At 70.9% G+C, this 226,460-nt stretch carries 204 protein-coding genes and 7 pseudogenes (2 of these 211 only partly in view); 108 read left to right on the plus strand and 103 right to left on the minus strand.

What is annotated here, in order from left to right:
- The 4 genes and pseudogenes from ACFWPS_RS00515 to ACFWPS_RS00530 all read left to right on the plus strand — a co-directional run.
- Nucleotides 1-158, plus strand: partial view of an SDR family oxidoreductase gene (locus ACFWPS_RS00515; protein WP_383699266.1) — the final stretch only. 583 nt of this gene lie to the left of the window's left edge; only the last 158 of its 741 coding nucleotides appear in the window; its start codon lies beyond the left edge, outside the window; its stop codon occupies nt 156-158.
- Nucleotides 159-177: 19 nt separating this feature from the next.
- A complete protein-coding gene (locus ACFWPS_RS00520; protein ID WP_383699782.1) occupies nt 178-1,191 on the plus strand; it encodes an RNA polymerase subunit sigma-70 in 1,014 nt (337 codons plus the stop codon).
- Between the two features lie 312 nt (nt 1,192-1,503).
- Nucleotides 1,504-1,587, plus strand: a pseudogene (locus tag ACFWPS_RS00525) (flavodoxin family protein); the annotation flags it as partial.
- A gap of 344 nt (nt 1,588-1,931) precedes the next feature.
- A complete protein-coding gene (locus ACFWPS_RS00530) occupies nt 1,932-2,468 on the plus strand; it encodes a DinB family protein (RefSeq protein WP_383699268.1) in 537 nt (178 codons plus the stop codon).
- A gap of 222 nt (nt 2,469-2,690) precedes the next feature.
- Here the strand turns inward: ACFWPS_RS00530 and ACFWPS_RS00535 are convergent, their stop codons facing one another.
- Nucleotides 2,691-3,305, minus strand: a complete 615-nt coding sequence (locus tag ACFWPS_RS00535) for a TetR/AcrR family transcriptional regulator (protein ID WP_383699270.1) — start codon at nt 3,303-3,305, stop codon at nt 2,691-2,693.
- A gap of 71 nt (nt 3,306-3,376) precedes the next feature.
- Between ACFWPS_RS00535 and ACFWPS_RS00540 the strand changes: the two genes are divergently transcribed.
- Complete coding sequence (locus ACFWPS_RS00540; RefSeq protein WP_383699272.1) at nt 3,377-3,979, plus strand: peroxiredoxin-like family protein; 603 nt, start codon at nt 3,377-3,379, stop codon at nt 3,977-3,979.
- Between the two features lie 135 nt (nt 3,980-4,114).
- On the opposite strand, the gene ACFWPS_RS00545 is transcribed toward ACFWPS_RS00540, so the two are convergent.
- Both ACFWPS_RS00545 and ACFWPS_RS00550 read right to left on the minus strand, forming a co-directional pair.
- Nucleotides 4,115-4,555: a hypothetical protein gene (locus ACFWPS_RS00545; RefSeq protein ID WP_383699274.1), complete on the minus strand. Its 441-nt coding sequence runs from the start codon at nt 4,553-4,555 to the stop codon at nt 4,115-4,117.
- Nucleotides 4,556-4,694: 139 nt separating this feature from the next.
- Nucleotides 4,695-4,871: pseudogene (locus ACFWPS_RS00550) on the minus strand (CorA family divalent cation transporter); the annotation flags it as partial.
- Here ACFWPS_RS00550 and ACFWPS_RS00555 point away from each other — a divergent pair.
- From ACFWPS_RS00555 to ACFWPS_RS00565, 3 genes are all read left to right on the plus strand, one after another.
- Nucleotides 4,819-4,986, plus strand: a complete 168-nt coding sequence (locus ACFWPS_RS00555) for a hypothetical protein (protein ID WP_383699276.1) — start codon at nt 4,819-4,821, stop codon at nt 4,984-4,986. The pseudogene ACFWPS_RS00550 and the gene ACFWPS_RS00555 overlap by 53 nt on opposite strands.
- Nucleotides 4,987-5,570: 584 nt before the next feature.
- Nucleotides 5,571-6,647: a polyprenyl synthetase family protein gene (locus ACFWPS_RS00560; RefSeq protein ID WP_383699278.1), complete on the plus strand. Its 1,077-nt coding sequence runs from the start codon at nt 5,571-5,573 to the stop codon at nt 6,645-6,647.
- Between the two features lie 84 nt (nt 6,648-6,731).
- A complete protein-coding gene (locus ACFWPS_RS00565) occupies nt 6,732-7,802 on the plus strand; it encodes a polyprenyl synthetase family protein (protein ID WP_383699280.1) in 1,071 nt (356 codons plus the stop codon).
- Here the strand turns inward: ACFWPS_RS00565 and ACFWPS_RS00570 are convergent.
- From ACFWPS_RS00570 to ACFWPS_RS00590, 5 genes are all read right to left on the minus strand, one after another.
- Nucleotides 7,753-9,135, minus strand: a complete 1,383-nt coding sequence (locus tag ACFWPS_RS00570) for a wax ester/triacylglycerol synthase domain-containing protein (protein ID WP_383699282.1) — start codon at nt 9,133-9,135, stop codon at nt 7,753-7,755. The genes ACFWPS_RS00565 and ACFWPS_RS00570 overlap by 50 nt on opposite strands.
- A gap of 5 nt (nt 9,136-9,140) precedes the next feature.
- Nucleotides 9,141-9,725 carry a hypothetical protein gene (locus tag ACFWPS_RS00575; RefSeq protein ID WP_383699284.1) on the minus strand — a complete coding sequence of 195 codons (585 nt, stop codon included), beginning with the start codon at nt 9,723-9,725 and terminating at the stop codon, nt 9,141-9,143.
- A gap of 165 nt (nt 9,726-9,890) precedes the next feature.
- Nucleotides 9,891-10,703, minus strand: a complete 813-nt coding sequence (locus tag ACFWPS_RS00580; protein ID WP_383699286.1) for an ABC transporter permease — start codon at nt 10,701-10,703, stop codon at nt 9,891-9,893.
- Complete coding sequence (locus ACFWPS_RS00585) at nt 10,700-11,356, minus strand: ABC transporter ATP-binding protein (protein ID WP_383699288.1); 657 nt, start codon at nt 11,354-11,356, stop codon at nt 10,700-10,702. Before ACFWPS_RS00585 ends, ACFWPS_RS00580 begins: the two co-directional genes overlap by 4 nt.
- Nucleotides 11,357-11,982: 626 nt before the next feature.
- On the minus strand, nt 11,983-12,339 hold the full coding sequence (locus tag ACFWPS_RS00590) for a CAP domain-containing protein (protein WP_383699290.1): 357 nt from the start codon (nt 12,337-12,339) through the stop codon (nt 11,983-11,985).
- A gap of 1 nt (nt 12,340) precedes the next feature.
- On the opposite strand from ACFWPS_RS00590, the gene ACFWPS_RS00595 reads away from it, so the two are divergent.
- From ACFWPS_RS00595 to ACFWPS_RS00605, 3 genes are all read left to right on the plus strand, one after another.
- Nucleotides 12,341-12,544, plus strand: a complete 204-nt coding sequence (locus ACFWPS_RS00595; protein ID WP_383699292.1) for a hypothetical protein — start codon at nt 12,341-12,343, stop codon at nt 12,542-12,544.
- A gap of 9 nt (nt 12,545-12,553) precedes the next feature.
- On the plus strand, nt 12,554-12,805 hold the full coding sequence (locus tag ACFWPS_RS00600; RefSeq protein ID WP_383699294.1) for a hypothetical protein: 252 nt from the start codon (nt 12,554-12,556) through the stop codon (nt 12,803-12,805).
- Nucleotides 12,806-13,414: 609 nt separating this feature from the next.
- Nucleotides 13,415-14,455 (plus strand): abortive infection family protein, encoded by a 1,041-nt coding sequence (locus ACFWPS_RS00605; RefSeq protein ID WP_383699296.1) that lies wholly within the window; start codon nt 13,415-13,417, stop codon nt 14,453-14,455.
- A gap of 405 nt (nt 14,456-14,860) precedes the next feature.
- On the opposite strand, the gene ACFWPS_RS00610 is transcribed toward ACFWPS_RS00605, so the two are convergent.
- Nucleotides 14,861-16,045: a magnesium and cobalt transport protein CorA gene (locus ACFWPS_RS00610; protein ID WP_383699298.1), complete on the minus strand. Its 1,185-nt coding sequence runs from the start codon at nt 16,043-16,045 to the stop codon at nt 14,861-14,863.
- A gap of 200 nt (nt 16,046-16,245) precedes the next feature.
- On the opposite strand from ACFWPS_RS00610, the gene ACFWPS_RS00615 reads away from it, so the two are divergent.
- Complete coding sequence (locus tag ACFWPS_RS00615) at nt 16,246-17,376, plus strand: winged helix DNA-binding domain-containing protein (protein ID WP_383699300.1); 1,131 nt, start codon at nt 16,246-16,248, stop codon at nt 17,374-17,376.
- Between the two features lie 23 nt (nt 17,377-17,399).
- On the opposite strand, the gene ACFWPS_RS00620 is transcribed toward ACFWPS_RS00615, so the two are convergent.
- Nucleotides 17,400-18,047 (minus strand): LysE family translocator, encoded by a 648-nt coding sequence (locus ACFWPS_RS00620; RefSeq protein WP_383699784.1) that lies wholly within the window; start codon nt 18,045-18,047, stop codon nt 17,400-17,402.
- 86 nt (nt 18,048-18,133) lie between these two features.
- Between ACFWPS_RS00620 and ACFWPS_RS00625 the strand changes: the two genes are divergently transcribed.
- Nucleotides 18,134-18,883 (plus strand): LysR family transcriptional regulator, encoded by a 750-nt coding sequence (locus tag ACFWPS_RS00625; protein ID WP_383699302.1) that lies wholly within the window; start codon nt 18,134-18,136, stop codon nt 18,881-18,883.
- A gap of 23 nt (nt 18,884-18,906) precedes the next feature.
- Here ACFWPS_RS00625 and ACFWPS_RS00630 read toward each other — a convergent pair whose 3' ends face one another.
- The 3 genes from ACFWPS_RS00630 to ACFWPS_RS00640 form a co-directional block, all read right to left on the minus strand.
- Nucleotides 18,907-19,698 (minus strand): S1 family peptidase, encoded by a 792-nt coding sequence (locus ACFWPS_RS00630; RefSeq protein WP_383699304.1) that lies wholly within the window; start codon nt 19,696-19,698, stop codon nt 18,907-18,909.
- A gap of 204 nt (nt 19,699-19,902) precedes the next feature.
- Entirely contained in the window at nt 19,903-22,704 is a 2,802-nt protein-coding gene (locus tag ACFWPS_RS00635) for an AAA family ATPase (protein WP_383699306.1), read from the minus strand.
- A gap of 144 nt (nt 22,705-22,848) precedes the next feature.
- Complete coding sequence (locus ACFWPS_RS00640) at nt 22,849-23,682, minus strand: LuxR C-terminal-related transcriptional regulator (protein ID WP_383699308.1); 834 nt, start codon at nt 23,680-23,682, stop codon at nt 22,849-22,851.
- 128 nt (nt 23,683-23,810) lie between these two features.
- Between ACFWPS_RS00640 and ACFWPS_RS00645 the strand changes: the two genes are divergently transcribed.
- Nucleotides 23,811-25,493 (plus strand): AMP-binding protein, encoded by a 1,683-nt coding sequence (locus ACFWPS_RS00645; RefSeq protein ID WP_383699310.1) that lies wholly within the window; start codon nt 23,811-23,813, stop codon nt 25,491-25,493.
- Nucleotides 25,490-27,103, plus strand: a complete 1,614-nt coding sequence (locus tag ACFWPS_RS00650; protein ID WP_383699312.1) for an AMP-binding protein — start codon at nt 25,490-25,492, stop codon at nt 27,101-27,103. Before ACFWPS_RS00645 ends, ACFWPS_RS00650 begins: the two co-directional genes overlap by 4 nt.
- 80 nt (nt 27,104-27,183) lie before the next feature.
- On the opposite strand, the gene ACFWPS_RS00655 is transcribed toward ACFWPS_RS00650, so the two are convergent.
- Nucleotides 27,184-27,855, minus strand: a complete 672-nt coding sequence (locus ACFWPS_RS00655; protein WP_383699314.1) for a hypothetical protein — start codon at nt 27,853-27,855, stop codon at nt 27,184-27,186.
- A 199-nt stretch (nt 27,856-28,054) separates the two neighbouring features.
- Between ACFWPS_RS00655 and gcl the strand changes: the two genes are divergently transcribed.
- Nucleotides 28,055-29,839: a glyoxylate carboligase gene (gene gcl, locus ACFWPS_RS00660; RefSeq protein WP_383699316.1), complete on the plus strand. Its 1,785-nt coding sequence runs from the start codon at nt 28,055-28,057 to the stop codon at nt 29,837-29,839.
- Between the two features lie 26 nt (nt 29,840-29,865).
- Here the strand turns inward: gcl and ACFWPS_RS00665 are convergent, their stop codons facing one another.
- Nucleotides 29,866-30,921 (minus strand): hypothetical protein, encoded by a 1,056-nt coding sequence (locus ACFWPS_RS00665; protein WP_383699318.1) that lies wholly within the window; start codon nt 30,919-30,921, stop codon nt 29,866-29,868.
- Nucleotides 30,922-31,226: 305 nt separating this feature from the next.
- Nucleotides 31,227-31,469, minus strand: a complete 243-nt coding sequence (locus ACFWPS_RS00670) for a hypothetical protein (protein WP_351708138.1) — start codon at nt 31,467-31,469, stop codon at nt 31,227-31,229.
- Nucleotides 31,470-31,542: 73 nt separating this feature from the next.
- Here ACFWPS_RS00670 and ACFWPS_RS00675 point away from each other — a divergent pair, with 73 nt between their 5' ends.
- Nucleotides 31,543-32,760 (plus strand): Shedu anti-phage system protein SduA domain-containing protein, encoded by a 1,218-nt coding sequence (locus ACFWPS_RS00675; protein ID WP_383699320.1) that lies wholly within the window; start codon nt 31,543-31,545, stop codon nt 32,758-32,760.
- A 523-nt stretch (nt 32,761-33,283) separates the two neighbouring features.
- On the opposite strand, the gene ACFWPS_RS00680 is transcribed toward ACFWPS_RS00675, so the two are convergent.
- The gene (locus ACFWPS_RS00680; RefSeq protein ID WP_383699322.1) at nt 33,284-34,177 is read right to left on the minus strand and encodes a 2-hydroxy-3-oxopropionate reductase; all 894 of its coding nucleotides are present in this window, start codon (nt 34,175-34,177) and stop codon (nt 33,284-33,286) included.
- 39 nt (nt 34,178-34,216) lie between these two features.
- On the minus strand, nt 34,217-35,065 hold the full coding sequence (locus tag ACFWPS_RS00685; RefSeq protein ID WP_383699324.1) for a TIM barrel protein: 849 nt from the start codon (nt 35,063-35,065) through the stop codon (nt 34,217-34,219).
- Between the two features lie 133 nt (nt 35,066-35,198).
- Here ACFWPS_RS00685 and polX point away from each other — a divergent pair, with 133 nt between their 5' ends.
- The 9 genes from polX to ACFWPS_RS00730 all read left to right on the plus strand — a co-directional run bounded on the left by polX (nt 35,199) and on the right by ACFWPS_RS00730 (nt 43,413).
- Complete coding sequence (gene polX / locus ACFWPS_RS00690) at nt 35,199-36,938, plus strand: DNA polymerase/3'-5' exonuclease PolX (protein WP_383699326.1); 1,740 nt, start codon at nt 35,199-35,201, stop codon at nt 36,936-36,938.
- A gap of 47 nt (nt 36,939-36,985) precedes the next feature.
- A complete protein-coding gene (locus ACFWPS_RS00695) occupies nt 36,986-37,240 on the plus strand; it encodes a hypothetical protein (RefSeq protein WP_383699328.1) in 255 nt (84 codons plus the stop codon).
- The gene (locus ACFWPS_RS00700) at nt 37,237-37,602 is read left to right on the plus strand and encodes a helix-turn-helix domain-containing protein (protein ID WP_383699330.1); all 366 of its coding nucleotides are present in this window, start codon (nt 37,237-37,239) and stop codon (nt 37,600-37,602) included. The genes ACFWPS_RS00695 and ACFWPS_RS00700 overlap by 4 nt, the downstream gene beginning before the upstream one ends.
- Before the next feature lie 137 nt (nt 37,603-37,739).
- Nucleotides 37,740-38,252, plus strand: coding sequence for a 2-oxo-4-hydroxy-4-carboxy-5-ureidoimidazoline decarboxylase (uraD, locus tag ACFWPS_RS00705; RefSeq protein WP_383699332.1), 513 nt, complete (start codon nt 37,740-37,742; stop codon nt 38,250-38,252).
- 4 nt (nt 38,253-38,256) lie between these two features.
- Entirely contained in the window at nt 38,257-38,661 is a 405-nt protein-coding gene (gene uraH, locus ACFWPS_RS00710; protein WP_383699334.1) for a hydroxyisourate hydrolase, read from the plus strand.
- A gap of 4 nt (nt 38,662-38,665) precedes the next feature.
- Nucleotides 38,666-39,577 (plus strand): factor-independent urate hydroxylase, encoded by a 912-nt coding sequence (gene pucL, locus ACFWPS_RS00715; RefSeq protein WP_383699336.1) that lies wholly within the window; start codon nt 38,666-38,668, stop codon nt 39,575-39,577.
- Nucleotides 39,578-39,696: 119 nt separating this feature from the next.
- Nucleotides 39,697-41,073, plus strand: a complete 1,377-nt coding sequence (locus ACFWPS_RS00720) for an 8-oxoguanine deaminase (RefSeq protein ID WP_383699338.1) — start codon at nt 39,697-39,699, stop codon at nt 41,071-41,073.
- Nucleotides 41,074-41,381: 308 nt separating this feature from the next.
- Nucleotides 41,382-42,716 carry a nucleobase:cation symporter-2 family protein gene (locus tag ACFWPS_RS00725; RefSeq protein WP_383699787.1) on the plus strand — a complete coding sequence of 445 codons (1,335 nt, stop codon included), beginning with the start codon at nt 41,382-41,384 and terminating at the stop codon, nt 42,714-42,716.
- 73 nt (nt 42,717-42,789) lie between these two features.
- Complete coding sequence (locus ACFWPS_RS00730) at nt 42,790-43,413, plus strand: TMEM175 family protein (protein ID WP_383699340.1); 624 nt, start codon at nt 42,790-42,792, stop codon at nt 43,411-43,413.
- A gap of 5 nt (nt 43,414-43,418) precedes the next feature.
- On the opposite strand, the gene ACFWPS_RS00735 is transcribed toward ACFWPS_RS00730, so the two are convergent.
- On the minus strand, nt 43,419-44,501 hold the full coding sequence (locus ACFWPS_RS00735) for an Lrp/AsnC family transcriptional regulator (RefSeq protein WP_383699342.1): 1,083 nt from the start codon (nt 44,499-44,501) through the stop codon (nt 43,419-43,421).
- A gap of 154 nt (nt 44,502-44,655) precedes the next feature.
- Between ACFWPS_RS00735 and ACFWPS_RS00740 the strand changes: the two genes are divergently transcribed.
- Entirely contained in the window at nt 44,656-45,918 is a 1,263-nt protein-coding gene (locus tag ACFWPS_RS00740) for an amidohydrolase family protein (protein ID WP_383699344.1), read from the plus strand.
- On the plus strand, nt 45,918-47,489 hold the full coding sequence (locus ACFWPS_RS00745; protein ID WP_383699346.1) for an AbgT family transporter: 1,572 nt from the start codon (nt 45,918-45,920) through the stop codon (nt 47,487-47,489). The genes ACFWPS_RS00740 and ACFWPS_RS00745 overlap by 1 nt, the downstream gene beginning before the upstream one ends.
- A gap of 5 nt (nt 47,490-47,494) precedes the next feature.
- Here the strand turns inward: ACFWPS_RS00745 and ACFWPS_RS00750 are convergent, their stop codons facing one another.
- The 4 genes from ACFWPS_RS00750 to ACFWPS_RS00765 are packed head-to-tail and all read right to left on the minus strand — an operon-like array spanning nt 47,495 to nt 50,655.
- Nucleotides 47,495-48,277 carry an alpha/beta fold hydrolase gene (locus tag ACFWPS_RS00750; RefSeq protein WP_383699348.1) on the minus strand — a complete coding sequence of 261 codons (783 nt, stop codon included), beginning with the start codon at nt 48,275-48,277 and terminating at the stop codon, nt 47,495-47,497.
- 11 nt (nt 48,278-48,288) lie between these two features.
- Nucleotides 48,289-49,293, minus strand: coding sequence for an LLM class flavin-dependent oxidoreductase (locus ACFWPS_RS00755; protein ID WP_383699350.1), 1,005 nt, complete (start codon nt 49,291-49,293; stop codon nt 48,289-48,291).
- Entirely contained in the window at nt 49,290-49,610 is a 321-nt protein-coding gene (fdxA, locus tag ACFWPS_RS00760) for a ferredoxin (protein WP_383699352.1), read from the minus strand. Before fdxA ends, ACFWPS_RS00755 begins: the two co-directional genes overlap by 4 nt.
- Before the next feature lies 1 nt (nt 49,611).
- Nucleotides 49,612-50,655 (minus strand): NAD(P)/FAD-dependent oxidoreductase, encoded by a 1,044-nt coding sequence (locus tag ACFWPS_RS00765; RefSeq protein ID WP_383699354.1) that lies wholly within the window; start codon nt 50,653-50,655, stop codon nt 49,612-49,614.
- Nucleotides 50,656-50,864: 209 nt separating this feature from the next.
- Between ACFWPS_RS00765 and ACFWPS_RS00770 the strand changes: the two genes are divergently transcribed.
- Complete coding sequence (locus tag ACFWPS_RS00770) at nt 50,865-51,854, plus strand: ABC transporter substrate-binding protein (protein ID WP_383699356.1); 990 nt, start codon at nt 50,865-50,867, stop codon at nt 51,852-51,854.
- Here the strand turns inward: ACFWPS_RS00770 and ACFWPS_RS00775 are convergent.
- The 7 genes from ACFWPS_RS00775 to ACFWPS_RS00805 form a co-directional block, all read right to left on the minus strand.
- On the minus strand, nt 51,823-52,248 hold the full coding sequence (locus tag ACFWPS_RS00775; RefSeq protein ID WP_383699358.1) for an acyl dehydratase: 426 nt from the start codon (nt 52,246-52,248) through the stop codon (nt 51,823-51,825). The genes ACFWPS_RS00770 and ACFWPS_RS00775 overlap by 32 nt on opposite strands.
- The gene (locus tag ACFWPS_RS00780) at nt 52,245-52,751 is read right to left on the minus strand and encodes a MaoC family dehydratase N-terminal domain-containing protein (RefSeq protein ID WP_383699360.1); all 507 of its coding nucleotides are present in this window, start codon (nt 52,749-52,751) and stop codon (nt 52,245-52,247) included. Before ACFWPS_RS00780 ends, ACFWPS_RS00775 begins: the two co-directional genes overlap by 4 nt.
- Nucleotides 52,748-53,584, minus strand: coding sequence for an IclR family transcriptional regulator (locus ACFWPS_RS00785; protein ID WP_383699362.1), 837 nt, complete (start codon nt 53,582-53,584; stop codon nt 52,748-52,750). The genes ACFWPS_RS00780 and ACFWPS_RS00785 overlap by 4 nt, the downstream gene beginning before the upstream one ends.
- 116 nt (nt 53,585-53,700) lie before the next feature.
- Nucleotides 53,701-54,561, minus strand: a complete 861-nt coding sequence (locus ACFWPS_RS00790) for an alpha/beta fold hydrolase (RefSeq protein WP_383699364.1) — start codon at nt 54,559-54,561, stop codon at nt 53,701-53,703.
- Entirely contained in the window at nt 54,558-55,538 is a 981-nt protein-coding gene (locus ACFWPS_RS00795; RefSeq protein ID WP_383699366.1) for a catechol 1,2-dioxygenase, read from the minus strand. Before ACFWPS_RS00795 ends, ACFWPS_RS00790 begins: the two co-directional genes overlap by 4 nt.
- A complete protein-coding gene (locus ACFWPS_RS00800) occupies nt 55,535-56,863 on the minus strand; it encodes a M20 family metallopeptidase (RefSeq protein WP_383699368.1) in 1,329 nt (442 codons plus the stop codon). Before ACFWPS_RS00800 ends, ACFWPS_RS00795 begins: the two co-directional genes overlap by 4 nt.
- 115 nt (nt 56,864-56,978) lie before the next feature.
- Nucleotides 56,979-58,190 carry a Rieske 2Fe-2S domain-containing protein gene (locus tag ACFWPS_RS00805; RefSeq protein WP_383699370.1) on the minus strand — a complete coding sequence of 404 codons (1,212 nt, stop codon included), beginning with the start codon at nt 58,188-58,190 and terminating at the stop codon, nt 56,979-56,981.
- Nucleotides 58,191-58,491: 301 nt separating this feature from the next.
- Here ACFWPS_RS00805 and ACFWPS_RS00810 point away from each other — a divergent pair, with 301 nt between their 5' ends.
- The 3 genes from ACFWPS_RS00810 to ACFWPS_RS00820 are packed head-to-tail and all read left to right on the plus strand — an operon-like array spanning nt 58,492 to nt 61,105.
- The gene (locus ACFWPS_RS00810) at nt 58,492-59,352 is read left to right on the plus strand and encodes an ABC transporter ATP-binding protein (RefSeq protein ID WP_383699372.1); all 861 of its coding nucleotides are present in this window, start codon (nt 58,492-58,494) and stop codon (nt 59,350-59,352) included.
- On the plus strand, nt 59,349-60,158 hold the full coding sequence (locus tag ACFWPS_RS00815) for an ABC transporter permease (protein ID WP_383699374.1): 810 nt from the start codon (nt 59,349-59,351) through the stop codon (nt 60,156-60,158). The genes ACFWPS_RS00810 and ACFWPS_RS00815 overlap by 4 nt, the downstream gene beginning before the upstream one ends.
- A complete protein-coding gene (locus tag ACFWPS_RS00820) occupies nt 60,155-61,105 on the plus strand; it encodes a zinc-binding alcohol dehydrogenase family protein (protein WP_383699376.1) in 951 nt (316 codons plus the stop codon). The genes ACFWPS_RS00815 and ACFWPS_RS00820 overlap by 4 nt, the downstream gene beginning before the upstream one ends.
- A 6-nt stretch (nt 61,106-61,111) precedes the next feature.
- On the opposite strand, the gene ACFWPS_RS00825 is transcribed toward ACFWPS_RS00820, so the two are convergent.
- The gene (locus ACFWPS_RS00825; protein WP_383699378.1) at nt 61,112-61,531 is read right to left on the minus strand and encodes an acyl dehydratase; all 420 of its coding nucleotides are present in this window, start codon (nt 61,529-61,531) and stop codon (nt 61,112-61,114) included.
- Nucleotides 61,532-61,557: 26 nt separating this feature from the next.
- Entirely contained in the window at nt 61,558-62,037 is a 480-nt protein-coding gene (locus ACFWPS_RS00830; RefSeq protein ID WP_383699380.1) for a MaoC family dehydratase N-terminal domain-containing protein, read from the minus strand.
- Between the two features lie 103 nt (nt 62,038-62,140).
- Here ACFWPS_RS00830 and ACFWPS_RS00835 point away from each other — a divergent pair, with 103 nt between their 5' ends.
- Together ACFWPS_RS00835 and ACFWPS_RS00840 are read left to right on the plus strand one after the other, a co-directional pair.
- Nucleotides 62,141-63,007: an alpha/beta fold hydrolase gene (locus ACFWPS_RS00835; protein WP_383699383.1), complete on the plus strand. Its 867-nt coding sequence runs from the start codon at nt 62,141-62,143 to the stop codon at nt 63,005-63,007.
- A 26-nt stretch (nt 63,008-63,033) separates the two neighbouring features.
- The gene (locus ACFWPS_RS00840; protein ID WP_383699385.1) at nt 63,034-65,316 is read left to right on the plus strand and encodes a CoA transferase; all 2,283 of its coding nucleotides are present in this window, start codon (nt 63,034-63,036) and stop codon (nt 65,314-65,316) included.
- Between the two features lie 72 nt (nt 65,317-65,388).
- On the opposite strand, the gene ACFWPS_RS00845 is transcribed toward ACFWPS_RS00840, so the two are convergent.
- Nucleotides 65,389-66,180 carry a helix-turn-helix domain-containing protein gene (locus tag ACFWPS_RS00845; protein ID WP_383699789.1) on the minus strand — a complete coding sequence of 264 codons (792 nt, stop codon included), beginning with the start codon at nt 66,178-66,180 and terminating at the stop codon, nt 65,389-65,391.
- 102 nt (nt 66,181-66,282) lie between these two features.
- Here ACFWPS_RS00845 and ACFWPS_RS00850 point away from each other — a divergent pair, with 102 nt between their 5' ends.
- On the plus strand, nt 66,283-67,137 hold the full coding sequence (locus tag ACFWPS_RS00850; RefSeq protein ID WP_383699387.1) for an NAD(P)H-binding protein: 855 nt from the start codon (nt 66,283-66,285) through the stop codon (nt 67,135-67,137).
- A gap of 71 nt (nt 67,138-67,208) precedes the next feature.
- Here ACFWPS_RS00850 and ACFWPS_RS00855 read toward each other — a convergent pair whose 3' ends face one another.
- Nucleotides 67,209-68,636, minus strand: coding sequence for an MFS transporter (locus ACFWPS_RS00855; protein WP_383699389.1), 1,428 nt, complete (start codon nt 68,634-68,636; stop codon nt 67,209-67,211).
- A 113-nt stretch (nt 68,637-68,749) separates the two neighbouring features.
- Here ACFWPS_RS00855 and ACFWPS_RS00860 point away from each other — a divergent pair, with 113 nt between their 5' ends.
- Nucleotides 68,750-69,151 carry a winged helix-turn-helix transcriptional regulator gene (locus ACFWPS_RS00860; RefSeq protein WP_383699391.1) on the plus strand — a complete coding sequence of 134 codons (402 nt, stop codon included), beginning with the start codon at nt 68,750-68,752 and terminating at the stop codon, nt 69,149-69,151.
- A gap of 30 nt (nt 69,152-69,181) precedes the next feature.
- Here the strand turns inward: ACFWPS_RS00860 and ACFWPS_RS00865 are convergent, their stop codons facing one another.
- From ACFWPS_RS00865 to ACFWPS_RS00885, 5 genes are all read right to left on the minus strand, one after another.
- A complete protein-coding gene (locus tag ACFWPS_RS00865; protein WP_383699393.1) occupies nt 69,182-69,604 on the minus strand; it encodes an acyl-CoA thioesterase in 423 nt (140 codons plus the stop codon).
- 107 nt (nt 69,605-69,711) lie between these two features.
- Nucleotides 69,712-70,329, minus strand: coding sequence for a hypothetical protein (locus tag ACFWPS_RS00870; protein ID WP_383699395.1), 618 nt, complete (start codon nt 70,327-70,329; stop codon nt 69,712-69,714).
- An 89-nt stretch (nt 70,330-70,418) separates the two neighbouring features.
- Nucleotides 70,419-71,018: a histidine phosphatase family protein gene (locus ACFWPS_RS00875; RefSeq protein WP_383699397.1), complete on the minus strand. Its 600-nt coding sequence runs from the start codon at nt 71,016-71,018 to the stop codon at nt 70,419-70,421.
- Nucleotides 71,019-71,021: 3 nt separating this feature from the next.
- Nucleotides 71,022-71,552, minus strand: a complete 531-nt coding sequence (locus ACFWPS_RS00880; protein ID WP_383699399.1) for a hypothetical protein — start codon at nt 71,550-71,552, stop codon at nt 71,022-71,024.
- A gap of 33 nt (nt 71,553-71,585) precedes the next feature.
- Entirely contained in the window at nt 71,586-72,794 is a 1,209-nt protein-coding gene (locus ACFWPS_RS00885; RefSeq protein WP_383699401.1) for a pyridoxal phosphate-dependent aminotransferase, read from the minus strand.
- An 81-nt stretch (nt 72,795-72,875) separates the two neighbouring features.
- Between ACFWPS_RS00885 and ACFWPS_RS00890 the strand changes: the two genes are divergently transcribed.
- On the plus strand, nt 72,876-73,502 hold the full coding sequence (locus tag ACFWPS_RS00890; RefSeq protein ID WP_383699403.1) for a winged helix-turn-helix transcriptional regulator: 627 nt from the start codon (nt 72,876-72,878) through the stop codon (nt 73,500-73,502).
- Nucleotides 73,503-73,866: 364 nt separating this feature from the next.
- Here ACFWPS_RS00890 and ACFWPS_RS00895 read toward each other — a convergent pair whose 3' ends face one another.
- The 3 genes from ACFWPS_RS00895 to ACFWPS_RS00905 form a co-directional block, all read right to left on the minus strand.
- Nucleotides 73,867-74,670 (minus strand): hypothetical protein, encoded by an 804-nt coding sequence (locus ACFWPS_RS00895; protein WP_383699405.1) that lies wholly within the window; start codon nt 74,668-74,670, stop codon nt 73,867-73,869.
- Nucleotides 74,670-75,935, minus strand: coding sequence for a VWA domain-containing protein (locus ACFWPS_RS00900; RefSeq protein WP_383699407.1), 1,266 nt, complete (start codon nt 75,933-75,935; stop codon nt 74,670-74,672). The genes ACFWPS_RS00895 and ACFWPS_RS00900 overlap by 1 nt, the downstream gene beginning before the upstream one ends.
- Before the next feature lie 147 nt (nt 75,936-76,082).
- On the minus strand, nt 76,083-77,588 hold the full coding sequence (locus ACFWPS_RS00905; protein WP_383699409.1) for an IucA/IucC family protein: 1,506 nt from the start codon (nt 77,586-77,588) through the stop codon (nt 76,083-76,085).
- Between the two features lie 107 nt (nt 77,589-77,695).
- Here ACFWPS_RS00905 and ACFWPS_RS00910 point away from each other — a divergent pair, with 107 nt between their 5' ends.
- Complete coding sequence (locus tag ACFWPS_RS00910; protein ID WP_383699411.1) at nt 77,696-79,207, plus strand: IucA/IucC family protein; 1,512 nt, start codon at nt 77,696-77,698, stop codon at nt 79,205-79,207.
- A gap of 141 nt (nt 79,208-79,348) precedes the next feature.
- Nucleotides 79,349-80,767, plus strand: a complete 1,419-nt coding sequence (locus tag ACFWPS_RS00915; protein ID WP_383699413.1) for an MFS transporter — start codon at nt 79,349-79,351, stop codon at nt 80,765-80,767.
- 7 nt (nt 80,768-80,774) lie between these two features.
- Here the strand turns inward: ACFWPS_RS00915 and ACFWPS_RS00920 are convergent, their stop codons facing one another.
- Genes ACFWPS_RS00920 through ACFWPS_RS00935 form a run of 4 tightly spaced genes read right to left on the minus strand, consistent with a single transcriptional unit; the run spans nt 80,775 to nt 82,681 of the window.
- Nucleotides 80,775-81,578 (minus strand): ABC transporter permease, encoded by an 804-nt coding sequence (locus tag ACFWPS_RS00920; protein WP_383699415.1) that lies wholly within the window; start codon nt 81,576-81,578, stop codon nt 80,775-80,777.
- Nucleotides 81,553-82,158 (minus strand): hypothetical protein, encoded by a 606-nt coding sequence (locus ACFWPS_RS00925; protein WP_383699417.1) that lies wholly within the window; start codon nt 82,156-82,158, stop codon nt 81,553-81,555. Before ACFWPS_RS00925 ends, ACFWPS_RS00920 begins: the two co-directional genes overlap by 26 nt.
- A complete protein-coding gene (locus ACFWPS_RS00930) occupies nt 82,083-82,403 on the minus strand; it encodes an ATP-binding cassette domain-containing protein (protein WP_383699419.1) in 321 nt (106 codons plus the stop codon). Before ACFWPS_RS00930 ends, ACFWPS_RS00925 begins: the two co-directional genes overlap by 76 nt.
- Nucleotides 82,400-82,681, minus strand: a complete 282-nt coding sequence (locus ACFWPS_RS00935) for a PqqD family protein (RefSeq protein ID WP_383699421.1) — start codon at nt 82,679-82,681, stop codon at nt 82,400-82,402. The genes ACFWPS_RS00930 and ACFWPS_RS00935 overlap by 4 nt, the downstream gene beginning before the upstream one ends.
- On the opposite strand from ACFWPS_RS00935, the gene ACFWPS_RS00940 reads away from it, so the two are divergent.
- Nucleotides 82,580-82,801, plus strand: a complete 222-nt coding sequence (locus ACFWPS_RS00940; protein WP_383699791.1) for a hypothetical protein — start codon at nt 82,580-82,582, stop codon at nt 82,799-82,801. The two genes, ACFWPS_RS00935 and ACFWPS_RS00940, sit on opposite strands and share 102 nt — an antisense overlap.
- A 119-nt stretch (nt 82,802-82,920) precedes the next feature.
- Here the strand turns inward: ACFWPS_RS00940 and ACFWPS_RS00945 are convergent.
- Nucleotides 82,921-83,007 (minus strand): annotated as a pseudogene (locus ACFWPS_RS00945) (hypothetical protein); the annotation flags it as partial.
- Nucleotides 83,008-83,248: 241 nt separating this feature from the next.
- On the opposite strand from ACFWPS_RS00945, the gene ACFWPS_RS00950 reads away from it, so the two are divergent.
- Nucleotides 83,249-84,283 carry a hypothetical protein gene (locus ACFWPS_RS00950; RefSeq protein WP_383699423.1) on the plus strand — a complete coding sequence of 345 codons (1,035 nt, stop codon included), beginning with the start codon at nt 83,249-83,251 and terminating at the stop codon, nt 84,281-84,283.
- 184 nt (nt 84,284-84,467) lie between these two features.
- Entirely contained in the window at nt 84,468-85,373 is a 906-nt protein-coding gene (locus ACFWPS_RS00955; protein WP_383699425.1) for a HipA family kinase, read from the plus strand.
- Between the two features lie 88 nt (nt 85,374-85,461).
- On the opposite strand, the gene ACFWPS_RS00960 is transcribed toward ACFWPS_RS00955, so the two are convergent.
- Nucleotides 85,462-85,638 carry a hypothetical protein gene (locus ACFWPS_RS00960; RefSeq protein WP_383699427.1) on the minus strand — a complete coding sequence of 59 codons (177 nt, stop codon included), beginning with the start codon at nt 85,636-85,638 and terminating at the stop codon, nt 85,462-85,464.
- 38 nt (nt 85,639-85,676) lie between these two features.
- Between ACFWPS_RS00960 and ACFWPS_RS00965 the strand changes: the two genes are divergently transcribed.
- Together ACFWPS_RS00965 and ACFWPS_RS00970 are read left to right on the plus strand one after the other, a co-directional pair.
- Nucleotides 85,677-87,080 (plus strand): dipeptide ABC transporter ATP-binding protein, encoded by a 1,404-nt coding sequence (locus ACFWPS_RS00965; RefSeq protein ID WP_383699429.1) that lies wholly within the window; start codon nt 85,677-85,679, stop codon nt 87,078-87,080.
- Between the two features lie 23 nt (nt 87,081-87,103).
- The gene (locus ACFWPS_RS00970) at nt 87,104-87,388 is read left to right on the plus strand and encodes a SelT/SelW/SelH family protein (RefSeq protein ID WP_383699431.1); all 285 of its coding nucleotides are present in this window, start codon (nt 87,104-87,106) and stop codon (nt 87,386-87,388) included.
- A 4-nt stretch (nt 87,389-87,392) separates the two neighbouring features.
- On the opposite strand, the gene aceB is transcribed toward ACFWPS_RS00970, so the two are convergent.
- Together aceB and ACFWPS_RS00980 are read right to left on the minus strand one after the other, a co-directional pair.
- Entirely contained in the window at nt 87,393-89,015 is a 1,623-nt protein-coding gene (gene aceB / locus ACFWPS_RS00975; RefSeq protein WP_383699433.1) for a malate synthase A, read from the minus strand.
- A gap of 184 nt (nt 89,016-89,199) precedes the next feature.
- Entirely contained in the window at nt 89,200-89,799 is a 600-nt protein-coding gene (locus tag ACFWPS_RS00980; protein WP_383699435.1) for an NTP transferase domain-containing protein, read from the minus strand.
- 154 nt (nt 89,800-89,953) lie between these two features.
- Between ACFWPS_RS00980 and ACFWPS_RS00985 the strand changes: the two genes are divergently transcribed.
- Nucleotides 89,954-90,265 (plus strand): DUF5955 family protein, encoded by a 312-nt coding sequence (locus ACFWPS_RS00985; RefSeq protein ID WP_383699437.1) that lies wholly within the window; start codon nt 89,954-89,956, stop codon nt 90,263-90,265.
- A gap of 94 nt (nt 90,266-90,359) precedes the next feature.
- Here ACFWPS_RS00985 and ACFWPS_RS00990 read toward each other — a convergent pair whose 3' ends face one another.
- A complete protein-coding gene (locus ACFWPS_RS00990) occupies nt 90,360-91,151 on the minus strand; it encodes an IclR family transcriptional regulator (protein ID WP_383699439.1) in 792 nt (263 codons plus the stop codon).
- 273 nt (nt 91,152-91,424) lie between these two features.
- Between ACFWPS_RS00990 and allB the strand changes: the two genes are divergently transcribed.
- Together allB and alc are read left to right on the plus strand one after the other, a co-directional pair.
- Nucleotides 91,425-92,765 (plus strand): allantoinase AllB, encoded by a 1,341-nt coding sequence (allB, locus tag ACFWPS_RS00995; protein ID WP_383699441.1) that lies wholly within the window; start codon nt 91,425-91,427, stop codon nt 92,763-92,765.
- A gap of 52 nt (nt 92,766-92,817) precedes the next feature.
- Complete coding sequence (gene alc / locus ACFWPS_RS01000; RefSeq protein ID WP_383699443.1) at nt 92,818-93,930, plus strand: allantoicase; 1,113 nt, start codon at nt 92,818-92,820, stop codon at nt 93,928-93,930.
- Nucleotides 93,931-94,150: 220 nt separating this feature from the next.
- Here the strand turns inward: alc and ACFWPS_RS01005 are convergent, their stop codons facing one another.
- Complete coding sequence (locus tag ACFWPS_RS01005) at nt 94,151-94,582, minus strand: ATP-binding protein (protein ID WP_383699445.1); 432 nt, start codon at nt 94,580-94,582, stop codon at nt 94,151-94,153.
- A gap of 128 nt (nt 94,583-94,710) precedes the next feature.
- A complete protein-coding gene (locus ACFWPS_RS01010) occupies nt 94,711-95,499 on the minus strand; it encodes a fumarylacetoacetate hydrolase family protein (RefSeq protein WP_383699448.1) in 789 nt (262 codons plus the stop codon).
- A 268-nt stretch (nt 95,500-95,767) separates the two neighbouring features.
- On the opposite strand from ACFWPS_RS01010, the gene ACFWPS_RS01015 reads away from it, so the two are divergent.
- The 3 genes from ACFWPS_RS01015 to ACFWPS_RS01025 all read left to right on the plus strand — a co-directional run bounded on the left by ACFWPS_RS01015 (nt 95,768) and on the right by ACFWPS_RS01025 (nt 97,876).
- Entirely contained in the window at nt 95,768-96,580 is an 813-nt protein-coding gene (locus tag ACFWPS_RS01015; protein ID WP_350783607.1) for an AIM24 family protein, read from the plus strand.
- A 95-nt stretch (nt 96,581-96,675) separates the two neighbouring features.
- Complete coding sequence (locus ACFWPS_RS01020) at nt 96,676-97,302, plus strand: dihydrofolate reductase family protein (RefSeq protein WP_383699450.1); 627 nt, start codon at nt 96,676-96,678, stop codon at nt 97,300-97,302.
- A gap of 178 nt (nt 97,303-97,480) precedes the next feature.
- Nucleotides 97,481-97,876, plus strand: coding sequence for a ribonuclease domain-containing protein (locus ACFWPS_RS01025; RefSeq protein ID WP_383699452.1), 396 nt, complete (start codon nt 97,481-97,483; stop codon nt 97,874-97,876).
- Between the two features lie 122 nt (nt 97,877-97,998).
- On the opposite strand, the gene ACFWPS_RS01030 is transcribed toward ACFWPS_RS01025, so the two are convergent.
- Complete coding sequence (locus ACFWPS_RS01030; protein WP_383699454.1) at nt 97,999-98,199, minus strand: hypothetical protein; 201 nt, start codon at nt 98,197-98,199, stop codon at nt 97,999-98,001.
- A 170-nt stretch (nt 98,200-98,369) separates the two neighbouring features.
- On the opposite strand from ACFWPS_RS01030, the gene ACFWPS_RS01035 reads away from it, so the two are divergent.
- The 3 genes from ACFWPS_RS01035 to ACFWPS_RS01045 all read left to right on the plus strand — a co-directional run bounded on the left by ACFWPS_RS01035 (nt 98,370) and on the right by ACFWPS_RS01045 (nt 101,595).
- On the plus strand, nt 98,370-99,629 hold the full coding sequence (locus ACFWPS_RS01035) for a histidine kinase (protein ID WP_383699456.1): 1,260 nt from the start codon (nt 98,370-98,372) through the stop codon (nt 99,627-99,629).
- A gap of 47 nt (nt 99,630-99,676) precedes the next feature.
- Nucleotides 99,677-100,339 (plus strand): response regulator, encoded by a 663-nt coding sequence (locus tag ACFWPS_RS01040; RefSeq protein WP_383699458.1) that lies wholly within the window; start codon nt 99,677-99,679, stop codon nt 100,337-100,339.
- A gap of 74 nt (nt 100,340-100,413) precedes the next feature.
- Nucleotides 100,414-101,595: a cytochrome P450 gene (locus ACFWPS_RS01045; RefSeq protein WP_383699460.1), complete on the plus strand. Its 1,182-nt coding sequence runs from the start codon at nt 100,414-100,416 to the stop codon at nt 101,593-101,595.
- A 126-nt stretch (nt 101,596-101,721) separates the two neighbouring features.
- Here ACFWPS_RS01045 and ACFWPS_RS01050 read toward each other — a convergent pair whose 3' ends face one another.
- Nucleotides 101,722-102,732, minus strand: a complete 1,011-nt coding sequence (locus ACFWPS_RS01050) for a Gfo/Idh/MocA family oxidoreductase (protein WP_383699462.1) — start codon at nt 102,730-102,732, stop codon at nt 101,722-101,724.
- A 130-nt stretch (nt 102,733-102,862) separates the two neighbouring features.
- Here ACFWPS_RS01050 and ACFWPS_RS01055 point away from each other — a divergent pair, with 130 nt between their 5' ends.
- The 5 genes from ACFWPS_RS01055 to ACFWPS_RS01075 all read left to right on the plus strand — a co-directional run bounded on the left by ACFWPS_RS01055 (nt 102,863) and on the right by ACFWPS_RS01075 (nt 110,483).
- Nucleotides 102,863-103,600, plus strand: coding sequence for a GntR family transcriptional regulator (locus tag ACFWPS_RS01055; protein ID WP_383699793.1), 738 nt, complete (start codon nt 102,863-102,865; stop codon nt 103,598-103,600).
- A 263-nt stretch (nt 103,601-103,863) separates the two neighbouring features.
- Nucleotides 103,864-105,009, plus strand: a complete 1,146-nt coding sequence (locus ACFWPS_RS01060; RefSeq protein ID WP_383699464.1) for an ROK family glucokinase — start codon at nt 103,864-103,866, stop codon at nt 105,007-105,009.
- Nucleotides 105,006-105,587: a sugar kinase gene (locus ACFWPS_RS01065; RefSeq protein ID WP_383699466.1), complete on the plus strand. Its 582-nt coding sequence runs from the start codon at nt 105,006-105,008 to the stop codon at nt 105,585-105,587. The genes ACFWPS_RS01060 and ACFWPS_RS01065 overlap by 4 nt, the downstream gene beginning before the upstream one ends.
- 97 nt (nt 105,588-105,684) lie before the next feature.
- Complete coding sequence (locus ACFWPS_RS01070; protein ID WP_383699468.1) at nt 105,685-108,492, plus strand: SNF2-related protein; 2,808 nt, start codon at nt 105,685-105,687, stop codon at nt 108,490-108,492.
- Nucleotides 108,489-110,483: an SWIM zinc finger family protein gene (locus ACFWPS_RS01075; RefSeq protein ID WP_383699470.1), complete on the plus strand. Its 1,995-nt coding sequence runs from the start codon at nt 108,489-108,491 to the stop codon at nt 110,481-110,483. Before ACFWPS_RS01070 ends, ACFWPS_RS01075 begins: the two co-directional genes overlap by 4 nt.
- A 46-nt stretch (nt 110,484-110,529) precedes the next feature.
- On the opposite strand, the gene ACFWPS_RS01080 is transcribed toward ACFWPS_RS01075, so the two are convergent.
- The 4 genes from ACFWPS_RS01080 to ACFWPS_RS01095 all read right to left on the minus strand — a co-directional run bounded on the left by ACFWPS_RS01080 (nt 110,530) and on the right by ACFWPS_RS01095 (nt 117,020).
- On the minus strand, nt 110,530-112,641 hold the full coding sequence (locus tag ACFWPS_RS01080) for a bifunctional serine/threonine-protein kinase/ABC transporter substrate-binding protein (protein WP_383699472.1): 2,112 nt from the start codon (nt 112,639-112,641) through the stop codon (nt 110,530-110,532).
- Nucleotides 112,642-112,646: 5 nt separating this feature from the next.
- Nucleotides 112,647-114,836, minus strand: coding sequence for a bifunctional serine/threonine-protein kinase/ABC transporter substrate-binding protein (locus tag ACFWPS_RS01085; RefSeq protein ID WP_383699473.1), 2,190 nt, complete (start codon nt 114,834-114,836; stop codon nt 112,647-112,649).
- Nucleotides 114,829-115,707 carry a hypothetical protein gene (locus tag ACFWPS_RS01090; RefSeq protein WP_383699475.1) on the minus strand — a complete coding sequence of 293 codons (879 nt, stop codon included), beginning with the start codon at nt 115,705-115,707 and terminating at the stop codon, nt 114,829-114,831. The genes ACFWPS_RS01085 and ACFWPS_RS01090 overlap by 8 nt, the downstream gene beginning before the upstream one ends.
- 158 nt (nt 115,708-115,865) lie before the next feature.
- Nucleotides 115,866-117,020 carry a Gfo/Idh/MocA family oxidoreductase gene (locus ACFWPS_RS01095; RefSeq protein WP_383699477.1) on the minus strand — a complete coding sequence of 385 codons (1,155 nt, stop codon included), beginning with the start codon at nt 117,018-117,020 and terminating at the stop codon, nt 115,866-115,868.
- Nucleotides 117,021-117,429: 409 nt separating this feature from the next.
- Between ACFWPS_RS01095 and ACFWPS_RS01100 the strand changes: the two genes are divergently transcribed.
- A complete protein-coding gene (locus ACFWPS_RS01100; RefSeq protein WP_383699479.1) occupies nt 117,430-118,662 on the plus strand; it encodes an ROK family protein in 1,233 nt (410 codons plus the stop codon).
- 16 nt (nt 118,663-118,678) lie between these two features.
- Entirely contained in the window at nt 118,679-119,689 is a 1,011-nt protein-coding gene (gene add / locus ACFWPS_RS01105; protein ID WP_383699481.1) for an adenosine deaminase, read from the plus strand.
- 83 nt (nt 119,690-119,772) lie between these two features.
- Here the strand turns inward: add and ACFWPS_RS01110 are convergent, their stop codons facing one another.
- Nucleotides 119,773-120,201 (minus strand): OsmC family protein, encoded by a 429-nt coding sequence (locus tag ACFWPS_RS01110; RefSeq protein ID WP_383699483.1) that lies wholly within the window; start codon nt 120,199-120,201, stop codon nt 119,773-119,775.
- 72 nt (nt 120,202-120,273) lie between these two features.
- Nucleotides 120,274-121,008 (minus strand): hypothetical protein, encoded by a 735-nt coding sequence (locus ACFWPS_RS01115; protein ID WP_383699485.1) that lies wholly within the window; start codon nt 121,006-121,008, stop codon nt 120,274-120,276.
- Nucleotides 121,009-121,366: 358 nt separating this feature from the next.
- On the opposite strand from ACFWPS_RS01115, the gene ACFWPS_RS01120 reads away from it, so the two are divergent.
- Nucleotides 121,367-121,621, plus strand: coding sequence for a Smr/MutS family protein (locus ACFWPS_RS01120; RefSeq protein WP_383699487.1), 255 nt, complete (start codon nt 121,367-121,369; stop codon nt 121,619-121,621).
- A gap of 437 nt (nt 121,622-122,058) precedes the next feature.
- Here the strand turns inward: ACFWPS_RS01120 and ligA are convergent, their stop codons facing one another.
- The 7 genes from ligA to ACFWPS_RS01155 all read right to left on the minus strand — a co-directional run bounded on the left by ligA (nt 122,059) and on the right by ACFWPS_RS01155 (nt 129,352).
- Nucleotides 122,059-124,149 (minus strand): NAD-dependent DNA ligase LigA, encoded by a 2,091-nt coding sequence (gene ligA, locus ACFWPS_RS01125; protein WP_383699489.1) that lies wholly within the window; start codon nt 124,147-124,149, stop codon nt 122,059-122,061.
- A 253-nt stretch (nt 124,150-124,402) separates the two neighbouring features.
- Nucleotides 124,403-124,795, minus strand: a complete 393-nt coding sequence (locus tag ACFWPS_RS01130; RefSeq protein ID WP_383699795.1) for a hypothetical protein — start codon at nt 124,793-124,795, stop codon at nt 124,403-124,405.
- A gap of 97 nt (nt 124,796-124,892) precedes the next feature.
- Nucleotides 124,893-125,666, minus strand: coding sequence for an Atu4866 domain-containing protein (locus tag ACFWPS_RS01135; RefSeq protein WP_383699491.1), 774 nt, complete (start codon nt 125,664-125,666; stop codon nt 124,893-124,895).
- Between the two features lie 589 nt (nt 125,667-126,255).
- Entirely contained in the window at nt 126,256-126,528 is a 273-nt protein-coding gene (locus ACFWPS_RS01140; protein WP_383699493.1) for a hypothetical protein, read from the minus strand.
- Nucleotides 126,529-126,718: 190 nt separating this feature from the next.
- Nucleotides 126,719-126,841, minus strand: a complete 123-nt coding sequence (locus ACFWPS_RS01145) for a hypothetical protein (protein ID WP_383699495.1) — start codon at nt 126,839-126,841, stop codon at nt 126,719-126,721.
- Between the two features lie 43 nt (nt 126,842-126,884).
- Complete coding sequence (locus ACFWPS_RS01150) at nt 126,885-127,541, minus strand: response regulator (protein WP_383699497.1); 657 nt, start codon at nt 127,539-127,541, stop codon at nt 126,885-126,887.
- A 92-nt stretch (nt 127,542-127,633) separates the two neighbouring features.
- On the minus strand, nt 127,634-129,352 hold the full coding sequence (locus tag ACFWPS_RS01155; protein ID WP_383699797.1) for a sensor histidine kinase: 1,719 nt from the start codon (nt 129,350-129,352) through the stop codon (nt 127,634-127,636).
- A 122-nt stretch (nt 129,353-129,474) separates the two neighbouring features.
- On the opposite strand from ACFWPS_RS01155, the gene ACFWPS_RS01160 reads away from it, so the two are divergent.
- The 3 genes from ACFWPS_RS01160 (at nt 129,475) to ACFWPS_RS01170 (ending at nt 135,394) form a co-directional block, all read left to right on the plus strand.
- Entirely contained in the window at nt 129,475-130,608 is a 1,134-nt protein-coding gene (locus ACFWPS_RS01160) for an ATP-binding protein (RefSeq protein ID WP_383699499.1), read from the plus strand.
- Nucleotides 130,605-132,542, plus strand: coding sequence for a glycoside hydrolase family 9 protein (locus ACFWPS_RS01165; RefSeq protein WP_383699501.1), 1,938 nt, complete (start codon nt 130,605-130,607; stop codon nt 132,540-132,542). The genes ACFWPS_RS01160 and ACFWPS_RS01165 overlap by 4 nt, the downstream gene beginning before the upstream one ends.
- Nucleotides 132,543-132,757: 215 nt before the next feature.
- Complete coding sequence (locus tag ACFWPS_RS01170) at nt 132,758-135,394, plus strand: alpha-L-rhamnosidase C-terminal domain-containing protein (RefSeq protein WP_383699503.1); 2,637 nt, start codon at nt 132,758-132,760, stop codon at nt 135,392-135,394.
- 26 nt (nt 135,395-135,420) lie between these two features.
- On the opposite strand, the gene ACFWPS_RS01175 is transcribed toward ACFWPS_RS01170, so the two are convergent.
- From ACFWPS_RS01175 to ACFWPS_RS01185, 3 genes are all read right to left on the minus strand, one after another.
- On the minus strand, nt 135,421-135,573 hold the full coding sequence (locus ACFWPS_RS01175) for a hypothetical protein (RefSeq protein ID WP_383699505.1): 153 nt from the start codon (nt 135,571-135,573) through the stop codon (nt 135,421-135,423).
- Nucleotides 135,574-135,853: 280 nt separating this feature from the next.
- A complete protein-coding gene (locus ACFWPS_RS01180; protein ID WP_383699507.1) occupies nt 135,854-136,909 on the minus strand; it encodes a glycoside hydrolase family 19 protein in 1,056 nt (351 codons plus the stop codon).
- Nucleotides 136,910-137,318: 409 nt separating this feature from the next.
- On the minus strand, nt 137,319-137,561 hold the full coding sequence (locus tag ACFWPS_RS01185; RefSeq protein WP_383699509.1) for a hypothetical protein: 243 nt from the start codon (nt 137,559-137,561) through the stop codon (nt 137,319-137,321).
- Nucleotides 137,562-137,664: 103 nt separating this feature from the next.
- Between ACFWPS_RS01185 and ACFWPS_RS01190 the strand changes: the two genes are divergently transcribed.
- Nucleotides 137,665-138,498, plus strand: coding sequence for an SAM-dependent methyltransferase (locus ACFWPS_RS01190; RefSeq protein WP_383699511.1), 834 nt, complete (start codon nt 137,665-137,667; stop codon nt 138,496-138,498).
- Nucleotides 138,499-138,523: 25 nt separating this feature from the next.
- On the opposite strand, the gene ACFWPS_RS01195 is transcribed toward ACFWPS_RS01190, so the two are convergent.
- On the minus strand, nt 138,524-138,916 hold the full coding sequence (locus tag ACFWPS_RS01195) for a hypothetical protein (protein ID WP_383699513.1): 393 nt from the start codon (nt 138,914-138,916) through the stop codon (nt 138,524-138,526).
- Between the two features lie 357 nt (nt 138,917-139,273).
- On the opposite strand from ACFWPS_RS01195, the pseudogene ACFWPS_RS01200 reads away from it, so the two are divergent.
- Nucleotides 139,274-139,411: pseudogene (locus ACFWPS_RS01200) on the plus strand (3-oxoadipate enol-lactonase); the annotation flags it as partial.
- A 463-nt stretch (nt 139,412-139,874) separates the two neighbouring features.
- On the opposite strand, the gene ACFWPS_RS01205 reads toward ACFWPS_RS01200, so the two are convergent.
- The 3 genes from ACFWPS_RS01205 to ACFWPS_RS01215 form a co-directional block, all read right to left on the minus strand.
- Entirely contained in the window at nt 139,875-140,243 is a 369-nt protein-coding gene (locus ACFWPS_RS01205; protein WP_383699799.1) for a LamG-like jellyroll fold domain-containing protein, read from the minus strand.
- A complete protein-coding gene (locus ACFWPS_RS01210; RefSeq protein WP_383699515.1) occupies nt 140,162-141,859 on the minus strand; it encodes a hypothetical protein in 1,698 nt (565 codons plus the stop codon). Before ACFWPS_RS01210 ends, ACFWPS_RS01205 begins: the two co-directional genes overlap by 82 nt.
- A 213-nt stretch (nt 141,860-142,072) precedes the next feature.
- Complete coding sequence (locus tag ACFWPS_RS01215; RefSeq protein ID WP_383699517.1) at nt 142,073-145,909, minus strand: LamG domain-containing protein; 3,837 nt, start codon at nt 145,907-145,909, stop codon at nt 142,073-142,075.
- An 880-nt stretch (nt 145,910-146,789) separates the two neighbouring features.
- Between ACFWPS_RS01215 and ACFWPS_RS01220 the strand changes: the two genes are divergently transcribed.
- Entirely contained in the window at nt 146,790-154,883 is an 8,094-nt protein-coding gene (locus ACFWPS_RS01220; protein WP_383699519.1) for a ricin-type beta-trefoil lectin domain protein, read from the plus strand.
- A gap of 39 nt (nt 154,884-154,922) precedes the next feature.
- Nucleotides 154,923-155,258, plus strand: a complete 336-nt coding sequence (locus ACFWPS_RS01225) for a hypothetical protein (RefSeq protein ID WP_383699522.1) — start codon at nt 154,923-154,925, stop codon at nt 155,256-155,258.
- A 434-nt stretch (nt 155,259-155,692) separates the two neighbouring features.
- On the opposite strand, the gene ACFWPS_RS01230 is transcribed toward ACFWPS_RS01225, so the two are convergent.
- Together ACFWPS_RS01230 and ACFWPS_RS01235 are read right to left on the minus strand one after the other, a co-directional pair.
- Nucleotides 155,693-157,090, minus strand: coding sequence for an IS1380 family transposase (locus ACFWPS_RS01230; RefSeq protein WP_383699524.1), 1,398 nt, complete (start codon nt 157,088-157,090; stop codon nt 155,693-155,695).
- 193 nt (nt 157,091-157,283) lie between these two features.
- A complete protein-coding gene (locus tag ACFWPS_RS01235) occupies nt 157,284-157,436 on the minus strand; it encodes a hypothetical protein (RefSeq protein ID WP_383699526.1) in 153 nt (50 codons plus the stop codon).
- Between the two features lie 106 nt (nt 157,437-157,542).
- Here ACFWPS_RS01235 and ACFWPS_RS01240 point away from each other — a divergent pair.
- A pseudogene (locus ACFWPS_RS01240) lies at nt 157,543-157,740 on the plus strand (VapC toxin family PIN domain ribonuclease); the annotation flags it as partial.
- Nucleotides 157,741-157,743: 3 nt separating this feature from the next.
- Here the strand turns inward: ACFWPS_RS01240 and ACFWPS_RS01245 are convergent.
- Complete coding sequence (locus ACFWPS_RS01245; RefSeq protein ID WP_383699528.1) at nt 157,744-158,826, minus strand: hypothetical protein; 1,083 nt, start codon at nt 158,824-158,826, stop codon at nt 157,744-157,746.
- A gap of 1,029 nt (nt 158,827-159,855) precedes the next feature.
- Between ACFWPS_RS01245 and ACFWPS_RS01250 the strand changes: the two genes are divergently transcribed.
- From ACFWPS_RS01250 to ACFWPS_RS01290, 9 genes are all read left to right on the plus strand, one after another.
- Nucleotides 159,856-161,055 (plus strand): tyrosine-type recombinase/integrase, encoded by a 1,200-nt coding sequence (locus tag ACFWPS_RS01250; protein WP_383699529.1) that lies wholly within the window; start codon nt 159,856-159,858, stop codon nt 161,053-161,055.
- A gap of 30 nt (nt 161,056-161,085) precedes the next feature.
- Nucleotides 161,086-162,405, plus strand: a complete 1,320-nt coding sequence (pcaC, locus tag ACFWPS_RS01255; RefSeq protein ID WP_383699531.1) for a 4-carboxymuconolactone decarboxylase — start codon at nt 161,086-161,088, stop codon at nt 162,403-162,405.
- Nucleotides 162,406-162,533: 128 nt separating this feature from the next.
- A complete protein-coding gene (locus ACFWPS_RS01260; RefSeq protein WP_383699533.1) occupies nt 162,534-163,169 on the plus strand; it encodes an MBL fold metallo-hydrolase in 636 nt (211 codons plus the stop codon).
- Nucleotides 163,170-163,232: 63 nt separating this feature from the next.
- On the plus strand, nt 163,233-164,012 hold the full coding sequence (locus ACFWPS_RS01265; protein ID WP_383699535.1) for an exodeoxyribonuclease III: 780 nt from the start codon (nt 163,233-163,235) through the stop codon (nt 164,010-164,012).
- A 16-nt stretch (nt 164,013-164,028) separates the two neighbouring features.
- Entirely contained in the window at nt 164,029-164,436 is a 408-nt protein-coding gene (locus tag ACFWPS_RS01270) for a DUF6278 family protein (RefSeq protein WP_089107738.1), read from the plus strand.
- Between the two features lie 221 nt (nt 164,437-164,657).
- Nucleotides 164,658-165,401, plus strand: coding sequence for an amino acid ABC transporter ATP-binding protein (locus tag ACFWPS_RS01275; RefSeq protein WP_383699537.1), 744 nt, complete (start codon nt 164,658-164,660; stop codon nt 165,399-165,401).
- Nucleotides 165,402-165,417: 16 nt separating this feature from the next.
- Complete coding sequence (locus tag ACFWPS_RS01280; protein WP_383699539.1) at nt 165,418-166,365, plus strand: glutamate ABC transporter substrate-binding protein; 948 nt, start codon at nt 165,418-165,420, stop codon at nt 166,363-166,365.
- Between the two features lie 11 nt (nt 166,366-166,376).
- Nucleotides 166,377-167,021, plus strand: a complete 645-nt coding sequence (locus ACFWPS_RS01285; RefSeq protein ID WP_383699541.1) for an amino acid ABC transporter permease — start codon at nt 166,377-166,379, stop codon at nt 167,019-167,021.
- Nucleotides 167,018-167,866 carry an amino acid ABC transporter permease gene (locus ACFWPS_RS01290; protein ID WP_383699543.1) on the plus strand — a complete coding sequence of 283 codons (849 nt, stop codon included), beginning with the start codon at nt 167,018-167,020 and terminating at the stop codon, nt 167,864-167,866. Before ACFWPS_RS01285 ends, ACFWPS_RS01290 begins: the two co-directional genes overlap by 4 nt.
- Before the next feature lie 43 nt (nt 167,867-167,909).
- On the opposite strand, the gene ACFWPS_RS01295 is transcribed toward ACFWPS_RS01290, so the two are convergent.
- Together ACFWPS_RS01295 and ACFWPS_RS01300 are read right to left on the minus strand one after the other, a co-directional pair.
- On the minus strand, nt 167,910-169,478 hold the full coding sequence (locus tag ACFWPS_RS01295) for a CocE/NonD family hydrolase (protein WP_383699545.1): 1,569 nt from the start codon (nt 169,476-169,478) through the stop codon (nt 167,910-167,912).
- A gap of 116 nt (nt 169,479-169,594) precedes the next feature.
- Nucleotides 169,595-170,359: a hypothetical protein gene (locus tag ACFWPS_RS01300; RefSeq protein WP_383699547.1), complete on the minus strand. Its 765-nt coding sequence runs from the start codon at nt 170,357-170,359 to the stop codon at nt 169,595-169,597.
- 143 nt (nt 170,360-170,502) lie between these two features.
- Here ACFWPS_RS01300 and ggt point away from each other — a divergent pair, with 143 nt between their 5' ends.
- A complete protein-coding gene (gene ggt / locus ACFWPS_RS01305) occupies nt 170,503-172,296 on the plus strand; it encodes a gamma-glutamyltransferase (RefSeq protein ID WP_383699549.1) in 1,794 nt (597 codons plus the stop codon).
- Nucleotides 172,297-172,350: 54 nt separating this feature from the next.
- On the opposite strand, the gene ACFWPS_RS01310 is transcribed toward ggt, so the two are convergent.
- The gene (locus ACFWPS_RS01310; RefSeq protein ID WP_383699551.1) at nt 172,351-174,891 is read right to left on the minus strand and encodes an ATP-dependent Clp protease ATP-binding subunit; all 2,541 of its coding nucleotides are present in this window, start codon (nt 174,889-174,891) and stop codon (nt 172,351-172,353) included.
- Nucleotides 174,892-175,494: 603 nt separating this feature from the next.
- Entirely contained in the window at nt 175,495-176,274 is a 780-nt protein-coding gene (map, locus tag ACFWPS_RS01315) for a type I methionyl aminopeptidase (RefSeq protein ID WP_383699553.1), read from the minus strand.
- 44 nt (nt 176,275-176,318) lie between these two features.
- Here map and ACFWPS_RS01320 point away from each other — a divergent pair, with 44 nt between their 5' ends.
- The 9 genes from ACFWPS_RS01320 to ACFWPS_RS01360 all read left to right on the plus strand — a co-directional run bounded on the left by ACFWPS_RS01320 (nt 176,319) and on the right by ACFWPS_RS01360 (nt 187,472).
- Nucleotides 176,319-176,570: a helix-turn-helix transcriptional regulator gene (locus ACFWPS_RS01320; protein ID WP_351707725.1), complete on the plus strand. Its 252-nt coding sequence runs from the start codon at nt 176,319-176,321 to the stop codon at nt 176,568-176,570.
- 126 nt (nt 176,571-176,696) lie between these two features.
- Complete coding sequence (locus ACFWPS_RS01325) at nt 176,697-178,178, plus strand: hypothetical protein (RefSeq protein ID WP_383699555.1); 1,482 nt, start codon at nt 176,697-176,699, stop codon at nt 178,176-178,178.
- 164 nt (nt 178,179-178,342) lie between these two features.
- Nucleotides 178,343-179,185 (plus strand): nitrilase-related carbon-nitrogen hydrolase, encoded by an 843-nt coding sequence (locus tag ACFWPS_RS01330; RefSeq protein ID WP_383699557.1) that lies wholly within the window; start codon nt 178,343-178,345, stop codon nt 179,183-179,185.
- Nucleotides 179,182-180,465, plus strand: a complete 1,284-nt coding sequence (locus ACFWPS_RS01335; RefSeq protein ID WP_383699559.1) for an aspartate aminotransferase family protein — start codon at nt 179,182-179,184, stop codon at nt 180,463-180,465. Before ACFWPS_RS01330 ends, ACFWPS_RS01335 begins: the two co-directional genes overlap by 4 nt.
- Before the next feature lie 218 nt (nt 180,466-180,683).
- Nucleotides 180,684-182,264, plus strand: coding sequence for a PucR family transcriptional regulator (locus ACFWPS_RS01340; RefSeq protein ID WP_383699561.1), 1,581 nt, complete (start codon nt 180,684-180,686; stop codon nt 182,262-182,264).
- A 170-nt stretch (nt 182,265-182,434) separates the two neighbouring features.
- The gene (locus ACFWPS_RS01345) at nt 182,435-183,277 is read left to right on the plus strand and encodes a nitrilase-related carbon-nitrogen hydrolase (protein ID WP_383699563.1); all 843 of its coding nucleotides are present in this window, start codon (nt 182,435-182,437) and stop codon (nt 183,275-183,277) included.
- Between the two features lie 105 nt (nt 183,278-183,382).
- Entirely contained in the window at nt 183,383-184,786 is a 1,404-nt protein-coding gene (gene hydA, locus ACFWPS_RS01350; protein WP_383699565.1) for a dihydropyrimidinase, read from the plus strand.
- Nucleotides 184,787-184,797: 11 nt separating this feature from the next.
- Nucleotides 184,798-185,820 carry a TIGR03842 family LLM class F420-dependent oxidoreductase gene (locus ACFWPS_RS01355; protein WP_383699567.1) on the plus strand — a complete coding sequence of 341 codons (1,023 nt, stop codon included), beginning with the start codon at nt 184,798-184,800 and terminating at the stop codon, nt 185,818-185,820.
- 131 nt (nt 185,821-185,951) lie between these two features.
- Nucleotides 185,952-187,472, plus strand: coding sequence for an NCS1 family nucleobase:cation symporter-1 (locus ACFWPS_RS01360; RefSeq protein WP_383699569.1), 1,521 nt, complete (start codon nt 185,952-185,954; stop codon nt 187,470-187,472).
- A 35-nt stretch (nt 187,473-187,507) separates the two neighbouring features.
- Here ACFWPS_RS01360 and ACFWPS_RS01365 read toward each other — a convergent pair whose 3' ends face one another.
- Together ACFWPS_RS01365 and ACFWPS_RS01370 are read right to left on the minus strand one after the other, a co-directional pair.
- Complete coding sequence (locus ACFWPS_RS01365) at nt 187,508-188,191, minus strand: hypothetical protein (protein WP_383699571.1); 684 nt, start codon at nt 188,189-188,191, stop codon at nt 187,508-187,510.
- A 261-nt stretch (nt 188,192-188,452) separates the two neighbouring features.
- A complete protein-coding gene (locus tag ACFWPS_RS01370; RefSeq protein ID WP_383699573.1) occupies nt 188,453-188,722 on the minus strand; it encodes a GlsB/YeaQ/YmgE family stress response membrane protein in 270 nt (89 codons plus the stop codon).
- 258 nt (nt 188,723-188,980) lie between these two features.
- On the opposite strand from ACFWPS_RS01370, the gene ACFWPS_RS01375 reads away from it, so the two are divergent.
- The 11 genes from ACFWPS_RS01375 (at nt 188,981) to ACFWPS_RS01425 (ending at nt 201,324) form a co-directional block, all read left to right on the plus strand.
- Nucleotides 188,981-189,343 (plus strand): ArsR/SmtB family transcription factor, encoded by a 363-nt coding sequence (locus ACFWPS_RS01375; protein WP_383699575.1) that lies wholly within the window; start codon nt 188,981-188,983, stop codon nt 189,341-189,343.
- A gap of 227 nt (nt 189,344-189,570) precedes the next feature.
- The gene (locus tag ACFWPS_RS01380; RefSeq protein ID WP_383699577.1) at nt 189,571-191,274 is read left to right on the plus strand and encodes an LCP family protein; all 1,704 of its coding nucleotides are present in this window, start codon (nt 189,571-189,573) and stop codon (nt 191,272-191,274) included.
- A 107-nt stretch (nt 191,275-191,381) separates the two neighbouring features.
- Nucleotides 191,382-193,178, plus strand: a complete 1,797-nt coding sequence (locus ACFWPS_RS01385; RefSeq protein ID WP_383699579.1) for a gamma-glutamyltransferase family protein — start codon at nt 191,382-191,384, stop codon at nt 193,176-193,178.
- A gap of 155 nt (nt 193,179-193,333) precedes the next feature.
- Nucleotides 193,334-194,182, plus strand: coding sequence for an inositol monophosphatase family protein (locus ACFWPS_RS01390; protein WP_383699581.1), 849 nt, complete (start codon nt 193,334-193,336; stop codon nt 194,180-194,182).
- 84 nt (nt 194,183-194,266) lie between these two features.
- A complete protein-coding gene (locus ACFWPS_RS01395) occupies nt 194,267-195,676 on the plus strand; it encodes a phytoene desaturase family protein (protein ID WP_383699583.1) in 1,410 nt (469 codons plus the stop codon).
- Nucleotides 195,673-196,182 (plus strand): O-acetyl-ADP-ribose deacetylase, encoded by a 510-nt coding sequence (locus ACFWPS_RS01400; protein WP_383699585.1) that lies wholly within the window; start codon nt 195,673-195,675, stop codon nt 196,180-196,182. The genes ACFWPS_RS01395 and ACFWPS_RS01400 overlap by 4 nt, the downstream gene beginning before the upstream one ends.
- A gap of 67 nt (nt 196,183-196,249) precedes the next feature.
- Nucleotides 196,250-197,176 (plus strand): YhjD/YihY/BrkB family envelope integrity protein, encoded by a 927-nt coding sequence (locus ACFWPS_RS01405; RefSeq protein ID WP_383699587.1) that lies wholly within the window; start codon nt 196,250-196,252, stop codon nt 197,174-197,176.
- Nucleotides 197,177-197,271: 95 nt separating this feature from the next.
- Entirely contained in the window at nt 197,272-199,938 is a 2,667-nt protein-coding gene (locus ACFWPS_RS01410; RefSeq protein ID WP_383699589.1) for a LuxR C-terminal-related transcriptional regulator, read from the plus strand.
- 111 nt (nt 199,939-200,049) lie between these two features.
- Nucleotides 200,050-200,247 carry a hypothetical protein gene (locus ACFWPS_RS01415; protein WP_089107713.1) on the plus strand — a complete coding sequence of 66 codons (198 nt, stop codon included), beginning with the start codon at nt 200,050-200,052 and terminating at the stop codon, nt 200,245-200,247.
- A gap of 126 nt (nt 200,248-200,373) precedes the next feature.
- Entirely contained in the window at nt 200,374-200,844 is a 471-nt protein-coding gene (locus tag ACFWPS_RS01420; RefSeq protein WP_383699591.1) for an SHOCT domain-containing protein, read from the plus strand.
- Between the two features lie 33 nt (nt 200,845-200,877).
- Complete coding sequence (locus ACFWPS_RS01425) at nt 200,878-201,324, plus strand: hypothetical protein (protein ID WP_383699593.1); 447 nt, start codon at nt 200,878-200,880, stop codon at nt 201,322-201,324.
- A 59-nt stretch (nt 201,325-201,383) separates the two neighbouring features.
- Here ACFWPS_RS01425 and ACFWPS_RS01430 read toward each other — a convergent pair whose 3' ends face one another.
- Nucleotides 201,384-202,328, minus strand: a complete 945-nt coding sequence (locus tag ACFWPS_RS01430; RefSeq protein WP_383699595.1) for a LysR family transcriptional regulator — start codon at nt 202,326-202,328, stop codon at nt 201,384-201,386.
- 144 nt (nt 202,329-202,472) lie between these two features.
- Between ACFWPS_RS01430 and ACFWPS_RS01435 the strand changes: the two genes are divergently transcribed.
- From ACFWPS_RS01435 to ACFWPS_RS01445, 3 genes are all read left to right on the plus strand, one after another.
- Entirely contained in the window at nt 202,473-203,363 is an 891-nt protein-coding gene (locus ACFWPS_RS01435) for an SDR family oxidoreductase (RefSeq protein ID WP_383699597.1), read from the plus strand.
- A gap of 104 nt (nt 203,364-203,467) precedes the next feature.
- Nucleotides 203,468-204,934: an AlkA N-terminal domain-containing protein gene (locus ACFWPS_RS01440; protein ID WP_383699801.1), complete on the plus strand. Its 1,467-nt coding sequence runs from the start codon at nt 203,468-203,470 to the stop codon at nt 204,932-204,934.
- A gap of 10 nt (nt 204,935-204,944) precedes the next feature.
- Nucleotides 204,945-205,427: a methylated-DNA--[protein]-cysteine S-methyltransferase gene (locus tag ACFWPS_RS01445; protein ID WP_383699599.1), complete on the plus strand. Its 483-nt coding sequence runs from the start codon at nt 204,945-204,947 to the stop codon at nt 205,425-205,427.
- A 16-nt stretch (nt 205,428-205,443) separates the two neighbouring features.
- Here ACFWPS_RS01445 and ACFWPS_RS01450 read toward each other — a convergent pair.
- The 5 genes and pseudogenes from ACFWPS_RS01450 to ACFWPS_RS01470 form a co-directional block, all read right to left on the minus strand.
- Nucleotides 205,444-205,899 (minus strand): annotated as a pseudogene (locus ACFWPS_RS01450) (D-arabinono-1,4-lactone oxidase); the annotation flags it as partial.
- A 27-nt stretch (nt 205,900-205,926) separates the two neighbouring features.
- Nucleotides 205,927-207,198, minus strand: a complete 1,272-nt coding sequence (locus ACFWPS_RS01455; RefSeq protein WP_383699601.1) for an MFS transporter — start codon at nt 207,196-207,198, stop codon at nt 205,927-205,929.
- Between the two features lie 107 nt (nt 207,199-207,305).
- The gene (locus ACFWPS_RS01460) at nt 207,306-208,484 is read right to left on the minus strand and encodes an amino acid deaminase/aldolase (RefSeq protein WP_383699803.1); all 1,179 of its coding nucleotides are present in this window, start codon (nt 208,482-208,484) and stop codon (nt 207,306-207,308) included.
- A gap of 144 nt (nt 208,485-208,628) precedes the next feature.
- Nucleotides 208,629-209,468 carry an SDR family NAD(P)-dependent oxidoreductase gene (locus ACFWPS_RS01465; protein WP_383699604.1) on the minus strand — a complete coding sequence of 280 codons (840 nt, stop codon included), beginning with the start codon at nt 209,466-209,468 and terminating at the stop codon, nt 208,629-208,631.
- 138 nt (nt 209,469-209,606) lie between these two features.
- Nucleotides 209,607-210,578, minus strand: a complete 972-nt coding sequence (locus ACFWPS_RS01470) for an SMP-30/gluconolactonase/LRE family protein (protein ID WP_383699606.1) — start codon at nt 210,576-210,578, stop codon at nt 209,607-209,609.
- A gap of 142 nt (nt 210,579-210,720) precedes the next feature.
- Between ACFWPS_RS01470 and ACFWPS_RS01475 the strand changes: the two genes are divergently transcribed.
- On the plus strand, nt 210,721-212,262 hold the full coding sequence (locus ACFWPS_RS01475) for an aldehyde dehydrogenase family protein (RefSeq protein WP_383699608.1): 1,542 nt from the start codon (nt 210,721-210,723) through the stop codon (nt 212,260-212,262).
- A 143-nt stretch (nt 212,263-212,405) separates the two neighbouring features.
- Complete coding sequence (locus ACFWPS_RS01480; protein ID WP_383699610.1) at nt 212,406-213,215, plus strand: class II aldolase/adducin family protein; 810 nt, start codon at nt 212,406-212,408, stop codon at nt 213,213-213,215.
- On the opposite strand, the gene ACFWPS_RS01485 is transcribed toward ACFWPS_RS01480, so the two are convergent.
- On the minus strand, nt 213,212-213,859 hold the full coding sequence (locus ACFWPS_RS01485; RefSeq protein ID WP_383699612.1) for a TetR/AcrR family transcriptional regulator: 648 nt from the start codon (nt 213,857-213,859) through the stop codon (nt 213,212-213,214). The two genes, ACFWPS_RS01480 and ACFWPS_RS01485, sit on opposite strands and share 4 nt — an antisense overlap.
- 22 nt (nt 213,860-213,881) lie before the next feature.
- On the opposite strand from ACFWPS_RS01485, the gene ACFWPS_RS01490 reads away from it, so the two are divergent.
- Complete coding sequence (locus ACFWPS_RS01490) at nt 213,882-214,202, plus strand: hypothetical protein (protein WP_383699614.1); 321 nt, start codon at nt 213,882-213,884, stop codon at nt 214,200-214,202.
- On the opposite strand, the gene ACFWPS_RS01495 is transcribed toward ACFWPS_RS01490, so the two are convergent.
- The gene (locus ACFWPS_RS01495) at nt 214,199-214,936 is read right to left on the minus strand and encodes an NAD-dependent deacetylase (protein ID WP_383699616.1); all 738 of its coding nucleotides are present in this window, start codon (nt 214,934-214,936) and stop codon (nt 214,199-214,201) included. The two genes, ACFWPS_RS01490 and ACFWPS_RS01495, sit on opposite strands and share 4 nt — an antisense overlap.
- Before the next feature lie 353 nt (nt 214,937-215,289).
- Between ACFWPS_RS01495 and ACFWPS_RS01500 the strand changes: the two are divergent.
- Together ACFWPS_RS01500 and ACFWPS_RS01505 are read left to right on the plus strand one after the other, a co-directional pair.
- Nucleotides 215,290-215,442, plus strand: a pseudogene (locus ACFWPS_RS01500) (IS5/IS1182 family transposase); the annotation flags it as partial.
- 111 nt (nt 215,443-215,553) lie between these two features.
- Nucleotides 215,554-216,354: a hypothetical protein gene (locus tag ACFWPS_RS01505; protein WP_383699618.1), complete on the plus strand. Its 801-nt coding sequence runs from the start codon at nt 215,554-215,556 to the stop codon at nt 216,352-216,354.
- Between the two features lie 5 nt (nt 216,355-216,359).
- Here the strand turns inward: ACFWPS_RS01505 and ACFWPS_RS01510 are convergent, their stop codons facing one another.
- The 5 genes from ACFWPS_RS01510 to ACFWPS_RS01530 form a co-directional block, all read right to left on the minus strand.
- Nucleotides 216,360-216,485, minus strand: coding sequence for a hypothetical protein (locus tag ACFWPS_RS01510; RefSeq protein ID WP_383699620.1), 126 nt, complete (start codon nt 216,483-216,485; stop codon nt 216,360-216,362).
- A gap of 85 nt (nt 216,486-216,570) precedes the next feature.
- Nucleotides 216,571-217,110 (minus strand): AAA family ATPase, encoded by a 540-nt coding sequence (locus ACFWPS_RS01515; RefSeq protein WP_383699622.1) that lies wholly within the window; start codon nt 217,108-217,110, stop codon nt 216,571-216,573.
- A gap of 165 nt (nt 217,111-217,275) precedes the next feature.
- On the minus strand, nt 217,276-217,695 hold the full coding sequence (locus tag ACFWPS_RS01520) for a nuclear transport factor 2 family protein (RefSeq protein ID WP_383699625.1): 420 nt from the start codon (nt 217,693-217,695) through the stop codon (nt 217,276-217,278).
- 425 nt (nt 217,696-218,120) lie between these two features.
- Entirely contained in the window at nt 218,121-218,615 is a 495-nt protein-coding gene (locus ACFWPS_RS01525) for an NUDIX domain-containing protein (RefSeq protein ID WP_383699627.1), read from the minus strand.
- Nucleotides 218,612-219,706: an ADP-ribosylglycohydrolase family protein gene (locus ACFWPS_RS01530; RefSeq protein WP_383699629.1), complete on the minus strand. Its 1,095-nt coding sequence runs from the start codon at nt 219,704-219,706 to the stop codon at nt 218,612-218,614. The genes ACFWPS_RS01525 and ACFWPS_RS01530 overlap by 4 nt, the downstream gene beginning before the upstream one ends.
- Before the next feature lie 174 nt (nt 219,707-219,880).
- Here ACFWPS_RS01530 and ACFWPS_RS01535 point away from each other — a divergent pair, with 174 nt between their 5' ends.
- The gene (locus tag ACFWPS_RS01535) at nt 219,881-220,999 is read left to right on the plus strand and encodes a glycerate kinase (protein WP_383699805.1); all 1,119 of its coding nucleotides are present in this window, start codon (nt 219,881-219,883) and stop codon (nt 220,997-220,999) included.
- A 26-nt stretch (nt 221,000-221,025) separates the two neighbouring features.
- Here ACFWPS_RS01535 and ACFWPS_RS01540 read toward each other — a convergent pair whose 3' ends face one another.
- The 6 genes from ACFWPS_RS01540 to ACFWPS_RS01565 form a co-directional block, all read right to left on the minus strand.
- Complete coding sequence (locus tag ACFWPS_RS01540; RefSeq protein ID WP_383699631.1) at nt 221,026-222,267, minus strand: alpha/beta fold hydrolase; 1,242 nt, start codon at nt 222,265-222,267, stop codon at nt 221,026-221,028.
- A 229-nt stretch (nt 222,268-222,496) separates the two neighbouring features.
- Entirely contained in the window at nt 222,497-223,321 is an 825-nt protein-coding gene (pssA, locus tag ACFWPS_RS01545) for a CDP-diacylglycerol--serine O-phosphatidyltransferase (protein WP_383699807.1), read from the minus strand.
- A 22-nt stretch (nt 223,322-223,343) separates the two neighbouring features.
- The gene (locus ACFWPS_RS01550; RefSeq protein WP_362570823.1) at nt 223,344-224,000 is read right to left on the minus strand and encodes a phosphatidylserine decarboxylase; all 657 of its coding nucleotides are present in this window, start codon (nt 223,998-224,000) and stop codon (nt 223,344-223,346) included.
- A 169-nt stretch (nt 224,001-224,169) separates the two neighbouring features.
- Nucleotides 224,170-225,384, minus strand: a complete 1,215-nt coding sequence (locus ACFWPS_RS01555) for an acyl-CoA dehydrogenase family protein (protein ID WP_383699633.1) — start codon at nt 225,382-225,384, stop codon at nt 224,170-224,172.
- A 3-nt stretch (nt 225,385-225,387) separates the two neighbouring features.
- Entirely contained in the window at nt 225,388-225,900 is a 513-nt protein-coding gene (locus ACFWPS_RS01560) for a MaoC family dehydratase (protein ID WP_217547894.1), read from the minus strand.
- A 5-nt stretch (nt 225,901-225,905) separates the two neighbouring features.
- Nucleotides 225,906-226,460, minus strand: partial view of an HpcH/HpaI aldolase/citrate lyase family protein gene (locus tag ACFWPS_RS01565; protein WP_383699635.1) — the 3' portion only. Its footprint extends 405 nt past the window's final position; only the last 555 of its 960 coding nucleotides appear in the window; the start codon falls outside the window, past its right edge; the stop codon is at nt 225,906-225,908.

Below are 226,460 nucleotides of genomic sequence, written 5' to 3' on the forward strand. Positions count from 1 at the left end.
CCGCGCGGGTGGGCGTCGATCGGGAGACCTTCATCGAGGGGCGGCAGCCGATCCTCACCCTGGAGCAGGTCGGCAAGGCCGTCGTGGAGCTCGCGGGGAACCCGGACAGCGGTCCGGAGTACCGGCTCGGCGCCGAGGGGCTGAGCCCGATCGGCTGAGTCGCCGCCCGGCCACGCCATCCACCGCCGTCCACAGCGGCCCCACCGCACTCCGAGGAGAGGATCGACGATGCCGTCGAACGCCGAGTTCACCGCCCTGACCGGGCCGTTCCGGCCCGAACTGCTCGCGCACTGCTACCGGATCCTCGGCTCGATCCACGACGCCGAGGACCTGGTGCAGGAGACCTACTTGCGGGCGTGGCGTGCGTTCGACGGCTTCGAGGGCCGTTCCTCGGTACGGCGGTGGCTGTACCGGATCGCCACCATGGCCTGCTTGACGGCACTCGAGACGCGCAGGCGCAGGCCCCTGCCGTCGGGACTGGGCGCGCCATCGGACGACCATCAGGTGGCGGTGGCTCCCCGTGAGCCGGCGGTGAAGTGGCTCCAGCCGGCGCCGGACGCCCGGTTCGGCGCCGACGACCCGGCGGCGGTCGTGGCCGCGCGGACGGGCGTGCGCCTCGCATTCATCGCCGCACTGCAGTACTTGTCCGCCCGCCAGCGCGCCGTGCTGACCCTGCGCGACGTGCTCGGGTTCCGCACGGCCGAGGTGGCGGAGATCCTCGACACGACGATCGCGGCCGTGGACAGCGCGCTCCGCCGAGCCCGCGCCCGCCTGGCCGACGCCGGACCGGTCGCGGACGACCTGGCGGAGCCGGACGAGCAGATCCGGCGCGGCCTCATTGACGACTACGTCGACGCCTTCACCCGCGCCGACCCCGACGCGCTGGTGGACCTCCTCCGCGCCGACGTCGAAATGGAGATGCCGCCGACCCCGACCTGGTTCACCGGCCGCCACGCCGTCCTCGGCTTCCTGTCCGCCCGTGTCCTGCGTCCGGACCTGTGGCGGATGACGCCGACCCGTGCCAACGGTCAGCCCGCCGTCATCGTTCACCACCACACGGGCAACGGACGGTACGAGCCCTACGGCATTCAGGTCCTGACCCTGAGTGGGTATCGCATCGCCCGGATCACCGCCTTCAACGACCCGACTCTGGTGGCGACTTTCACCGCCCACCCCCTCGAAGTCCGGTGACCGGGGAAGCGGACGATGGCGGACTGAGCGTCGCAAGGCAGGCGATTAGGGGCGCAGTCCTGCTGCGCCCCTGATCGGCGTTCCGCCGATCAAGTGGATGAGGTGCGGGCATCAGGGGTGAGGACCGCCTTGGCGCTCCTACGCGCACACCCATTGCCTTCTCCGGCACGCGAAACCGGTTCCCCCGGCAGCCGGGGCGCTCGGAAGCGCCTACTGGCCGCCCGGATGCGCCATCAGCCTGTCCAAACGGCTCACGCCCGACGGAGCACGTAGCCCGGGGAGATCTGGGAAAGCAGTACGAGATGCGATCTCGGCGGCATTCCCTCCTACGGCAACCAGCGCACGGCCTGGGACGCCGGCTGCCGTCGCGACTGCGAGAACCCCGAACACCGCTGAGGCCTGTCCGGCGGATCATGCCGGCGTTGCGGGGCCCAGCATGCCCATCTGTCCGGCACGCCCATCTGTGTTGACAGGGCGCCGTTGCTTGAAGCCGCCCTGATCCGTCGGACAGGCCCTGGTGTCATGACCGGATAGGTTCGCCGGGTTGTGTTCAGACCACCTGTGACTCGCGCCCGTGGAGGGCCACTCTCCAGGCGGCATCGAGCGATGAGTTCCGCTACGAAGAGAGGTCTTCTTGGGCGGACGTGCTCGTGAGGTGCCGGTAGAGGCGCCGCCCGGTCCTCGGATCGTGGGCACGTACGAACTCGACCAGGCTTGACGACCGGTGAGGAAACTCCAGCGTGAGCGACATTGTGGTCCAGAAGATCGTCCGGCCCGAGCGCGCGGTGTCGGGCCCGTGGCCGGAGGTGATCGCCTCGAATCTCGACTACCACCGAGCGACCTTCCTGTGGAAGTGCGAGGGCCTCTCGGATGAACAACTGCGGCTACGTCCTGTGCGGTCGTCGGCGTTGACGCTGCTGGGGCTCATGCGCCATCTGCAGGGGGTTGAGCGTGCCTGGTTCCAGCGGACGTTGGCCGGCACGACGCCTCGCTTCTTTCCGTATCGGACCTACGTCACCGCTGACGGTGGCGAGTGGTACGACGAGTCGGATGCCACGCCGGCCAGGGACGTCTGCGAGGACTACCTCAAGGCCTGCGAGGAATCGCGGCAGGTATTCGCAAAGGCGACCGTCGATGTCGCGCGCATCGTGCCGAACCCGGAATTCGGTGACACCGATGTGAGGTTCGTCCTTGAGCACGTGATCGAGGAGTACGCCCGCCACGTCGGCCACGCAGACCTCCTCCGCGAGGCCATCGATGGCGTCACCGGCGAGTAGCCGGCCGCTGCGCCTCACGAAGCACACAGTGGAGCGGGCGACGAGAATCGAACTCGTGCTTGCAGCTTGGGAAGCGACGGTGCTCGGGCGGCTGCGAAGCTTCCGACCCGCGTTGATTCGGCACGCTGGGGCCGGTGGGCAGGGCGTGCATGCGAACGGCTCTGTACTTGGCCCGGCTGATCCGAGTGTTCGGATCGGCCGGTCTTTCGCGAGTGCACCGCCTTACCCGCCGAGGCCGTCGAGCAGCATGGTGAGCCCGGCCAGGAACTCGTGGTCCGCGTCGACGTTCCGGGCGCTTCGCGCGGTCTCGGTCAGGTTCGGGAACTCGGCGGGCGGCAGTTCGGTGATGGCTGCCGTCCCCGGACCGGACAGCGGGCCGAGGTGTTCCAGCTGGATCGCTCCGATGACGTAACTGAGCAGGCCGCGCAGGGCGATGACCCGCCGCTCGCCCTCGACACCCGCCTCGGTGAGAACGACGAGCACGGATTCCGACCAGCGCAGAACTCCGAGGGAGTGGTGCCGGTGGGCGATGGTCAGAGGGACGACCGCCGGATGGGCGCCCACGGTGTCACGCAGCCGCCGTGCCATGGCCTCGATCCGCTCGCGCCATGACGCGTCGGGATCCGGCGGTTCGGCGTCCACCTCGCCCAGTACGAGCTCGACGACGAGCCTTTCGAGCTCCTCGCGGTCGTGCACGTACCGGTAGAGCCCCATGGTGCTCATACCGAGCTCCTGGGCGACGGCGCGCATCGACAGCCCGGCGAGCCCGTCGCGATCGATGACGGCGAGAGCGGCCGAGGCGAGTTGATCGGTGGTGAGGGAACGCGGGCGCGGCATGACGGTTGACAGCGTACGGCATACGCCTACGCTGGTAGGCGTATGCCGTACGCTTATAGAGGGGGAAGCCCATGCGTATGAGCCGTCGTCCGATGGAGCCCGGTTCCACCGTGAACGAGCGCAACCTCACCACCGTCTCCGGCGACCAGGTCGCCGTTCCCGCCCCCGACCGGCTGATCCACCTCCAGTTCCGGCGGTTCGCCGGCTGCCCGGTCTGCAACCTGCACCTGCGGTCGGTGACAAGGCGTCACCGGGAGATCGAAGCCGCCGGTGTGCGCGAGGTCGTGGTCTTCCACTCACCCGCCGAGGAACTGCTGCCCCATACGACCGCTCTCCCGTTCGCCGTCGTCGCCGACCCGACCAGGCGGCTGTACGCCGAGTTCGGAGTGGAACGGTCACCCCGCGCCCTGCTCGGCCCGCGCGCCTGGGGACCGATCGTCCGAGCGGTCGTGAGCGGCGCACGGGAGGTTGTCCGCGGGCGGGAGCACCTGCCCGCGACCAGCCCGCACGGCGGCCGGCTCGGCCTCCCCGCCGACTTCCTCATCGCACCTGACGGCCGCGTGCTCGCCGTCAAGTACGGCGAGCACGCCTACGACCAGTGGCCGGTCGACGAGTTGCTCGAACTGGCAGCCCGCACACCGCCCACGCCCCGCTCGAACCCGGCCGCACGGTGACCGAGGGCCACGGCCGCGGTCGGCGCAACGGCGCAACGGCGCAACGGCGAAGCGGACGGAGCGGACGGAGCGGAGAAGGCGTAGCCGTACACGCCTTCTCGGGAACGTGGTCCCACGGGAACCCAGCGGCTTGGTCTACGGCCGGCGTTCCGCGATCACGGCCGGCCCCGCCTCGGCGAGCCGGACATCACAGGCCACGACGTCGGGATCGCCCTGATGGAACACATACAGCCGCATCCGGCCCTCGCTCAGGTACCGGAAGCCGACCAGCAACGACTCGGCCTTCTCCCGCTCCTCGTAGCTCGGAGCCGGACAGTTCAGTGTGGTCGACAACGTGTGTGCCCGGTCCTCCAGCCGCTCCTCGCCGGGCACGTTCTCCGGGAGTCTGATCAGCGGAGTGCCGAGGACGTGGTCCACCTGGCCGCCGGAGTGGAAGCGCATCTCGCCCGCCTCGTGCCGTACGCGGCTGACCGCCTCCCACGGGAGGAGCACCTCGTCCTGCTGGAAGAGCGGGATCTCGTAGATGGTGAGGAGATCACCGATGGTCGCCTTCCGGCCGCCTACTGCGATTCGCAAGGACGGCGATCCGCCGGGGCCCGGGAGGACGCCGCGAACACGCACCGGATTCTCCCCTGCGGCCTTGAGCGGGGCTTCCGGCGTTCGCGTCCGCACCCTGAGGCTCTGGCGCCGGCCTTCGTCGGCCGGTTGCTCAGAGTCAGTCCTTCCGCTTGAAGATGAGATACGAACTGGTGCATACGACCGCCGTCAGTACCATCGCGAAGGGATGTCCGAGCACCCGGTGCAACTCCGGTATCTCCCTGAAGCTCATGCCGTAGATCGTGCCGACGAGGGTCGGGGCGAAGAGGATGGCCGCCCACGACGAGATCTTCTTGGCCGGGACAGTTGTGGTGCTGGTGGGGTCGGGTACCGACCGGTGCAGGCGGCCGGGGGCCGGGCTGTTCGTGAGCGTTGTCGCAGACGGCGACGACGAGGTCGTCCGGGCGTAGCGTCTCGCAAATGTGGGCGGCCGGAGTCGTGGGTGCGGACGAACACCGCGCGGGGCGCGGTCCGCAGGGGTATGCCGCGGTGTCGGCCAGAGTGTCCGCGCGTAGGCGCAGGCAGGTGCGCCGTCGGTCTCCTTCGGAGCGGGATCGCTCGATCAGGCCGACCTGTTCGAGCAGCTTGACGTGATGGGCGAGGAGGTTGCCGGGGGCCGCTTCCGCACCAGCCGCTCACCATCCGGTCGCCTGGGACCGCCGGGTCCAGCGCAAGGGCAGGCCGGTGAAACAGTCGGAGCAGCCCGAACGTGTAAGCGCGGGATGCCGTTGTGGGACGTACGGATTGCGCGGTGTCCGCAACGGAACAGCCGCTGCACGTCTCGGCGTCCATACCGTGTGTGTAAGCAGGGGATGCCCCGGCGCGTGTTCTCGAGGGATCTGGGTCGTTGGAGGGATCATGGAGACCAACTGGGTGACGCGGCTGGCCAACAGCCCAGGTTGTCGCAAGAGCCCTGACGCCGGGCGCAGCCCTCACGATCACCTCCCTCCGTCCCGACGGGGCTTGAACCTGCCCGGTTGGGAGTGGTGAATCGGTGACTTCGGGTGTGGTCGACGCGCAAGCGATGGATTTGCGCGCGGTGCAGCGCCAGGTCGATGCGGCGCTTGAGGATTTCCTCGCCGAAAAGGACCGTGCGGCGGCCGGCCGGGGGTATCCGCCGGAGGTGGTGCAGACCGTGCGGGACTTCTTGGCAGCAGGCGGGAAGCGGATCCGGGCGCTGCTGTGCGTGGTGGGCTGGCATGCCGCAGGCGGAGCCGGGGAGGCGACGTCGGCGTTGCGTGTGGCGGCGTCGTTGGAGCTGTTCGTGGCCTTTGCACTCATCCACGACGACATCATGGACGACTCGGTCAGCCGTCGGGGCCGCCCCGCCGTCCATCGCGTGATGCGTGCCCGGCTGGGGGAGGACAAGCGGGCCGAGCGGCTGGGGGCGGGCGGCGCGCTGCTGGTGGGCAACCTCGCGTTGATGTGGGCGCAGGAGTTGCTGCACACCGCCCGGTTGGAGCCGGGGCGGCAGCGGCTGGTGCATGGGTTGAATGACGCGATGCTGGAAGAGGTGATGTACGGCCAGTATCTGGATGTGATGGGTACCGGCTGTGGCGCTGACGATGTCGAGGCCGCCTTGCGGATCATCCGCTGCAAGACCGCCACCGCGACCATCGAGCGGCCTCTTCAACTGGGGGCTGCGGTAGCCGGGGCCGGTGAGGCCACGATGGATGTCTTCACGCGGCTGGGTCTGCCGTTGGGTGAGGCGTTCCAGCTGAGGGACGACCTGTTGGACGTGTTCGGCAGCCCGGACGGCGCGTGTGCGCCGGGCCTGAGCGATCTGCGGGAGGGCAAGCGGACCGTTCTGCTCGCGTTGGGTCTGCAGCGCGCCGACCGGGTCCAGCGCGAGCGGCTTGGCCACCTCGTGGGCCGGGCCGATCTGGGGGAGCGCGAAGCGGCCGAGGCGCGGACGATCCTGCAGGTCACCGGGGCCCGGGAGCACACCGAGCGGATGATCGCTGACCGCTACGAACAGGTGCTGCAGGTCCTGGACGGGGCCGGCTTCCCGCAGGCCGCGGACCGTGCTCTGCGCGGCCTGGCGGTCACCGCCACCCAGTACACCTCCTGACATCGCACCGCGTGCCCCGGGCACCAGCCCTCACCGCCGCGCGTCTACAGCTGTGTCACCCGACCCGAGCAGGAAGAACTCGTCATGACCCAGCAGGTTTTCGAGCGTGTCGCCGGATACGAGCGCCGGTTCAACACGCTCTTCGAGGAGTACTTCGACACGTTGAGCGCCGGGCTCGATGCGCCGTCGTTCAGCCGTTTCACTCCGGACTGCCTGCAGTTGCTGCGGGAACTGTCCTTGCGGGGCGGCAAGCGGATACGGGTCGTTCTCCTGCATGAGGCAGCTCGTCTGGTGACCGGCGAGCCGGTCGAAGGACTGGACGCCGCGGCACTGAGCGTCGAGCTGCTGCAGACCCACGGCTTGGTGCACGACGATCTCATCGACGACAGCCCCACCCGCCGCAGCGGCCCTTCCACTTACTACGCCTACCGTGAACGGTTCCCCGGCCACCCGCAGACCGCCCTCGGTCTCACCGTACTCGCAGGCGACCTCGCACTCGCCCTCTCCCTGCAGGTACTGCTGGGTGCCAAGCTTCCGGTCGCCGTGCGGCAGGCCATGGTCGAGGTGCAGACGCGGGCGGCGGCCGACACGTTCGTGGGCCAGATCATCGACCTGGAGCGCGATTTCACCGCCACCGCCGACGAGCAGATCCTGCACTGCGTGGCCGACTACAAGTCCGCCCGCTACTCGATCCTCGCGCCCATGCAACTCGGACTTCTGGCCGCGGGCGAGGAACCGGACCTCTTCAAGCAGGACCTGCGCGAGTACGCACGGCTGGTGGGGATCTGCGGGCAGATGCGTGATGACTACCTGGACCTGTTCGGGGACGCGGCCACCATGGGCAAGCCGACCGGCACCGACATCCGTGACGGGAAACAGAGCTATACCGTCAGTGCCCTGCTGTCCGCCGTCGATGGCTCCGAGCGTACGGTGGTGCGGGCCGCGCTCGGTGACCCGTCCTGCACGCCGGAAACCATCGCCGCCGTCCGGGAGATCGGTGAGAACCGTGGTGTGACGGTGCGGATGCAGGCGGACATGCGGCGCTGTGCCGAGCAGGCTTCCACGATGGCCGCGGGCTGGCGGTCACGGTGGCGTGATGAGGCGGTCACCTTCTTCGAGTATCTGCCGCTGTGGGGCGTCGAGAGAGCCATGTGAGCAGCGCACGCACGACAGGCGTGGCGCGCCCGTCCGGTGTACGCCCCGCGGGTGCGGGATCGCAACCTGGGACCGGCGAGGCCGTGGCCACCAGGTCCGCGAGGGCCTGGCGCCAGCGTGCGGGAAGGCTGTCGGCGCCGGGGAGGGCCTGGTCGATACGGAAGCACGCGCTGGTCGTGCCCTCGTAGCTGACCGCCGCAATGGCCATGGGGACGCCGGGCGGGCAGCAGATGATGGGGTCGATGCGGCGCACTGCCGCCTCGCCGTAGTGCAGACGCCGGCGCACCACGAGATAGGAGGCGCAGACAGTGAGTCGGCCCGGGACGGTGCTGGCGGCCACGAGGCGCTGGAGCAGCGGCTGGGGAAGGCGAGTGAGAGCAGCTCGGAGGACCGTCCTGTGTCCGGCCGACTTCAGGGGAGTGGTGACTGCTTGCGCACGCGCCAGCCGTCGGCCCATCGGCATGGCGCCGCCGGGCAGGTCGACACGGGCCAGGAACAGCCGGTTCCCGGGCGCCCCTGCTTCATCGGGCGTGCGCAGATTGACGGGAACCAGCACGGGAATCGGCACACCGGCTGCGCGAGGCCAAGCGTCTTCGGCCCACTGGGTGATCGCGTGGGCCACGGCGGTGAGGTAGACGTCGTTGGTGCTGGCTCCGGCGGCGTGGGCCGCGGTGCGCAGGCAGGCGGAAGGCGCTTGAGTCCACATCGTGTGACGGCGGCTGGACAGCGGATGCGAGGCGGATTGCCACAGACGGTGCCGGCGCGCGTGGCGCAGCAGGTTCACGGTGCTGCGCAGGACTTGGCACAGGCGGGGCCTGGGGATTGGGCAGATGCCCCGGGTGAGCACTGAGAACTGTTCCGGCAGGAGTCGCGGCCCGAACAGCGTTTCCATGATCGTGACGATGTTCACGCCGTCCTGGACGGCATGATGGGTGAGATACAGCAGAGCGAACCCGTCGGGCGTGTGACCGTGCAGGAGGATCATGCGCCAGGCCGGGGCCCCCGCGGTCCAGGGCTCTTGCAGCAGGAGCCGCACGGTCTCCTCAAGAGCCTCCGGCGCACCGGCCACCTGCCGATCGCGAACGTGCCGGGCCATGTCCGGGGCGGCAGGCATCCACCGTGCCGTCTGCCCGTCGCCGGTCAGGACATGCGTCAAACAGGGAAGATCGGCAAGACGCGCGGTCACGTGCTCGCGCAGAGCGGCCAGATCGGGCACATCGCCGGTCAGGTGCAGCACCACCCCGACCGTCGAGTTGGCGTCCAGGTGCTCCGCGAGTTGTTCGGCCTTCACCATGACGAGATCGGCGGGGCTCGGATCCGGGAACCGGTTCATATCCATTACCCCAGGAGTGTGTAGACGGGTGCGCTGACTGCCGCGCCGACCAGCACCCCGACGGTGACCTGGCCGACGGTGTGGCAACGCAGCCGGATACGGGACCAGCCGATCAGCACCACCAAGGGAGTCAGCACGAGCATCCAGGGGCCGAAGACCGAGCTGAGGATGGCAAGAGCGCCGGAAGCGACCGCGGAGTGAACTGACACCTTCCAGAAGAAGGTGATCACCAGCAAGGTGAGCAGGACGGCGAGCATCGCCGCCACCAGGGCCGTCACCTCGGCGGGAGCTTTGAACCCGTACAGCAGCGCGGTGCCGGTGATGACCGAGGCCATCACCCCGGGGGCGGCCACGATACGGTCCTGCCGCCGCCTCACATGTCGGTCGCCCCAGTACTGGCGGCGCTCACCGAACCCCAGGATCAGCGTGGGCAGCACCGCGGTGAACACCGCCGCGAACACGCCCCATCCGATGCCGGCCCATCCGGCGGCGTGCCAGCCCAGCAGCGGAGCGAGGACCAGTATCCAGTTCCGGGGCTCACCGCCGTCACTGAGCAGCCAGGCCCAGCGTGCCGCTGAGCGAGGTACCACCTCGCCCCTGGCTTGGCGGGAGGATCCGGGCGGCGGGGCTGATACGGCAGGTGAAGCAGCCGAAGCCGCAGTGTTGTGTTGCGACACCTCTGAAAGCCCCGCCCCTCACGTGGTGTTGCCGCCGTGCGGCCGTTCATCATCGAAACGACTCCCTCAAGGGACCGGTCACGGCACCCGCACGGCCTGCTCGATGCCGGTCGCCGTTCCCTGGGCCGTGCGCGAGTGGTGGGTGCGGGTACGGACGGCGAAGGCAGCCATGCCCAGCGCCGCCATGCCCACGGCCCACCCCGTACCCAGTAGCAGACAGCCGGTCGGCACCACCTTCAGGCCGCCGGCGGCCACCGAGGTCTGCACCGCCCCGTAAGCAGGCAGGAAGCGCACCACCGGACTGTCCGCGTCCGGGTTGATCAAGGGATTCTGCAACACCACGTCGATGGAGCTGATCATGATGGCCAGGAACATGCCGGCCAGCTCGCTGCGCAGCACGGCCGCCAGCACGATGCCGATGCCCCCGTAGACCAGAGCACCGGTGAACATCCCCGCTCCGAGCACCAGGAGCCGCTCGGGGCGCCAGAACAGCTGCATCCACGCAGTGGTGTAGGCGGCGACGAGAACCGCGACCAGAAGGAGCGCGGTGCACTTCGCCAGGGCGAGGCACGAGCGGGGATAGCCGGACCGCACCAGTCGCTGGTCGAACAGCGCGGAGCGGGCTGTGGCGACGAACATCATGAACGCCATGACCAGTGACAGGGCCTGCAGTGCGCCGTTGATCTGGACCAGGATGTTGCCGTCCATGACCACTGTGCGGCCGACCGGACGGATCCGAAACCGCAAGGGCGTACGGGGCACCACCGTGAACGCCAACGTGGTCCACAGCGGGACGAACAGGACCACGATGAACAGCGCCAGCCTGTTACGGGCCTGCTCGATCAGCGCGAACCGCAAGGCCGTACGGAAGCAGGACCACCACCGCGTCATACCGGCACCACCTCCGATCCGGTCTGTTCCGTCTTCTGCAGCACCCCTGCCTGAAGGCGGTACAGGGTGTCCAGGCGGGAGGCGTCGTAGGCGAGGTGCGAGACCACCAGCACCGCACAGCCCCGGTCCCGCAAGGCCGCCACCAGGTCCCAGAACCGTAGATAGGTCTCCCAGTCGAAGCCCTGATACGGCTCATCCAGGAGAAGCACCTGGGGATCGTGCATCAAGGCGAGGGCCAGGTTGAGCTTCTGGCGCGTGCCGCCGCTGAGTGCCTCCACCCGCTCGTTCCGGTAGCCGCTGAAATGCAACTGTTCCAGCAGCTCGAAAGCTCTGTCCAGGTTGTCCAGGCCGTAAGCGGCCTGGAAGAACCTCAGGTGCTGGTCAACGGAGAAGGCCTGGTGGAGCACCGGGTCCTGTGGGCAGCTGCCCAGCACCCCCACCCCCTCCACCACGCCGCTGTCCGCGGCGAGATCCCCGGCCAGAATGCGCAGCAAAGTGCTCTTGCCGGCCCCGTTCTCGCCGACAATGCCCACCACCTGGCCCGCGCGGAGATCCAGCGACACCCCCCGCAGGACAGGGCGACGCCGGTAGCCCTTGCACACATCCCGGATCCGCAACACCGGCTCACCGGCCAACACCACTGCACCCCCCATACAGAACGCTCCTCACACGGCCTGTGTCCCGAACGCACCACCTACTGGAACGCAGTCCCGATGCCCCGAACCGAATGACAACTCCGTGCGAGCACCAACGACACGAAGCGACAGCGGTGACGGGCAACGCCTCAACCGCGTCGGTCCCCCGACGAAGTACACGGACTCGGTATCGGGAAGGCCGTCCGCCGCCGGTGCCGTGTGCGCAAGCAATCACTGGTTGTGAGGAGGCCGGGACGTCGCCGCTCGTGACGGTGAACGACGCGACGCACATGTGACGCCCGTAAAGGGAAGCCAGGTGGGTCGTTGCACGGGCGGGCGGAAGGTGGGGAGCGCCATTCGATTCTCCCCGGATTCTCCACAGCGTTGAAAAGTGCTCAAAAGGCCAGGTCGGAGGCTTGGTGGAGGCAGGGCGAGGAGGTCATCCGAATCACTTCTCCCCACGCGCTCCCCAGCGCCGCTCATACTCCCCGGATTCTCCCCACGGGGTGGGGCGGCCTGCAGGAGCCAGTCAGACGCGTAGCCGTAGCAGACGGGACATGGACACTGCTCGCGCCCTGTCACTGTCGCCTCGCCTGCCGGAGGCGACTCGGTGGGGAAGTACGGCGATGGCAGGCGGCACCCGCTCAGCGGGCGGTGCCGAAGTCCTGGGTCCAGTAGCTGTTGGGCTGTGCGAGACCGACGCCGATCTCCTTGAACGTGCAGTTGAGGATGTTGGCCTTGTGGCCGGGGCTGGCCATCCAGCCCGCCATGACCTGCTCGGGAGAGGCGTAACCGTAGGCCACGTTCTCGCCGTAGGCGCTCCAGGCGTACCCGGCACTGGTGATCCGGTCTCCGGGGGAGGAGCCGTCGGACCCGGAGTGCGACATGTTCTGGTGAAGCGCCATGTCCTCACTGTGTGCCTGCGCGACCTTGGCCAGGGTCGTGTTCAGGGCCAGGGCCGAACAGCCGACCTTGCTGCGCTCGGCATTGACGAGTTCCACGATGCGAGCGACGACTCCGGACGCCGTGGCGGTGGCCTTCGGGGTGCTCGACGGCTTGGGGGCCGCGGAAGCGGCGGTGGTGGTGCTCCGGGTGCTGGGCGACGCGGTGGTGCTGGGCTTGGGGGCGGTGGTCCGTGCCGTGTGCCAAGGCGGTGTGGCCTTCGGCCTGGGCGCGGTGGTCTTCCCGGTGCTCGCAGCGGCGTGAGGAGTCTTCGTGGCGCTCGCGGAGGCGCTCGCAGTCTTCGTGGCGCTCGGCGCCGCCGATACCGTCCACGAGGGCTCGCCGGCCTGGTCGGCGTTCCAGGGGCGGCCCCAGTTCGCGTCGCTCCACCAGCCCTTCGTTGCGCTGTTCTCGGCGCTGTTGGACCGGTGCCCGCCGCTGTCGGGCCAGTTGGTACAGGCCATGGCAGCGGACGGTATGCCCACGGTGCCCACGGCGACGGCGGCGATGACTATCCGCCGGTAATGCGTGTTCTTACGATGTCTACCCATGCGTAACCCGCTCCTGAACTGCGGCGTCGTCCTGCGGATCGTCATTCTTAGGACGCCTTCACAAGGAGCGCAAAGGGCCTCGGTACTAGCTTGCTTCGTAGGCTCGGATGGCCCTTGTCACGGGAGGGATGCGCGCTGGTCCGGTTTCCGGGGTCTCTGCGGAACTCTGTCGCCCCGTCAGAATCCCTACGTGCGCCCAGAACGGACGGAGGTGGCTCGCGGGCGGAGAGCCGCGAATTCAGGCGCGGCGCATGCCCACCCCAAGCCGGACAAATCCCATATGTCAACAGAGCGGCCTCTACTATCCGGCACGCCTAGGTCCCGGATTTGCTGTGACGGATCTCACGGAACCATGTCTTCTGGTTCTGGCCTGACCTGGATGCAGTCGATCAGAGCGCGGAGTGGCCGAAGCGTGTCGGGTAAGCCCGGCACCGGACTCCGGCCGCTGTCGATGTCGTCCGCCGGGCCTGGGCGGAAAACGAACGTCTGTCGTCCAAGTGATCACTCCTGGTGTCGACCGACCAGGCGGCCCCACCTCCCGCTTCGATCAACCAGGCCATCAGCGCGGCCGGACCAACGGCGGTTGCAGCGAAACCGACTCGCCGGGGAGGCGGTACCGCAAGACAATCAGGGTGTTCTGCTCAACCGTCCCGCGATCCTGCTGAAGATGAAGCCAGACCATGAAGGAAGGTACATGTCCGCCATATCGTTCCTCAGTCAAGGCTCCCGCGCGGCAGTAGTCGATGTGGCGGCTAGGTTGGACTCAAGGGATGTACGGCGGGCGTTCACTGATGAGGGTTTCGCGTTCCGGCCGCAAGCCCTTCGCAAATCCGACGCTCCCACCAGGACTGCGAGGTTTTTCGAGAACCTGGTTGCCGCGTCCGAGGCCGGTAACTCACGGATACTGGCCGGGTATTACCTAGACGAGGTCGACTGGTCATCCGCCGCACAGACCTTGGCCGCGCTGGGCGCGATCGAGGAGTTGCTCTGGTTGTTCGACCGAGCCGCGGCCGTGGAAGAGTATTGGGACTCGCGACCTGGGGACCGACTGCGCTACAAGCTGGAGAAAGAGGGCTTCCGCTTCGACCGGCACGGCCGGATTCATCCGGCCACCAAGCTCCTCGCCCACGGCGCCCTGGCCGGCCTGAGCGACCCTGACTTGATCCGGCAGGTGCTGCGAAGAATCACAGCAGCCCTGCCAGACGATCCCATGCTCGCGATTGGGTCAGCGAAGGAACTCATAGAAGGGACCAGCAAGGCGATCCTGGCCCAGTTGGGCAAGCCGATACCGAGCAACGCCAAAGTTCCTGAACTGGTGCACCTGGCCGAGGAAGCACTGGGCAACCATCCGAAGGGCGTTGCCGGCGCGATCGACGGAGCACCGACCGTCCGGAGGCTGCTTGGCAAGCTCACCGGGATGACGGATGACCTGGCCGCACTCCGCAACGACTACGGCACGGGGCACGCTCCCACCGCGCTTCCCCAAGGTCTACAACCGAGGCACGGCCGCTTGGCAGTCGCTGCCGCCGACGCTTGGTGCACATTCATGCTCGACACCCTCGCGGAGCGAAGTCGCCTGACGCCCCCGAGGTCCGTCGGCAGAGGCAGCAGCCCGACAAGCTGATGAATCACTACTCGATCCGTCACCCCCGCATTCGGGTAGCAGACTTCGCGAGAGGCTGGCCTGTGGTGTCGAGCGAATGCGAGCCGGTCGCGTCTGACTTTGGCAGTGACGTTGATCAGGCACTTCGCGATCCCGTAGAGGGGGGCGGTCTGCGCAGCTTGATCAGCATCTGGCAAGGTTTGCAGTCGGCCATGACCATCTCGACCGGCTTTCGCGGGACTCCTCCTCGGCCCCGGATTGCTCACTCTCCGTATCGAACGGGCGCCTTGTCGGCGACGGTGAGGGGCGGTCGAAGGGATGCGCGTCTCATTCTCCCCGGATTCTCCTCAGAGTCCTTGAACGGGGCATCTGGCGGTCGCATCCGGTTGCTGCGAGGGTCCGCGCAGCCCCTCGTCGACCGGTTGCTCAGAGCCAGTCCTTCCGCTTGAAGATGAAGTACAAACTGGTGCATACGACCGCCATCAGGACGATGGCGAAGGGGTATCCGAGTACCCAGTGCAACTCCGGCATCTCTCGGAAGTTCATCCCGTAGATCGTCCCGACCAGCGTCGGAGCGAACAAGATGGCTGCCCACGAGGAGATCTTCTTGATCTCCTCGTTCTGTTCGAAGCCGGCCTCCGCCAACGCTCGCATCTCCGCGTTCTGTTGCTGGGTGACCAGGGTGGCGTTGACCGTGAGGATTTCCGTGAGGGCCTGGCGGAAGCCGTCCACGCGTTCGCTGATGTGGGTGACGTGGTCGGCGACGTCGCGGAGGTAGCGCTGGAGTTCCTCGTCGGTCTCGTACTTGGTGAAGCCGGCCATCAGGCCGTGCAGCATCCCGACGAGGGGGCGGGTTGCGCGCTGGAACTCGACCATCTCGCGGGAGAGTTCGTAGATACGGCGGGATACCGCCGGGTCGCCGCGGAAGACCTCCGTCTCGATCTCGTCGATGTCGTTCTGGACGCCCTCGACGACCGGGGCGTAGCCGTCGACCACCGCGTCGAGTATCGCGTAGAGGACCGCCTCCGGGCCGAGCTTGAGGAGGTCGGGGGAGTCCTCCATGCGGCGGCGGACCGTCGAGAGGTCCGGGGCCGCGCCGTGCCTGACCGTGATCACGAAGTCGGGGCCGACGAACACGTGCAGTTCGGCGAAGTCGACCTCCTCCGGCGCGTCCAGATAGCGGGCGGCGCGCAGGACGACGAAGAGCGTGTCGCCGTACCGCTCCAGCTTCGGGCGCTGGTGTGCCTCCATCGCGTCCTCGACCGCGAGCGGGTGCAGGTCGAACTCGGCGGCCAGGGACAGGAGTTCGTCGGAGGTCGGGCGGGCCAGGCCGATCCATGCCATGCCCGAGGGTGTGCCGCGCAGTTCGCGGTACGTCTCGGCGAGCGTCGTCGGCGTCGAGACGCGCACCCCGTCCTGGTACAGCGCCGCCTCCACGATGCTGGGCGGCTCGGCGGCCTCCCCGCCGGGCGGGGATCCGGGCTCCGGCAGCCCGGCCCTGTCGTCCTGCTCCGCCGGCAGGGCGCGGCGCCAGACGGACCTCCTGGTGCCCCGGCCGTTCCTGCCGTTACCGGAGTTCTTCGAGACCGGGCTTGGCCGTCGCTCGGACATCGCGGCCGCCTCTCGGTGGATCCTGCATCGGCGTGATCTGTGTGATCGGTGTGATCCGCGTGGTCCAAGTGATTACGCGTGATCGGTGAGTCTCGGAGCAGGATATACGGGGCATACGGGCCCGGCGGAGGGAATCGAGGACGGGATTCGGTGAGAGATGCGGACAGAAGCTGTCCGCATTCGGCGTTAGCGTGCCCGGCATGACGAAGCAGCCGTCCAGCCCGGTACTCGGCGCCCGTGCCCTCAACCGTGCCACTCTCGACCGTCAGCTCCTGCTACGCCGCTCGTCCCGGTCGGCGCAGGAGGCCGTGGCCCACCTCGTCGGCCTCCAGGCGCAGAACGTCAAGCCGCCGTACTACGCCCTCGCCGCCCGCCTCGACGGCTTCGCCCCCGAGCAGCTCTCCGAGCTCATGGCCGACCGTGAGGTGGTCCGGATCGTCACCCTGCGGTCCACCATCCACACCCACACCGCCGCCGACGCCCTGACCCTGCGCCCGCTCGTCCAGCCCGCCCGGACGCGGGAGCTGACCGCGTTCCGCAGGGGCCTGGCCGGTGTCGATCTGGACCGGCTCGCCGTGCTCGCCCGTGACCTGGTCGAGGCCGAGCCGCGCACCATGGCCGGGCTGCGCGAGGCGCTGCGCGCCGAGTGGCCCGATGCCGACCCGCAGTCCCTCGCCGTCGCCGCCCGCTGCACCCTGCCCCTCGTCCAGGTCACCCCGCGCGGACTGTGGGGGCGGTCCGGGCAGGTCGCCCTCACCACCGCCGAGCACTGGCTCGGCCGCCCCGTCGAGTCAGCGCCGGCCGCTGACGCCACGGACGCCACAGTCATGCGTTACCTCGCCGCCTTCGGCCCGGCCTCCGTAAGGGACATGCAGGCCTGGGCCGGACTGACCCGGCTTCGCGAGGCCTTCGAACGGCTGCGGCCCCGCCTCCTCACCTTCCGGGACGAGGGTGGCGTCGAGCTCTTCGACCTGCCCGACGCGCCCCGCCCCGACCCCGGGACCCCGGCCCCGCCCCGCTTCCTCCCCGAGTTCGACAACCTTCTCCTCTCGCACGCCGACCGCACCCGCGTCGTCCCGCCCGAGCTGCGGGGCCGCGCCTGGCAGGGCAACCAGGCCTACCGCACCCTGCTCGTCGACGGTTTTCTGGCCGGTGTGTGGATGCTGACGGAGGACGCCTTGGTCATCGAGACCTTCGGGCAGGGGCAGGGGAGTCGGGTGGCGGAGCGGGACGCGATCCTGGCGGAAGGCGAACGGATGCTGGCCACCCTGCACCCCGGTGCGTCCCACGACATCCGCTTCGGGGCCGTCGTACCCCGAACCGGCCGGTGAGCGGCGCTCCGGCCGGTGAGCGTTCAGTCCGCCCGCCCCGTCACCGCCACCGTCAGGCCCAGCCCGATCATCGTGACGCCACCCGCGCCGCCGATCATTGACAGGCGGCGGTCGGACCGGGTGAACCAGGTACGGGCCGCGGACGCCGTCAGGCCCCACAGCGTGTCCGTGACCAGGCCGATGGAGATCGGGACCAGGCCGAGCAGCAGCATCTGAAGCGGGACACGGCCCGCCGAGTGGTCGACGAACTGGGGGAGGACGGCGGCGAAGAAGACCACGCCCTTGGGGTTGGTGACACCCACCAGGGCGCCGTCCAGAACCGTGCGCAGATCGCCGCGCGGTTCGCCCGCCGGGGCCCGCCGGACCGCGGTGGCCGTCAGCTCCTTGCGGTGCCGGACTGCCTGGACGCCCAGGTACACCAGGTAGGCCGCGCCCAGCAGCTTGACGGTCAGGTACACCGTCACCGAGCGCTCCACCAGCGAGCCGATGCCGACCGCGACCGCCACCACGAGCAGATACGAGCCGAAGACGTTGCCGACCGCGGTGGCCACGGCCGTGCGGCGGCCGTGGGCCAGCGCACGGCCGATCACGAACAGCACGCTCGGCCCCGGGATCGCGATGACCAACAGCGACATCGCGGCGAACGCCAGGACCCGGTCCGTCGACACCATGTGCAGCACCTGCACCACCCCTCCCGCGCCATCCGTACGGAGCCCATTCAAACAGCCTGCTCGGACCGGGCTCCAGAGCCGGGGCCATGGAACTGCGGCAGCTCAGCTACTTCGCCGCCGTCGCCGAGGAGCTGCACTTCGGGCGGGCCGCCGACCGGCTGCACATCGTGCCGTCGGCCGTCAGCCCGCAGATACAACGCCTCGAACGGGAACTGGGCGCCGAGCTGTTCGACCGCTCGCCACGCCGGGTCCGGCTCACCGGCGCGGGGGAGCGGCTGCTGCCCGAGGCGCGGGCGGTGCTGGCGGCGGCCGAGCGGGCCCGGGCCGCGGTCGCCCCGCCCGCCGGGCTGAGGGCCGGCACGAGTACGGGGCTCGGTGCGCACCCGGACCGGGTGCCGGCCGCGTTCGCGCGCCGCGCGCCGGACGTGCCCGTCGAGTTGTACTCGCTGCCGGCCGCCATGGAGGTCCCCCCGCTTGAGCGAAGCCGAGAGTGCGGGAGGCTCGCGCGGGTCGCGGGTCGCGGGTCGCGGGTCGCGGGTCGCGGGCTGGACGCCGCCTTCGTCCGGGCCGTCGAGCCCGTGCCCGGCGTGCGGGTCCATCCGCTGTGGCCCGACCGCCTGGTGGCCGCCCTCCCCGCCGGCCACCCCCTCGCCGGCCGCACCGAGATCGGCGTCGACGAGCTGGCCGGCCTGCCCCTCCCGCTCACCGAGCGCCGCACCGACCCGGCCCTCGTCGACCCGGTCCGGCACACGGCCCCGGCCCACGGAGCACGCATGGATAGGGGGCGCTGCGGGCTGCTCGTGGTAGCCCGCAACGCCCCCTGGTCATTCACCTGAGGGATGCTCAGGAGACCTTCTGGTTACGAGTTGACCTGCGTGGTCACCAGGTCCGAGAAGGTGGTCAGCCGGGTGTAGACACCCGGGTAACCGGCCTCCGCGCACCCCTCTCCCCAGGAAGTGATCCCTGCCAGGACGCCCCCGATGAGCAGGGGACCGCCGCTGTCGCCCTGGCAGGTGTCTGTGCCGCCGGACGTGTATCCGGCGCAAACCATGTCGGTCTGGACGAAGTCCGAACCGTAGGAGCTCTTGCAGCTGGAGTCGGACACGATCGGGACGGTCGCGGTCCGCAGCTGGTTGGAGGAGCTGCCGTTCTCCGAGGTGGTGCCCCAGCCGAGGATGCGGGCCGTGGTGCCGGCCGCGTACACGCTCGTCTGGGAGGACGTCACGTACGACGCCGGGGTGTACGACATCGCCGTCGACAGGGTCAGGACGGACACGTCGTCGCCGTTGGTGGCGTCCGTGTAGCCCGGGTTGATCCAGATCTTGCTGACCCGGCTCACCGTGCCGTTGGTGCCGTTCAGGTACGTGCGGCCGCCGACCACGCGGACGCTGCTGGTGGACTCGCCCTCCATACAGTGCGCGGCGGTCACCACCTTGGTGGCCGACACCAGGGTGCCGCCGCAGAACTGGCTGCCGGAGGCGTCCGTGATCTGCATCATGAACGGGTACGCGGTCGTCGTGGTGGTCGTTCCGCCGACGATCGGCTGGGGGGCGGCTGACGCGGTGGGGGACGCGATCAGCGCGGTCGCCGCGGCGGCGGCGGTGGCCACCAGGACTGCGGCGGCCTCTCTTGCGCGGTGGTGCCCGAACATGAGTCTCCTCAGTGGGGGTTGCCGGTGGGGGTCGCGCGGGTGTGGGGGGTGCAGCACGGGGGTCGCGGGACCGACCCCCGTATGCCCGGGCGAGCGGCACATCCATAAGCTAGGACCCGGAACCCCACCCTCCCAATGAGGGAACCCCCTAGGGGGATGGGGGAGGGAAAACCCTCGGTCCGCCTCAGTTAACCGGGAGCGCTCTCACTTCGCGCGCCGCCCTGCCGCCAAACGGACTATGTCCACGCGCGATCGGATGCCCAGCTTGCGGTAGACCCGGGTCAGTGTCGCCTCGACCGTCTTGACGCTGATGAACAGCCGGGCGGCGATCTCCCGGTTGGTGGCGCCCTCCATGACCAGCGCGGCGACCTGACGCTCCATCGCGGCCAGCCCGTCCAGGACGGCCGGCTCGGCCGCTGCCTCCACCGGCGGCTCCGGCGCCGAGACGGCCTCGTCCACCTGGCGCAGCCACGGCAGCGCCCGGCACCGCCGGAACAGCCGGGTGGCCTCGTCGAACGCCGTGGGGGAGCGCCGGTCGCGCAGCGAGGCCAGCGCGAACGCGGCCCGGGCCTCCTCCAGCCCGCAGCCCAGTTTGGCGAACCGGTCCTGAGCCGAGGTCAGCTGGGTCACGGCCGCGTCGTGTTCCCCGTGCGCCGCGCGGACGAGGGCCTCCGCCCGGTCGAGTACCGCGAGAACACTCTCCCGGCCGAGCCGGAGCGCGTGTTCCCGGGTGACGTCGATGACGTCCTGCGCCTCGGCCGGTTCACCCACCCGGACGAGTGCCTCGGCGAGGTCCCCCTGCCAGCGGCCCCGTGCCGGATCGGTGATGCCGAGGCTCTGCTCCAGCTCCCGCACCCGGCGCAGCGAGCGGACCGTGCCCGCCGGGTCGCCGGCCACCAACTGGGCGTATCCGAGTGCGCCCAGGGCCCGGGACAGGTACATCGTGTCGCCGTCCTGCTCGGCGTGCTCCACCGCCTCCCGGGCCAGCGCCAGTCCTCGGTCCACGTCGCCGCCGGACGCCTCGGCCAGCGAGGTGAGCATCGCGGAGGCGGTCTCGCCGATCCCGCTGTCGTGGGCGAGGTGCAGGCCCTCCCGGGCCAGGTCCAGCGCCCGGCCGCAGTGCCCGGAGCGCAGCTCGGTCTCGGCGAGCCCGCGCAGGAAGTGCACCTCGCTCTCCACCTGCCCGCGCCGGCGCACCTCGCGCAGCAGCGCGGTGACGGTGGCCCGGGCCTCGGCCAGCTGGTCGCCCATCACCAGCCAGCGGAACCGGGCGCTGCCCGCCCCGTTGTGATGGCAGGCCACGTTCGGGTCCTGGGGCTCCTTCAGGGCGCGCTTGATGGTGGCGGGTGCCGCCGGATGGCCCATCAGGGTCTCGACCTGGGCCTGGAGGGACAGCGCGAGGAGTTCGGTGCGCCGGTCGCCGCCCTCGGCCGCGAGGCCGGCGGAGTGCGCGGCCGCCTGCCGGGCCTCGGTGAAGTCGCCGCCGACGATCAGCGCCCGCCAGGCCAGCTGGTAGTGGACCTTGCCGAGCAGCCGCGGGTCGTCGCCGGCGTCGGCGAGGGCGTGCGGGAAGGCCGCGTCGACCTCGGTCATGGTGTGGCCGGCGGAGTCGATCACGAGGATCCAGGCCCGCACCCGGTCCGCCGGACGGGTGGCGTGGGTGAGCACCTCGCGGGCGATGTCCTGGGCGAGGTCGATCTCGCCCGCGCTGGTCGCGTCCTCGGCCGCCTGGAGCCGGCGCTCGTCGGGGGTGGGCGTGTGGTCGCCGGGGGTGTGCCGGGCGGCGAGCAGGCCGATCTGCGCGGCGACCGAGGGCGCGCCCCGGTCCCGGGCCTCGGTCGCGGCCTCGGCGAGCCGGTCGGCGACCTCCGGGTCGGTGCCGGTGGTGGCCAGGGCCAGGTGCCGGGCCCGCTCGATCGGGTCGGAGGCGGCCGTGGACAGTGCCGCGTGCGCGGCCCGGCGCTCCTGCGCGGGCGCCTCCGCGTACAGCGCGGCGGAGATCAGGGGATGCGCGAAGCGTACGGCGGGACCCTCCGGCTCGGTCGCCAGCAGCCCCAGTTCGGCCGCCTGGGCGCACTCGGCCTCGGCGTTCTCCCGGCCGGCCGCGTGCAGCAGGGCCTGGGTGGGGCGGGCGCCGGCGCTGGCCACCAGCAGGGTGCGGCGGGCCTCGACGGAGAGCATGTCGAGGCGGCTGAGCACCAGGGCGCGCAGCGAGGTCGGCACCGGCAGCGGCTCGCCCGGGCGGGGCGGGGTCGGGTTCTCGGCGAGGGCGCGGCCGAGCTCAAGAGCGAACAGCGGGTTCCCGCCGCTGGTGCGGTGGATCTCCCGGACCGTGGACCGGGTCAGTCCGGTGTGGCCGCGGTGGTCGAGGAGTTCGGAGACCTGTCCGCGGGTGAGCGGGCCGAGGCGGACGGCGACGGTGTCCGGGGGCGACGCGCGTAGGTGACGGTCGTACTCCTGGCCCTCCGTGCGGACCGCGCACAGCAGTTGGACCGGGGTGCCGCCGAGCCGGCGGGCGGCGAAGCCGAGGAGTTCGGCGCTGGCCGGATCCAGCCACTGGAGGTCGTCGGCGACGATCAGGACGGGGCCCTCGGCGGCCAGCACGCGCAGCGCGGAGAGCACCGCGAGGCGCAGGGCGAGGCCGTCGCGCTGGAGGGTGGACTCGCCGCGGCCGGTGAGCGCCGACTCCAGCGCGGTGCGCTGGGCGCCGGGCAGGTGGGCGGAGACGTCGTCGAGGACCAGGCCGAAGAGGTCGGCGAGGGCGAGGAAGGGCAGATGGGATTCGGACTCGGTCGCCGAGCAGCGCAACACGGTGCGGGCGGTGCCGGCGTATTCCGCGTCCAGTGCCCGCAGGACGGTGGATTTCCCAATTCCGGCCGGCCCGTGCAGGAGGACGCTGCCGCCTGAGGCGAGCTGCTCCCGGGCGGCCGCGACCAGCTCCGCCCGGCCGATGACCAGGTCGGGGCGGCATCTGGCAGGCTCCTGGAAGTCCCGTCGCACGGTCACCGCTCCCCTCGTGTGTCGTGTCCAAACCAAATTCTAGGCAATGAACCCTGAAATCCGGCCGAACGGCATGGTGAGGGAAATAACAGGGGCTTCGCATATGGCAATTCACAGCGCGTCCGCATGAATGGAATGGGTCCCCTCCGGCTATGGCAACACCCCCGTCCGACGAGCCGCCGACACCGCCTCCCCCCGGGTGTGTGCGCCCAGCTTCCGCATCGCCGAGCGCAGGTAGCCCTTGACCGTCTCGGGCCGCAGCCCCAGCCGCTCGGCCACCGCCGCGTTGGTCGCCCCGGCCGCCACCCACGCCAGCACGTCCAGCTCCCGGGGCGCCAGCACCGCTTCGGCCTCCCGGGCCGGCGCGGTCAGCAGCCCGCAGGCCGCGAGCAGTTCGGCGCGCAGCCCCGGGTCGGTGATGCGCGGCGCCAGGGCCCGCAGCGCGGCATGCGCCTCCCGCACCTGCTCCCAGGCGGCCCCCGGATCCGGTACGACGGCGGGTGCCGGCCGCGCCGCCGCCAGCAGCCCCCTGGCCTCGTCCTGGACGACCAGCGCCTGCTCCACGTCCCGGGCCGCCGCCACCGCCGCGCCCAGCGTGCGGTCGCCCAGCGGCTGGGCGGTGCGCAGCGCGCCGTACAGCACGCCCCGCACCCGGCGTCGCACCACCACCGGTACCGCGAGCACCGAGCGGAGGCCCTCGGCCGCCACCGGGATGTCGTACTCGTGGCTGATCTGCCGGGAGGCCGAGTAGTCGACGACCGCGCAGGGGCGGGCCAGGGCGACCGCCTTGCCGCCCAGGCCGTTCCCGGAGGTGACCGCGAGCGAGCGCAGCGACGCCGTGTTGGTGCCGGTCAGCTCGCTGATCCGGACCTGTGTCCGGCCCGCCTCGACCAGCCCGCCGAAGGCGATCGGCAGCCCGGTGGTGCGCCGGAGTCTGGACAGCGCACCGCGAATCTCCACCGCCCCCGCGACCTCTGCTGCCACCTGTCCTGCCCCTTCGACCCCGGCCTTGTGCTGTCCACACCCCCGTTCGGGGGTAGTGAGACCTGCATCACGGATTACACGATGCCAGAGAGCCGCCCGGCAATGGTCCGGTACTGAAGGAGACGCGTATGACGAGTGCGACGGAGGACTTCCGCAGGGCACGGGACTTCCTGCTGGAACACCGTGCGGACTACGCCACCGCCTACGAGGGCTTCGCCTGGCCGCGCCCGGACCACTTCAACTGGGCGCTGGACTGGTTCGACGTCATCGCCGAGGGCAACGACCGCACCGCCCTGCACATCGTCGAGGAGGACGGCAGCGAGACGAAGCTGTCCTTCGCCGAGCTGTCCGAGCGCTCCGACCGGGTCGCGGGCCACCTGCGTGCGCGAGGCGTCCAGCCGGAGGACCGCATCCTGGTCATGCTCGGCAACCAGGCCGAGCTGTGGGAGACCGCGCTGGCCGCGATGAAGCTCCGGGCCGTGGTCATCCCGGCCACCCCGCTGCTCGGTCCGGCCGACCTGCGCGACCGGGTCGGCCGGGGCCGGGTCAAGCACGTGATCGTGCGTGCGGAGGACGCCGCCAAGTTCACCGAGGTGCCGGGCACGTACACCCGGATCGCGGTCGGCGGCCTGCCGCCGGCGGAGGCCGGCGTCTGGGAGCCGTACGAGGACGCGTACACCGCTTCCTCCGACTTCGTGCCCGACGGCCCGACCCTCGCCGACGACCCGCTGATGCTCTACTTCACCTCGGGCACCACCGCCCGCCCCAAGCTGGTCGAGCACACCCACACCTCGTACCCGATCGGGCACCTGGCGACCATGTACTGGATCGGCCTCAAGCCCGGTGACGTACACCTGAACATCTCCTCGCCGGGCTGGGCGAAGCACGCCTGGTCGAACCTCTTCGCCCCCTGGAACGCGGAGGCGACGGTCTTCATCCACAACTACTCACGGTTCGACGCGGGCCGGCTGATGGCCGAGATGGACCGGCACGGGGTGACGTCCTTCTGCGCCCCGCCGACGGTGTGGCGGATGCTGATCCAGGCCGACCTGACCCAGCTGCGGACGCCGCCCCGTGAGGTGGTGGCGGCGGGCGAGCCGCTCAACCCCGAGGTGATCGAGCAGGTCCGGCGGGCGTGGCAGGTCACGATCCGGGACGGGTTCGGGCAGACGGAGACGGCCGTGCAGGTCTCCAACAGCCCCGGCCAGCCGCTGAAGACGGGGTCGATGGGGCGCCCCAGCCCGGGGTACCGGGTGGAGCTCCTCGACCCGGTGTCGGGTGCGCCGGGTGCGGCGGAGGGGGAGATCGCGCTCGATCTGTCGGTGCTGCCGGTAGGCCTGATGACCGGCTACCACGGCGACGCGGACCGTACGGCGGAGGCGATGGCCGGCGGTTACTACCGCACCGGTGACATCGGCTCCCGCGACGAGGACGGCTACATCACGTACGTCGGCCGTGCGGACGACGTGTTCAAGGCCTCCGACTACAAGATCAGCCCGTTCGAGCTGGAGAGCGCGTTGCTGGAGCACGAGGCGGTGGCCGAGGCGGCCGTCGTCCCGGCGCCGGACGAACTGCGCCTCGCCGTGCCCAAGGCGTACATCGTGCTCGCGGCCGGCTGGGAGCCGGGCCCGGACACGGCGAAGGTGCTGTTCGAGCACTCACGGCAGGTCCTCGCGCCGTACAAGCGGATCCGGCGGCTGGAGTTCGCCCCGCTGCCCAAGACGATCTCCGGGAAGATCCGGCGGATCGAGCTGCGCGAGGCCACGGCCGCCGGTTCGGCCGGCGAATACCGCGAGGAGGACTTCCGGTGAGCTCGTCGTACACACACGGCACGAGCGGCACCACGCTGCTCGGCGACACCGTCGGGGCCAACCTCGACCGGGCCGTCGCGGCCTGGCCGGACCGCGAGGCGCTGGTGGACGTACCCACCGGCAGGCGCTGGACCTACGCCGAATTCGCCGCCGACGTCGACCGGTTGGCCTACGCGCTGCTCGCGAGCGGCGTCGCCAAGGGCGACCGGGTGGGCATCTGGGCGGTCAACTGCGCCGAATGGGTCCTGGTGCAGTACGCCACCGCCCGGATCGGCGCGATCATGGTCAACATCAACCCGGCCTACCGCACCCACGAGGTCGAGTACGTCCTCAACCAGGCGGGGATCACCCTGCTGTTCGCCTCGCTCCGGCACAGGACCAGCGACTACCGGGCGATGGTGGAGGAAGTACGGGGCAGGTGCCCCGAGTTGCGGGAGACCGTGTACATCGGGGACCCGAGCTGGGACGCGCTGGCCGCGCGCGGAGCGGCCGACCGGAGCACCGAACTGGTCGCCCGCGAAACCGAGTTGTCCTGCGACGACCCCATCAACATCCAGTACACCTCGGGCACGACCGGCTTCCCGAAGGGTGCCACCCTCTCCCACCACAACATCCTCAACAACGGCTACTTCGTCGGGGAGTCGATCGCCTACACCGAGCAGGACCGGATCTGCATCCCGGTCCCCTTCTACCACTGCTTCGGCATGGTGATGGGCAACCTGGCCGCCACCTCGCACGGCGCCTGCATGGTGATCCCGGCCCCGTCCTTCGAGCCGAAGGCCACCCTGGAGGCGGTCCAGCAGGAGCGCTGCACCTCGCTGTACGGCGTCCCGACCATGTTCATCGCGGAGCTGAACCTCGCCGACTTCGCGTCGTACGACCTCTCCACGCTGCGCACCGGCATCATGGCGGGCTCGCCCTGCCCGGTGGAGGTGATGAAGCGGGTGGTCGCCGAGATGCACATGGCGGAGGTCTCCATCTGCTACGGCATGACGGAGACGTCCCCGGTCTCGCTCCAGACCCGGATCGAGGACGACCTGGAACACCGCACCGGCACGGTCGGCCGGGTGCTGCCGCACCTGGAGGTCAAGGTCGTCGACCCGGCCACCGGGGTCACCCAGCCCCGGGGCGCGGCGGGTGAGTTGTGCACCCGTGGCTACAGCGTGATGCTCGGCTACTGGAACGAGCCCGAGAAGACGGCGGAGGCCGTCGACCCCGGGCGCTGGATGCACACCGGCGACCTGGCGATGATGCGTGACGACGGGTACGTCGAGATCGTCGGCCGCATCAAGGACATGATCATCCGGGGCGGCGAGAACATCTACCCGCGCGAGATCGAGGAGTTCCTCTACGCCCACCCCAAGATCCGGGACGTCCAGGTGGTCGGGGTACCGCACGAGAGGTACGGCGAGGAGGTCCTGGCCTGCGTCATCCCGCACGACCCGGCCGACCCGCCGACCCTGGACGAACTGCGCGCCTTCTGCGAGGGCCGCCTGGCCCACTACAAGGTACCGAGCCGACTCCAGATCCTGGCCGACTTCCCGATGACGGTCTCGGGAAAGGTCCGCAAGATCGAACTGAGGGAGACGTACAGCACCAGCGCCCCGTAACTACCAGCGCCCCGTAAGTCTCAGCGCCCCGTAAGGGGCGCGGGGAACTGCGCGACAAGCCCCCACCGGCCCGCAGGTGCTCACGTACCTGAGCCACGCAGTTCATCGGCGCAACCATTCACCGGCTGCGGCGTCCCCGTGAAGTCCAGCACGAACAACGGCACCCCCAACGCGTCGGCCCGCTCACGTGCCTCCTCGGCGTACCCCGCAAGGGAGAAGTACACGCACCCCGAGTCCTCCGTCATCGCCGTCAGCCACAGGCACTCCACGTCCCGCCGCGAGGCCGGCTGCACGGTCGGGTCCACCTGGGCCACCAGCCCCCGGGCGGCCAGGCCGATCCCGGACGGCGGCCGCTGGTCGGCGCGGCGGATGTCCCGGTAGCCGAGCCAGCGCAGATAGAGCGCGGCCGCGGTGACCGCGTCACGGGCGGTGCGGATCGTCACGGGATGGAACGCGGGCCGGGGCTCGGGGGCCGGCGGGGGCGCGGACCCGGGGCCGGCGACCGCGATGCGCAGCACCGCCCCGCACGGGCAGCCCAGCTCCGGCTGCGGCCACTGGTCCCGGCGGCCGCAGGAGCCGCAGCTCACCGTCACCCAGTCGGCGTCCCAGGCGCGGTGTGCCACCGGCGTCGGCCCGGCCGTGTCGTCGAGGCTCGGGGTGACCGGCGCGCCGCAGGCGCAGGGGTAGGACGGCGCGGTGTAGACGTGCTCGCGCCGACAGGCCGGACAGCGCACCGGCACGCTCTCGGACATGGCCCCACCTCAGGCGTCGCGTCGCTTCAGCCGTCCCATGGTGCTCCCGCCGGGGCCCGGTTGTCCGTCCCTTGACTACGTTCGTCCCCGCACCTACATTGATTTCAGATAGTAGAAGTTATTTTCCGTAATACGGAATTATGCTCACCGCGGGGCGCGCCGGGAGCAGGCATCCGACAGCCGAAAGCAGGAGTTCTCGATGGCTCGTATGACCGCTGCCCGCGCGGCAGTTGAGATCCTCAAGCGGGAGGGCGTCACCGATGCGTTCGGTGTGCCCGGCGCGGCGATCAACCCCTTCTACTCGGCGCTCAAGGCCTCCGGCGGCATCCACCACACCCTCGCCCGGCACGTCGAGGGCGCCTCGCACATGGCCGAGGGCTACACCCGTACGCGCCCCGGCAACATCGGCGTCTGCATCGGCACCTCCGGCCCGGCCGGCACCGACATGATCACCGGCCTGTACTCGGCGACCGGTGACTCCGTCCCGATCCTCTGCATCACCGGCCAGGCCCCGACCGCGGTGATCCACAAGGAGGACTTCCAGGCCGTCGACATCGCCTCGATCGCCAAGCCGGTCACGAAGATGGCCGTCACGGTGCTGGAGGCGGCCCAGGTCCCGGGCGTCTTCCAGCAGGCCTTCCACCTGATGCGCTCCGGCCGGCCGGGCCCGGTCCTGATCGACCTGCCGGTCGACGTGCAGCTCACCGAGATCGAGTTCGACCCGGAGACGTACGAACCGCTCCCGGTCTACCGGCCCGTCGCCACCCGCGCCCAGATCGAGAAGGCGATCGGGATGCTGAACGCGTCCGAGCGCCCGCTGATCGTCGCCGGCGGCGGGGTCATCAACGCGGACGCCGCCGAACTCCTCGTCGAGTTCGCCGAGTTGACGGGCACTCCGGTGGTCCCGACCCTGATGGGCTGGGGCCTGCTCCCCGACGACCATGAGCTGAACGCCGGGCTGGTGGGCCTGCAGACCTCGCACCGCTACGGCAACGCGACCTTCCTGGAGTCCGACTTCGTCCTCGGCATCGGCAACCGGTGGGCCAACCGCCACACCGGCAGGCTGGACGTCTACACGGCGGGCCGGACGTTCGTCCACGTCGACATCGAGCCCACCCAGATCGGCAGGATCTTCGCCCCGGACTACGGCATCGCCTCCGACGCCGGGGCGGCCCTGGAGCTGTTCGTCCAGGTGGCAAGGGAGCTGAAGGCGGCGGACGGCCTCCCCGACCGCGCGCAGTGGGCGGCCGCGGCCCAGGAGAAGAAGGCGACCCTCCAGCGCCGTACGCACTTCGACGACATCCCGATCAAGCCGCAGCGCGTCTACGAGGAGATGAACAAGGCCTTCGGCCCGGAGACCCGGTACGTCTCCACGATCGGCCTCTCGCAGATCGCCGGCGCCCAGATGCTGCACGTCTTCAGGCCCCGGCACTGGATCAACTGCGGCCAGGCGGGCCCCCTCGGCTGGACGATCCCGGCCGCGCTGGGCGTCGCCAGGGCGGACCCGGAGGCGTCCGTCGTCGCCCTCTCCGGCGACTACGACTTCCAGTTCATGATCGAGGAGCTGGCGGTCGGCGCGCAGCACAAGATCCCGTACGTCCACGTCCTCGTCAACAACTCCTACCTGGGCCTGATCCGTCAGGCGCAGCGGGCGTTCGACATCGACTTCCAGGTCAAGCTGGAGTTCGAGAACATCAACTCGCCCGAGCTGGGCGTCTACGGCGTCGACCACGTCAAGGTCGCGGAGGGCCTGGGCTGCAAGGCGATCCGGGTGACGGACCCGGCGGAGCTGGGCGCCGCCTTCGAGGAGGCCAAGAAGCTGGCCGCCGAGCATCAGGTGCCGGTGGTCGTGGAGGCGATCCTGGAGCGGGTCACCAACATCTCCATGTCGACCACCAACGACATCTCCGACGTCGTCGAGTTCGAGGAGATCGCGACCGAGCCGGGGCACGCCCCGACCTCGATCAGGACGCTGAAGGTCTGAGGCTGCTGAAGGTCTGAGGCTTCGGATCAGCACCCCTGGAGGACGAACCCTGCCCAGTACTCCGGCCCGGCGTAAGGCCGCCCGCCCAGGAGCGTCCGCAGCCGGGGCCGACCGGGGCCGCGGCCCCGCGTCACGGACTCGGGAGCCCTCAAAGGCCCCTGGCCGCGCGCTGCTCGCAGTGCGGGGCGCGCGCGGCCAGGTAACGCCGGGCACCCCACCAGGATCTCGACGGCGTGCTGGAGGTGGTCGCGGACGGCGGGGGCGTCCTCGGCGGCTCCTTCGGCCCTCGCCTGTTCGGCGGCCCGGAACAAGGCGTACGCGGTGAACCGGTAGCGACCCTCGTGCTCCAGCCCCGCCAGCACCGGGTCGTCACGCACCCCGTCCGCGCCCTCCGCGCCCGGCACGAAGTCCCGGTGCGCGAGTTCGCCGCCCGCGTTCCGCCATGCCGACAGTGCGATGCCCGACGCCAGGCTCACCCCCTCCCAGTCGTCGAGCTCGCGGCACACCCGTCGGGCTTCGTCCGCCGCGGCCGGCGCGTCCCCCGGCCGGGTGCCGGGAGTGAGGACCTTGAGGGCCTGGAACGGCAGGGCCCGGGCCTCGCGCCGGTCGGCCTCGCCGCCCGACTCCTCTGCACGCCGCATGAGCGCCTGCGCCAACTGGCGTTGCACAAAGGCAAGTTCGTGCGGATGACTGTGTTCGCCGTGGACGTCTGCCGAACGGCGGGCGCACTCCACGGCCCGGTTGAGGAACAGCTCGCGGTCCTGCGGGAAGCGGTGGGCGCCGGTGTGGTACAGGCTCGTGAGGTTGTAGCGGATGCGGCCCGGCAGGGCCGGCTCGGCGTGGGGCGGCAAAGCCTTCAGTGCATCGACATAGCAGCGCGAGGATGCCTCGAACTGCTCCCGGCCCGCTGGGGCCGGGGCTCCAGCGGTGACGAGCCGGTGCAGGGCAAGTCCCTTGTCGGCGGCCGTGAATGCGTGGTCGACCGCGTTCCGCTCGGGCGAGCGGTGGGTCAGGGCGGCCTGGCACTCCGCCAGAGCCCGGCGGGCGTCGGCCTCCTCGTCGCCGACACGGTCCAGGAGCACCACGGCGAGGTTGGTCCGGCTCAGCGCGGCCTGCTCCGGAGCCGGAAGCCCGTCCCAGAAACGGATGGCCTCCTCAAGGAGGGTGATCGCGCGGTCGATCGATTCCGTGCGCTCGCGCGTTGTGCGTAGGACGGCCGTTCGCGCGAGGGTCTCGAAGATCGGGACTTACCGGTGCGGAGCCCGCCGCCCCCGTGCCGGCGGGCTCCGTATGACGTGAATATGCCCCCCGACTGGGGCGGTTGAAGCATGCGCGACAACGTTCAGAGCTTTATTTGAGGATCGGCCGGAAGAGTTCTCCTGGTACGTCAGCTTTCGGGATGCTCGGTCAGCCCCGGCCAGTCGTCCGGGCCGCCGCCCTGCCATTCGATGAGGTCGCTCTCCTCGACCTCGATCCGGTCCAGGTCGGCCATCCGCAGGATCTCGACCACGTCGTCGAGGTGGGAGGCGATCCCGAGGGTCACGTCCCCCTCGGTGACCCGTCGGGAGCCGTCCAGGGCGGGCGCGTGCACGACGATGTGCGGGAACTCCGTCGGTGGATGTGCAGTCATGCCTTCAGCGTGCTGCGCGACGGGCGAATGTGCACGCCGGGGTGTTGTCAGACCCGCCCCGCACAATTCCCGCGTGACGACGAGAAGCGACATGACACTGGAGTGGCACCTACGAGACGTAGTGGCCGAGGCGGTGGTCGACGCGACCGTGGACGCCGCCGTGACTGCGGTCCTGCGGCACATGCACAGCGGCAGGAGCCGTCAGCGGCGGGGCGGCAGAGAGCTGGTGCGGCTCCTGGAGGAGGCCCGGGGCGCTGCGGCGGCAGCCGGGGAGTGGCAGGTCGTACGGCTCGTGCAGGACGCGATCGAATACGCGGAGGGGCGCATCCTCAGGCCTGACTTCGAGGATCGGTATCGGCTGTTCGGGGACGGGCAGCGAAGAGAGTCGCACACGGGCTTCCTCGGCGGCACGATGAAGGCAATGCACCAATGGCTGGTCGACAGCGGACGAGAGTTCCTGGCGGACCGTCCTGACGCGGGGGTCGAGGAGTTCCTGGAGCATTTCCGCGCACAGGGCGAGGACGCGATGTTCCTGCAGGCTCCTGAGGAACGTCCCGGGCGCTATGTGATCCCGCGAGGCCAGGCCGAGACGACGCTGTGGCTGGAGCGGATCATCCGTAGCAGGAGGGTCGACATCGAGGATCCCGCCGCGCAGGCCCGGAGGATCGCTGCCTCGCCCGAGGCCTTGGCCCTGCTGGCCGCCGATGACCAGGGGCTGCTCCTTCTCCAGGCCGCTGAGCTGCGCAGACGTGCCGTCCGGCTCAAGGAGTTGCGCACTGTGGTCCAGGACGGCGCGGCGACGGAGGCTGATCTGCAGCGGGCGCTGGACGGGCAGTACTGGATCTTCGGCGGCCGGTTCGTGGGCGAGGCGGCGCAACGGCGGCTCGTGCCGGGAGACGAACTCGACATCCCGTTGATACGCGGCGACGGCGCGCTTCATGTCGTCGAACTCAAACGCGCCATGAGCCTCAAGTCGCCCCTGGTCAAGCGACACCGCAATGCCTGGGTGCCGGCGGCGCAGGTGAACGAGGCCTTCGGCCAGGCCATCAACTACCTCACCGGCCTGGACGAGAACCGGGAACGCATCCGCACCGAGCTGGGCATCGAGACCCGCCGGGCCAGTGCCCTCGTCCTCGTCGGCCACCCCGCGCTGCACCCGGATGTTCCGGAGGAGGAGATCAACGAGGCGTTGCGGACGTTCAACTCGCACATCGCCAGAGTCGAAGTGCTGACGTACAAGGAACTCCTGGACAACGCCGAGCGCTCCCTCGCCGGGGATTCCCCGGTCTAGGGAGCGCCCGGGACTGTGGCCGTCCGACGGCGCGAGGCTGGGCGCGACAGGACGTTCGCGCCGCCGGACGGGGTTCGGGGGGTGTGGCTGGGACCGCGGCGGGTGCGACGGAACCGGGGGTGTTCCTCCCTCTGGTCGGGAGGAGCGCCCGGTTCCTTCACCACCGCACTGGCTCGCACGCCGCCGCGGTCCTCGCCCAGCCCGCGCACCGACACCGACCGGCCACCCCTCATCGGGGCCGTTCGGCCGCCGCGGGCCGTCTGTGGGCTCAGTCCCCGCGCAGGGCGCGGACCGCCTCCACCACGCGCCTGCCGTCCTCCGGGTCGGCGGCGTGGAAGTGGGCCAGGTTCTTCTCGATCACGTCGTCGCGGGAGACGGAAATTCACTTCCGCTTCGTGGAGCCTGGGATCGGGTCGGCCGGGTCGTCAACGGTTTGTCGAATTGGTTTCCGGGCGGCGCCGGTGCCTGGGCGCGACAGGACAGTTGTCGGCGCCGGTGCCGCCCGGAAGTCATGGGGGCCGGCTCAGACCTGGGCGCCGGACAGGCGCTCCACCGAGCGCAGCAGCGCGGAGTGGTCCAGGCCGCCGTCGCCCTGCGTGCGCAGGGAGGCGACCAGCTGCGCCACCACGGCGCCGACCGGCAGGGCGGCGCCGACGTCGCGGGCCGCGTCCGTCACGATGCCCATGTCCTTGTGGTGCAGGTCGATCCGGAAGCCCGGCCTGAAGTCGCGGTTCAGGAAGTTGTCCCTCTTCCGCGTCAGCACGGTCGAGCCGGCCAGGCCGCCGTTCAGCACGTCCAGCGCGGCCGCCAGGTCCACGCCGGACTTCTCCAGGAAGACCACGGCCTCGGCGCACGCCTGGATGTTCACGGCGACGATCAGCTGGTTGGCGGCCTTCACGGTCTGGCCGGAGCCGTGCGGACCGCACAGCACGATGGTCCTGCCCAGCGCCTCGAAGATCGGCTTCGCGCTGTCGAAGTCGGCCTGTTCGCCGCCGACCATGATGGACAGCACGGCCTCTACGGCCCCGGCCTCGCCGCCGGAGACGGGCGCGTCGAGCACGCGGATGCCCTTGTCCCGCGCCGCCTTCGCCAGGCCGACGGAGGTCTGCGGGGTGATGGACGACATGTCGATGAGGAGGGTGCCGGACCCGGCGTTGTCGAGGATGCCGTCCGGGCCGTAGGCGATGGCCTCGACCTGTGGAGACGCTGGCACCATCGTGATGACCACGTCGGCGTCCCGCACGGCCTCGGCGATCGAGGCGGCCGCGGTACCGCCGGCGGCGGCCAGCCGGTCCAGCTTGTCCTGCTCCAGGGTGAAGCCGGTGACGTCGTAACCCGCCTTGATCAGGTTCTCGGACATGGGGGAGCCCATGATGCCGAGGCCTATCCAGGCGATTTTGGGGAGTGTGCCGCTCATAGGGGGTGCCTCTCTACCTGCTCTGCAAAGTCGGGGAGTTCAGCGCGCTTCGCGCGGGAGCCACTCGAAGGCCTCGGAGCTCGGGCGGTCGCCCGGCTTGTACTCCAGGCCCACCCAGCCGTCGTAACCGGCCTTCCGCAGCTGGTCGAGGAGGTCTTCGAGGGGAAGCGCGCCCGTGCCCGGGGCGCCGCGGCCCGGGTTGTCGGCGATCTGGACGTGGCCCGTCATCGGCGTGTACCGCTCGATCACCGACGGCAGGTCCTCGCCGTTCATGGACAGGTGGTAGAGGTCCATCAGGAAGCGTGCGTTGCCGAGTCCGGTGGCCTCGTTGACCCTGTCGACGACCTCGACGGCGGCCGGCGCCGACACCAGCGGATACCGCGGCGACTCGGGCCTGTTCAGCGCCTCGACCAGCAGCACCGCGCCGATCCGGTCGGCCGCGCGCGCCGCGAGTGCCAGGTTCTCCAGCGCCAGGGCGTCCTGTTCGGCGGGGTCCACGCCGTCGATGCGGTTGCCGTACAGCGCGTTGAGGGCCGTGCAGCCGAGCGACTCCGCGAAGCCGGCCGCGACGTCGATGTTGGCGCGGAACCTCTCCGACTCCGCGCCCGGGACCGACAGGGCGCCCCGGTCGGGGCCGGGGAGCTGCCCGGCGTAGAAGTTCAGGCCGGTCAGCCGGACGCCCGCGTCCTCGATCGCCTTCTTCAGCGCGTCGAGCTCGGAACGCTCAGGGGTGGGGGAGTCGACCCAGGGCCACCACAGCTCGACCGCCGAGAAGCCGGCCGCGGCGGCGGCCGCCGGGCGCTCCGGGAGCGGGAGTTCCGTGAAGAGGATCGACAGGTTGACGTTGAAGCGCTGCTCTGCGGCTGTGCTCGATCCAAAAGCCGGCATGGGGGTCGGCGCTCCCTTCCGCTGTCTGTATTTCCGTATTACGGAAGTTGGTTTCTGCTTAATGGAAGACTGCCCGTGACCGGGGAGAGCTGTCAAGAGCGCCCGTGCAAAACCGGCGCCCTACCCTGAAGGCATGGCTCGGTCCAACGACGAGGTGGCCGCACTGCTCCAGGAGTACGCGGACCTGATCTCGATCACCGGCGGAGACGCGTTCAAGGCGCGGGTCTACGAGAAGGCCGCCCGGTCCCTCGGCGGCCACCACGCCGATGTCTCCACCCTCGACCTCAAGGGGTTGCAGGAGATCCCGAACGTCGGGAAGTCGATCGCCCAGAAGGTCCGCGAGTACTTCGACAGCGGCGGGGTGGCCGCCGTCGAGCAGCTGCGGGCGAAGATCCCGGACGGAGTCCGGCGGTTGACGGCCATCCCCACCCTCGGCCCGAAGAAGGCCATGGCGGTCTACCAGGAACTGGGCGTCTCGTCGGTGGAGGAACTCGCCGACGCCATCCACGACGAACGGCTGCGCGACCTCAAGGGCTTCGGGCCGAAGACGGAGGAGAACATCCTCCACGGCATCGAACTGCTCCGGTCCTCCGGCGGGCGGGTGCAGATCGACGTGGCCATGGAGCTGGCCGAGGACATCGTCGGCGCGCTCTCCGCGGTGACCGGCTGCGAGCGGTGCACGTATGCCGGCTCACTGCGCCGGATGCGCGAGACGATCGGCGACATCGACATCCTCGCGGCTGCGGCGAAGCCGTTGCCGCTCATGCGGGCGTTCACCGGGCTGCCGTTCGTCACCGAGGTCATCGGGCAGGGCGAGAAGAAGACCTCCGTACGCACCAGCAGGGGCCTCAGCGTCGACCTGCGCGTCGTACCGCCGGACTCCTGGGGCGCGGCCCTCCAGTACTTCACCGGGTCGAAGGCCCACAACATCCGCACCCGGGAGATCGCGGTGCACCAGAAGCTCAAGCTCTCCGAGTACGGGCTCTTCGACGTCGGGAGCGGCGAGAAGATCGTCTCCGGGACCGAGGAGGAGGTGTACGCCCGGCTCGGCCTGCCGTGGATCCCGCCGACGCTGCGCGAGGACCGCGGGGAGATCGAGGCCGGGCTGCGCGACGAACTGCCCGAGCTGGTCACCGAGGCCGACCTCCGCGGTGACCTGCACACCCACACCGACCTCACGGACGGGCTCGCCCCGCTGGAGGAGATGGCCGAGGCGGCCGCCGCGCGCGGCTATGCCTACTACGCGATCACCGACCACGCGCCCGACCTGGTCATGCAGCGCATGACCGACGAGCGGATGCTGGCCCAGCGGGAGCGGGTGCGCGAGCTGGACGGCATGTACCCCACCAAGGGCCGGCGCGGCGGGCTGCGGCTGCTGCACGGCACCGAGCTGAACATCGGCCCGGAGGGCGAGGTGGACTGGCCGGACGACTTCCTCGCCGGGTTCGACCTGTGCGTCGCTTCCGTGCACTCGCACTTCAACCAGAGCCGCGAGGCGCTGACCCGGCGGCTCGTGCGGGCCTGCGAGAACCCCTACGTCCATGTCATCGGCCATCCCACCACCCGCCTCATCGGCAAGCGGCCCGGCATCGACGCCGACCTCGACGCGGTCTTCGCCGCCTGCGCCCGCACCGGTACGGCCCTGGAGATCAACGCCCACCCGCACCGCCTCGACCTGCGCGACGAGGACATCCTGCGGGCCCGTCTCCACGGCGTGAAGTTCGCCGTGAACAGCGATGCCCACGCCGTACCGCACCTCGCCAACATGCGGTACGGCATCGGCACCGCCCAGCGCGGCTGGCTCACCAGGGACGACGTGATCAACACCTGGCCGGAGCGACGGCTGCGGGGCTTTCTGCGCAAGAGCGGGTAGGCCGGAAGGGCTGCCCGGAAAACGGTGCCGCGCGTTAGGTTGTGCCCGTGCGATTGAGAGTGGAGTTCACGACCGAGCCCTTCGACCTCGACGAGGCCCCCGCGCACGCGCTGGTCGCCCGTGAGGTCATCGAGGCGGCCGAGCTGGACGCGGTGGACGTCGGGCCGTTCGGGAACACGGCGGAGGGCGGCTCTGACGCCGTGCTCGGCGCCGTGGACGCGCTGCTGCGCAGGGCCCTGGAGGCCGGGGCCACCCGGATCTCGCTCCAGGTCAACGTGGTGGGGGAGGGTGACGACAAGTGACCGGAAACGGGGACGAGCCCTTCATCACCGCCGTGAAGCCGCTGGTCGACGCCATGGGCGGGGAGATGCTCCCGCCCGACGAGGCGGGCCCCGACGACGTCGTGCTCGTCTGGGAGGGCGTCGACGCGGTCGCCGTACGGCTGCCGCAGCTCGCGGACTCCCTCGATCACATCCTGGCCGCCATGGAGCGCAGGCAGGGCAAGCCGCTGGCCGACCTGGACCGCAAGGCGAAGCAGGAGGTCGTGCGCATACTGGAGGCGCGGGGCGCCTTTTCCGTACGGCACGGTGTGGAGACCGTGGCGAGCGCGCTCGGGGTGAGCCGCTTCACCGTCTACAACTACCTCAACCGCGAGAAGAACTGACCCGCGGGGGTGTACCCGGGGTGCGGCCGGGGTTGTTACGCGGAATTTTCAACAAAGTGTTGACGGAGGGTTCCGGAGGGCGTTAGCTGACCGCAGCCCGTTCAGCACGAAGGCCGCCCACGGCCACGGAGGCTCCCGTGACGTCGACTTCCACGCCCCCGGGCCTGGCCCGGTTCAACGACCTGGAGGAGCACGCGGCCCTCGCCGCCCTCCACGAGGCGTGCGCCTCCACGGCCTGGGCCCGGCGCCTGCTCGCCGCCCGCCCCTACGCCACCCCGGAGGCCCTCTTCTCCGCCAGCGACGCCGCCATGGCCGAGCTGAGCACGGCGGACCTGGCCGAGGCCATGGCCGGGCACCCGCCGATCGGCCGCCCCAAGCCGGGCGACCCCACCTCGGCGAGGGAGCAGTCCGGCATGGCCGGCGCCGCGGACGGCCTCAAGGCGGAGATGCTCGAACTCAACCTGGCCTACCAGGAGAGGTTCGGCCATGTCTTCCTGATCTGCGCCACCGGCCGCACCGGCGAGGAGATGCGGGACGCGGTCAGGGAGCGGATCGGCAACCCGCCCGAGCGGGAGCGGGAGATCGTCCGCACCGAGCTGGGCAAGATCAACCGCATCCGGCTCGCCCGACTCGTCGAACAGGACGCCTGACACCATGAGCACCAGCACCACCGCCTCCGTGTCCACCCACATCCTGGACACCAGCGTCGGTCGCCCCGCCGGGGACGTCGCCGTCCGGCTCTCCGCCCGCCCCGGCCGGGAAGCGGACTGGCAGGCGCTCGGCGGCTCCGCGACCGATGCGGACGGCCGGTGCAAGGACCTGCCGGCGCTGCCGGAGGGCACCACACACGTACGGCTCGACTTCGCCGTGGAGCCGTATTTCGAGAAGTTCGAGAAGAAGCAAGCCGATGCGCAGCAGGACGCCCCCGCGAATCGGGACAGCGGACCGGCCGTGTTCTTCCCGGAAGTGGCGATCACGTTCGCCGTCGTACCGGGCGAGCACTACCACGTACCGCTGCTGCTCAACCCGTTCGGCTACTCCGTTTACCGAGGGAGCTAGCTCTATGCCTACGATTCTTGGACAGAACCAGTACGGCAAGGCCGAGAACCGGGTCGTGAAGATCACGCGGGACGGTGCCACCCACCACATCAAGGACCTCAACGTGTCCGTGTCGCTGAGCGGCGACATGGACGAGGTCCACTACTCCGGCTCCAACGCCAACGTCCTGCCGACCGACACCACCAAGAACACGGTGTTCGCGTTCGCCAAGGAACACGGCATCGAGTCCGCCGAGCAGTTCGGCATCCACCTGGCCCGGCACTTCGTGACCAGCCAGGAGCCGATCAGGACCGCCCGGATCCGGATCGAGGAGTACGCCTGGGAGCGCATCGAGGCATCCGACGCCGACCAGGGCGAGCACTCCTTCGTACGCAAGGGCCAGGAGACCAGGCTCACCCAGATCACCTACGACGGTGAGCGGTGGGAGGTCATCTCCGGCCTCAAGGACCTCGTCGTGTTGAACTCGACCAACTCGGAGTTCTGGGGCTACGTCAAGGACAAGTACACGACCCTCCCCGAGGCGTACGACCGCATCCTGGCCACCCAGGTCTCCGGCCGCTGGCGGTTCAACTGGACCGACGACGAGCAGGAGATGCCCCACTGGGAGAAGTCCTACGAGCAGACGAAGAAGCACATGCTCCAGGCCTTCGCCGAGACCTACTCCCTCTCGCTCCAGCAGACGCTGTACCAGATGGGCTCGCGCATCATCGACAACCGCGACGAGATCGACGAGGTCCGCTTCTCGCTCCCGAACAAGCACCACTTCCTGGTGGACCTGGAGCCGTTCGGGCTCAAGAACGCCACCGAGGACGGTGCCGTGTACTACGCCGCCGACCGGCCCTACGGCCTGATCGAGGCGACCATCCTGCGGGACGGCTGCGAGGCGAAGATTCCGGTGGACCTCACCAACCTCTGACCAACTCCCCACATCGGCACCCGCGGCCGGCGGGGTTCCCGCTCCCCGGCCGCGGCACTCAAATCTCCAGGGTCCTGCCGTGCCCTCTCCACAAGTCCGCTGAGCGAAAAGGACGAATCATGGCAGCAGACCAGCGCATCGTCATCGAGAACTGTTCGATCGCGACCGTCGACGCCCGCGACACCGAGTACGCCGACGGGTACGTCGTCATCGCGGGCAACCGCATCGAAGCGGTCGGCGCGGGCAGGGCCCCCGAGGGCCTGGAGAACGTCGTACGCCGTATCGACGCCACCGGCCACCTGGTGACCCCCGGCCTGGTCAACACCCACCACCACTACTACCAGTGGATCACCCGGGGCCTGGCCACCGACCACAACCTCTTCAACTGGCTGGTCGCGCTGTACCCGACCTGGGCGCGCATCGACGAGCCCATGGTGTACGCGGCCGCGCAGGGTTCGCTCGCGATGATGGCCCGGGGCGGCGTGACCACCGCGATGGACCATCACTACGTCTTTCCCAGGGACTCCGGCGACCTGTCCGGCGCGATCATCCGCGCGGCCCGCGAGACGGGCGTCCGCTTCACCCTGGCCCGCGGCTCCATGGACCGCAGCGAGAAGGACGGCGGCCTGCCCCCGGACTTCGCCGTCGAGACCCTCGAAGGCGCCCTCACCGCCACCGAGGCGACCGTCAAGGAGCACCACGACCCCTCCTTCGACGCGATGACCCAGGTGGCCGTCGCGCCCTGCTCGCCCTTCTCCGTCTCCACCGAACTCCTCCGCGAAGGCGCCGAGTTGGCCCGCCGCCTCGGGGTGCGACTGCACACCCACGGCTCGGAGACGGTCGAGGAGGAGAGGTTCTGCCACGAGCTGTTCGGCATGGGCCCGACCGACTACTTCGAGTCCACCGGCTGGCTCGGCGAGGACGTGTGGATGGCGCACTGCGTCCACATGAACGACTCCGACATCGCCGCGTTCGCCCGTACGAAGACCGGTGTGGCGCACTGCCCGTCCTCCAACGCCCGCCTCGCGGCCGGTATCGCCCGCGTTCCCGACATGCTCGCCGCCGGCGTCCCGGTCGGCCTCGGCGTCGACGGCACCGCGTCCAACGAGTCCGGCGAACTCCACACCGAACTGCGCAACGCCCTCCTCATCAACCGCCTCGGCACGCACAAGGAGGCCGCACTCAACGCCCGCCAGGCGCTGCGCCTGGGCACCTACGGCGGTGCCCAGGTCCTGGGCCGCGCAGGCCAGATCGGCTCCCTCGAACCCGGCAAGCTCGCCGACCTGGTCCTCTGGAAGCTGGACACCCTCGCCCACGCCTCCATCGCCGACCCGGTGACCGCCCTGGTCCTCGGCGCGGCCGCCCCGGTCACCGCCTCCTTCGTGAACGGCCGGCAGATCGTCGAGACGGGCCGCCTGCTGCACGTCGACGAGGACGCGATCGCCCGCGCCACGCGGGCCGAGGCCCAGCGGCTGGCGCAGCTCGCCGGGCGGTAACCCCACTTCTCCGTAAGGCACTTGAGCTCCGGTCGGGAGGGACGGCTCCCGGCCGGTGGCCGTGGACCCCGAACGAGGTCCACGGCAGCCGTCTCCCGGGCGCGCGCTGCCATGCGCGCGCCCGGGAACGGTCACCGTCATTCGGTCCCTCCCCCACTCTCGACCTCGCTTCGAGCGGGAGGCCCCCATGACCGCACGCACCACCTCCCTGAAACCCACGTCAGAGCCGACGTGCCAACCGACCGGAGGAGCCGCCCGTGTCCGCGCATCCCGTGCACCCCGTCGACGAGAAACTCCCCGCCCTGAAAATGGCCACCACGGGCCTTCAGCACGTGGCCGCCATGTACGCCGGAGTCGTCGCCCCGCCCCTGATCGTCGGCGCGGCCATCGGCCTCACCGGCACCGAACTGACCTTCCTCACCGGCGCCTGCCTGTTCACCGCCGGCCTCGCCACCTTCCTCCAGACCCTCGGCATCTGGAACATCGGCGCCCGGCTGCCGTTCGTCAACGGCGTCACCTTCGCCGGGGTCGCCCCGATGACCGCGGTCGCCGCCGCCACCCACGACAAGTCCGACGCCCTGCCGGTCATCTTCGGCGCGGTGATCGTCGCCGGCCTCCTCGGTTTCCTCGCGGCCCCCTTCTTCAGCAAGGCGGTCCGCTTCTTCCCGCCCGTCGTCACCGGCACGGTCATCACCCTCATCGGTGTCTCCCTGCTCCCGGTGGCCTTCGGCTGGGCACAGGGCCCCGACTCCACGGCGGACGACTACGGTTCGGCGAAGTACCTCGGCCTGGCCGCCGCAACTCTCCTCCTCGTCCTGCTCCTACGCCGCTTCACCCGGGGCTTCGTCAAGCAGATCGCCGTACTCGTCGGCCTGGTCGCGGGCACGGTCATCGCCATCCCCTTCGGCGTCACGGACTTCGGCCCGGTCGCGGACGCGGATGTCGTCGGCTTCCCGACGCCCTTCCACTTCGGCGCCCCGCAGTTCCAGGTCGCCGCGATCCTGTCGATGTGCGTGGTGATGGTGGTGTCGATGACCGAGTCGACCGCGGACATGCTGGCGCTGGGCGAGATCGTGGAACGGCCCGCCGACGAGCGGACGATCGCGGCCGGCCTGCGCGCCGACACCCTCGGCTCGGCGATCAGCCCGCTCTTCAACGGGTTCATGTGCAGCGCCTTCGCGCAGAACATCGGCCTGGTCGCGATGACCCGGATCCGCAGCCGGTTCGTGGTCGCGGCCGGCGGCGGCTTCCTGGTGCTGATGGGGCTGTGCCCGATGGCCGCCTCGCTGATCGCCGTCGTACCCCGCCCGGTGCTGGGCGGCGCCGGCGTGGTCCTGTTCGGCTCGGTGGCGGCCAGCGGCATCCAGACCCTGGTCAAGGCAGGCCTCGACAAGGACGAGAACATCGTGGTCGTCGCCGTCTCCCTCGCCGTCGGCATCGTCCCGATCACCGCGCCGGACTTCTACCACGCCTTCCCGGAGACGGCCCGGATCGTCCTCGACTCGGGTATCTCGACGGGCTGTGTGACGGCCGTGCTGCTGAACCTGGTCTTCAACCACCTCGGCCGCCGGCACACGGAAGACCCGCTGGGCCGTCTCGGCCGCGGGCGTACTCCCAAGCCGACTGCTGCCAAGGGATGTTGAGACTGGCGCGGCACCTTGGGAATGCGGTGGGGTGGCGGTAGGAAGTCACCGTGAGCCGACGGGGGAGTACGCCATGAACGAGTCGGGCCGTGTCGAGGCCTTCAGCGACGGTGTCTTCGCCATCGCCGTCACCCTGCTCATTCTGGACATCAAGGTACCGAAGACCGCGGAGGGCGGCAGCCTCTGGCAGGCGCTGGGCACGCAGTGGCCGTCGTACGCCGCCTACGTGGTGAGCTTCCTGGTCATCGGGATCATGTGGGTCAACCACCACCAGGTGTTCAGCTATGTCGCCCGGGTCGACCGGACGCTGATGTTCCTGAACCTGCTGGTGCTGCTCGTGGTGGCCGCGGTGCCCTGGCCGACGGCGATGCTCGCCGAGTACCTGCGCGAGGGCGCCGCCGCCTCGCACACCGCGGCGGCCGTCTACAGCCTGGTCATGGTGCTGATGGCCGCCGCCTTCCAGGCCCTGTGGTGGCACCTCACCCGTACCGGGCACCTCTTCGACGCCCGCGTCGACGCCGGGGCGGCGCGGGCGACCAGGCTCCGCTTCGCGCTCGGCTCACTCGGCTACCCCGTCACGGTCGGCCTGGCCTTCGTCTCCGCCCCGCTCACCCTGACCGCGCACGGCCTGCTCGCCCTCTACTACGGCTTCAACCAGGTACCGGTCCCGACCCGCCAGGACCCGGCCACGTCCTAGCGCCTTCATGTCCAGGCAGCCGAACCGAGCGCGCGGTGCGCGCCGGCTGCCTGGGGGTTGCGCAGCGGTACCACCCCCACACAGCGGCCGTCGTGGTCGAGCAGCCGGCCCATGTGCTTGACCGTGCGCAGCACCACCGAGCGGTCGGCGACGGTCAGCCGGGGCAGCTTGCGGGACAGATGGGCCTCGAACGCGTGCACGTCGCGCAGGTCGCGGAGCCAGACGTCGATCACCAGGTTGTACGGCCCGGCCGTGATCGAACACGAGCGGACCTCACGCACCCCCGCCAGCACCCTGCTGGTCTCCTCGACGTACTGGCCCGGCACCGAGGCGAAGTAGACGGCGGACAGCGGCCAGCCCGACAGCGGCCGGGCCAGGTCGCAGCGCAGACAGAGCCGGGAGGCGAGCAGTGACTGCACCCGGCGGCGCAGGGTGGTGAGGCTGGTTCCGGTGGCCGCCGCCAGGTCGCGCAACGACATCCGGCCGTCCACGCTGAGGAGTTCGAGCAGGCGGGTGTCCAGCTCCTCCCAGCGCGGCTCGGCCAGGGGCGCCGGCAGGCCGGACGGGGGGAGCGCCGCTTCGAGGCGGGCCGCCTGGGCCTCGTCCAGGCTGCGCAGCCGCCAGCGGCTGCCCTCCGTCGAGACGCCGGTCGAGATATGGGTACGGGTCGCCCGCACCCCCGGCGTCCGCTGGAAGAGCGAGGTGGTGAGCCGGGCCAGCTCGTCCAGGCTGCGGGTCTGCACGGCGGCCACCAGGTCCCGGCCGCCCGCCGTGAGCTTGATGTTGGGCACCGCCGGGTCCTTCGCGATGGCCCGCGCCACGTCCTCGGCGGCGCCCGGCTCGGCGTCCACCTCGACGGTCCCGGTCACCACGATCCGCGGGTCGTACAACCGGGGGTAGGCGGTCACCCAGGCCAGGCCCGCCTCCTGGAGCCGCTGCCAGCGCCGGGCCGCGGTGACCGGGTTGACCCCGAGCACCTCGCCGACGAGCGTCCACGGCGCCCGGGGACGGATCTGCAGGGCATGCACGACACAGCGGTCCAGCTCGTCGAGTTCCGGCTCCGGGGCGGCACGATCCTGCACACCCATGAGTGGCGCTTCTCTGCACGCGGCGCGGGAATCCGGCGCGAAGTCTGCATCGTCACACCAGGTCTTCCTCAGCATTCCACACTCCCTTCTCCTGTTCCCGACCGTCCCCGACCGTCCCCGACTGTTCCCGACAGAGGAGGAGTGACCGCACCCCATGACGGATCCCATCGCCCCCCAGACCGCTCTGCGGATCCACGGCGCCCGTCTCATCGACGGCACCGGCGCCGCCCCGGTGGACGACGCCGTAGTCACCATCGATGCCCAGGGCTCCATCGCCTACGCCGGTCCCGCCGCGACCGCCCCGCCCGCCGCCGGTGAGCGGAGCGTCGACGCCGGTGGCCGCACCGTACTGCCCGGCTTCTTCGACTGCCACGTCCACCTCGCCTACGCCCACGGCGCGGCGCCCGGCCGCCGCGCCGAACTCGACCCCGTCCTGGTCACCCTGGACACCGTCACCCGGCTGCGCCGGACCCTCGACGCCGGCATCACCACCGCCCGCGACCTCGGCGGCCTGCCGGCGGGCTTCCGTACGGCCGTGGAGACCGGCCGGATAGTCGGCCCGCGCCTGCACACCGCCGTACGCATCATCAGCCACACCGGCGGCCACGCCGACGTCCGGCTGCCCGACGGCACCGATCTCAGCGCCGGGATGTCCGAGATCGCCGACGACACGGCCGCCGCGCGGCTCGCGGTGCGCCGGGTGCTGCGCGACGGCGCCGACCTGGTCAAGGTCTGCGCCACCGGCGGCATGGGCAGCCCGTACGACGACCCCGACGACGAGGGCCTGTTGGAGGAGGAGATCCGGGCCGTCGTGGACGAGGCCCGCCGGCACGGCGGCAAGCCGGTCGCCGCGCACGCACAGGGCAACGCGGGCATCCTGAACGCGATCCGCGGCGGCGTCACCAGCATCGAGCACGGCTACGGCCTCGACGAGCGCGCCCTCGATCTGGCGGGAGAGCGCGGGGTGTTCGTCGTACCGACGCTGTCCACCGTCTACGCGGGCATCAACAAGGACACGATGCCGGACTACCACTACCAGAAGAAGACCCGCTGGTCCGGCGTGACCAAGGAGAACATCGCGCGGGCCATCGAGTACGGTGCCCGGATCGCCCTCGGCACGGACGCGGCCGTCGGCCCGCACGGCGTGAACCTGATGGAGCTCTCCTACCTGGTGGACCTCGGCATGGACCCGATGGCCGCCGTCGTCGCCGGTACCCGCACCGCCGCCGAACTCCTCGGTGTCGCCGACCGCCTCGGTACCCTCGGCGCAGGCCGCACCGCCGACCTCGTCATCTGCGACGGGGATCCGCTCCGGGACATCGGCGTCCTCGGCGACCCCGCGAACATCGTCTGCGTCGTCCAGGACGGCGTCGTACGCAAGGATCTCCTGCCAGCAACGCCGGAAGGGCGGCTCTGATGTCCTCACTCACCGACCTCCCCGCCCCGAGCGAGTCCCCGGACAGACGGCGCCCCAGCGGCGTCGACCGGGTGCTCGCGCTGATCGAACGCGTCGGCAACGCGCTGCCCAACCCGATCCTGCTGTTCACCGCGCTCTTCCTGCTCCTTGCCGTGGTCTCCACCGCGCTCGCGCTCGGCGACGTGCACGTCACCGTCCCCGGCACCACCGACACCAGGCCGATCACCGGGCTGTTCACGGGCGAGGGCGTGCGCTGGCTGACGGAGAACCTCGTCACCAACTTCGCGACCTTCCCGCCCGTCGCCGCCGTACTGCTCATGATCATGGCGGTGGGGGTCGCGGAGAAGGCGGGACTCCTGGAGACCGTCATGCGGGCCACCCTGGCCCGTGCGCCCCGGGCGCTGCTGCCGTACCTGGTCGCACTGGTCGCCTGTCAGGCGCACATGATCAGCGATGTCGCCGCGATCGTGCTGCCGCCGCTGGCCGCCGTGGTGTTCAAGAGCGCGGGCCGTCATCCGGTGGCCGGTCTGATCGGCGGTTTCGCGTGTGTCGGCGCGGGCTATGCGGCCGGGTTCACGATCGGCTCGCTGGACGCCCTCTACATCGGCATCACCCAGCAGGCGGCCTCGGTGCTGCCCGCCGCCAAGGGCCTCGACCTCAACCTCCTCGTCAACTACTTCTTCACCGCCTCCAGCAGCCTGGTCCTCGGCCTGCTGGGCGGCTTCCTCATCAGCCGCGTCCTGGAACCCCGCCTGGGCACCTACGAGCCCTCCGCCGACGAGCCCGAGGAGGAGCAGGACCTCGCCCTCACCCCCGTCCAGCGCCGGGGCCTGCTGTTCACCGCGCTCGTCGTCCTCGCCTACGCGGCCGCGGTGCTGTCGCTGTGGCTGCCCGAGGGCGCCCCGCTGCGCGGCGACGGCGGGGCACTGGTGCCCTCCCCGCTGCTGACCGGCATCGTGCCGGTGCTGTTCGGGGCGTTCCTGCTGGCGGGCCTGACCTACGGCTTCACGGTCAAGGCGCTCAGCGGTTCGGAGGGCGTGGTCACGGCGATGACCGGCTCCGTGCAGAACATGGCCGGCTATCTCGTCCTGATGTTCGTGGCCTCCCAGGTCATCGCCCTGTTCAACTGGTCCGACATCGGCATCCTGCTCGCCGTGAAGGCGGCGGCCGGCCTGGACGCGATCGGCCTGACCGGCTTCTGGGCGCTGGTCGCGTTCGTGCTCCTCGCCGCCTGCCTGAACCTGTTCATCGTCTCCGGGTCGGCGCTGTGGTCGCTGGTGGGGCCGGTGTTCGTACCGGCGTTCATGCTGCTCGGCATGAGCCCGGCCCTCAGCCAGGCGGCGTTCCGCATCGGCGACTCGGCCACCGGCATCATCACGCCGATGAACCCGTACGTCTTCCTGCTCCTCGCGATGCTCCGCCGCTACGAACCCGACGCCCGCCTCGGCACCCTCATCTCCCGGCTGGCCATCTTCACCGTGCCGTTCCTGGTGGTGTGGCTGGCCGTCCTGGGCGTCTTCTACGGTTTCGACCTCCCGCTCGGTCCGGGTGCGCACATCGGCCTCAGGTGACCGGGTTACCCGGCCGCCGCCCAGTCCCGTACGACCTTCGCGAACTCCCCGGGCAACTGCTCGGGGAGTGGCACATGTCCGCCGGACAGCACCCGGGTCTCGCAGCCGAGGGCCGCCGCGAACTTCTCCAGGGACGGCAGCGAGTAGTGGTCGCCGGGGGCGCAGACGGCGAGGGTACGGGCGGTGACGAGCGGCAGCCGGCGGTCCATCTCGTAGGTGCGGACGGCGACATGACCGTCCTCGACGCGGTCCAGGACGGTCAGCGCGTCGACCATGAACCGGTTGAGCGCGGCCTCCTGGCCCACCTCGTAGAAGCCGCGCCGGTGGTTCCACAGGTCGAGGAGGTGGGAGCCGTCGGGCACCGGGTCCACATGGTCGACGGGCTTGCGCTCGGCGGCCGTCCGGCGTTTCTCGTCGTCGATGAACGGGACGGCGGACAGCAGGAGGCTGGCCACACGGTCCTGGAGACGGGCGGCCAGCTCCACCGCGATCACCCCGCCGGTGTGATGGCCGACCAGATGGAAGCGGTCCAGGCCGAGTTCGTCGGTCAGATCCTCGGCCGCGTCGGCGAACCGCTCTATGGAGTGCGGCCCCTCGGGCCTGGCGGAGGCGCCGAAGCCGAGGGTGTCCATCGCGATCGCGCGGTATCCGGCGCCGACGAGCGGCAGCACGTCCAGGTACTCGGTCCAGGAGCGCGGGGTCTGATGGAGCATCAGGACGGGTTCGCCGGTGCCACACTCGACGTAGTGCAACTGGCCGAATCTGCTGGGCACATAGCCTTTACGCACGGTCTTCTCCCTCAGGTGAGTTGGGGCAGTACAGCGCTGCCCACCGCCTCGATCAGGTCGGTGGGCGGGTCGTAGGAGCCGACGTGCTGGAGGAACACACCGGAGACCCCGCTCGCGCGCAGGGCGCGGAGCCGGGCGGCGATCTCGTCGGCGGTGCCGATCAGGCAGAACTCCTGGGCGAACCGGAGCGCGTGCTCGTCGCTGATCCAGGCCGAGCAGATGTCGACTGCCGCCTGCCAGTCCTCCGCGTGGACCAGGTCGGGGTAGACGCCCTCGACCTTTTCCGGCACGTGGACGTCGATGCCCGCGAGGGCGAGGAAGGGCGCCCCGCCGTTCTGGGCGATCGAGGCGCAGATCGGCTTGAGCTGCCGGGCCTCGGCCTCGACGTCGTCGGTGACGGCACAGAACGCGGAGGCGGTGAGCGGCGGAAGGGCCGCGCGGGCGGCGGCGCCCTCCCGCACCCGGGCGGTGGCCTGGGCGAGGGTCCGCGGGGAGACCCCGCTGAGCAGGATCACCCCGTCGGCGACCTCCCCGGCCAGCCGCAGGTTCTTCGGCCCGCTCGCGGCCAGGTGCAGGGGGACAGCGGGGCCCGGGTCGCGCAGGCGTGAGCGGACCCCGCCCGGGAACTCCCACTCCTCGCCGGAGAGGAGGGCGCGCAGCATGCGGATGCCCTCGCGCATCGCCGCCGAGGTGCTCTGCCGCAGTCCGACGGGGCCGACCGAGCTGTTGCCGACGCCGAGGCCGAGCGTGAAGCGGCCGGGCGCGAGTTCGGCGACGCTCCGGGCGGCGGAGGCCACCACGGCCGGGTGGCGGGTCGCCAGATTGGTGACGGCGGTGCCCAGGCCGATGCGGTCGGTGCCGAGGGCGGCGGCGGTGACGGTGGTGAACACGTCCCGCCACAGCAGCTGGGAGTCCGGGAACCAGACGTCGTCGAAGCCGAGCCGCTCCGCCCGCCGCACGGTCTCCAGGACGCGGTCGGCGCGGTCGCAGGGCGGGACGCGGACGCCGACCCTCACCGGGCCGCCACCAGAGGGGTGTCGACCCCGACCGGACCGATCCCGTTCGCACCGCCCGGCGTCCCCAGCGGCGCCGCCCGCCCCGGCAGGGCCTCCTCGAAGAACCGCCTGTTGTCGGCGCGGAACTCGGGGTCGGCGAGCCGGTCCACGGTGATCGCCTGCTCGGGACAGGCCGTCTCGCAGGCACCGCAGTCGATGCACTCGACGGGGTTGATGTAGAGCTTGCGTTCGCCCTCGTAGATGCAGTCGACGGGGCACTCCTCCACACAGGAGCGGTCCATGATGTCGACGCAGGCCGCTCCGATGACGTAGGCCATGTCAGTTCTCCTTCTGGGCGGGGTGCCCGGGGTTCTCGGTCGAGTGCCCGGGGAACAGCGCGGCCTCGGGGTCGATGACGGTGGCCGCGTTGTTCACGGCGGTGGCGACCTCGCCGAAGCCGACCGCGATCAGGCGCACCTTGCCCGGGTAGGCGGTGATGTCGCCGGCGGCGAAGACCCGGGGCAGGTTGGTGGCCATGCGGGTGTCCACGGTGATCCGGCGCGCGTTCAGGCCGAGTCCCCAGTGCTGGAGCGGACCCAGGTCCGCGATGAAACCGAGGGCCGCGACCACCGTTTCGGCCGGAACCTCCCGGGTGGCCTTGGTGGTGCGGTGCCGCAGCTCGACCCGCTCCACGCGCGCGGTGCCGTGCAGGGCGCTGACCTCGGTGTCGGTGATGATCTCGATGCCGAGCCCGCGGACCTTCTGCACGCTCGCGTGGTGGGCGCGGAAGCGGGCGGTGCGGTGCACGAGCCGCACGGACCGGGCGATCGGCGCGAGGACGGCGGCCCAGTCGAAGGCGCTGTCGCCACCGCCGACCACCACCACGTCCTGCCCGGTGTGCGCGGCGGGGTCCGGCACGAAGTACACCTGGCCGCGCCCCAGGAAGTCCTCGCCCGCCGGCAGCGGCCGGGGCGTGAAGGTGCCCACCCCGCCGGTGACGACGACCGCTCCGGCGCGGACCACGGCTCCCCGGTCGCTGCGCACGACCGGGTACAGGTCGGGCCCGTGCGTCAGCTCCACTGCCCGGTGGCCCAGGAGGTAGCGGGGGCCGTACGGCTCCGCCTGCGCCACCAGGTTCGCCACCAGATCGCGGCCGCGCACCGCGGGGAACCCGGCGATGTCGAAGATCGGCTTCTCGGGGTACATGGCGCTGATCTGGCCGCCCAGCTGCGGCAGGACGTCCATGACGGTGACGCCGAGTCCGCGGAAGCCCGCGTAGTAGGCGCCGTAGAGGCCCGCGGGGCCGGCGCCGACGATCAGGATGTCCGTCTCGATCGTGCCGGGTTCGTCCGTGCTCGTCGGCACGTCGGTGAGAACGCTCATGGCCCGGGAGCGTAGGAGCGGGTCCGGATACCGCCCTACGGTTTCGTTCCGGTGAGCAGGACACGGCGCCCACGCCTCTTCGGCAGGGCGAGCAGGACACGCGGCTCGTCCCTCCGGTCGTTCCGGTCAGCAGGACGCTCGGCTCACACCTCCCGGCCCGGCACTGGGACCGTCCTCCCACCCATGCAGCACGACGCCGGGAGGGCGACATGCACACGGACGGCATCCGCGGGACGTCAGGCCGAAAGGGGGCGGTGGGCGCGGCACTGGCCCTGCTCCTGACCACGGCCTGCTCGGCAGCCACCACGGACTCGACGGGGGCGTCGGCGGCGGGGCTGCCGACGGTGCGGGTCGCCCTCGGCATCGACGCCTCGTACGCCCCGTTCTATCTCGCCGAGGAACGCGGGCTGTTCAAGAAGGCGGGCGTCAACGTCGAGCTGGTGAAGACGGAGGGCGGGCCCGCCGCCTCCCAGGCCGTCACGGCGGGCACCGCGCAGATCGCGGCCAACGCCGACTCCACGGCCCTGCCGCTCATGGTCACCGACCCCCGACTGCGCGCCCTCGGCGTGTTCCAGTCCTCCGACCGCTACCTCAAGGTCGTCCTGCGCAACGGGATCACCTCGCCGAAGCAGATCAGGACGATGGCGTCGATCGGCGGGCTCGGCCTGTACGCCACCCACCAGTACCTGCTGCACAACGGCATCGACCCGGACTCCGTGAAGATCCTGCAGAGCTCGGCCCCGGAGATCCCCGGCCTGCTGGAGCGCGGCTCGATCGACGGATACATCCTGTACGAGCCCTGGGCGGCCAAGGGCGCCGCGTCCGGCGGGCACATCACCGCACGCATCGGCGACTTCGGCGTGCGCTACGTGCAGTGGCTGCTGGCCGACCAGACCTGGCTCAAGGACAACGAGGACACCGCCGGCAAGGTCTTCAAGGCCGTCGCCCAGGCGGACGAGCTCGTCACCTCCGACCCCGAGGCGGCCGCCGAGGCGTCCGACAAGCAGGTGAAACTCCCTGTCGCGGACACGAAGAAGGTGCTGCCGGAGATCACCTTCGCCGCCCGCGGCATCGACGACAGCGACGTCACCTCGTCACAGAAGATCGTCGACTTCCTGCTCGACCAGAAGCTGATCAAGAAGTCGCCCGACCTGGACACCACCCTGCTCAAGGGCTGGTACGCGCAGCACACCAAGTGAGCTCCACGTGCCCTGTGACGCAGGGGACGCCGTCGCCCTTCACCACGGCGACGTCGAGCGTCACGCGTGTTCCCGCGTCACAGGGCTCGGCCGTACGGACCGTCCCGGTCCAGGTGAGCGGCTCCCCGGCCACGGCGGTCGCACGGTTGCGCCAGCCCACGGACTCCAGGGCGGCCCCCGGCCCGGCCCACTCCAACGCGTAGCGGCTGAGTGTCTCCCCGTGCAGGGTGGACTGCACGACGACACCGGGGAACCCCTCGGAGGCGGCGTACCCGGCGTCGTAGTGGATGCGATGGGAGTTCCACGACACGGCGCTGAACCGGAACACCTGCACGGAGGTGTGGGTGTACGAGCGTGGCGGACAGACCTGCCCGGCCGCGGGAACGGCGCTCACGGGCCCTCCAGTACGACGATCGTCTCGTCCATGGCCACCAGTTCGGCACCGTCGGGTGCGGTGAAGCGGGTCGTGACGCCCAGCAGGACGAAGTCGCCGCTGCGGCCCTGCCGCCGGTCCGCCGACGTCACCGCGCGCGAGGCGGTCACGCGGGTGCCGGCGACCGGGGTCCGGCGCAGACTGACCGTCTGCCCGCCGTGCATCTGGCGCACGGGCAGGCCCTGGGTGCACGGCGACTCGCGGGCGGCCAGCCCGTCGGGGCGCAGCTCGTGCTCGGCGGGGCCGTCCTGCCAGCTCATCGTCATGGCGAGGTAGAGCGCCGGGGCGGCGACCTGCCCGCCCGCCGCCTCCTGGGCCCGGGCCCGGCGGACGTAGTCGACGTCGTTCAGGGCCGCCGCGAACCGGCAGAAGTCCTTCACGGCGAGTACCCCGCAGTCCTCGCTCTCCCACTCCCCGACCAGCTCACGGGCCCGTGCGAGAACCTCGTCGAGTACGGCGCTCACCGCAGCGACCTGGCGATGCCCAGGGCGGCGGTACGCAGCGCCACAGCGTGGCCGGGGCCGTCCATCCGGTAGGTGGGCGCGGTGATGGACAGGGCCCCCACCAGCGTGGACTGGGGGCTGAAGACGGGCACGGCCATGCTCGTGTAGCCCAGGCGGATCTCCTCCGCCTCGGTCGCCACGCCGCCGTCGGCCCGGATCCGCTCCAACTGGGCCCGCAGCCGCCCCGGCGAGGTGACGGTGTGCCGGGTGAGGGGCTTCAGCCCGCTGCGGACCACCTCGGCGAACAGCGAGGCGGGGGAGTAGGCCAGGATCGCCTTGCCGGTGGCGGTGCAGTACAGCGGCAGCCGGCCCGCGACCCGGGACTCCTCGCTCAGGCCCCGGTGCGGGTAGATCTTCTCCAGGTACACGACGTCCAGGCTGTCGTGGATGGCGAAGTGGATGGTCTCCTGGGTGGCCAGCAGCAGGTCTTCCATGTACGGCTGGGCCACCTCGCGCAGGATCCGCTGCCGGTGCACCCGCTGCCCGATCTCGAAGAGCCTGAGCCCCAGCCGGTAGTCGCAGCCCGAGCGCTCCAGGAGCCCCCAGACGACCAGTTCCTGAGCGAGCCGGTGCACGGTCGCCTTGGCGACGCCGGTGCGGCGCACCAGCTCCGCCAGGGACAGCGCGTCGTCCTCGGCGGTGAACGCCTCCAGGATCGGCCTGACCTTGCCCAGGACCGAGTTCATGGTGTCCTGACCGGGAGCCTCGGCCCGTGGGATGACGGAACCGCGCGGGACGGCGAGTGCGGGTTCGGCTGGAGTGGTGTCGGCGCGGCCGACCGTGGTGACGGTCATGGGCGGAACCTCCCGGTCAATCCGTTGCCATGCGGAAGTCAGTCCTCTGTCATGCGGGAAACGGAACCACGCGTCCCGTGATCAGGCCATAGGCCAGGTGTAAATTCGCCGTACCGTTAGCGGGCCTCGCCGAGGAACCCCAGGCTGAGCGGGTTGTACAGCTCCGCCTTCTCGTGCTGCGGCCAGTGCCCGCACTCGGTGAAGACCTCCAGTCGGGCCCCGGGGATCGCGGCGGCGATGGCCTCGCCCTCCGGAACGTCTCCGAACGGGTTCTTGTTGGCCCAGACCACGAGGGTGGGGGCCTTGATCCGGGCCATGCGGTCGGGCCGCAGCAGGTTGCGCTCGCGCCGGCCGACCTCCTGGAGGGCCAGCAGGTTGTGCAGGTTCCGCTGGAACTCGGGCTGGTGGTAGATCTCGTACCGGACCCGGGTCAGCTCCTCGCCGAGGTCCTCGTCCCACTCGGCCCACAGCAGCCGCAGCCGCTCCCGGGTGAGGGAGATGTCGTCCTCGAGGGCCGCCGCCGTCGTCGAGGCCTTCAGCCGCTCCATCACCTGCGGATTGATCTTCGTACCGCCCATGCACAGCAGCTGCAGGGAGGCGACCCGGTCCGGGTGCTCGCTCGCCGCCCAGGAGGCCACCCAGCCGCCCAGCGACTCACCGACCAGGTGCGCCCGCTCGGCGCCCACGGCGTCCAGGTAGGCGATCAGGTGCTCGACGTACGCGGGGATCTCCCCGGGCCGGTCCGGCTTGTCGGTGTAGCCGTGGCCGAGCATGTCGATGGCGTGGACGCGGTACCCGGCGGCGGCGTGCACCGGGATGTTCCTGACGAAGGCCTCCAGGTGGCCGGTGGTGCCGTGCAGGAAGACGACGTGCTCGCCGCCCTCCGGCCCGGCCTGCAGGGCACGGGTACGGATGCCGCCGGCGTCGACGTAGGCGAGGTGGTGGTCGGTACCGGTCAGTTCGGTCCAGATGCTCATGACTGCCTTTCGGGAAGCGCGGGGGACGCGGGCGGCGCGGGGTGCGCCGGGTCGAGGACGGCGACGGCCATGCCGGTGAGCCACTCGGGCATCTGCTCGTAGGCCAGCCGTTGTCCCGGGACATGGCCGAGAGCGGCCGCCATGAGCAGCCAGGTGCGGATCTCCTGGGCGCCGTTCCCGGCCCGCTTCTCCAGTTCCCCGGTGGTGAGGCCGGTGAGACGGCGGGTCTCGCCGCGCTCCACCAGGCCGAGGAACTCCTCGTCGAACTCCGGGGTGAGCGCGGCCTCGGCGGCCCGGATGATCTCGCGGCGGCGGACGTCGTAGTCCTGCCAGTTCTCCCGGCCGTTGAGCCAGGCGTCGACCATGAACTCCTCGTCGCCGCCGTGCGGTTCACGCCAGTCGGGCCAGGGCAGCCGGTGCGAGAGCCCGCCGGAGCCGATCACGGCGACCCGGCGGTCCTCCGGGAAGGAGAGGATCGTCTCCCTCATGGCACGGCCGAGTTGCTCGCAGCGCTCCAGGGTCGGCAGCGGCGGCGCGAAGACGTTGACGACGAGCGGGACGAGCTCCACGTCGAGGCCGTCGAGCAGGTACTGGATGGCGTGCGACTGGCCGTGGTCGATCTGGAGCCGGGCGGAGAAGGCGATGTCGAAACCGTGGCCTTCGACGAGGGAGCCGGCGAGGTGCCGGGCCAGCGGGACGTCGACCCGCTGCGGGCCCTTCGGGGTGCCCGACTCGCCGCTCGCCATGCACTCGCCGACGCCGAGGGTGAAGCTCGGGATGAGGTCCAGCCAGAAGCCGCGGAAGTGGTTGGAGCCGACCAGCACCACCGTGTCCGGGCGGGCGGCGGCGAGCCGGTCGCGGGCCTCGGCGAGGGCGTCGCGGAAGCGTTCGGCGCGGTCCTTGTGGAAGGTCTGGTCCCAGTGGGTGTTCATCAGCGTGCTGTGCGACGCGCCGACACCCAGGACGATCTCGGTCATGCCGGGTCTCCAGGGATCTCTGAACGGGAGCGGGTGACGGTGTCGAGGGCCGTACGGATCAGAAGGCGGGTCAGCCTCTCCATCGCCCGCACGGAGACGGTGTTCATCCCGCGTGCGAAGTCGATCTCGAAGGGCGCCTCGGCCTGCGGGACCTTCGGCATGCCGACGCGGATCGTCGGGATGCCGCGGCCGCGCAGGATGTTGGCGTCGGTGGCGCCGCTGTTGCCGCGGATCACCTCGTGCTCGCGGCCCTCGAAGGCCTCCCAGGCCGCGGTCGCGGACCGGCAGACCCAGCTGTCCGGGTCGGTCCGGGTGCCCGGGACGGCGAGGACCATCTCCGCGGTGACGCCCTCGAACTTGTCGAGCGTGGCGAGGAATTCCCGCTTGGCCTGCATCGGCGTGGTGCCGGGGGCGATCCGCAGGTCCACCATCAGGGTGCAGGAGGCCGGCGTCACCGCGGCCATCCGGGGCCAGCCGCCGCGCACGGAGGAGACGATGCCCTGCGGGGCGACCGTGCCGCCGGTGTGCCGCTCGGCGTACTCGGCGAACCACTCCTCCAGGTGCCGGGCGACCTCCCCGGCGCGGGCGATGGCGTTGTCGTACGGCAGCCGGTGGCGCGATCCGACGTAGGTGTGCGTGCCGGGGACGGTGATCTCGAACCAGACCAGGCCGACCTCGTCCCAGGAGACCGTCCAGCCGGGCTTGGCGATGATCGCGTAGTCCGTCCACACGCCCTGTTCGAGAAGGAACGAACAGCCCACTCCCTGCCCGGTGTTGAACCTCGCGTTACCGGGCCGGGCGTTGGTGGGCATGCCGCCCGCGCCGAACGCCGCGACCAGGTCGCCGGTGAGCGGGACGCCGGCCCGGGCGATCGCCTCGGCGGCCATCATCACGCAGGCCGCGTGCCCCTTGGGGTTGGCGGCACCGAGGCCGGTGACCAGGTCGCCGTACACCCGCGCCTGCGGCCGCATGTCCTCGCGCAGCTCCGGGCCGATCCACGGGAGGTCCTCGCGCTCGTCGCCCACGGTGAGGGTGTCGACGGGGGCGTAGAGCATGAGGTCGGGGCCGGTGCCGTCGCCTTTGAGGCGGGACCGGGCGTTGGCCTGGCGGTCGTCGAGGGGGTTGATGGTTGAATCTTTAATGGTATGTGACATGGTGCCAGCTATGTGCCGGGCCAGCGGCCCCTCGTCGCCCGTCGGGCTCGGGATGTCCACCAGCCCGGTGATCAGCTCGCGCAGCCGGTCGCCGCTGACCTGCCGCCAGGCCTCCGTGACCCAGGCGGAGCGCCGCTCGTCCAGGCCCGCGAGTTCCGGCAGGGCGTTCACTGGTTGACCCGGTGGACCTGGGTCATGGTGGTGCGCGCGAAGCGCCTCGCGGCCACCGGCAGCCCGATGGCGAGGGCGGCTCCGGCCAACAGGGTGAACAGGGTGCGGGTCATGCTCAGGCTCCCTTCTCGGTGTTATCCGGCGCTTCCGGTGCGGGAGTCGCGCCGGTCCCGGCCAGCTTCTTGCCGTACTCCTCCTCGCTGAGGTTCCGCCAGGAGGTCAGGGAGACGTCGGGGCGGTAGAGCTTCTCCGGAGGTGCGTCGGTGACGTCGACCATCCAGGCGTCCTGGCCGGAGAACTGGCCGTGGAACAGCCAGCGGATGGCGCCCAGGTACTTGGCGTAGAAGCGCAGGGTCGACCAGCCCTCGGTGAAGTTGACCATCACGCCCACGTAGTTGTGGCGGTCGGCGTCCACCGGGACGTAGAACTCGTAGTGGATGAAGTTGGGGTAGACGATCCGCAGCACACCCGGCATGGACAGGGACGCGAAGCCGGGGAACTCCTGGGCCTCGATCGTCGGGTTGATGCTGTCCGCCCTGCCGGTGTTGCCGATGTTGAAGGTCTCCTTCGGCGGCTGCATCTTCCACCAGCGCTTGTTGGACCAGTGGCCCACGCCGGGGAAGTCGGCCTCCCAGTGGACCTCGTCCTGGACCCGGAAGATCCAGCGGCCCTTGGGCACGATCCTGGTGATGTTCCAGGTCGGCATCGGCTTGAAGAGCCGCCACAGGGCCGTGCGGTGCAGGTACTTGGCGTGCCCCTCGTCGAAGCCGTTCTCGCAGGCGAACCGCCAGTTGCCGCCGCGCGGCTCGATCCGGCCGCCCATCACGAACGGGTTGGAGACGAGCTCCTCGGGAAGCTGCTCGTCGATGGGGTGGGGCTCCTCGTCGGCCAGCGGGATGTACACCCACACCATGCCGAGGCGCTCCTCGACCGCGTACGTCCGTATGCTCACCTTGCCGGTCAGCCGGCAGCCGGGTCCGTCGGTGATGACCGCGCTGAGCTTTCCGGTGGGCAGGTCGAACGTCCAGCCGTGGTAGGGGCAGCTGACCGTGCCGGGGAACTGCTGGTCGCCCTCGGAGAGCGGCACCCCGCGGTGCGGGCAGCGGTTGTGCAGGGCGTACGCCTTGCCGCCGTCCCGGATGAGCGTGATCTTCTCGCCGCAGATCGTGAACGGCTGCGGCTTCCCGGTCAGGTGGCTGGACCAGGTGACCGGGTACCAGTAGCCGCGGAAGCCCTGGGCGGCGCCGTCGTAGTGCGGCCATGAAGACCAGTCCTGCCGGCCCGGCGCGGACCGGCTCCTGTTCTTCGGGCCTTCACCCGTCGTCATCGTGCGTGACCTCCTGCTGCCGTCGGTGCGTGATGACGAGCTTCGGGTCACGGCAGGTGGCGGCCTACGAAACCGTTCCGCTGAGCAGACCGCCGACGCACCGGCGGCCCTGGACTGCGGGCGTCCCGCTCAGCGGACCACCGGCCATGCGCGTACCGCCCGGCGCGTTCTACGGTGCGCGAATTCCCCGCACCCCCGGTACCGCCCCCAGGCCGCTTCCCGCCAACACTCCGAGGTGCTCATGGAGCCACAGGCCAGCAGCAGAAGCCTCCTTCCACTCGACACGAAGGGATCGTGACCGATGACGAAGGCCATCCAGACGGGCCCCGCGCCCGCCCGGACCGAGGGCGCCGACAGCCGGGAGGGCGGGCAGGGCGCTGCCGTCCGCGTCGACGGCGTCGGGATCCGGTTCGGCTCCTTCCACGCGGTGGACGGCATCACGCTGGACATCGCCGCCGGTGAGTTCCTCTGTCTGCTCGGGCCGAGCGGCTGCGGCAAGTCCACGCTGCTGTCGGCGCTGGCGGGGTTCGTCCGGCCGTCCGAAGGGGTGCTGACCGTCGACGGGCAGCCGGTCACCGGACCCGACCCGGACCTCGGGATGGTGTTCCAGAGCAGTGAGGCGCTCTTCGACTGGCTGACCGTCCGGCAGAACGTGGCCTTCGGTCCCCGGATGCGCGGCCGCTCCCGCGCCGAGCAGCACGAACTGGCTGACGAATACCTGGGGTTGGTCGGACTGCGGCACTGCGCCGACCGGTTCCCCGGGCAGCTCTCGGGCGGTATGCGGCAGCGGGTACAGATCGCACGGGTGCTGGCGAACCAGCCCCGGGTCGTGCTGATGGACGAGCCGTTCGGCGCGCTCGACGCGCAGACCCGGCAGGTCATGCAGGAGGAGATGGCCCGCATCTGGCAGGCATCCGGCTGCACGGTCGTGTTCGTCACCCACGACATCGACGAGGCGATCCTGCTGGCGGACCGGGTCGCCGTCATGACGGCGGGCCCGGCGGCCTCCGTCAGGTCCGTCTACCCGGTGGACCTGCCCCGGCCCCGGGACGAGGACGACCCGGCCGCCCTCGACCTGCGCCGCAGCCTGCGCCAGGACATCGGCGAAGAGGTCCGCAAGGCCCTGCGCGAGCAGGGACTCGACCCGGAGGAGACTTCGTGACCACCGTGACCGTCGCCGCCCCGCCGAAACCGCGCGCCGAGCGCAAGGCGGTCCTCGGACTGCGGGCCGCCGGCCTGTACACCGTCTCCGTGCTCGTCGGCCTCGGCGTCTGGCAGCTCCTCGCCCTGCACTACGGCCCCTCGCTCGTGGCGTCCCCGCACGAGACCTTCACCGCCGCCGGCGACCTCGCCGCGGACGGCACCCTCACCAACTCGATCATCGCCTCCAGCCGCCGCATCCTGATCGGCTGGGGCCTCGGACTGCTCGTCGGCGTCCCGGCCGGACTGCTCGTCGGCCAGATCAAGGTCGTGCGCCAGCTCCTGGAGCCGTACATCGAGTTCTTCCGGTTCATCCCACCGGTCGCCTTCGTCACGCTGGCCGTGGTCTGGCTGGGCATCGGCGAGTCCTCGAAGGTCGTGCTGATCTTCTACACGGCCGTCTTCATCGTCATCCTCAACACCAGCGCCGGGGTGATGTCGGTCGGCGAGTCCAAGCTGCGCGCCGCCGCCTCCCTCGGCGCGAGCCGGGGGCAGATCCTGCGCGGGATCGTGCTGCCCTCGACCGTGCCCTACATCGTCACCGGTGCCCGGCTGGCCATGGGCAACAGCTTCCTGACCATCGTGTCCGCCGAGATCGTCGCCGCCCAGGTCGGTCTCGGCTCCCTGATCTGGACCTCCCGCAACTACGGTCGCATCGACTGGGTGTTCGTCGGGATCATCACCCTGGGCATCCTCGGGTTCGTCTTCGACCGCGTGCTGCGGATCGCGGCCTCCCGGGTCCTGCGTCGATACGGAGTGAAACTGTGAGCAACGAGTCGAGTGCCCTGGTCCTCGAACGGTTCGGGGTGCTGCCCCGGCTCCTGGAGCGGCCGGTGCCGGAAGCGCGGCCGGGCCACACCCTCGTGCGGATGCTGGCGGCACAGGTCGGCCACCTCGATCTCAACGTCGTGGACGGCAGGTTCGGCATCCTGCCGGACCTGCCCGCCGTGCCCGGCACCAACGGGGCCGGCCTCGTGCTCGCCTCGGACACCCACCCGGTGGGCAGCCTGGTCAGGATCAACGGCAAGGGACTCGGACTGCGCCGGGACGGCTGCTGGCAGGGCCACGCCCTGGTCCCGGACGCCACCGCGATCCCGGTGCCGGAGGGCACGGATCCCGCGCTCGCCTGCGGGTTCTCCACCCCGGCCGGTACCGCCTGGGCGGCCGTCCACTCGGTGGCGGGCGTGCGGCCCGGCGAGCGGGTGCTGGTCACCGGAGCCGCGGGCGCGGTCGGATCGCTGACCGTGCAGGTCGCGGCGCGGGCCGGGGCCGAGGTGATCGGCGTGGTCGGGCGGCCCGCCAAGCTGGACCGGGTACCGGCCGCCGCGAAGGCGGTCCTGGCGGGGGAGCTGACGGCGGACGCGGTCGGCGGGCCGGTGGACGTGGTCGTCGACACCGTGGGCGGGCCGGTGCTGCGGGCCGCTCTGGGCCTGGTCCGGCCGCGCGGCCGGGTCGCCCTGGTCGGCTACACCGCGGGCCGCGAACTCACCGTCGACCTCGCGGACTTCCTGCTCGCCGACGTCTCGCTGCTGCCGGTGAACCTGATGACCCGGGGCCGGGAGGTCGCCGCCGACGTCGACCGGATGCTGGGCGAACTGGCCGCCGGAGAACTGGAGTTGCCGGTCGAGCGGCACCGGCCCGAGCGGCTGGCCGAGGCGGTGGAACGGCTGCGGACGGGGGAGGCGGTGGGGAAGGTGGTACTGGACTTCTCCTGAGCGGGGTCAGTCCCGGGCGCGGTCCGGTGCGACGACGGCGTGGCCCCGGCAGCACACGGCACCGTCCGTGCGGTGCTCGACGAGATCGAGGGTGATCTCACCGCTGACCGGGTCCACGCCCCGTACGGAAGCGGTCACCGTGAGCCGGTCGCCCGGGTGAGCGGGCGCCCGGTTCTGCCAGGAGACCTCACGCACCTGTCCCGTCGGCCCGGCGTGGGCCGCGGCCGCCCGGTGCAGCAGACAGCCGTGCAGCTGTGCCATGACGACCGGCCCGGCCAGGCCCTCGGACCGGGCGAAGGCGGTGTCGTAGTGGATGCGGTGCGTGTTGCGGGTGACCGCGCCGAAGCGCAGCAGCATGACCTCGTCGGGCACGAGCTCCGCCACCGCCCGCGAAACCGCAGCCTCTGCCGTCGCGGCCTCCGTCATCGAAGCCTCCGTCATCGCCGCCTCTGTCATCGCACGATGAACCTCTCCGTGACCTCGATGAGCGTGACCTCGGCGAGGGGGCCGCGTTCGGCGGCGTACGTCTTCTCCACCGTGATCAGGAGCAGATCCGGCCGTTTCCGGTCGACAGCCGTGACCGCACGGCGTACTTCGACACGGTCGCCGACCCGGACCTCCCCGACCCAGCGCACCGCCTGACCGCCCGCCATGAGCCGTACGTCCAGCCCGTCGGTGCCCGGCACCTCGTCGCGGTACATGCCGTCCGGCCGCAACTCGTCCGGCTCCACGCCCGGTTCCGGCCGCAGCAGGCTGACGAGGTACATCGGGTGCACCACGAAGGCGGGGTCCGCGGGATCCACCAGTGCAGGCGCGGTGTCCCCGGCGGCCCGTGCGAACTCGGCCGCCGCCTCGGCCCGTACGACTCCCAGCGAGCGAGCCTCCCAGTGGCCCATCGCCGCCTGGGCTCTTTCCTCAGCGACATCCAGCATGCCGGGGACCCTAGGAAGAGCCGCACCTCCGTGGCCACAGACCCGGACCACTCAGCGGACCGCCCCGCTTGGACCCGCCCGTGCCGCCCGGCACGATCCGGTCATGGATCTCATGGACATCCAGGCGCCCCCGCAGGGCGCCTACGCGGAGGCGGACGGCGTCAAGTACCACTACATCGAGCTGGGCACGGGCAGCCCCACGATCTTCCTGCACGGCGGCGGCCCCGGCTGCACCGGCTGGTCCGACTTCGGGCAGGTGGCCCCGCTGTTCGCGGCCGGCCGGCGCTGTCTGCTGGTCGACATCCTGCAGTACGGCAGGTCGGCGAAGCCCGTCATCGAGGGCCCCATGTGGGACTACCACGCGGCGAAGACCGTGGCCCTGATGGACACCCTGGAGATCGACCGGGCCGACTTCGTCTGCAACTCCTGGGGCGGCACCATCGCGCTGAACCTGGCCGCCAAGTACCCCGAGCGGGTCCGGTCGTTGGTGGTCACCGGCAGCATGCCGGTCTTCTACGGCCCGCTCGCCCCGCTCCCGGAGGGCGGCCGCCGCGGCCGCAACGCCCGGGACGTCTACTACGGCGGCGACGGCCCGTCCCTCACCAAGATGCGCGAGCTGATGGCCCGCCTGGAGTGGTACGACCCCGAGGCCGTCCCCGAGGGCACGGTACGGCTGCGCTACGAGCAGAGTCTCGACCCCGAGGAGACCGCACTGGCCGGCGCCTCCGACAACCCGCGCGGCGACTGGCAGGACCTGACCGCCGAACTCGGCACGATCCAGGCCCCCGTGCTGTTCATGTGGGGCATGCAGGACGCCTTCCTCACCCCCGACTACCCGCTGATGCTCGCTCGCATGATCCCCAAGGGGAACCTGCACGTGATGAACGAGGCCTCGCACCACCTCCAGGAGGAGCGGCCGTACGACTTCCACAGCGTGGTCGACGGCTTCCTGAACCAGCGGCACGGCTGACCGAAGGACAGAGGACAGGAGGACAGGTGAGCGCAGTGGAAACCCCGCGGGTCGTCGAACTGACCAGCCCCTTCACCCGCTTCGCCGGCCGGCTGCTGGTCGGTGTCGGCTACGAGGTCGTCCTGGCCGAACCCCCCGAGGGCCACCCGGACCGGCAGGAGGACCCGGCCGGCTTCGCCCACTGGCACGCCGGAAAGCGCTCGGTGACCGTCTCGGGGCCACCGGAGCTGCGCCGCCTGCTCGCGGGCGCCGACATCCTCCTCGACGGCACCCCTGGCGGCGCCGACACCACCGGCCTCGACCACCTGGTCCACGTCCGCGTGACCCCTTTCGGGCTGGTCGGCCCGCGCAGCGACTGGCAGGGCACCGATCTCGTCGTGGCCGCCCTCGGCGGGATGCTCGCCCAGGTGGGCGACCCGGACGGCCCGCCCCTGCACCTGCCGGAGAACCAGGCGGAACACCTTGCGGGTGTCAACGCGGCGATCGCCGCCCTGCTGGGTCTGCGGGCGCGTCGGCGCGGCCCCGGACAGCTCGCCGACGTCTCCGCGCAGGCCTGCGTCGCCGCCGCCCTGGAGGCCGGCACCCTCGCCTATCTGCACGAGGACCGGGTGCCGCCGCGCCCCGGACCCGTACACCCGCTGGTCCCGCACGGGCTGTTCCGGGCCGCCGACGGCCAGCTGGGCGGCGGGCTCGGCGGCAGCCCCCGGATGTGGGACGCGCTGCTCGACTGGCTGTGCGAGCAGGGCGCGCAGGCGGACCTCACCGAACCCCGCTGGCAGGACCCGGTCGAGCGCAAGAAGCACCAGGAGCACGTCTTCAAGGTCGTCCAGGACTTCGCGGGCACCTGGCCGAAGGCCGAGTTCGCGGAGCGGGCCCAGGACCGCAAGCTGCCCTGGGCCGCCGTCGACGTGCCGGCCGAACTGCCGGACAACCCGCAGCTCGTGGCGCGCGGCTTCTTCACCGAGGTCGACGGCCGCACCGACCTCGGATTCCCGTTCGCGTTCCCCGAGGGGCACCGGATCACCTCGCTCAGCACACCCGGCCGCGGGGCCGACCAGGTCCTGCTCGACGAGGAGCGCCGGGTCCGCACCGGGGGCGACGGCTCGGCCCGCCCCGCCCTCGACGGCGTCCGCGTCCTCGACCTGACCTGGGTGCTCGCGGGCCCCTACTGCACCAAGGTCCTTGCCGACCACGGTGCCGACGTCATCAAGGTGGAGTCGGCCGGCCGCCCGGACCCCACCCGGTTCGCGCCCTTCATGCACCTCTCCCGCGGCCCCCACACCGACCCGGACACCAACGGCTACTTCAACGAGGTCAACCGCAACAAGCGCAGCATCGCCCTCGACACCCGCACCGACGACGGCGTCGCCGTGCTGCGCGACCTCGTCGCCTCCTCGGACGTCCTCGTCGAGAACTTCAGCGCCACCGTCATGACCAGGCTCGGCCTCGGCTGGGACACCCTCCGCGAGATCAACCCCCGCCTCGTCTACGTCAGCATGTCCGGCATGGGCCACACCGGACCGCGGGCGGGCTGGGTGTCGTACGCCGACACCGTCTCGGCGAGTTCGGGGCTCACCGGCCTCACCGGCTGGGGGCCCGGCGACGTGGTCGGGGTCATCTACGGCCACGGCGACATCGTGGCCGGACTGCAGGCGGCGCTGGCCACCGTCGCCGCGCTGGAACACCGGGAACGGACTGGCCGCGGACAGCACGTCGACCTCTCCCAACTGGAGGCGATCGCGGCCCACATGGGCACCAGCCTGCTCACCTCCGCGCGGTCCCCGATCGGCAACACGCATCCGGTGTGGAGCCCGCAGGGCGTGTACCGGTCCCTGGGCGCGGACAACTGGCTTGCCGTCAGCGTCCGTTCGGACGAGGAGTGGGCGGCGCTGTGCCGGGTGATCGGACGGCCCGGCCTGGTCTCCGGAGGGGCGACGGCCCTCGACCGAAGGCGGCACAGCGCCCTGGTGGACGAGGCGATCGGCGAGTGGACGCGCACACTCCCCGCCGACCTGGCCGCCGAGTTGCTGCAACAGCAGGGGGTGCCCGCCGGGGCCGTGCAGGACGGCAGTCAACTGGTCGAACACGACCCGCAGCTGAGGGCGCGCGGCTTCTACGTCCGGATGACGCACCCCGCCGCCGGCGCCTTCCTCCACGAAGGCCCGCCCATCCGGCTCACCCGCACCCCCGGCTCGGTCCGCACGCCCGCACCGTTGCTCGGCGCCGACACCGCGGAGGTGCTGCGCGAGGTGGCGGGATACTCCCCGGAGCGGCTCCGGTACCTCCACGACGCGGGAGTGCTGCGGTGAGCGCCGCCGCCGTCACGGCCGTCGCCTTCCCCGTCGCCTCCGAACCGGCCGACCGTGACCGCGTGTCCGGGTTCAGGGCTGCCGGATCGACTGGCAGGGGGTCGTGGCGGGCAGCCGGCCCCTGAAGTAGGAGCGGGGCGGGACGCCCATCAGGGCACGGAAGTCGGTCGTCATGTGCGACTGGTCGAAGTAGCCGGTGGCGGCGGCCAGTTCGGACCAGCCGGCGCTGCCCGCCCGGGCGGCGACCGTCCGGACGCGCTCGATACGGGCGTAGTGCTTCGGGGAGACGCCGACGCCGTCGCTGAACAGGTTCCGCAACTGGCGTTCGCTGACCGACAGTTCCCGGGCCACGTCCTGCACCTGCGCGGGCGAACGGTCCATCCGCACCGACAGCGCGGCCACACCCGCCCGCAGCAGTGCCGTCCGGGCCGGGTCCGCCTGCTCCGCCAGCAGCCCGGGCAGCACCTCGGCGATACGGGGCAGCGCCTCCCGCGGATCCAGCCACCGCACCTCACGCGCGAACCGGCGGGCCACCCCGCCCGGCAGGGCGTCCAGCGGCACCACCCGGCCGACCAGCCCGGCGGCCGGAACACCCAGCAGAGCCCGGGCGGTTCCCGGTGCGAGGCGCAGCTCCACACAGGCGATATGGGCCTTCCCCTCGTGGTAGGCCGCCCGCACCCGCGGCCCGACGGCCAGCACGTCACGCCGCCCGTCCCCAGTCACCCGCAGCACCACCTTGGTCCCCGCGTCCGGCAACTGGACGAACGTCCCCTCGGGCGGGTCGGTGAAGGACATGGTCCGCACCTCCGCGACCCACGGGCGCAGCGCCTCGGGCGTGGTCGGAAGCGGTTCGGCGATGGTCATCGGCACCCTTCCACCGTAACGGCCCGGCGCAGCCGCCCGGTCGGGCCGGCCGTGCCGGAATTTCCAAGAGCCGGGCGCCCCGCCGGGCCCACCGTGGACCACATGATTCTGGTGACGGGTGCCACGGGCACCATCGGAAGTGACGTCGTACGACAACTGACCGGGCGCGGTGCGAAGGTGCGCGCCCTCACCCGCGACCCGGCCAAGGCGCAGCTGCCCGCCGGAGTGGAGGCGGTGCGCGGGGCCTACGGAGACCCGGCCTCCCTGGACGCCGCGCTGGCCGGGGCGACGGCCGTGTTCCTGCTGCGGCCGCCCGGCCCCGACGAGGGGCAGGACGCGGCACTGGTCGCCGCGGCGCGGGCCGCGGGCGTCGACCGGCTCGTGAAGCTCTCCGCCATCGGCACCGGCGACCCGGCCTCCGGCCCCTCCGGGTCGTGGCACGCGGCCGGCGAGCGGGCCGTGCGGGACAGCGGGCTCGCCTGGACGGTGCTGCGGCCGTCGTCGTTCGCCTCCAACACGCTGACTTGGTGCCAGGCCCTGCGCGCGGGCGAGCCGGTGCCCAACATGACCGGGGACGGCGCGTCGGGCGTGATCGACCCGCGCGACATCGCCGAGGTGGCGGTGCGGGCCCTGCTGGACGCCGGGCACGCGGGGCGGACGTACACCCTGACCGGTCCCGAGGCGATCACCGTCCCCGGCCAGGCCGCCGTGCTCGCCGAGGTCCTGGACCGCCCGGTCCCGGCCCGGGACCTGTCCCCGGACGAGACCCGCGAATTCCTCCGTACCGCCTGGGGCATGGACGAGACCCGGGCCGGCGGGGTGCTGACCGGCCTGGCGTTCGTCCGCGCCGGAGGCAACGCGGTGCTCACCGAGGACGTGGCCGAGGTGCTGGGCCGGCCGGCCCGGACCTTCCGGACCTGGGCCGCGGACAACAAGGCTCTCTTCGAGGTGGGCTGAGGTCGACGGGCGGCCCTGTGCGACGGGTTGAGGTCAATGGGGCTTGGTGTGCGCGGCGTCGAGACCCCGCCTCACCGGCTCCGCGGCCGCAGTACCGCCCCCGCCAGCACCAGGGCGGCCACCGCGAGCCCGGTCGCCACCCGGAACGCCAGCCGGTAGCCCTCCGCGGTGGCCGGGACCAGCTCCGCGCCCCGGTCGAGCAGTCCGGCGGTGCGGCTCGCCGCCAGCGTGCTCAGCACCGCAAGGCCCAGTGAACCGCCCACCACCTGCGTGGTGTTGAACAGCCCCGAGGCCAGGCCGGCGTCCTCCTCGGCGGCGCCGGACATGGCGAGACCGGTCAGTGGGGGCATCGCGGCCGCGAACCCGGCCGCCATCAGCAGCATGGGCGGCAGCACATCGGCGGCGTACGAGCCGTCGGCGGGGGCCCGGCTCAGCAGCGCCATGCCGCCGCTGATCAGCACCAGCCCGGCGAGCAGCACCCGGTACGCCCCGAAGCGGCCGATCGCCCGCGCGGAGAGGGTCGTCATCAGCACCCCGAGCGCCACCGGCGCCGGGAGGAAGGCCAAGCCGGTGGCCAACTCCCCGAATCCCAGGACCCGTTGGAGGTAGAGCGCGCCGATGAACTGGAAGCCGTACATCGTCGCGACCATCAGGATCTGCACGGCGTTCGCGCCGGTCAGCGACCGGGAGCGGAACAGCCTGGGCCGCAGCAGCGGGCGTCGGGCGCGCGTCTGGCGGACGGTGAACGCCGTGAACAGGACGAGGGTGAGCGCCGTCAGCAGCAGGGTCGTGGTCGTACCGCGGTCGGCGGAGCCCACGACGACGTACACGGTGAGCATCAGCGCACCGGTGACCAGCGCCGCGCCCGGGTAGTCGGCGCCGTCGCGGAGCCCGGCGCCGCGCTCCGGGGACAGCACCCGGACCGCCGCCACCCAGGCGACGACGCCGATCGGCAGATTGATCAGGAAGATCCAGTGCCAGCTCAGCGCCTGGGTCAGCGCCCCGCCGAGGAACGTGCCCAGCGTGGCGCCCAGCGACCCGACCGCGCTGAACACCGCGATGGCACGGGCCTGTTCACGCGGCTCCGGGAAGAGAGCGACCAGCATGCCGAGCACGACCGCCGAGGCCATCGCCCCGCCGACGCCCTGCACGGCCCGCGCCGCGATCAGCAGTCCCTGGCTCGTGGCCAGCCCGCACAGCACGGAGGCCGCGGTGAAGACGGCGATCCCGGCCGTGAACATCCGCTTGCGGCCCAGCAGATCACCCATTCGGCCGACCAGGAGAAGCAGTCCGCCGAACGGGATCAGATACGCGTTCACCACCCAGGCGAGCCCCGCCCCGGAGAAGCCCAGGTCGGTCTGGATCGCGGGCAGCGCGACGGTCACGATGGTGCCGTCCAGAATCGTCATGAGGGCTCCCGCGCACAGAATGGCGAGAGATGCCCGGCGAGGGTACGTTCGATGCCGTGTGCGCGTCGGTGACGTGGTGGCAGCCGTCATGGCGCTGTGGCCTCCGTGTTCTCCGGCGGAACCGGGTACCGGTCCCTTGGTGCACGACTTGTAACGGAGGACATCGTGGGTGACCATGGGAGTCGGCGTAAGGAGGCAGTCGGATGTCCCAGAGGAACACCGGTGTAACCGCCCAGGTCGTGAACGCGCACGCCTGCCCGGTCCGTGAGGTTCTTGACAGGGTGGCCGGCAAGTGGAGCGTCCAGATCCTGGTCGCGGCCTCGCACGGGCCCATCCGCTTCACCGAGCTGGAGCGCGGCATCGAGGGCATCAGCCGCCGGATGCTGACCCTCACCCTGCGCAACCTGGAGCGCGACGGACTGGTGACCCGCACCGTGTACCCGACCGTGCCCCCACGGGTGGAGTACGGACTCACCCCGGTGGCGCTGGAGTTGCACGAGACCCTGCTGGGGCTGACCGACTGGGCCGAGCGCAACCGCGGGTACATCGCAGAGGCGCGGGCGGCCTACGACGCCGAGCACCAGCCCGAACTGCTCGACGCGTAGACGGATCGGAACCGACGGGCCCGCCGGCTCTCAGAGCCCGAACAGCTCCGGGTCCGAGGTGAGTTCCTTGAAGATCTCACGAGGGTCGGCCACCAGCTTCCGGGCCTTCAGGTCCAGCAGCCCGCCGACCGCGTCGACCTCGGCGGCCAGCGTGCCGTCCGCCTTGGTTATCTTCTGGACCACCCGGAACGTCCTGCCGCCGCTCCACTCGAACGCGCAGGTCACATCGACCTCGTCACCGGCGAGCAGCTCCCGTTTGTAACGGATGGTCGTCTCCAGTCCCACCGGTCCCACGCCCCGCCCGATCAGCTCGGCTTGCGTGACCCCGGCCGCTTGGAGCAGCGACCAGCGGGCGTGCTCGGCGTAGTTGATGTACACCGCCTGGTTCACATGGCCCTGCACATCGGTCTCGTAGCCACGGACCGTGACGCGGACGGAATACGGTTCGCTCACGACTTCCCCTTCTCGTGTACGACGTTCGTGCCGACGTTCGTGTCGACATTCGTGTCGACGTCTCGTGTACGACGCACTGATCCTTTGTCGGCATCCTGACACGACGGTCACACCCGGCGTGGCGATGCCAGCAGATAGCGCGTTCTGCTCCGGGGCTCCGTGTACTCGCCGGTCTGCCAGCCCGCCCGCTCCAGGGTGGCCGCGCAGGCCCGCAGCGGCTCGCCCTCCGGTGCGTACACCGCGACCGCCTCCGGCTGCGGGGTTGCCCGCACCCGGTACCCGGGGGTGTCCGGCCCCTCGGGCGGATGCCCGGCCGCCTCCAGGGCGAGTGCGGCGGCCCGCACCAGATGCGCGCGTTCCCAGCCGCACGGCCGGTCCGTGGCGCCGTCGGGATTGGTCATCCGGCGCAGTTCGAGCAGCCCCTGCCAGGCGCTGTGGACCTCGCGGGCACGGGCGGGCCCGGCGTCGGCCGCGTCCGCCCCGCCGACCCGCGCGGCGAAGCCCCCGGTCGGCTCGGGCTCCGTCGCGGCCCGGGGCTCGGGGGCCTCCCGCGTCCGATGCCCCGCCGGCGTCAGGAAGTGGTCGTGCGGCGGGCGCGGGTGCCGGAAGGCGAGCCCGCGCCTGACCAGCGCCGCCAGCTGCGCCTCCGTACCCCGCAGCCGTCCGGTGACCGGGTCGGCGGCGTCGATGACCCGCCGCTGCGCGGCGGTGGGCGGTCGGGTCACGGTGCTCCTCCCCGGTGGTCCGTGGTCCGGAACCGCCTGACGGGCGGCCTGCTCGAAGACTACGACCGGGGACTGACAACGCGGTCCCGCTATCCGCCGGGCCGGATGTTCCAGCCCGCGATCACCGGCCGCTCGTGCTCCGTGCCCAGCCGGCACAGTGTCCCGGTCGCCAGCTGGAAGAGGGCCCCGGCGGACGGGGGCAGGCCCAGGCGGCGGGCGGTCAGGACGCGCAGGAAGTGCCCGTGGGCCACCAGCAGCACGACCCCCTCCGTGTTGGCGAGGGCCGCCTCGACCTTGGCCAGCATCCGGTCCGCCCGCTCCCCGACCTGCTCCGGGCTCTCCCCGGGATGGCCGGGCGGGCCGGGCGCCACCCCGTCCGTGAACAGGAACCAGCCGGGCCGGGTGCGCTGGATCTCCATGGTGGTCACGCCCTCGTAGCCGCCGTAGTCCCACTCCCGCAGGTCGGCGTCGACCCGGGCGTCGGGCACCCCGATCAGCTCGGCCGTCTCGCGGGCCCGCTGGAGCGGGCTGACGAAGGCGGCACCGATGCGGTGCGAGCGGATCAACGGCACCAGCCGCCGCGCCTCGTCCCTGCCGTGCTCGGTGAGCGGCACGTCGGTCCACCCGGTATGCCGTCCGGACCGCGACCACTCGGTCTCACCGTGCCGGACGAGAAAGACATCAGCCATACGTCAGAGGCTATGAGCCCAGCGTTCCAGTTCGGCGAACTCACGCGCCCGCAGGCCGTGCCGCGGATCCACCGGAAGGAGCAGTGCGGGCCCTTCGTGGTGCTCGGCGACATGGCGGACGTCGAGTTCGGTGACCATGTCGTCCACCCACACGAACGGCCGCCCGGCCGCCCACGCCACGACCGTCCGCGTCTTCCAGTACAGGCCGTCCGGATCCGTCGCGAACAGCTCCGGCCACTCGATGACCGGCAGCTCGGGCAGTCCGATGACCGGCCCGATCATCTCGTTGGCCTGATGCATCCAGGTGGTGGCCCAGGCCAGCTCGTACGGCAGTGCGAGCAGCCGGGCCCCGTGCCCCGGGTGCAGCCGCACCCGCAGCCCCCGGCGCAGCCTGCGGGAGCCGGGCCGCTGGCGGGCGGACCAGTTGGCGGGGTGCAGCCGGCGGGTCACGTACCCGCGGTGCCGCAGGAACAGGGCCCGGAAGGGGTTCAAAGGGCCGTCGACGTCGAGGAGGAGCAGGGGGCGCTGGGTCATGGGGAGGGCTTACCCGGACAGCCCTGCCGTCCACTACTGCCGATAGCCGCTCAGGAACCGCCCGATCCGGCCGATCGCCGTCTCCAGGGTCTCCGCGTGGGGGAGGGTGAGGATGCGGAAGTGGTCGGGGGTGGGCCAGTTGAAGCCGGTGCCCTGGACGACCTGGATCTTCTCCTGGAGCAGCAGGTCCAGGACGAACTTCTCGTCGTCGTGGATCGGGTGCACCTTGGGGTCGATGCGCGCGAAGGCGTAGAGGGCGCCCTTCGGCTTGACGCACGAGACGCCGGGGATCTCGTTGAGCTTCTCCCAGGCCACGATGCGCTGCTCGTACAGCCGGCCGCCGGGGGTGACGAGTTCACGGATGGACTGGCGGCCGCCGAGCGCGGCCTGGATGGCGTACTGGGCGGGGGCGTTGGCGCACAGCCGCATGGAGGCCAGCATGGTGAGGCCCTCCAGGTAGTCCTTGGCGTGCTGCTTCGGGCCGGTGACGACCAGCCAGCCCGAGCGGAAGCCGGCCACCCGGTACGTCTTGGACAGGCCGCAGAAGGTGAGGACGACCAGGTCGGGGGCGAGGGCCGCGACGGAGTGGTGGACGGCGTCGTCGTACAGGATCTGGTCGTAGATCTCGTCCGCGAAGACCATCAGGCCGTGCCGGCGGGCCAGGTCGAGGATGCCCTCCAGGATCTCCTTCGGGTACACCGCGCCGGTCGGGTTGTTCGGGTTGATGATGAGCACGGCCTTGGTGCGGTCCGTGATCTTCGACTCCATGTCGGCCAGGTCCGGGTACCAGTCGGCCTGCTCGTCGCAGAGGTAGTGCACCGCCTTGCCGCCGGCGAGGGTGGTCACCGCCGTCCAGAGCGGGAAGTCGGGGGCGGGGATGAGGATCTCGTCGCCGTCCTCGACGAGGGCCTGGACGGCCATCGACACCAGCTCGGAGACGCCGTTGCCGAGGAAGACGTCGTCGACGCCCACCTCCAGGCCCAGGGTCTGATAGCGCCCCGCTACCGCCCGGCGGGCGGAGAGGATGCCGCGCGAGTCGGTGTAGCCGTGTGCCTGCGGGAGCATCCGGATCATGTCCTGGAGGATCTCCTCCGGCGCCTCGAAGCCGAACAGCGCGGGGTTGCCGGTGTTCAGGCGCAGCACGCTGTGGCCCGCCTCCTCCAGCGCGTTGGCGTGCTCGATCACCGGTCCGCGGATCTCGTAACAGACCTCGCTGAGCTTGTTGGACTGCCGGAACTCCATGCGCCCCTCCGGGAACTCGTGTTGCTTGGTTTTACCAAGTAGGAGCTTGGAAAGTCCAACATCTTGTCTAGACTGCGTCGCATGTCACCTCGCCGAAGCTACGACCAGTACTGTTCCGCAGCCCGCGCCCTCGACGTCGTCGGCGACCGCTGGACCCTGCTGATCGTCCGGGAGCTGCTCGCCGGTCCCCGCCGCTACACGGACCTGCACGCGGATCTGCCGGGGGTCAGCACGGACGTCCTCGCCTCCCGGCTGAAGGACATGGAGCGGGACGGGGTCACCACCAGGCGGCGGCTGCCCCCGCCGGGTGCGGCGTACGTTTACGAACTCACCGCGCGCGGACGGGAGTTGCTGCCGGTGCTGCAGGCGCTGGGCAGGTGGGGAGAGCCCGAACTGGGCGAGCGCCGGCCCACCGACGCGGTACGCGCCCACTGGTTCGCGCTGCCGCTGCTGCGGGCCCTGGAGGGCGAGGGGCTCGTCGAAGTCCGGCTGGGGGAGGGGCACTTCCACCTCCACGTCGGCGCGGAGGACGGCTCGGTGTACGGCGACGGCCCCGCCCCGGCCGAGCCCGACGCACGGCTCGTCCTCGACACCGGGACGGGTACGGCCCTGGCCCGCGGCGAACTGGACCTGCCGGAGGCGGTACGGACCGGCCGGGTGACGGTGACCGGGGACGGGGCCCTGGCCAAGGAGCTACGGGAGGCCTGACGACGGGGCGTGCCCCGGACTCCTACGCATCCGTCGGCCGAACCGACGGAACCGACGGAGCCGGCCGGGTCGGCCGGGTCCGGGTGGGCCACCGAGCCGTCATCCGGGACCTGGATTTCTTCAGCCGGCCGCGTCGGCCGAGTCCGGGGGTGGCGCAGGGCCGTCATCCGGGGCGTCTTCCGGACCTGGATCTTTTCAGTCGGCCGGACTCGGCTGTGTCCGGCGGGCGGTGCAGGGCCGATGCCTGAGGCCTGGACCTTTTCAGCTGACGGAGTCGGCCGAGTCCGGGGCGGCGGCGAGCCGTCACCCCGGACCTGGACTTTTCAAGTGACCGAGTCGGATGGGCGGGTGGGCGGACCGGCGGTCAAACCCCCCGCGGCCGCCCCGCCCCCCGCGTCAGCGCATACCCGCCGATGCCCGCCAGTGCGGCCAGCACGCCGCCGATCCCGGTCCACACCCAGCGGTCGGTCCACCAGCCGGAGGACCAGCCGTCGTCGGGCTCGATGGAGGACAGCACCGCCGACTTCGTCGAGGAGGAACTGTCCTCGTCGGACTCGGAGCCGGACTTCACGGCGATTCCCGGCACCAGCGGCTTCGCCAGCGAACCGTCCACCGCCGCCGAACCGCCGATGTCCTTGGAGCCGACCTTCACCTCGGCGCTCACCGGCTGGCCGAGGTCCGCCGAGGTCAGGTTCACCACCGTCAGCCGGATGTAGTACGTGCCGGGCAGCGGGTCGTCGGCCCACGGCTCCGACCAGGCCCGGACGGTACGCATCACACAGGCCAGCTCCACCGAGGCGGTGCCCTGCGCGGCCGTGCGGGTCTGCGCGCCGTACTGACAGGCCTGCCGGCGCCGCAGCCCGTCGTACACGTCGAGCTGCCAGGTCTGCGCGGCGTGTGAGTCGGGCAGCTTCACCGTCGCCTTGACGTCCGGGCGCTGGCCGGCGTCGGCCGGGAAGGACCAGTACAGGTAGTCGCCGGTCGATCCGCCGGCCGTCGCCTGCTGGCCCTGGTCGATCTCCGTCGCGGTACGGAAGGACGTGCCCGCCTGGGTGGGCGCGCCGCTGTCCTCCGAGGCGCTCGGCGAGGGCGAGGAGTCGGCCGCCGCCGGACCCGCCGCAAGGCCCACCGCCAGCAGGGCGGCGCTCAACACACGTGTGATCGACATCAGTTGGTCCTCCAGACCGCGACCCGCCAGCGGGACACCCAGCCCCACACCAGACCCGCGAGGAAGCCGGTCAGCACCAGTGCGCCGAGCAGCCACCAGCCGCGGCCGAGACCGAAGGAGGCGACGTCGCTCGCCTTCGACGGCCCGTCCACCACGTCGACCGTCAGCTCGACCGGCAGACCGGGGCTGGTCTTCACCCCGGACGCGGCCGAGAAGGAGTTGGTCACCTGGAGGCAGACGGTCTCCGGGGTGGTGTCCTCGTCGTCGTCGCTCTCGGCCTTCGGGTAGCGCAGCCCGGTCGAGATGACGTCCGTACGGCCAAGCCCCGACGCCTCGCCCCGCACGATCTCCCGCCCGTGCACGGTCACCGCGCGCAGCAGTACGCCGTAGTCGGAGTTGACGGCCCGGTCGGCCGCGACGCTCACCGAAGCGCGCAGCTCCTGACCGGGGTTGACGTCGACCTTGTACCAGCGCTGCTGGCCGAACTCCTCGCGGTCGGTGTACAGCCCCGACTTCAGCGCGGGCGCGGACGAGCACTGGTCCGTTCCCTCGGTCGCCACCGGCGTGACCACGGGGTCCGCCGCCCGGTCCACCAACTGGCCGACCCGGTCGGTCAGTTCCTCCTTGTGCTGGACGGAGGTGTACGTGCCGCCGGTCGCGTCCGCGATGCAGCTGAGCTGGTCGCGGGTCTTGGCGTCCGGCACCAGGCCGAGCGTGTCGATGGTCAGCCCGACGCCCTTGGCGGCGATCTCGCGGGCCACCTCGCACGGGTCCAGCGGCTGGCAGGTGTCCTCGCCGTCGCTGATCAGGACGATACGGCGGGTGCCGTCGCCGCCTTGGAGATCGTCGGCCGCCTTGAGCAGCGCGGGGCCGATCGGGGTCCAGCCGGTCGGCGAGAGCGTGGCGACGGCGGTCTTCGCCTCGGTGCGGTCCAGCGTGCCGACCGGGTACAGCTGCGCGGTGTCCTTGCAGCCCTCCTTGCGGTCGTTGCCGCGGTAGTTGGCGCCCAGCGTGCGGATGCCGAGCTGGACCCCCTCGGGGGTCGCGTCCAGCACCTCGTTGAACGCCTGCTTGGCCGCGGCCATCCGCGTCCCGCCGTCGATGTCCGCCGTCCGCATGGAGCCGCTGACGTCCAGCACGAGTTCCACCTTGGGGGCGGCCTGTGCGGTCTCGTCGGCGACCGCTTGGCCGGGGAACGCGATCCCGGCCGCCAGGGCGGCGAGCAGAGCGCAGACTCCTGCCGCCGGCCGATGTGTTCTGATCATCGGCGGATCCTATTGATCAATGGTGCCGGGCTCCAAAACGGGGGCCGGAGCCCGAAACCGGAGTGACCGGCAGGCCGACGGAGTGCGGCGGGCGGGCCGGTGCGATCCGCGATCACCGGGCGGGTGCCGGTTGGCGGGCCATGGCGGTCACCGGGCGCCGGCGAGCGGGTTCGGCAGTGCCGCCCACTGGTCCCCGGGCACCTCCGGCGACAGCCGCATCAGGGTCAACGCCTTGGCCGGCAGCGGGCCTTCGAGCAGGGCCGTCAGGTCGGGGGAGGCGGGCAGGTGCCGTACGGCCGCCTCCAGGGCCGTCGCCAGGGCCGGTCCGGAACCCGCCGTGCCCGCCAGGGCGCCCGCGACCAGGGAGCCGAACAGCTTGCGGCGCAGAGTCGTTTCGTCGTCCGTGACCAGGCGGCCCGTCAGGCCGGGCGGGGTGATGCCATGACGGCTGAGGCGGGCGGGACTGAGGCGGATGTCGGCCAGGTCGCGGTAAACCAGCCGGAGGGGCGCCCCGGTCCCGGAGAGCACCACGAGAAGGTTCTGGCCGTGCGCCTCCAGGGCCACGCCCAGGTCCAGCAGCCGCAGCCCCACCGTCAGCGCGAGCCGGGTGAACTCGGCCAGCCAGGACGGTGATTCGGGGAGGGCGGTGGCGGCCAGCGCGGCCACCGGGAGGACCCGCTCGCCGGGCGCCGCGTACGCCTGCGGCGACTCGCGCAGCAGCGCCGCCAGATCGGGGGAGCCCGCGGTCACCGCGCCCAGGGTGCGGGTGACGTGCAGGAGGCCGTCCGAGCGGGTGGCCAGGTCCGTTGCGAACGACGACAACGTCGCCGCCGCGCCGACCGAGTACGCCGAGATGTCCCGCACGGACGAGGTCAGCCGGGAAGTGAGCGCGGTCTTCACATGCGGTCCGCCGGGGAGTGCGAGCGTACGCAGGGACATCAGGGGATGCGCGTCCCGCCAGTGCCCGGCGGAGCCGCCCTTCAGGACATGGGCGCTCTGCCACGGGTGCACGGGGATCAGCAGCCGCTCCCCGTCCCGGAGTTCGTCCGGCCAGTCGCCGGTCAGCAGGCAGTCCCCGGCCGCGGCCGGGACCGTCTCCAGTCGTACGGCCGACCGGTGCTCCGGCCCGTACGCGAGCTGTTCCGCCGCCGAGAAACCGGGCCGGGACCGGCAGTTGGGATGGAAGGGGTGCCCGTCGACGACCCGCTGCTCCCACTCCCAGTCGCGGTCCGGCCACTCCTTAGAGGGAAACTCCCGGTCGGCCCGCGAGAGCGCCAACGACGCGGCACTGTGCCCGAGTTCGGCCGCGAACCCACCCGAGTGCGGCCACCCCAGATCCGTCATCAGCCGCGCCGGATCGACGTACGCCACCCCGTCCAGACGTACGGCGGTCACATACGCGTCGGTGGCGTACGGATCCGCCCGCGGGCCGTGCAGCGCCCGGCCGTCGGCCAGCCACAGGGCCAGGCTGTGCGCCCCGCGCACCCGGCGCGCCACCCACGGCAGCGGTTCGTGGGCCAGCGCCCGCCACAGCCGGGTCAGCACCGCCGCCCGCGCACCGGGCAGCTCGGCCTCGTACCGGTGGACGAGGTCCGGCCGCACCTCGGCCAGCTCCGCTGCGAGCCGGGTCTCGACGGGGGAGGGACGGTGCACGGGAGGGCTCCTCGGGGACGGGTACGAGGTTCATGATGACCGGTGACGGGCGACATACTGATCACGATCGGACTCTGTGGACGCAGAGAACGAGACGCAGAGAACGAATGGAACGCGTGGACCTCATGCCCCCCAGCGACGCAGTCGGCGAACGCGCCGACGCGTACGCTGCCGCACCCCTGCTCAACTGCCTGCTGCGGGAGGTGGCCCGGCCGCTCCCGGACGCCGGGGAAGGGCGGCCCCGGGTCTACCGGCTGCCCGGCGGCGGCCGGCTGCTGCGGGTGCGCGGCGACCGCCGGCCCGCCGCGCCCGAGCTGTACGCGGACGGCACCTGGCACCGCATCGGCCACGCCGAGCTGGTGAAACTCGTCGCCGAGGAACTGCGCCGGCACACCGGGCTGTCCAACGGCGACCTGCCGACGGAGATGATCGACAGCCGGGACGCGGTCGCCGCGCTGCTCACGGCACGCGCCCGGGCGACGGCGCCCGACGACCCGTATCTGCGTTCGGAGCAGTCCCTCATCACCGGCCATCCCTACCATCCCGCCCCCAAGGCACGTGGCGGCGGCCCGGTCGCCGCATGGTTGCCGTACGCCCCCGAGGCGTACGCCCGGTTCCCGCTGGTGCTGCTCGCGGTCCGCGAGGACCAGGTGGTGGAGGAGGGCGACACGGCCGCGCTGGACGCACTGGACACGTCGGCCGCCGTACCGCGGGGCTACCGGCTGCTGCCCGCGCACCCCTGGCAGCTGGATCTGGTCGCCCGCGACCTCGCCCCGGCCTTCGCGGACGGGCGGCTGCTGCGCCTCGGCGAGAGCGGCTTCACGACCTGGCCGACGGCCGCGATCCGCACGGTGTACGAGCCGGAGCGGGATCTCTTCCTGAAGTTCAGCCTGGACGTCCGGATCACCAACGACATCCGCCGCCTCTGGGCGCACGACCTGCGCAGACTGCGCCGTACGAACGCGGCCGCGACCGCCGCGTTCACGGCGATGGACGGGCCCGCCGGCTGGCTCGGAGACCGCGGCTACCGCACCGCCCGCTTCGCCTTCGAGGAGCTCGCCGTGCTGGTCAGGGACGGGCTGCGCGGGGCGCTGCTGCCGGGGGCCACCCCGCTGCTCGCCGCGGGCCTGGTGGAGGGCTTCGACGGTGACCCGCTGGCCGCTGCGGCGGACCCGGGCGCCTGGTGGGAGGCGTATCTGCGGGCGGTCGTACCCCCGGCCCTCACCGCCTTCGCCGAGCACGGCGTCGTCCTCGAAGCGCATCTGCAGAACACCCTGGTCGCCGTCGACGCCGACGGTACGCCGGTGCAGGCGCTGTACCGGGACGCCGAAGGGGTCAAGCTGCTGGCCGACGTGGAGCGGGCCGCCGGGTGGGAGCGGCTGGTGTACTGCCTGGTCGTCAACCACCTGACCGAGGTGGCCGCCGCGCTCGCCGAGCACCACCCCGGGTTCGATCCGTGGCCCGCGGCACGGCGGGAGCTGGCCCGGCATCCGCTCCCGGAGGTGACCGACCTGCTGGCGTCCCCGACCCTGCCGGGCAAGACGAACCTGCTGCTGCGCTGGACCGGGGCGGACGGCGCCGACGCACGCTATCTGCCGCTGCCGAATCCCCTGGCCTGACATCGCGGGCCAGGCCGACGGCGGGCATGACGGCACGTCACGCGTGAACCGGACCAAACGGCTCCACGCATGTGCATGATTGTGGCTTCTGCTGCCATACGTCATATTTCATATGCCGTTGAATGGGATGGAGTCGGTGCCGTGGCGTTCGCGGAGTCGGCCGGTGGTGATGAGCCGGTGTCCTCTCCCGAGTCGGCTCCGGAGTCCGGGCGACGGCCCTGGGCACCGCTGCTGGCGGTGTGCGCCGGGTATTTCATGGTGATCCTGGACGTGACTGCCATCAACGTCGCCGTGCCGGTGATCGGCCGGGAACTGTCGGCCTCGCTCACCGGAATCCAGTGGATCACCGACGGGTACACCCTGGTCTTCGCCGGGTTCCTGCTGGCCGGTGGCGCGCTGGGGGACCGGGTGGGCAACCGCCGGGTCTTCTGCGCGGGCGTGGCGGTGTTCACGCTGTCCTCGGCCGCGTGCGCGCTCGCGGTGAACGCCCCGTTCCTGGTCGCGGCCCGGCTGGTGGAGGGGTTCGGTGCGGCTCTGATCGTGCCCGGCTCCCTGGCCCTGCTCCAGCAGGCCTACCCGGCGCCGGCCGCACGCTCGCGGGCCTTCGGACTGTGGGGTTCGATGGCCGGCACCGCGGCCGCCGCCGGTCCGCTGCTGGGCGGGCTGCTCGTCTCCACGATGGGCTGGCGCTGGGTGTTCCTCGTCAACCTGCCCGTCGGTGCGGCCTGCCTGGCGCTGACGCTGCGGCATGTGGCGCGCTCGCCCCGGCGCGCCGACCGGGCCCTTGACTGGCCGGCGCAGTGCGCGGTGGTTGCGGCCGCGGCGCTGTTGACCGCGGCGCTCAACGAGGCCGGACGCCGGGGCTGGTCCGATCCGGCCGTTCTCGCCGGGGTGGGCCTGGCCGCGCTGGCCGCCGTGGCGTTCGTGGTGCGCGAGCGGCTGGCCCGCTCTCCCGTCCTGCCGCCGAGCCTGCTGCGGTCACGCGCGCTGAGCGGAGGAGCCGTCATCGGCCTGCTGTTCAACTTCGGCTTCTACGGCATGGTGTTCACCGCCAGCCTGGAATTCCAGCACCAGCGCGGCTTCAGTGCCCTCGGCACCGGGCTGGCGCTGTTCCCGGCGGTGGCGATGACCATGTTCGCCTCCGTCCTGTCCGGGCGGCTGGCCCGCCGAACCGGCGATCGTCCGCCGGTCGTCTCCGGGATGCTCCTCGCGGCCCTGGGGCTGGCCGGGTGGGCCGCGGCGGGAGCCGACCCCGCCTACCCGGTGCTGGTGGCCCCGATGATGGCCGCGGGGTTCGGTACCTCCTTCGCCCTCACCGGTACGACCGCCACCGTGATGGGAGCCGCGCCCGCGGCGTACTCGGGCGCCGCCTCCGCCCTGTTCAACACCACCCGCCAGATCGGCAGCGCCACCGGCGTCGCGCTCGGCGGCAGCCTGCTCGCCACCGCCACCGACTACACCACCGGGCTGCGCATCAGCATGGCCGTCGGCGCGCTCGCCTACCTGGCCGCCGCGGCCCTCGCATGGCTGTGCGTGCCGGCGGTGCCGAAAGAGACCTAGGCGTGACCTAGGCGTGCTTACGGCCGCCGGACAGGTCAGAGGCGGCGGGCGCGGGCCAGCAGTGGCCGGTGAGGAGGCAGGTGGCGGCGGCGACGCCCAGCATGACCAGCATCCAGGGCCAGGCCGCGCCGAACCCGAGGAGCGCGGCGTCGCGGATGCAGCGCACGCCGTAGGTGACGGGGTCCGCCCAGGAGAGCCACCGCACCACCTGGGCCATCCGTTCGGCCGGATGGAAGGACGGGCTCGCGAAGAGCAGCACGGGTGCCAGCACGTTGATGGTCACCGTGAAGCGCTGGAAGTCCGTGAACAGCGTGGCGGGCGACAGGTAGAGGCCGTTGAAGGCCATCGAGGCGACGACGACGGCGCAGAGCGCGGCAAGCCGGTGGTCCGGTGGCCAGTGGAAGTCGAACAGCAGCAGCGCCACGACGAGTGCGGCCAGGCTCTGCAGGAGGACGAGCAGGGTGCTGACGGCCGGCTTCCCGATGACGTAGCTGCTTCTGCGCAGGGGATACGACCACAGCTCGATGTCCATACGGCCCATGCGCTCCTGGAAGAGCGAGGTCGCCGCCGTGGTGGCTGCGGAGAGTGTCGACGAGAGCAGCAGCGCGGGGACGGCGAACTCGGCGTAGGCGACGGAGCGGTCCGCGTACCGGACACTTCCCACCAGGCGGGACAGGGAGGTGGCGAAGAGCAGCAGGTAGATCGCGCTCGGGGCGATGGCCAGGAGCAGGTTGGTGCGGTTGCGGGTGAGGAGCACGTATTCGCGGTACGCGGTCGCGACCGCGTCAGCACGCAGCGGTTGACGGATCATCTGTGGTGCCCACCAAGGCGAGAAAGGCGTCTTCCAACGAGGGCTCGCGGTAGTCGACGGCGTCGATGCCGATGCCTCGGGCCCGTGCCTCGTCCACCAGCGTGGGCAGCCGGGCGCGGGTCTCGTGCCCGGTCACTTCGAGGCGGCCGTCGAGGGGCGTGACGCGCAGCCGTGCCGCGTCGAGAAGCGCGGCCAGCCGGTCCGTGTCCCCGGGCCCCGCCGGCGTCAGCAGAGCGGTGCTGCGGTCGAAGCGACGGGCGAGGTCCCGCGGGGCGGCGAACTCCAGCAGCCTGCCCTGGTCGAGAATCATGACCTGGCGGCAGTTGCGCTCGAGTTCCTCGACGTAGTGGCTGGTCCACAGCACCGTCGTGCCCTGCCTGCGGCACAGGTCGTCGAGGAGTTCCCAGACCTGGCGGCGGCCCCTGACGTCCAGTCCGGCGGAGGGCTCGTCGAGCAGGAGCAGCCGCGGGTCGCCGAGGAGCGCCCTGATGACCTGGAGGCGTCTCAACTCGCCGGAGAGCGTGAACACGAGTTGTGCCGCCTTGGTGTCGAGCGCGAAGGCGGAGAGCAGTTCCGCCACCCGGTGCCGTGCTTGCCCGCACCGCCACCGGCTCGGGGGTCGGCGCCGAACACCCGCACCGTTCCCCGAGTGGGCACCGTGACCCCGCAGACGAGCTTGGCCAGGGTGGTCTTGCCCGCTCCGTTCGGGCCGAGCAGTCCGCTGACCGAGCCGGGTTCGAGGGCGAAGGACACGTGGTCGACGACGTTGTGTGCTCTGCCCGGGTACCGCTTGACCAGGTCCTGCACACGTACGGCGGCGGTCATACGACCAGCCCCCGGTCCTGGAGCGACGCGAGGAAGGCGTGCACGTCCCGCTCCACGATCCGGCGCCTGACCGCGTCGTCGCCGGCGTGGCGCCGGACCATCTCGGCACCGATCTCGTCGGCACCGCGGCCTTCGGACAGCAGGAGCCAGATCTCGGCCTCGGTGGCGTTGAGCGTCTGGAACTCGCCCGACCGGGCGTCGTAGAGCCGCACTTCCCCGTCGCCGGGGATCCACACGACATCCGACGCGATGTCGAAGGGCACGGTCTTGTCGTTCATCGGCCGACTCCGACGACGGGAAGGAGGCGACGGCCCACCGTGCGCCAGTCCTCGTGGACCGGGTGGGTGGAGTCGTCCCTGACCAGGTGCGGACGCATCATCTCGGCCTGGAACTGGTGAAGTTGTCCCCTCGTCACCCCGGTCGAGAGCCACCGGTCGGTGACCATGGACTGGCGGAGAACACGGCACAGATGACGGCCGTTGCGGTTGATGTCGCCGCTCTCCGCCATGTGGTACGCCCGGCAGCCGCCGCCGCAGGCTCCCCGGATGTAGCACCGGCGGCAGTCCTTGAGGTTCTCGCCGCTGAAGACGGTGTTGGAGCGCATGTCGGCGAGTACGGGAGACGCGAACAGCTCGGTCTAGCGGAAAACGGGAGTCACCGGCAAGGAGGAGCTGGTGGCGTCTCGGTCCCGTTGAACCTCCGAGGCCGTCGGTTCCGGTGTACGACCCCGCGGGGCGGTACGGGCATGGGCGGCCCCCACTGGCACGGCTGTCGACCGGGCTGTCAGTGCAGGCGGATAGAGTCCCGCCCGAAACTCGCGCGTGACCGGAGAAGGAGTCCTGTCGGTGAGAACCACACCACCCCGGCCTGTCGACATCGCGTCCGTGTTCCCGGAGCTGGCTCCGCTGGCACGGCAGGCGGTGCGCCTTCACCCACGCCCCGGTGAGCCGACCGTCCACGAGAGTTCCATCGGCGGCCCGCTGCTGTGGCCGGCCGGCGAGGAGTGGCCGGTCTGCACGGAGGAGCACCACCACTACGGCGAACTCCCTGTCTCCCTCGACGATGTCCGTCAAGGCCGGGCGCTGCTCGAAGCGGCCTGGTTGCGTCCGCGCGCTCCCCGCGAGAACCTCCTCGATCCCGGCCAACGGGCGTACCTCGACAGACTCCAGACAGGACATCCGGCACATCCCGGGCCGAACGCGCTGCTCCCCGTCGCCCAGCTCTACCTGCGTGACATACCCGGGCTTGCCGGCCCCGGGGGAGCGGACCTGCTGCAGGTGCTGTGGTGCCCCCTGGATCACGCCGGGGGACTTCCCGCGGCCCACCTCGTCTGGCGAGACTCCGGGAGCGTCGGCAGACTGCTCGTCGATCCGCCGGAACCGGTCGATGTGGATCATTACGGGAACTACGTTCCCGAGCCGTGTGTGCTCCATCCCGAGGTCGTGACCGAGTACCCCGCGCCCCATGAGTTGCCCGAGGAACTCGCGGAGCGCCTGTACGACTGGGGATGCAAGCAGTGGGCCGAGGAGGACCCGGAGGAGGCGTTCAGCCCCGGCAGCGCCTACTACCAGTACGAGCACTCCGTCGCGCCGGGGTGGAAGGTCGGTGGCTGGGGCCCGTGGAGCTTCTGCGACCCCTGGCCCATGCACTGCGATGTCTGCAAGGCCGCGTACCAGCCGCTGCTCACCGTGAGCTCCGGAGAATGGGACGGCGGGAGCGGCAGCTGGATCCCCCTCGAAGACCAGGAGGGACCTTCGGCGCCCGTCGGGCTGCGTAAACCGTCGGACCCGCCGATGGTGCTGATCGGCCGCGGATACAACATGCAGATCTACGTCTGCCCCACGTCCTTCGACCACCCGCACCTCGAGAACATGCAGTGAGCCTGCGGTGAGCCTTCCGCCGGCCTCATGGCTCGGGCACTCGTTCCCGGCCGTCACGCTTGGTTACTATGCTCACTTCATGCCGGAGGCCGGAAACAAGGGCCGCACGGCCATCGACGGCGGATTGCACCGCCTTGGAGCCGACCGTGGAATATAAGGCAACTGAGTCGTTGGGCGCTGGAAGATGTTGAGAGAGGTTACTGCCGCCCGCTATGTCGAACCCCTCCACTCCGGAGGCTCGGTGCCCGGGGTCGTCGAGGCCGATGACCTCGGTACGTACGTCGTGAAGTTCACCGGGTCCGCGCAGGGGCACAAGGCGCTGGTCGCCGAGGTGATCGTGGGGGAGCTGGCGAGGGCGCTCGGGCTGCGGTTCCCGGAGCTGGTCCTGGTGCACTTCGACCCGGCGATCGCCGGGGACGAGCCGCACCAGGAGGTGCGCGACCTGCACGCGGCCAGCGGCGGAGTCAACCTCGGGATGGACTTCCTGCCCGGTGCCGAGGACTTCACCCCGCAGATCGCCGAGGTCTTCCCGGTGGACCCGCTGGAGGCGGGCCGGATCGTCTGGCTGGACGCGCTCACCGTCAACGTCGACCGCACGGTGCACAGTTCCAACCTCATGGTCTGGCCGACCCTCGGCATCGCACCCCCGCGCCTGTGGCTCATCGACCACGGCGCCGCCCTCGTCTTCCACCACCGCTGGGACACCTCGGCCCCCGGGAAGGCGTACGACTTCCGTCATCACGCCCTCGGCCGGTACGGCCCCGACACCCGGGCCGCCGACGCCGGACTCGCGCCCAGGGTGACCGAGAAGCTGCTCCGGGACGTCCTCGCCGAGGTCCCGGACGCCTGGCTCACCGACTTCGGCACGCCCGACGAGATGCGCGAGGCCTACGTCGGCTACCTGCTGGCCCGGGTGCGGGCCTCCGCCGAGTGGCTCCCCACCGACTTCCCGGGCCGCGACCAGCTCGCGGCCGAGGAGGCCGCCCGCGCGGCCAGGACCCGGCAGGATCGCCCGGACTGGCTGAAGCGGGTTCCCGACCTGCACGGCAAGCCCGCGGCCCAGCAGGACTGGTCCGTACACCTCGGCTGACCGGCAGCCGGCGTGACGAGACCGAGCCGTCCCCACCGGCCCCGTGCGACGAGGAGCTGCCGCCGCACGTCCGGAGAACGGGCCGGCGTCAGCCCGTTCCGCCGTCGTCCACGAGCAGCCGGGCGATGCCCTGCTCGCTGAACACGTCCCGCAGGGCGAGGACGATGCCGCCGTCCAGCGTCGACGTGCTGTCGGGCGAGGTCGTGGTGATGACCAGCGCCCGGGTCGTCAGCGGCAGGGCACGGCGGTACCCGACGGCGCGCACACCCGACAGGAGGTCGTCGCTCAGGTCGTTGAGCGGGCGTGGTCGCCGAACTCTGCACGGACGTCGTCGTGATGTACAGCGGCCGCACGGTCGAGAAGGGCACCGTCGAACAGGTCTTCACCCACCCCCGCCACCCCTACACGGCGGCCCTGCTCGCGGCCATGCCCCGCATCGACGACGCCCGCGACGACGCCCGCGACGGCGCCCCGCTGCCCGCGATCCCCGGCACCCCGCCCGACCCGGCGGCCCTCCCGCCCGGCTGCGCGTTCGCCCCGCGCTGCCCGCTGGCGGAGGACGCGTGCACCCAGGCACCCCCCGACCTTCGGGAGATCGGGAACTCGGGCCAGACGGCAGCGTGCTTCGTGTCCCAGCGCGGGGTCGACGTCGCCGCGGCCAGCACCAGGGACCAGGCGGCCCCGGCACCGCGACCCGACGCCCCCGGAACGGACGTACCCGTGCTGGAGATCCGCGACCTGCGGGTCGACGTCGGATCCCGGCGGCGCGGACTGTTCCACCGCGCCCCCCCCGTGTACGCCGTCGACTCGGTCAGCCTGACCGTGCACGCGGGCCGCATCCTGGGGCTGGTCGGCGAGAGCGGCTGCGGCAAGTCCACGCTGTCGAGGAGCGTCGTCGGCATCAACCCGGTCGCCGGCGGGTCGGTCCTCGTCGACGGCACCGACGTCAGCGCCATGCGCGAGGCGGACCTCGCCCGGGTCCGGTCCTCGGTGCAGTACGTGTTCCAGGACCCCTACGCGTCCCTGAACCCGCGGCGCACCATCCGCCAGTCCCTCACCGAGGCCCTCGGCCTGCGGGGCATCGGCGGGACGGAACTCGAAGCCGAGGCGCGGGCGCTGATGGAGCAGGTCGGGCTGCGCCCGGAGCACCTCGACCGCCATCCGCACGCCTTCTCGGGCGGCCAGCGCCAGCGGATCGGCATCGCCCGGGCGCTGGCCCGCCGGCCGCGCACCCTGGTCCTCGACGAGCCGGTCTCCGCGCTGGACATGTCGGTCCAGGCCCAGATCATCAACCTGCTGCAGCGGCTGCAGGGCGAGCTCGGCCTGGGGTACCTGTTCATCGCACACGACCTGTCGGTGGTACGGCACCTCAGCGACACGGTGGCGGTGATGTACCTCGGCAGGATCGTCGAGTACGGCGACGTCGCCGACGTCTACGGCAACCCGCAGCATCCCTACACCGCCGCGCTGCTGTCGTCGTCACCGGCGGCGGACCTCGCGGCACCCGAGCGGGAGCGCATCGTGCTGCGGGGCGACCTGCCGAGCCCGGCGAACCCGCCCTCCGGCTGCCGGTTCCGCACCCGCTGCCCGATCGGCCCGCTGACGCACCCGGAGCGGACGGTCTGCGCGGAGACCGACCCGCAGCTCGTGCTCACACCGGCCGGACAGCGGGCCGCCTGCCACTTCGCCGGTGAACTCGCCGTGTGATCACGTCCGGTTACCATGGCCGGATGAGTGACAGTCGGCGCGTCGAGATCGAGTACTGCACCCAGTGCCGCTGGCTGCCGCGCGCGGCCTGGCTGGCGCAGGAGCTGCTGACCACCTTCGAGACCGAGCTGACGGAGCTGGCGCTGAAGCCGGGCAAGGGCGGCGTCTTCGTCGTGCGGGTCGGTGACGAGGTCGTGTGGGACCGGCGCGAGCAGGGCTTCCCCGAGCCCACGGCCGTGAAGCAGGCCGTACGCGACCGAGTGGCCCCGGGTAAGTCCCTGGGCCACTCGGACAAGCCTGCGTCCTGAGGGATCAGCCCCTGAGCTGCTCGTACGCGGGCAGCGTCAGGAAGTCCGCGTAGTTCTCGTCGAGGGAGACGGTGAGCAGCAGGTCGTGGGCCTGCTGCCAGTGACCGGCCGCGAAGGCCTCGTCGCCGGTCTCCGCGCGGATGGCGGCGAGTTCCTCGGCGGCGATCTTGCGGGCCAGCTCCGGCGTGGCCTTCTCGCCGTTCTCGAACTCGACACCGGCGTTGATCCACTGCCAGATCTGCGAACGCGAGATCTCCGCGGTGGCCGCGTCCTCCATGAGGTTGAAGATGGCCACCGCGCCGAGTCCGCGCAGCCACGCCTCGATGTAACGGATGCCCACCTGGACGGCGTTGACCAGACCCGGGTAGGTCGGCTTCGCCTTCAGCGAGTCGACCGCGATCAGGTCGGCGGCCTCGACGTGGACGTCCTCGCGCAGCCGGTCCTTCTGGTTCGGCTTGTCGCCGAGGACCCGGTCGAAGGACTCCAGGGCGATCGGGACCAGGTCGGGGTGGGCGACCCAGGAGCCGTCGAAACCGTCGTTCGCCTCGCGGTCCTTGTCGGCGCGGACCTTCTCGAAGGCCACCTTGTTCACCTCGGCGTCCCGGCGGGACGGGATGAAGGCCGCCATGCCGCCGATCGCGTGCGCACCCCGCTTGTGGCAGGTGCGGACGAGGAGTTCGGTGTACGCCCGCATGAACGGGGCGGTCATCGTCACGGCGTTGCGGTCCGGGAGGACGAACCGGGGCCCGCCGTCACGGAAGTTCTTCACGATGGAGAACAGGTAGTCCCAGCGTCCGGCGTTCAACCCCGAGGCGTGGTCGCGGAGTTCGTAGAGAATCTCCTCCATCTCGTACGCGGCCGTGATCGTCTCGATCAGCACGGTGGCGCGGACGGCGCCCTGCGGAATGCCGACGTAGTCCTGGGCGAAGACGAACACGTCGTTCCAGAGCCGGGCTTCGAGGTGCGACTCGGTCTTCGGGAGGTAGAAGTACGGTCCCTTGCCGAGGTCGAGCAGCCGCTGCGCGTTGTGGAAGAAGTAGAGCCCGAAGTCGACGAAGGCGCCGGGGACCTGCTCGCCGTCGACCTCGACGTGCCGCTCGTTCAGGTGCCAGCCGCGCGGTCGCATGACGACCGTCGCGAGCTCCTCGTTCGGGCGCAGGGCGTACGACTTGCCGCTCGCCGGGTCCGTGAAGTCGATGGCCCGGGTGTAGGCGTCGATCAGGTTCAGCTGGCCGAGGACGACGTTCTCCCAGGTCGGGGCGGAGGCGTCCTCGAAGTCCGCGAGCCAGATCCGGGCGCCCGAGTTGAGGGCGTTGATGGTCATCTTGCGGTCGGTGGGACCGGTGATCTCGACCCGGCGGTCGTTCAGCGCCGCGGGGGAGGGCGCCACCCGCCAGGAGTCGTCCGCGCGGACGGCGGCGGTCTCCGGGAGGAAGTCCAGGGTCGAGGTGCGGGCGATCTCGGCGCGGCGTTCGGCGCGGCGGGCGAGGAGTTCGGCACGGCGTGGCGAGAACCGCCGGTGCAGCTCGGCCACGAAGGCGAGTGCCGCGTCGGTGAGCACCTCCTCCTGCCGGGGCAGGGGCGCGGCGTCGACGAGGGCCGGCGGAGACGGCGCTGGTGCGGACATGAGCTGTCACTTCCTTCAGCGGTGGCACCGGGTGCCAGTCGTTCCGGGTAGAACGAAGCGCACCCGATCAGGGGGCAGGCGCTTCTGAACAGTGGATACTAGTTTCCTCATCGTGGAAGTTCAATGGTTTGTTGATATCGAGATTCTCCGAGTCGAGCCAAGTTGGCGCTCAGTGCCATCCCGTTCACTCAAGGTGGCCCAGGTCCGCCTCCGTGTCGATGTCGTACGGCTCGGCCACGTCCCCGCACTCGACGAGCGTGATCGCGTCCTCGTGGGCCTTGAGATAGGCGCGGGCGCCCCGGTCGCCGGTCGCGCTCGCGGCGATCTCCGCCCAGTGCCGGGCGCCGAACAGCACGGGATGCCCGCGCACCCCGTCGTAGGCGGCCGACACCAGTGACGACTCGTCCCGGAAAGCGGTGGCGACCCGAGCGACCGCAGCCGCCCCGATGCCCGGCTGGTCCACCAGCGACACCAGGGCCGCCCGCACGCCCGACCCGGCGAGCGACTCCAGCCCGACCCGCAGTGAGGACCCCATGCCCTCCGCCCAGTCCGGGTTCTCCACGACCGCGCAGCCGCCCAGCTCGGCCCGTTCCCGCACCTCGTCCGCACGGGCCCCCAGAACCACGTGCACGGGCCCGCAGCCGCCCGCGCGCAGCACCCCGACCGCGTACTCCACCAGCGGTCTGCCCCGATGTGTCAGCAGCGCCTTGGGCCGACCGCCGAGCCGTCTGCCACCGCCGGCGGCGAGCAGCAGCCCGGCGATCCGGTCATGCGTGTCCGTCATGCGTCCTGCATACCCGACGCGGGGGCGGGCGGGCGGTTCCGAAGGACTGAAATTCGGTCCGCGCTGTAGCGCTTTCCGTATGGGAGGGCGTTTACTGACCCGCGTCCCCGGGCGCCCGACCACCGTCCTGGGCACCTGGAGAGGGGGGAGAGCTGTGTTGCGGAGCTTGGGGCAGAGGCCAGTGACCGGCAGTGACGAGGATCCGAGGGTGACGGAACTACGCACGGCGGTCTCCCGGCTGCGCCGCGAACTGGCCGCCCATCCGGCCGAGTTCCCGGACCGCGTGATAGCCGAGGACGAACTGGCGGCCCTGGCGGCGATGGCGACGGGCGGCATCCCGGAGATCCCACGCCTGCGCCGATCCCTGTTACTGATAGCGGGCGCGATCGGTTCGATGAGCGCCCTGTCACGCGGCCTGTCGGACGTACGCCAGGCGGTGGACCTGTTCGGAGAGCCCAGACGTTGAAACGCCGCCACGATTGCCGACCTGGGGGCGCGGGGAACTGCGCGACCAGCCACACACAACCCGCACCCGCCAACGGTGCAGCGGCCCCAACCCCTTAGGCTCCTGAGCTCACCAACGCCTCGGACAACTCAACGGCCACCTGCTGAAGCACCGGCACGATCTTCTCGACCGCCGCCTCCGTGACCCGCCCCGCAGGCCCGGAGATCGAAATGGCGGCCGCGGTCGGCGAATCGGGCACGGACACCGCCAGGCACCGCACCCCCACCTCCTGCTCGTTGTCGTCCACGGCGTACCCCAGCTGCCGCACCTCCGCCAGGGCGTCCAGGAACCCCTCCGGAGTGGTGATCGTCTTCTCGGTCGCCGCGGGCATCCCGGTCCGCCCCAGCAGCGCCCGCACCTCGGCGTCCGGCACATTCGCCAGCAAGGCCTTGCCCACCCCCGTGGAATGCGGCAACACCCGTCGGCCCACCTCGGTGAACATCCTCATGGAGTGCTTCGACGGCACCTGCGCCACGTACACGATCTCGTCCCCGTCGAGCAGCGCCATGTTCGCCGTCTCCCCGGTCTCCTCGACCAGCCGTGCGAGGTACGGCCGCGCCCACGTGCCGAGCAGCCGGGACGCCGACTCGCCGAGCCGGATCAGCCGGGGCCCGAGGGCGTACCGCCGGTTCGGCTGCTGCCGTACGTAACCGCAGACGACCAGCGTGCGCATCAGCCGGTGGATCGTCGGCAGCGGCAGCCCGCTGCTCGCGGACAGCTCACTGAGACCCACCTCGCCGCCCGCGTCCGCCATCCGCTCCAGCAGATCGAAGGCGCGCTCGAGGGACTGGACCCCGCCGCCGCTGGACTTGGCGGAGTCGGTGGTGCTGGCGCTGGACGTCGGCACGGCGCGTTCCTTTCGGGACTGGCGGGAAGGGCAGAAGCCTACCCGGCAGTCGGTTGACTCCCTGATCGTGCGTAGCTACGTTCTGCTTGACGGAATTGTAATTCCGCTTTGTGGAAACGTCCAGAGTGGGCGCCCGTGAGGCCCCGAGAAGCAGTGTGCCCTTGACGGCGCGGGGGCGGGAGTGAAGACTCCTTCAACAGAACGTTGAATTCCGTTACATGGGTGTAAATCCCGTTTCCCGGAAGTAAAACGGCGGCAGAGAGAGGGGTTCGGGTGTCCGACGCTGAACTGGTGCTGCGCTCGACGCGCGTCATCACCCCGGAGGGGACGCGGGCCGCCTCGGTCGCCGTGTCCGCCGGGACGATCACGGCCGTACTGCCCTACGACGCTCCCGTCCCGGAGGGTGCCCGCCTGGAGGACTTCGGCGACGACGTCCTGCTGCCCGGTCTGGTCGACACCCACGTCCATGTGAACGACCCCGGCCGTACCGAGTGGGAGGGCTTCTGGACCGCCACCCGCGCGGCGGCGGCCGGCGGCATCACCACCCTGGTCGACATGCCGCTCAACTCCCTGCCCCCGACCACGACCGTCGAGAACCTCCGGGTCAAGCAGCAGGTCGCGGCCGACAAGGCGCACATCGACGTCGGCTTCTGGGGCGGCGCGCTGCCCGACAACGTCAAGGACCTGCGTCCGTTGCACGAGGCCGGCGTCTTCGGCTTCAAGGCGTTCCTGTCGCCGTCCGGGGTGGACGAGTTCCCGCATCTCGACCAGGAGCAGCTGGCCCGTTCGCTGGCCGAGATCGCCTCCTTCGACGGCCTGCTGATCGTGCACGCCGAGGACCCGCACCACCTGGAGGCCGCCCCGCAGCAGGGCGGCCCGAAGTACGCCGACTTCCTCGCCTCCCGCCCCCGCGACGCGGAGGACACGGCGATCGCCCAGCTGATCGCCCAGGCGAAACGCCTGCACGCGCGCGTGCACGTCCTGCACCTGTCCTCGTCCGACGCACTGCCGCTGATCGCGGCGGCCAAGGCGGACGGCGTCCGCCTCACCGTGGAGACCTGCCCGCACTACCTCACCCTGACCGCCGAGGAGGTCCCGGACGGCGCCAGCGAGTTCAAGTGCTGCCCGCCCATCCGGGAGGCGGCCAACCAGGACCTGCTCTGGCAGGCGCTGGCCGACGGCACCGTCGACTGCGTGGTCACCGACCACTCGCCCTCCACCGCCGACCTCAAGACGAGCGACTTCGCGACCGCGTGGGGCGGTATCTCCGGTCTCCAGCTCAGCCTCGCCGCCGTATGGACGGAAGCTCGTGAGCGCGGGCACGGTCTTGAGGACGTGGTCCGCTGGATGTCGGCCCGCACGGCCGCGCTGGTCGGCCTCGGCGACCGCAAGGGCGCCATCGCGGCCGGCCGGGACGCCGACTTCGCCGTCCTCGCACCCGACGAGACCTTCACCGTGGACCCGGCGGGCCTGCAGCACCGCAACCGGGTCACCGCGTACGCGGGCAAGACCCTGTACGGCGTCGTGAAGTCCACCTGGCTGCGCGGCGAACGCATCGTCGCGGACGGCGAGTTCACGCCTCCGCAGGGCCGCCTCCTCACCCGTACCCCCTGACCCCTTCGCCTTGCTTCCGCACCCGCAGCGGCCGACACCGAAAGGAACACCTTTGACGGCGATCCCTGCCTTCACCGGCGACGCGCACCCCTACTCCGGCGGCGACCCGTACGCGGACTACCGCACCGCCGACTTCCCCTTCACCCAGTACGCAGACCTCGCCGCCCGGCAGCTCGGTGCCGGGGTCGTCGCCGCCAACGACGAGTTCTTCGCCCAGCGGGAGAACCTGCTGGTGCCGGGGCGGGCCGAGTTCGACCCCGAGCACTTCGGGCACAAGGGCAAGATCATGGACGGCTGGGAGACGCGCCGCCGCCGCGGGGTCTCGGCCGGCCGTCCCTGGCCCACCGCCGAGGACCACGACTGGGCACTGGTGCGGCTCGGCGCCGCCGGCGTCGTCCGCGGGATCGTCGTAGACACGGCCCACTTCCGGGGCAACTACCCGCAGGCGGTGTCGGTCGAGGGCACCTCGGTCGCCGGCTCGCCGTCGCCGGCGGAACTCCTCGGCGACGACGTCAAGTGGACGACGCTCGTCCCCCGCACCCCCGTCGGCGGTCACGCGGCGAACGGCTTCACCGTCTCCGTCGAACAGCGCTTCACCCACCTCCGCGTCAACCAGCACCCCGACGGCGGCATCGCGCGCCTGCGCGTGTACGGCGAGGTCGTGCCCGACCCCGAGTGGCTCGCCGTGCTCGGCACCTTCGACGTGGTCGCCCTGGAGAACGGCGGCCGGGTCGAGGACGCCTCCAACCTCTTCTACTCGCCGGCCACCAACACCATCCAGCCGGGCCGCTCCCGCAAGATGGACGACGGCTGGGAGACGCGCCGCCGCCGCGACCAGGGCAACGACTGGATCCGCTACCGGCTCGCCGCCCAGTCCCAGATCCGCGCGATCGAGATCGACACGGCGTACCTGAAGGGCAACAGCGCGGGCTGGGCGTCGGTGGTGGTGAAGGACGGCGAGGACGGCGACTGGCGCGAGATCCTCCCGCGCACCCGCCTCCAGCCGGACACGAACCACCGCTTCGTCCTGCCGGCCCCCGCCGTCGGCACGCACGCGCGCGTGGACATCTTCCCGGACGGCGGAATCTCCCGCCTGCGGCTGTTCGGTTCGCCGACGGAAGCGGGAGCAGCGGCCCTGACGACAAGGCACCGCGAACTGTCCTGACCCTTTTGCCCGCCCACCCGTCCGACTCGCTTTCTCAGCAGGCGAACTCGACAAGCAACGACAGGCCAAGACAGCCGGGGTCGGCCAAGACGGGGCGGCCGGGTCGGTACCGTCGGCCGCTTGAGCCGCTTGAGCCGCTTGAGCCGCTTGAGCCGCTTGAGCCGCTTGAGTCCCTTGAGTCCCTTGAGTCGCCTCAGCAGCCTCGGTCGCCTCAGCTTCCTCAGCCGTCGCCCCGCCGATCCGTGGCAGCGGCCGAGCCGGATGTGGGTCCCCTCCCCCTCCGTGACAACGCGCGCACGGCGGCCCACCGGCCGCTCGCCGGGACCGGCCCGGAGGCGGTCGGCCGGGCCGCGCGCGGGGCGGTGAGGTCGCCGACCTCCGGACCCTTCGCCGATGCGCCGGCCGGGTCGGGGAGCAGCAGGCGGAAGGTGCAGCCCTGGCCGGGACCTGTGTCCAGTTCGAGCAGGCCGCCGTGCGCGTCGGCGATGGCCGACGCGATGGCCAGGCCGAGCCCGGCGGACCCCGGCGCGGTGGTCCGGGCGAGCGGTTCGGCACGGTAGAAGCGGTCGAAGACCCGGTCCGCCTCGTCGCCCCGGACGCCGGGGCCGTCGTCGGCGACCTCGACGACGCTGACGGGCAGGCCGGCCGGCAACGGCGGACCGGACCTGACCCGGTGGGGCTGGGCGGTGCCGTGGCCGGCCGTGCTGCTCAGGGCGGCCCCGACCCTGACCCGGACCTGGCTGTCGTCCGGGGTGTGGGTTGCGAGGTGGGCGCGTCGTGTCAGACGACCGTGTTCCTCGCCTCGCCGACGCCCTTGACCGTGGCGACCAGTTCCTGTCCGGCTTGGAGGGTCGCCCCGGGGCGGTCCCGTCCCGTGCCCGTGGGCCCCGGGATTCCCGTGGCGATCAGGTCGCCGGGCAGCAGCGTGACCGCGGAGCTCGCGTGGGCGATGATCGTGGCGACGTCGAACAGCAGATCCGCCGTGTTGCCCTTCCGTCTGACCCACCCGTCGACGGCGCAGCTGACCGTCAGGCCGCGGCCGGCCATCGGTGCCTCGTCGGCCGTGACCAGGGCGGGTCCCACGGCGAGGTCGAAGGTGCGGTGGGCGGTGACGGAGGTGATCACCGTGTAGCCGGCCACGTGGCCGAGGGCCTTCTCGGCCGCCACCGCGCGAGCGGGGAGCCCGACCACCACCCCCAACTGTGCACCCCAGTCGAGGGCCTGGCCGGTGTCCGGCAGACGGATGTTGTCATAGGGGCCGACGGGACGGCCGCCGTGCACGACGGAGAACGCCGGGGCGGCCGGATCCGGCCCGCCGGTCTCGCGCAGGCGGGGAGCGTAGTTGGGTTCGACGCGTACGACGTTGGCCGGTCGCGGGATCAACGGGGCATGGGAGATCTCCGACAGTCGGAGGCGGTCCCCGGAGTCGGCGGCGGCTCGCTCGCACCCGTCGCCGCCCGAGGCGATCAGGGCGCCGACGTCGCCGTAGGGCAGCAGTACGCAGTGCTGTTTCTGCAGTCGGGCGGCGGCCGTGCGACCGCGCCCCAGTCTCACGGTGCCGAGCTTCACCGGAGGCCTCCTCGGAATGGGGGTGTGTCGGGCTCACAGGCAGGTGCGGGGGAGGGGGTCGTGTGTCCTCGCGTCCCGCGCGCCTCCCTCGTCGTGCGGCCCGGTCGGCTGACACGAAACAGTCGGCATGTGAGAAGGCGCTGAGAATTACAGGTCAATTCGAGGAGAACTGAAGGTGCCCTAGAGGTGAACGAAGCTCCCCGAGGCTCGGCCGGCCCGGGCGGGCGGGCCTATGGAACCCGCGTCCTGCCCGCTACGTTCTTCTCTCGTGACCCTTCAGCAAGAAATCGTCGGCAACGCCATGCAGATGGCGGTCGTCAACCTGCACCCCGGCCAGACCGTCTACTGCGAGGCCGGCAAGTTCCTGTTCAAGACGACGAACGTGACCATGGAGACCCGGCTGAGCGGCCCGTCGGGCAACGGCGGCCAGTCGCAGGGCGGCGGTGGCGGCATGGGCGGCATGCTGCGCCAGGCCATGGGCACCGCCATGCAGGTCGGCCAGCGCATGCTCGCCGGCGAGTCGCTGGCGTTCCAGTACTTCACCTCCCAGGGCGGCGAGGGCACCGTCGGCTTCGCGGGCGTGCTCCCGGGCGAGATGCGCGCCCTGGAGCTGAACGGCACGCGCGCGTGGTTCGCCGAGAAGGACGCCTTCGTCGCCGCCGAGTCCACCGTCGAGTTCGGCATCGCCTTCTCCGGCGGCCGCACCGGAATGAGCGGCGGCGAGGGCTTCATCCTGGAGAAGTTCACCGGCCACGGCACGGTGATCATCGCCGGCGCGGGCAACTTCATCGACCTGAACCCCGCCGACTTCGGCGGCCGTATCGAGGTCGACACGGGCTGCGTCGTCGCCTTCGAGGAGGGCATCCAGTACGGCGTCCAGCGCGTCGGCGGCCTCAACCGCCAGGGCCTCATGAACGCCGTCTTCGGCGGTGAGGGCCTCTCCCTCGCCACCCTGGAGGGCAACGGCCGGGTGATCCTCCAGTCGCTCACCATCGAGAGCCTCGCCAACGCGCTGAAGAAGGCGCAGGGCGGTGACAAGCAGGGCCCGACCGGCGGACTGTTCTCGACGCACGCGGGGTGAGGGCGCGCCGGAGACCCGCCGACCGATGAGTTGCCGGTGCCCCAGGGGTCTGAACTGACGACAACGGACCGCACCCCCGGGAAGCAGGCACCGCCATGGGCAAGCTCGTCTCCACCATGTTCGTCACCCTCGACGGCGTCTACCAGGCGCCCGGCGGCCCCGAGGAGGACCCCAGTGGGGGCTTCACCCACGGCGGCTGGAGCTTCACCTATGGCGACGAGGATTTCGGCCGGTTCGTCGTCGAGGTCTTCGAGCGGTCCGGCGCCTTCCTGCTCGGCCGCCGTACGTACGACATTTTCGCGTCCTACTGGCCGAAGATCACCGACCCCGGCAACCTGATCGCGGCCAAGCTCAACGCACTCCCGAAGTACGTCCCGTCCGCGACCCTGACCGACCCCGGCTGGTCCGGCACCACGGTCCTCGCCGGAGACCTCGCCAAGGAGGTCACGGCCATCGAAGAGCGCACCGGCGGCGAGCTCCAGGTGCACGGCAGCGGCGCGCTGGTCCGCTCCCTGCTGGACCTCGGCCTGCTCGACACCCTCCACCTGGTGACGTTCCCCGTCGTGCTGGGCTCGGGCCGCCGCTTCTTCCAGGAGGGCGCCGTGCCGACGAAGTTCCGGCACACCGGCGGGCGGGTCACCGCGGCGGGCGTCTCCATCCAGTCGTACGACATCGCGGGCCGTCCCGACTACGGCTCGTACATCGCCGAGGCGAGCGCCTAGCGGCCCGGTCGCCGATGCCAACCTCCAGCGGCCCGCCCCCGGTCTTTTCCCCGGATCGGGGCCCGCCCGTGGAGGCAGCGGGCCCCAGGTTAATTCCCTGAAAACTCGGGGGACCCGACGGGAAATTCTTCGGACTTGTCATTGACATGCCACACTCTACGCGCGTCATCATGGAGCCATGAGATTCCCCCCACGAATCACCCGCATCGGCGCCGCCGGTGCCCTGCTGTCCGCCCTCCTCGTCGGCGGTACCGTCTCCGCCGCCACCGCGGACGCCGCTGCCAGCTCGGTCGGCAGCATCTGCTACAGCGACCTGCCGTCGCAGGCGTACGACACGCTCGACCTGATCGCGTCGGGCGGTCCGTTCCCGTACTCGCAGGACGGGGTCGTCTTCCGCAACCAGGAGGGCGTCCTGCCGAGCCAGTCCAGCGGCTACTACCACGAGTACACCGTGAAGACGCCCGGTTCCTCCACCCGTGGCGCACGGCGCATCGTGACCGGCCAGGAGTACGAGGAGGACTACTACACGGCGGACCACTACGTCACGTTCGACCTGATCGACTTCGACTGCTGAACCGCTGACCGGGTCGGTTCAGCGATATCGGCACGTCGACGTCGGCACGTCGGCGTCGGCACGTCGGCGTCGGCACGTCGGTCGCCAGGAACGGCGCGACCGGCCGGAGGCCCGGTCCGCGTTCAGCCGGACCTCCGGCTCCCCGCGGCGGCGAACAGCGCGCACGCCAGCACGATCAGCGCGACGCTCGCGTAGACGCCGTAGCCGTCGAGGAAGCCGAGCCGTTGCAGGAGGCCCACCCGCCAGTGGGTGAACTCGTGCAGCAGGCCCAGCACACCCTGCACCAGAGCGACGAATCCGAGCAGTTCAAGCAGCTGTTTCACGCTACGACCCTCGCCCCACGGCCGCCCCCCACGCCATCGGCCGTGGGGCGAGTCGTGCCCGCCGGAAGACTGTCCGCACGCGCGCGTGGCACACCGAAAGTCCACGCGAGCGCAACTTTGGTCGACGATCCCGTGCTCGGGTACGTGTCGCGGGCCGGTCGTGCGTAGATTTGTCGACCGTGAGCGGTGACCTTTCCATACGGACGTTCGAGGGGCGGCGGTGGCTCTTCCCCTCCGCGGTGATCCATGAACTCGACCCCGACGCCGGCCCGGCCGGCCGGCGGCCCCGGCGAACCGCGCGCGACTGGCTCGTCGACTTCAGCTGTTTCCTGCTGGCCGTCGTCCTCGGCGCGGCGGCCGCCAACACGATGCGCCAGGACCCGAACGTCTCGCACGGCCTCGCCGTCGCCGACCAGCTGATCGGCGGTCTGGCCTGCGGCGCGGTCTGGCTGCGCCGCCGCTGGCCGACTGGCCTGGCCATCGCCATGATCCCGGTCGGCTTCGCCTCCGACACCGCGGGCGGCGCCGCCATGGTCGCGCTGTTCACGCTCGCCGTGCACCGCCCGTTCCGGTACGTCGCCTGGATCGCCGGCGTCAACCTCGCACTGGTCCCGCTCTTCTACTGGCTGCGCCCCGACCCCGACCTGCCCTACCTGGCCATCGTCGTCCTGGTCGTGCTGTTCACCCTGCTGGTCATCAGCCTCGGCATGTTCGTGCGCTCCAAGCGGCAGTTGATGGTCAGCCTGCGCGACCGGGCCCGGCGGGCCGAGACCGAGGCCGGGCTGCGCGCCGAACAGGCCCAGCGGCTGGCCCGGGAGGCCATCGCCCGTGAGATGCACGACGTCCTCGCCCACCGGCTGACCCTGCTCAGCGTGCACGCCGGGGCGCTGGAGTTCCGGCCCGACGCGCCCCAGGAGGAGATCGCCCGGGCGGCCGGTGTCATCCGGGAGAGCGCCCACGAGGCACTCCAGGACCTGCGCGAGATCATCGGCGTACTGCGCGCCGCCGACGGCGACGAGGCGGGCGGGCGGCCGCAGCCGACCCTCGCGGCCCTGGACTCGCTGGTCGCCGAGTCCCGCCAGGCCGGCATGAAGGTCGTCCTCGCCACCCACGTCGGCGACCCGGCCGCCGTCCCCGCCTCCGTCGGCCGCACCGCCTACCGCATCGCCCAGGAGGGCCTCACCAACGCCCGCAAGCACGCCCCCGGCGCCGAGGTCACCGTCCGCGTCACCGGCGCCCAGGGCGGCGGCCTGGACGTCACCGTGCACAACCCCGCCCCCGCGACGGAGGCCCCGCACGTCCCCGGCTCGGGCCAGGGCTTGATCGGCCTGACCGAACGCGCCACGCTGGCCGGGGGGCGGCTGGAACACCGGGCCACCGGCGACGGCGGCTTCGAGGTGCGGGCCTGGCTGCCCTGGCCCGCCGCCTGAAGAACGACCGACCTTGTATGCCGTACCCGCGTGATTACGTAGGAGCCATGACCGCGATCAGACTGCTGCTCGTCGACGACGATCCACTGGTGCGGGCGGGGCTGGCCCTCATGATGGGCGGGGCCGGGGACATCGAGATCGTCGGGGAGGGCGCCGACGGCGACGAGGTCGAGGCGCTCGTGGACCGCACCCACCCGGATGTCGTCCTGATGGACATCCGCATGCCGTCCGTGGACGGGCTCGCCGCCACCGAACGGCTGCGCGCGCGTGCCGACGCCCCGCAGGTCGTCGTCCTGACCACCTTCCACGCCGACGAACAGGTGCTGCACGCCCTGCGCGCGGGAGCCGCCGGGTTCGTCCTCAAGGACACCCCGCCCGCCGAGATCGTCGCCGCGGTGCGCCGGGTCGCGGCCGGCGACCCGGTGCTGTCGCCCGCCGTCACCCGGCAGCTGATGCGGCACGCGGCCGGCAGCCAGGCCGACACCCGGCAGGCACGCGCGCGTGACCGGCTCGCCGTCCTCAACGACCGCGAGCGCGAGGTCGCCGTCGCGGTCGGCCGGGGCCTCGCCAACGCCGAGATCGCCACCGGCCTCTACATGAGCGTCGCCACCGTCAAGACCCACGTCTCCCGCGTCCTGGCCAAGCTCGGCCTCAACAACCGCGTCCAGATCGCCCTGCTGGCGTACGACGCGGGATTGCCGGAGGAATAGGGCACCTGCGGGGCGGCCCGTGCGTTCTCCGGGTACGGGACGGCCTCGGGGGTCTCCTGAAGGGGGAGCTGAGCATGCAGGTGACCGACCTCGGCGAGTACGGCGACGGTCTGCGCACGGACCCGCACACCGTGTACGCGCGGCTGCGCGAGCGCGGCCCGGTGCACCGGGTACGGTGGCCCCTTCCCGACCAGTACCACGAGACCTGGCTGGTCGTGGGCTACGAGGAGGCGCGTGCGGCGCTCGCCGACCCCAGACTGGTCAAGGACACCGAGAAGATCGGCTTCAAGTTCCTCGACGAGGAGCTGATCGGCAAGTATCTGCTGCTCGCCGACCCGCCCCAGCACACCAGGCTGCGCAGCCTCATCACGCGCGCGTTCACCGCCCGCCGGGTGGCCGGTCTTGAGCCGAGAATCCAGGAGATCACCGACCGGCTGCTCGACGAGATGCTCCCGCGCGGCCGTGCCGACCTCGTCGACGCCCTCGCCTACCCGCTGCCGATCACGGTGATCAGCGAACTGCTCGGCGTCCCGGAGCTGGACCGCGAGCGGTTCCGGAAGCTGTCCAACGAGGTGGTCGCGCCCAGCGATCCGGGCAGCGAGTACGACGCCTTCGCCGCGCTCGCCGACTATCTGGCGGAGCTGATCGAGGACAAGCGGTGCGCCGGCCCGAGCGGCGACCTGCTCAGCGACCTGATCCGCACCACCGCCGAGGACGGCGACCGGCTCTCCGTCGGGGAACTGCGCGGCATGGCCTTCGTCCTGCTGATCGCCGGCCACGAGACCACCGTCAACCTCATCGGCAACGGCGTCCTCGCCCTGCTCACCCACCCGGACCAACTCGCCGCCCTGCGCGCCGACATGAGCCTCCTGGACGGCGCGGTCGAGGAGACCCTGCGCTGGGAGGGCCCGGTGGAGAACGCCACGTACCGGTACGCCGCCGAGCCCCTGGAGATCGCCGGCACCGCCATCGACCGGGGCGACCCCGTGATGATCAGCCTCGCCGGCGCCGACCGCGACGCGGACCGCTATCCCGAGCCCGACCGCTTCGACATCCGCCGCGACCACCGAGGCCACCTCGCCTTCGGCCACGGCATCCACTACTGCCTGGGCGCACCCCTGGCCCGCCTGGAGGGCCGGACGGCCCTGCGCACCCTCCTGGAGCGCGCCCCGGGCCTCGCCCTGGACGGCCCGCACGGGGAGTGGCTGCCGGGCACCCTGATGCGAGGGGTGCGCAGCCTCCCGGTGCGCTGGTAGGCGCGGTCCGCGGTCATCCCGGGAGGCCGGTGGGATCCGAAGGACGGCCGGTCCGGGAGGACGGCCGGTCCGGGAGGACGGTGGGCTCAGGAGGACGGTCGCGGCCCGGCCGGCCCGGTGAGGCGGTCAGGCCAGCCGGTCCGGGATCTCCGCGAGCGCCACCGGTCTGTGTTCGTGCCGGGAGATCTCGCAGGCCTCCGCGATCCGCAGCGCCTGCAGTGCCTCGCGCCCGTCGCAGGGGTTGGCCAGCTGGCCCCGCACCACGTCGACGAAGGCGCACAGCTCGGCCTCGTAGGCGGGCCCGAACCGCTCCAGGAAGCCGGGCCACGGCTTGTCCGCGGGCGGCGGCCCGGTCGGCTCGGTCGACGCCACCGGCGTACGGTCGTCCAGGCCGACCACCACCGTGTCCCGCTCCCCGGACAGCTCCATCCGCACGTCGTAACCGGCGCCGTTCAGCCGGGTCGCGGTGGCCGTGGCCAGCGTGCCGTCGTCCAGGGTGAGCACCGCCGCGCCCGTGTCCACGTCACCGGCCTCGCGGAACATCGCGGGCCCGGCGTCCGAGCCGGTCGCGTACACGTCGACGACCTCGCGGCCGGTCACCCAGCGCAGTACGTCGAAGTCGTGGATTAACGTGTCCCGGAACAGTCCGCCGGACAGCGGCAGCCACTCCGGCGGGGGCGGGGACTGGTCGGAGGTCAGCGCCCGTACCGTGTGCAGCCGCCCGAGCCGGCCCGAGCGCACCGCCTCCCGCGCACCGACGTACCCCTTGTCGAAGCGCCGCTGGAAGCCCATCTGCAGCACCGTCCCGGCCTTCTCCACCTCCGCCAGGGCATGCAGCGTGCCCGGCAGGTCGAGGGCGATCGGCTTCTCGCAGAAGACCGGCAGACCGGAGCGCGCCGCCCGGCCGATCAGATCGGCATGGGCCGAGGTGGCGGCGGTGATCACCACGGCGTCCACGCCCCACTGGAAGATCTCGTCCGTCCCGGGCGCCGCCGTCTCCCCGAGCCGGTGCGCCAGATCCTGGGCCCGCCGGGGATCCACGTCCGTGAGGATCAGCGATCCGACCTCGCGATTACGGCTGAGCGTGTTCGCGTGAATGGTGCCGATGCGGCCCGTCCCGATGACCCCGATGCGCATGGGAACAAGGTGCTGGTGCACCCCGTGCGCTGTCAATCCGTATGTCCGGACAATCGAACTACACAACTTCCCGTCAACCCGTCACGGGGATACGCTCGGCCCCGTGCCGAAACCAGATGTGGACCCGACCGTGACGCTCGACCTCAGTGTGGACCGGAGTTCCCCGGTGCCGTTGTACTTCCAGCTCGCCCAGCAGCTGGAAGCGGCCATCGAGCACGGCTCGCTCACCCCCGGCAGCCTGCTGGGCAACGAGATCGAGCTCGCCGCGCGGCTCGGCCTGTCCCGCCCGACCGTCCGCCAGGCCATCCAGTCCCTCGTGGACAAGGGCCTGCTCGTCCGCCGTCGGGGTGTCGGCACCCAGGTCGTGCACAGCCAGGTCAAGCGCCCGCTGGAACTCAGCAGCCTCTACGACGACCTGGAGTCGGCCGGCCAGCGCCCGGCGACGAAGGTGCTGGTCAACACCGTCGTCCCGGCGTCCGCCGAGGTCGCCGCCGCGCTCGGGGTCGCCGAGGGCGCCGAGGTGCAGCGGATCGAGCGGCTGCGGCTGGCGCACGGCGAGCCGATGGCGTACCTGACCAACTACCTGCCCCCCGGCCTGCTCGACCTGGACACCGCCCAGCTGGAGGCGACCGGCCTGTACCGGCTGATGCGGGCCGCCGGGATCACCCTGCACAGCGCCCGTCAGTCCATCGGCGCGCGCGGCGCCGCGGCCGCCGAGGCGGAGCGGCTCGCCGAGCCGGAGGGCGCCCCGCTGCTCACCATGCAGCGCACCACGTACGACGACACCGGCCGCGCCGTCGAGTTCGGCGACCACATCTACCGGCCGACCCGCTACTCCTTCGAGTTCCAGCTGCTTGTGCGGTCGTGAGGATGCGGCCGTTCTGGTCGTAATGTCCGGACAATCTGACCGATGTGGGGGGGGCTGACTCGGCGGGTTGCAGGCGGAGGCGCCCCGAGCTCTCTACGCCATGAGCTGCAGCGCCCCGGAAGGGGCGCGGGGCTGTGACATTTGCGGCTCCGCCGCGTGGGCGCGACCAGCCACGTACAACCCGCACCCGGCAACCGCGCCGCAACCGTTCCTTATCTCCCCCGAACGGCACTACCCGCACGCGTACGGCAGAATCAAGCCCGATGAGCACCTACCGCGACCTCACCGCCCCCATCGGCTCCCGCCGAGCCCCGGTCCTGCGGACCGTCGGCACCCGGGAACGCCGCTCCCACCTGACGGCACCCCGGGTGCCCACGGTCGGTATCGACATCGGCGGCACCAAGGTCATGGCGGGCGTCGTGGACGCCGACGGCAACATCCTGGAGAAGCTCCGCACGGAGACCCCGGACAAGTCCAAGAGCCCGAAGGTCGTCGAGGACACGATCGTCGAACTGGTCCTGGACCTGTCCGACCGGCACGACGTGCACGCCGTCGGTATCGGCGCGGCCGGCTGGGTCGACGCCGACCGCAACCGCGTGCTGTTCGCCCCGCACCTGTCCTGGCGGAACGAACCGCTGCGCGACCGCCTGGCCGGCCGGCTCGCCGTCCCCGTTCTGGTCGACAACGACGCCAACGCCGCCGCCTGGGCGGAGTGGCGGTTCGGCGCCGGCCGCGGCGAGGACCACCTGGTCATGATCACGCTCGGTACCGGCATCGGCGGCGCGATCCTGGAGGACGGCCAGGTCAAGCGCGGCAAGTACGGCGTCGCCGGCGAGTTCGGCCACATGCAGGTGGTGCCCGGCGGCCACCGCTGCCCGTGCGGCAACCGCGGCTGCTGGGAGCAGTACAGCTCCGGCAACGCGCTGGTCCGCGAGGCCAGGGAGCTGGCGGCGGCCGACTCCCCGGTGGCGTACGGGATCATCGAGCACGTCAAGGGCAACATCAACGAGATCACCGGCCCGATGATCACCGAGCTGGCCCGTGAGGGCGACGCGATGTGCATCGAGCTGCTCCAGGACATCGGCCAATGGCTCGGCGTCGGCATCGCCAACCTCGCCGCCGCCCTCGACCCGTCCTGCTTCGTGATCGGCGGCGGCGTCAGCGCCGCCGACGACCTGCTGATCGGCCCCGCGCGGGACGCGTTCAAGCGTCAGCTCACCGGCCGCGGCTACCGCCCCGAGGCCCGGATCGCGCGCGCCCAGCTGGGCCCCGAGGCCGGCATGGTCGGGGCCGCCGACCTCGCCCGCCTGGTCGCCCGCCGGTTCCGGCGCGCCAAGCGGCGCCGGGTCGAGCGGTACGAGCGCTACGAGCGGTTCGCGGAGGCCCGCCGGACCCGGGACACCGCATGACCGCTGCACTGCCCCGCCAGGCCGCGTCCCCGGAGGAACCGCAGCGCCCGCCCGAGACCCCGGGGCACAAGGCCAAGCGCAGGACGCTGACGCTGCTGATCATCGGGCTGCTCATCGGCGTACCGGCCGGCTATCTGGTGATCTCCGCCGCCCAGAGCCGTGACAGCGGCAAGGACAAGGAGTCCAAGTACTCGGCGACCGGCCTCACCGCGGGCTGGCCGTCGAAGGTGCAGCGGCGCCTCTACCAGGTGCCGGTCCCGCACCCGGCCGACACGATCGCCTACTACGAGACGAACAACTGGAAGACCAGCCGTCTCTACGTCCAGTTCCGCACCAACAGCGCCGGACTGGACAGCTTCCTGGAGGGCATGGGCGTCAACCGGGACGAGCTCAAGAAGAACGACATCAGCATCAGCTCCCGCGACCAGAAGATCTCCGGCTGGAAGTTCACCGGCCCCGGCGCCTGGTCGGGTCTGACGCACAAGCAGAAGAACCCGGCGCCCACCCAGGACGTGGTCGTGAACACGGCCGACCCCAACTACCCGATGATCTACGTCGTCTCCCGCACCGTGCCGTGAGGCGCTGCCCCGGCCGGTCGCCGGGGCCGATTGTCAGACCCCGCCCGTACAGTCGAAGACGTCTGATCCGACAGGCGGGCGGGAGGTGGCAGAACGTATGAGCGGCACGACGGCCGAGGCCGACACAGGCGTACCGGTGCGCCTGGCGGCGGTGTACCTGCCCGCCGACCTCCCCCGCCAGGGCCGGATCGCCTTCTGGGACCCCGCCGGGGACCCGCTGCCCACCGCCGCGACCGAGGAGCTGACGGTCGTACGACGGCACGGTGCCGCTGTCCGCCGCCGACAGGTGCCCGCGCTCACCCTGCCGCTCGCCGACGCCCTCCCGCTGCTCGTCCGGGCCCGCCGCGACCCGGCCGCCCATCCCGCCACCGCCTGCTGGGGCGCCGCCGCCCTGCACGCACTGCGGCTCGCCGCCCGCGGCCGGCTGCTGCCCGGTCTCACCCCGGCCGGCCACGACGCCTGGCGGGCCGGCCCCCTGGAGCCCGCCGACATCGCCCACCTGCGCGCGGTGGCCGCCGCCCTGCCCGCCGAGGGCCACGCCGTCCCGCTGCCCGGTCCCGGCCCGCTCCTGCTGCCCCAGCCGGAAGCGCTGGTCCGCTCCTTCCTGGACGCGGTCGCCGACACCCTGCCCCGCACCCCGGCCGCCCCGCACACCTCGGGCCGGCCCTTCGCCGCCCGCGAAGCCCAGCGGCTGCCCGACGCCCACGAGTGGGCCGCGGAGGTCGCCGCCGGCATGGACGCGGGCGTGCGGATCTCGCTGCGCCTGGACCTTTCGGCGTACGACCTGTTCGACGACGGAGAAGGCGCGCCCCGCGCGGGCGCGGCGATCGTCCAGGTGCACAGCCTGGCCGATCCGACCCTGGTGACCGACGCGGCCGCGCTGTGGTCGGGAGCCTCCGACGCCGCCTTCGGTCCCCGCGCGCGCGTGGACGCGGCGCTGGCCGTACGCCGGGCCGCGCGGGTGTGGCCGCCGCTGGACCGGCTGGCGGAACAGGACGTGCCGGACGTACTCGCGCTCTCCGAGGAGGAGTTGGGGGAGCTCCTCGGGGTGGCGGCGACCAGGCTCGCGGCGGCCGGGGTCGCCGTGCACTGGCCCCGGGACCTGGCACAGGACCTGACCGCCGCGGCCGTGGTCCGGCCCGCACCGGGCTCGGCCACCGACGGCACGGGCTTCTTCGAGAGCGAGGAACTGCTCCAGTTCCGCTGGCAGCTGGCGCTCGGCGGCGATCCGCTCAGCGACGCCGAGATGGACGCCCTCGCGGAGGCCCACCGTCCGGTCGTACGGCTGCGGGACCGCTGGGTGCTCGTCGACCCCGCCCTCGTCCGCAAGGCGCGCAAGCGCGAACTGGGCCTGCTCGACCCGGTCGACGCGCTCTCCGTGGCGCTCACCGGCGAGGCCGAGGTGGACGGCGAGATCGTCGAGGCGGTCCCCGTCGGCCTCCTCGCGGCCCTGCGCGACCGCCTCACGGCCGGCATCCGGCCGGCCGAGCCGCCCGCCGGTCTGCACGCCACCCTGCGCGACTACCAGCTCCGCGGTCTGGCCTGGCTCGACCTGATGACCTCCCTCGGCCTCGGCGGCTGCCTCGCCGACGACATGGGCCTCGGCAAGACGATCACCGTCATCGCCCTGCACCTGAAGCGGGCCCGCACCGAGCCGACCCTGGTGGTCTGCCCGGCCTCGCTGCTGGGCAACTGGCAGCGGGAGATCGCCCGGTTCGCGCCCGGCGTCCCGGTCCGCCGCTTCCACGGCCCCGACCGCACCCTGGACGGCCTCGCCGGCGGCTTCGTCCTCACCACGTACGGCACCATGCGCGCCACCGCGACCCGGCTCGCCGAACAGCCCTGGAGCATGGTCGTCGCCGACGAGGCACAGCACGTCAAGAACCCCTACTCGGCCACCGCCAAGGCACTGCGCACCATCCCGACCCCCGCGCGCGTGGCCCTCACCGGCACCCCCGTGGAGAACAACCTCTCCGAACTCTGGGCCCTCCTCGACTGGACCACCCCCGGACTCCTCGGCCCGCTCAAGGCCTTCCGCGCCCGGCACGCGCGCGCCGTCGAGAACGGCGAGGACGAGGAGGCGGTGACCCGGCTGGCCCGCCTGGTCCGCCCGTTCCTGCTGCGCCGCAAGAAGTCCGACCCGGGCATCGTCCCCGAGCTCCCGCCGAAGACGGAGACCGACCACCCCGTCCCGCTCACCCGCGAGCAGGCCGCGCTGTACGAGGCGGTGGTGCGCGAGTCGCTGCTCGCCATCGAGACGGCGGACGGCATCGCGCGTCGCGGCCTGGTGCTCAAGCTCCTCGGCGCCCTGAAGCAGATCTGCGACCACCCCGGGCTCTATCTCAAGGAGGAGTCCCGTATCGAGGGTCTGGCCGCCCGCTCCGGCAAACTCACCCTGCTCGACGAGCTGTTGGACACCGTGCTCGCCGAGGACGGCTCGGCCCTCGTCTTCACGCAGTACGTCGGCATGGCCCGCCTGATCACCGCGCACCTCCAGGCCCGCGCCGTCCCCGTCGAGCTTCTCCACGGCGGCACGCCGGTGCCGGAGCGCGAGCGCATGGTGGACCGCTTCCAGGCCGGCGCGACCCCTGTCCTCGTCCTCTCCCTGAAGGCCGCGGGCACCGGCCTCAACCTCACCCGCGCCGGCCATGTCGTCCACTTCGACCGCTGGTGGAACCCGGCGGTGGAGGAACAGGCCACCGACCGCGCGTACCGCATCGGCCAGACCCAGCCGGTCCAGGTCCACCGCCTGGTCACCGAGGGCACGGTCGAGGACCGCATCGCTGAGATGCTGGAGTCGAAGCGGGCCCTCGCCGACGCCATCCTGGGCTCCGGCGAGTCCGCCCTGACCGAACTGACGGACCGCGAGCTGTCCGACCTGGTGTCGTTGCGGAGGACGTCATGAGCGCCGAGGGCGAGCAGCGGCCCGGGGACGCGGCACGGCGTGCGCTGCGGGCGGCACGGGAGCGCGGGGCGGAGACCGGAGACGAGGGTGCGGCAGCGGGGGAGCGCGCGGAGCGGGCAGCGAGGCCGGCGGACGCCGCGCGTCTGGCGCTGCGGGTGGCCGCCGCCGCGAAGGAGGCGGAGCAGCGGGATGCCGACCCCGAGCCCGACCCCGACTCCGAGGCGGAACCCGAGGCCGGTGCCGGTGCCGACCGGAGCGACCAGGCCGACACCGGCGCCTCCGCTGCCGTCCGGCCGGGCAGCCGCCCCGGTGACGTCGCGCGGGCGGCGCTGCGGGCGGCGCGCGCCGAGGCGAGGCGGGCCGAGGAGGCCGCTGCGACGGAGGCTGCGGACCAGTCCCCGCCTCGCGCGGTACGGCGATCGCCCGCGCCCTCCCCGGCCCCGGCGTCCGCGGCTCGCGGCCGCACCGCCCGGGACCTGAAGCAGTTCCTGACGACCGCGTTCCGGATGCCGAGGGACGAGGCCGAGCCGGACGCCCCCGAGGCGGAGCCGGACCCGCCCGGGCTGGAGTCGGACCCGCCCGGGCTGGAGTCGGACCCGCCCGGGCTGGAGCCGGACACGCCCGAGCCCGGTCCCGAGGTCCGGCCCGCACCCGCCGCCGTGGCTGCCGGCGACCACCCGGAGCCGGTTCCCCCGGCCCCCGAACCCACCGCAACCCCTCACCTCCCCCGATCCATGGCCACCCCCCACCGCGACACCGAACTCCGCCGCACCTTCGCCTCCCTCCCGCCTCGCGACCCCGCTGCCACTTCCGGCTTCGCCGGGACCTGGTGGGGCAAAGCCTGGGTGCGGGCGCTGGAAGAAGGCGCGTTGGACGTCAAGCGGCTCGGGCGCGGGCGGGGTTACGCCGAGCGCGGGCATGTGGACGCCATCACCGTCACCCCGGGACTGGTCCTGGCGTATGTGCAGGGGAGCCGGCCCCGGCCGTACCGCGTGCAGCTGCGGCTGCGGACCTTCGGCGAGGACGAGTGGGAGCGGCTGCTGGAGGCCGCCGCCGACCGGCCCGCCGACATCGCCGCGCTGCTCGACAAGGAGCTGCCGCAGACCCTCGCCGGCAGTGGGGTTCCGCTGTTGCCGCGGCCCGGCGAGCTCGAACCCCGGTGCAGCTGCCCGGACTTCGGTCACCCCTGCAAGCACGCGGCCGCGCTCTGCTACCAGACCGCGAGGCTGCTGGACGCCGACCCGTTCGTGCTGCTCCTGCTGCGCGGCCGGGGGGAGCGCGAGGTGCTCGACGCGCTGTCCCGGCGCAGTGCCGCCCGCGCGGCCCGGGAGCGGCAGCCCGTCTCGCTGCCGGGCGTCCGGGCCACCGAGGCCCTCGTGCCGCGTCAACTGCCGCCGCTGCCGCCCCCGTTGCCGGCCCCGGCGCACCCCGAGCAGCCCCCGGTGTATCCGGGGGTGCCCGGCGGCCCGGACCCGTTCGCGCTGGACCAGCTGGCCACCGACGCGGCAGCCCGCGCTCACGCCGTGCTCACCACCGGACACGACCCGGTCGGCGAACTCACCCTCTGGCAGGACGCGGTACGGCTCGCCGCGGCCCGCCCCGGTTCCGGCCTCACGGCATCCACCCGTGCCCTCTATGCCACACTCGCCGACGTCGTGGGCCGTACCCCGGGCGACCTGGCGCGCGCGGTCGCCGCCTGGCGCCAGGGCGGCCCGGCGGGGCTGGCCGTCCTGGAAGAGCCCTGGGACCCGCCGGCTGGCCGCTTCGACCGGGCCCGGCCGCTGCTGCTCGCCGCCGACCTCCCGGCCTTCCGGCCGTCGCGCAACCACCTCACCCACCCCGGCGGCCAACTCCAGCTCCGCTTCGGCCGCGACGGCCTGTGGTACGCCTACGAGTCGGAGCCGGGCCACGACGACTGGTGGCCCAGAGGCACCCCCGACCTCGACCCGGTGGGCGCACTGACGGGCCTCGGCGCATCGGACGACCTCTAGGCCGGTGGCTGCCCCGGACGACCGGGCTCGCGGCTGCCCCGAAGGCCTACGTCGTCTTCTTTCCGATGTCGTCGTACCGGGCCACGAACCGGGCCCTGCCGTCCTCGACGCGGTAGAGGAACCAGCCCCCGTCCTGGCCGGTCTCCAGGTACTGGCTCTGGCTCTCGTAGCTGTACCGGCGGGTGATGCCCTGCCAGGGCTTGCGCATCAACTCCGCGCGCAGTGACTCGCGTTGGTCGCTGCCGGGCGCGGCGAGGCCCTGGGCGGCGTAGCCGACGGCGTCGTACGCCTCGGCCGCCCACGGCGACGGAGCCGTGCGGTAGCGGGTGCGGTAGGCGGCGGCGAACGTCCGGGTCTTCGGGTCGGTGGCCGGGGCGCAGTACCCCGTGCTGATCCACCAGCCGACGCCCGCCTTCAGGAACGGCGTGCCGAGGACGTGTTCGTCGCCGCCGCGGAATCCGCGGTGCCCGGTGTCGGTCAGGGCCTGGGCGCAGGCGGCGGCGCGGGCCGGGAGGCCGCCCGCGAACAGGACGGCCGTGCCGGGGTCGGCGGCGATGCCGTGGGCCACGTCGGTGAAGCCGGCCCCCTTGGCGACCTCGGCCACCTCGACGGTGCCCACCGTCAGATTCCCGTACACGGTGACGCTCCGGACGGTGGCCTCGCCCTCGTCGGCGTCGGTGAGGTCGTGCACGACGACGGTCCGGGCCGGCCGTGCCACCCGGTTGAGGTATCTCAGGACGGAGCCGGGCCCCGGGGTGCGGGTGGAGCGCAGGATCAGGGAGCTGGTGACGTTCGTGACGTCGAGCGCGTCCGTGTCGGCGCGGGTGATCAGCAGGCAGACCCCGGCCTCGGTGCACACCGGCACGGCGGCGGGCACGGCCGTGTTGGTGCCGGCCCCGATCACCGTGTACACCTCGCGGGCGGCGACGAGCCGGGCGGCCGCGGCGGCGGAACCGGCCGCGGTGCCCTGGTCGTCGGCCGTGCGCAGGGTCAGGTCGAAGGCCCGGTCGGAGCGGGCGTTGTGTTCGGCGACCGCCATCCGGGCCCCGCGCGCCTGGGCCTGGACGACGGCGGTGGACAGGTCGCCGAGCAGCGCGATCGTACGGGTCGGCAGCGGGCGCTTGGAGGCCCCGGGTGTCCCGGGCCGCCCCCAGCGCCACCAGGCGCTGCCGCCTCCGACCGCGCTGACGCCGACCGCCGCCGACGCGATCAGCAGCCGCCGCCGGGACGTCGGAGGAGGGGTGTCGGTGAAGGGCACCTCGGAGAGGGCGGTGGGCTCCGGCACCGGGAGGTCCAGGACGCGCGCGGCCCGGTCCGCGACGAGGGCCGGCAGGCCCGCGGGCAGCCATGACTCCGCACTGAACTCGCCGAAGAAGGAACGCAGTTGAGGCACCGTGGGCCGGTCGCCCGGCTCCTTCGCCAGACAGGCGTGCAGCGTCGGGGCGAGGTCCTCGGGCAGGCCGGTCAGGTCCGGGTCCTCGCGCACCGTGCGGTACAGGACGGCCGCCGCGCCCCCGGTGCCGAACGGCGGTCGTCCGGTGGCCGTATGGGCGAGTACGCACCCCAGGGAGAAGACGTCGCTGGGCGCTCCCACGGTCCTGCCGCGGGCCTGTTCCGGCGACAGATAGCCGGGGGAGCCGATGACCGAGCCGTCCGTGGTCAGTGCCGTAGCGCCCACGGCGCGGGCGATGCCGAAGTCGATCAGGCGCGGTCCGTCGGCGGCGAGCAGGACGTTCGCCGGTTTCACGTCACGGTGGACAAGACCGGCCCGGTGCACGTCGTCCAGGGCCGCGGTGAGGGCGGCGCCAAGGGTACGGAGCCGGCCGGGAGGCCACGGGCCGCGCAGCGCGAGGGCCTCGGACAGCGGCAGGCCGGGCACGTAGGCGGTGGCCAGCCAGGGCGCGCGGGCGTCCGCGTCGGCCGTGAGCACCGGTACCGTCCAGCGGCTGGTGAGCCCGGACGCCAGCTCCGTCTCCCGGCGGAAGCGGGCCCGGAAGCCGGGGTCCCCGGCGTACTCCTCGCGGATCACCTTCAGCGCGACCCAGGCACCGTGCGGCGACCGGGCCAGGTACACCACGCCCATGCCGCCGGCCCCGAGCCGGCCCACCAGCCGGTGGCCGCCGACGGACGAGGGGTCGGCGGCCTGGAGCCGCTCCAAGTCCGCTACCCCTTCGTCTGCTTGGCCATGATCGGTCCGACCTGCCGGAACCGCCCGTCACGCACCTGGTGGACATAGGTCTCAGGGCCCATGGTCCGCACGTCGATGTTGAACTGGTTGTAGGTGCTGAAGGTGTAAACGCGCGCGATGCCCTGGTAGGTGGCCTTGTGGAGCCGTAGGGCGAGCGCGAGCCGGTCGGGTCGGCCACCGCCGGACGGTACGGTCCGGGCGAACTCGCGCAGCACCATTTGGACGCTGTCGTACGCCTCGGCGCCGTACGGGTCCGGGACACCGCCGTACCGCTTCCGCCAGGCCGCCGTGAACTGCTCGGCCGCCTTGGTCCTCAGGGCGCTCGCGTCGACGGCGGGCGTCACCACGAACCAGCCCTCGCCCGCCGCGCCCGCGAGCTTCGGGAAGTCGGAGCCGTACAGGAGATGGGACATCCAGCGCGGGCCGGTGAAGCCGGCCGCGGACAGTTGCCGCGCCGCCCGGACCGTCGCCTCCAGCGGGCCCAGGTACACGAAGTCGTGGACATCGCGGGAGAGGACGGAGGCCACGGCCGCCGGGGCGTCGTCGGTGTCCTCGGCGACGACGTCCGGGACCACCTGGGGGCCGAGATTTCGCCACTGGGTGACCACGAGCTTGCCCTGGTTGTACTCGACGGAGCCCCCGGAGCGGTCGATGACGACGCCCGCCGGGGCGGCCAGGCCGCTCACCAGCGCGTGCAGGGCGATCGCGGTGCCCGCCGCCAGGTCACCCGTCCCGGTCTGGAAGGTGACGGTCGGCGACCAGACGTAGTAGTCGTTCTGCCCGGTGGTGCTGGTGATATGGGTGAGCTTGGCCGACGCGTAGACGCGCGCGGCCGCCAGCAGCGTCAGCTCGGTGACCGGGCCGAGCACGGCCACGACAGCGCGGTCCGCGGCCAGTTCGTGGGCGGCCGCGGTGGCCCCGGCGAGGGTGCCGTGGTCGTCGACGACCCGTACGCCCAGGTCGAAGGCGCGGCCCGCGGTCGCGTTGTGCTGGGCGACGGCCAGCCGCGCGGCCCGTTCACAGGCCCGCGCCAGGGGCGCCGCCGCCCCGCTCTTCGTCACCTGCACACCGAGCACGTACGACGGCCGGGCCGCCGTCTGCCGCCCTGAACCGTCGTCGCGTCCCGCCGCCCAGAGCGCCGCCCCGGTACCGCCGCCCGCCAGCAGCAGCGCGCCCCCGGCCAGCAGCAGTCGCCGCCGGGACGGGCGGGCCGGCTGCCCGGTGCCGGGGTCGTCGACCACCGTGGGTTCGATGTCCGGCAGGGCGAGGCTCTCCGCCGAGCGGGCCGCCACCATGCGGGCAACCGGGTCCGGCAGCCAGGCCGACGGCGACTCCACCGCGTCGGCGACCGGCCGCACCCGCGGGTCCTGGACCGGCCGCAGCCGCAGTTCGCCGGCGCCCGGCCGCTCGCCGGGGTCCTTGGCGAGGCAGGCGTCCAGTGTCTCGCGGAGTTCGCCGGTGACGCCGTCGAGGTCGGGCTCGTCGTGCACCGTGCGATAGAGCAGCGCGTCCGGGGCGCCGGTGCCGAACGGCGGGCGGCCCGTGCTCGCGTACGCCAGCACACAGCCCAGCGCGAAGACGTCGCTCGCCGCTGTGGCCGCCTCGCCGCGCGCCTGCTCGGGGGCGAGGAAACCGGGGGTGCCGACCACCATGCCGGAGGCGGTCAGGGCGGTGTCGTCGGCCGCCCGCGCGATGCCGAAGTCGATCAGCCGTGGGCCGTCGACGGCGAGCAGCACATTGCCCGGCTTCACGTCCCGGTGGACGAGTCCCGCCGCGTGCACGGCGGCCAGCGCCTCGCCGAGCAGCGAGCCCAGCACGCGTACGGCGGCTGCCGGCAGCGGTCCGTGCGCGGCGACCGCCTCCGCGAGCGAGGGACCCGCCACGAATCCGGTCGCCAGCCACGGCTCGCGGGCCGTGGCATCCGCGCCGAGCACCGGCACCACCCAGGGGCTGTCGACCCGGGCCGCAAGCTCCGCCTCCCGCGCGAACCGGGCCCGGAAGCCGTCGTCGGCGGCGCCCTCGGCCCGGATCACCTTCACGGCGGCCAGCGCACCCGTCTCGGAACGGCCCAGGTAGACCACGCCCATACCGCCGGCGCCGAGCCGTCTCAGCAGCCTGAATCCCCCGACCGCCGACGGGTCGGACGGCCGCAGCGCCTCACTCATCGCCCGCTCCCTTCACCTTGACGGACGCGGTGGCGGACGGGGTGGCGGAGGCCCGGGCCCGGCCGTAGTTGTCCACGCTCGCCGTCACATAGCCGACGCCCCCCAGCGCGTCCTCGCTGACGGAGGTCTGCTCCTCGTCGCTCTCACCGGCGGCGTGCCGCACGGTCGCGGCCACGGTCACCGGGCCGAGCCGGTGCTTGTACCAGTCGAAACCGCGCGGCTTCGTCTCACCGTCGACGACGTACTCGCCGAACTCGGTGAGGTCGTCGTCGGTGGTGGCGTTGCGCTGCTCGCTGAAGGGGTCACCGCGCGAAGCCATCTTCTGCACGGTGTCGGTCGCGTTGAGCCGCTCCTGCGGGCAGCGCAGCGGCTCATTGAGCGAGGACGCCATGTCCCGGCGGGCCTGGCGCGTCGAGCTGTGCACGGTGACGGTGAGGGACACGTACACCGCGCCCGTGCCGTCGGTGCCCGGCCGGACGAACGACCTGGTCAGACTGGCCAGCACGGTGGACGGGAGCGCCTCGCGGCGCCATAAGCAGTCCTCGCCGAGCACGGCCCAGCTGGTCGGCCCCAGTTCGTACGGGTCCCGTCTGCGGTACCCCTTGCCGAAGTAGTCGGGCTGCACGGTGAGCCCGCGGACGAACGCCACGGCCTCGGCCCGCGTCCTCGGCGCGACGGCCTCGGCCAGCGTGTACGGCTCGCTCGACGCGGCCGGGGAGGCACTCGCGCCCCCCGAGGCGCTCGGACTCCCCCCGGTCGTCGCTCCCGCCGAGTCCTTCGGTGTCGCCCCGTCGTCGCCCTGCCCGCCGTTCGTGCAGCCCGCGAGCAGCAGTGTCACCGCCGCCGCGGACAGGGCCTGTCTCCGTCCCACCACGCTCACCCCCAGCAGACCGCCGTACGGCCCTCCGCTGGGGGCCGCAGGTCGAACGCTAGCGTGATCCTGTGTCAACTGGGCCTGTGGGAAAGAGAGTTGAGTCGAACGGTAACCCCTTGGCCATCAGTCGGTGACAGTTCGCGCCGAGCGGGATGTCAGCCCTTGACCGCCCCGCCGAGGATGCCGCGGATGAAGTAGCGCTGGAGGAGGGGCAGGACGGCGAGGGGGAGGAGTACGGAGAGGAGGGCGGCCGCCGCCAGGGTCTCCTGGCCCTGGCCGGTGGTCTGCAGGAGGCCGGCGATCTGGACGGTGAAGGGGGCGTCGGCGCTGCCGCCGCCCAGGAACAGCAGGGGGGTCAGGAGGTCGTTCCAGGACCAGATGAACTGGAGCATGGCCAGGGCGGCGAGGACGGGGGTGGCGGTGGGCAGCACGATCCGCCGGAAGATCGTGAACTCGCCGGCGCCGTCGATGGCCGCGGCCTCCAGGAGCTCGGCGGGGACCGAGGCGAAGAAGCCGTGGAGGAGGAAGACGCCGAAGGGGAGGGTGAAGCCGACCTGGTAGAGCCAGACCGCGGGGGTGCTGCCGGTCAGGCCGATGGTGTTGAACAGCCGCAGCACGGGGACCAGGGTGAGCTGCGGCGGGGTGACCTGCAGGGCGATGACGAGCAGCAGGATCGGCAGCCGGCCGCGGAACGGCATCCGGGCCAGCGCGTAGGCGGCGGCCGCGGAGACGGTGACGGTGCCGACGGTGGCCGGGACGGCGATCGACAGGCTGTTGCCCGCCGCGGCGGCCAGGTCGATGAGGGTGGCGGCGTTCCCGTAGTTCTCGGGGGTGAAGGCGGGGTGGGTGAACGCGGTCCACCAGCCGCTGGTCGCCACGTCACCGGTGGTGCGGAAGGAGGTGACAAGGAGGCCGATGACGGGGACGGCCCAGATGAACGTGTCGGGCGCGGCGCCGAACAGCAGGCCCCGCCGGCCGGCCTCGGCCAGGCCCGCGCGGGCCGCGGCCACCGTGTCCGCCAGCGGCTTCTCGGTGTACAGGTGCTTGCCCGCGGCCAGGACCTGCTCGCTGACCGAGGCGTGCACGGTGGGCGGGGTGATGTTGACGACCACGTCGATGTCCGGACGGGCGAGCAGCTCGTCCACCGGGCAGGCGACGACACCGGCGGACGCAGCGGCCGCCTGGGCACGGGCGGGATCGGCGTCGGCGACCGCGACCGCCGTCAGCCCGGGAAAACGGGACATGCCGGTGGCGTAGCGGCCGAAGATGTTGCCGCAGCCGATCACACCGACACGGACGGGGACCTGCATCGGGTCTCCTGCCTGGAAGATCAGGGGATTTTCTGGTGGACACGGGGGGGGGTGCCGCAGGCGGTCGGGGTCGGTGAGTACGCCCCCGGGCGGAGCCGGAACGCGGGGAAGGCGGCCTACGGGAAAAGGCTGAGCGGTACCGGAGGACCGCGAGCGAGAGGTCTTTCTCGTGGGGCGGGCCCGGGACCGGGTGGCGGCCTTCGCGGGGCTCCGCGGTGCGGCAACTATCACTCCGGTACCAGGCGAAGACAAGACAGAACTTATGGCAGTTGCGGCAAAACATGTCCGACGCCGCCCTGTTACCCGGACGGTGTGACCTGCACGGAAGCCCCCATTGACGTCGGCACGACGGCCTGCCTAGCCTGCGAGCCGTCCAGGACGTGGCCCACCGGTGAACGGAGCGATGTACATGACGTCGACTTTCGCCGGATCCGGCGAAACCCTCCCGCCCTTCTCGCGCGACGAGGACCATCTGGCACGCGCCGGCCTTCGGGACCTCAGCGAGCTCGCCACCCTCGTCGCCACCGGCCGCGCCTCGTCCAAGAGCGACCTGGCCCGCCTCACCGGGCTGTCACGCACCACGGTGAGCAAACGCCTGGACGTCCTCGTCCGGCGCGGCCTGCTGAGCACCCGCCTCGGCGACTCCACCGGCGGACGCCCCGCCGTGGAACTCGGCATCGATCCCGCCGCCGGCGTCGTCGCCGCCGTGGACGTCGTCGCCGCCCACTGCCGGGTCGGTGTGCTCGACCTCGGGGTGCGGCTGCTGGCCGACGCCTACGTCGACTTCACTCCCGACGACGGTCCGGAGCCCGTGATGGCCGGCATCCTCACCTGCCTGGAGGACCTCCTCACCGGACTCGGCCGGCGCTGGTCGGACATGCGCGCGATCTGCATCGGCATCCCCGGTCAGGTGGACGCCGAGACGGCCCAGCCGATCCGGCCCGTGATGCTCCCCGGCTGGGAGGGCGTCAAGCCGCAGGAGACCTTCTCCGGGGTGTGCGAGGCACCCGTCCTCGTCGACAACGACGCCAACCTGATGGCACTCGGCGAGTACCGCGCCCGCGCGGAACCGGTCGACCAGATGGTCTTCGTCAAGGTCGGCTCCGGACTGGGCTGCGGCATCATCAGCAACGGCACCGTCCACCGCGGCGCCGACGGCATCTCCGGGGAGCTCGCCCACGTCCGGCTGCGCGGCACCGACTACGAGGACCTGCTCTGCGGGGGCTGCGGCAACTCGGGCTGCCTCGGCGCGGTCGTCAACGGTCCCGCCATCGCCGCCCGGCTGCGCGCCGACGGACTCCGGGCGGAGACCAAGTGGGACGCGATACGCCTCGCCCAGCAGGGTGAACCCCACGCCCTGCGCGCCGTGCGGGAGGCCGGCGAACGCATCGGCGAGGTCCTCGCCGCCATGGTGTGCTTCCACAACCCCGAACTCATCGTGATCGGCGGTGCCTTCGCCATCCTCCAGGACGACCTGCTCGCCGGCATCCGCAGCGTCGTCTACGAGCGGGCGCTCGCCCAGGCCACCCGCCGCATCCGCATCGAGACCACCACCCGCAACGCCGACCTCGGCATGCTCGGCGCAGGCTGTCTCGCGGTCGAGCGGGCCCTGTCGCCGGCGGGACTCGTCACCTGGCTGTGAACCCGACGGAGGACCTGTGACCGACCTGACCGAGTTCATCTCGCACCTGCCCAAGTGCGAACTGCACGTGCACATCGAGGGCACCCTGGAACCGGAGCTGAAGTTCGCCCTCGCCGCCCGCAACAACGTCACGCTGCCGTACGCCGACGCGGCCGCGATGCGGGCCGGCTACGCCTTCCACGACCTGCCCTCGTTCCTGGCCGTCTACTACGAGGGCATGTCGGTCCTGCTGACCGAGACCGACTTCTACGACCTGGCGTGGGCGTATCTGAGCCGCGCGAAGGAGCAGAACGTCCGGTACGCGGAGGTCTTCTTCGACCCGCAGGCCCACACCTCCCGCGGCGTCGAGTTCGGCACGGTGATCCGCGGGCTGCGCCGGGCGGTCCTGGACGCGCGCCGGCTGCTCGACGTGCGGGCGCAGCTCATCATGTGCTTCCTGCGCGACTTCTCGGCCGAGTTCGCCATGGCCACGCTGATGGAGTCCCTGCCCTACCGGGACTGGATCATCGGCGTGGGACTGGACTCGGACGAACGGGACAACCCGCCGGCCAAGTTCGCAGCCGTCTTCGCCCGGGCCCGGGCCGAGGGCTACCAGCTGACGATGCACTGCGACCTGGACCAGGAGAACTCCGTCGAGCACATCCGCCAGTGCCTGGACGTCATCGGCGTGGACCGCATCGACCACGGCGTGAACTGCCTGGAGAGCGAGGAACTCCAGGACGAGATCAGGCGGCGCGGCCTGGGCCTGACCGTGTGCCCGGTCTCCAACGGCTATGTGCGGGGCGCCAGTTGGCAGGACGCCGTCCGCAAGCTCCTCGACGCCGGACTGCGGGTCACCGTCAGCTCCGACGACCCCGCCTACATGAACGGCTACGTGACCGAGAACCTCCTCGCGGTACAGGCCGCCACCCCGCTCACCCGGGCGGAACTCGTACAGCTCCAGCGCAACGCGTTCGAGATCGCCTGGCTGCCCGACGCCGTCAAGGACACCTACCTCGCCGAACTGGACGGCCACCTCGCCCCGTAGGTCACGGCGTCAGCTGTGCGCAGGTCCGGCGGTGGCATGCCGGCGTCACCGCCACGCGGCCGGGACCCGCACGGCGGCGGACGTCAGGTCTCCTCCACCGACACGGCCACCGGCGTCCCCGCCTCGACCGTGCGGCTGACCGTGCACAACCGGTCGTGGGAGACGGCGACCGCCCGGGGCAGGATCGCGCGGGCCCGGTCGCCGGACGCGCCCTCCGGGAAGGCGACGGAGAAGGCGACCGCGAGGTCCGTCATCCGGTTGCCGTCCTCGTCGGCCACCTTGTGGCCGCTGACGGTGACGGTGAAGGCGGTCGGTGCCACGTGACGGCTCGTGGACACGTCGACGTCCGCCGCCGTACAGCCCCCGATCGCGGCGAGCAGCAGTTCGACCGGGGTGAATTCCGTGCCGTCGCCGGTACCGAAGGCGATCGTGCCGCCACGGGCGTTCGTCGCGGTGAAGCGGCCGGTCGCGGTGCGCTCGACCGTGATCAGGCGCAAGGAGTCTTCGCTCATGGAGACGAACCTAAGCCAGCCCGGCCGCCTGGGCCATCGGCGCCATCGGCGCCATCGGCGCCGTCAGTGCCGTCAGTGCAGGATGTTGACGGCCCGTGCCACCACCAGGACCACCGTCACCAGCGAGACCGAGGACTGCAGCATCATCAGCATCTTGGCCCAGTGCGACAACGGCATCACGTCGGTCGGGCTGAAGGCGGTGGAGTTGGTGAAGGACAGGTACAGATAGTCGAGAAAGCTCGGCTCCCAGTCCGGCGCCGCGGTCTCCGGACTCTGCATCTGCACGAAGAGGAAGTCCGCGAACTGGTGCCGGCCGAGGACCCGCGCCATCGGTCCGCCGCGGTCCCACTCCCAGTACCAGAGGGCGAACACGATGACGTTCGTCAGCCAGATGCCGCCGCCGGTCAGCAGCAGCGGCCCGGCGTCGTGGCCCTCGGTGCCGTTCACGAGCCCCGCCACCAGCCGGACCGCAGCCCAGCCGTTGGCCAGGCTGATCACCCCCATCAGCACCAGTCCCAGCACCCGCAGCCACCGGGTACGGGGCTCCACCCGCCGGGGGTTGCCGGCGATGAGGCCGGCCAGCAGCACCACCTCCAGGACCGGCAGGGCCCAGTACGGCTGGAAGGCGAGCCGGTGCGGCAGCATCAGCTGGAGGGCGACCGCCACCAGGATCACGGCGGTCACCGCCCACCGCGGCTCGCCCTGCGTCGCCCTGCGCCACGCGGGCACCACATCGCGCTCGCCGCTCTCCAACAGCCCCTCGATCCTGGTGATCCGGTTCTCGGCATTGGACATTCGGTCGGTCATGGCCACGATTGTCCCGAGACCACCCACCGATCCACCGACCGGCCCGGCCCCGAGCCACCGGGATTTCCGGTTGACGAAGTCGGCGTGCGGCAACCCGGGTGCCGTGGCTGGTCAAGATGGCGCCTCTCTCCCGGCCGGTCCTGCTCGGTCTCGCGGCGGTTGCCGTCCGGCGATGGGCGGAGCGGTCGCCGAGGACGATGTCAGTGCATTGTGCAGCGCTGTCAGGCCGACTGGTGGAGTTGACCGGTCCGGACTCGGCGCGATCCGTTCGGACCTGCCCAGATCGGGGTCCTGGCAGGGTGTCGCATGACACACTCGGAGCGGGTCGTCGCAGGTGGCGACAGCGGGAGGTAGCACCTTGCTGACATTGGATTTGCACCCGATCTTCCGGAACAACCGCGATATCGAACTCTCGCTGCGGCAGGTCGTCTTCCAGGCGAAACGCACGGGGGAGCCCGTCGTGCAGATCATTCACGGCAAGGGCACCGGGCAGCTCAAGGGGCGCGTCCTCGCGTTCCTCGGCCAGAAGCACATCAGGAAGCTCTACGACCGCGTGGAGATCGACACGGCGAACACGGGCCGGATCCTGGTCCACTTCGTGCCACGCCCCTGAGCCCTCTCCCGCCTCGGCTCGGGGCGCCGAGGTGCCCCGAGCAAAGGCCCTCCGATGTCCCACAGGGCAGCGACGTTGCACGGTGGTTGTGTCGGCACGGAATCTTGAGCAAGATCAGCGTGGCGTGGACTTCGCGTACACGTGCCTTGAGTAACGGCGGTCGCAAGACGCTGCGGGGGATTGGGGCGTGAAGGGGCCCCGGCTGGACGGGGGAGACCAGCCGGGGCCCTGCGTGGTGACATGCGGAGGGCGGTCGCCTCTCGGCGGCAGGCTCCATGGGGCTTCAGCCGGACGATCGTCCCCATGGGCTATGGGTGAGGCCCGGGGACACTGTCCCCTCCGCGGTCACATACAGATGAACGGTCAACCGCCGTACCTTTGTTCCCGTTCACGTCGTACAGACCGATGTGAGCTGCGGAACATGCTGTGCCGGGGCCTCAGTCGAGGTAGCCGGCGACCAGAGCGCCGAGCTCGTCGGGTGTGGCGAGGCGGATGCCGAGTTGTTCGGCCTTGGCGCGTTTGGATCCGGCGCCCTCGCCGGCGACGACGAGGGTGGTCTTCTTGGAGACGCTGGAGGAGGAGCGGCCGCCGGCGCGTTCGACGAGTTCGTTCATCTCGTTGCGGGAGAGCTTCTCCAGGACTCCGGTCATCGCGCCGGTGACGACGACGGTCATCCCGGCCAGCGGACGAGCCTCTGCGGGGGCCACAGGCGTCTCGCCGTCGGGGCTCGCCACGTCGGCGGGGACGGGCGGCGTGGCGCCGGGCTCGGTCATGTTCACTCCCGCAGCGGCGAGTTTGTCGATGAGCGGGGCGAGTTCGGCCAGTTCCGCGACGATCGAGGGGGCCTTCTCCACCCCGATGCCGTCGACCTGCTGCATCGTCTCGGCGTCGGCGGCACGGATGTTGTCCATGGTGGCGAAGTGGCGGGCGATGCGGCGGGACATGGAGCGGCCGGTGCCGCGCACCCCGAGTGCGCACAGCACCCGCGAGAGCGGCTGCCGCCTGGCCACGACGATCGCTGCGAGCAGGTTGTCGGTACTGGTTTCCCCCATCCGTTCCAGGCCGAGCAGTTGCTCGCGGGTGAGGGTGAACAGGTCGGCGAGGTCGCTGACGAGGCCGGTGTCGACGAGCTGGACGACGCGGGTGGTGCCGAGGCCTTCGATGTCGAGCTGGTCGCGGCCGGCGGCGTAGGAGAGGGAGGCGACCAGGTGGCAGTTGCGGCCCTGCGTGCACCGCCAGCGTTCCTCGCTCCTGTCGATGTCCGATCCGCAGCGCGGGCAGGCCTGGGGGAAGGCGATGGGCTGCTCGTCGCCGGTGCGCAGGTGGGCGGCGGGGGCCTGGACGCGGGGGATGACGTCACCGGCGCGGTAGACCATGACCTGGTCGCCCAGGCGCAGGTCGCGGCGGGTGATGTCGGCCGGGTTGTGCAGGGTGGCGTAGGTGATGGTGGAGCCGTCGATGACGACCGGTTCGAGGACGCCGCGCGGGGCGATGATCCCGGTGCGGCCGACGTTCCACTCCACCGCCAGCAGCCGGGTGATCTTCTCCACGGCCGGGAGCTTGTAGGCGATCGCCCACCTGGGTGCGCGTGACCCGGATCCGGCGGCCTGCTGGTCGGCGGCGAGGTCGGCCTTGATGACGATGCCGTCGATGCCGAACGGCAGCCCGGCACGGACCGCGCCGATCTCCGCCACCCGGGCAAGGACCTGCTCCACGGATCCGGCGACGGTGTCCGGGACCGGGGTGCGGGCGCTGGTGTGCACACCGAGCTCCGCGACCAGGTGCATCAGGTCGCTGTGCGCGGACGCGGTCAGCTGCCCGGCCAGCGCCGGGCCGGTGCCGGGCAGGGGGAGCAGCCCGTAGCCGAAGAACGTCATCGGCACGGTGTAGAGGCGCTCCCTGGCCCGCAGGGTGCCCGCCGCGGCGTTGCGCGGATTCGCGAACGGCAGCCCGCCGTGGTCGGTGCGCACCTCGTTGGCGTACTCGAACTGGTCGGTCGTCATGAGGACTTCGCCGCGCACCTCCACGGTGACCGGCTCGGCCAGCTGCTCGGGCAGCCCCTCGATGGTGCCGATCGCGTGCGAGACGTCCTCCCCGGCCGTCCCGTCCCCTCGGGTGACCAGCCGGGTGAGCCGGCCCTCGGTGTAGCGGGCGGCGATCGCGAGTCCGTCCAGCTTCGGCCCGACGTGGAAGCGGGTGACCTCGTGCCCGACACGGCGGGCCAGGGACTCGGTCCAGGCGGTGAACTCCTCCGGGGAGAACACGTTGTCCAGGCTCAACATCGCCACCGTGTGCGGGACATCGCCCTCCACCGCGCCGCCGGCCACCTTTCCGGTGGGGGAGCCGGACAGCACCTGCTCGGGATGCCCGTCCTCGTACGCGGCAATCTCGCGCACCAGCCGGTCGTAGGCGTCGTCGTCCAGCGGGGACGTCCCGCCCGCGTAGTACGCGGCCGCCGCCCCGACGGCCTCCTCGACCGCTCGCGCGTAGGCGGCGACATCCGTGATCTCTGCTACCGGTGTTGTCATGCCCCGCATCCTGCCGCCCACCACTGACAACGAGACCAGACGCCCGGACCGCAACCACCGGCACCAGCATCCAGAACGGCCGGCTCGGTGGCGCACCCGCAGAGCACACAGCCCGGCGAACACCCTGGTGATCGCAGGGAAGCCGGTGGTGCCGTTCGTGAGGTACGGCCCGCGCGCGGGGCAGATGGTCTCTGAGCTGCACGAATGACTTTCGGCAGGTTCGTGCTTGTGCCGGACAGGCGCACTCTCGGCGTCAAAGATCTCTGGATTTGATCCAGGCGACCGTGAGTACCAGAGCCGTGCCGATCGCGGTGCCGCCGAATTCCAGGGCCGCGTGGACCAGCAGGTCGGAGCGGTCGGCCACGGCCCAGTCCTGGCCTGCGTACAGCGGTATGTCCGTCACGAGTTCCTCGTCGTCCTGGAAGGTCAGGCCTTCGATGTCACCCCGCCCCTGCCGGCCGCCGGGCAGATGCCACGTGCCCCGGCACGGGCCGCCCCAGTCGCAGTGGACGTATCCCTCCGTCGTCGTCCGGTGACCGACGACGAACCGGTAGGCGTTCCTCGCGGCGAACCACAGCGGCACCGCGAGCGCGCACAGGCAAACCACCAACACCACCCGGTGCCACCACTTCAGCCCCTTCACCATCCCCACTTTCCGTGCTCTCCTGATCGTCCTGTCGGCCGTCCGGGGAGGCCCGGCGATCGTCGCCCGGTCCCGGGGGGAAGCGGCGGGGGAGGGAAGGTCAGCCGAGCTTCATGACGTAGCCCGCGTGGTGGAGTTCGTCGCCCCGGAACTCGCCGTAGGCCCAGAAGCCGAGGTCGTCCAGGTAGTCGATGCGGTCGCCGTCGATCCAGTAGCGGCCCTGGTAGGCGTGCGGGCGCCCGCCCCGGGTCTCGTCGTAACGGCCGTCGGCGGTGAGCTCCTGGTGCAGGAAGCCGTTCCGGTCGATCCAGACGCCGACACGCGGGCTGCCGGTCAGGTCGGCGGCGGCCGGGATGCCCGTCTCGGAGGCGGTGGCTCGGCCGGGGACGGCGGTACCGGCCCACAGGACCGGACGGCCGGCCGCGACGACCGCACGGACCTGCTCCGGCCGGGACAGGAGGGTGGCCACCGCGCCCGGCACGTCGTCGGCGACTTCGTCCGGCACCACCAGGAAGTCGGCGGTGTTGCCCGGTGCCAGTGTCGCGACGTACTCGGAGCGATGGCCGCGACCGCCGGTGAGCGCGATGGCGTCCATGACGGCGGGGACGACGGTCATGCCGGTGGCGTCGACGACGATGGCGTTGTCGTCCCCGGCAGCGGTGACGATGCCGGGGCCGACCCCCACGATCAGCGAGCCGACGAACAGGATGTCGGCGCCGACCATGGCTCTGATCAACGGGTCCATCGTCAGGATCCGGGCATTCGTGAACAGGACGGGACGTCCCTCGTCGTTCGAGAGGATCTCGTCGAGGGCCTCGGGGTTCCAGCTCACGGTGCCGGTGCCGGTGCCGGTGGCGGTGCCGGTGATGGTCATTGCGTGCTCCTCGGTGGAGTCGCCTCATCGGTGTGTCCGCTGCGCGAGTGCGCGTCGACGCGGGTCCGAGGCGAGTGTCAGGCGGCTACGGCAGCCGCCCGACCATCAGGTTCGTCGCGCGGCGGAACCGGAACCAGGCCGCTCTGTCCCCAGGTGCGGGGCACCCACGATCCGGCCGGTTCGCGATGAACAGCACGCCCCCGCCCAGCACCGAGGCGAGCAGGCCGACTGGTGAAACCTGGGCTCCGTGGACGACTTGCGACCAGGTCATGAGTCACGGCAGCGTCAGTGTCCCGATCACCACACCGGCCGACAACATCAGCGGCACCGACGCCAGCAGGTATCCCAGCGCACGCCACGGCCAAGCGCCCAAGAGGAACCGGCGCCCCTGCATCGACTCTCACACGGTCTGCGGATTCCGGGCACGCGAACAACGCCAACCGCCCGCAACGCACGGACCCTGCCGGCCAGGCCCCGTCTTCGGGGTATGCCTGGCCATACCCCGAACACGCTCATCGGCGCTGACCCACCTCATCGTGCCGGCCATAGCGCGCCCTGCCGGAATCTGCCCAGGCCTTCGCCGCAGCGGTCAGCTTCTGGTCAGGATGCGCGTCCCGTCCGGGGCCTGGGTCTCCGGCACGCCCAGGTAGTCGAGGTCCTGGACGAAGCGCTGCCGTGAAACGGGGGTCTCGCCGGCCGAGTACAGGTAGTCGGAGTACACCCGCTCGGTGGGCTGCTGGCCCGACCAGGTCAGTTCCTCGGCCAGCCAGCGCACCACGCCGGGGTCCACCGGACGGATCGCACCGGTGTCGAAGGTGTGGTGGCACTGCGGGCATTCGGTTTCGCTGGGCATGTCCGTCATCCAAGTCTCCTGTCGCTCGGGCCGCATCGGCCTGCAGTCGTAAGGGGAGTCCCGCATTCACGCCGTCGCCGGGGCTTCCGTGGGCCTGAGCCAGGTCGCTCTGATGGAGGGGCGGACGCCGGCGGCCATACCGATCAGGAGCACGCCCGCGAAGCCGCCGGCCACCGCCGGGAGGGGGATGACCGGGGTGTCAGCCCTGGTAGGCGGCGTAGCCGATGGTCGCCAGGCCGCCGAGGACGCTACCGGCCAGGCCGCCGAGGACGGTACCGGCCAGGACGCCGAGGCAGGGCAGGGCCACTCCGATGCCGCCCACCAGCACGGTCCGGCTTCCGGGATGAACCCCGAGTGCCGGTGGGTCAGTCGGGCCCGAGCCCCGCGTCCCGCGCCAGCAGCGCCGCCTGGACCCGGTTCTCGCACCCCAGCTTCGTCAGGATGCGGCTGACATACGTCTTCACCGTCGCCTCGCTCACATGGATCCGGGCGCCCGCGTCGGCGTTCGACAGCCCCTCACCGAGCAGCGCGAGCACCTCCAACTCCCGTGTGCTCAGGGCTTCCAGGCGCTGCCGGGCCTCCTCGCCGCGCTCTGCCGCCCTGCTGGAAGCGAGCGAGTCGACCACGTGCCGGGTGGCGGCGGGCGAAAGATACGCGTCCCCGGCCGCCGCCGCCCGTACCGCCTGGATCAGCTCGGCCGGTGCCGAGTCCTTCAGCAGGAACCCGGCGCCGCCCTCGCTCAGCGCGCGCAGTACGTTCGCCCGCTCGCCGAACGTCGTCAGGATCAGGGCCCGCACGGCCGGTGCCGCCCGGCGCAGTTCGGCCAGCGCGGACAGACCGTCCAGTACGGGCATCTGGATGTCGAGCAGGGCCACGTCGACGGCGTGCGCGCGGACCAGCTCGACCGCCGCACGGCCGTCGGCCGCCTCCGCGACGACGTCGATGTCGTCGGCGGAGGTGAGGATCATCCTGATGCCCGCCCGGATGAGCGGTTCGTCGTCCGCGACGAGAACCCTGATCACAGCTCTCCTGCAAGGTGGTCGTGGCTACGACGTGCTCATGGCTACGACGTGCTCATGGCTACGACGTGCTCATGGCTACGACGTGCTCATGGCTACGACGTGCTCATGAAGGTCCGTTTCTCGATCAGTTTGCCGTCCCGGAAGCAGAAGCGGTAGGCGGGCGCCTTGCCTCCCTCGTCCGGCCAGTCCCCGCTCGACAGGTAGGACGAGCACGTCGCTCCGCGCGGTACAGGGGGAGCACCGTGGTCGCTGTCCAGAGCCCTGGCCAGGAAGGACCTGCCGTGCGGCAGCTTGTCCCGTACGGCCGCCTCGGTGTCGCCGACCCGCACCGAGGCGTAGACCGACGGATCGAGCATGAGCTTGTCGGCCTCATCGCCCACCAGTTTGACGATGAACACGACGGCCAGCCCTCCGAGCACCACGAAGGCCAGCAGCGCGCCACCGCATCCGATCCAGAGGCCCTTCTTCCTGCTTCCCATGGCGATGTCGAACTCCTTCTGCCTGTCCGGCGGACCGGACCAGTCGATGAGGTCGCCACCGTCTCCGGGCACCTGCCCTCCGCTCTGCCCCCGGAAGTCGTCCGCCGTGTCGACGAAGGTCGTCGTCTCCCGCCCCGGATAGGGCAGTACGCCCGCGACGCGGAACCCGCCGTCGGCCGCGGCCCCCGTGTGCACCATGCCGCCGACCAGCCGGGCCCGTTCCTGCAGCCCGGTCAGGCCCTGACCGCCGCTGACCACGGTCCGCCCCGCGTCCCCGGCCGTCGGGGGCACCGGCCCGTTGGCGACCTCGACCACCAGCGAGTCCGGCTCGTAGCGCAGCTCGACGGCGATGGCGGCTCCCGGAGCGTGCTTCAGCGCGTTGGTCAGTGCCTCCTGCACGATCCGGTACGCCGCGTGGTCCACGGCGGGGGCCAACGGCCGTGTCTCGCCCGTGCGCCGGAGCTCCACCACCGCCCGCGTGCCCTGCGCGGCTGCGACCAGGGCGTCGATCCCCGCGGCGCCCCGGGTGACGGGCTCCGGTGCGTCCTCCCGCTCGCGCGCCTGGTCCGGGGTGCCGTCCCGCAGGATGCCGACAGCCTCGCGCAGTTCGTGCATCGCGGTCACGGACGCCTCCCGCAGCACGCCGACCACCTCGCGCTGGCTGTCCGTCAGCTCCCGGTCCACCTCCAGCGCGCCCGTGTGGACGGCGATCAGCGCCAGTTGGTGGCCGAGGCTGTCGTGCATGTCCTGCGCTATCCGCTGCCGTTCCCGCAGACGCGCGTGGGACGCGACCATCTCGCGTTCGCGCAGCAACTGGGCGTTCTGCTCGTGCAGCGCGCGCAGCAGTCTGCGCCGCTGGGCGCGATAGCGACTGGCCAGACCGGGTACGACCACCGACGCCAGGAACCCGAGCGTGGCGAACAGCAGCGTCTGCGGCGCGGACAGCGGGAACGCCGCCGGCTGGAGGGAGAGTCCCGCGTAGAGGACGTACGAGGCCGCGAACAGCGTGAGCGCCCGCCGTGGCGCCTCGATCCTGGACCCCGCCGACCAGCTCACGACCATCAGCACGAGCCAGAAGGCACTGAGTACGCCCGCGAGCGCCGCGGTGAGGACCAGCACGCTCCCCGGGAACGGCCGCCGCAGCAGCACGGCCACCGCGACGGCCACCGGCACGGCGACCGCCCGCAGCACGCTCCCGTCCGGCAGGCTCATGGCGCTGAGCAGGGCCAGCACGAGGGCCAGCACCGTCTCGCCGAATATTCGCCGCCGGGGCCACATACCCGCCGCGCCCAGGTGTTTCCGGACGTCCGCCCGGACATCGAGGGCCTTCATCGTCACATCCACGCGCCCACGGTAGGCACCTCCGCCCGTGCACACAGCATCCGTTCGTCGCACCCGCGCGCGACGAAAGTCGCGCCACTCGGGCGATACCGGCACCGTCTAAGCTCCCGGCCATGCGCGTTCTGGTCCTGGAGGACGATCCCGAGCTGGGCCCCGTCGTCGCTGCTCGGCTGCGTGGGGAGGGCTTCGCCGTGGACCTCGCGCGGACTCTGGCGGAGGCGGACCGCAAGCTCTCCGTCAATCGCTACGACTGTGTCGTGGCCGACCGCGCGGTGCCGGACGGCGACTCGCTCACCCTGCTCGCCGCGCACCGGCGTACCGGATCGGCGCTGCCCTTTCTGCTGCTGACGGCGCTGGACGCGGTGGACGAGCGGGTGGCCGGCTTCGAGCACGGCGCGGACGACTACCTGGTCAAGCCGTTCGCCCTCGCCGAACTGGCGGTACGCGTACGGGCGTTGTGCCGCAGGGAGCAGCCCGCGCGGCCGCCGGTCCTGCGGGCGGGTGACCTGGAGGTCGATCTGCCGCGGCGCCGAGTGTCCAGGGCCGGCCGCGCCATGCGGCCCGCGGTGCGCGGGCTCGGGCAGCAGGAGCAGTTCCTGGCCGAGGCGGCACACGAACTGCGCACGCCGCTGGCGACGTTGCGGCTCGTGGTGGAGCGGGGCGGTTCCTCCGACGAGGCGCTACGGCTGGTGGACCGGCTGAGCCGACTGGTCACCGGGCTGCTCGCCCGGGCACGTCTGGAGGCGGGCGCGCAGCGGGTCGAGCTGGTGCCCCTGCGTCTGGACCAGCTGGTGGAGACCACGGTCGAGGAACTGCCGGACCACGAGAGCGCCACGGTGGCGTCCGAGCCGGTGGTGGTCCTCGGCGATCCCGAACTGCTGGCCCAGGCGGTACGCAACCTGGTGGAGAACGCACAACGGCACGGGGGCCCGGCGGGGGCGCCGGTGGAGGTCACGGTCGCGCCGGGGCTGGTGACGGTGCGCGACCATGGGGCGGGGGTGCCGGTGGGGGACCGGGAGCGAGTGTTCCGCCGGGGGGTTACGGTCACCAAGAGGTCCGAGGCCGCTGCGGGTACCGGCGCCGGACTCGCCATCGTGCGCTGGGTCGCCGAGTTGCATCACGGCAACACCCGCCTCACGGACGCCCCCGGCGGCGGGCTGCTCGCCGAGCTACGGCTGCCGATGCCTCCGGCCCGTCCGGCGTCCTCATCGTCATCTCATGAAGGCCCCGGCACCGTGGGCGCATGAACTCATTGCGCACCCCCGGGCTGCTGGTCGCGGCGGGCGTCAGTGGCCTGGGCACCGTGCTCGTCGCCGTGAACCTGTTCGGCATGCCCATCGGCGGCGCGCGCACACCGCCCTCGACCGACGTGGCCGTCCGGGTCGACCAGGTCGGCTATGTGCGGGGGGAGACGAAGCAGGCTTACGTCATGGGGTCCTCGAAGGCTCTGGCCGGAGCCCGTTTCAAGGTCGTCGACACCACTGGGGGCAAGGTGGTCGCGGCAGGCCGGCTCGGTCCCGTCACCGGCCGCTGGAACGCCAAGTACCCCTCGGTACGCACCGCCGATCTCTCCGCCCTGAACGCTCCCGGCACGTACCGCGTCGTCCTCACCGGTACCGCGGCCGGCCGCTCGCCCGCCTTCCGGATCGCCGGTGCCCGCGAGCTGATGACCCCGCTGGTCCGGGACAACATCCGCTTCCTCCAGGCCCAGCGCGACGGAGCCGACGTCCTGCCCGGCGGCGCCCTCGAGCGCGGACCGTCCCACCTGGCCGACGAGGACGCGACCGTCTACGCCGATCCGGAGTACGACGAGGAGGGCACCGAACTGCTCGACGAGCGGCTGACCCCGACCGGCGCCCGGGCCGACGTCTCGGGCGGCTGGTTCGACGCCGGCGACTTCCTCAAGTTCACCGGCACCACTTCCTACTCGGTCGCCGAACTCCTGCTCGCCCAGCGCGAGTTGCCGCACATGGAGGAACTCTCCGCCGAGGCCTCGCACGGGCTGGACTGGCTGGACAGGATGTGGGACGACGACAGCGGGACGCTCTACGCCCAGGTCGGCATCGGCGCGGGCAACGAAGCCGTACGGACCGACCACGACGTGTGGCGGCTGCCGGAGGCCGACGACCGGCTCGACGTGTCTCCCGGTGACCCCGACTACACGATCAAGCACCGTCCGGTCTTCCGCGCGAACGAGCCGGGCGAGCCGATCACCCCGAGTCTGGCGGGACGGGTGGCCGCGGTCTTCGCCCTCGCCGCGCAGCGTGCGGCGGGCACGGACCCGGAGGAGGCGCGGGCCTGGCTGGACAAGGCCGCCGCCGTCTACGACCTGGCCGACACCGACCCGGACCCCGACGAGCCGCTCTTCACCGCCTTCCCGAGCGCCTTCTACCCCGAGGACTCCTGGCAGGACGACATGGAGTTCGCAGGCGCCGAACTCGCCCTTGCCGCACGGGATGTGGGGGATCCCCGGCAGGGTGACTGGACGGCCGACGCGGCCCACTGGGCCCGTGCCTACCTGGACTCTGACGTCAAGGGCACTCTCGACGTCGCGGACGTCAGCGCCCTGGCCCACGTCGACCTGGCCACCGCCCTGGGCGGCGCCCTGGGCGGCGCCCGGACGGGTGGCATCGGGGAGGCGGACCTGTACCGGGACCTGCGCCGCCAGCTGGACGACGGCGTCGACCGCGCCGGGCACGACCCGTTCGGCGCCGGCGCGGTCTACGACGACTTCGACGCCGTACCGCACACCTTCGGCCTGGTGGCCACCGCCCGCCTGTACGCCAGGGCCACCGGCGACACCCGTTACGAGGCCTTCGCCGGCCGACAGCGCGGCTGGGCCCTCGGCGCGAATCCCTGGGGGACCAGCTTCGTGATCGGTGCGGGCGAGGTCTACCCGCACTGCCCGGAACACCAGTTGGCCAACCTCCGGGGCAGCCACGACGGCAAGGGCGCCATCCTGCGGGGCGCCGTGGTCAACGGGCCCAACGCGGCCGCGCAACTCACGGAGTTGAACAGCTTCCCCACCATGAAGAAGTGCACGGCCGCGCCGCCGACCGGAGCCTGGACGGACTTCGACGGCAAGGGGTCGCGCTACGTGGACGACGTGGGCGCCTGGCAGACCGTGGAGCCCTCGCTGGACTTCACCACGACGGCCCTGCTGGCCTTCGCGCTGACGTAGACGTCGCTGCGCGAAGCCGTACCCTGGTCGGCCTGGCCGCCGACGGAAACCGCGTCTTCCTCGTGCACGGCAGCAAGGTCATCGCCTTCAGCACGTTCTCAAGCTACTCGTGCCGCAACGCTGTACGGGCGCCCCGCGTTCGAGATACCGTCACCTCGCAATCGGGGAATGAAACGATTCAATCCATTCTTGCTCAAGGAAGAGTAGGGAGCGTCATGGCGCCGAACAGCACACCGGACAAAGGCCTTTCACGGCGTACGGTTCTGGCCACGGCCGGCACGGTCGGGCTCACGGCGATATCCCTCTCCGCCGGACTCCCCTCGGCCGAGGCGCTCCCCGCCGAGCAGGCCTCCGCTTCCGCCACCGGCGGCCCGTCGCGGCGCTCCGCCGGCTGGCACCGGTACGTCCAGGGCCCGTCCTCCCGCACGGTCCGCCCCGTGCGGATCGTCGCGGTGAGCGGCGACGTGAAGAAGCCCGAGGCATTGCTCAAGCCCGGCGGCGCCAGATCCGTCCTGCGGCGTCCGAGCCCCGCGGCGGCACCGCGCTGGCCCGACGGCACCACGGCCGAGGCCTCGTCGGCTCATGCCGGCAACAACGGCAACGACGGACAGCCGCGCACCTACGACGCCGCCAACGCCATCGACGGCAACCCGGACACCTTCTGGAACGACGACACCCTGGGGGCGTTCCCCGACGTCCTCACCATCACCGCGCCGCAGGCCACGCCCCTGAAGGGCATCACGGTGATCTCCAACAGCGACGGCGTGCCGACCGACTACACCGTCGACGTGTGGCGCGACGGCGACTGGCACACCGCCGCCACGGTCACCGGCAACGATGCGGTCCAGAGGGCCGTTCCGTTCACGGAGGAGGTCAGTACCGCTCGTGTGCGCATCACCGTGACGAACGCGCAGGACACCTCCCACGGTTACTTCACGCGGATCAACGAGGTCTGGCCCGCCCCCGTCGACCCGATTCCCGTACCTGGCATTACCGTTGACTTCGGCAAGGTCGTGGTCGGATATCCGCAGATCCGGTTCACCTCGGCATCCGACAACTCCCCCGGTGTGCGGGTGGCGTTCTCCGAGACCCGCCAATTCCTCACCGACCGCTCGGACTTCACCCGCTCCGACCAGGCCGGCGGCGCCGGGCAGGGCACGGATCAGTTCGCCGTGCCCGCGAAGGGCGCCGACTGGACCGACCACAAGGGCTTCCAGGCCGGTGACAAGGTGTTCGCGGACGGACTGCACGGCTTCCGCTACCTCAGGATCAGCCTCGACGCGCTGGCCTCGGACAGCCCTGCCGCCCAGCCCTGGGGGACGGTTGAAATCGACTCGATCGCGCTGCAGTTCACCGCATACCTGGGTACGCCCGGCACCTACCGAGGCTGGTTCCTCTGCTCCGACGACGAGTTGAATCGTTACTGGTACGGCGCCTCGTACACCAACGAACTGGTCACCGACACCTTCCGCCAGGACGACGTCGATCCACGCAACGCGTGGAGCGCCTCGCTGGAAGGGAAGCTGGTCCTTCAGGACGGTGCCAAGCGCGACCGCGACCCGTACGTCGGCGACCTCGCCGTCTCCGCGCGCACCCTCTACCTGACCCACGACGACGCCGCCGAGGCGGCCCGCAACGTCCTGGCCGACCTCGCCGACCACCAGCGCGCCGACGGCTGGATCCCGCCCGCCTCCATCGGCAACTACACCCTGCCCCTCTTCGACTACCCGCTCTACTGGGTCACCTGCAGCTGGGACTACGTCCTGTACACCGGGGACCGCCCCTACGCCGCCCGCTACTACCCGACCCTGCTGAAGGTCCTCGACACCTGGTACCCCAGCGTCACCGACGACGCGGGCCTGCTGAGCAAGGGCCTCAACAACACCGGGGGATACGGCGACTACGCCTTCCTGGGCCGCACGGGCCGCGTCACCTACTACAACGCGCTCTACGTCCAGGCTCTCCAGGCCGCGGCCCGGCTGGCCCGGCTGCTGGGGCAGGACGCCGACGCCTCACGCTGGAGCACCAGGGCGGACAAGGTGGCGCAGGCCGTCAACTCGCTGCTGTGGGACGCCGACGCGGGCGCCTACCTGGACTCCGCCACCGGCGCGGCGCGTCACGCCCAGGACGGCAACTCCCTGGCCGTCGTGACCGGCATCGCCGACGCCGACCGTGCCGCATCGGCGCTCGCGCATCTCGACGCGACGACCCAGCGGGCGTACGGGAACGCGTTCATGGACAACGACACCCTCTTCGACCAGGCCTCCCAGCGGGTCTACGCCTTCACCTCCTACCCGGAGATCGAGGCCCGCTTCCTGACCGGCCGGGCCGACTCCGCGCTGGACCAGATCCGCCGCACCTACGGCTGGATGGACAGGAACGACCCCGGCCTCACCCACTGGGAAGGCATCGGGCCGGGCGGATCCCTGTACGAGGACGCCTACACCAGCATGGCCCACGGCTGGTCCACCGGCGTCCTGCCGGCCCTGACCCACCACCTGCTCGGTGCCCGGCCGACCTCGCCCGGTTACGTCACCTGGGAGGTGCGCCCGCAACCCGCCGATGTCGCCTGGGCGACAGGCCAACTGCCCACGCCACACGGCCCCTTGGGTGTCGAATGGGAGAGCGGCGCGCGCTCCTTCCACCTCACCGTCCACGTGCCTGGGCATACCCACGGGTCGGTCGCCCTCCCCGGCGACCCGCGTGGGCAAATCGTGCGCACCGGCCGGCGGACACTGTGGGACGGCCGACGGGCATCGGCTCGCGACGTGGCCGTGGTCGACGGCGCGGTCACCGTGTCGGGCCTGGGGCCGGGCGACCATGGTTTCGTGTGCGAGCGGCACGGCGGCTGACCATTCCGGCTCCGGTCCGCGTCCGTTCACGGTTGGCGGGCAACCGCCCCGCCGACCGTCTGGTGGCTGGTCTGCCGGTTCTTCGCCCGGCTCGGTGGTGTCGGCGGTTCGGCCGACACCTCGACAACCGACGCCATCGAGCCGTCGGTGCCGAGATCAAGCTCCTCGGCACCGTCCACAACCTCAGCGAACTCGTCGTCGGCACCACACGATTCCGCTCTCGACTCCCGGTCGGGCGAAGTCGTGCGACAGCCTTCGAAGCTCGCTGCGAGCTGCGCGAAGCTCCTGGCAGGGAAGGTTGTTCGTGTTTGACACCCCGTCTACCAGGAGCTTCGCCGTTCTGCTACGTCAACCCGTCGGCCTCGTAATCAGGTTGGAAATCCTCATTGGTCCGGCACTGGGGAGGCGGCTGTTCGGTTGGTGAGAAGGGTTGATGGTCGGACGTGCCAACGGGGGCGGTCAGCAGGTGAGGTTGGAGCCTGCGGGGACGCCGAGGACGGAGGTGAAGGAGAGGTAGTCGTTGACGCGGTCCTGCATCTCGGCGGTGTTGCCGCCGTTGCACTCGATGCTGCCGTTGATGCTGCGGATGGTCTCGCCGAAGCCCGCACCGTTGACCATGGCGTTGTGTCCGGTCATCGTGCCGGGGCCGGTCTGGGTGTTCCAGTACCACAGGCCGGTCTTCCAGGAGATCGCCGAGTCGGAGGCAACCAGGCCGGGGTTGTCCAGCAGGTCGACGCCGAGGGCGTCGCCTGCGGCCTTGTAGTTGAAGTTCCAGCTGAGCTGCATCGGGCCGCGTCCGTAGTAGGCGTAGGTGCCGGCGGGGCAGCCGTAGGGCTCGCTCGCGCAGTAGTTCCCGGACTGGTCGACCTCGTTGATGTAGACGAGGCCGCCGGTCTCGTGGTCGACGTTGGCCAGGAACGCCGCGGCCTCCTGCTTCTGCACGGTGGCGCTGCCGGTGGTGGCGAACCCGGGGTAGGCGCTGAGCGCGGCCACCAGGCCGCTGTAGGTGTAGAAGGAGTTGCGGCTCGGGAACATCTGGTTGAACTGGGCTTCGCTGACCACGAATCCGCCGGTGCCGCCGCCCGTGCCTCCTCCACCGGAGCCTCCTGTGCAGGTGTAGGAGGACCAGTACCAGGTGCTGATGGTGGGGTCGTATCCGGGGTTGTCGTGGGTGGCGATGTAGTACTGGCCATTGGGGGTGTACTGCACGATGGCGCCGGTCGTATAGGACTGTCCGGCCACCCAGGCGGGGTAGTTGCAGCTGCTGCCGGTGCCTCCTCCGCTGGAGCCGCCGCAGGCTCCTTGATCGGCCCAGACTGCGGCGACGCCGGGCGTCTCGCCCTGCGTCCACCACTTGGCCTGCCAGTTGTGGCCGTTGTAGGAGGCGGTCATGCTGCCGGTGTAGACCGCGCTGGAGCTCCAGGCCGCGGCGCAGTCCGCCGCGGCCGCGGAGCCCGCGGCGCCGAGGACGGCGAACGCGCCGAGGAGGCTGGCCAGAACGGCCAGTGCTGTCATGCACCTGCCATAGGCGCGTCTGCGAGGCCCGCTGGGCATGGTTGTGCTCACGTGCCACTCCAGAGGTAGGGGGTGAGTGGTGACCCAAGCAGCAAAGCGCGATTGGTCCAGACCAGTCAAGGGTCGGGTGAGGACTTTGGCCAGGACATAGGCAATAGTTGCTCCCCTTGCCCCGCAGCTGATTCGCGGCCAGATCGCGCATGACTCGGGATCCGCGTTGTCTCCGGACGCCGTCGGGGAGGGGCTTGTCTCATGGTCGGCGCGGGCGATCCCTGTCAGGCTGTTGGGCGACCGGGGGCGACCACGCCGCAACGAGGTTGGCCGAATGGCCTGGGTAATCGTGCGTCGTGCGGCTGCCGAGCGCTGTCGTCTGCGGCCCTACAGCCAACAGCCAGAGCCGTTCAATGCGTTACGTCGGCGACTGCGCGGCCGGGATCGTCGGCGGCGACGTACGCTTCATGACCTGTGCGGTTTCCGAGCGGCACTTGAAGCAGCGCGTCAAAGCCAGGTTGAGCACCGGTTCGTTCGAAGCCATGCGGCTGTCGCCGTTGATGATTTTTGACACCACCAGGTGCCTTGCGGTGGGAGCATCAAAGTGCATGCCCATCCCCAAGGGGGCTTGATGCCGTCGACGTCCAAGGTCGACGTTCAAGGTCGAGTTGTATGCGGCGATTTCCAACCCCGAGTCGGCGGCGTTGACGACCCCCGCGCTACGCTCAGGTCATCGGAGGGATGTCGACGGGGCGGAGGGCGACGTGCCGGACTCGGAGCCGTTGAACGGCGACCTGGTCGCCCCGCACTGGACGCCGCCGACGATCGACCCGACCGCGGCCACGCCGGCGCGCATCTACTCGTATCTGCTCGGCGGCAAGGATCACTTCCCGGCCGATCGCGCGGCCGCGGAGAAGGCCCTGGAGGCGATGCCGGTCCGGGACTTCGCCCGCGTCAACCGCGCTTTCCTGACCCGCGTCGTACGGCACCTGGCCGAGATCGGCCTGGATCAGTTCCTGGACATAGGCATCGGCCTGCCCGCCCCCGGCAGCACGGCCGAGACCGCGCTGTCGGTGCGGCCCGACGCGCGGATCGTCGGCGTCGACAACGATCCGATAGTCCTGGCGCACGCCCGCGCTCACGGCGACGAGCCCGCGCCGTCAGGCGCGACGATCGTGGCCGGGGACGTCCGCCGTCCGGCGGAGATCCTGGAGAATCCCGAGGTACGCGGCCGCCTGGACTTCGACCGGCCCGTCGTGGTGCTGCTGGTCGCGGTCATGCACTTCGTCATCGACGAGGACGACCCCTACGGCGCGGTGCGCACCCTGATGGACACCGTCGCCCCGGGCAGTGTGCTGGTGCTGTCGCAGGTGACCGCCGACCTGGACCCGGAAGGGGTGGGCGCGACGGCGAAGGCCTACGCCCGATCGTCGGTGAAGACCGCCGTACGAAGCGGCAAGGAGATCGCCGCGTTCTTCGACGGCCTGGAGCCGATCGACCCCGGCCTGGTGATGCTGTCGCAGTGGCGGCCGGACGAGCAGGTCCTCGCCGGGGACGACCGGATCGGGATGTACGGCGGAGTGGCGCTCAAGCCCTGAGCACTGGCTGGTGCCGCCGCGGCGGTCAGCTGGTGAAACCCCGGGTGCGCAGGAACTTCGCGACATCGCGGGCGATCGGGACGGTGCTCTGCCGGCCGCGGATCCGATCCACGCTGTGCAGGTGGCGGCGCCCGTCGTGGCAGAGCTCGAACGGTCGGCCGGGCTCGGGAACCCTCAGCTCCCAGGGCACCTGGACCGACGGCCTGGAACACGAGCGGCGACGGTCCACCCGCGCCGGCAGCCGCGTGCCATCGAGCTTCTCACCGAGGTCCACGTTGCCGCCGAGGGACGCCTGGTGCAGGTAGAAACCCTTCAGGCAGGACGCCGCGATCGACAGCGCGGATCGGCCGTAGGGGCGCTTGCCCACCCGCCACGGCTCCCCGAGCGGCATATGGGCCTCGGCGCCAACGATGCCCATATACCTTTCCAGATCGCGCAGGAACCGGTCCGCCTCAGCGTGGAGTCCCACGCCACAGACTCGAACGGACATCACGAGCAGCACAAATCACGGTCGGTAAACACCATGACGACCAGACAACGCAGCACCTCCTCCAGCTCGGATCGTCCCGTTCGACCATGGGGGCGACCGGCAGGCCGACGCAGCCCTGCACCGCATGGTGTTCACCCGGCTGCGCTTTGACCCCCGCCCGCAGGCGTACTGCGAACGCCGCACCCAGGAGGGGAAGACCCGACGTGAGGTCGTTCGATGCCTCAAGCGGTATGCCGCCCGAGAGGTCTTTCACCTGATCCAGCCCGTCCCTTCACACCCCCCGTCATGGGGGCGGTCGTGAGGTGTGGGAGCGTGAGTCGGGTGAGTGAGAGTACGTCCAACACCCTGCAATACCGCTTTGACGGGCCGGAAGAGGCCCCCGTGCTGGTCTTGGGCCCGTCCCTGGGCACCACCTGGCACATGTCGTAGAAGCCGTCCAGGGCCGTCCATCCAGTCCTGTGCGGACATGTATGTCCTGTTTCGAGATCTTGTGCCGAGAGGGTGTCCACGGGGTTTGTGACTCGCCCGTGACAGCTGGCAGCGTGATGAAGCCCCCGTCGGCTGGTTGTGTTTTGGTCTGGCTCGGCGGCATGGCTGGCGCGATGGTGGATAGCGCGCGCTGAGTCTCGACGTACTTGATGCGGGCCTCTTCTGTGGCGGCTTCCCGGTGGATGCGCCTGTGGTGTGCCGCTTGGATTTCGGCAACGCGCCTGTGCTCGGGGGGTTGCGCTGGCGGGCGTGATCTCCTGGGTGGTCTCCGCAAGCTTGTCTTCAAGGAGCGTTCGACGGTGTCGGTCCGTTCGCCGGCTGGGTGTGGCCGCCGCCGAGGACGTGGGCGGGCCCGCGCCGCTCGTGTCGGAGTCGGCGCGGGCCGTGTTTCGGTGGGTCAGTGCAGTGTGCTGACTTCGGTCGCCGAGAGTGTGCGTGGGTAGACGTGGACGTCGGCGACGGAGCCGGGGAAGGCCAGATAGGGGGTGGTGGCGGAGGCGCTGTTGATGCAGCCGCCGATGGTGAGGGGCGTGGAGGAGTCGTACTGGGGGCTGAGGTTGGTGGCGGTCCCGATGAGGGTGCCGTTCTGGTAGAGGGCCATGTTGCCGGCGGTGGAGTCTCCCGGGACTGGTGCCTGGAAGGTGGCGACGAGGGGGGTCCAGGTGCCGTCACCACGGGCAACGGCTAGCGGACGTCGACGTAGTCGGTGACCCGGGCGCTTCTGAGGTAGTGGTCTCCGGTCTCGCGGTTGAGCGCGAGGGCCCAGGTGCCGTCCTGCTTGGCGGTCACCATGCCCTCGAGGTGGCCCTTCTTGTCGGTGTCCAGCTCGCAGACGTAGTGGTAGGTGCTGGAGCCGCGCGGTTTGAAGTACAGGGTGGGCCAGGCGTCGTCGGTGAGCGGTTTCCAGGTGTTGCCCTTCTTGTACTGGAGGGTGCCGGCGAATCTGATCGGCTGCCCCTTGCGGACCGCGTCGGGGGAGGCGTGGAAGCCGGTGATGCGGGTGGCGTATCGGTACAGGTGGACGGGCTTGGTGGTGCTGGTACCGAGGTCGGGGTTGCCGTCGAAGCGGGCCCGCCAGTAGGCGTCGGTGTCCGGCGCGGTGAGGGTGCGGGCGAACGTCTCCAGGGTCAGGGGTTTGTTGTGGCGGATCTTGATGGGGATGGTGGTGGCGTTCTTCCAGCCGCTCTTGCCGTCCTTCGAGTACTGCAGAGTGACAGTGGGCTTGGCGGGCCAGTGGGCGCGTGCGTCTTCGTAGTAGACGTAGCCGTCGTCCACATGGAGGGCCGAGTCGTCGTACAGGGACACGCCCGCGTCGATGTGGGTGGTGTAGGCGACGTGCAGGCTGAAGGGTTCGGTGGCTTCCTGCTGGAAGGGCATCCCGCTGTTGCCGGCGACGAGTTCGGCGTTCGGGGCGGCGTTGTACGAGGAGACGGGCAATGTGTAGGCGCCTCTGCCGTCGGTAGTGGTCTCGCCGACTGCGAAGGCGGGAAGACCGTCCGAGCCGAGGCCGAAGAGGGTGATCGCGGTGTTCGGCAGTGGTTGCCAGCCGGCGGTGGTCTGGATCTCGGCGTGCCCGGTGACGGTTCCGGTGGCGCCCTGTTTCAGGTTCAGGGCGTGGGTGCTTGCCGTGAAGCGGACCGGTGCCTGGGTGGTGTGCAGCCACGGGGTGGGGTATGTCGACAGGTCGATCGCTCCCGGGTAGCTGCTGGAGGCCAGGGGCGCGGCGGACACCCGGAACGACTGCTCGGTGGGGACGTAGGCGGCGGTGAATCGGCCGTCGGGGCTGGCGGTCGCGGTCGTGATCGTCCGGCCGAGTCCGGTGTCGGCGACGACGTCGACGGGCGTGTCGGCGGCGGGAGTCGGGGTGTCGGGGGTGCGGGGATCCCGGGCGACGGCGGTGCCGCTGACGGAGACCTGCTGGTGGAGGTAGTCGGGCACACTCGGGGTGGCGGTCAGACCGGAGACCATGACGATGGTCCGGTACTGCAAGGGGTCGGGGGAGAGGGCGCCGGTGACGGTGGCGCCGGAGGCGTCCTGCAGATCGACGGTGACCCGGTAGTCACCGAGGTCCGCCAGGTGGACCGGCGCCCGCCAGGTACCGGACGTCGCGTCCTGTCCGGAGTACTGGGTGAAGTCCTCGGTCGATCCGGCCTCCGGGGCTCCCTCTGGTGCGTCCAGCGGATAGAAGTGGGCCGTGATGCGGGTGATCGGGCTGTCGGAGTGCGCCGTCACGAAGACCAGACCCGGCTCGTTCCAGCCGTTGGCGTCGACCAGGACGGGGCCGCCGGTGGTGCCGTCCGCCCAGGCCGGGGTGAGGCCCGTGAGCAGGCCGGTGGTCAGTGCGGTTGCCGTGGCCGCTGCCAAGAAGGTGCTGCGTCTCATGATGGTCCCCCCAGAGGATTGGTCGACTCTGCAAGTGAGAGCGCGAGGATCCGACTGCGGTCCCTCGGTGCTCTTGGATCGGTCAAGTGATCGAGAACTGTAGTGGTGTGCTCTGACGGTTCGGTACGCAGGTCTGTTGCATGATCGTCCCATCGGACCTGGCAGGCGCTCGACCGAAGTGTCTCGGTCGAGCGCCTGAACGTACTTCAGCGGTCAGTCGAGTTGGCTGATGGCGGGGTTGTCACCGGTGGCGGCTGCGTCGGCGGGAGGCAGGGCGGTGTTGTAAATGTGGATGTCGCTGATGCCTGCGTTGGCGTACTCGCCGTAGGCGCCGGAGGAGAGTTTGCGGCCGATTTGGAGGGAGCCGGTCGCGTTCCAGGGAGTGTAGGTCCAGTCCCTGGCGGCGGTGAGCTTGCCGTCGACGTAGAGCCGGATTTCCTGGTTGGTGGCGTCGAAGACGCCTACCAGGTGTGTCCATTTGCCTATGACGGGCTTGCTGCCGTAGGTGGCCTGCCAGACGGCACCGCTCGCGTCGGTGCTGTGTCTGCCGAAGGCCCACGCCTGGGCGCCCGAGGAGTAGTACAGCTGAAAGCCGTTGTTGACGGCCCCGTCCTGCGAGACGAATGTCGAATTGGCGGACAACGAATTGAGCTTGATCCAGGCGGAGACTGTGAAGCTTCGCGAGGTGTCGACGGCAGCCCCGGAGGTGTTGGCATGGCCGGTGGTGCCGTTGAGGTTGATGTAGTTACTGCGAGTCGAGTCGCTGCTCCAGGTATAGGCGCCGCTGAGTGACGCGGGGAGGCCGGCGCTGCAGTCGGAGCCTGTTGCGGTGGCGCAGTCGGCGGCGGTGTTGCCGGTGCCGTCGTCAAGGTTCCACCAGTGAGTCGCGGCGTTGGCGGCGGTGCCCAGGGAGACAGGGGCGGCGAAGTTGGCGGTGGTACTGGTCGGCGCTGTACCTGGGTACTCGATCAGTTCGCCGTGGGTGTCGGTTACGTAGAGATCGGGGTTGCCGTCCGGGCTGCCGGAGAGGCTGTTCACGTCGCCGGAGGACGCGATCTTGGGGTAGGTCGTCGGAGGCAGAGTGAGGGGCAGGGCGGTGTGGGTGGTGGCGTGCAGGAGCGGGGGCAGGCCGTCGGAGCCGAGGGCGAGCGAGTAGGTGTACAGGGCGCCGGTGGTGTTGTCACGGGCCCACAGGGTGGGGGTGCCACCGACGGTATCGGGTGCTATCAGGGTGAGGCCGGACCAGTCACCGTCGCCGAGAAGGGTGGGGTCAGTAAGGTGCTTGCCGTTGTTGGACTGGTAGATCCATAGTTTGCCGTTTTCCACGGTGATGACGGCGGGGTGGCCCTGCTGGTTGCCGTAGACGTTGCCGGGTGCGACGAGCTGGGTGATGTTCCAGGGTGTGTTGATGTCGTACCCGGCGCCCGCGCAGCGGCTGTCAGGAACTGTCGGCTGGCAGGGGTCCTTGGCCACGGGGTCGCCGGAGCGCTTGCCGATGTAGCCGGGGTAGTTGGACCAGGGGACGAGAGGAAAAGCGTTGTCGTTGGCAGGATCTAGGTCGTTCGGGACGATGTACAACTTGGATGTCTTGCGGTTGAAGGCGAACAGATCATCGACGTCAGCACCGTGCAGGTTGCCACGGTGGGCAATCAGGTAGTTGTTCCAGCCGGTTCCGTCAGGCGAGTCGGCCGGGGTCGAGACGAGGACCGGGCCGTTGATTGTGGGAGTCGTGGCGGTGGGGCCGGTCTGGGCGGGGGCAGGGCTCTGGGCGGGGTCGGTGTTGCCGGGGATGAGTTCGAGGTCGCCGGTCTTGGTGGTGGCGAGTAGGTCAGGGACGCCGTCGCCGCTGATGTCACCCGGGGTGATCTTCGTGGCGGCGTTCCAGGGGACGGTGAAGGTGTAGCTGCCTGGGGCCTGCGAAATATTGCCAGCCGCGTCGACGGCTGCGACATACAAGGTGTGCACGCCCCAGGTGGGCAGGGTGACGGCGATGTTGCCGGTCGCGGTGCCCCGACTGTCGGTACTCGTGACGGACACCGGCGTGCCGGTGGTGGCGGTGGGCTGGCTGTCGAGGAGCCACCGGAAGTGGTCAACGCCGCTGGACAGGCATGCGTTGGGCATGCAGCTGCTGTCGGAGGGGGCACCGTCCGCCGCAGTGACGGTGAAGCTGGTCTTGCTGCCGGTGTGGATACCGCTGGCCGTGGCGCCTGTGCCGACGGGCGGAACATCGGAGTTGTCGGCGATATCCGGGGTGCCCGGCGGGGTGAAGTCGGTCTTGAACCAGCAGTGGTCGCTGATGTCGGAGGTCAGGCTCAGAACTGAGTTGTTGTCCTGTGCGTAGGCGTCCCAGCCGTACTCGTGGCCGTCTTTGAGGGTGAACCCGATGGGTAGGCTGACGTCTCTGGCGGTGTCCGCTGCGACGTAGCCAGTGGTGGGTTTGCCCTCGTCCTGGGCGTTGCCGTTGGAGTCGAGGACGGTTCGGTCCCAGACATGAAAGACCGCCCTGACGTTCTCGCCGGAGACGTTCGACTTGACCTTGGCGTGCAGTTGGACGTTGCTTCCGGCGCCAGAATAAGTGGTCGCGCCGATCCAGCCGTCGCCGCTCATGACACAGTTGCCGGTTGCGCCGGTTGCAGGGGGCGTGGTTAGGAGACTGGTCGGGACGTCCGGGGGGATGTCGAATTTCACTGTCAGGCTGAGGGAGCTGGACATCCGCAGGTAGTCGTCGTTGCTGGAGGAGATGCTCTCGTTGCCGAAGAGACCGACGGTCCAGTGGTCGCCGCTGGCGCTGTGGTAGGTCGCTATCCGCTGGGCCTGGGCGAGGACCTTGAACGTCGCAGGGTGGTTGCTGCAGCTGCTGCCGGAGTTGGCCCCACTGGGAATCGTGATTTTGACGGGGTCATAGTTGTCGTCGATGGGGTCGGGCTTGTTGTTCCAGTCGGTGCCGGAGTCGATCGAGCCTGTGGTGTGGAGGGTGATCGGCTGGTTCTGCGAGCAGTCCCAGCTTGCGGCGTAGGTGGAGTTCACCGTGATCTGAGCGTCGTAGACCTGCATAGAGGAGTCGAGTTTGTCAGTGGGGATGGTGTAGTAGGCGCGCTCCAGGCCGGTACCGCAGACGCCGCCCCAGCGCTGGTAGCCCACGCCTTCGCCGTTGGTCTGTAGCTTGTCGTACTGCGGGCTGTCGGAGCAGGTGGAGCTGGAGTACACCTCGTCGTAGTGGCCGGCGTCCTCGGTGACCGGGTTGTTGAACGGGTCGATGTACACCGGGTAGGTGGTGTCCGGGGCGTTGAGGACGCTTGTGTCCGGTGCCAGTGTGATGCCGCTGGACGTGGTGCTCATCGGCACCGTGTTGATGTTGGCTCCCTCACCGGGGCCGTCGGCGGAGGACGCCGTAGGGGCATCGCCGGCCGTCGTGGTGTCCGAGGCGGGTGCGGTTGTCGCCGGTGCGTCCGAAGTAGTGCTGGAGTCCCACATCAGCGGGCGCGGGCTGGTGTAGGCGACGGTGCCGTCAGCGGTGGTGGCGTTCATGCCGCCCGAGTCCGTGGCGGAGAGGGTCAGGCCCTGGGTAGAGGCGGCCTCGGTGAGCTTCTTGATGTGCGGGTCGGCTGCGGCTGCGGCGTCGTGGACGATCAGTACATCGCTGAAGCCGCCCTGGTCGGTGACCGACACGGACAGATCCACGCCGGGCAGAACCGACCTGTAGACGGCGGTGTCGTCGCTGACGACGGGCGTGGGCAGCGTGAAGGGCATGGTCAGAGCCATGCTGTGCCCGTCTTCGTTGGTCTGTGTGACCAGCGGGCCATTGCCGCCGCCCGACAGAGTGACGTCGTTCGGCGTGGCCTTAGGCGAGAGGGTTCCGTCCGCATTCGTGGCCAGAGTGGCGTCGACGGGTGTCCAGGCGCCGTCCTTGAGGACTCTTACCGGCATGACGTTGATGGTGGAGGTGAACGTGCCGTCGGGGTTGGCGGTGACGGTGGAGGTCTCCGTCGTGAGGGAATCGACGGGCGCATCGTGACCGCTGGCGACGGCCTCGGCCTGGGCGGCCAGCATCGGATTACTCGGGGATGACTCGTCGGCGCTTGCCGGCGTAGCGGGAACAGTGAGCAACAGCGCTGCCAGCGCGGGGATCAGCGCCAGACGGTGCGTCAGTTCCCTTCTCCTGCGCTGCTTTCGGGAATATCCGGACAACACTTAGCAACTCCCCCTCTTTTTGCAAATGCTTTGCTTTCGTGATCTTCGCCACATTGTTTGACGTTTGGCTGCGGCGAATGGTGTGCGTGGTGTCCGGTTTGCCATCAGGTGTTGATGTTCGCCACTTCACGGAAAAGGCACATCAGGCACTCAGTTGGCATACGTCATGGTCACATCGCCGGCACAGGGTATTGAGTTGCCCGCCCCCTATCAATAGCCTCCCGACGATCACGCAGCGGGCGTGATGGGGGGACGACGGTCTGTCAGGACCGCTGGTCGTGGGGGGAATTCAGTGAGCGGCAAGCGGCGTTGGTATGCGAGCGTCCAGTACCGGATCTGGGGTAGAGCGCTGACTCTCGCGACGACAGCCGTCGCGCTGCTGACGCTTCTCGTGCCCGCTGCAGTGGCCGCCGGAGTGGTCGTGGGGCCGTACCGCTTCATGGGCACGGTGTGGAACCCGAAAACCCTGCCGAAGACCCCGGCAGTTGGCAGTCATGCCCTCCGCCAACCCGCCACCGTCCACCCCAAGGGCTACAAGGCAGCGAGCCGCTATCAAGCCGTCAAGACGGCGTGGCCGAAGGCCGGCACGAAAACTGTCTCCCTGACGCGCACCATCGCATCCGGCAACACTGCCTCCGCCACCGAGGCGACGCCGGTCCCGCCGTCCAGTCCCGCCAGTGCCACCGCTGCATCAACCAAGGCGGCATCCACGCCTTCTCCGAGCACTCGCGTCCTTCCGGTGACGAAGCCCGTCAAGGCCGGTGCCCTGCCGGTGTGGGTGTCACCGGCACCTGCTGCCGGGCACAAGTCAGGGTCCGCCAAGGCATCCGGCCCGGCGGCGGTCAAGGTGAAGGTCGCGTCGCACGCCCAGACCCTGCGGGCAGGCGCCGACGGCATGCTCCTCGCCTTCACCCGCGCCGACGCGAAGTCCGGTGGCGGCCGGGTGCGCGTGGTCATCGACTATTCCTCGCTGGCCAAGGCGTACGGCGGTGGGTTCGGTTCACGGCTGCGGCTGTTCCAGGTGCCGGGTTGTGCGATGACCACGCCCCAGCTGAAGCAGTGCGGGACGCGGACCCCCATCACCTTCACCAACAGGGCGACAGCAGACCAGCTGACTGCCACGCTCGCCCTCGGCTCCTCCAGCGCTGCGGCATCACGTACCGCGAGCGGCACGACCGAGCCGATGGCGATGTCCGCGAACACCACCACGGCGAACACGACGACCGTGGAGGTCACCTCCGGCAGCTCCGGCTCCCAGGGCAACTACGCGGCAACCTCCCTGAATCCTTCGGGGAGCTGGCAGACCTCCGGCACCGGCGCCTTCACCTACTCCTACCCGATCGACGTCCCGTCCGCAGTCGGCGGCAACGCCCCGTCGGTGGCGCTGTCCTACGACTCGCAGTCCGAGGACGGGGAGACCTCGGCCCGGAACTCCCAGGCGTCCTGGATCGGTGACGGCTGGGACTACCAGCCGGGCTTCGTCGAGCGGACGTATCGTTCCTGCGGCACTCTGCTGGACAGCAGCGGCAAGAAGATCCTCAAGGGATCCGGGGACCAGTGCTGGGCCGGTGACAACGCGACGATCTCTTTCGGCTCGCACTCCGGGCAGCTGGTGCCCGACGGTGTCGACTCCGGCGTGGCGGGCGAGATCAAGCAGTGGCGGCTGCAGGGCGATGACGGCACCCTGGTCCAGGAGCTGTCCGGAGCCGCCAACGGTCTGCACGACGGCGTCTACTTCCGGCTGCTGACCACGGACGGTACCGCCGCGTACTTCGGTGCGGACCACTCCCCGACGGGCGCCGGCCCCTCCGGGGCGATGCAGTCCGGTACACCGGGCGACTCCTCGACCGATGCCGCCTGGGGTGTGCCGGTACTGCACGCGGAATCGGGTGATCCGTGCTACGACTCGGCCAAGGGCAAGGCGTCGCAGTGCGACAAGCACGAGGGCTGGCGCTGGAACCTTGACTTCGTCGTCTCGCCGAGCGGGTTCGTCCAGCGCTACGACTACACGACCGAGACCAACTACTACGACCTGGGCGGCGGCCAGGCCGCGACCGGTGACTCGGGGACCCTGACCTCGTACGTCCGCGGCGGCAAGCTCGACTCCGTCTCCTACGGCTACACGCTCACCGACGAGCAGACCGCCCGCAAGCCTGCCGGCCAGGTGGTCTTCACCTCCAAGCAGCGCTGTCAGACCACGGACACCTTCACCGACTGCTCGGCCGGAAACCTCAACGACAACACGGCCCCGCACTGGCCCGACGTGCCGTGGGACCTGCACTGCGACTCCACCGACAGCACCACCCTGCCGTCCGGGTCCACCTCCGTGCCGACCGACGTCTGTATCACTGCCGGACCGACGTTCTGGTCCACCACCCGCCTGGACAGCATCACCACGAAGGTCCACGTCAAGGACTCCTCGACGGACGATCTCGTCGACGTCGACAGCTACCAGCTGGGGCAGGTGTACTCGGACGCCGGCGGGACGGTCGACCCGGTCACCGGTACCACCGTCGACCCCAAGGACGCGGGTTCTCTGCAGGCCGTGACGTGGCTGCAGTCGATCCAGCACACCGGCAAGGACACCTACGGCAACGGCAACAGCGCCATCAAGCTCAACCAGGTCTCCTTCACCGGAACCGAGATCGACAACCGGGTCAACGACACCTCCCCGTCCGCGCCGCCGCTGTACCGGCCGAGGATTTCCTCCGTCCAGACCGAGACCGGCGAGTCCATCGCCGTCAACTACAACACCAACCCGTGCGCGAACAAGACGCTGTCGATCTCGGCCGCGGACAGCAACACCAACTCCTGCTATCCGGTCTACTGGACGGTGCCGGGTGCGTCGAAGCCGATCGCGGACTGGTTCAACAAGACCACCGTGCACACCGTCACGGCGTCCGACCTGACGATCGCCTCCCAGTACAAGCCGAACAGCCAGAACATCCCGGCCGGCTCGGAGATGCAGGTCTCCACCTACAGCTACGCCGGTCCCGCCTGGCACCGGGACGACTCGGCCCAGACGGACGACCAGTACCGCACGTGGGACCAGTTCCGCGGATTCCGCACGGTCACGGTGCAGACCGGTCAGGCTCCCGAGCCGGTGACCCAGCAGACCACCACCTACCTCCAGGGCATGGACGGCGACTACAAGGCCGACGGCACCCGCCGCTCGGTCAGCGTGGACGCCAAGGTCGGAGGTTCCACGGTCCAGACCGTCACGGATGCCGACCAACTCGCAGGCCAAGCCCTTCAGAGCGACACTTACACGGCGGCGGGCGGCACCGTCAACGCCGTGACCGTCAACGGCCCGTTCACATTCACCACCACCGCCCACGCCGCCCAGACCCCGTGGACGGACTGGACCCAGGACGACAACCCCGGCCAGACCGAACCGGACCTGTCGACTCTCCCCGATCTGATTGCTCTGCGGATCAAGACCACGCAGTCGCACGGCTACGCGCTGCTCGCCAACGGGACATGGCGCCACACCCGCACCGACACCAACTACGACAGCCAGGGCCGCGTCTCAACCGTCGACGCACACGGGGACGTGAGCGTGGCCGCGCAGGAGAAGTGCGCCACCACCACGTATGCGGCGCCGTCGTCCAGCAACACCATGACCCAGTCCTACCCGGACCAGGTCACCTCCGTCAGCGGCCCCTGCGGCACGGCGGCCTCTGCGAGCACGCTGCTGGCGGACAAGAAGATCTACTACGACGGTGACGGCACCCTCACCAACCTGGGCACGTTCGGACAGCTCGACCAGACCAGCAGCACCGCCATTGGCCAGGCCACTGCCGTACGCACCGCCACCGGTTACACCGGGACCACGGAGAACTGGCAGACCAGCTCGGCCATGAAATACGACGGGGCCGGCCGGGTCACCGACGCCCTGGACGCCACCGGGCAGAACACCCACACCGCCTTCAGCCCCGCCTGGAGCCCCTTCGGCGGCAACACCAACCCCACCAGCATCACGACCACCAACTCCAAGAACTGGACGGTCACCTCCACCCTCGACCCACTGCGTGGCCTGGCCACCGAGAACGTCGACGCCAACAACCGCAGGACCGACATCACCTACGATGCGCTCGGCCGACGCACAGCCGTCTGGCTGCCCGGCCGGGACAAGACGTCGGGCCAGAGCGCGGACGAGACGTTCACCTACTCGATCAACCCCGGCGCGGTCGCCGCGCCCGGCGGCACCGTCACCTCGCCGGGCGCCCCCTCCGCGGTGACCACGAAGACACTGCGCGAGGACGGCACCTACGCCTCGTCCATCACCATCTACGACGGGATGCTGCAGCCACGCCAGACCCAGGCCACGGCCGACGGCGACAGCAACTCCGGCCGGATCATCTCCGACACCTTCTACGACTCGCACGGCTGGCAGACCGCGTCGTTCGCGCCCTACTCCGAGCCGAACAACGGCCCCTCCACCACCCTGTACGCGGCGAACGAGAACCAGGTCCCGTCGGAGACCACCACCGGGTACGACGGCGAGGGCCGCGCGAGCACCAGCACGCTGTGGCACCAGGCCGTCCAGCAGTGGCACACCACCACCAGCTACCCCGGTGCCGACGAGACCGACACCACCGCCCCGGCCGGCGGCCGCTCCACCGCGACCTACACCAATGCACTGGGACAGATCACCCAAAGCGTCGTCAAGAACACCGGCAGCACGGTCAAACTCACCCAGGGCCAGGTCATCCCATCAGGCACGTCACTGACCTCGGACAGCACCCGCCTGACCATGCAGGCCGACGGCAACCTGGTACTGACCTCCCTCGCGACCGGCAAGACCCTGTGGTCGACCAGCACCTCCGGCAACCCGGGTGCCTTTGCCACCTTGCGGAGCGACGGCAACTTCGTCGTCTACAACGCGGGCGCCACCACCACTCTGTGGTCAACCGGAACCACCACCGGCACCGTGATGCAGATCCAGAACGACGCCAACATGGTGCTCTACGACGGCACCGGTGCCGCGATCTGGAAGACCGACACCTGGCACCTGGCCAGCGAGGCCGACACCGCCACCACGTACACCTACACCCCCGCCGGTCAGGTCGACACGATCAAGGACAACGCCGGCAACACTTGGTCCTACCACTACAACCTGCTGGGCCAGAAGACTTCCCAGACCGACCCGAACACCGGCACCACCAGCTACGACCAGTACGACGTCGTCGGCAACCTGCAACAGACCACCGACTCGCGCGGGCAGGTTCTGTCCTACAGCTACGACTGGGACAACCGCCCCACGGCCGAGTACAAGGGGACGTGGTCGGCCACCCCCGACCCCACCAAGGAACTCGCCTCCTGGGTGTACGACACGCTCGCGAAGGGCTACCCGACGTCGTCCACCCGGTACGTCGGCGGGACGTCCGGTTCGGCGTACACCCAGGCGGTCACCGGCTACAACACGGCCTACCAGCCGACCGGCAGTACCCTCACCGTCCCGGCCGCAGACGGCTTCGCCGCGGCCGGACAGTCCACGGCACCGACCAGCGGGACGGTCACCTACACGCAGTCCGCCTTCTACACCCCAACCGTCGGGCTGCTGTCCACCGTCCGCTACCAGGCCGACGGCAACCTGCCCGCCGAGGACGTCGATTACGGATACACCCAGCAAGGCAACCTCGACGGCATCGGCGGTTTCATCACCGCGGCCAACACTCCCGACTACCTGGACACCGCCGTCCACGACCCCTTCGGCCGGGTCCTGCAGACCAACTACGGATCCACCGGCAAGGAACTGGCAACCTTTGCCCAGTACGACGCCACCACCGGCCGGGTCACCCAGACGTCCAGCATGCTGCAGACGTCCACCACCGCGCTGGACGTGGCCAACTACCGCTACAACCAGGCCGGCGAGATCACCGCGATCGACGACCTGCAGGACAACACCACCCACGACACCCAGTGCTTCACCTACGACTCCTTCCAGCGCCTGACCGCTGCCTGGACGGACACGGCAGGTATCACCAACTCCACCAGCGCGCCGGTCGGAGCGGTCGGCGCCTGCAACACCGGCTCCGTGCAGACCACCACCGCGGCCCCGGTCACGGCCGGCACGGTCGGTGGCCCGGCCGCGTACTGGCAGACGTACACCTATGACCTGCTCGGTGACCGCACGAGCATGGTCAACCACGACACCACCGGCACCGCGGCCAACAACACGACACAGACCACCGCCTACACCGGCACCGACGGCACCGCGGCCGCCACGCTCCCGGACCAGGCGGGCACCACGACCAGCAGCAACCCGACCACCGGCACGGCGACCTGGACCCCCTCCTACACGGACCCGGCCTACAGCAACAAGAACGCCGGCGACACCATCAGCCGTAAGACCACCACCACTGGCCCGCTCAACACCGGCTTCACCCTTTCTGGAGGCGGGAAGCTCTGCGTCGACGACGCAGGTGCATCCACCACCCCAGGCGCCGTGGTCCGCACCTACACATGCAACGCCTCCGCCGCCCAGAACTGGACGATCGGCACCGACGGCACCATCAAGGTGCTCGGCACCATGTGCCTGGACACCACCGGCAACGCCACCACCGCCGGCACCCTCCTCGTCATCGACACCTGCAACAGCGACGCCACCCAGAAGTGGAAGGTCACCAACACCGGCACCCTGGTCAGCAATGCCAACAGCGCGATGTGCGTGACCGATCCGGGCGCCAGCGCCACCATCCGCACCCAGCTCACCCTCGCCACCTGCGGCAGCGCAGGCCAGACCTGGACCACCGCCGGCACCGGAGCCCTGCCGCCCGGCCAGACCCAGACCTTCACCTACGACGCCGAAGGCCGCACCGCCACCGTCGCCACCGGCTCGGGCACCCACACCAGCACCAGCGGCTACCTCTACGACGCCGACGGCAACCTGCTGGAACAGACCAGCAGCGTCGACGGCACCGCCAAGACCCGCATCCTGTATCTGTTCGGCGGCACCGAGCAGATCACCCTGAACGTCTCCGCCAAAACCTGGACCGGCCTGCGCTACTACCACGGCCCGGACGGCACCACCATCTGCCGCTCCAGCAGCGGAACCGTCACCTACGAGGTGGCCAACGCCCAGGGCACCGCCACCACCGCCATCGACGCCAGCACCCTGGCAGTCACCCGCCGCTACTACGACCCTTACGGCAACACCCGCGGCACCAAGCCCACTTCATGGGTCTCCGCCGATGAGAACCACGGCTACCTCGGTCAGCCCGCCGACGCCACCACCGGCCTGGACCTCCTCGGCGCCCGCAACTACGACCCCGCCCAGGGCCGCTTCCTCACCCCCGACCCGCTCTTCGAGTCGAACGACCCCAACCAGATGGGCGGCTACACCTACGCCGGCGACAATCCGGCCTCGGGAAGCGACCCGACCGGAACCATCCTGGTCAACAACGACGGCACACAGTGCAGCGGCGGTTGGAGCAAGTGCAGCGGCCAGACGGGCTCGGGTGGCCACACCGCCAACACCGACAACTCCAACGGCAACACTTCCAACGACTCGTCTCCGACTCCCTCACCTTCACCAGGCACACCCCCAACCCCGGGCTCTTCCCCCTCCACTTCCCATGACGTCGTCTCCAAGGTTGTCGTGGCTGTCGTCAAGCCGCTCTATGACGTCGTCAAATGCGAGTTCTGGATCACCGGAGGCGGCGCCGACCACGACCAAGCCTGCCAGGTAGCCGGCGGTGTCATCTCAGGCGGCGGCCTTGAGGGCAGCGGTGCCAGTGTCGGCGAAGGCGGCCTCCTCGGCGAGGGCGAGGGCGCTGCCGAGGGAGACGTCAGCGGTGTTGCGGCCGGCGCTGCCGGTGCAGGGGCCAAGGCCCTCGACGAAGCAGCCTCCGACGTCGAGGACCTGGCCGCCCTCAAGCGCGCGAACGCCCAGGAGCGGGCCAAAGAAGCGGACGCTGAAGCGACAAAACCCGACGAGCCATCGTCCGGCACGTCAAAGGGCGGAACGAAGCCCTCGAGCCGTTGCAGCTTCTCCCCTGACACCCCGGTCCTCATGGACGGTGGCAAGACCAAACCGATCGGCAAGATCAAGACCGGCGACAAGGTCGAATCCGCCAACCCCGACACCGGCAAACATCAAGGCGCCCGCACTGTCCAGCACGTGTGGATCAACCACGACCAGGACCTGCTCGACCTCACCATCCGCACCAAGGATGGCCACACCGCCACTCTCCACACCACAGCCAACCACCCGTTCTGGGACGACACCACCCACACCTGGGTTGCCGCCGGCAAACTCCACACTGGCGACGCCCTCAATACCGCCACCAACGGCCACGCCTACGTGGTCACTTCCCAGCCCACTCCCGGTACGGCAAACCGCTGGAACCTCACCGTCCAGGAACTTCACACGTACTATGTACTGGCCGGGACAACGCCGATTTTGGTCCACAATGTTGATCTGGGTGCGCTCAACGCCTGTCCTACTACGGCTACGACGCACACCGCCCAGGTGACGGTGCACGATAGTAGTGGAAACATCCTGCACGACTACGATATTCGAAGTGGCGCACAGACGCCGCCAGAGCAAGCTATGGGCCGAGGCGGGGAGACACTCAGCCATACTGAAAACCGGGCAGCTCGCATGGCTGGTGGTGTGCCGAGTTATGGCACGAAGATAATCTACGACGATGAATTCTTCGGGGACATGCCAGTGCCGTTGGATGGATACGTGATCATCAATGGAACCCGGCCGCCATGTTCAAGCTGTATGGGTGCAATGACTCGTGGGGCTCAGGATACGGGCTCGACGTTCGTCTATATTTGGGAAGAAGCTGGAAAGCCGGCTTGGTGGAGTACGTCCGGGTAGTGGATCAGTGAATGCTGGACGGAAACTTTAGGGAGTGTTATGCCGCAAGACGAGCGCGTGGATCCTATCCAGATCCTCGCCAGGGTTGGAGGGATCGCTTACCGCTCTATGGATGCGAGTAGGGCGTTTGAGGTGTGGGTTCATCTGGCGCGACAGGCAGGATGGGATGTTGCTGTACTTCCTGCCAACCGCAACGCAGATGACCCGACCGATCTTGGCGCTGTAATGGTGGAAGGTATCAAGTATCGGATTCATTACAGCCCTCGCGTGCGTCGACTCCTGGCCGATGACTCGACCGGGCACTTGGCTTATAGGGATGCGCTTGGCTATGCGGCATGGGCTGAGCCCGATATTTCTGCTTCCGGGCAGGATTGACCGAATATCGGTTTAATGGAACACATTGAGCCAAGGATTAACGGCGGAGGGCTGGCGGATGCAAACGCCATGCCTATTGATCCGAAACGGTAGATGTTCTGGGTCGTTGATCCCTGCGAGAGTGAACTGGTGGGAAATGCGCGACAGTTGTCACCGTCGTGGCAGGAGACCCCCAGCCGTCAGCCAGCAGCAGCCAGTAGCCGTCGGTGAGGTCACCGGTTGTCCGGGAGGGCGACATCCGGGCCGCGATCACCCGTGACTAGCCTCGATCGTTCATGAGTCCTCGTCGGTTTACTGACGGGGACTCTGTGTTTGTGTGGTGCGGTCTTTTCGGGCTGGGGCAGGCCGAGGGTCCGGCTTTCGCGTCGGATGGGCGCCGGGTTCCACTTCGCCGGTCTGGTGGTGCGGGTCGTCGGGACGGTCGATGTGGCTGGTCAGCCGGGGTTTGGCAGGGCGTGGAGCCTGACGATCGCGTGGCTGATGACGGCGGTCCAGGGCCATCGGGCGGGCAGGCGGAGCCAGCGGCGGCGGCCGGTGGTGAGCAGGTGGGCGGCGGCGGAGAAGAGCCGCAGGCGGAGCGTCTTGGGTTCCCAGCGGCGGGTGGTGCCGGTCAGGGCGAGCATGGGCATCCATGCGAGGAGGTCGAGTGCGAGGGAGACGATCTCCAGCCAGATCCGGTTCTGCGCGGTGTCGTGCAGGGGCAGGTTGCGCAGGCCGGTGGCGCGGGCGGCGCGGGCGGCGCGGGCGGCGCGGATGCGGTCCTCGCAGCGGGCCCGCCTGCGGTGACGCAGCTCGAGGTCGGCGAGCTGGCCGCCTTTGGTATTGGTGGCGAAGCAGGTCAGCCGTAGTCCGTCGAGGTCGGTGAAGCGTAACTGGGCGCCTGGGTGCGGTCGTTCCTTGCGGACGATCAGCCGCATGCCCTTGGGCCAGGAGGTGAGGTCAGGCATGTCGGTGATCTCCGCGACCCAGGCGCCGGGCCGCTCGGTGCCGCCCGCGTCGTAGGCCGCAGTCCACGCCTTCTTCGGGATCTTCAGGACGGCCTGGTGGATGGAGTCGGTGATGGTCATTCCGACGGAATACGACAGCCACCGGCCCCGGCGGGAGAGCCAGTCGAGGAAGGCGTGGGTGCCGCCGGCGGAGTCGGTGCGGATCAGTGTCTGCCGGCCCCGCCGCAGGTGTTTGGGGAGTTGGGCCAGGGCGAGTTGGGTGGTGGAGATGTGATCGCTCGCGGTGTTGGAGCCTGCGTTGCCGGGCCGCAGCAGCGCGGCCACCGGTTCTCCGGAACCGGCCTGGCCGTGGTCGACGAACGCGACGAGCGGATGATGGCCGAAGGTCTTCTTCCAGGTCGAGGTAGCGTCCTGCTTCTCGGAGTGCGCAAGGACGAGCACGCCGTCGATGTCCACGGTCACGTGACCGTCGGCGGCCGGACCGCTCGCCCCGGCCAGTTCCCAGACCTGCGACCGCACTTCGGCCCGCGCCGACCGGATCGCGGTGAGCGCCTTCGGTCCGGCTGCGGCCAGGGCGTCGATGAGCCGGGAGACCGTGGGGTCGGATGCCACCGGGCCAAACACTTCGGGCTCGGCACGCAGCATGGCGACATCGGCCAGGCAGTCCCCGCCCAGGGCCGTCGCGAGCGCGACATCCAGCAGAACCTTGCCCGGATCATGCACTGCCCGCGGCTTTCGCCACGGCGCCAGCGCCGCCGATATCGCGGTGTCCAGGCCGCACTTGCGGATCGTCTCGACCAGAAGCACCGCTCCGGCCTGCGAGACCGCCCCGCTGCCACCGCCCTCGACGCGGACACGGGGGTACAACCCGATACGCTTGCTCACCTGGAGAGTGCTTCTTTCCGTGCAGCCAACAGGACCCTAGACAAGTCCCATCGTTGCAGGTCAGGAGCACTCTCCGCTTATTTGATCAAGGCATGGACGGCCGCGCTCATGAAAGCGCGAGGCTAGCCCGACACGATGACCAAGACCGGCGGCTTGCCTGGCCGTTGCCGAGCGGGACGCCCACCGGCGGGAATCACGGGTCGCACGGTGCGAGCTCGCCGGGCTGGTAGACAGTCCCCGAGACCGGGTTCACCGGCGGATAGGAAGACCGCAGTTCACGCGACCGGTCCCGCAGGATCATCAGCACCCGCTCCCAGCCGATCGTGCGGCAGACCCGGGAGTGCATCCCGGGCGTGCGTCAGCGTGCGGAGCGCAATCGGTGGACGGCACGGCGATCTTGCACGCTGGGGGCGATCGCGGGGAACTGCGTGAGTACGTCAAACTAAGCCATCATGGCTGCGGGGCTCCCGATGATGTCCCCGCTGCTGCTCTCGGAGATCGACCACGTCGCCACGCGCGAGCTCGGCCGTGAAGCTGCGCTCAGCGCGGTCGACGACATCCGACATTGGGTGCGACGAGGCCGTGTCGTTCTGTCCGAGATCACGGATGATCATCTGGGTGTCACCCAGTCGGTGCGCGCCCGCTATCGCGGCTCAGGGGCCGTAGGGGCTCCAGTGCCCGAGGAAGGGCCTTAGGTCGTCGGCTCGTGGTTCGGGGATGTCGGGTAGTCGGGGTGGTGTGTGCAATGGGTCGAGACGCTCGACGGTGGAAGCTGCCCAGCTGATCCATGCTTCGGCTTCGGTTCTGGTCTGCCCCGGGGGCATGGCCTCGACTCGTGTGCGTACGGCGCTCAAGTACTCCGTCAGCCCGGTGGCGTGGCGCCATGCCGCTTCCTGCGCTTCAAAGTGTCTGAAGCGGTACGCCTCGGCGTACCGGACGCGGGCGTCTTCCATGGCGGCTTCCCAGCGGATGCGCTTCTGGCGTGCGGCTTCGATCTCGTCGAGACGTCTGCGTTCGGCGGCTTCGCCGCGAAGGGTGACCTCCTGTGCGATCTCGGCGAGCTGGTCTTCGAGGGAGTGGCCGGGGGCATCGGACCATTCGCTTGCCCGGTGCGGTTGGCCGCCGCTGAGGACGAAGCGGAGGCGTTCGGACGGCGTGTAGTCGAAGCGGGGGATCCTGATCCACGAGTGCTTCTTGGCGTCGGCGAGTTCCTTCTCGGTGGCGACGTGCTCGGTCCGGTCCTGTTCCTGGAGGACGAGGAACCCCACGGGCTGGCCCTGTGCGGTAATGGTGAAGTGGGGAGACGCTCTGCGGCGGCGGTGAGACGGGGGCGCGAAGCCGGTCGCTCCCGCCGAACTGGAATGTCCTTCGGCCTCGGCAGCGGTGATCAGTGCCTGGATGAGCCGGAGAGCACGTCCTTGGACGGGCCTGGTCAGGCCCAGCGGCTGTTGTTCGTTCTGCATGGCCCGGACCACGGTGTGCGGGCGGGTGAGCCGGGCGGGCACAGGGACGGGTTGGAGGACGGCAAGGCGCCAGGCGGGGATGTCGACGAGCTTGATCTCGTACCCGCCACGGCACCAACCCCCGTACAGCTCCTTCGTCTCCGGAATCCTTCCGGATCTGCGTGCCGCGGCGATCCGGGACGGCCACTTCTCCAGGTCCGGACCGCTGCCGGGCTTGACGATCTGGCCGCCTGCCTCCGCGAGCTCTTGCAGCAGCTGCTCCGTGAACGTCACGCGACGCTGTGGAGGAGGGCTTGGCTTTCGCGCGGAGGTCGGGGTCTCCTGCGCTTGGGGGGACGGGGGTTGTGGAGCGGCGGCCTGGGTCTTCCGTGGGCGCGATTCACGGGGAGGGTATGTGCCGTGCGCCAGGTAGTGCCGGCCGGTGCTTGTCAGGGCGACGTTCCACTGCCCACTCTTCCGGGAGACCAGGACCAGGCCGCGGTTCTGCAGTGCCTGACAGGTGGTTTTGTAGGAGCTGGTCTTCCAAACGCTGGCAGGGCACCCGTCTTCCACCCACTTCAGCACCGAGAGTTGCCGCTCATTGACCTGCCGTTTCAATGGCCCGCCTTCGACTTGAGGTTGACGTGCGACGGCGGCATGGTGTCAGTTCCGTTTGTCGGTGGCGGGTGGTTCGAAACCATTTCGCCCGAACGAGCGAAGGCTGACGTGGGCCGTGAGCCCCTTCCAGGGGTTGCGGTGACGGGACAACGAAGCCCCAGGTAGATGGGTTGTCGGCTGACAGCAACCTTCTCCGCCTAGAGCCCAGAGTCATGGCCCACCCAATCGGACTGCATCTGTCCACTTCCGTGCTGCGACTGCTGCGGCGTGGGTTGGCCGCTCGGCGATGACGGATCGGCGCCCGGCGGCGGCTGACCTACAGCCGTCAGGCGCTGACGACCCTGGCCCACCTGCGCTGCAACCCAGGCGACCGCGTGCGTGAAGTCGGCGACCCGGGTCCGGTTCGGGGCCGGGGCGACGAAGTCCCGGTTGACACGGTCTGGGGCTCGTCCGGCGGTCGGATCGGTGATCGTCGTGATCACCCTTTGTCGCCGACGGTACCGGTGATGCCGAGTTCGCGCATGAGGCGCTTGACTGCGCGGCGGGCCACGGGCCCAGGGAGGCGGGGTGTGCCCCTTATAGCAGATGGTTCCCGGTTACCGAAACCGGGAAGCGTGCGGACGATTGAAGCAGTTCGCAGCCGGAGGCCCCTTGCGGGGCACCGGTATGGACGCAGCGAGCAGTGTTGTGAGGCAAGGAGAGTGAGTGGTTCTGTCCGTTCCTATCAAGAAGCTGTCGCCGAACGCGAAGGGGCAGGTTCGGTATCGCTTCGTGGTCGATGTCGGACGCGACCCCGAAACCGGGAAGCGTAAGCAGCTGACCCGGACGTTTGCCACCCTGAGAGAAGCGAAGGTCGCCTACGCGTATCTCACGCACCGTCGCTACGAAGGGACGCTCGTGGCGCCCAACAACATCACCGTGGATGAGTGGCTTGACCAGTGGATCGCCGAGAAGGCCGAAGACCTGGAAGAGACCACCATCAACAGCTACAAAGCGACTCTGGACCGCGTGCGGAGCAAACTGGGGTGTATCAGGCTTCAGGGCCTGGTTGAGGGCGACGTCAGGGCGTGGATGGAGTGGGCGCTACGGGAAGGCCGGGCACGGACCGGCAGGGCAGGTGCCGGCCTGGGCGTGATCTCGGTCGAGATGTCTCTCGCGCGGCTGAAGGACGCGCTGAACCGTGCGGTGAAGCGGCATCTGGTCGCCGTGAACGTCGCCCAGGAGGTGACGATCCCACGGAAGACGCGCAAGGCGGAGCGCTTGACGAAGACGGTGGCGTTGCCTTGGACCGAAGCGGAAGTCCATTCCTTCGTGCTTGCCGTGCAGGACGATCGGCTACATGCCCCGCTGCTGCTCTCACTGATGGGGCTGCGTCCGGCGGAGGTCTGCGGTCTGCGCTGGTCCGACATCGACCTGGACAAGGGCACCGTGAGCGTCATCAACACGCGGACGATGATGGGGAACAGGACGGTGGTGGAGAAGAGCGCGAAGTCCGCTGCCGGCGAGCGGCTGCTTCCATTGCCCGCGATGGTCAGTGATGGCCTCAAGCACTTCGCCGCTGTGCAGTCCGCGGAGGAGGTCGCGGCGGGAGCGTCGTATGAGGGCAGCGGGTACGTGTTCGTGGACGAGCTCGGCAGGGCGCTCAACGGGAAGTGCCTGCGCGAGAGGGCCTACAAGATCATGGCTCGGAACCAGGTGCGGCGTGTCCGTTTGTACGATGCGCGCGCGAGTTGTCTTACGTATCTCGCGAACCACGGGGTTCCGGATCATCTCCTGGCGCGGTGGGCGGGGCACACCAACGTCAAGACCACGAAGCAGTGGTACGTGAAGCCGGATGTGGAGGATCTCCGTCCGGCGGCGGCCGCATGGGGAGGTCTGGCGGGGGTGCCCACCCCCCTCGCCTGATGAAGACGTGAGATGTGGGAGCGTGAGCGGGTGAGCGAGACACCACCGAACACTCTGCAATACCGCTTTGACGGGCCAGAAGACGCCCCTGTCCTGGTCCTGGGCAATTCCCTCGCCACTACATGGCACATGTGGGACCGGCAGATCCCGGAGCTGATCCAGCAGTGGCGGGTCTTCCGCTACGACCTGCCCGGGCACGGCGGTGCCCCGGCGCATCCGGCCGGTGCCGTGGCCGAGCTGACCGCCCGGCTGCTGGCCACGCTGGACTCCTTCGGAGTGCAGCGCTTCGGCTACGCGGGCTGCGCACTCGGCGGTGCCGTCGGCGTCGAGCTGGCCCTGCGGCACCCGGAGCGGATCGCCTCGCTGGCGCTGGTCGCCACCTCGCCCCGGTTCGGGACGGCGGACGAGTTCCGGCAGCGCGGGGTGATCGTACGGACGAACGGCCTCGACCCGATCGCCCGGACCTCGCCCGACCGCTGGTTCACCGGCGGGTTCGCCGCCGCCCAGCCCGCGATCACCGAGTGGGCCGTCCAGATGGTCCGCACCACCGACCCCGGCTGCTACATCGCCGCCTGCGAGGCCCTGGCCGGCTTCGACGTACGGCACGAACTCGCCCGGATCGGCGTCCCCACGCTCGTCCTGGTCGGCTCGGACGACCAGGTCACCGGCCCCGCCGAGGCCCGCACCCTGGTCGCCGGGATCCGGGACGCCCGGCTCGCGGTGGTACCCGGCGCCTCGCACCTGGTCCCGGTCGAACAGCCCGCCGCCGTCACCGAGCTGCTGGTGCGGCACTTCTCCGCCGCCTGGCAGCCCGCCTACGACTCGACCACCGGCCAGATGGCCATCCCGGCGGCCCCGGTCAAGCCGGTCCTGCTCGCGGCGCCCCAGGCCGTGCCGCAGGTCGCGCCCCAGGTCACGCCGATCGCCGAGATCGCCCCGCCCGTCGTGTCGCCGCAGCCACTCGGGCGGCCCGACCCGTACGACGCGGGGCTGAAGGTCCGCCGGGAGGTGCTCGGGGACGCGCACGTGGACCGGGCGCTGGCACAGGCCGACGAGTTCTCCGGTGACTTCCAGGAGTTCGTCACCCGCTACGCGTGGGGCGAGATCTGGGACCGGCCGGGCCTCGACCGGCGCTCGCGCAGCTGTGTCACGCTCACCGCGCTGGTCGCCGGCGGCCACCTGGAGGAGCTGGGCTTCCACGTCCGGGCGGCGCTGCGCAACGGCCTCACCCCGGGCGAGATCAAGGAAGTACTGCTGCAGGCGGCGGTGTACTGCGGGGTGCCGGCCGCGAACAGCGCGTTCCGGGTGGCCCAGCAGGTCATCCGCGAGGAGACCACTCCCGAGGGCTGAGGGGCTCCCCGGGACCGGGGGGCTCCCCGGGGACCGGGGATCGAGGACCGGGGATCGAGGACCGGGGATCGAGGACCGAGGGCCGGGGATCGAGGACCGAGGGCCGGGGCGGGGGCAGGATGGTGACCATGAAGCTCACCAAGAAGTCCCACGCGTGCGTGCGCCTGGAGAAGGACGGGCGTGTGCTCGTCCTCGACCCCGGAGGGTTCAGCGAGGAGGACGCGGCCGTCGGCGCGGACGCGATCCTGATCACCCACGAGCACCCCGACCACTTCGACGAGAGCCGGCTGCGGGCCGCGCTGGACGCCGACCCGGCCGCCGAGATCTGGACTCTGAAGTCCGTCGCCGACCAGCTCGCGGCGGCCTTCCCGGGCCGCGTGCACACCGTCGGCCACGGCGACACCTTCACCGCCGCCGGCTTCGACGTCCAGGTGCACGGCGAGCTGCACGCGGTGATCCACCCGGACATCCCGCGCATCACCAACGTCGGCTACCTGATCGACGGCGGCAAGGTCTTCCACCCGGGCGACGCCCTCACCGTGCCCGACCACCCCGTCGAGACGCTGATGCTCCCGGTGATGGCCCCCTGGAACAAGATCTCCGAGGTCATCGACTACGTCCGCGAGGTGAAGCCGCGGCGCGCCTACGACATCCACGACGCCCTGCTCACCGACCTGGCCCGGCCGATCTACGACCGCCAGATCGGCGCCCTGGGCGGCGCGGACCACCAGCGGCTGGCGCCGGGGGCCTCGGCGGACGTCTGAGGCCGGAGGCCTGGGCCGGTTGTCGCGGGCCCGTTGTCAGAGGGGCCCGGTAGGTTGTGGGGCATGCGCATCGCGACCTGGAACGTGAACTCGATCACCGCCCGCCTGCCGAGGCTCCTCGCCTGGCTGGAGAGCAGCGGCACCGACGTGCTCTGCCTCCAGGAGGCCAAGGTCGCCGAGGAGCAGTTCCCGTTCGAGCCGCTGCGCGAGCTGGGCTACGAGGCGGCGGTGAACGCCACCGGGCGGTGGAACGGCGTGGCGGTGCTGTCGAAGGTCGGCCTGGAGGATGTCGTCAAGGGGCTGCCCGGCGACCCCGGCTATGACGGCAGTGTGGAGCCCCGCGCGATCTCGGCGACCTGCGGCCCGGTCCGCGTCTGGTCGGTGTACGTGCCCAACGGCCGCGAGGTGGACCACCCGCACTACGCCTACAAGCTCCAGTGGTTCGAGGCGCTTCAGGCCGCCGTCGCCGGGGACGCGGGCGGTAGCCGCCCCTTCGCCGTCCTCGGCGACTACAACGTGGCGCCGGCCGACGACGACGTCTTCGACACGGCCGCCTTCGAGGGCCTCACCCATGTCACCCCGGCCGAGCGCGCCGCGCTCACCGCGCTGCGCGGGACCGGCCTGACCGACGTCGTCCCGCGCCCGCTGAAGTACGACCACCCGTACACCTACTGGGACTACCGCCAGCTCGCCTTCCCCAAGAACCGCGGCATGCGCATCGACCTCGTGTACGGCAACGAGCCGTTCGCCAAGGCCGTCAAGGACGCCTACGTCGACCGCGAGGAGCGCAAGGGCAAAGGCGCATCCGATCATGCCCCGGTGGTGGTGGACCTGGAGGTCTGAGTGTCAACCTGGGACCATGAACATCCCCTTCCTGGGTAACAGGCACGGCAAGACCGGTGACGTCCCGCACACCGCCGACCCCGATCTGCTCGCCGAGTGCGAGCTCCTGCGCGCCCAGGCGGCCGAGGAGGGTGTCGCGCTCGACGACACCCCGGCCTCGCTGGAGGCCCTCGACCAGCTGCTCCCGCGCTGGCGGGACGACGAGGAGACCCTGACCTGGCTCGGCACCGACGCCGGTCTGTATCTGGGCACCGTCCTGACCCGGACCGTGCCCGGCGCCGAGTGGGAGATCCGGGCGGACGGAGAGCCGGTCGTACGGCTCGCGTCCGGGCGGGAGTTCGAGGTCGTCGAGTCGGGACACGACTGGGCCGCGAGCGGGGTTCCCGAGCTCTCGCAGCTCTACGCGGAGGTCGCCGAGGCCTGAACGACGGCCGCCCGCGCGGCGACGGAGACGGCGATGAAGTCGGCTGTCACGACGGCTGTGACGACGGCTGTGACGACGACTGTCACGGCCGCTGTCCCGACAGCCATAAAGACGGCTTAAATACGGCTAATGCCCGAAAGGTGCGTGTCGTGCCTCAAGGTCACCCGCAGCTGGATAGTTTGCGGCAACCACGACACAGCTGAGAGCGGGTAGGGCTGCGGATGGCCGTCGATCCTCTGATCGAACTGCGGGACGTCAACAAGTACTACGGCGAGCTCCATGTCCTCCAGGACGTCGATCTCACCGTCGGCAAGGGAGAGGTGGTCGTGGTCATCGGCCCCTCGGGGTCGGGAAAGTCGACGCTGTGCCGGACGATCAACCGCCTGGAGACCATCGAGTCCGGCACGATCACCCTCGACGGGCAGCCGCTGCCCCAGGAGGGCAAGGCCCTCGCGAAGCTCCGCGCCGAGGTCGGCATGGTCTTCCAGTCCTTCAACCTGTTCGCCCACAAGACCGTCCTGCAGAACGTCTCCCTCGCCCAGATCAAGGTCCGCAGGCGCAAGAGGGACGAGGCCGACCGGCGCTCGCGTGAACTCCTCGACCGTGTGGGCCTGCTGGCGCACGCGGAGAAGTACCCCGCACAGCTCTCCGGCGGCCAGCAGCAGCGGGTGGCCATCGCCCGTGCCCTCGCCATGGAACCCAAGGCCCTCCTCTTCGACGAACCCACCTCCGCCCTCGACCCCGAGATGATCAACGAGGTCCTGGAGGTCATGCGACAGCTCGCCCGGGACGGCATGACCATGGTCGTCGTCACCCACGAGATGGGGTTCGCCCGCTCCGCGGCCCATCGGGTCGTCTTCATGGCGGACGGCCGCATCGTCGAGGACCGCACCCCGGAGGAGTTCTTCACCGCCCCGCGCAGCGAGCGCGCCAAGGACTTCCTGTCCAAGATCCTCAAGCACTGAGCGGGGAGCGCCACCCATGGTCCGTACCCCTCGTGTGCCCGCCGCCCGTGTGCCCGCAGCCCTGCTCACGGCGCTGCTCGTCGCCGTCGCCGTCGCCGGATTCGGCCTCGTCGGCTGCGGCAAGGAGGGCAGCCCGCCGCGGAAGGGCCCCGCGGCCGACCGGCTCCCCGTCTACCAGGTCTCGCAGGGCTTCCAGTTGCCCGACTCCCCGACCTGGACCCGGGCGAAGAAGCGCGGCCACTTCGTCGTCGGCGTCAAGGAGGATCAGCCCTACCTCGGTGAGCGGGACCCGGCCACCGGCGTCTACTCGGGCTTCGACATCGAGATCGCCAGGATGATGTCCGCCTCCCTCGGCCTCGACCCGAAGACGATCCGCTTCCGGACCATCGCCTCCGCCAACCGCGAGACCGCTCTGCAGAACGGCCAGATCGACTTCTACGTCGGTACATACACCATCAACGACAACCGAAAGAAGCTCGTCGGCTTCGCCGGGCCGTACTACATGGCGGGCCAGTCCCTCCTTGTCCGCCGGGACGAGAACGACATCCACGGCCCGCAGGACCTCGCCGGCAAACGCGTCTGTTCGGCGGCCGGTTCGACGCCGTACCAGCGGATCAGGACCGACTTCCCGAAGGCGGTCCTCGTCGCCTACGACACCTACTCCGTCTGCGTCGACAACCTGCTCACCTACCAGGTCGACGCCGTCACCACCGACGACGCCATCCTCATCGGCTACGCGGCGAAGGCCCCCGGCGAACTCAAGGTCGTCGGCAGGCCCTTCTCCGAGGAGCCGTACGGCATCGGCGTCCCCCGCGGCGACACCGCCCTGCGCTTCGCGATGGACGACGCACTGGAGGCACGTGAGAAGAACGGCGACTGGAAGAAGGCGTACGAGGCGACGCTCGGCCTGTCCGGCGTACCCGCCCCGAAACCGCCCCCGATCGACCGCTATCCCGCGAGCTGAGCGAGGACGGCATGGACGTACTGACAGACAACTTCCACACGTACGCCGAGGGTTTCCTCGGCACTCTCGAACTGACCGTCTACTCCTCGGCGCTGGCCCTTCTCCTCGGCTTCCTGATGGCGTCCTTCCGGGTCGCGCCCGTCGGCTCCCTGCGCATCTTCGGCACGGCCTGGGTCACCGTGCTCCGCAACACCCCGCTCACGCTGCTGTTCTTCGCGGTGCTGCTCGGCCTGCCCCGCTTCGGACTGGTCCTGCCCTTCAAGGTGTTCGCGATCCTCGCCCTCGGCTGCTACACCTCCGCCTTCGTCTGCGAGGCACTGCGCTCCGGCATCAACACCGTGCCCAGGGGACAGGGCGAGGCGGCCCGCAGCCTCGGCATGACCTTCGGGCAGACCCTCCAACTGGTGATCCTGCCCCAGGCGTTCCGGTCGGTCATCCCGCCGGTCGGCTCCACCCTCATCGCGCTCGCCAAGAACTCCGCGATCGCGGGCGCCTTCAGCGTCACCGAACTCCTCGGCACCTACCGGACACTGAGCGAGCTCGGCTACAACATCGTCTGGACGTTCGTCTGGATCGCCGTCGGCTACCTGATCATCACCCTCGCCATCAGCGCCTTGTTCCACCTGATGGAGCGCGCGTGGGGAGTCGCCCGATGAGCGGGACCACCGCGCTCTACGACATCCCGGGACCCGCCACCAGAAGACGGCACACGGTATACGGCATCCTGGCGACGGCCGTCATCCTCGCCCTGCTCGCCTGGATCCTGTATCTCCTCTTCGACACCGGCCAGTTCACGTACACGAAGTGGATGCCCTTCGCCTACCAGGGAATCCAGGAACTCCTCCTGCGTGGCCTGGGCAACACGCTCAAGGCCTTCGCGATGGCAGCCGTCCTCTCCCTCGCGCTGGGCGGGCTGCTCGCCACCGGACGGCTCTCCGAGCACCGCCCGGTGCGCTGGGCGGCCACCGTCGTCGTGGAGTTCTTCCGTGCCATGCCCGTCCTGGTGATGATCTTCTTCGTCTTCGTGGCGCTGAAGGTCCAGCCCCTGCCCGCGCTGGTCGCCGGACTCACCCTCTACAACGGCTCGGTGCTCGCGGAGGTGTTCCGCTCCGGGGTGAACAGCGTCGAACGCGGCCAGCGGGAGGCCGCGTTCGCGCTGGGCATGCGCAAGACCCAGGTCATGTCGTACGTCCTGGTCCCGCAGGCCGTACGGGCCATGCTGCCGGCCATCATCAGCCAGCTCGTGGTGGCCCTGAAGGACACCTCGCTGGGCTATCTCATCACCTACGAGGAGTTCCTCCATGCCGGGAAACTGATCGCGTCGAACCTCGACTACGATTTGCCCTTCATCCCTGTGGTGATGGTGATCTCGCCGATCTACATCGGGATGTGCATGTTGCTCTCGTGGTTCGCCGGCTGGGTGGCCAGGCGGGAGCAGCACAGTCCCAGGACCGGGGCCGCCGAGGTGGCACCGGCCGAACCGGGGACGCTGCTGCCGTAGGGGGCAGCAGCCAGGGCCAGGCCCGGCCGGCGGCAGCCGGAGATCACTGCTCGCGCAGCGGAACGGACACGTACGACGGGTCGTCCACCGGCGAGGAGAAGGTCAGCTGCGCGCCGGACGGGTTGTGCTCGATGTAGAGCGGGTCCACGGTGTCGACCACCAGCGCGAGCCGGTGCCCGGCGGGCACGTCGTAGGCCGTGGCGAACAGGTCGAGGTCGACGTCGAAGGCCTTGCGGGGCGTCCGGCCGTGCCAGGTGTACGGCGCGTTGGTGACCAGTTTGCCGAGGCCGAGCGGCCCCACGTCGTAGAGGTAGGCGACGAGGGTGCCGCTCTCGGCGGTCGGGGTGAGGGTGGTGTGCAACCGGGCGGTGCCGCGCACCTGTTGCGCGGCCGCGTACCGCCCGGACTGCCAGACGGCGGCCCAGCGCCGGGGCAGCAGCGGGATCGAGGCGACCGGCGGCAGCTGGGCGACCTGGTCGAGGATGCTGGACAGGAAGACGATCCCGCCGTCCGCGCCCGAGTCGACGTTCGCGTGCACGGTGGCCGTGCCCGCCAGGTCGATCTTCCGCCGCGTGGCGCCGACCGACTTCCAGTCCGGATAGCCCTCGTAGCCGCCCGTGGAACGGGACTTGAGCTCCACGGGCTGCTCTCGGTCGATCCCGTTGTCCGCGCCCTTGAGGTAGCGGTCGAACCAGCGCTCGGTGTCTGTCCACACGTCGTTGGGCAGCCCGAACAGTCCGGTCAGCTCGGCGGTGGCGTGGTCGCCGGGGCGCAGTTCAAGCCGTTTGGGCCCGGTCAGCCTGCCGTAGAAGTCGGCGATCTGGTTGGGCGGGAAGATCGTGTCGCCCCAGGCGTTGGCGAGCATGATCGCCGCGCCGTTCTTGTTGATCTGGTCGACATAGGTCGCGGCGGAACGTTTCTTTCCCCAGTCGATCAGTTCCTGTTCCTTGGACGGGTCGGCGGCGAAGAAGTCCTTGAGGGCCTGGCTGGTCTCCGCGCTCGGGCGGCCGGTGACGAGGCCGACACCGTCAAGGAGGGCGGTCGCCTGGGAGTGCTCGGTGCGGCCCGAGTAGATCGAGTCGATCAGGTCGGCCCAGCCGCTGAGCGAGGCGACCGCCTTGATCCGCTTGTCGTGTGCGGCCGCGAGCAGGCTGATGCCGGCGCCGTACGACACGCCGGCCATGCCGATGTGCCCGGCGTCGGACGGGGTGTTGGCGAGCGCCCAGTCGATCACCTTGGACGCGTCGGCCACATCGGGCGGGCCCGCCACCTCTATCTCGCCGCCGGACTGCCAGAAGCCCCGGACGTTGTAGGCCACCACCACATAGCCGGAGTCGGCGAGCTTCTGGGCCTGGGCCAGGTACTGGACCTGGGGGAAACCCCAGCTCGTGGGCATGACGAGCAGCGGGTAGCGATGCGAGCCGTCGGAGCTCGCGGGCGTGACGACGTTCGCCTTGAGCGTCGTACCGCCGTCGCCGGTGATGTCGACGAATCGGACGCCGTTCGTGGCGGCCTGGGCGGCGGGGGTGAACCCGAGGACGCCTCCGGCGATCAGGGTCGCGGAGACGGCGCCCACGGCGGTCGTACGCAGGGCCTTGCGATGGGTTCCCACAGGTCACTCCCCATACGTGTCAATGCAAAGTGACCCGACGGTAACCGCGACCTCTTACCGTAAGTAACCCGTCGGTAAGTTACGTGCCAGTAACGATTGTTGAAGGGTGCAGCTATTCAGGAGGCGCGGTGCGAGGCGGGTGCGGTGTCGGTCGCGGCGGGCGGCAGCGGCGCCTGGGCGGCCCGGGTGACGTCGGAGACGAGTTCGACCACGTCAGGGCCGTACGCCTGCGAGTTGACGACCTTGAGGAGCAGCACGAAGGAGTTGTTGCCGTGCTTGCGGGCGAGCCGCTCGTGGTTGCGGGCGAGGTAGCGGGTGGCCGCCTGGTTGGTGATCGCGCGCTGCCCGCAGAAGAGGAACACCGGTCGGGCGTCCGGGCGTTGGCCGGCGGTCAGGCGGGCCAGCAGCACGTACTCCGTGATGCCCGGATCCAGCCGGTAGCGCTCGGTGCCGATCTGGAAGGCGCCGCGGTCCGGGCCCGGCTCCGGGTCGATGTTGACGCGGATGCCGGGCAGCATCGCGGACATGTGAGCGAGCATGCGGCGATTCGACCCGGGACCTCCGACGCAGAACTCGGTCCGTTCGCCGAAGCCCTGCTGGACGTTGTCCTGGGTCACCATCTGGAGGTTCGCGCCGCAGTCCTTGATCAGCGCGGCCAGCTCCAGGAGCGCGAACACGTCGAAACGGTGGACCGCCGGTTCGGACGTGGCCGGATCGCGGTTGACGACCAGCAGCGACTCCGAGTTCTCCGGCAGTCCGAAGAAGGCCTGCTTGCGACGCAGGCCGCGACGCCACAGGGAGGTGCGGGCCAGCCAGCCGAGCGCCGCGCTGATGCCGGCCGCCACGACGCCGAGGATAATGTTGCGCAGGTCGTCATTCATGGGCGCGCATGTTAGCGGTCACAGGTGGCCGGAACGTACCGGTGTTCGAAGTGTGGCAGTCATATGACAGTGCCCTGAATGTGGCTGTCGGGGCTGCGGCCCCGTCGATACGCTGCGCGGACGTTCCGGAACTGGAGGTGCGGATGCGTCGCCCTGTCGCGCGGAAACTGACCGTCCTGGCGGTCTCGGCCGCGGTGGTGTCGGTGGGGGCGGCAGCGCCTCCCGCCCCCGGCGGTGCCACCGTCGCGAAAACCCCGGTGGCCGTCGGCTACGGCGGTGCCGTCGCCAGCGTCGACGCGGACGCCACCGCCGCCGGTATCGAGGTGCTCCGCAAGGGCGGCAACGCGGTCGACGCGGCCGTCGCGACCGCCGCCGCGCTCGGTGTCACCGAGCCCTACTCCTCCGGCATCGGAGGCGGCGGCTACTTCGTCTACTACGACGCCAAGTCCCGTACCGTGCACACGATCGACGGCCGCGAGACCGCGCCGCTGACCGCCGACTCCAACCTGTTCGTGGAGAACGGCAAGCCGCTCGCCTTCGCCGACGCCGTGAGCAGCGGACTGAGCGTCGGGACGCCGGGGACGCCGGCCACCTGGCAGACGGCGCTGAACCAGTGGGGGAGCGAGCGGCTTTCCACGGTGCTGAAACCGGCCGAGCGGATCGCCGGCAACGGGTTCGTCGTCGACGACACCTTCCGGACGCAGACCGCCGCGAACGAGACACGGTTCCGGTACTTCCCCGACACGGCGAAGCTCTTCCTGCCGGGCGGCCAGCTGCCGGTGGTGGGCTCCACCTTCAAGAACCCGGAACTCGCCCGGACTTACAAGGAGCTGGGGAAGAAGGGGGTCGCGGACGTCTACCAGGGCGACCTCGGCAAGGACATCGTGTCGACGGTCGACAACCCGCCGGTGGACCCCGCTTCGGGCTGGAAGGCACGGTCGGGCAAGCTGTCTGCGAAGGATCTGGCCGCCTACCGGGCCAAGCTGCAGGCGCCCACCGAGACCGGGTACCGCGGGCTGAAGGTGTACTCGATCGCGCCGTCGTCGTCCGGCGGGACGACGGTCGGGGAGGCCCTCAACATCCTTGAGAACACCGACCTCTCCAAGGCCAGCGAGGTGCAGTACCTGCACCACTACATCGAGGCGAGCCGGATCTCGTTCGCCGACCGCGGGCGCTGGGTCGGCGACCCCGCGTTCGAGGACGTGCCGACGAAGGGGCTGCTGTCGCAGCGGTACGCCGACGAGCGGGCGAAGCTGATCAGCGACGACGCGGTGCTGACCAGCCCGGTCGCGCCGGGCGACCCGAACAACCCCGGGTCGACGGGTACGGCGGCGCCGACCACGTACGAGGGGGAGAACACGACGCACCTCACGGTCGCCGACAAGTGGGGGAACGTCGTCTCCTACACGCTGACCATCGAGCAGACCGGCGGCAGTGCGATCACCGTGCCGGGGCGCGGGTTCCTGCTCAACAACGAGCTGACCGACTTCTCGTTCACCCCGGCGAACCCCGCGGTGCACGACCCGAACCTGCCCGGGCCCGGGAAGCGGCCGCGGTCCTCCATCTCGCCGACGATCGTGCTGGACAAGGCCGACAAGCCGGTGGTGGCCGTGGGTTCGCCCGGTGGGGCGACCATCATCACCACCGTGCTCCAGGTGCTGACCGAGTTCCTGGACCGGCATCTGCCGCTGGTGGACGCGATCGCCGCGCCTCGGGCGTCGCAGCGGAACGCGGCGAAGACCGAGTTGGAACCGGCGCTGTACAACGACGCCGATCTGCGGGGGAAGTTGGAGGCCATCGGGCACTCGTTCTCGTTGAATCCCGAGATCGGGGCGGCTACCGGTGTGCAGCGGTTGCCGGGTGGGAAGTGGCTGGCGGCGGCTGAGACTGTGCGGCGGGGTGGGGGGTCCGCGCAGGTGGTGGATCCGGCTCCGTAGTTCGCAGGGTGCGGGTGCGTGGGGGCTGGTCGCGCAGTTCCCCGCGCCCCTGGGCTAGTTGTCCGTCCGGAACTCCAAGCGGCCGCTCGTTGCATCCACCGTCACTTCACTGCCCTCCGCGACCGTGCCGTCCAGGAGCAGCCGCGAGAGCTGGTTGTCCACTTCCCGTTGGATGGTCCGCCGCAGTGGCCGGGCACCGTACTCCGGCTGGTAGCCGTGTTCCGCGAGCCAGTTGACCGCCGCGTCCGTGAAGTGGGCCGTGACGCCCTGGGCGTGGAGCATGCGGCGGGTGTGTTCCAGCAGGAGTTCGGTGATCTGGTGCAGCTGCTCGCCGGTGAGCTGGCGGAAGACGACGATCTCGTCGATGCGGTTGAGGAACTCCGGGCGGAAGTGGTCCCGGAGCGGGCGCAGGACGCGTTCGCGGCGGGCCTCCTCCGTCGCCTCCTCGCCGCCGGGGCCGAAGCCGATGCCGGCGCCGCGCCTGGTGATCGCGTCCGAGCCCAGGTTGCTCGTCATCACGATGACCGTGTTGGTGAAGTCCACCGTGCGGCCCTGGGAGTCGGTCAGGCGGCCGTCGTCCAGGACCTGGAGCAGGATGTTGAAGACATCGGGATGGGCCTTCTCCACCTCGTCCAGGAGGAGGAGGGAGTACGGGTGGCGGCGGACGACCTCGGTGAGCTGGCCCGCCTCCTCGTGGCCGACGTAGCCGGGCGGGGCGCCCACCAGGCGGGAGACGGTGTGCCGCTCCTGGTACTCGCTCATGTCCAGGCGGACCATCCGGTCCTCGCTGCCGAACAGGGCCTCGGCGAGCGCGCGGGCCAGTTCGGTCTTGCCGACGCCGGTCGGGCCGAGGAAGAGGAAGCTGCCGATCGGGCGCTGGGGGCTGGCGAGCCCGGCGCGGGAGCGGAGCACGGCCTCGGCGACGGCGGCGACCGCCTCGTTCTGGCCGATGACCCGCTGGTGCAGATGCGCCTCCAGACCGAGCAGCCGTTCCTTCTCCTCCTGGGTGAGGCTGCTGACCGGGATGCCGGTCTGGCGCGAGACCACCTCGGCGATCGCCTCGGCCGTCACCTCCAGGTTCATCCCCTCGTCCACCTCGTCCTCGCCGGAGAGTTCGGTGGTGCGGGTCTTCAACTCGCCGATGCGGTCGCGTAGCTGGGTGGCGCGTTCGTACTGCTCGTCGGCGACCGCCTGGTCCTTGTCGCACGTGAGCCGCTCGATCTCGCGTTCCATCGCCCGTACGTCGCTGCCCTTGGTGCGGGCGCCGAGGCGGACCCGGGCGCCGGCCTGGTCGATCAGGTCGATCGCCTTGTCCGGCAGCCTGCGGTCGGTGAGGTAGCGGTCGGAGAGCTCGACGGCGGCTACCAGGGCCTCGTCCGTGTAGCGGACCTGGTGGTGGGCCTCGTAGCGGTCCCGCAGGCCGCGCAGGATCTCGATGGTGTCGGGGACCGTCGGCTCGGGCACCAGGATCGGCTGGAAGCGGCGGGCCAGGGCCGCGTCCTTCTCGATCTTGCGGAACTCCTCAAGGGTGGTCGCGCCCACGACGTGCAATTCGCCCCGGGCCAGCGCGGGCTTGAGGATGTTGGCCGCGTCCATGGCGCCGCCCTCGCCGCCGCCCCCGGCGCCGACGACGGTGTGCAGCTCGTCGATGAAGACGACCAGCTGGTCGGAGTGCGAGCGGATCTCGCCCACGATGTTGTTGAGCCGTTCCTCGAAGTCGCCCCGGAAGCGGGTGCCCGCGACCACACCGGGCAGGTCGAGGGCGACCACCCGGCGCCCGGCCAGCCCGTCCGGCACGTCCCCGTCGGCGATCCGCTGGGCCAGGCCCTCCACGATCGCCGTCTTGCCGACACCGGCGTCACCGATCAGTACGGGGTTGTTCTTGCCGCGCCGGGAGAGCACTTCGATGGTCTGCTCGATCTCGTCGTCGCGGCCGATCACCGGGTCGATGCGGCCCTCCCCGGCCAGCTCGGTCAGATCGCGGCCGTACTTGTCGAGGGTAGGCGTGCTGCTCGTACGGCGCCGGGTGTCCGGTCCGGCGAGCGAGCGGTCGGCCTCCGTGGTGTCCGGCGGCAGGCCGGCGGCGGCGAACCGGGCGGCGTTCAGGATGTGCCCGGCGGCCGAGTCCGGGTTGGCCGCGAGCGCGCCCAGCACATGCTCGGGACCGATGTATCCGGCCCCGCCGGCCCGGGCCAGGTCGTGCGCGTCCAGCAGGGCCCGCTTCACGGCCGGGGTGAGGGACAGCGAGGTCGGCGGGGGCGCTTCGCCGGGCGGGTGCTGGACCGGGCCCGCGCGGCCGTCGATCTCCGTCGCCAGCGAGTCGGGATCGGCGCCGGACCTGCTCAGCAGGGAGCGGGTGGGCTCCGCCGTGAGCGCCGCGCGCAGCAGGTGCTCGGTGTCGAGGTCCCGGCTGCCGTGCTCGGCGGCGTACTGGGCGGCGCCCTTGACCAGCTCCCTGGCCGGCTGGCTCAACAGCCTGCCGATGTCGATCTGCCGGGGACCCTGGCGGGCTCCGCCGCCACCGAAGAAGCGCGCGAGGAACTCCCCGAAGGGATCCTGTCCGTAGTCGCCCGGTCCGGGGTAGCCGCTGTTCATGAGCGTTCGTTCCGTTCCGGCGTCCCGGCGCCTTGGGGGACGCGCTCGCTGGTCGACGTGCCGGTCCACGCGGGTGCCCCTGCAGGGCCCGGTCACACCACCTTCGCACGCCCGCCGGAGGGGGGCACGTCCAGCCGTTCGGCCGGCGGGCCGACAGTGGGCCGCGTATTTCGCGGACCGCGGCCGCCCACCCGGCCGGAAAGAATTCACCGCCGGAACGGAACCGGACGCGACAACGCAATAACGCGGCAATTCATGTCTTTCTCGTGGTGCGGACCGGCGAAGGCGGGCCCACCTTTTCCGGTCCGCACCACGGGCAGCGTCATGTCATGTGATCAGCGGCCGTTGGTATTCGGCCGGGGCCGCCGCCGACCCTGGGGCGGAGGCGGCGGGGGCACCGGCTGCCGTCGCGTGGGCCGGGGGAACGGAACTCGCATGCGCACGTTTTCCATGAGAACTCCTTCGCTGATTGGGCGGCTGTTTCTCCGCCCGTCACGGATATGTATACGGGGGGAGTGCCGCCGTTGTTCAGCGTTCTGGAGAATTCATTTGTGCGACGCCGGACCGCATATTGCGATAAGAAATGCTCAGGAAAAACCTGTGTCAGTTCTTTGAGTTCCTGGCTGTGAGAACCCGCGGTCCCGCCTCCGTGATCGCCACCGAGTGCTCCACGTGGGCGGCCCGGGAGCCGTCGTTCGTGCGCAGGGTCCAGCCGTCGGGAGCCTCGTGGTAGCCGTCCCGGCCGCTGCCGATCAGCATGGGTTCGATCGCGAGGGCCATGCCGTGTCGGAGCGGGAAGCCGCGCCCGGGGCGGCCCTCGTTCGGCACCTCCGGGTCCTCGTGCATCCGGCGGCCGATGCCGTGCCCGCCGAAGCCCTGCGGGATGCCGTAGCCGGCCTCCCGGCACACCCGCCCGACCGCGTGCGCGATGTCGCCGGTGCGGTTGCCGACCACAGCCGCCGCGATGCCCGCCGCCAGCGCCCGCTCCGCCGTCTCGATCAGCCGTACGTCCGCCGCGCGCGGCTCGCCGACCGTGAAGCTGATCGCCGAGTCACCGGCCCAGCCGTCCAGTTCGGCGCCGCAGTCGATGGAGACCAGATCTCCGTCCCGCAGCCGGTACCCGGTCGGGATGCCGTGCACGATCGCGTCGTTCACGGACGCGCAGATCACGGCGGGGAACGGGGTGGGTGCGAACGAGGGCCGGTAGCCGAGGAAGGGGGAGGCGGCCCCGGCCTCGCGCAGCACCTCCCGCGCCACCTCGTCCAGTTCGAGGAGGGAGACGCCGATGCCGGCGGCCTCCCGTACGGCCGTCAGGGCCCGCCCGACGACCTGGCCCGCCGCGTACATGGCATCGATCGATGTGTCTGTCTTCAGTTCCACCATGCCAATTAATATACCGGCTTTCTCGACCGGGTTAGAATGACGGCATGGTACGTACCCCTCTCACCCCGGAAGAACGCGAACGCGGCGAGCGGCTCGGGCGGTTGCTGCGCGAGGCGCGCGGCGGCCGGAGCATGACCGAGGTGGCCGCCGCGGCGGGTATCTCGGCCGAGACCCTCCGCAAGATCGAGACCGGGCGGGCGCCGACCCCCGCCTTCTTCACCGTCGCCGCGCTGGCCCGCGCGCTGGGCCTGTCGATGGACGACCTGGTGGAACGCTGCGCCCTGGTCGTCGTATGACGCCCATCGGTCAAGATCGGGCAATGAGGACTCTGCGCGTCCGCTGAAAACTCCCCGTAGCAACCCCGTAACACAACTGGTGTTGCCTACGGAGCCGGAGTGTTCCGGTCTGGCGGGAGTCGAGCGATGACTGTGGATCAACTCCCCGGCCGGGTGCGGGAGTTCGCGAACTACCTGAACGCCCTGCTGGCGCGCCTGGACCAGGGCGGCGGCTGGTGCGCCGTCTTCTGGCAGCGTGACCCCGACGGTATGCAGGCCTGCCTCGGCGGGCGCGAGGTGCCGCCCTGGGACGTCGTGGAGGCGCTGCTCCAGGACGTCGCGACCGTCTACGGCCCCCAGGCCGCCGCCCGCGAGGCCGAGCAGGCCCGGCCGCTGCACGCCGACGCACTCACCGCCTACGACTCCCGGCCGGGCGCCGCCGAGGACCTGAGCGGCCGCCTCGACGGCATGCTCCGAGAACAGCGGTACACCGCCGAACGGCTGGCCCAGCTCGGCCGCGCCCTCGACTCCGCGCAGTCCCGTGAGGAGGCCGAGGCCCTGAGCGTCGACCTCGCCTGGGCCCGCGACGACCACGAACGGGCGACCGCCCGGTGCGCCGAACTCCGGGCCCGGATCGGCAGGCTGGAGCACCGGGCCGAACTCGCCGGACGACTGCGGAGCGCACGGACGACGCAGCGCGGGGGCGACGGGGCGCTGTTCCGCGCCGGCGGACCGGCGGCGGAGACCCCGGCGACGGCAGGGCCCTCCGCACCCGGCCGCCCGAACGGCACCACGCCCGACGAGGGCGCGACGGCATGGATCCCGGCCGCGGCTCCCGAGCCGGCCCCCACCCCTGCCCCTGCCCCGGTCCCGGATCCCGACCCGGTCCCGGCCAAGCAGCGCAAGCGGCGCCGGGGCAGTGCCCGGTTCGCCGGCATGGCCGAGGACGAGGCCGCGCCCACCGTCGTACCGCAGACGCCGCAGGCGTCCGCGTCCGCGCCCGCGGCCGGCACCGACCGCCGAACCCCGCGCGGTGCCCGGTTCGCCGGGGCCACCGAGGCGCCGGTGCGGCCGGAGCCGCCGACGGCCCAGCCCGACGAGGAAGCGGGGCGGGCCGTGGCGGCCGCCGTGGAGCGGCTCGTGCAGCTGCGGGCGGAGGGTCGCACCGGGGAGGCGCACGCGCTCCTGGCCGAGGCCGCGCACTGGGCCGCCGCCCGGTTCCCGCTGCTCGCGGACGCCCTCCAGCGGTCCGGGCTCGGCGCCGACTGGGCCACGCTGCTGTGGGAGGCGGCCTCACTGCCGCCCGCCCGGCTGGTCGCGGCCGCCGACGCCCTGACCGCCGCGGGCCGGACCGACGACGGCCGGCAGATCCTGCGCCAGGGCGTCGCCCGCCCCGCCACGGAGATCGGTGAGGCCGTCCTCGCCCTGGACACGGAGGGCCGCCACCGCGAGGCCCGGGCCCTGCTGGACACCTACGTCCAGGTCCGCACCCCGGAGGAGGCGGCCCACAGCGCGGAACCGGATCCCCAGCGCATGGTGCCCCTGCTGCTCCGTTCGGCGCAGTCGGTCTCGGACCAGCGCCACTGGGACCTGCTGCACGCACTGCGGGTGGCCGGCCTCGCCTCCTGAGGCCCGACCCGCCGTGCCGGAGCCCCCGCACTCCTCCACCAGGGTAGGAAACGTGATCGACTCGGCGGCTTAACGACGATGGTCTTGGCAAGGACTCCAAGGAGGCCTACTTTCGTCCCTCTACGGGCGTAGAGGCCTCTGACGACCCGCCGAAGGAGCAGCTCATGGCCAACGTCGTACGCGCCGCTCTGGTCCAGGCCACCTGGACCGGCGACACCGAGTCCATGGTGGCGAAACACGAGGTGTACGCCCGCGAGGCGGCCCGCCAAGGCGCGAAGATCATCGGATTTCAGGAAGTCTTCAACGCCCCCTACTTCTGCCAGGTCCAGGAACCCGAGCATTACCGCTGGGCCGAGCCGGTCCCGGACGGCCCCACCACCCGCCGTATGCAGGAACTCGCACGCGAGACCGGCATGGTGATCGTCGTCCCGGTCTTCGAGGTCGAGCAGTCCGGCTTCTACTACAACACCGCCGCCGTGATCGACGCCGACGGCACCGTTCTCGGCAAGTACCGCAAGCACCACATCCCGCAGGTCAAGGGCTTCTGGGAGAAGTACTACTTCAAGCCCGGGAACGCCGGCTGGCCGGTCTTCGACACCGCCGTCGGCAGGGTCGGCGTATACATCTGCTACGACCGCCACTTCCCGGAGGGCTGGCGGCAACTCGGCCTCAACGGCGCCCAGTTGGTCTACAACCCGTCGGCCACCTCGCGTGGCCTGTCGGCCTACCTCTGGCAGCTGGAGCAACCGGCCGCCGCCGTCGCCAACGAGTACTTCGTCGCCGCCATCAACCGGGTGGGCCAGGAGGAGTACGGGGACAACGATTTCTACGGGACGAGCTATTTCGTCGATCCACGTGGGCAGTTCGTGGGGGAGGTCGCGAGCGACAAGGGCGAGGAACTCGTCGTCCGCGACCTCGACTTCGACCTGATCGACGAGGTGCGGCAACAGTGGGCCTTCTACCGCGACCGCCGTCCCGACGCCTACGAAGGGCTGGTACAGCCGTGAACGACCTCTTCGCCCGCCACCGCCAGGTCCTGCCGGACTGGCTGGCCCTCTACTACGACGAGCCCCTGGAGATCACCCACGGCGAGGGACGGCACGTCTGGGACGCGAACGGCAACCGCTACCTCGACTTCTTCGGCGGCATCCTCACCACGATGACCGCGCACGCGCTTCCCGAGGTCACGAAGGCGGTGAGCGAGCAGGCCGGCCGGATCATCCACTCCTCCACGCTCTACCTCAACCGCCCGATGGTCGAACTCGCCGAGCGTATCGCCCAGTTGAGCGGCATCCCGGACGCCCGGGTCTTCTTCACCACCTCCGGCACCGAGGCCAACGACACGGCGCTGCTGCTGGCGACGACCTACCGGCGCACCAACACCGTCCTGGCGATGCGCAACAGCTACCACGGCCGCTCCTTCAGCGCGGTCGGCATCACCGGCAACAAGGGCTGGTCCCCGACCTCCCTCTCCCCGCTCCAGACGCTGTACGTGCACGGCGGCGTCCGCACCCGCGGCCCGTTCGCCGAGCTCGACGACCGTGAGTTCATCGCGGCCTGCGTCGACGACCTGCGTGACCTCCTCGGCCACACCCGCCCCCCGGCCGCGCTGATCGCCGAGCCCATCCAGGGCGTCGGCGGCTTCACCTCCCCGCCCGACGGGCTGTACGCGGCCTTCCGCAAGGTCCTCCAGGAGCAGGGCATCCTCTGGATCGCCGACGAGGTGCAGACCGGCTGGGGCCGCACCGGCGAGCACTTCTGGGGCTGGCAGGCGCACGGCCAGAGCGGCCCGCCGGACATCCTCACCTTCGCCAAGGGCATCGGCAACGGCAGCTCCATCGGGGGTGTGGTGGCCCGCGCCGAGATCATGAACTGCCTGGACTCCAACAGCATCTCGACGTTCGGCGGCACCCAGATCACCATGGCCGCGGGCCTCGCCAACCTGTCCTACCTCCTGGAACACGACCTCCAGGGCAACGCCCGCCGCGTCGGCGGCCTTCTCATCGAACGCCTCCGCGCGGCCGCCGCCCAACTGCCCGGCGTACGCGAGGTCCGGGGCCGCGGCCTCATGATCGGCGTCGAACTGGTCAAGCCCGGCACCGACGAGGCCGACCCCAAGTCCGCCTCGGCCATTCTGGAAGCGGCCCGCGAGGGCGGCCTCCTGATCGGCAAGGGCGGCGGCCACAACACGAGCGCCCTGCGCATCGCCCCGCCGTTGTCCTTGACGGTTGCGGAGGCGGAAGAGGGCGCGGCAATCCTGGAACAGGCGTTGCGGAGCGCCTACTAGGCGACCCGCCGGAAGTGCTGCGACCTGCCGTGTGTCGACTGCGGCGCCGTCGTGGCTGGTCGCGCAGTTCCCCGCGCCCCTAAAGGGGCGCCGTGCAGCCCCCTGCTTTTAGGGGCGCGGGACTGCATTTGATATGCGGCTACCGCCGCGTGGGCGCGACCAGCCCCCACCGGCCCGCAGTTCCCATCGCACCGCACCCGACCAAGGGACCACGCAAGATGACCGCCACCTGGGATCCCCCGAACACCACAGACCCCATACTGTCGGTCCGCCAGATCCTCGCCCTGGAACGGGTCCTGGCCGGCGACCCCGAGGTGGTCGCCGGCTCCGGTCACCTCGACCGCCCGGTCCGCTGGGTGCACGTCGCCGAGGCCCCCGACGTCGGCGTCATGCTCTCCGGCGGAGAGATGGTCCTCACCACCGGCGTCCTGCTCGCCGGCGACGAACACAAACAGGCCGAGTACATCCAGTCCCTGCACCGCTCCGAGGCCGCGGCCGTGGTCCTCGGCCTCGGCCGCGCCTTCCCCTCCCCACCCGACGCCATGCGCCGTGCAGCGGACCGCTGCGGCCTCCCCCTGGTGGTCCTGCACCGCCCCTTCCCCTTCGCCGAGCTGACCGAGGAGGTCCAGTCCCGCCTGGTCCGGCGGAAGTTCGCCGCCGTCAGCCTCTCCGAGTCGGTCCGCACCGCCCTCACCGGCCTCATCACGGCCGGCGCCCCCCTCCAGCGGCTTCTCGACGAAGTCGCCGTGCACAGCGCCTGCCCGGTCGTCGTCACCAACCTCGCACACCGGGTCCTCGCCACCGCGGGGGAGCGCTCGGCTGTGGACGACGTGCTGCGCGACTGGGAGCGCATCGCGCGCCAGGCCGGTGGCGGCACCGGCGACGGCTGGATCCGCGCCGAACTGGGCGGCCGCGGCGAGCGCTGGGGCCAGATCATGCTCTGCGGCTACCGCGGCGACACCGCCACCGGCCGGCTGCTCGCCGACCGCGCAGCAGAGGCCCTCGTCCTGCACCGCATGCTCGGCGGCGGCTCCGCCCACACCTGGGAGGAGCAGTCCGCGCAGAGCCTGCTGACCGACCTGGTCTCCGGGGTCGTACCGGCACGCCAACTGCTGCCCAGGGCCCGGGCTGCCGGTCTCCCGGTCAACCGGCGGACCTTCGTCCCGCTCGTCGTACGGGACGCCGAACCGGCTCAACTGGAGCGGATCCTGCGCCTGCTGGGCCTGCCCGGACTCGTCGCCGAACTCACCGAGCGCACCACCGCCGTGCTCCTCAGCCTCGCCCGCGACCAGGACGCCGACGCCCTCGCCGCGCACTTCGCCGCCCGGCTGCACGACGAGTCGGCGGGGCCCCGGGCAGTGGTCGCCGCCGCGGGCGCCCGCACCGTCTGGGACGACGTGCCCGTCGGCCTGCGCGAGGCCCAGCACGTCGCCGACGCGGTGGCCGACACCACCGCCGCCCTCGACCTCCCGGCCGTCGTACGCCTCAAGGACGTCCATCTGCGCGGCCTGATCCGGCTGCTGCGGGACGACCCGCACGTCCAGTCCTTCGCCGAGCGCGAGCTGGACGGACTGCTGTGCGGGAACGGCACCGACCAGGACCTGCTCGGCGTCCTGCGGACCTATCTCGCCACCGGCCGCAACAAGTCCCGCACCGCCCAGCTCCACCACGTCTCCCGGCCCGCGCTGTACCGCCGGCTGGAGGCGATACAGACCCGGCTCGGCGTCGACCTCGACGACTTCGAGCAGGCGGCCTCCGTGCACATCGCACTTCTCGCGCATGACGCGCAACAGCAGTGAAACCTGTGACGACCTGGGAAAACGGCGGTGAAACATGGGCCAACGGCAGCGTGACACGGTGGCACGCCGGACGCCCGCAGACGTGACACGATGGCACTCAAAGCCCGCTTTCGGACTTTCTAGGCTCCTCCCACATCGAGCGACACACGCCCGAGCGACCGGAGGTCCCGATGAGCCGAGTGATTCGTGCCGCCCTCTTCCAGACCGCCTGGACCGGCGACAAGGAATCGATGATCCAGGTCCACGAGCAGGCGGCCCGCGACGCGGCCGCGCAGGGCGCCCAGGTCCTGTGCTTCCAGGAGCTGTTCTACGGACCCTACTTCTGCCAGGTCCAGGACAAGGCCTTCTACGAGTACGCCGAGCAGGTGCCGGACGGTCCGATCGTCCAGCGCTTCCAGGCCCTCGCCCGCGAACTGGGCCTGGTCATGATCCTGCCGGTGTACGAGGAGGAGCAGCCCGGCGTCCTCTACAACACCGCTGCCGTGATCGACGCCGACGGCTCGTACCTCGGCAAGTACCGCAAGCACCACATCCCCCAGGTCCCGGGATTCTGGGAGAAGTTCTACTTCCGCCCGGGGAACGTAGGCTGGCCGATCTTCGAGACGGCCGTCGGGAAGATCGGCGTCTACATCTGCTACGACCGGCACTTCCCCGAGGGCTGGCGGGCGTTGGGCCTCGCAGGTGCCGAGATCGTCTTCAACCCGTCGGCCACCTCGCGCGGACTCTCCCGCTACCTCTGGCAGTTGGAGCAGCCGGCGGCGGCCGTCGCCAACGAGTACTTCGTCGGCGCGATCAACCGGGTCGGCGTGGAGGACCTGGGCGACAACGACTTCTACGGGACCTCCTACTTCGTGGACCCGGAGGGCCAGTTCGTCGGCGAGGTGGCCTCCGACAAGGAGACCGAACTGGTCGTCCGCGACCTGGACCTGGCCAAGCTCCGCGAGGTCCGCGACCGCTGGCAGTTCTTCCGGGACCGCCGCCCGGACGCGTACGGCCCGCTTACGGCGCCGTAGAACGCGCCCCAAAGGGGCGCGGGGCTGTGCTGAATATGCGGCTGCCGCCGCGTGGGCGCGACCAGCCACGTCGGACCCGCACGTGACCACGAAGGAGAGGACCCCATGACCGGCCGGACAGTAATCCGTGGCGGACTCGTCATCACCGCGTCCGACGAGATCCACGCCGACGTCCTGATCGAGGACGGCCGCATCGCCGCCCTCGCGGCGACCGGCACCCCCGCCGCCGAGGCCTTCACCGCCGAGCAGACCATCGACGCCACCGGCAAGTACGTCATCCCGGGCGGCGTCGACGCCCACACCCACATGGAGCTGCCGTTCGGCGGCACCTTCGCCTCCGACACCTTCGAGACCGGCACCCGGGCCGCCGCCTGGGGCGGTACCACCACCATCGTCGACTTCGCCGTGCAGAGCGTCGGGCACAGCCTGCGCGAGGGACTCGACGCCTGGCACGCCAAGGCCGAGGGCAACTGCGCCATCGACTACGGCTTCCACATGATCGTCTCCGACGTGAACCAGGAGACGCTCAAGGAGATGGACCTGCTGGTCGAGGAGGGAGTGACCTCCTTCAAGCAGTTCATGGCCTACCCCGGCGTCTTCTACTCCGACGACGGCCAGATCCTGCGCGCCATGCAGCGCTCCGCCGAGAACGGCGGCCTGATCATGATGCACGCCGAGAACGGCATCGCCATCGACGTGCTCGTGGAACAGGCGCTGGCACGCGGGGAGACCGACCCCCGGTACCACGGGGAGGTCCGCAAGGCGCTGCTCGAAGCCGAGGCCACCCACCGCGCCATCAAGCTCGCCCAGGTCGCCGGCGCCCCGCTCTACGTCGTACATGTCTCGGCGATGGAGGCGGTCGCCGAACTCGCGCGCGCCCGCGACGAGGGGCTCCCCGTCTTCGGCGAGACCTGCCCCCAGTACCTCTTCCTCTCCACCGACAACCTCGCCGAGCCCGACTTCGAGGGCTCGAAGTACGTGTGCAGCACGCCCCTGCGTCCCAAGGAGCACCAGGCCAAGCTCTGGCAGGGCCTTCGGACCAACGACCTCCAGGTCGTCTCCACCGACCACTGCCCCTTCTGCTTCGTGGGCCAGAAGGAGCTGGGCCGCGGCGACTTCTCGAAGATCCCCAACGGCCTGCCCGGCGTCGAGAACCGGATGGACCTGCTTCACCAGGCCGTGGTCGACGGGCACATCTCGCGCCGCCGCTGGATCGAGATCGCCTGCGCCACCCCGGCCCGGATGTTCGGCATGTATCCGAAGAAGGGCACCATCACCCCGGGCGCCGACGCGGACGTCGTCATCTACGACCCCCATGCAGAGCAGGTCGTCTCCGCCGAGACCCACCACATGAACGTCGACTACTCGGCGTACGAGGGCAAGCGCCTGACCGGCCGGGTCGAGACGGTCCTCTCGCGCGGCGAACCCGTCATCACCGAGCGGGAGTACACCGGACACGCCGGGCACGGCGTCTACACCCCGCGCTCCACCTGTCAGTACCTCAACTAGGAGACGCGCCCATGGACTTCGGACTCGTCCTGCAGACCGACCCGCCGGCCTCCCGGGTCATCAGCCTGATGAAACGGGCCGAACGCAACGGCTTCCGCTACGGCTGGACCTTCGACTCCGCCGTGCTCTGGCAGGAACCGTTCGTGATCTACAGTCAGATCCTCGCGAACACCAGCAAGTTGACGGTCGGACCGATGGTCACCAACCCGGGCACCCGCACCTGGGAGGTCACCGCCTCCACCTTCGCCACCCTCAACGACATGTTCGGCAACCGCACGGTCTGCGGCATCGGCCGCGGCGACTCCGCGATGCGGGTGGCCGGCCGCAAGCCCAACACCCTCGCCCGGATCAGCGAGGCCATGAAGGTGATCCGCGCCCTCGGCAGCGGCGGCGAGGCCGACCTCGGCGACGGCACGGTGATCAGGTTCCCGTGGATCAAGCCGGGCGCCGAACTCCCCGTCTGGATGGCCGCGTACGGCCCGAAGGCCCTGAAGATGACCGGTGAGGAGGCCGACGGCTTCATCCTCCAGCTCTCCGACCTCTACCTCACCGAGTACATGGTCAAGGCGGTGAAGGACGCGGCCGTGGCCGCCGGACGCGACCCGTCCGAGGTGACCATCTGCGTCGCCGCCCCGGCCTATGTCACCGAGGACGACTCGCCCGAGGCCCTCGCCCACGCCCGCGACCAGTGCCGCTGGTTCGGCGGCATGGTCGGCAACCACGTCGCCGACCTGGTCGCCAAGTACGGCGAGCACTCCGCCGCCGTACCCGACGAACTCACCGACTACATCAAGGCCCGCCAGGGGTACGACTATTCGCATCACGGTCGCGCGGACAACCCCGACACCGAGTTCGTACCCGACGAGATCGTCGACCGCTTCTGCGTCATCGGCTCGGCGGACAAGCACATCGAGAAGCTGAACGCCCTGCGTGAGCTGGGCGTCGACCAGTTCGCCGTCTACGACATGCACGACGCCCAGGAGGCCACCATCGACGCGTACGGGACGAAGGTCATCCCGGCCGTCAACGGCTAGCCCGCTCCTGGCAGTTGGTCTCCCCCTTCCCGCCGTCCCGGGAAGGGGGTCAGGGCGCCGCCCCACCCGCGTACCCCCCCGCCCCGCCCGCACGGCCTTTCCCGTCCCACCTCACCACGATTGGCCTGCCCATGACCGACACCGCTCCCTCGGCCATACCCTTGTCCGGTCAAGTCTCCCTCCCCGACGGGCGCGTCGAGCTCACCCCGGGCTCCCCGCCGCCGAGCGGTCCGTACGCCAACGAGGACCTGCTGCCGGTCCCCGTCGAAAAGCGCACCTGGACCACCTACAACTTCACCGCGCTCTGGGTCGGCATGGCCCACAACACGGCGTCCTGGACCCTGGCCTCCGGGCTCATCGCGGTCGGCATGGACTGGAAACAGGCCGTGTTCACCATCGCCCTCGCCAACCTGATCGTCCTCGTCCCGATGCTGCTCACCGGGCACGCCGGACCGAAGTACGGCATCCCCTTCCCGGTCTTCGCCCGCGCCTCCTTCGGCGTGCGCGGCGCCAACCTCCCGGCCGTCGTGAGGGCGTTGGTGGCCTGCGGCTGGTTCGGCATCCAGACCTGGATCGGCGGCGAGGCCATCTACTTCCTCGCCGGCAAGCTGATCGGCGACAGCTGGGCCAACGCCTCGCACATCGGCGGCTACGCCTGGACCATGTGGCTGTCGTTCCTGCTCTTCTGGGTGCTCCAGGTCGCGATCATCTACCGGGGCATGGACACCATCCGCCGCTTCGAGAACTGGGCCGCGCCCTTCGTGATCGTCGGCGCCGTGGTGATGCTGATCTGGATGAGCAACAAGGCCGGCGGCCTCGGCCCGCTCTTCGACCAGCCCTCCAAGCTCGGCTGGGGCGGCGGCTTCTGGAAGATCTTCTGGCCGTCCCTGATGGGCATGATCGGCTTCTGGTCGACGCTGTCGCTGAACATCCCCGACTTCACCCGGTACGGGAAGAGCCAGAAGGCACAGACCTGGGGCCAGGCCCTCGGCCTGCCCACCACCATGACGCTCTTCGCCTTCCTCTCCGTCCTGGTGACCTCCGGCTCGCAGGCCGTGTACGGGCAGCCGATCTGGGACCCGGTACAGCTGGCCGCGAAGACGGACAACGTGGTCGGCCTGCTCTACGCCCTGGTCACCGTCCTCGTCGCGACGCTCTCCGTGAACATCGCGGCCAACCTGGTCTCGCCCGCCTTCGACTTCTCCAACATCGCGCCCCGGAAGATCAGTTTCCGCACCGGCGCCCTGGCCACCTGTGTCCTCGGCGTGCTGATCTTCCCGTGGAAGCTGTACTCCGACCCGCAGGGATACATCTTCACCTGGCTCGGCCTGGTCGGCGGTCTGCTCGGCACGGTCGCCGGCATCCTCATCGCCGACTACTGGATCCTGCGCCGCACCCGCCTCGACCTCACCGACCTGTACCGCACGGGCGGCCGTTACTGGTACGACGGCGGCTGGAACTGGCGGGCGGTCGTCGCCTTCCTGTCCGGCGGCATCCTCGCGGTCGGCGGCGCCAGCTTCAAACCGCTGATCGACGGCCGTCCCATTCCGGCCCTGTCCTCGCTCGCCGACTACGGCTGGGCGGTGGGCCTCGGTACGTCCCTGGTGCTGTACCTGGGGCTGACCCTGCTGGTGCGGCCCAAGGAGGCGTGAGCAGGAAGCGTGCGCACGAAGGGCGGCCGGTCCGGCTACTGGCTGCCCTTCAGCGCGGTCACCGCGCTCTTCGCCGCCTGGATGGCACCCTTGTTGATCACGTCGGTGCTGGGCGCCTTCTTGGACTCGAAGTCGCTGCCGTTGTAGGTGACGACCACCAGCGCGTTGGAGACCTGGGCCATCACCACGCCCTCGCGGGTCTGCTGCTTGTCCTCGGTGGTGAGGTTCACGACCGAGTAGCCGCTGTCGCCGAGCCCCGGCACCGCCCCGCCGCCGCTCTTCTCGGCGACCCGGTCCTTGTACTCCTTCGCGGCCGCCGCGTTCGTGTCCATGATCTCGAAGGAGACGTCGAGCCAGCGGTAGTCGTACCCCTTGAGCGCGTTCCAGGAGCAGGTGCGGCGCAGCTTGGTGTCGGTGGAGGGGATCTCCTTGCCGGCCGTCTTGGCGCCGGGCACCAGCGACTTGATGGTGGCCACGGGGATGCTCCCGCAGGGGGCGGGGGCGGCGGAGTACGTCTTGGTGGCCGCCGTCGACGCCGAGGACGTCGACGGGGCGTCGCTCCCCGACTGGCCGGCCGACTGCTGGGCCGAGGTGTCACCGGAGGCACTGGTGGACGTCGTCGTGTCCGGGCCCGACGCCATCACCCAGCCCGCACAGGCGAGCACGGCGACCGGCGTCAGGCGCGCGGTGAGGGCGAGCGGCAGTGGAAGAGAACGCAAGTCGCACTTCTCGCTGGGGGACGGTGTGCGGAGGGGTCCGCACTGCGGACGGGACGCCAGTTTCACACGAGTCCCTGTGGGGCGGAAGTGGAATCCGTGCCTTGCCTGTGGGCCGGGCGCGGCGCCCTGTTGACGGGCGGCCGCGGGCCGTCCCCCTACATCCGGAATGTCGCGCGTCCACGGTCCCTGTACATCCGGAATGTCGTGACTGCGGCCGGCCTCCGAGGGTGACCGGAGTCACCGTCATGCCGGTCCGGTGTCTCAGGCACGCCGCGAGTTGCCGAACAGGATCCGGTAGCCGATCAGCAGGACCAGGGAGCCGGCGATCGCCGCGCCCCAGGTGTAGAGGTCGAAGAAGTGGTTCTCGACCGGGCGGTCGAGGAAGCGTGCGGAGAGCCAGCCGCCCACGAAGGCGCCCGCGACACCGATGAGGGTGGTGCCGATCAGGCCGCCCGGGTCGCGGCCGGGCAGCAGGACCTTGGCGATGGCTCCGGCGAGGAGACCCAGGACGATCCAGCCGATGATGCCCACGTTCGTTGTCCTCCAGTACGAATGCCGCGTCTGCCGCGTTACGGGTGCTGCTCCGCTGAGTTGCGTTGTTGCGCAAGCTTATGAACGGCGGTGGCCGCCGGCCATGCCTGACGTCGAGCCGTCGATGATCTGTCACCCGCTCATGACAATGCGGGGAACACGTGGCGGACATTGCGGGGAGGCCGTGTCGGGAGCGGTGACCGCACGCCTACACTGAGTGGGCGTCTGTGCGGAGGCTGTGATGGGAGGGAGCGGGCTGTGGGGGAGGACATCGGGGGCTTCACGGATCCCTCCGACGGGGTGCTGACGGAGGCGGCCGCGGTGTTCGGGCTGCTCGCCTCACCGGCCCGGCTGCACATCATGTGGGCGCTGTCCCAGGGCGAGAGCGACGTGACACGCCTCGCCGACCGGGTCGGCGGCGCCCTGCCGGCGGTCAGCCAGCACCTGGCCAAGCTCAAGCTGGCCGGTCTGGTGCGGTCCCGGCGGGAGGGGCGGCGGCAGGTCTACTACGTGGACGATCCGGACATCGTGACCGTGGTGCGGGTGACCGTCGGACAGCTGACCGCCCGCTCCCGCCAGGCCCCGGCGCCGGTGCGGCGGTTGTACGAGGCCGGCGTCTGACCTCGCGGACACGGAGCGGTGGGCGAGGGCCGACGGTCCGTGTGTCCCGGAGGTTTCATGAGATCCCTCACCTGTGAATTCGGGTGGGGTCTGTGCTGTCGGGGCTGTGGGTTTGTTAGATTGCGCAATCACGCAACCCAAGTGGGCCCACCCCGCGGCGGCCCGTAACCCGCCGCGTACGCCCGACCGTACCCGCAGACGGACCCGACCGTTCATGGGAGTGGAAGATGACCGACCCGTGGGACGGCCCGGGAGGCCAGGCCACACGCAACCGCACCGACCGGGTGCCCGGACAGCGTGGGTCCCTGCCCGACGGGACGCGGCCGACCGGCGGCCGGGCCGCTGCCCGGCAGGCGGCCAAGACCCGCGGTAGCAGGGGCTCCCGGCGGGCCAGACCGGCGGGCCGCGGCAAGCGGGTCCTGAAGATCCTCGGCCTGGTCACGGCCGTCCTGGTCCTGGTCACGGCCGGCGCCGGCTGGTGGTTCTACCAGCACCTCAACGGCAACATCAACAGCGTCTCCCTCGACGGCAAGGGCGGTACCGAGAAGGCCGACGCCTTCGGCCGGACCCCGATCAACATCCTGGTGATCGGCTCGGACGCCCGTACCAGCACGACCGACTGCAAGCTCGGCGGCGGTTGCAAGGAGACCGGCGTACAGAGCGGCAACGGCAACGCGGACGTGGAGATGGTCGTCCACATATCCGCCGACCGTTCCAACGCCACGGTCATGAGCATCCCGCGTGACACCATGGTCGACGTCCCGGCCTGCAAGGACACCGAGAACAACACCTCCACGCCGGGCTACTACGGCCAGGTCAACAGCGCCCTCCAGTACGGCCCGGCCTGCCAGGTCGACACCATCCACCAGCTCACCGGCATCACCATCGACCACTTCGTCAAGCTGGACTTCTCCGGCGTGGTCAAGATGTCCGACGCGGTCGGCGGTGTCTCCGTGTGCGTCAACTCCAACGTGTACGACACCTACTCGCACCTGAAGCTGTCCAAGGGCACCCACACCCTCAAGGGCGAGGCCGCGCTGGAGTTCGTCCGCTCCCGGCACGGCTTCGGCGACGGCAGCGACCTAGGCCGTACCGTCTCCCAGCACATCTTCCTCAGCGCGATGATCCGCAAGTTCAAGAGCGCGGGCACCCTCACCGACCCCACCGCCGTATACAGCCTCGCGGACGCGGCAACCAAGGCGCTCACCGTGGACGACGGCCTCGGCAGCGTCAAGAAGCTGATCTCGCTCGCGGCCGACGTGAACAAGGTCCCCACCAAGCGGATGACGTTCACCACCATGCAGACGGCGCCCGACCCGAACAACAGCAACCGCGTGGTGGTCGGCGAGGGTGCCAAGGACCTGTTCGCCACCATGGCCAACGACCAGTCGCTGACCACCAGTTCGGGCAAGAAGTCGTCGGCGGCCTCGGCGACCGCGAGCGCGAAGCCGACGGCCACCGCGACCGTCCCCGCGTCCCAGATCGCCGTGACGGTCGAGAACGGCACCGACATCACGGGCCGCGCCTCCGCCATCGCCAACTCCCTGATCTCGCAGGGCTTCAGCACCGGCACGAGCACGGCCAACGCCCCGAACTCCGCGACCACCACCACCCTGACCTACGGCAGCGGCGACAAGGCCGAGGCGCAGACCGTCGCCAAGGCCCTCGACCTGCCCAGCTCGCACCTCAAGTCGGGCAGCGGCACCGGCGTCACCCTGGTGATCGGCAGCGACTGGTCGACCGGCACCTCCTACCCGGCGAGCGCCGGCGACACCAAGGCGGCCGTCGCCAACGCCAACGCCTCGACCGCCAGCGACTCCAAGACCTGCGCCAAGGTCAGCCAGTACAAGACGGTCAGCCTCAACGGGGTCGCGATGACACCGGCCCAGGCGTACGCGGCGGCGACCAACAAGCCCGACTCGGACAAGTAGGGACGAGGGAGAGGCGAGCCCCCAGGAGGGGGGTTCGCCTCTCCACGGCCGTGAAAGCATGTAACCGCCAGACACCTGGCCCGGCCGTGCGCACAGCGAGGTGACAGATGCAGTTCACCACCCGTCCCACCCTCCAGGGCACCTTCGGCATGGTGTCGTCCACGCACTGGCTGGCCTCCCAGTCGGCGATGGCCGTCCTGGAGGACGGCGGTAACGCGTACGACGCGGCGGTCGCCGGCGCCTTCGTCCTGCACGTGGTCGAGCCGCACCTCAACGGGCCGGCCGGCGAGGTGCCGATCCTGCTCGCCCCGGCCGGCGGCGAGGTGCGGGTGCTGTGCGGACAGGGCGTGGCCCTGGCCGGCGCCACCGTCGCCCACTACCGCGGACTCGGCCTGGACCTCGTCCCCGGCACCGGCCCGCTGGCCGCGGCCGTCCCCGGCGCCTTCGACGCCTGGCTGCTCCTGCTGCGCGACCACGGCAGCAAGCCGCTGGACGAGGTCCTGCGGTACGCCATCGGATACGCCGAGCACGGGCACCCGCCCGTGGAGAACATGGGCGCGACGGTGGAGAGCGTCCGCAAGCTGTTCGAGACCGAGTGGACGTCCTCGGCCGAGCTCTACCTGCCCGGCGGCCGGGCGCCCCGCACCGGCGAGCTCTTCCGCAACCCCGCCCTCGCCGCCACCTGGCAACGGCTGCTCGCCGAGACCGCGGGTGCCGGGGACCGGGAGTCCCGCATCGACGCGGCCCGCGAGGTGTGGCGCACCGGCTTCGTCGCCGAGGCGCTGGTACGGCAGGCCGCCCGCCCCACCATGGACACCAGCGGCGCACGGCACACCGGCACCCTCACCGCGGCCGACCTGGCCGGCTGGTCCGCGAGCTACGAGAGCCCGGTGTCGTACGACTGGAACGGCTGGACCGTGTGCAAGGCGGGCCCCTGGAGCCAGGGCCCGGCCCTTCTCCAGCAGCTCGCCCTGCTGCCGCCCGAACTGCCCGCCTACGGGTCGGCCGACTACGTCCACCTCCTGGTCGAGGGCTGCAAGCTCGCCATGGCCGACCGCGAGGCCTGGTACGGGGACGCGGCCGAGGTGCCGCTGCCCGAGCTGCTCTCCGACGCGTACAACGCCGGGCGGCGGGACCTGATCGGCGCCAAGGCCTCCGACGAACTGCGGCCGGGCAGCCCCGGCGGGCGCCTGCCCCGGCTGCCCGGGTACGCGCGTGTGGAGGCCGGGAGGAGCAGCGCCTTCGACCCGCTGGGCGCCCGTGAGCCGACCGTCGCACAGGTCGCCGCCGACGGCACCACCCGGGGCGACACCTGCCACCTGGACGTCGTCGACCGCTGGGGCAACATGGTCGCGGCCACACCGAGCGGCGGCTGGCTCCAGTCCAACCCCGTCGTCCCCGAGCTGGGCTTCCCGCTGGGCACCCGGCTCCAGATGGCCTGGCTGGAGGAGGGCCTGCCCAACTCCCTCACGCCCGGGCGGCGCCCCCGCACCACCCTCACCCCGTCGATCGCCCTGCGCGACGGCGTCCCGGTGCTGGCCTTCGGCACGCCCGGCGGCGACCAGCAGGACCAGTGGCAGCTGCACTTCTTCCTCGCCGTCGCGCTGCGCGGCGAGGTCCGCGGCGGCCTCGACCTCCAGGGCGCGATCGACGCCCCGAACTGGCACAACGACAGCTTCCCCAGCTCCTTCTTCCCGCGCGGCCGCCGCCCCGGCAGCCTGACCGTCGAGTCGCGCACGGACCCGGAGACCGTGGCGGAGCTGCGCCGGCGCGGCCACGACGTGACGGTCGGGCCGGGCTGGTCGGAGGGGCGGCTGTGCGCGGTGGCGCGGGACCCGGGGACAGGGGTGCTGTCGGCGGCGGCCAACCCGCGCGGGATGCAGGGCTACGCGGTGGGACGCTGACGCCGCAGCGCCGGCCCGCATCTCCGGGTCGGGGTGCACCGCCTCGTTCGTCCGTCGACGGCCCGCTGATCGCCGGCACCGGCTGTTCGTCCGCATTCCATGTTCCGTGCACCCAACCGGCGGGGATTGTCAGTGCCGCGTGCTCTCATGGAGGCATGATCGAAGCAACGGAGACCATCGACGAGTTTCTCCTCCAGCACGCCGGTGACGTCGAGGACGCCATCCGCAAGGCCGCCCGGACCGAGATCCTGCCCCGCTGGCGCCGGCTCGCCGACCACGAGGTCGACCAGAAGAGCGGCCCGCACGACCTGGTGACGGACGCCGACCGGCTCGCCGAGCGGTATCTCACCGCGGCGCTCGGCGCCCTGCTGCCCGGCTCCGTCGTGGTCGGCGAGGAGGCCGTGCACGCCGACCCGGAGACGTACGACGCGCTCCAGGGCGACGCGCCGGTGTGGATCGTCGACCCGGTCGACGGCACCCGCCAGTTCGTGCGCGGCGAGGACGGCTTCTGCACCCTGGTGGCGCTCGCCCACCGGGGCGTCCTGCTCGCCTCCTGGACCTTCGCCCCGGCCCGTGAGCAACTCGCCACCGCGGTACGGGGGAAGGGTGCCTTCCTCGACGGCGAGCGGCTGCTCGCCGGTGCGCCCGAGGCGGGCCGTGACCTCCGCATAGCCACCTCCCACCCGGACTACACGACCGACGCGCAGAAGCGCGCGCTGCACGCCCTGTGGACCGACGGCGTCGCCCCGCGTGTCTGCGGTTCGGCGGGCCTGGAGTATCTCGCCGTCGCCCGGGGCGAGTTGGACGCCACCGCGTTCTCCTGGGAGGCGGCCTGGGACCACGCGGCCGGGCTGCTGCTGGTCGAGGAGGCGGGCGGCGCCCACCTCACACTGGCCGGCGAGCCGTTCCGGATCACGGGCGACAACGCCCTGCCGTTCACCGCGGCCCGCGACGCCGCCACCGCCCACCGGATCGTGGACCTGCTGCTGAACCCGCGCTGGTAACCCGAGCGAGGGGAGTGTCAGTCCCCCGGCATATCCTGAAGCCGAGTGGCCATCGGCTGACGAAGGGGTCCGACTGTGCCGTCGATGCTCGATGCGGTCGTGGTGGGGGCGGGGCCGAACGGCCTGACGGCCGCCGTGGAGCTGGCCCGGCGCGGTTTCTCCGTGGCGCTCTTCGAGGCGAAGGACACCGTGGGCGGCGGCGCCCGCACCGAGGAGCTCACGCTCCCCGGCTTCCGGCACGACCCGTGCTCCGCGGCCCACCCGCTGGGCATCAACTCGCCGGCGTTCCGTGCCCTGCCCCTGGAGCGGTACGGCCTGCAGTGGCTGCACGCGGACCTGCCGATGGCGCACCCGTTCCCCGACGGCAGCGCCGCGGTGCTGGCCCGCTCCGTCGCCGAGACCGCGGCCTCCTTCGGACCGCGTGACGCGGGCACCTACCGCAGACTGGTGGAGCCGTTCCTGCCCAAGTGGGACACCCTGGCCCGGGACTTCATGTCGCTGCCGCTGACCGCGCTGCCGCGCGACCCGGTCACCCTCGCCCGGTTCGGCCTGGCCGGACTGCCGCCCGCCACCCTGCTGCTGCGCCGCTTCCGCGACGAGCGGGCCCGAACCCTCTTCGCCGGACTCGTCGCCCACGTCATGGCCCCGCTCAGCGGCTTCGCCACCGGTGCCGTCGGCCTGGTCTTCGCGCTCGCCGCGCACGCCCGCGGCTGGCCGGTGGCCCGGGGCGGCTCCCAGGCCATCTCCGACGCCCTCGCCGGGTATCTCACGGACCTCGGCGGTGCGATCCACACCGACTACGAGGTCAAGCGCCTCGACGACCTGCCGCCCGCGCGGTCGTACATCTTCGACACCTCGCCCACCGCCCTGGCCCGCATCGCCGGCTTCGGCACCTACTACCAGGGCTACCACTACGGCCCGGGCGTCTTCAAGATCGACTACGCGTTGGACGGACCGGTCCCCTGGACGGCGCCGGAGGCCCGCCGCGCCGGGACCGTGCAGATCGGCGCGGACAGCGCGGAGATCGGCACCGCCCTGCGCGCCGCCTCCCGCGAGGGCCGCGCCCCCGACCGGCCGTTCATGATCACCGTGCAGCCGAGTGTCGTGGACCCGGGCCGCGCCCCCGAGGGCAAGCAGGTGTTCTGGGCGTACGCCCATGTGCCGAGCGGCTGGACCGGCGACCTCACCGAGGTGATGGAGCGTCAACTGGAGCGCTTCGCCCCGGGGTTCCGCGACCGCGTGCTGGCCCGCGCCACCGCGGGACCCGCCGAACTCGCCGCCCGGAACGCCAACTACGTCGGCGGCGACATCGGCACCGGCGCGGTCTCCGGCCTGCAGATCATGCTGCGCCCCAAGCTGTCCCTGTTCCCGTACTGCACCCCGCACCCGGCCGTCTTCATCTGCTCGTCCGCCACCCCGCCGGGACCGGGCGTGCACGGCATGTCGGGGCACAACGCGGCGAAGGCCGTGTGGAGGAGGTTGCGACAGTCATGACCCGTATCACCCTCGTCCAGGGCGACATCACCCGGCAGAGCGTCGACGCCATCGTCAACGCGGCCAACTCCTCCCTGCTCGGCGGCGGAGGCGTCGACGGCGCCATCCACCGCCGCGGCGGCCCCGCCATCCTCGCGGACTGCCGCAAGCTGCGCGCCTCCCACTACGGCAAGGGCCTGCCCACCGGACAGGCCGTCGCCACCACGGCCGGCGACCTCGACGCCCGGTGGGTCATCCACACCGTCGGCCCCGTCCACTCCCAGAGCCTGGACCGCTCCGAGCTGCTGGCCTCCTGCTACCGCGAGTCCCTCAAGCGCGCCGACGAACTCGGCGCCCGCACGGTCGCGTTCCCCGCCATCTCCACCGGCATCTACGGCTGGCCGATGGACGACGGCGCCCGGATCGCGGTCGAGACCGTCCGGGACGCGGACACGGCCGTCGAGGAGGTGCGGTTCGTGCTCTTCGACGAGCGGGCCTACGAGGCGTTCGCCCGGCAGTTGCCCTGACGCCACGGCACGGGGTGCCGTCGCACCGCCCGCCCCGCACCCTGGACGGCAGGGAGAGGAGCAGGCCATGCCGACCAGCGGGCGAGTGCGGCACAGCGGGTCCCGGTCCGTCGTGTCCCGGTGGCGCGAGCGGACCGCTCGGCTCGTCGCCGCCGCGAAGGCCGTACACCGACGGGCGGAGACCCGCTTCCCGGTCGTCACGCACCTCGCCGACCGCATGGTGTCCGTGAACATCTTCGACACCGCCACCCGCCTGGCCGCCCAGTGCTTCCTGACCGCCGTTCCGCTGCTCTTCGTCTTCGCCGCCTACGCCCCACCGGTCGTCCGCGACCAGCTGCTCCGCTCCATGCGCTCGGTCTTCGGACTGTCGGGCCCGATCGACACCGGGATCCAGCAGCTGATGCAGCCGCCGAACGAGAGCCTGCGGCAGACCACCGGCGTGGTCGGCGGACTCATGGTGCTGATCTCGGCCACCGCCGTCAGCCGGGCCGTGCAACGGCTGTGCAAACGCGCCTGGGAGATCCCCCGCGGCGGCACCGGGATCGCCCCCTGGCGCTGGGTGGCCTGGCTCGCCCTGTGGATCGGTGCCCTGCTCGTACAGGGCACCCTGCACAACGGCCTCGGCCTGGGCTTCTGGCTGGGCATCCCGGTCACCCTCCTCTGCCAGACCGGCCTGTGGTGGTGGACGCAGCACCTGCTCCTCGGCGGCCGGATCAGCTGGCGGCCCTTGCTGCCCGGCGCCCTGATCACGGCGGCCGCCCTCACGGCCCTGACCGCGACCGCCCAGCTGTACCTGCCGCGGACGCTCGACCGCACGGTGGCCGAGTACGGCCCCGTGGGCTCGGTGTTCGTGCTCCTGTCCTGGCTGATCGTGATCTGCCTGACTGCCACCGTCAGCATCAGCACCGGAGCGGTCCTCGCCCAGGAGCCGTTCCTCGCCACCCGACTCGGCAGCCCGCCGCCCCGCCGGGACCCGGAGGCGCAGCTGCCCTGAAGCCGGGCCACCGGCCCCGTGCGCCCTGCGCGGCGGCGCCGACACTGGGATCCTGACCGTGTGGAGTGCCGACCACGGCCGACCGGACCCGGGAGGTGATCTCTGTGGCCGCGAGGGACGACAGCACACGGGGACCGGCCGTCGGGTACGCCGATCCACTGGGGGAGCCGTTTCTGCGCACCCGGTTCGCCGTGCCGGCCAGACCCGCCACCTTCGTCCGCAGACCCAGGCTGACCGCACACCTCGACCAGGCCCTCGACACCCCGTTGACCATGGTCAACGGCGCCGCCGGAGCCGGTAAGACCCTCCTCGTCGCCGACTGGGCGGCCGGGCTCGGCCAACCGGTCGCCTGGCTCACCAACGAGGCGGGCGACCAGGGACCCGGCATGTTCTGGGCCCATGTGCTGCACGCCCTGCACACCGCCGGAACACCGCTGCCCGCCGGGATCGGCGGCTCTCCCGGCGGCGTCCGCATGGTGGACCACAGGCTGCTGGCCCGCCTCGCCGACGAGCTGAACGGACGCGACCGGCCCGCGATCCTCGTCCTCGACGAGTTCGACCGGCTGGCCGCCCCGGAGACGGCCGAGCAGCTGGAGTTCGTCCTCCACCACGCCGGACGGGGACTGCGGCTGATCCTCGTCACCCGCACCGAACCCCTGCTGCCCCTGCACCGCTACCGGGCCGCGGCGGCCATGACCGAGATCAGGAACGACGAGCTGGCCTTCACCCCCGAGGAGGCGGCCGACCTGCTGGCCCGGCACGGCCTGCGGCTGCCCGCCGACGCCGCCCGCGCCCTGGTGGAGCGCACCCGCGGCTGGGCGGCCGGGCTGCGTCTGAGCGCCCTGGCCGCCCAGCAGAGCACGGATCCGGAGACCTACCTGAAGGAGTTCGAGGCCGGCCACAGCACCATCGCCGACTTCCTCCTCGCCGAGGTGGTCGGACGGCAGCCGTCCCCGACGCGGGACCTGCTGCTGCGCGTCAGCGTCCTGGACCGGTTCGGCCCCGAGCTGGCGGAGGCGCTGACCGGCCGCAAGGACGCCGGGCCGCTGCTGGCCGGGCTGTGCAGGCAGAACGCCTTCGTCGAGGACCTCGGACACTCCTGGTACCGGCTGCATCCGCTGTTCGGGGAGATCCTGCGGGTCCATCTCCGGGCGCGCTTCCCGGGCCTTGAACCCGAACTGCACCGCCGCGCCGCCTGGTGGCTGCGGGCCCACGGCGTCGTGCCCGAGGCACTGGCCCACGGCGCGGCGGCGGCCGACTGGGAGTGCACCGCAGGCGCCCTCGTCGACGACCTGGCGATCGGCCGGCTCCTCACCGGCCTGCGCGCCGACGACCTCACCGAGCTGTTCTCCGGGATGGGCCCGGAGGCCGCCGGAGCGGCCGTGGACCTGGTGCGTGCGGCCCGCGAGCTGTCCGAGCACGATCTCGACCACGGCCTGGCCCACCTCGGCCGCGCCGAGGAGAGCCTGACCCCCGGGGCGACCAGCGCCGCCGTCGGCCGGCTGAGCTGCGTGCTCCTGGAATCCCTGGCGGCCAGGCTGACCGGTTCCCCGGACCGCGCCGAGCAGGCGATGTCCGAGGCCGCGCGCCTGCGCCGCGAGGTGCCGCCCCACCTCCTCGCCAAGCACCCCGAGCTCACCGCCCTGCTCCTCACCCATCTGGGCTCGACCCGGGTGTGGGCCGGGCACTTCGACGAGGCACGCGCCGCCCTGACCGAGGTGGCCGACCTTCCCGGTGACGCCCTGACCGAGCTGTCCCGGGAGGACTGTCTCGGGCACCTGGCACTGATCGACTACCTCGACGGCTGGCCCGACCGCGCGGAGAGCCGGGCCCTGGCCGCGACGGACGTGACACGGCACTGCGGCGGACGCCCGTTCCCCGGCGCCGGGCTCGGACAGCTGGTGCTGGCCGCCGTGGCCGTGGACCGGGACGAGCTGGGGCGGGCCCGGGCCCTGCTGGCCGAGGCCGCCGAGTACGGCCCCGGCCCCGGCGTGCCCGACCCGGTGACCGAGGCGTGCCGCGCCCTGGCGACGGGCCGGCTTCACCTTGCCCTTGGCGACCCGGACGCCGCCGCGCACGCCGCCGACCCGGCCGTACGGACCCAGGTGGCCTCGCCCTGGGCCGAGACCGGCGCGGCCCTGACCACCGCGGCCGTCCTGCTCGCCGGGGGCCGGACCGGCCGGGCCGCCGAGGTGCTGGACGGGATCGAGCGCCTCGGCGGACCCGTGTGCGCTGCGGAAGTCGCGTGGGCACGGCTGGCCGCCGGCCACCGCGAGGAAGCCGTCGAGACGGCCGCCCGGCTGTGCGCGGAAGGCCGGACCGGCCCCGGGGTCACGGTCCGGGCCACCCTGGTGCTGGCCTGCGCGGCGGCCGACGCCGGGGACACCGGCACCGCCCGAAAGCTGCTGGCCAGGGCCCTCCTGGAGGCACGCCGGGACCGGCTGCGGCGCCCGTTCCTGGACGCCGGGCCGGGGATCCGCCGCCTCCTGGACACCCCGCCGCTGCACGGGCTGGCCGTGGGCTGGCTCTACGGCGACGGCCCCGGCGCCGACTCCCCGCCGCTGCTCGTCGAGGAGCTGAGCGGCCGGGAGCGCGAGGTGCTCGGCCGGCTGGCGCAGATGATGTCCACGCAGGAGATCGCCGCCGATCTGTACGTCTCCGTGAACACGGTGAAGACGCACCTCAAGAGCATCTACCGGAAACTCGGCGTGGGCCGGCGCGGTGACGCGGTGCGCCGGGCCCGCGAGCGCGGACTGCTGTGACCGCCGCCCGCGTCAGCCCCCGGTTCACCTGCGCCGGGTGAGGCCGGCGGACGGCCGCGAGAGGCAGGATCACTGGACAGACCGCAGCAGACCCGCGGCGGGAGACGGCTCATGCGCTACGAGATCCGCGTCGAAGGGACCATGTCGGAGACGCTGACCCGGGCCTTCCCGGAGATGGAACACGTGACGATGTCCGGCGAGACGGTCCTGTTCGGCCCCGTGGTCGACGAAGCGCATCTGTACGGCCTGCTGAACCGCTGTCTGTCGCTGGGGCTGCGGGTCGTGGAGATGCGGCGCCTGCCGGAGTGACAGGGGTGCAGCCGGAGGAGCGGCGCACGATCACCCGCACCGGGTGAGGAACCCCGGCGCTCACCGTGCGCACGCTGGGACCGCAGGGCGCGGCCGACCGGCCGGCGCCGTGGACGGAGGACGTACATGAGCGCGCAGACCTACCTCGCATACGACTATCCGCTGCTGAGCGCCTTCTGGACGATGCTGTGGCTCTTCCTGTGGATCATGTGGCTGGTCCTGCTGTTCCGGGTCATCGTGGACATCTTCCGCGACGACTCGATGGGCGGCTGGGCCAAGGCCGGCTGGCTGGCCCTCTGCATCGTGGTCCCCTTCCTGGGAGTCCTCGTCTATGTGATCGCCCGCGGCAAGGGCATGGGGCAGCGGGAGATCACCCAGGCCCGCGACCAGCAGAAGGCGTTCGAGTCGTACATCCGGCAGACCGCGCAGGGCGGCCCCGGGCAGAGCAGCAGCGTCGACGAACTGGCCAAGCTCTCCGAGATGAAGTCCCGCGGTGACATCTCGGACGAGGAGTTCCGCAAGGCCAAGGCACTGGTCCTGAGCGACTACCCGCCGGCCGAGCGCTCCGGCTCGGTGCCCACCGCCCACGGGCGCTGAGCACCCCTTCCGAGAACGAATCGAGGCAGCCGTATGACCGCCACACATCCCGCGCACCACCCGCACCAGCACACCGCCAAGATGGCGTGGGCCGGAGGACTGACCGCCTTCGCCGGCGTCATGCTCCTGATCACCGGACTGCTCGCCGTGTTCCGGGGCATCATGGCGATCGCCCAGGACGACGTCTTCGTCACGACCCCCAACTACGTGTTCAAGTTCGACCTCACCAGCTGGGGCTGGATCCACCTGGTCCTGGGCGTGATCGCCGTGGTCGTCGGCATCGGCCTCTTCCAGCCGGCCGCGTGGGCACGCGGCGCCGGTGTGGCCATCGCCGCGCTGGTGATCATCGCCAACTTCCTGTCCCTGCCCTACTACCCGGTCTGGTCCGTCGTGATGATCGCGCTGTCCGGATTCATCATCTGGGCGCTGTGCGTGGCGCGTGGCGACGACTCGGCGGAAACGGGCACGGACCTGGGCTGACAGCGCGGCCCGTGCCGCCTCCCGCGTGCGGGACTCCGCTCACACCGGGTCCCGCACGTTCAGCGTGACTCTCCCGGATCCGCTCGTCGGCCTGCCCCGGTCCTCGTGCCCGGTCGCGGAGTGCGGGCAGCGCCGTCGGGCACCAGATGAGCCTCGGCCGCGCGGCGGAACGCCGTGCCCAGCGGGTGGAGGTCGCCCGCGCGTGCGGCCAGCACCACCTGGACGGGGTCGGCGTCCTCGACCGGGACGAGGGTGATGTCCGGCCGCACGTTGCCGCGGAACCCGGCCGGTGCCAGGGACACCACCTCACCGCTCGCGACCAGCTCCAGCTTGTCCTCCAGCGTCTCCACCACGGGGCCCAGGTTGGTGTGGCCGGGGGGATTCGCCCCGATCCGGTCGGCGCCGGTGAAGCGGGGGAGCGGCTCGTCGGCGAAGTCGGCGAGGGTGACCGACTCCTTGCCGGCCAGCCGGTGGCCGAGCGGTACCAGGAGGACGCGCGGCTCGTCGTAGAGGACCGTTATGTCCAGGTCGTCGGCGGAGAACAGGAACCGGGTCACCACCACGTCGACCCGGTGGTCCAGCAGCGCGTCCCGCGGTTCGTTCCAGTCCACGTGCAGGGTGCGGACGTCGGCCGCCGGGTGGCGGTGGCGCAGCTCGCGCACGGCCGGGGTGACGATCATGTTGGTGGTGTAGCCGACGGTGAACGTGCCCTGCGCGGCCGCCGAGCGCGTACTCGCGGCGGCCCGGCCCGCCGTCCGCAGCAGCTCCCTGGCCTGCGGAAGGAAGACCGTCCCGGCCTCGGTGAGCCGGGTCCCGCGCGGCGTACGGTCGAGCAGCCGGGCGCCCAGCTGGTGCTCCAGACGCCGGATCTGACGGCTCAGCGACGGCTGGGCGAGATGCAGTGCGTCGGCCGCGCGGCCGAAGTGCAGCTCCTCGGCGACCACGGTGAAGTAGCGCACCAGGCGCAGCTCCAGGTCCACCGGCGGTACGAGGGAATCGGGCACCCGTCGACTCTACTCCCACCGCCTGAGCTGCGGTCATGACCGGACGGGCATCACCGGGTGCGGAACAGGTCTTGGACCCGGGGTCCGGGCCGGGCGCACGCTGGAGTCATCCCAGCACATTCACTCTCCGTGAGGTGATCTGTCATGCGTGTGTTCGTCACCGGTGCCACCGGTTTCATCGGCAGCGCGGTGGTCCGCGAACTGCTCGGCGCCGGCCACCAGGTGCTCGGCCTCGCCCGCTCGGACGCGGCCGAGGCGATCCTGAAGGAGGTGGGGGCGGAGGTGCACCGGGGCGACCTGAACGACGTCGACGGGCTGCGGATCGCGGCGGATACGACGGACGGGGTGGTGCACACCGGCTACAACCATGATTTCTCCGATATGCCGGGTGCTCTCCGTACCGAACTCGGCGTGCTGCAGGCCCTCGGTGACGCGCTCGCCGGGTCCGGCCGGCCCCTCGTCGTCACCTCCGTGACCGGCCTCCTCGCCCCGGGCCGCCTCGGCACCGAGGAGGACGAGCCCGACCGGGCGGGACCCGGTGCCCACCGGGCCCAGGCGGAACGCTCCGCCCTGGCCCTGGCCGACAGGGGGGTACGGGTCTCGGCGATCCGGCTCCCTCAGGTGCACGGAGTCGGCGACCACGCCTTCGTCCCACACCTGATCGGCATCGCCCGCGACAGGGGTGTCGCCGCCTACATCGGTGACGGCACCAACCGCTGGGCGGCCGTGCACCGCTTCGACGCCGCCCGCCTCTACCGCAAGGCCGTGGAGACGGCGCCGGCCGGTGCGGTGCTGCACGCGGCCGCGGAGGAGGGCGTCCCGCTCCGCGGCATCACCCAGGTCATCGGCCGCCGACTCGACCTGCCGGTCGTGTCCCTCGCACCGGAGGAGGCGACCGACCACTTCGGCTGGCTGGCACGCTTCGTCGGCAACGACAACCCCACGTCAAGCGCCGCCACCCGGGAACGGTACGACTGGCAGCCCGAGCAGCCCGGGCTGCTGGCCGACCTCGACCAGGACCACTACTTCGGCTGACGGCCGTAGAGCTCTGGGGCCCTGGAGGTCAGGGCACCTTCGTGTCGGATTTCCGCCAGCATCGGCCACACCCGGTGGCCGATGCTGGACCCATGCAGAAAGGGATGCACCTCGACCGCGAGCACTGTGTACGGGCCGTGCAGTCGAAGGACGCGCGGTTCGACGGCTGGTTCTTCACGGCCGTCCTGACCACCCGCATCTACTGCCGGCCCAGCTGCCCGGTGGTACCGCCCAAACCCGAGAACATGACGTTCTACCCGAGCGCGGCCGCCTGCCAGCAGGCCGGGTTCCGGGCCTGCAAGCGCTGCCGTCCCGACACCAGCCCCGGTTCCCCGGAGTGGAACCAGCGCGCCGACCTGGTCGCCCGCGCCATGCGGCTGATCGCCGACGGGGTCGTGGACCGCGAGGGCGTACCCGGCCTCGCCGCCCGCCTCGGCTACAGCCCCCGGCAGGTGGAGCGCCAGCTGCTCGCCGAACTCGGCGCCGGCCCGCTGGCCCTCGCCCGGGCCCAACGCGCCCAGACCGCCCGCCTGTTGATCGAGACGACCGCCCTGCCGATGGCGGAGATCGCCTTCGCGGCCGGCTTCTCCTCGATCCGCGCCTTCAACGACACCGTCCGCGAGGTCTTCGCCCTCTCCCCGAGCGAACTGCGCGACCGCCGCCCCAGGTCGGCGAACCACGCCCCGGGCGCACTCACTCTCCGTCTGCCCTTCCGCGCCCCCCTCAACCCCGACAACCTCTTCGGCCACCTCGCGGCCACCGCCGTACCCGGCGTCGAGGAGTGGCGGGACGGCACCTACCGGCGGACCCTGCGGCTGCCGTACGGCCACGGCATCGCCGCCCTCGCCCCGAAGCCCGACCACATCGCCTGCCGGCTCACCCTCAGCGACCTGCGCGACCTGCCCGTCGCCATCAGCCGCTGCCGGCGGATGCTCGACCTGGACGCCGACCCGGTCGCCGTGGACGACCAGTTGCGCACGGATCCCTTCCTGGCGCCGCTGGTCGACAAGGCCCCCGGGCGGCGGGTGCCGCGCACGGTCGACGAGGCGGAGTTCGCCGTCCGGGCCGTGCTGGGCCAGCAGGTCTCCACGGCCGCCGCCCGCACCCACGCGGCCCGCCTGGTGACCGCTCACGGCACCCCGGTGGACGACCCCGAGGGCGGCCTCACCCACCTCTTCCCGTCCCCCGAGGCGCTCGCGGAGGTGCCCCCAGACTCCCTGGCGATGCCCCGCACCCGCCGCACCACCTTCACCACTCTGGTCGGTCAACTCGCGGACGGCACCCTCCACCTGGGCGTCGAGAGCGACTGGGCGGAGGCGCGCGCCAGGCTCCTCGCCCTCCCCGGCTTCGGCCCGTGGACCGTCGACGTCATCGCCATGCGCGCCCTCGGCGATCCCGACGCCTTCCTCCCCACCGACCTCGGAATCCGGCGCGCCGCCCAGGAGTTGGGCCTGCCCGGCACCCCGGCCGCCCTCACCGCACGCGCGGCGGCCTGGCGCCCCTGGCGGGCCTACGCCGTCCAGTACCTGTGGGCGACCGACAGCCACCCGATCAACTTTCTGCCCGTATAAGGATGTTGCCGTGAAGAACCACACCGTGACCGACAGCCCCTACGGCCGCCTCACCCTGGTCGCCGAGGACGGCACCCTCTGCGGCCTCTACATGGAGGACCAGCGCCACCGCCCGCCGGAGGAGACCTTCGGCGCCCGCGACGACGACCTCTTCACCGAGGCGGAGGATCAACTCTCCGCCTACTTCGCGGGCGAGTTGAAGGAGTTCACCCTCGAAATGCGCCTGAACGGGACCTCGTTCCAGCGTGGCGTCTGGGAGCAGCTGCGCCTGATCCCCTACGGAGAGACCCGGTCGTACGGCGAACTGGCCGAAGCCCTGGGCAATCCGCAGGCCTCCCGCGCGGTCGGCCTCGCCAACGGAAAGAACCCGATCGGCATCATCGTGCCCTGCCATCGCGTGATCGGCGCGAACGGCAGCCTCACCGGCTACGGCGGCGGCCTGCCCCGCAAGCAGCGTCTGCTGGACTTCGAGCGGGGTGCGGGCCTCTTCTGACCGCCCGGCGACCGGGTCAGTCGCCCAGTACCCTGCGCAGATAGGCGTTGGTGAAGCGCCGATCGGGGTCGAGCCGGTCGCGCACCGCCCTGAACTCGTCGAACCGGGGATAGGCGGTCGCGAAGCAGGCGGCGTCCCGGGTGTGGAGCTTTCCCCGTGCGGGCGCCCCATCGTGCGCGACGAAGATGCGCTCCGCTTCGGCGAAGTACCGCCGTCAGGGCATGCCCCGGTACACATGGACGGCGATGCAGGCGCTGTCGCGTCCGGATGCCGTGGAGAGGGTGATGTCGTCAGCGGGGGTGGTGCGGACCTCGACCGGGAAGCCGATGCGCAGATCGGAGCGCTCGACCACGGTCTTGAGTTCACGGAGGGTGTCGAGGACGGCCGCGCGCGGGACGGCGTACTCCATCTCGATCATCCGGACACGGCGCGGGCTGGTGAAGACCTTGTAGGGGATGTCCGTGTAGGTCCGGGTCGGGTGCGGGACGGGCCGGCGCCGCTATCTGACGGACCGGACGCGGTACACGAGCAGGACCCCCACGGTCGCGGCCACGCCGACGCAGGAGAACAGGAGCGGATAGCCGCGGTCGGAGGTGATGACGAAGCTGGCGATCAGCGGGGCAAGCGCGGGCGGGACGATCGTGCCGATGTTCATGATCCCGAGATCCTGGGCCCGGCTCTCGGCATCCGGCAGGACCTGGGTGATCAGGGCCTGGTCGACGGCCATGTAGGCGCCGAAGCCGCCGCCCATGACGGCTGACGCGACCAACGTGACGCCGAAGTCGGGAAAGCTCGCCAGCAGGAAACCCGCAGCCGCCTGGAGCAGCGCCGCCAGCGCCACGAAGATCCGGCGTCTGCCGAGGCGGTCGGAGAGCACCCCGGCGACGGAGCTGGCCAGCACACCGGCCAGCAGGTACAGGGCCGTACAGGCGAGCAGACTGCCGGCCGGATCGGGGACCTTCAGGTCGTCGGTCAGGAAGTAGAGGGTGTAACAGACGCCCAGTGAGTTCGCGAGGTTGACCAGCAGCCGTCCGCCGAACGCCCAGGCGAAGTCACGGTTCCTGAGCGAGCGGCCCATGGAGGTGAGCAGCGTGCGCAGCCGCAGCGCGGGCTCGGAGTCGTACGCGGTGTCACGGAAGCGCGCGACGAACGGCACGGTGCAGACGATCAGCAGCGCCGCGACGACGAGGTAGCCGCTCGCGGGGGACAGCGCGAAGGCGGAGACGAGGGCGATGCCGGTCACCACGCCGAGGGACTGGGGGCCGTAGATCGTGCTGGACACCACGCCGCGCTGGTCGACGGGGACGCGGTCGGCGATCATGGCGGTCAGCCCGGCGGTCGCGGCGCTGAGGCCGAGCATGCTCGCGGACCACGCGAGGGTCACGCCGGTCACCGTCGTCTGCTCTCCGGTGATCGCCAGCCCGGCCGCGAAGGACAGCGCACCGACCGCGAGCCAGAGCCTGCGTCGTCCGAAGCGGCTCCGGGAGCGGTCGCACAGCGCCCCGCACACCGGGAGGGCGACGAGTGAGACCAGTCCGGCGAGGGCGTTGACGACGGCGAAGCTCTGGACCTTGGACGCCGGGTCGATGATCTCCAGCTGCTGGGGCAGCAGCAGTTGCAGGGGGACGAGACTCGCCATCCAGTATCCGAACCACACCAGGCCGAACAGGGTGATCCAGCCGCGGGAGACCGGATCGGTCGGCGCATGGCCGGCATCGGTCGCGACGGCGGCCGCCGGCACCGGGGCCGGCGGGCGGAACTCGGTGGGCATACGGCCTCCGGGGAACGGAAACGGGCCTGTTCAGGAACGGGTCAGGATCGGCTCGGGCACGGCTCGGGCACGGCTCGGAAACGGCTCAGGCACGGCTCGGGCACGGCTCACAAGAAGGCGTGTCCCTCGCCCCGGTAGGTCGCGACCTCGTCGACGACCTCCGCGCCGGACACCAGGTGGAGCGTGTTGACGCGTTCGCACAGTTCGCCGGCCTTGGCGTGCCGGAACCACACGTGGTCGCCGAGCCGCAGTCCGTGCGCGGCGGCACCCAGGACCGGGGTCTGGACCTCGCCGGCCCCTTCCCGGGGGTTCGTGCGCAGGCCGTGCGGCCACGTCAAGGTGGGCTGCCGGTCCGGTTCGGTCGGGCCGGAGGCGATCCAGCCGCCGCCGAGCACGGTGGCGATCCTGGCGCTCGGCCGGCGCACGACGGACATGACGAAGAAGGCGGCGGGACGGGGGCGGAAACGCCGGTAGAAGTCGAAGAGTCCGGGTCCGTAGAGCCCCGATCCGGCACCGATCTCGGTGATGACGTCTTCGGCGGAGGTCTGCTCGACGGAGCCCGTACCGCCGCCGTTGACGAACTCCAGCGGGGCCACGGCCTCCACCGCGGCTATGACCGCCGCGCGCCGGTCTGCCAGTTCGGCGGCGGACAGGCGCTGCATGGTGCGGACCGCGGCCCGCCTGAGCAGCGAACCGGGCTGGTTGTCGCCCAGGCCGGCGATCTGGCCCTCGTAGGACATGAGTCCGGCCAGCCGGAATCCGGGCCGCTCCTGGACGGCACGGGCGAGTGCGGCGGCCTGCCGGGGGGAGTGCACCGGCGACCGGTACGGGCCCAGGTGGATACGGCCTCCGGCCAGTTCCAGCGAGGCGTCCAGATCGATGCAGACGCGGATGTCGGGGCGGGAGGTGCCCACCACCTCGTCCACGAAGTCCAGTTGGCCGATCGAGTCGATCATGAGGGTGACGCGCGAGGCCGCGCGCTCGTCCGAGGCGAGCCGCCGCAGCGCGGTGCGGTCCGTCGTCGGATACCCGATCACCACGTCCTCGTGGTCCTCGGCCAGCCACAGGGCCTCCGGCAGTGTGAAGGCGAGGATTCCCCGGTACCCCGGACGCCGGACGGCCCGCCCGATCAGCTCGCGGCTGCGGACCGACTTGCTGGCCAGGCGGATGGTCGCCCGCCCGGCCGCCCGAAGGGCCAGATCGGCGGCGTTGGCGTCGAAGGCGTCCAGGTCCACCACGGCGAACGGTGGTTCCAGGTGTTCCGTGGCCCGGTTCAGCTGGATCATCCGGTCGTGGTCCGGCCCGCTGACAGCGGCCAGGGCCCTTTTGGCGTCCGGCCGGAACGTGACGTGCGTACTCACATCCGCACCCTTTCTGGGAGGTTCGTGCGAAGAGCGGGCGGGGGGGGAAGTGCGGGCGGGGGACGCCCCTCAGTTCCCGGACGACGGGATGCCCGGAGCGGAGAGCAGCCTCGCCCGCTGCCGCCGGCCCCTGGCCTCGACGACGGGGATGATCCGGCGCATCAGCCTGGGGAAGACTCCGGCGACCCGTTGCACGCGGCCGGCGAACGGCGGGAACACCACTTCGACCGGCCTGGTGGTGACCGCGTCGACGACGGCCTCGGCGATCTGTTCCGGGGCGTAGGACTTCTCCGCGAAGGCGATGGCGGAGGTGGGGTCGGCCATTTCCTGGTCGAGCATGCCGGTCCGGGTGGACGGCGGATGGACGATCGTGAAGTCCACCGGTCCATCGCGTTCCTCTATCGCGACGCTGTGGTGGAAGGCGCGAAGTCCGTGCTTCGTGCCCCCGTAGGTGGCGTATCCGGGCAACGGCAGGAACGACGTCATGCTGCAGACGTTGATGATGTGACCGTGGCCCTGCGCGGTCATGCGTCCCAGCGCCGTGCAGACTCCCGTGACGGTGCCGAGCAGGTTGATCTCGACGATGTCGCGGTGCTGCTGGGGGCGGAGATCGCGGGCGTTCCCGGTGTGGGTGATGCCGGCGTTGTTGACCAGCACGTCGACGACCCCGAAGCGGGCCTGCGCCGCGTCGAAGGCCCGGATCCACTCCTCGGGGGAGCGGATGTCCAGGGTGTGAGCGGCGGCGCGGTCGCCGAGGGCGCGGGCCCGGGCCAGGACGGCGTCCTCGTCCACGTCGGTCAGCATGACGTGATGGCCGCGCGCGACCGCCAGTTCCGCGATGGCGGCTCCGATGCCGCCGGCTGCGCCGGTCACGAGGATGACCCGGCTCTTCTCGGATGTTCGGGGCATGGCCACAGATTCTCCTGGTCAACTGTCCAAGTCAATTGTTCAGATCGAATTCACGCGAATTGTTACTTCGGGACCTCGGGCTTCAAAGCTTCGGGACCTCGGGGCTTCGGGGCTTTGGGGCTTTGGGGGCTTCGGGAGTCACATCCGCACCAGTTCGACGCGGCCGCCGTTGAGTTCGGCGGCGCGGACGGGGTCGTCCGTCGGGACGGTGGCGGCGAAGAGGGTGCGTCCGTCGGCTCCGGCCATCAGGCAGCTCAGGGTGTGCTGGCTCGTGGCGACCCGGTCGATGACCCGGCCGCCGGGTGCGACGCGCACGCACTCACCTCGCAGGGCGTTCGCGACCCATATCGACGTGCCGTCGGCGTCCCACCCGATGCCGTCCGGGGCGATCGGGGACGAGGAGCGCTTGGAGACGGCGGGGCGGTCCAGGAGCGCCGAGATCCTGCGGGTGACGCGGCCGGCCGTCCCCGGGTGGTTCACGAGGCGCCACAGGAGCGGTGAGATCAGGGGCGCCCACGGTCGCGGATCCGTAAGGGAGCCGTCGGGGTTCCTGGAGAAGGCGGTCAGCCGCATGGCCAGGCTCTCGGCCACGATCACGGTTCTGCCGTCGGGGCTGAGCAGGGTCCCGTTCGGGAAGAGCAGGGGCTCGGTCAGCCCGAGCAGGCTGCCGTCCGGCGCCAGGCAGGCGAGCGGGGCTCTCGGCGGGCCGGGTGGCGTGTAGAGCATGGAGTTCGGGTGCTCGCGGGAGTGGGCGTGGTAGTCGAAGCCGAAGTTGCCGACGTAGGCACGCCCTTCGGGGTCGACGAGCATGTCGTTGACCGGACCGCCGACGATGTGCCGCAGGTCGGCGTGTTCGACCAGTTCGCCGTCGGCCTCCAGGCGGTACACGCAGCCACCGTCCATGGAGACGACGAGCAGGCGGCCGTCGGGGAGCCAGCCGAGTCCGCCCGCCCGGCCGGGGACCTTGAGCACCGCCTCCGGCTCTCCGGCTCCGTCCCATCGGTGCACCGTGCCGTGCGCGAGATCCGAGAACCACAGGGCTCCCTGATGCCAGCGCAGGGACTCGGGAACGCCCAGGCCGCTCAGCGCGACCGATGCCGTCCTCTTCATCCGACCGCTCCTTCTGGACGCGGGATCGAGAGGGCCAAGCGCCTCTCCCCACGACTTGGACGCTTGTACAAGACGCTTGACTTGTACGGGTGACCGTCTCATTCTGGGCGAAGAGAAGTCAACGTTCCGGTGGGGAGTTTTCGTGACCCAGAACCAATCCCTCGTCGCAGCAGGCCCCCCGGTGGGGGCACGTATCGCGGTGGACGATCCCGCCACCGGAGCGGTGGTCGGCGAGGTGCCCGACACGTCCGCAGAGGAGGTGGCGCGGGCGGTGGAGCGCGCCCGGCGGGCGCAGCGGGACTGGGCCGGGCTGGACACCCGGGCGCGCGCCGGGTTCTTCGCGCGCGGCCGCCGCTGGCTGCTGGCCCACCGGGAGGAGATCGCCGACCGCATCGTCGAGGAGAACGGCAAGGCGCGGGAGGACGCGATCGTCGAGATCGTCTACTGCGCCGCCGCCTTCGCCTACTGGGCGAAGCAGGCCCGCGGCCTGCTCGCGCCGACGAGGATCCGCTCCCTCTCGCCCTTCGTCCTCGGCCGCAGCATGTACACGCGCCGGGTGCCGCGCGGTGTCGTCGGAGTCATCGGGCCCTGGAACAACCCGCTGCTCAACTCCTTCGGCGACGCCGTCCCCGCCCTCGCCGCGGGCAACGCGGTCGTCCTGAAGCCCTCCGAACAGACCCCGCTCACCGCGCTGCTCATGGCGCGGATGGCCCGCGAGTGCGGCTGGCCCGAGGGCGTCTTCCAGGTCGTCACCGGCGCGGGGGCCACCGGGCGTGCGGTCGTGGACACCGTGGACTTCGTGATGTTCACCGGATCGACCAGGACCGGCCGCCAGGTCGCGGCCCGGGCGGGCGAGCGCCTCATCCCCTGCTCACTGGAGCTCGGCGGCAAGGACGCCCTGGTCGTCCTGTCCGACGCCGCCCTTGAGCGGGCCGTCAACGTCACGATCCAGGGGGCCCTGTCCAACGGCGGGCAGATGTGCACCTCGGTGGAGCGGGTCTACGTCGAGGCGCCGGTGTACGACGCGTACCTCGCCCTGCTGCGGGAGCGGTTCCAGCAGGTCACCTCGGGCCGGCCTGCCGGGCTCGGAAGCGTCGACGTGGGCGCCGTCACCTTCCCGCCCCAACTGGAGGTCATCAAGGACCACGTCGAGGACGCCGTGCGCAAGGGCGCCCGCGTACTCGTCGGCGGGCATGCCTCCGAAGGACCCGGCCGGTTCTTCGAACCCACGCTGCTCGTCGACGTCGACCACAGCATGAAGTGCATGCGGGAGGAGACCTTCGGCCCCACGCTGCCCGTGATGAAGGTCGCCGACGCAGAGGAGGCCATCCGGCTGGTCAACGACAGCCCGTACGGGCTCCAGGCCTCGATCATCGGGTCGGACATGAAGCGCGCCCGCCGCCTCGCCGAACGGTTCGAGGCCGGATGCGTCACCATCAACGACGCCCAGACCAACTACATGGCCCTGGGCCTGCCGATGGGCGGCTGGAAGGAGTCGGGCCTCGGGGTCCGCCACGGGGCCGAGGGATTCCTCAAGTACACCCGGCTCCAGGCCGTCAGCATCAACCGGTTCCCGATGCGCCGGGACATGCACATGATCCCGTACGAGCCTTCGGCCTACCGGTCCCTGCTCCGCCTGGTGGACGTCATGTACGGCAGAGGCCTGCGCGGCCGCGCCGAATAGCGCTGCCAGAAACCGCAGTTGACGAACCCGTGGCTATCCGTCCGCAGTTCGCGCACCCGGCACTTTCCGTATCCGGCACTTCACGCATCCGCACTTCACGCATCCGCAGTTCACGCATCCGCAGTTCACGAGAGGGCCAGACCATGACCATGACCCCCGAGGCGACGGCACACGCGTCCGTCGCCACCCTGCCCGAAGGCGTCTCCCTTCCGCTGCCCCAGCAGAACCTGACCTTCGAGCAGGAGCGCGAGGTGCGCAAGCAGGAACTCGCCGCCGCCTTCCGCCTGTTCGCCCGCTTCGGATTCTCCGAGGGCGTGGCAGGCCACATCACGGCCCGTGACCCCGAGAACCCGTCGGCGTTCTGGGTCAACCCCTTCGGTATGTCGTTCAGCCGGATCCGGGTCTCCGACCTGATCCTCGTCGACCACGACGGCACGCTCCTGGAGGGCAGGCGCCCGGTCAACAACGCCGCGTTCTGCATCCACTCGGAGGTGCACCGGGCCAGGCCGGAGGTGGTCGCGGCGGCGCACACCCACTCCGTGCACGGCAAGGCCTTCTCCAGCCTCGGCGTCCCGCTGGCACCGATCACCCAGGACGCCTGTGCCTTCTACGAGGACCACGGCGTCTACGCGGACTACCGGGGCGTGGTGAACGACACCGAGGAGGGCCGGCGCATCGGCGCGGCACTGGGCGACGGCAAGGCCGTCGTGCTGCGGAACCACGGACTGCTCACGGTCGGCGCGTCCGTCGCCGAGGCGGCCTGGTACTTCATCACCATGGAACGGTCCTGCCAGGCCCAGTTGCTGGCCATGGCCGCCGGGGAGCCCACGCTCATCGACCCCGAGACGGCGCGGATGGTCCGCGACCAGATCTCCGGACCGCTGCCGGGCTGGTTCCAGTTCCGTCCGCTCTGGGACCAGATCACCGCGGAACAGCCCGACCTGTTCGACTAGGCCGCTCGCGGGCGGGCCAGTGTCAGGAGGTGTTCGCCGGTCAGGCGCAGGACCTCGCGGCTGTGCTCGCTGTCGCGGTCGACCAGCCAGCTCAGAGTGATGCCGTCGAGCACCGCGTTGAGGTAGCGGGCCAGCACCGGAACGGGCACGGCCCACTCGATGCCCGCAGCGTCGGCGGCCTCCTCCAGGAGTTCCTGGTGGACTTCCCGGTAGTGCTGGTACTGGCGCCGGGCCAGGTCCTCCAACCCGGCCTGGCGCAGGGCGTAGTGCGTGAGTTCGTAGCTGACCTGGTGCTCTCCCGGACTGAGCTCGACAGTGCCCCAGAAGGCGCTCAGGCTCCTGGTGATCCGTGATCCGAGGTCGCCCTCGCCTTCGAACGTCTTCCGCGCGGTGGCCACCGTGGCGTCGGTGAAGCGGGTGAGGACTTCCTGAAGCAGTTCCTCGCGCGAGTTGAAGCAGTAATGGAAGACGCCCAGCGGCATTTTCGCCTCGTTGACGATGGCCCGTGTGGTCGCCTTCGCGACTCCCTCGCGGATCATCACCCGAAACCCCGCCGCGATCAGCTCCTCGCGTCGGTCCTTCGCTGCCATGCGGGACATCTGGCTCGCCTTCTGCTTCGACGACGGAATGCGTGTGCCACCCATGCTATCGCAGCGTCTTGGACGGTTGACCAAGATCTGGCGTCAGCTGGTCTCGCCGCCCGGCTCGGCAGCCGTTCGGGCGGGCGGCCCGGCGAGCCGGTGCGGCCCGGACGGGGGCGGCCGGATCTCCGTGATCACCGACGGACTGGCGGTGTGCGAGGAACTCGTCCAGGACGAGAACGTCGAACTCATGCTGCTCGGCGGCATGGAGCTTACGGCGTACGCGCGGGTGCTCAGGTCATGGACACCACGGCCGCCGAAGTGCCGGCCGGACAGCGCTGCGGCCCGGACGGCGTCGGAGGAAGCGGGCGTGTTCGTGATGCAGGTGAGCCCTGCCGGCGCCTAGGAGTGGTTCTCCGCGGTCAGCCGCTGCATCAGCTTGGGCAGCGCGGTACCGATGGGTTCGCGGATGACTTCGTCGGCCAGTTCGTCGTAGGGCGTGGGTTCGGCGTTGACGATGACCAGCCGTGCCCCGTGGTCGGCGGCCACGCCCGCGAGCCCCGCGGCCGGCTGCACCTGGAGGCTGCTGCCGACGGCGATGAACACCGTGCAGGCCTTGCTGATGGCGAGGGCTTCACCGAGGACGCCCGGGTCGAGTTGCTCCCCGAACATCACGGTCGCCGATTTCAGGATCCCGCCGCACTCCAGGCACGGCGGATCCTCCTCGCCGGCCGCGACCCGGGCGATGGCGTCCTCCATCGGCCCCCGCGTATGACACTTCGTGCACACGACGCTGCGCGCGCTGCCGTGCAGTTCGAGCACCTTACGGGCGGGCATGCCGCCGAGCTGGTGGAGTCCGTCGACGTTCTGGGTGATGACCCTGACCGGCACGCCGGACTGTTCCAGCTCGGCCACCGCCCGGTGCGCGGCGTTCGGCTCGGCCTTCAGCGTCCGGTTCTTCCGCCGCATCTGCCAGGACCGGCGCCGGATCTCCGGGTCGCCCATGTAGTACTCGTACGTCACGAGCTTCTCGGCCTCGGGATCGCGCCGCCACAGCCCGTTGGGGCCGCGATAATCGGGGATCCCGGAATCGGTGGAGATGCCTGCCCCACTCAGGATGGCGACGAGAGGCTTGTTCATGGGCCGAGACTAGGACGCCTGCGCGGACGGAGGCGAACGGATATCAGGGAGCGGCCGCGTCCCCGGCGCACCGCCCCTGCCGAAACCCGTCAGGGTCGGTACCGACGGCACCGACCGAGCGCAGCGAACGCCCGAGGTCTCCGGCGAGGTTACGAGGGTGTCGCCGCCACCACCAGAGGTCGGAGCCGGGCAGCTTGTGGAACCAGCCGAGTGCTTGGCCGTCGTCGACGGTCGCGGCCCTGCACCGGCCGTCCAGCGACGGTGAACGCCGTCCGCCGGCCGCGCCGGTGCAACAGCTCTCCCACCTCGGTTTCGGTAGCCACGGACGGGAGACTCCCACGCCGAATCCGTCCGGGCGACCGAGACATGTCCCGCCAGAGGCTGCGAGTCATGGAGCCGCGTACTGGCGGACGAACCTCACCGTGCGGCAACTCGCCCCGCTGTTCCGGGTGTCCGGGTGGTCCCTCCGGCCCGGGCCGGCTGGGCGCCGCATCCCACATCGGGGCGGGTGACGGGCACTTCGCCGGTTCCCGTTAGGCTCCCGTGAACTTCAGTCCCGGCGCACGCCGGGGTTTCTCGCGCGGGTGCTCCCAGTCGGGGCATCGGGGGGTGGGCGGATGATGAATGTTTCTGCACTCGGAAGACGGGTCGTAGCGGCGGCGGGTGTGGTGTCGGTGCTGGCGCTGACCGGCGCGTGCGGTGCGGACAGCGGGGACGATGCTGGAGCACGTAAGAGGTCTGCGACCGCAGGATCCGCCTCGCCTGCGAGCTCGGCGCCGCAGCAGGCATCCGGATCGCCCGTCTCCGAGACCGGGAAGGGGCTCGACCAGAAGGGCCTCGACGGCCTGGCACTGACCTCGCACGACGTCCCCGGCTATACGGTCGATACCGTCACGGGCAAGGGCAGCCCGGTGGACCACGACGTGCTCACGGCCTACCGCGCCGTCACACCCGCACCTTGCCGACCCGTCTACGCGGCCGCAGAGCTGGGCAGCCTGCACGACTTCACGGCCCAGGTCATCCAGGACGTGGTGTCCGCCTCCGACGATCTCGGGCAGCACGCGAGTGTCGGCCTGACCTCCTACACTCTTGCCGATGCCCGCAGGGCGATGACCGAACTGCGCGCAGCGCTCGCGAAGTGCGCCACCGCCGAGATGCGCCCGTCCGCTGCTCACCCCGATGCTGGGCTGGGGTATTCCGGTAGCCGGTCCCGGTCCGTTTCCGGCTACGGCGACGAGACCCTCGCTTTCGACGCCTCCCGGGTCGTCGTCGACGGCGGCAGGGGACCCGGCATCCCCTTCACCGTCCTGGTCGTCCGCCAGGAATCCACCATCGCCACCTTCATGTCCCTCAACCCCATCCAGCCCCCGACGATCCCCCAGGACATCGTCGACGCGCAGCTGAAGAAGCTCGCGTAGCTCGCTCAGAGGGCGAAGCACCTCACGTACTCCGGCTCGCCCTGGTCCTCGTAGGGCGTTGGCTCGGTGGTGACGATGATCAGCCGTGCGCCGTGGTCGGTGGCCACGCCGGCCACAGGCCCCCTGTCCATGCTCGGGACGCATGGACGGAATCCCGCCGTCGCAAGGCATCGGCGGATGTAACACCGACCACGCGGCGCGCAGGCGTGATCCGAGTTATCGGGTGGCCCCTGTGAGTCCCTGAACTGCGGCGATCACGCTGTCCGCCACCTCGGTCACCGGCTTGGACGCATCGATGATCGTCGCGGCACGGCTTTCGTAGATCGCTCGCATCCGAGGATTCCACTTCAGGGCCGCTGCGAGCTCTTCGGGATGTTGACCGAATGTGTTCGTAGTGCGCGTCGCGAGCCGGTGGCGGAGGGTGTCCTCGTCGATCACCAGACACACGATGAGGTCGAAAAGATCGCGGACGTCTGCCTCGTTCTCCGCCGACCCACACAAGAACGCGACTCGGGAACGAGACTCCTCGACGAGGGTCTCGACGCGCTCGCGGACGATCGCCCACCCGTATCGGTCGAGCCAGCCCTCAGGAACCGGATAGGGAGGATCCACCACCACCTCACCCTTGGCTCGGTCGATCCAGCGACTGAAGCCGTCCTCGTCGGCGTCGAGCGCAACGTAGCCACGCGCTCGCAGTACCCCGCAGACCGTGGACTTACCAGTCCCTGAATTGCCCGTCACCCACACCAACGTCACGCCGCCAGCGTAGACATGACCGCCCCGGGACAGTGCTGTGACCGCGCAGGTTCGCGGCCAGGGTCTGCGGAAGTCGAAGTCGACCCCGTGCAGCCAGAAGCCCGCTACCGTGCTGCTCAGGTACGGCTGGGAGCGTTTCGGTATCGAGGAAGTGATCAATCACTGTCAGGACCAGGTGGGATGTGCCTGGTCCTGGCCGGGCTCTGTCATCCCTCCCAAGGGAGTCCGGCGTGGCGACACCTTGCGATGGCTGATCCGCCAGCCGTCAGCGGTGCGCACGGCGGTGTCGTCGTAGGAGACGGAACCGCAGGAGCCGTCCGCCTTGACACCCAGCCCCTTGGAACGGATCTGCACCCGGCCGTCCGCCAATGCCGTCACGACGACGTTGGTGACGTGATGTGCGACAGGGTTGGCCGCTCCCAGCGCCCATGCCGCTTCTCGGATGGCTGCCACCCCGGACAGCGGCTCCTGGCCGAAGTCGGTGAGGTCGTAGACCACATCGGCGGTGAACAACTCCTCCAACCGGTCGAGGCTTCCGTCGTCGACGAGGTGGCCGTGTAACGAGACCAGTTCGGTGATGGCCAAGCGATCTTCAAGAGCGAGTGACACGCGCGTCCTCTCCGGCCCTGCGTGGAATGCGCCAGGCCGAGCATCGATCCGACGTCAGCACGGCACCACACCGCTCAACGCCGGGCGGGTCCGGCAGGAGCAGGGCCGTGCCCGTCGTGATCGTCCCTTACCGGCGGTCAGCCTGCCACCGACTTGTCCACCTGCGCCCTGTCACCCTCGGCCGAAGCACTGCATACGGGACAGCCCCTGGGCGTCCCGGTCTGAAGTGGTCTGTTGGTTGTCCGTGCTCGCGCCGTGCTCGGGATGCATGGACGGAATCCCGCTGTCGGTCGGGACACCGGCGCCGCTGAGGACGGCGGCGAGGTGCTTGGTCGTGTGTTCGCGGGAAGGGCGGGCAGGGCGGGTCCGGTGCGGGCGGCGAGCGGGTGTCGGCGGGTCGTTCAGCCCACCCGGTGGCCGTTCTCCAGCTCGGCGGTGCCCGAGCCCTCGGGCAGGACGTCCAGTGCGGCCAGGACACGGCGGCCCAGCGAGCCCGGCAGATGGGCGGTGAGTTCCGCGCGGGGGACCAACCGCCAGGACAGCAGCTCCTCCTCCTGGAGGCGGATCGCCCTCAGGTCGGCGGCGGAGACGACACCGCCGTCGTAGAGGTAGGCGACGATCGGCGGCCGGCCCGCGCCGTGCACCCAGTCCACCGCGAGCAGCCGGCCCATCTCGCGGTCCAGGCCGATCTCCTCCAGGGTCTCCCGGCGGGCGCCCTGGCGCGGGGTCTCCCCGTCGTCGGACTCTACGGTCCCGCCCGGCAGAGCCCAGCCCTCCCGGTAGTTGGGCTCGACGAGCAGCACCCGTCCCTCGGCGTCCCGGATGAGCGCGGCGGCCCCGGCGAGGATCCGGGGGAGGCTCGCGATGTACGCGGCGTAGGCGTCAGTCGTGGTCACTCGGGAAGAGTAGCCAGTGCGGACGCCGTACTCGTCCGGGCGAGGTGGACGGTCCGCTCCGCCAGGTCGCTGATGCGGGCCCCGTCGAAGCCGAAGACGGCGCTGCGGACCGTGTCCTCAAGAGGGGCCTTCCACTGGTCCGGGACGGCCGCCGCGCCGGCCAGCACCCCGGCCACCGAGCCCGCCGTCGCGCCGTTGGAGTCGGTGTCCAGGCCGCCGCGCACGGTGAGGGCGATGGTCCGGGTGAAGTCGCCGTCGCCGTGGAGGAGCCCGGCGGTGAGGACGGCCACGTTCGGGACGACGTGGATCCAGCCGAGGCCGGAGGTCTCGTCGGAGACGGTGGTGAGGGTGTCCTCCCAGCTCAGCCGCGTCTCGTAGAGGGAGACGACCCGGCGCACGGTCCTGGCCAGGCGGCAGCCCGCCGGTACGACGGTGAGCGCGGTGTCGACCGCCTGCCGCACCGTCGGCGCGGTGAACGCCGCCGAGACCAGCGCGGCGGCCCACATCGCGCCGTACACGCCGTTCCCCGAATGAGAGAGCACGGCGTCGCGACGGGCCAGGGCGGCGGCCCGGTGCGGGTCGCCGGGGCAGGTCCAGCCGAAGACGTCGGCGCGGATCAGGGCGCCGATCCACTCCTGGTAGGGATTGTCGTAGGTGGCGGTGAGGGGCGGTTTCAGCCCGTTGGCGAGGTTGCGGTAGGCGGCCCGTTCCGCCGTGAAGGTCTGGAGGTACGGCAGCCGTTGCAGCCAGAGCTCGCCGACCTGCTCGGTGCTGAAGCCGAAGCCGTGGGTCTCCAGGAGGTGCAGGCCGAGGATCGCGTAGTCGACGTCGTCGTCGCGGCAGCTGCCGTGGACGCGGCCGCGTACGCACTGCCGCCACTCGGGGCGCAGGGCGAGGACGTCGCGCTCGTCGGCGGGCTCGGGGAGGTAGTCGGTGAGCGGCAGGGCGGCGGCCCGCCGCAGATAGCCGTCGATGCGCCCACGGGTCCACACGTCGCCCTGCTCGACCGGTTTGCCGAGCATGTTGCCCGCGATCCGGCCGAGCCAGCCGCCGAGCACACGGTCGGCGAACTCGGGTCCCAGACTGCTCATGTCTGTGGTCTACCCGTTTTCCGGCGTCCTGCCTTCCCAGCCGGTTCCCAGTCCCTTCCCAGGCTTCGGGCGGGGCATGACGGGGAGGGTGTCCTCCGGTTAAGGTCACAGCGGCGCGACTGGCCTTGACGTGCGCGAGGCCCGGAGAGCAAGGGGATACAGGTGACACAGCGCGTGCTCATCGCCGCGGACAAGTTCAAGGGCTCGCTGACGGCCGTGCAGGTCGCCGAGCGGGTCACGGCGGGGCTCAGGCGGGTCGTGCCCGGCGTCGACGTCGAGGCGCTGCCCGTCGCGGACGGCGGGGACGGCACGGTGGCCGCGGCGGTCGCGGCCGGGTTCGAACGGCACGAGCGGGAGGTCGCCGGGCCGCTGGGGCAGGAGGTCACCGCCGCGTTCGCGCTGCGCGGCGACACCGCGGTCGTGGAGATGGCCGAGGCGAGCGGCCTGCAGCGGCTGCCCCGCGGTGTCTTCGCGCCCCTGACCGCCTCCACGTACGGCTCCGGAGAGTTGCTGCGGGCCGCGCTGGACGCCGGTGCGCGCACCATCGTCTTCGGTGTCGGGGGGAGCGCCACCACCGACGGCGGTGCCGGGATGCTGTCGGCGCTCGGGGCGCGGTTCCTGGACGAGGAGGGTGAACCGGTTCCGCCGGGCGGCGGCGGCCTCGCCGAACTGGCCCGGGTGGACCTGTCCGGCCTGGACCCGCGCCTGTCCGCCGTAGCTCTCGTCCTCGCCAGCGACGTCGACAACCCGCTCACCGGCCCGAAGGGCGCGCCCGCGGTGTACGGCCCGCAGAAGGGGGCCTCGCCGGACGACGTGGCGGCCCTGGACGAGGCGCTGAACCACTTCGCGAAGGTCCTGGAGGCCGAGGCCGGCCCGCGCGCCGTCGAGTACGCGACCGCGCCGGGTGCGGGGGCCGCCGGAGGCATCGGATACGGCGCGCTGCTGCTCGGCGCCCGCTTCCGGCCCGGTATCGAGGTGATGCTCGACGTCCTGGGCTTCGCGCCCGCGCTGGAGCGGGCGTCGCTGGTGATCACGGGCGAGGGTTCGCTGGACGAGCAGACCCTGCACGGGAAGGCGCCGGCCGGAGTGGCGGCCGCGGCGCGCGCCGCAGGCAAGGAGGTCGTGGCGGTGTGCGGCCGCCTCGCCCTGCCGCCGGCGGCGCTCGGCCGGGCCGGGATCCGCCGTGCCTACCCGCTGACCGAGGTCGAACCCGACATGGTGAAGTGCATCGCGGACGCCGGGCCGATCCTGGAGCGGGTGGCGGAGCAGATCGCGCGGGATTTCCTGAGCTGAGCTGAGCTGAGCTGAGCTGCGCGGGGCTAGGGCAGCGGCGTGAGCAGTCCGTCGTCGTCCCGGTAGAAGCTGCCGCTCGTCTGGTCCTCCACCCGGTGCTTGTCGAGCCACTGCATGGACATGTGGTGGACGACCTTGGCGGGACGCTCCCAGACCATGGAGTGTCCCGCGTCGGCCAGCTCGAACATCAGCTTCTTCGGTCCCGGGATCGCGTTGTACAGCGCCGGGACGGAGAACGTCAGAACCGCCGGCAGCGGTGGGCTCGTCGGGCTGTTGGCCGTCCGGTCCGTCTCGCCGTAGACGATCATCACGGGCACCCGGTCACCGAGGATGTACTTGCCCGAGGCGTCCTTGAGCGGAACGGTGTGGTTGTTCCAGCCCCACCAGTAGGTGTTCCGGTACCGCAGGACGCCCTCGGCGGCGCCGGACGGCAGTATCGGTCCCCAGGTGCTGCCCAGGGGGTCGTTGGCCATCATCGCGTCCCACACGATGTCGCCCATGTCGGGTTCCCGCTGGAGCGGGCTGGCCTGCTCCTTGTCCCAGCCGATCTTGAAACCGGTCTTGCTGGCGACGTGCATCGGGAAGCCGAACATCACGGCGGGCGTGGACATGGGCAGTGTCGTGGCTTCCGCCGGACGTCCGAACGGCTTCGCGGCATTGCCGGACCAGCGGCCCTCGGGCGGGAAGATCGGCGCGAGCAGGAACAGGCTCTTGACGTTCTCGGGGTGCTGGAGCGTGTAGGGGCCCATGACAAGGGCTCCGGCGGACCATCCGACGAAGTCGATCGGGTCGGTCGTGCCGGTCTGGGCCTTGATGAACTTGACCACCGTGTCGAGTTCCGCCTCTTCGCTTTCGGAGTTGCCGAGCTGGAACGCGTACGGGGGTGGCGGTGCGCACTTGGCGGAGAGCGGGTTGGGCACGAGGACCGACTCCTGCTGGGCCGGATTGGCATTGCAGGGTTTGTCCATCGGCAGCGGCCGTGGCGTCCGTCCGCTGCCCTGGATGTCCATCAGGAAGACGTCGAAGCCGTGCTGGGCCAGCTGCTGTGCCCAGCTGTACCGGATGTCGGAGCCGCCGGGACCGGGGATCACGAGGTCGAAGCCCGCGACCGCCGGCACGCTCCGGCCGTGGAGCATCAACACGGGCGGCGGCTGGGGCCCACCGCTCTTCCGGTACTCGCGTACGAACAGTTGCACTGTTTCGCCGGCGTTCGCCGGGATCGTGGAGACGTGCGGGACGGAGTGGTCTTTGACCGTGAGTGCGGCCATGGCTGTCCTCCTAGCCAAAAAGGGAGCAATTCTCATCCCTAAACAGGGATAAACCCCCGTAAAGTTCAACCCAATTCCACCGTCCTCCCCTGTCTCGCCCTGTGCAACTCAGCTCCGGTCAGGGGTGGTTGACCCGTCAAAGGCCAACGCCGTATGCCCTTGAACGCGAAACGGGTGTGGCCCGAGCCGGCAAGGCTCGGGCCACACCCGTTACGCGTCGTGACGAGGGTCAGGGCAGCTGTGCCGCCCGCGCCTCGCGCCTGTTGTCGCGGAAGTTGTTCACGCGGCGGGCCGTGGCGAACAGCGGGATCACCGCGCCCATCACCAGCTGCAGCGCGCAGCCGGTCTGGAGGAGCAGCTGGCCGCCGGGGGCGTCGAAGGCCCAGGCCGCCAGGAGGCCCATCGAGAGCACGATCCAGGCCAGCATCGCCCCGGCGAGGCGGCCGCGCGGCTTCGGGTACTCGACCCGGCTCACCATCAGCCACGCGGTGCCGAGGATCGCCAGGAGCGTCGCGAAGAACGGCAGCTCCAGGAGGACGATCGATACGACCGTCAGCGCCCCGAAGGGGCTCGGCATGCCCTGGAACATTCCGTTCCGCGGTGTCACGCACGAGAAGCGGGCGAGTCTCAGCACCACCGCGAGCAGGACGACGACCGCTCCGACCGCGGCCACCTTCTGGTACGCGTCGTCGGCCACCATGCCGTAGACGAGCACGAAGTACGCCGGCGCGAGGCCGAAGCTGATCAGGTCGGAGAGGTTGTCCAGCTCGGCGCCCATGGGGGAGGAGCGCAGCTTGCGCGCCACGAGGCCGTCGAACAGGTCGAAGACCGCCGCGCAGAGCATGAGGATGACCGCGGTGGCGGCGCTGTGGCGCGCCATGCCGGCCGACTGGTCGTCCCCGGTGAGGTGCGGGATCAGGATGCCGGTGGTGGTGAAGTACACCGCCATGAAGCCGCACGTGGCGTTGCCGAGCGTGAGGGTGTCCGCTATCGACAGGCGCAGAGAGAGGGGCATCTCCTCCTCGTCCTCGCCGATCTCGTCGGCCTCGGGCACCCAGCCCGCCTGGGTCTCAGGATCAATCACGGTCAATGCGAGTCACCCCAGCCACGGTCTTCTGGCCGACCTCGACCGCGACCTCCACGCCCTCGGGCAGGTAGATGTCGACGCGCGAGCCGAAGCGGATCAGCCCGATGCGGTCACCCTGCTCGACCTTCGTGCCCTGCGGGATGTAGGGCACGATACGGCGGGCCACCGCGCCGGCGATCTGGATCATCTCGATGTCGCCGAGTTCGGTGTCGAAATGCCAGACTACGCGCTCGTTGTTCTCGCTCTCCTTGTTGAAGGCGGGAACGAAGCCACCGGGGATGTGCTCCACCGACGTCACCTGGCCCGAGAGGGGCGCACGGTTGACGTGGACGTTGAGCGGGCTCATGAAGATGGCGACGCGGGTGCGTCCGTCCTTCCACGGCATGATGCTCTGCACCACACCGTCGGCAGGCGAGATGACACGGCCCTGGGCGATCTCACGCTCGGGGTCGCGGAAGAACCACAGCATGCCCGCCGCGAGCGCGGTGGCGGGTACGGCGACGGCCTTCGCGGCGCCGGAGCGACGGGCGCGCAGGAGGCTGACGGCTGCGGTGGCGACGGTCGGGAGAAGCCACGGCGATGCTCCGCGCGCGAGGCGTACGCCGGCCAGGCTGTCTCGATGTGCAGAGGTTTGGCTGTGGGGCATGGATGACCTTCGTAGCGGATGATGCCGCGCAGGAAATGGGGACGGCGGCTTTCCGGGATCGTACCGGTCGCGGGCCACAACTGGGCAAGCCAAGAAGCCGAGTCGGCGGCCGAAGACCGTTGACGGGGTGTGATCTTCTTCTCGAAGAAAACACCCCGTACTCGGACAATCAGCCCTGGAATCGATACTCTTCGAGCAACCTTCGCCCGATGATCATTTTCTGGATCTCGGCGGTACCTTCGCCGATCAGCAACATCGGCGCCTCACGGTAGAGACGTTCGATCTCGTACTCCTTGGAGAAGCCGTAGCCGCCGTGGATGCGGAAGGCGTCCTCCACGACCTCCTTGCAGTACTCGGAGGCGAGGTACTTCGCCATCCCTGCCTCCAGGTCGTTTCGTTCCCCGGAGTCCTTTTTGCGCGCGGCGTTGACCATCATGGCATGCGCGGCCTCGACCTTGGTGGCCATCTCCGCCAGCTTGAACTGGATGGCCTGGTGCTGGGCGATCGCCTTGCCGAAAGTATGACGCTGCTGGGCGTACCGGACACCGAGCTCGAACGCGCGCTGGGCGACACCGCAGCCACGCGCCGCCACGTTGACGCGGCCGACCTCGACCCCGTCCATCATTTGGTAAAAACCTCGGCCCGTGACGCCGCCGAGCACCCGATCGGCCGGAAGCCGCAGCCCGTCCATGATCATCTCGGTGGTGTCGACGCCTTTGTAGCCCATCTTCTCGATCTTGCCCGGGATGGTGAGGCCGGGGCGGACCTCGCCGAAGCCGGGCTCCTTCTCGATCAGGAAGGTCGTCATCGACTTGTGGGGCTTGGCGGCTGCCTCTTCAGGGGAGTGTCCTTCGTCACTCCGGACGAGGACGGCCACCAGGGACGACGTACCGCCGTTCGTCAGCCACATCTTCTGGCCGTTCAGGACGTACTCGTCGCCGTCCCGCACCGCCTTCGAGGTGATCGCGGACACGTCCGAGCCGAGCCCCGGCTCCGACATCGAGAACGCGCCCCGGATGTCGCCGGCCGCCATCCGCGGCAGGAAGTGGTCCTTCTGCTCCTGCGTGCCGTGCTGCTTGAGCATGTACGCCACGATGAAGTGCGTGTTGATGATCCCGGAGACGGACATCCACCCGCGGGCGATCTCCTCGACGCACAGTGCGTACGTCAGGAGGGACTCGCCCAGGCCGCCGTACTCCTCGGGGATCATCAGGCCGAAGAGGCCGAGCTCCTTGAGACCGTCGACGATCGCCTGCGGGTACTCGTCGCGGTGCTCCAGCTCGGTGGCGACCGGGATGATCTCCTTGTCCACGAAGTCGCGGACGGTGGAGAGGATCTCCTGCTGGACGTCGGTCAGACCGGCGGTCTGGGCGAGACGGGCCATCGCTTACTTCCCCTGTTCCTTGAGCTCGGGGCGGCCCGGCTGCTCGCCGCCGCGCTCCTTGATGTACGTCTCGGTCGGCACCATCACCTTGCGGCGGAAGATGCACACCAGCGTGCCGTCCTGCTTGTAGCCCTTGGTCTCGACGTAGACGATCCCGCGATCGTTCTTCGACTTGGAGGGCCACTTGTCGAGCACGGTCGTCTGGCCGTAGATCGTGTCGCCGTGGAAGGTCGGCGCCACGTGCTTGAGCGACTCGATCTCCAGGTTGGCGATCGCCTTGCCCGAGATGTCAGGGACGGACATGCCGAGCAGAAGGGAATAGATGTAGTTCCCGACCACCACGTTCTTGCCGAAGTCCGTCGTCTTCTCGGCGTAGTTGGTGTCCATGTGGAGCGGGTGGTGGTTCATGGTGAGGAGACAGAACAGGTGGTCGTCGTACTCCGTGACCGTCTTTCCGGGCCAGTGCTTGTAAGTCGCCCCGACCTCGAACTCCTCGTACGTGCGTCCGAACTGCATCGCGGTCACGCCTCCGGGATCTCGAACTTCGACGTGCGCTGCATGCCGGCTGCCCGGCCCTTGCCCGAGACGACCAGGGCCATCTTGCGGCTGGCCTCGTCGATCATCTCGTCGCCGAGCATCGCGGAGCCCTTCTTGCCGCCCGCCTCGGACGTGTAGAAGTCGTACGCGTCCAGGATCAGCTCGGCGTGGTCGTAGTCCTCCTGCGACGGCGAGAAGATCTCGTTGGACGCCTCGACCTGGCCCGGGTGCAGCACCCACTTGCCGTCGAAGCCGAGGGCCGCGGCGCGCTGCGCGACCGCGCGGTAGCCCTCCACGTTGCGGATCTGGAGGTAGGGGCCGTCGATCGCCTGGAGGTTGTTGGCGCGGGCGGCCATCAGGATCTTCATCAGGATGTAGTGGTAGGCGTCCGCCGGGTAGCCGGGCGGCTGCTCGCCCACGACCAGCGACTTCATGTTGATGGACGCCATGAAGTCGGCCGGGCCGAAGATGATCGTCTCGACGCGCGGGGAGGCCTGCGCGATCTCGTTGACGTTGTTGAGGCCCTGCGCGTTCTCGAT

It is taken from the genome of Streptomyces sp. NPDC058457, assembly GCF_042720695.1.
GTDB lineage: Bacteria > Actinomycetota > Actinomycetes > Streptomycetales > Streptomycetaceae > Streptomyces.

What these genes read in the sequence shown, in the direction of transcription:
- ACFWPS_RS00535 (WP_383699270.1), bottom strand. Translation starts at nt 3,305, where the DNA reads ATGCCGCGCCCGCGTTCCCTCACCACCGATCAACTCGCCTCGGCCGCT.
- ACFWPS_RS00540 (WP_383699272.1), top strand. Translation starts at nt 3,377, where the DNA reads ATGCGTATGAGCCGTCGTCCGATGGAGCCCGGTTCCACCGTGAACGAG.
- ACFWPS_RS00565 (WP_383699280.1), top strand. Translation starts at nt 6,732, where the DNA reads ATGACCCAGCAGGTTTTCGAGCGTGTCGCCGGATACGAGCGCCGGTTC.
- ACFWPS_RS00570 (WP_383699282.1), bottom strand. Translation starts at nt 9,135, where the DNA reads ATGAACCGGTTCCCGGATCCGAGCCCCGCCGATCTCGTCATGGTGAAG.
- ACFWPS_RS00580 (WP_383699286.1), bottom strand. Translation starts at nt 10,703, where the DNA reads ATGACGCGGTGGTGGTCCTGCTTCCGTACGGCCTTGCGGTTCGCGCTG.
- ACFWPS_RS00585 (WP_383699288.1), bottom strand. Translation starts at nt 11,356, where the DNA reads ATGGGGGGTGCAGTGGTGTTGGCCGGTGAGCCGGTGTTGCGGATCCGG.
- ACFWPS_RS00595 (WP_383699292.1), top strand. Translation starts at nt 12,341, where the DNA reads ATGCGAGCGACGACTCCGGACGCCGTGGCGGTGGCCTTCGGGGTGCTC.
- ACFWPS_RS00610 (WP_383699298.1), bottom strand. Translation starts at nt 16,045, where the DNA reads ATGTCCGAGCGACGGCCAAGCCCGGTCTCGAAGAACTCCGGTAACGGC.
- ACFWPS_RS00615 (WP_383699300.1), top strand. Translation starts at nt 16,246, where the DNA reads ATGACGAAGCAGCCGTCCAGCCCGGTACTCGGCGCCCGTGCCCTCAAC.
- ACFWPS_RS00620 (WP_383699784.1), bottom strand. Translation starts at nt 18,047, where the DNA reads ATGGTGTCGACGGACCGGGTCCTGGCGTTCGCCGCGATGTCGCTGTTG.
- ACFWPS_RS00625 (WP_383699302.1), top strand. Translation starts at nt 18,134, where the DNA reads ATGGAACTGCGGCAGCTCAGCTACTTCGCCGCCGTCGCCGAGGAGCTG.
- ACFWPS_RS00630 (WP_383699304.1), bottom strand. Translation starts at nt 19,698, where the DNA reads ATGTTCGGGCACCACCGCGCAAGAGAGGCCGCCGCAGTCCTGGTGGCC.
- ACFWPS_RS00645 (WP_383699310.1), top strand. Translation starts at nt 23,811, where the DNA reads ATGACGAGTGCGACGGAGGACTTCCGCAGGGCACGGGACTTCCTGCTG.
- ACFWPS_RS00655 (WP_383699314.1), bottom strand. Translation starts at nt 27,855, where the DNA reads ATGTCCGAGAGCGTGCCGGTGCGCTGTCCGGCCTGTCGGCGCGAGCAC.
- gcl (WP_383699316.1), top strand. Translation starts at nt 28,055, where the DNA reads ATGGCTCGTATGACCGCTGCCCGCGCGGCAGTTGAGATCCTCAAGCGG.
- ACFWPS_RS00670 (WP_351708138.1), bottom strand. Translation starts at nt 31,469, where the DNA reads ATGACTGCACATCCACCGACGGAGTTCCCGCACATCGTCGTGCACGCG.
- ACFWPS_RS00680 (WP_383699322.1), bottom strand. Translation starts at nt 34,177, where the DNA reads ATGAGCGGCACACTCCCCAAAATCGCCTGGATAGGCCTCGGCATCATG.
- ACFWPS_RS00685 (WP_383699324.1), bottom strand. Translation starts at nt 35,065, where the DNA reads ATGCCGGCTTTTGGATCGAGCACAGCCGCAGAGCAGCGCTTCAACGTC.
- polX (WP_383699326.1), top strand. Translation starts at nt 35,199, where the DNA reads ATGGCTCGGTCCAACGACGAGGTGGCCGCACTGCTCCAGGAGTACGCG.
- uraH (WP_383699334.1), top strand. Translation starts at nt 38,257, where the DNA reads ATGAGCACCAGCACCACCGCCTCCGTGTCCACCCACATCCTGGACACC.
- pucL (WP_383699336.1), top strand. Translation starts at nt 38,666, where the DNA reads ATGCCTACGATTCTTGGACAGAACCAGTACGGCAAGGCCGAGAACCGG.
- ACFWPS_RS00720 (WP_383699338.1), top strand. Translation starts at nt 39,697, where the DNA reads ATGGCAGCAGACCAGCGCATCGTCATCGAGAACTGTTCGATCGCGACC.
- ACFWPS_RS00725 (WP_383699787.1), top strand. Translation starts at nt 41,382, where the DNA reads ATGGCCACCACGGGCCTTCAGCACGTGGCCGCCATGTACGCCGGAGTC.
- ACFWPS_RS00730 (WP_383699340.1), top strand. Translation starts at nt 42,790, where the DNA reads ATGAACGAGTCGGGCCGTGTCGAGGCCTTCAGCGACGGTGTCTTCGCC.
- ACFWPS_RS00735 (WP_383699342.1), bottom strand. Translation starts at nt 44,501, where the DNA reads ATGGGTGTGCAGGATCGTGCCGCCCCGGAGCCGGAACTCGACGAGCTG.
- ACFWPS_RS00740 (WP_383699344.1), top strand. Translation starts at nt 44,656, where the DNA reads ATGACGGATCCCATCGCCCCCCAGACCGCTCTGCGGATCCACGGCGCC.
- ACFWPS_RS00745 (WP_383699346.1), top strand. Translation starts at nt 45,918, where the DNA reads ATGTCCTCACTCACCGACCTCCCCGCCCCGAGCGAGTCCCCGGACAGA.
- fdxA (WP_383699352.1), bottom strand. Translation starts at nt 49,610, where the DNA reads ATGGCCTACGTCATCGGAGCGGCCTGCGTCGACATCATGGACCGCTCC.
- ACFWPS_RS00765 (WP_383699354.1), bottom strand. Translation starts at nt 50,655, where the DNA reads ATGAGCGTTCTCACCGACGTGCCGACGAGCACGGACGAACCCGGCACG.
- ACFWPS_RS00770 (WP_383699356.1), top strand. Translation starts at nt 50,865, where the DNA reads ATGCACACGGACGGCATCCGCGGGACGTCAGGCCGAAAGGGGGCGGTG.
- ACFWPS_RS00785 (WP_383699362.1), bottom strand. Translation starts at nt 53,584, where the DNA reads ATGACCGTCACCACGGTCGGCCGCGCCGACACCACTCCAGCCGAACCC.
- ACFWPS_RS00790 (WP_383699364.1), bottom strand. Translation starts at nt 54,561, where the DNA reads ATGAGCATCTGGACCGAACTGACCGGTACCGACCACCACCTCGCCTAC.
- ACFWPS_RS00795 (WP_383699366.1), bottom strand. Translation starts at nt 55,538, where the DNA reads ATGACCGAGATCGTCCTGGGTGTCGGCGCGTCGCACAGCACGCTGATG.
- ACFWPS_RS00805 (WP_383699370.1), bottom strand. Translation starts at nt 58,190, where the DNA reads ATGACGACGGGTGAAGGCCCGAAGAACAGGAGCCGGTCCGCGCCGGGC.
- ACFWPS_RS00810 (WP_383699372.1), top strand. Translation starts at nt 58,492, where the DNA reads ATGACGAAGGCCATCCAGACGGGCCCCGCGCCCGCCCGGACCGAGGGC.
- ACFWPS_RS00825 (WP_383699378.1), bottom strand. Translation starts at nt 61,531, where the DNA reads ATGACGGAGGCCGCGACGGCAGAGGCTGCGGTTTCGCGGGCGGTGGCG.
- ACFWPS_RS00830 (WP_383699380.1), bottom strand. Translation starts at nt 62,037, where the DNA reads ATGCTGGATGTCGCTGAGGAAAGAGCCCAGGCGGCGATGGGCCACTGG.
- ACFWPS_RS00835 (WP_383699383.1), top strand. Translation starts at nt 62,141, where the DNA reads ATGGATCTCATGGACATCCAGGCGCCCCCGCAGGGCGCCTACGCGGAG.
- ACFWPS_RS00845 (WP_383699789.1), bottom strand. Translation starts at nt 66,180, where the DNA reads ATGACCATCGCCGAACCGCTTCCGACCACGCCCGAGGCGCTGCGCCCG.
- ACFWPS_RS00850 (WP_383699387.1), top strand. Translation starts at nt 66,283, where the DNA reads ATGATTCTGGTGACGGGTGCCACGGGCACCATCGGAAGTGACGTCGTA.
- ACFWPS_RS00855 (WP_383699389.1), bottom strand. Translation starts at nt 68,636, where the DNA reads ATGACGGCTGCCACCACGTCACCGACGCGCACACGGCATCGAACGTAC.
- ACFWPS_RS00860 (WP_383699391.1), top strand. Translation starts at nt 68,750, where the DNA reads ATGTCCCAGAGGAACACCGGTGTAACCGCCCAGGTCGTGAACGCGCAC.
- ACFWPS_RS00875 (WP_383699397.1), bottom strand. Translation starts at nt 71,018, where the DNA reads ATGGCTGATGTCTTTCTCGTCCGGCACGGTGAGACCGAGTGGTCGCGG.
- ACFWPS_RS00880 (WP_383699399.1), bottom strand. Translation starts at nt 71,552, where the DNA reads ATGACCCAGCGCCCCCTGCTCCTCCTCGACGTCGACGGCCCTTTGAAC.
- ACFWPS_RS00885 (WP_383699401.1), bottom strand. Translation starts at nt 72,794, where the DNA reads ATGGAGTTCCGGCAGTCCAACAAGCTCAGCGAGGTCTGTTACGAGATC.
- ACFWPS_RS00890 (WP_383699403.1), top strand. Translation starts at nt 72,876, where the DNA reads ATGTCACCTCGCCGAAGCTACGACCAGTACTGTTCCGCAGCCCGCGCC.
- ACFWPS_RS00895 (WP_383699405.1), bottom strand. Translation starts at nt 74,670, where the DNA reads ATGTCGATCACACGTGTGTTGAGCGCCGCCCTGCTGGCGGTGGGCCTT.
- ACFWPS_RS00900 (WP_383699407.1), bottom strand. Translation starts at nt 75,935, where the DNA reads ATGATCAGAACACATCGGCCGGCGGCAGGAGTCTGCGCTCTGCTCGCC.
- ACFWPS_RS00910 (WP_383699411.1), top strand. Translation starts at nt 77,696, where the DNA reads ATGGAACGCGTGGACCTCATGCCCCCCAGCGACGCAGTCGGCGAACGC.
- ACFWPS_RS00920 (WP_383699415.1), bottom strand. Translation starts at nt 81,578, where the DNA reads ATGATCCGTCAACCGCTGCGTGCTGACGCGGTCGCGACCGCGTACCGC.
- ACFWPS_RS00930 (WP_383699419.1), bottom strand. Translation starts at nt 82,403, where the DNA reads ATGACCGCCGCCGTACGTGTGCAGGACCTGGTCAAGCGGTACCCGGGC.
- ACFWPS_RS00935 (WP_383699421.1), bottom strand. Translation starts at nt 82,681, where the DNA reads ATGAACGACAAGACCGTGCCCTTCGACATCGCGTCGGATGTCGTGTGG.
- ACFWPS_RS00955 (WP_383699425.1), top strand. Translation starts at nt 84,468, where the DNA reads ATGTTGAGAGAGGTTACTGCCGCCCGCTATGTCGAACCCCTCCACTCC.
- ACFWPS_RS00970 (WP_383699431.1), top strand. Translation starts at nt 87,104, where the DNA reads ATGAGTGACAGTCGGCGCGTCGAGATCGAGTACTGCACCCAGTGCCGC.
- aceB (WP_383699433.1), bottom strand. Translation starts at nt 89,015, where the DNA reads ATGTCCGCACCAGCGCCGTCTCCGCCGGCCCTCGTCGACGCCGCGCCC.
- ACFWPS_RS00980 (WP_383699435.1), bottom strand. Translation starts at nt 89,799, where the DNA reads ATGACGGACACGCATGACCGGATCGCCGGGCTGCTGCTCGCCGCCGGC.
- ACFWPS_RS01020 (WP_383699450.1), top strand. Translation starts at nt 96,676, where the DNA reads ATGGGCAAGCTCGTCTCCACCATGTTCGTCACCCTCGACGGCGTCTAC.
- ACFWPS_RS01025 (WP_383699452.1), top strand. Translation starts at nt 97,481, where the DNA reads ATGAGATTCCCCCCACGAATCACCCGCATCGGCGCCGCCGGTGCCCTG.
- ACFWPS_RS01040 (WP_383699458.1), top strand. Translation starts at nt 99,677, where the DNA reads ATGACCGCGATCAGACTGCTGCTCGTCGACGACGATCCACTGGTGCGG.
- ACFWPS_RS01045 (WP_383699460.1), top strand. Translation starts at nt 100,414, where the DNA reads ATGCAGGTGACCGACCTCGGCGAGTACGGCGACGGTCTGCGCACGGAC.
- ACFWPS_RS01050 (WP_383699462.1), bottom strand. Translation starts at nt 102,732, where the DNA reads ATGCGCATCGGGGTCATCGGGACGGGCCGCATCGGCACCATTCACGCG.
- ACFWPS_RS01060 (WP_383699464.1), top strand. Translation starts at nt 103,864, where the DNA reads ATGAGCACCTACCGCGACCTCACCGCCCCCATCGGCTCCCGCCGAGCC.
- ACFWPS_RS01065 (WP_383699466.1), top strand. Translation starts at nt 105,006, where the DNA reads ATGACCGCTGCACTGCCCCGCCAGGCCGCGTCCCCGGAGGAACCGCAG.
- ACFWPS_RS01070 (WP_383699468.1), top strand. Translation starts at nt 105,685, where the DNA reads ATGAGCGGCACGACGGCCGAGGCCGACACAGGCGTACCGGTGCGCCTG.
- ACFWPS_RS01075 (WP_383699470.1), top strand. Translation starts at nt 108,489, where the DNA reads ATGAGCGCCGAGGGCGAGCAGCGGCCCGGGGACGCGGCACGGCGTGCG.
- ACFWPS_RS01085 (WP_383699473.1), bottom strand. Translation starts at nt 114,836, where the DNA reads ATGAGTGAGGCGCTGCGGCCGTCCGACCCGTCGGCGGTCGGGGGATTC.
- ACFWPS_RS01095 (WP_383699477.1), bottom strand. Translation starts at nt 117,020, where the DNA reads ATGCAGGTCCCCGTCCGTGTCGGTGTGATCGGCTGCGGCAACATCTTC.
- ACFWPS_RS01100 (WP_383699479.1), top strand. Translation starts at nt 117,430, where the DNA reads ATGACGTCGACTTTCGCCGGATCCGGCGAAACCCTCCCGCCCTTCTCG.
- ACFWPS_RS01110 (WP_383699483.1), bottom strand. Translation starts at nt 120,201, where the DNA reads ATGAGCGAAGACTCCTTGCGCCTGATCACGGTCGAGCGCACCGCGACC.
- ACFWPS_RS01115 (WP_383699485.1), bottom strand. Translation starts at nt 121,008, where the DNA reads ATGACCGACCGAATGTCCAATGCCGAGAACCGGATCACCAGGATCGAG.
- ligA (WP_383699489.1), bottom strand. Translation starts at nt 124,149, where the DNA reads ATGACAACACCGGTAGCAGAGATCACGGATGTCGCCGCCTACGCGCGA.
- ACFWPS_RS01130 (WP_383699795.1), bottom strand. Translation starts at nt 124,795, where the DNA reads ATGGTGAAGGGGCTGAAGTGGTGGCACCGGGTGGTGTTGGTGGTTTGC.
- ACFWPS_RS01135 (WP_383699491.1), bottom strand. Translation starts at nt 125,666, where the DNA reads ATGACCATCACCGGCACCGCCACCGGCACCGGCACCGGCACCGTGAGC.
- ACFWPS_RS01140 (WP_383699493.1), bottom strand. Translation starts at nt 126,528, where the DNA reads ATGACGGACATGCCCAGCGAAACCGAATGCCCGCAGTGCCACCACACC.
- ACFWPS_RS01155 (WP_383699797.1), bottom strand. Translation starts at nt 129,352, where the DNA reads ATGAAGGCCCTCGATGTCCGGGCGGACGTCCGGAAACACCTGGGCGCG.
- ACFWPS_RS01160 (WP_383699499.1), top strand. Translation starts at nt 129,475, where the DNA reads ATGCGCGTTCTGGTCCTGGAGGACGATCCCGAGCTGGGCCCCGTCGTC.
- ACFWPS_RS01165 (WP_383699501.1), top strand. Translation starts at nt 130,605, where the DNA reads ATGAACTCATTGCGCACCCCCGGGCTGCTGGTCGCGGCGGGCGTCAGT.
- ACFWPS_RS01170 (WP_383699503.1), top strand. Translation starts at nt 132,758, where the DNA reads ATGGCGCCGAACAGCACACCGGACAAAGGCCTTTCACGGCGTACGGTT.
- ACFWPS_RS01180 (WP_383699507.1), bottom strand. Translation starts at nt 136,909, where the DNA reads ATGACAGCACTGGCCGTTCTGGCCAGCCTCCTCGGCGCGTTCGCCGTC.
- ACFWPS_RS01195 (WP_383699513.1), bottom strand. Translation starts at nt 138,916, where the DNA reads ATGGGCATCGTTGGCGCCGAGGCCCATATGCCGCTCGGGGAGCCGTGG.
- ACFWPS_RS01210 (WP_383699515.1), bottom strand. Translation starts at nt 141,859, where the DNA reads ATGAGACGCAGCACCTTCTTGGCAGCGGCCACGGCAACCGCACTGACC.
- ACFWPS_RS01215 (WP_383699517.1), bottom strand. Translation starts at nt 145,909, where the DNA reads ATGCTGGCCGCCCAGGCCGAGGCCGTCGCCAGCGGTCACGATGCGCCC.
- ACFWPS_RS01225 (WP_383699522.1), top strand. Translation starts at nt 154,923, where the DNA reads ATGCCGCAAGACGAGCGCGTGGATCCTATCCAGATCCTCGCCAGGGTT.
- ACFWPS_RS01235 (WP_383699526.1), bottom strand. Translation starts at nt 157,436, where the DNA reads ATGCACTCCCGGGTCTGCCGCACGATCGGCTGGGAGCGGGTGCTGATG.
- ACFWPS_RS01260 (WP_383699533.1), top strand. Translation starts at nt 162,534, where the DNA reads ATGAAGCTCACCAAGAAGTCCCACGCGTGCGTGCGCCTGGAGAAGGAC.
- ACFWPS_RS01265 (WP_383699535.1), top strand. Translation starts at nt 163,233, where the DNA reads ATGCGCATCGCGACCTGGAACGTGAACTCGATCACCGCCCGCCTGCCG.
- ACFWPS_RS01270 (WP_089107738.1), top strand. Translation starts at nt 164,029, where the DNA reads ATGAACATCCCCTTCCTGGGTAACAGGCACGGCAAGACCGGTGACGTC.
- ACFWPS_RS01275 (WP_383699537.1), top strand. Translation starts at nt 164,658, where the DNA reads ATGGCCGTCGATCCTCTGATCGAACTGCGGGACGTCAACAAGTACTAC.
- ACFWPS_RS01280 (WP_383699539.1), top strand. Translation starts at nt 165,418, where the DNA reads ATGGTCCGTACCCCTCGTGTGCCCGCCGCCCGTGTGCCCGCAGCCCTG.
- ACFWPS_RS01285 (WP_383699541.1), top strand. Translation starts at nt 166,377, where the DNA reads ATGGACGTACTGACAGACAACTTCCACACGTACGCCGAGGGTTTCCTC.
- ACFWPS_RS01290 (WP_383699543.1), top strand. Translation starts at nt 167,018, where the DNA reads ATGAGCGGGACCACCGCGCTCTACGACATCCCGGGACCCGCCACCAGA.
- ACFWPS_RS01300 (WP_383699547.1), bottom strand. Translation starts at nt 170,359, where the DNA reads ATGAATGACGACCTGCGCAACATTATCCTCGGCGTCGTGGCGGCCGGC.
- ggt (WP_383699549.1), top strand. Translation starts at nt 170,503, where the DNA reads ATGCGTCGCCCTGTCGCGCGGAAACTGACCGTCCTGGCGGTCTCGGCC.
- ACFWPS_RS01310 (WP_383699551.1), bottom strand. Translation starts at nt 174,891, where the DNA reads ATGAACAGCGGCTACCCCGGACCGGGCGACTACGGACAGGATCCCTTC.
- map (WP_383699553.1), bottom strand. Translation starts at nt 176,274, where the DNA reads ATGGTGGAACTGAAGACAGACACATCGATCGATGCCATGTACGCGGCG.
- ACFWPS_RS01320 (WP_351707725.1), top strand. Translation starts at nt 176,319, where the DNA reads ATGGTACGTACCCCTCTCACCCCGGAAGAACGCGAACGCGGCGAGCGG.
- ACFWPS_RS01325 (WP_383699555.1), top strand. Translation starts at nt 176,697, where the DNA reads ATGACTGTGGATCAACTCCCCGGCCGGGTGCGGGAGTTCGCGAACTAC.
- ACFWPS_RS01330 (WP_383699557.1), top strand. Translation starts at nt 178,343, where the DNA reads ATGGCCAACGTCGTACGCGCCGCTCTGGTCCAGGCCACCTGGACCGGC.
- ACFWPS_RS01340 (WP_383699561.1), top strand. Translation starts at nt 180,684, where the DNA reads ATGACCGCCACCTGGGATCCCCCGAACACCACAGACCCCATACTGTCG.
- ACFWPS_RS01345 (WP_383699563.1), top strand. Translation starts at nt 182,435, where the DNA reads ATGAGCCGAGTGATTCGTGCCGCCCTCTTCCAGACCGCCTGGACCGGC.
- hydA (WP_383699565.1), top strand. Translation starts at nt 183,383, where the DNA reads ATGACCGGCCGGACAGTAATCCGTGGCGGACTCGTCATCACCGCGTCC.
- ACFWPS_RS01355 (WP_383699567.1), top strand. Translation starts at nt 184,798, where the DNA reads ATGGACTTCGGACTCGTCCTGCAGACCGACCCGCCGGCCTCCCGGGTC.
- ACFWPS_RS01360 (WP_383699569.1), top strand. Translation starts at nt 185,952, where the DNA reads ATGACCGACACCGCTCCCTCGGCCATACCCTTGTCCGGTCAAGTCTCC.
- ACFWPS_RS01380 (WP_383699577.1), top strand. Translation starts at nt 189,571, where the DNA reads ATGACCGACCCGTGGGACGGCCCGGGAGGCCAGGCCACACGCAACCGC.
- ACFWPS_RS01385 (WP_383699579.1), top strand. Translation starts at nt 191,382, where the DNA reads ATGCAGTTCACCACCCGTCCCACCCTCCAGGGCACCTTCGGCATGGTG.
- ACFWPS_RS01390 (WP_383699581.1), top strand. Translation starts at nt 193,334, where the DNA reads ATGATCGAAGCAACGGAGACCATCGACGAGTTTCTCCTCCAGCACGCC.
- ACFWPS_RS01395 (WP_383699583.1), top strand. Translation starts at nt 194,267, where the DNA reads ATGCTCGATGCGGTCGTGGTGGGGGCGGGGCCGAACGGCCTGACGGCC.
- ACFWPS_RS01400 (WP_383699585.1), top strand. Translation starts at nt 195,673, where the DNA reads ATGACCCGTATCACCCTCGTCCAGGGCGACATCACCCGGCAGAGCGTC.
- ACFWPS_RS01405 (WP_383699587.1), top strand. Translation starts at nt 196,250, where the DNA reads ATGCCGACCAGCGGGCGAGTGCGGCACAGCGGGTCCCGGTCCGTCGTG.
- ACFWPS_RS01415 (WP_089107713.1), top strand. Translation starts at nt 200,050, where the DNA reads ATGCGCTACGAGATCCGCGTCGAAGGGACCATGTCGGAGACGCTGACC.
- ACFWPS_RS01420 (WP_383699591.1), top strand. Translation starts at nt 200,374, where the DNA reads ATGAGCGCGCAGACCTACCTCGCATACGACTATCCGCTGCTGAGCGCC.
- ACFWPS_RS01425 (WP_383699593.1), top strand. Translation starts at nt 200,878, where the DNA reads ATGACCGCCACACATCCCGCGCACCACCCGCACCAGCACACCGCCAAG.
- ACFWPS_RS01435 (WP_383699597.1), top strand. Translation starts at nt 202,473, where the DNA reads ATGCGTGTGTTCGTCACCGGTGCCACCGGTTTCATCGGCAGCGCGGTG.
- ACFWPS_RS01440 (WP_383699801.1), top strand. Translation starts at nt 203,468, where the DNA reads ATGCACCTCGACCGCGAGCACTGTGTACGGGCCGTGCAGTCGAAGGAC.
- ACFWPS_RS01455 (WP_383699601.1), bottom strand. Translation starts at nt 207,198, where the DNA reads ATGCCCACCGAGTTCCGCCCGCCGGCCCCGGTGCCGGCGGCCGCCGTC.
- ACFWPS_RS01460 (WP_383699803.1), bottom strand. Translation starts at nt 208,484, where the DNA reads ATGATCCAGCTGAACCGGGCCACGGAACACCTGGAACCACCGTTCGCC.
- ACFWPS_RS01465 (WP_383699604.1), bottom strand. Translation starts at nt 209,468, where the DNA reads ATGCCCCGAACATCCGAGAAGAGCCGGGTCATCCTCGTGACCGGCGCA.
- ACFWPS_RS01470 (WP_383699606.1), bottom strand. Translation starts at nt 210,578, where the DNA reads ATGAAGAGGACGGCATCGGTCGCGCTGAGCGGCCTGGGCGTTCCCGAG.
- ACFWPS_RS01480 (WP_383699610.1), top strand. Translation starts at nt 212,406, where the DNA reads ATGACCATGACCCCCGAGGCGACGGCACACGCGTCCGTCGCCACCCTG.
- ACFWPS_RS01485 (WP_383699612.1), bottom strand. Translation starts at nt 213,859, where the DNA reads ATGGGTGGCACACGCATTCCGTCGTCGAAGCAGAAGGCGAGCCAGATG.
- ACFWPS_RS01495 (WP_383699616.1), bottom strand. Translation starts at nt 214,936, where the DNA reads ATGAACAAGCCTCTCGTCGCCATCCTGAGTGGGGCAGGCATCTCCACC.
- ACFWPS_RS01505 (WP_383699618.1), top strand. Translation starts at nt 215,554, where the DNA reads ATGATGAATGTTTCTGCACTCGGAAGACGGGTCGTAGCGGCGGCGGGT.
- ACFWPS_RS01510 (WP_383699620.1), bottom strand. Translation starts at nt 216,485, where the DNA reads ATGGACAGGGGGCCTGTGGCCGGCGTGGCCACCGACCACGGCGCACGG.
- ACFWPS_RS01530 (WP_383699629.1), bottom strand. Translation starts at nt 219,706, where the DNA reads ATGAGCAGTCTGGGACCCGAGTTCGCCGACCGTGTGCTCGGCGGCTGG.
- ACFWPS_RS01540 (WP_383699631.1), bottom strand. Translation starts at nt 222,267, where the DNA reads ATGGCCGCACTCACGGTCAAAGACCACTCCGTCCCGCACGTCTCCACG.
- ACFWPS_RS01550 (WP_362570823.1), bottom strand. Translation starts at nt 224,000, where the DNA reads ATGCCCCACAGCCAAACCTCTGCACATCGAGACAGCCTGGCCGGCGTA.
- ACFWPS_RS01555 (WP_383699633.1), bottom strand. Translation starts at nt 225,384, where the DNA reads ATGGCCCGTCTCGCCCAGACCGCCGGTCTGACCGACGTCCAGCAGGAG.
- ACFWPS_RS01560 (WP_217547894.1), bottom strand. Translation starts at nt 225,900, where the DNA reads ATGCAGTTCGGACGCACGTACGAGGAGTTCGAGGTCGGGGCGACTTAC.